This window comes from Flavobacterium anseongense, assembly GCF_021608185.1.
Lineage (GTDB): Bacteria > Bacteroidota > Bacteroidia > Flavobacteriales > Flavobacteriaceae > Flavobacterium > Flavobacterium anseongense.
Genome location: NZ_JAKIHN010000001.1, coordinates 403,701 through 634,386 on the forward strand (window position 1 = coordinate 403,701; position 230,686 = coordinate 634,386).

204 protein-coding genes and 3 tRNA genes (2 of these 207 only partly in view) are annotated in these 230,686 nt (G+C 35.6%); 84 read left to right on the forward strand and 123 right to left on the reverse strand.

Annotated elements, in window-relative coordinates; translation table 11 throughout:
- From clpX to L1S35_RS01840, 6 genes are all read right to left on the reverse strand, one after another.
- Positions 1-606, reverse strand: the beginning of a protein-coding gene (clpX, locus tag L1S35_RS01815; RefSeq protein WP_236396059.1) for an ATP-dependent Clp protease ATP-binding subunit ClpX. 630 nt of this gene lie to the left of the window's left edge; 606 of the gene's 1,236 nt are visible here — the first part of the coding sequence; the start codon lies at positions 604-606; its stop codon lies off the left edge, out of view.
- Positions 607-680: 74 nt separating this feature from the next.
- Positions 681-1,337 carry an ATP-dependent Clp endopeptidase proteolytic subunit ClpP gene (gene clpP / locus L1S35_RS01820; protein WP_136150781.1) on the reverse strand — a complete coding sequence of 219 codons (657 nt, stop codon included), beginning with the start codon at positions 1,335-1,337 and terminating at the stop codon, positions 681-683.
- A 246-nt stretch (positions 1,338-1,583) separates the two neighbouring features.
- The gene (gene tig, locus L1S35_RS01825) at positions 1,584-2,918 is read right to left on the reverse strand and encodes a trigger factor (RefSeq protein WP_236396060.1); all 1,335 of its coding nucleotides are present in this window, start codon (positions 2,916-2,918) and stop codon (positions 1,584-1,586) included.
- A 79-nt stretch (positions 2,919-2,997) separates the two neighbouring features.
- Positions 2,998-3,345, reverse strand: a complete 348-nt coding sequence (locus L1S35_RS01830) for a phage holin family protein (RefSeq protein ID WP_236396061.1) — start codon at positions 3,343-3,345, stop codon at positions 2,998-3,000.
- A gap of 99 nt (positions 3,346-3,444) precedes the next feature.
- Positions 3,445-4,206, reverse strand: a complete 762-nt coding sequence (locus L1S35_RS01835) for an alpha/beta fold hydrolase (RefSeq protein ID WP_236396479.1) — start codon at positions 4,204-4,206, stop codon at positions 3,445-3,447.
- The gene (locus tag L1S35_RS01840; RefSeq protein ID WP_236396062.1) at positions 4,206-4,919 is read right to left on the reverse strand and encodes a pyridoxine 5'-phosphate synthase; all 714 of its coding nucleotides are present in this window, start codon (positions 4,917-4,919) and stop codon (positions 4,206-4,208) included. The genes L1S35_RS01835 and L1S35_RS01840 overlap by 1 nt, the downstream gene beginning before the upstream one ends.
- Before the next feature lie 103 nt (positions 4,920-5,022).
- Here L1S35_RS01840 and L1S35_RS01845 point away from each other — a divergent pair, with 103 nt between their 5' ends.
- The 8 genes from L1S35_RS01845 to murI all read left to right on the forward strand — a co-directional run bounded on the left by L1S35_RS01845 (position 5,023) and on the right by murI (position 13,314).
- Positions 5,023-5,682 carry a CBS domain-containing protein gene (locus tag L1S35_RS01845; RefSeq protein ID WP_236396063.1) on the forward strand — a complete coding sequence of 220 codons (660 nt, stop codon included), beginning with the start codon at positions 5,023-5,025 and terminating at the stop codon, positions 5,680-5,682.
- A 50-nt stretch (positions 5,683-5,732) separates the two neighbouring features.
- A complete protein-coding gene (locus L1S35_RS01850; RefSeq protein ID WP_236396065.1) occupies positions 5,733-6,602 on the forward strand; it encodes an NAD kinase in 870 nt (289 codons plus the stop codon).
- A 165-nt stretch (positions 6,603-6,767) separates the two neighbouring features.
- Positions 6,768-7,454 (forward strand): type IX secretion system protein PorG, encoded by a 687-nt coding sequence (gene porG / locus L1S35_RS01855; RefSeq protein WP_236396067.1) that lies wholly within the window; start codon positions 6,768-6,770, stop codon positions 7,452-7,454.
- A gap of 3 nt (positions 7,455-7,457) precedes the next feature.
- The gene (gene uppS / locus L1S35_RS01860) at positions 7,458-8,198 is read left to right on the forward strand and encodes an undecaprenyl pyrophosphate synthase (protein WP_236396069.1); all 741 of its coding nucleotides are present in this window, start codon (positions 7,458-7,460) and stop codon (positions 8,196-8,198) included.
- Positions 8,122-10,899 carry a BamA/OMP85 family outer membrane protein gene (locus L1S35_RS01865; RefSeq protein ID WP_236396070.1) on the forward strand — a complete coding sequence of 926 codons (2,778 nt, stop codon included), beginning with the start codon at positions 8,122-8,124 and terminating at the stop codon, positions 10,897-10,899. The genes uppS and L1S35_RS01865 overlap by 77 nt, the downstream gene beginning before the upstream one ends.
- Before the next feature lie 37 nt (positions 10,900-10,936).
- On the forward strand, positions 10,937-11,938 hold the full coding sequence (locus L1S35_RS01870) for an OmpH/Skp family outer membrane protein (protein ID WP_236396071.1): 1,002 nt from the start codon (positions 10,937-10,939) through the stop codon (positions 11,936-11,938).
- A 29-nt stretch (positions 11,939-11,967) separates the two neighbouring features.
- Positions 11,968-12,468: an OmpH/Skp family outer membrane protein gene (locus tag L1S35_RS01875; protein WP_236396072.1), complete on the forward strand. Its 501-nt coding sequence runs from the start codon at positions 11,968-11,970 to the stop codon at positions 12,466-12,468.
- A 66-nt stretch (positions 12,469-12,534) separates the two neighbouring features.
- Positions 12,535-13,314 (forward strand): glutamate racemase, encoded by a 780-nt coding sequence (gene murI / locus L1S35_RS01880; protein ID WP_236396073.1) that lies wholly within the window; start codon positions 12,535-12,537, stop codon positions 13,312-13,314.
- Between the two features lie 148 nt (positions 13,315-13,462).
- Here the strand turns inward: murI and L1S35_RS01885 are convergent, their stop codons facing one another.
- Together L1S35_RS01885 and L1S35_RS01890 are read right to left on the reverse strand one after the other, a co-directional pair.
- The gene (locus L1S35_RS01885; protein WP_236396074.1) at positions 13,463-13,978 is read right to left on the reverse strand and encodes a gamma carbonic anhydrase family protein; all 516 of its coding nucleotides are present in this window, start codon (positions 13,976-13,978) and stop codon (positions 13,463-13,465) included.
- A 54-nt stretch (positions 13,979-14,032) separates the two neighbouring features.
- The gene (locus L1S35_RS01890; protein WP_236396075.1) at positions 14,033-15,031 is read right to left on the reverse strand and encodes a PorP/SprF family type IX secretion system membrane protein; all 999 of its coding nucleotides are present in this window, start codon (positions 15,029-15,031) and stop codon (positions 14,033-14,035) included.
- A 344-nt stretch (positions 15,032-15,375) separates the two neighbouring features.
- Here L1S35_RS01890 and L1S35_RS01895 point away from each other — a divergent pair, with 344 nt between their 5' ends.
- The 4 genes from L1S35_RS01895 (at position 15,376) to L1S35_RS01910 (ending at position 19,698) form a co-directional block, all read left to right on the forward strand.
- Positions 15,376-16,272, forward strand: coding sequence for a NifU family protein (locus L1S35_RS01895; RefSeq protein ID WP_236396076.1), 897 nt, complete (start codon positions 15,376-15,378; stop codon positions 16,270-16,272).
- Positions 16,273-16,337: 65 nt separating this feature from the next.
- Complete coding sequence (locus L1S35_RS01900) at positions 16,338-18,356, forward strand: thioredoxin domain-containing protein (protein ID WP_236396078.1); 2,019 nt, start codon at positions 16,338-16,340, stop codon at positions 18,354-18,356.
- Positions 18,357-18,407: 51 nt separating this feature from the next.
- Positions 18,408-18,788: an apolipoprotein A1/A4/E family protein gene (locus L1S35_RS01905; RefSeq protein WP_236396079.1), complete on the forward strand. Its 381-nt coding sequence runs from the start codon at positions 18,408-18,410 to the stop codon at positions 18,786-18,788.
- Between the two features lie 76 nt (positions 18,789-18,864).
- Entirely contained in the window at positions 18,865-19,698 is an 834-nt protein-coding gene (locus tag L1S35_RS01910) for a mechanosensitive ion channel family protein (protein ID WP_236396080.1), read from the forward strand.
- 1 nt (position 19,699) lies between these two features.
- On the opposite strand, the gene tsaB is transcribed toward L1S35_RS01910, so the two are convergent.
- The 3 genes from tsaB to L1S35_RS01925 are packed head-to-tail and all read right to left on the reverse strand — an operon-like array spanning position 19,700 to position 23,090.
- Positions 19,700-20,365, reverse strand: coding sequence for a tRNA (adenosine(37)-N6)-threonylcarbamoyltransferase complex dimerization subunit type 1 TsaB (tsaB, locus tag L1S35_RS01915; protein WP_236396081.1), 666 nt, complete (start codon positions 20,363-20,365; stop codon positions 19,700-19,702).
- Between the two features lie 19 nt (positions 20,366-20,384).
- Positions 20,385-21,710: an efflux RND transporter periplasmic adaptor subunit gene (locus L1S35_RS01920; RefSeq protein WP_236396082.1), complete on the reverse strand. Its 1,326-nt coding sequence runs from the start codon at positions 21,708-21,710 to the stop codon at positions 20,385-20,387.
- 3 nt (positions 21,711-21,713) lie between these two features.
- Positions 21,714-23,090 (reverse strand): TolC family protein, encoded by a 1,377-nt coding sequence (locus tag L1S35_RS01925; protein WP_236396083.1) that lies wholly within the window; start codon positions 23,088-23,090, stop codon positions 21,714-21,716.
- A gap of 153 nt (positions 23,091-23,243) precedes the next feature.
- Here L1S35_RS01925 and L1S35_RS01930 point away from each other — a divergent pair, with 153 nt between their 5' ends.
- Positions 23,244-24,635 carry a DUF4403 family protein gene (locus L1S35_RS01930; protein ID WP_236396084.1) on the forward strand — a complete coding sequence of 464 codons (1,392 nt, stop codon included), beginning with the start codon at positions 23,244-23,246 and terminating at the stop codon, positions 24,633-24,635.
- 30 nt (positions 24,636-24,665) lie between these two features.
- On the opposite strand, the gene L1S35_RS01935 is transcribed toward L1S35_RS01930, so the two are convergent.
- From L1S35_RS01935 to L1S35_RS02035, 21 genes are all read right to left on the reverse strand, one after another.
- Positions 24,666-24,923 carry a CAMCR motif-containing small membrane protein gene (locus tag L1S35_RS01935; RefSeq protein WP_236396085.1) on the reverse strand — a complete coding sequence of 86 codons (258 nt, stop codon included), beginning with the start codon at positions 24,921-24,923 and terminating at the stop codon, positions 24,666-24,668.
- Positions 24,913-25,506: a DUF420 domain-containing protein gene (locus tag L1S35_RS01940; RefSeq protein WP_236396086.1), complete on the reverse strand. Its 594-nt coding sequence runs from the start codon at positions 25,504-25,506 to the stop codon at positions 24,913-24,915. The genes L1S35_RS01935 and L1S35_RS01940 overlap by 11 nt, the downstream gene beginning before the upstream one ends.
- On the reverse strand, positions 25,499-26,182 hold the full coding sequence (locus tag L1S35_RS01945; protein ID WP_236396088.1) for an SCO family protein: 684 nt from the start codon (positions 26,180-26,182) through the stop codon (positions 25,499-25,501). The genes L1S35_RS01940 and L1S35_RS01945 overlap by 8 nt, the downstream gene beginning before the upstream one ends.
- A gap of 11 nt (positions 26,183-26,193) precedes the next feature.
- Positions 26,194-26,853: a hypothetical protein gene (locus L1S35_RS01950; RefSeq protein WP_236396090.1), complete on the reverse strand. Its 660-nt coding sequence runs from the start codon at positions 26,851-26,853 to the stop codon at positions 26,194-26,196.
- Positions 26,854-26,941: 88 nt separating this feature from the next.
- Complete coding sequence (locus L1S35_RS01955; protein WP_236396092.1) at positions 26,942-27,304, reverse strand: cytochrome C oxidase subunit IV family protein; 363 nt, start codon at positions 27,302-27,304, stop codon at positions 26,942-26,944.
- Between the two features lie 24 nt (positions 27,305-27,328).
- Positions 27,329-28,360 carry a cytochrome c oxidase subunit 3 gene (locus L1S35_RS01960; RefSeq protein WP_236396093.1) on the reverse strand — a complete coding sequence of 344 codons (1,032 nt, stop codon included), beginning with the start codon at positions 28,358-28,360 and terminating at the stop codon, positions 27,329-27,331.
- A gap of 43 nt (positions 28,361-28,403) precedes the next feature.
- The gene (locus L1S35_RS01965) at positions 28,404-28,985 is read right to left on the reverse strand and encodes a cytochrome c oxidase subunit 3 (protein ID WP_236396094.1); all 582 of its coding nucleotides are present in this window, start codon (positions 28,983-28,985) and stop codon (positions 28,404-28,406) included.
- A 7-nt stretch (positions 28,986-28,992) separates the two neighbouring features.
- Positions 28,993-29,895 (reverse strand): heme o synthase, encoded by a 903-nt coding sequence (cyoE, locus tag L1S35_RS01970; RefSeq protein WP_236396095.1) that lies wholly within the window; start codon positions 29,893-29,895, stop codon positions 28,993-28,995.
- Between the two features lie 282 nt (positions 29,896-30,177).
- Positions 30,178-30,927 (reverse strand): hypothetical protein, encoded by a 750-nt coding sequence (locus L1S35_RS01975; protein WP_236396096.1) that lies wholly within the window; start codon positions 30,925-30,927, stop codon positions 30,178-30,180.
- Between the two features lie 148 nt (positions 30,928-31,075).
- Positions 31,076-31,696, reverse strand: a complete 621-nt coding sequence (locus L1S35_RS01980) for a fasciclin domain-containing protein (RefSeq protein WP_236396097.1) — start codon at positions 31,694-31,696, stop codon at positions 31,076-31,078.
- 360 nt (positions 31,697-32,056) lie between these two features.
- Entirely contained in the window at positions 32,057-34,177 is a 2,121-nt protein-coding gene (remB, locus tag L1S35_RS01985) for a gliding motility outer membrane protein RemB (protein WP_236396098.1), read from the reverse strand.
- Between the two features lie 98 nt (positions 34,178-34,275).
- A complete protein-coding gene (locus L1S35_RS01990) occupies positions 34,276-34,680 on the reverse strand; it encodes a VanZ family protein (RefSeq protein WP_236396099.1) in 405 nt (134 codons plus the stop codon).
- Positions 34,649-35,029: a glycine cleavage system protein GcvH gene (gene gcvH / locus L1S35_RS01995; RefSeq protein ID WP_236396101.1), complete on the reverse strand. Its 381-nt coding sequence runs from the start codon at positions 35,027-35,029 to the stop codon at positions 34,649-34,651. Before gcvH ends, L1S35_RS01990 begins: the two co-directional genes overlap by 32 nt.
- Before the next feature lie 64 nt (positions 35,030-35,093).
- The gene (sov, locus tag L1S35_RS02000; protein ID WP_236396102.1) at positions 35,094-42,410 is read right to left on the reverse strand and encodes a T9SS outer membrane translocon Sov/SprA; all 7,317 of its coding nucleotides are present in this window, start codon (positions 42,408-42,410) and stop codon (positions 35,094-35,096) included.
- A gap of 3 nt (positions 42,411-42,413) precedes the next feature.
- Positions 42,414-42,995 (reverse strand): Holliday junction branch migration protein RuvA, encoded by a 582-nt coding sequence (ruvA, locus tag L1S35_RS02005; protein WP_236396103.1) that lies wholly within the window; start codon positions 42,993-42,995, stop codon positions 42,414-42,416.
- Between the two features lie 83 nt (positions 42,996-43,078).
- Complete coding sequence (locus tag L1S35_RS02010; RefSeq protein ID WP_236396104.1) at positions 43,079-45,370, reverse strand: NADP-dependent malic enzyme; 2,292 nt, start codon at positions 45,368-45,370, stop codon at positions 43,079-43,081.
- Positions 45,371-45,521: 151 nt separating this feature from the next.
- Entirely contained in the window at positions 45,522-46,451 is a 930-nt protein-coding gene (locus L1S35_RS02015) for a carbohydrate kinase family protein (RefSeq protein WP_236396105.1), read from the reverse strand.
- Positions 46,452-47,627, reverse strand: coding sequence for a glycoside hydrolase 100 family protein (locus L1S35_RS02020; RefSeq protein ID WP_236396106.1), 1,176 nt, complete (start codon positions 47,625-47,627; stop codon positions 46,452-46,454).
- A complete protein-coding gene (locus tag L1S35_RS02025) occupies positions 47,620-48,930 on the reverse strand; it encodes an MFS transporter (RefSeq protein ID WP_236396107.1) in 1,311 nt (436 codons plus the stop codon). The genes L1S35_RS02020 and L1S35_RS02025 overlap by 8 nt, the downstream gene beginning before the upstream one ends.
- Before the next feature lie 4 nt (positions 48,931-48,934).
- Positions 48,935-49,288: a glutaredoxin family protein gene (locus L1S35_RS02030; protein ID WP_236396108.1), complete on the reverse strand. Its 354-nt coding sequence runs from the start codon at positions 49,286-49,288 to the stop codon at positions 48,935-48,937.
- A 110-nt stretch (positions 49,289-49,398) separates the two neighbouring features.
- On the reverse strand, positions 49,399-52,029 hold the full coding sequence (locus tag L1S35_RS02035) for a TonB-dependent receptor (protein ID WP_236396110.1): 2,631 nt from the start codon (positions 52,027-52,029) through the stop codon (positions 49,399-49,401).
- 153 nt (positions 52,030-52,182) lie between these two features.
- Between L1S35_RS02035 and L1S35_RS02040 the strand changes: the two genes are divergently transcribed.
- Positions 52,183-53,208, forward strand: a complete 1,026-nt coding sequence (locus L1S35_RS02040) for a LacI family DNA-binding transcriptional regulator (protein WP_236396112.1) — start codon at positions 52,183-52,185, stop codon at positions 53,206-53,208.
- Here the strand turns inward: L1S35_RS02040 and queG are convergent.
- The 10 genes from queG to L1S35_RS02090 form a co-directional block, all read right to left on the reverse strand.
- The gene (gene queG, locus L1S35_RS02045; protein WP_236396113.1) at positions 53,192-54,115 is read right to left on the reverse strand and encodes a tRNA epoxyqueuosine(34) reductase QueG; all 924 of its coding nucleotides are present in this window, start codon (positions 54,113-54,115) and stop codon (positions 53,192-53,194) included. The genes L1S35_RS02040 and queG overlap by 17 nt on opposite strands.
- Positions 54,116-54,227: 112 nt before the next feature.
- Positions 54,228-55,250, reverse strand: a complete 1,023-nt coding sequence (gene ruvB / locus L1S35_RS02050; protein WP_236396114.1) for a Holliday junction branch migration DNA helicase RuvB — start codon at positions 55,248-55,250, stop codon at positions 54,228-54,230.
- 81 nt (positions 55,251-55,331) lie between these two features.
- A complete protein-coding gene (locus tag L1S35_RS02055; RefSeq protein WP_236396115.1) occupies positions 55,332-57,131 on the reverse strand; it encodes a cytochrome c oxidase subunit I in 1,800 nt (599 codons plus the stop codon).
- 26 nt (positions 57,132-57,157) lie between these two features.
- Positions 57,158-58,342, reverse strand: coding sequence for a cytochrome c oxidase subunit II (locus tag L1S35_RS02060; RefSeq protein WP_236396116.1), 1,185 nt, complete (start codon positions 58,340-58,342; stop codon positions 57,158-57,160).
- Positions 58,343-58,362: 20 nt separating this feature from the next.
- Positions 58,363-59,874 (reverse strand): quinol:cytochrome C oxidoreductase, encoded by a 1,512-nt coding sequence (locus tag L1S35_RS02065; protein WP_236396117.1) that lies wholly within the window; start codon positions 59,872-59,874, stop codon positions 58,363-58,365.
- A gap of 27 nt (positions 59,875-59,901) precedes the next feature.
- A complete protein-coding gene (locus L1S35_RS02070; protein ID WP_236396118.1) occupies positions 59,902-60,462 on the reverse strand; it encodes a c-type cytochrome in 561 nt (186 codons plus the stop codon).
- Between the two features lie 7 nt (positions 60,463-60,469).
- Positions 60,470-61,009, reverse strand: a complete 540-nt coding sequence (locus L1S35_RS02075) for a DUF3341 domain-containing protein (RefSeq protein ID WP_236396119.1) — start codon at positions 61,007-61,009, stop codon at positions 60,470-60,472.
- A gap of 8 nt (positions 61,010-61,017) precedes the next feature.
- Positions 61,018-62,427 (reverse strand): NrfD/PsrC family molybdoenzyme membrane anchor subunit, encoded by a 1,410-nt coding sequence (gene nrfD, locus L1S35_RS02080; protein ID WP_236396120.1) that lies wholly within the window; start codon positions 62,425-62,427, stop codon positions 61,018-61,020.
- Between the two features lie 27 nt (positions 62,428-62,454).
- Positions 62,455-65,514: a TAT-variant-translocated molybdopterin oxidoreductase gene (locus tag L1S35_RS02085; RefSeq protein WP_236396122.1), complete on the reverse strand. Its 3,060-nt coding sequence runs from the start codon at positions 65,512-65,514 to the stop codon at positions 62,455-62,457.
- 33 nt (positions 65,515-65,547) lie between these two features.
- Positions 65,548-66,888 carry a c-type cytochrome gene (locus L1S35_RS02090; protein WP_236396124.1) on the reverse strand — a complete coding sequence of 447 codons (1,341 nt, stop codon included), beginning with the start codon at positions 66,886-66,888 and terminating at the stop codon, positions 65,548-65,550.
- Between the two features lie 271 nt (positions 66,889-67,159).
- On the opposite strand from L1S35_RS02090, the gene L1S35_RS02095 reads away from it, so the two are divergent.
- A complete protein-coding gene (locus L1S35_RS02095) occupies positions 67,160-67,495 on the forward strand; it encodes an SPOR domain-containing protein (protein ID WP_236396481.1) in 336 nt (111 codons plus the stop codon).
- A gap of 137 nt (positions 67,496-67,632) precedes the next feature.
- Here L1S35_RS02095 and infB read toward each other — a convergent pair whose 3' ends face one another.
- The 3 genes from infB to rimP are packed head-to-tail and all read right to left on the reverse strand — an operon-like array spanning position 67,633 to position 72,143.
- Positions 67,633-70,389, reverse strand: a complete 2,757-nt coding sequence (infB, locus tag L1S35_RS02100; RefSeq protein WP_236396126.1) for a translation initiation factor IF-2 — start codon at positions 70,387-70,389, stop codon at positions 67,633-67,635.
- A gap of 37 nt (positions 70,390-70,426) precedes the next feature.
- On the reverse strand, positions 70,427-71,668 hold the full coding sequence (gene nusA, locus L1S35_RS02105; protein WP_236396128.1) for a transcription termination factor NusA: 1,242 nt from the start codon (positions 71,666-71,668) through the stop codon (positions 70,427-70,429).
- Between the two features lie 7 nt (positions 71,669-71,675).
- Entirely contained in the window at positions 71,676-72,143 is a 468-nt protein-coding gene (gene rimP / locus L1S35_RS02110) for a ribosome assembly cofactor RimP (protein ID WP_236396129.1), read from the reverse strand.
- Positions 72,144-72,311: 168 nt separating this feature from the next.
- On the opposite strand from rimP, the gene L1S35_RS02115 reads away from it, so the two are divergent.
- Positions 72,312-73,136, forward strand: coding sequence for a universal stress protein (locus L1S35_RS02115; protein ID WP_236396130.1), 825 nt, complete (start codon positions 72,312-72,314; stop codon positions 73,134-73,136).
- Positions 73,137-73,282: 146 nt separating this feature from the next.
- On the opposite strand, the gene L1S35_RS02120 is transcribed toward L1S35_RS02115, so the two are convergent.
- A tRNA-Gln gene (locus tag L1S35_RS02120) sits at positions 73,283-73,353 on the reverse strand.
- A gap of 222 nt (positions 73,354-73,575) precedes the next feature.
- Here L1S35_RS02120 and L1S35_RS02125 point away from each other — a divergent pair.
- Complete coding sequence (locus L1S35_RS02125) at positions 73,576-76,854, forward strand: glycosyltransferase family 117 protein (RefSeq protein ID WP_236396131.1); 3,279 nt, start codon at positions 73,576-73,578, stop codon at positions 76,852-76,854.
- A gap of 71 nt (positions 76,855-76,925) precedes the next feature.
- On the forward strand, positions 76,926-77,597 hold the full coding sequence (locus L1S35_RS02130) for a polysaccharide deacetylase family protein (protein WP_236396132.1): 672 nt from the start codon (positions 76,926-76,928) through the stop codon (positions 77,595-77,597).
- On the opposite strand, the gene L1S35_RS02135 is transcribed toward L1S35_RS02130, so the two are convergent.
- Together L1S35_RS02135 and L1S35_RS02140 are read right to left on the reverse strand one after the other, a co-directional pair.
- Positions 77,594-77,890 (reverse strand): thioredoxin family protein, encoded by a 297-nt coding sequence (locus tag L1S35_RS02135; protein WP_136150834.1) that lies wholly within the window; start codon positions 77,888-77,890, stop codon positions 77,594-77,596. The genes L1S35_RS02130 and L1S35_RS02135 overlap by 4 nt on opposite strands.
- 74 nt (positions 77,891-77,964) lie before the next feature.
- Positions 77,965-79,197: a metallophosphoesterase gene (locus tag L1S35_RS02140; RefSeq protein WP_236396133.1), complete on the reverse strand. Its 1,233-nt coding sequence runs from the start codon at positions 79,195-79,197 to the stop codon at positions 77,965-77,967.
- 164 nt (positions 79,198-79,361) lie between these two features.
- Here L1S35_RS02140 and polA point away from each other — a divergent pair, with 164 nt between their 5' ends.
- The 11 genes from polA (at position 79,362) to L1S35_RS02195 (ending at position 92,970) form a co-directional block, all read left to right on the forward strand.
- A complete protein-coding gene (gene polA / locus L1S35_RS02145; RefSeq protein WP_236396483.1) occupies positions 79,362-82,223 on the forward strand; it encodes a DNA polymerase I in 2,862 nt (953 codons plus the stop codon).
- A gap of 92 nt (positions 82,224-82,315) precedes the next feature.
- Entirely contained in the window at positions 82,316-83,218 is a 903-nt protein-coding gene (locus tag L1S35_RS02150; protein ID WP_236396134.1) for a nucleotidyltransferase domain-containing protein, read from the forward strand.
- On the forward strand, positions 83,211-84,674 hold the full coding sequence (locus tag L1S35_RS02155; protein ID WP_236396135.1) for a B12-binding domain-containing radical SAM protein: 1,464 nt from the start codon (positions 83,211-83,213) through the stop codon (positions 84,672-84,674). Before L1S35_RS02150 ends, L1S35_RS02155 begins: the two co-directional genes overlap by 8 nt.
- Complete coding sequence (locus L1S35_RS02160) at positions 84,664-85,431, forward strand: class I SAM-dependent methyltransferase (protein WP_236396136.1); 768 nt, start codon at positions 84,664-84,666, stop codon at positions 85,429-85,431. The genes L1S35_RS02155 and L1S35_RS02160 overlap by 11 nt, the downstream gene beginning before the upstream one ends.
- Complete coding sequence (locus L1S35_RS02165; RefSeq protein WP_236396137.1) at positions 85,428-86,798, forward strand: B12-binding domain-containing radical SAM protein; 1,371 nt, start codon at positions 85,428-85,430, stop codon at positions 86,796-86,798. The genes L1S35_RS02160 and L1S35_RS02165 overlap by 4 nt, the downstream gene beginning before the upstream one ends.
- Before the next feature lie 3 nt (positions 86,799-86,801).
- Positions 86,802-87,923, forward strand: coding sequence for a hypothetical protein (locus tag L1S35_RS02170; protein WP_236396138.1), 1,122 nt, complete (start codon positions 86,802-86,804; stop codon positions 87,921-87,923).
- Positions 87,916-88,662 carry a glycosyltransferase family 2 protein gene (locus L1S35_RS02175; RefSeq protein ID WP_236396139.1) on the forward strand — a complete coding sequence of 249 codons (747 nt, stop codon included), beginning with the start codon at positions 87,916-87,918 and terminating at the stop codon, positions 88,660-88,662. The genes L1S35_RS02170 and L1S35_RS02175 overlap by 8 nt, the downstream gene beginning before the upstream one ends.
- Positions 88,659-90,191: a glycosyltransferase family 87 protein gene (locus tag L1S35_RS02180; RefSeq protein ID WP_236396140.1), complete on the forward strand. Its 1,533-nt coding sequence runs from the start codon at positions 88,659-88,661 to the stop codon at positions 90,189-90,191. The genes L1S35_RS02175 and L1S35_RS02180 overlap by 4 nt, the downstream gene beginning before the upstream one ends.
- Positions 90,188-91,360 (forward strand): polysaccharide biosynthesis protein, encoded by a 1,173-nt coding sequence (locus L1S35_RS02185; RefSeq protein WP_236396141.1) that lies wholly within the window; start codon positions 90,188-90,190, stop codon positions 91,358-91,360. Before L1S35_RS02180 ends, L1S35_RS02185 begins: the two co-directional genes overlap by 4 nt.
- A gap of 6 nt (positions 91,361-91,366) precedes the next feature.
- On the forward strand, positions 91,367-92,065 hold the full coding sequence (locus tag L1S35_RS02190; protein WP_236396142.1) for a class I SAM-dependent methyltransferase: 699 nt from the start codon (positions 91,367-91,369) through the stop codon (positions 92,063-92,065).
- Positions 92,062-92,970 (forward strand): hypothetical protein, encoded by a 909-nt coding sequence (locus tag L1S35_RS02195; RefSeq protein ID WP_236396143.1) that lies wholly within the window; start codon positions 92,062-92,064, stop codon positions 92,968-92,970. The genes L1S35_RS02190 and L1S35_RS02195 overlap by 4 nt, the downstream gene beginning before the upstream one ends.
- Here L1S35_RS02195 and L1S35_RS02200 read toward each other — a convergent pair.
- Positions 92,967-93,896: an FkbM family methyltransferase gene (locus L1S35_RS02200; RefSeq protein ID WP_236396144.1), complete on the reverse strand. Its 930-nt coding sequence runs from the start codon at positions 93,894-93,896 to the stop codon at positions 92,967-92,969. The genes L1S35_RS02195 and L1S35_RS02200 overlap by 4 nt on opposite strands.
- 79 nt (positions 93,897-93,975) lie before the next feature.
- Here L1S35_RS02200 and L1S35_RS02205 point away from each other — a divergent pair, with 79 nt between their 5' ends.
- Entirely contained in the window at positions 93,976-95,499 is a 1,524-nt protein-coding gene (locus L1S35_RS02205) for a B12-binding domain-containing radical SAM protein (RefSeq protein ID WP_236396145.1), read from the forward strand.
- Positions 95,499-96,158 carry a methyltransferase gene (locus tag L1S35_RS02210; RefSeq protein WP_236396146.1) on the forward strand — a complete coding sequence of 220 codons (660 nt, stop codon included), beginning with the start codon at positions 95,499-95,501 and terminating at the stop codon, positions 96,156-96,158. Before L1S35_RS02205 ends, L1S35_RS02210 begins: the two co-directional genes overlap by 1 nt.
- On the opposite strand, the gene L1S35_RS02215 is transcribed toward L1S35_RS02210, so the two are convergent.
- Positions 96,139-97,164, reverse strand: coding sequence for a LacI family DNA-binding transcriptional regulator (locus tag L1S35_RS02215; protein ID WP_236396147.1), 1,026 nt, complete (start codon positions 97,162-97,164; stop codon positions 96,139-96,141). The genes L1S35_RS02210 and L1S35_RS02215 overlap by 20 nt on opposite strands.
- A 269-nt stretch (positions 97,165-97,433) precedes the next feature.
- Here L1S35_RS02215 and rplM point away from each other — a divergent pair, with 269 nt between their 5' ends.
- From rplM to L1S35_RS02240, 5 genes are all read left to right on the forward strand, one after another.
- The gene (rplM, locus tag L1S35_RS02220) at positions 97,434-97,889 is read left to right on the forward strand and encodes a 50S ribosomal protein L13 (protein WP_236396148.1); all 456 of its coding nucleotides are present in this window, start codon (positions 97,434-97,436) and stop codon (positions 97,887-97,889) included.
- Positions 97,889-98,275 carry a 30S ribosomal protein S9 gene (rpsI, locus tag L1S35_RS02225; protein WP_236396150.1) on the forward strand — a complete coding sequence of 129 codons (387 nt, stop codon included), beginning with the start codon at positions 97,889-97,891 and terminating at the stop codon, positions 98,273-98,275. The genes rplM and rpsI overlap by 1 nt, the downstream gene beginning before the upstream one ends.
- A gap of 219 nt (positions 98,276-98,494) precedes the next feature.
- Complete coding sequence (rpsB, locus tag L1S35_RS02230) at positions 98,495-99,328, forward strand: 30S ribosomal protein S2 (RefSeq protein WP_236396152.1); 834 nt, start codon at positions 98,495-98,497, stop codon at positions 99,326-99,328.
- Positions 99,329-99,468: 140 nt separating this feature from the next.
- Positions 99,469-100,296, forward strand: a complete 828-nt coding sequence (gene tsf / locus L1S35_RS02235; protein WP_236396154.1) for a translation elongation factor Ts — start codon at positions 99,469-99,471, stop codon at positions 100,294-100,296.
- Between the two features lie 181 nt (positions 100,297-100,477).
- On the forward strand, positions 100,478-101,863 hold the full coding sequence (locus L1S35_RS02240; protein ID WP_236396156.1) for an RCC1 domain-containing protein: 1,386 nt from the start codon (positions 100,478-100,480) through the stop codon (positions 101,861-101,863).
- A 69-nt stretch (positions 101,864-101,932) separates the two neighbouring features.
- Here L1S35_RS02240 and L1S35_RS02245 read toward each other — a convergent pair whose 3' ends face one another.
- Complete coding sequence (locus L1S35_RS02245) at positions 101,933-104,050, reverse strand: M3 family metallopeptidase (protein WP_236396158.1); 2,118 nt, start codon at positions 104,048-104,050, stop codon at positions 101,933-101,935.
- A 103-nt stretch (positions 104,051-104,153) separates the two neighbouring features.
- Between L1S35_RS02245 and L1S35_RS02250 the strand changes: the two genes are divergently transcribed.
- Positions 104,154-104,804: a queuosine precursor transporter gene (locus L1S35_RS02250; protein WP_236396159.1), complete on the forward strand. Its 651-nt coding sequence runs from the start codon at positions 104,154-104,156 to the stop codon at positions 104,802-104,804.
- Positions 104,794-105,354 carry a DNA-3-methyladenine glycosylase I gene (locus L1S35_RS02255; protein ID WP_236396161.1) on the forward strand — a complete coding sequence of 187 codons (561 nt, stop codon included), beginning with the start codon at positions 104,794-104,796 and terminating at the stop codon, positions 105,352-105,354. Before L1S35_RS02250 ends, L1S35_RS02255 begins: the two co-directional genes overlap by 11 nt.
- On the opposite strand, the gene aat is transcribed toward L1S35_RS02255, so the two are convergent.
- The 3 genes from aat to L1S35_RS02270 form a co-directional block, all read right to left on the reverse strand.
- Positions 105,317-105,994 carry a leucyl/phenylalanyl-tRNA--protein transferase gene (aat, locus tag L1S35_RS02260; RefSeq protein WP_236396163.1) on the reverse strand — a complete coding sequence of 226 codons (678 nt, stop codon included), beginning with the start codon at positions 105,992-105,994 and terminating at the stop codon, positions 105,317-105,319. The genes L1S35_RS02255 and aat overlap by 38 nt on opposite strands.
- 165 nt (positions 105,995-106,159) lie before the next feature.
- Positions 106,160-106,534, reverse strand: coding sequence for a DUF3127 domain-containing protein (locus tag L1S35_RS02265; RefSeq protein ID WP_236396165.1), 375 nt, complete (start codon positions 106,532-106,534; stop codon positions 106,160-106,162).
- 2 nt (positions 106,535-106,536) lie between these two features.
- Entirely contained in the window at positions 106,537-107,412 is an 876-nt protein-coding gene (locus tag L1S35_RS02270; RefSeq protein WP_236396167.1) for a flavin reductase family protein, read from the reverse strand.
- Between the two features lie 76 nt (positions 107,413-107,488).
- Between L1S35_RS02270 and L1S35_RS02275 the strand changes: the two genes are divergently transcribed.
- Positions 107,489-108,637 (forward strand): sensor histidine kinase, encoded by a 1,149-nt coding sequence (locus tag L1S35_RS02275; RefSeq protein ID WP_236396169.1) that lies wholly within the window; start codon positions 107,489-107,491, stop codon positions 108,635-108,637.
- Here the strand turns inward: L1S35_RS02275 and L1S35_RS02280 are convergent, their stop codons facing one another.
- From L1S35_RS02280 to greA, 3 genes are all read right to left on the reverse strand, one after another.
- Positions 108,638-109,789 (reverse strand): transglutaminase domain-containing protein, encoded by a 1,152-nt coding sequence (locus L1S35_RS02280; protein ID WP_236396171.1) that lies wholly within the window; start codon positions 109,787-109,789, stop codon positions 108,638-108,640. It abuts the gene before it with no gap.
- A 73-nt stretch (positions 109,790-109,862) separates the two neighbouring features.
- Complete coding sequence (locus tag L1S35_RS02285; protein ID WP_236396173.1) at positions 109,863-110,252, reverse strand: HIT family protein; 390 nt, start codon at positions 110,250-110,252, stop codon at positions 109,863-109,865.
- A 43-nt stretch (positions 110,253-110,295) separates the two neighbouring features.
- Positions 110,296-110,772 (reverse strand): transcription elongation factor GreA, encoded by a 477-nt coding sequence (greA, locus tag L1S35_RS02290; protein ID WP_236396175.1) that lies wholly within the window; start codon positions 110,770-110,772, stop codon positions 110,296-110,298.
- A gap of 163 nt (positions 110,773-110,935) precedes the next feature.
- On the opposite strand from greA, the gene L1S35_RS02295 reads away from it, so the two are divergent.
- The 4 genes from L1S35_RS02295 to L1S35_RS02310 all read left to right on the forward strand — a co-directional run bounded on the left by L1S35_RS02295 (position 110,936) and on the right by L1S35_RS02310 (position 116,375).
- On the forward strand, positions 110,936-111,361 hold the full coding sequence (locus L1S35_RS02295; protein ID WP_236396177.1) for a Rieske (2Fe-2S) protein: 426 nt from the start codon (positions 110,936-110,938) through the stop codon (positions 111,359-111,361).
- 299 nt (positions 111,362-111,660) lie between these two features.
- On the forward strand, positions 111,661-112,269 hold the full coding sequence (locus tag L1S35_RS02300) for a Riean_0653 family protein (RefSeq protein WP_236396179.1): 609 nt from the start codon (positions 111,661-111,663) through the stop codon (positions 112,267-112,269).
- 63 nt (positions 112,270-112,332) lie between these two features.
- On the forward strand, positions 112,333-112,944 hold the full coding sequence (locus L1S35_RS02305; RefSeq protein ID WP_236396181.1) for a Riean_0653 family protein: 612 nt from the start codon (positions 112,333-112,335) through the stop codon (positions 112,942-112,944).
- Between the two features lie 80 nt (positions 112,945-113,024).
- Positions 113,025-116,375, forward strand: coding sequence for a T9SS type A sorting domain-containing protein (locus L1S35_RS02310; RefSeq protein ID WP_236396183.1), 3,351 nt, complete (start codon positions 113,025-113,027; stop codon positions 116,373-116,375).
- Between the two features lie 59 nt (positions 116,376-116,434).
- Here the strand turns inward: L1S35_RS02310 and L1S35_RS02315 are convergent, their stop codons facing one another.
- From L1S35_RS02315 to L1S35_RS02335, 5 genes are all read right to left on the reverse strand, one after another.
- Positions 116,435-118,657, reverse strand: a complete 2,223-nt coding sequence (locus tag L1S35_RS02315) for a TonB-dependent receptor (protein WP_236396185.1) — start codon at positions 118,655-118,657, stop codon at positions 116,435-116,437.
- A gap of 228 nt (positions 118,658-118,885) precedes the next feature.
- Positions 118,886-119,287 carry an alternative ribosome rescue aminoacyl-tRNA hydrolase ArfB gene (arfB, locus tag L1S35_RS02320; RefSeq protein ID WP_236396187.1) on the reverse strand — a complete coding sequence of 134 codons (402 nt, stop codon included), beginning with the start codon at positions 119,285-119,287 and terminating at the stop codon, positions 118,886-118,888.
- A complete protein-coding gene (locus L1S35_RS02325; RefSeq protein ID WP_236396189.1) occupies positions 119,277-120,878 on the reverse strand; it encodes a DUF4301 family protein in 1,602 nt (533 codons plus the stop codon). The genes arfB and L1S35_RS02325 overlap by 11 nt, the downstream gene beginning before the upstream one ends.
- A complete protein-coding gene (pnuC, locus tag L1S35_RS02330; protein ID WP_236396191.1) occupies positions 120,845-121,459 on the reverse strand; it encodes a nicotinamide riboside transporter PnuC in 615 nt (204 codons plus the stop codon). Before pnuC ends, L1S35_RS02325 begins: the two co-directional genes overlap by 34 nt.
- Positions 121,460-121,503: 44 nt before the next feature.
- On the reverse strand, positions 121,504-122,217 hold the full coding sequence (locus L1S35_RS02335; protein WP_236396193.1) for a geranylgeranylglyceryl/heptaprenylglyceryl phosphate synthase: 714 nt from the start codon (positions 122,215-122,217) through the stop codon (positions 121,504-121,506).
- A 139-nt stretch (positions 122,218-122,356) separates the two neighbouring features.
- On the opposite strand from L1S35_RS02335, the gene L1S35_RS02340 reads away from it, so the two are divergent.
- Positions 122,357-122,644: a hypothetical protein gene (locus L1S35_RS02340; RefSeq protein ID WP_236396195.1), complete on the forward strand. Its 288-nt coding sequence runs from the start codon at positions 122,357-122,359 to the stop codon at positions 122,642-122,644.
- Here the strand turns inward: L1S35_RS02340 and L1S35_RS02345 are convergent.
- Positions 122,637-123,266 (reverse strand): 4'-phosphopantetheinyl transferase family protein, encoded by a 630-nt coding sequence (locus tag L1S35_RS02345; protein WP_236396197.1) that lies wholly within the window; start codon positions 123,264-123,266, stop codon positions 122,637-122,639. The two genes, L1S35_RS02340 and L1S35_RS02345, sit on opposite strands and share 8 nt — an antisense overlap.
- A gap of 127 nt (positions 123,267-123,393) precedes the next feature.
- Here L1S35_RS02345 and ahcY point away from each other — a divergent pair, with 127 nt between their 5' ends.
- On the forward strand, positions 123,394-124,710 hold the full coding sequence (gene ahcY, locus L1S35_RS02350) for an adenosylhomocysteinase (RefSeq protein ID WP_236396199.1): 1,317 nt from the start codon (positions 123,394-123,396) through the stop codon (positions 124,708-124,710).
- A 450-nt stretch (positions 124,711-125,160) separates the two neighbouring features.
- Here ahcY and rpmA read toward each other — a convergent pair whose 3' ends face one another.
- Positions 125,161-125,421 (reverse strand): 50S ribosomal protein L27, encoded by a 261-nt coding sequence (gene rpmA, locus L1S35_RS02355; protein WP_131474614.1) that lies wholly within the window; start codon positions 125,419-125,421, stop codon positions 125,161-125,163.
- Positions 125,422-125,446: 25 nt separating this feature from the next.
- Positions 125,447-125,917, reverse strand: coding sequence for a 50S ribosomal protein L21 (rplU, locus tag L1S35_RS02360; RefSeq protein ID WP_236396201.1), 471 nt, complete (start codon positions 125,915-125,917; stop codon positions 125,447-125,449).
- Between the two features lie 213 nt (positions 125,918-126,130).
- On the opposite strand from rplU, the gene L1S35_RS02365 reads away from it, so the two are divergent.
- Together L1S35_RS02365 and L1S35_RS02370 are read left to right on the forward strand one after the other, a co-directional pair.
- The gene (locus L1S35_RS02365) at positions 126,131-127,462 is read left to right on the forward strand and encodes a M16 family metallopeptidase (protein ID WP_236396204.1); all 1,332 of its coding nucleotides are present in this window, start codon (positions 126,131-126,133) and stop codon (positions 127,460-127,462) included.
- 11 nt (positions 127,463-127,473) lie between these two features.
- Positions 127,474-129,528 (forward strand): M16 family metallopeptidase, encoded by a 2,055-nt coding sequence (locus L1S35_RS02370; RefSeq protein WP_236396206.1) that lies wholly within the window; start codon positions 127,474-127,476, stop codon positions 129,526-129,528.
- A 124-nt stretch (positions 129,529-129,652) separates the two neighbouring features.
- On the opposite strand, the gene L1S35_RS02375 is transcribed toward L1S35_RS02370, so the two are convergent.
- On the reverse strand, positions 129,653-130,519 hold the full coding sequence (locus L1S35_RS02375) for a DMT family transporter (RefSeq protein ID WP_236396208.1): 867 nt from the start codon (positions 130,517-130,519) through the stop codon (positions 129,653-129,655).
- Positions 130,520-130,627: 108 nt separating this feature from the next.
- Between L1S35_RS02375 and L1S35_RS02380 the strand changes: the two genes are divergently transcribed.
- Positions 130,628-131,008, forward strand: coding sequence for a heavy-metal-associated domain-containing protein (locus tag L1S35_RS02380; protein ID WP_236396210.1), 381 nt, complete (start codon positions 130,628-130,630; stop codon positions 131,006-131,008).
- A gap of 45 nt (positions 131,009-131,053) precedes the next feature.
- Here the strand turns inward: L1S35_RS02380 and gldD are convergent, their stop codons facing one another.
- The 4 genes from gldD to mutY are packed head-to-tail and all read right to left on the reverse strand — an operon-like array spanning position 131,054 to position 134,469.
- Positions 131,054-131,617, reverse strand: coding sequence for a gliding motility lipoprotein GldD (gene gldD / locus L1S35_RS02385; protein WP_236396212.1), 564 nt, complete (start codon positions 131,615-131,617; stop codon positions 131,054-131,056).
- Positions 131,618-131,623: 6 nt separating this feature from the next.
- A complete protein-coding gene (locus L1S35_RS02390; RefSeq protein ID WP_236396214.1) occupies positions 131,624-132,919 on the reverse strand; it encodes a gliding motility-associated protein GldE in 1,296 nt (431 codons plus the stop codon).
- Positions 132,920-132,944: 25 nt separating this feature from the next.
- Positions 132,945-133,382 (reverse strand): single-stranded DNA-binding protein, encoded by a 438-nt coding sequence (locus L1S35_RS02395; protein WP_236396217.1) that lies wholly within the window; start codon positions 133,380-133,382, stop codon positions 132,945-132,947.
- A 46-nt stretch (positions 133,383-133,428) separates the two neighbouring features.
- A complete protein-coding gene (gene mutY, locus L1S35_RS02400; RefSeq protein ID WP_236396218.1) occupies positions 133,429-134,469 on the reverse strand; it encodes an A/G-specific adenine glycosylase in 1,041 nt (346 codons plus the stop codon).
- A gap of 135 nt (positions 134,470-134,604) precedes the next feature.
- Here mutY and L1S35_RS02405 point away from each other — a divergent pair, with 135 nt between their 5' ends.
- Positions 134,605-134,898, forward strand: coding sequence for an HU family DNA-binding protein (locus L1S35_RS02405; protein WP_236396220.1), 294 nt, complete (start codon positions 134,605-134,607; stop codon positions 134,896-134,898).
- Between the two features lie 404 nt (positions 134,899-135,302).
- Positions 135,303-136,847: an Rne/Rng family ribonuclease gene (locus tag L1S35_RS02410; protein ID WP_236396222.1), complete on the forward strand. Its 1,545-nt coding sequence runs from the start codon at positions 135,303-135,305 to the stop codon at positions 136,845-136,847.
- Positions 136,848-136,935: 88 nt separating this feature from the next.
- On the opposite strand, the gene L1S35_RS02415 is transcribed toward L1S35_RS02410, so the two are convergent.
- Positions 136,936-138,264 carry an O-antigen ligase family protein gene (locus L1S35_RS02415; RefSeq protein WP_236396224.1) on the reverse strand — a complete coding sequence of 443 codons (1,329 nt, stop codon included), beginning with the start codon at positions 138,262-138,264 and terminating at the stop codon, positions 136,936-136,938.
- Positions 138,265-138,642: 378 nt separating this feature from the next.
- A complete protein-coding gene (locus L1S35_RS02420) occupies positions 138,643-138,855 on the reverse strand; it encodes a hypothetical protein (protein ID WP_236396226.1) in 213 nt (70 codons plus the stop codon).
- 58 nt (positions 138,856-138,913) lie between these two features.
- Here L1S35_RS02420 and L1S35_RS02425 point away from each other — a divergent pair, with 58 nt between their 5' ends.
- The 3 genes from L1S35_RS02425 to L1S35_RS02435 all read left to right on the forward strand — a co-directional run bounded on the left by L1S35_RS02425 (position 138,914) and on the right by L1S35_RS02435 (position 144,254).
- Complete coding sequence (locus tag L1S35_RS02425) at positions 138,914-140,329, forward strand: O-antigen ligase family protein (protein WP_236396228.1); 1,416 nt, start codon at positions 138,914-138,916, stop codon at positions 140,327-140,329.
- A 2-nt stretch (positions 140,330-140,331) separates the two neighbouring features.
- Positions 140,332-142,035 carry a T9SS type A sorting domain-containing protein gene (locus L1S35_RS02430; RefSeq protein WP_236396230.1) on the forward strand — a complete coding sequence of 568 codons (1,704 nt, stop codon included), beginning with the start codon at positions 140,332-140,334 and terminating at the stop codon, positions 142,033-142,035.
- Between the two features lie 233 nt (positions 142,036-142,268).
- Positions 142,269-144,254, forward strand: coding sequence for a DUF7619 domain-containing protein (locus L1S35_RS02435; protein ID WP_236396232.1), 1,986 nt, complete (start codon positions 142,269-142,271; stop codon positions 144,252-144,254).
- A 75-nt stretch (positions 144,255-144,329) separates the two neighbouring features.
- Here the strand turns inward: L1S35_RS02435 and L1S35_RS02440 are convergent, their stop codons facing one another.
- Together L1S35_RS02440 and L1S35_RS02445 are read right to left on the reverse strand one after the other, a co-directional pair.
- On the reverse strand, positions 144,330-145,082 hold the full coding sequence (locus tag L1S35_RS02440) for an SIMPL domain-containing protein (RefSeq protein ID WP_236396234.1): 753 nt from the start codon (positions 145,080-145,082) through the stop codon (positions 144,330-144,332).
- 51 nt (positions 145,083-145,133) lie between these two features.
- A complete protein-coding gene (locus tag L1S35_RS02445) occupies positions 145,134-145,577 on the reverse strand; it encodes a nucleoside deaminase (RefSeq protein WP_236396236.1) in 444 nt (147 codons plus the stop codon).
- 37 nt (positions 145,578-145,614) lie between these two features.
- Between L1S35_RS02445 and L1S35_RS02450 the strand changes: the two genes are divergently transcribed.
- A complete protein-coding gene (locus L1S35_RS02450) occupies positions 145,615-147,438 on the forward strand; it encodes a 1-deoxy-D-xylulose-5-phosphate synthase (RefSeq protein WP_236396238.1) in 1,824 nt (607 codons plus the stop codon).
- Here L1S35_RS02450 and L1S35_RS02455 read toward each other — a convergent pair.
- The 10 genes from L1S35_RS02455 to L1S35_RS02500 form a co-directional block, all read right to left on the reverse strand.
- The gene (locus L1S35_RS02455; protein ID WP_236396240.1) at positions 147,435-148,769 is read right to left on the reverse strand and encodes a deoxyguanosinetriphosphate triphosphohydrolase; all 1,335 of its coding nucleotides are present in this window, start codon (positions 148,767-148,769) and stop codon (positions 147,435-147,437) included. The two genes, L1S35_RS02450 and L1S35_RS02455, sit on opposite strands and share 4 nt — an antisense overlap.
- Before the next feature lie 65 nt (positions 148,770-148,834).
- Positions 148,835-149,287: a GNAT family N-acetyltransferase gene (locus tag L1S35_RS02460; RefSeq protein WP_236396242.1), complete on the reverse strand. Its 453-nt coding sequence runs from the start codon at positions 149,285-149,287 to the stop codon at positions 148,835-148,837.
- The gene (locus tag L1S35_RS02465; protein ID WP_236396244.1) at positions 149,284-149,778 is read right to left on the reverse strand and encodes an RDD family protein; all 495 of its coding nucleotides are present in this window, start codon (positions 149,776-149,778) and stop codon (positions 149,284-149,286) included. Before L1S35_RS02465 ends, L1S35_RS02460 begins: the two co-directional genes overlap by 4 nt.
- A gap of 5 nt (positions 149,779-149,783) precedes the next feature.
- Positions 149,784-150,008, reverse strand: coding sequence for a hypothetical protein (locus L1S35_RS02470; protein WP_236396245.1), 225 nt, complete (start codon positions 150,006-150,008; stop codon positions 149,784-149,786).
- A gap of 152 nt (positions 150,009-150,160) precedes the next feature.
- The gene (locus L1S35_RS02475; RefSeq protein WP_236396247.1) at positions 150,161-152,581 is read right to left on the reverse strand and encodes a ribonucleoside-diphosphate reductase subunit alpha; all 2,421 of its coding nucleotides are present in this window, start codon (positions 152,579-152,581) and stop codon (positions 150,161-150,163) included.
- A 172-nt stretch (positions 152,582-152,753) separates the two neighbouring features.
- Positions 152,754-153,731 carry a ribonucleotide-diphosphate reductase subunit beta gene (locus L1S35_RS02480; RefSeq protein ID WP_236396249.1) on the reverse strand — a complete coding sequence of 326 codons (978 nt, stop codon included), beginning with the start codon at positions 153,729-153,731 and terminating at the stop codon, positions 152,754-152,756.
- 347 nt (positions 153,732-154,078) lie between these two features.
- Positions 154,079-154,612, reverse strand: coding sequence for a hypothetical protein (locus L1S35_RS02485; RefSeq protein WP_236396251.1), 534 nt, complete (start codon positions 154,610-154,612; stop codon positions 154,079-154,081).
- 68 nt (positions 154,613-154,680) lie between these two features.
- A complete protein-coding gene (locus L1S35_RS02490) occupies positions 154,681-158,076 on the reverse strand; it encodes a DUF8818 domain-containing protein (protein WP_236396253.1) in 3,396 nt (1,131 codons plus the stop codon).
- A gap of 40 nt (positions 158,077-158,116) precedes the next feature.
- Entirely contained in the window at positions 158,117-159,370 is a 1,254-nt protein-coding gene (locus L1S35_RS02495; RefSeq protein ID WP_236396255.1) for an aspartate kinase, read from the reverse strand.
- A gap of 92 nt (positions 159,371-159,462) precedes the next feature.
- Positions 159,463-159,945 carry a GNAT family N-acetyltransferase gene (locus tag L1S35_RS02500; RefSeq protein ID WP_236396257.1) on the reverse strand — a complete coding sequence of 161 codons (483 nt, stop codon included), beginning with the start codon at positions 159,943-159,945 and terminating at the stop codon, positions 159,463-159,465.
- 107 nt (positions 159,946-160,052) lie between these two features.
- Here L1S35_RS02500 and fbp point away from each other — a divergent pair, with 107 nt between their 5' ends.
- Positions 160,053-161,060 (forward strand): class 1 fructose-bisphosphatase, encoded by a 1,008-nt coding sequence (gene fbp, locus L1S35_RS02505; protein ID WP_236396260.1) that lies wholly within the window; start codon positions 160,053-160,055, stop codon positions 161,058-161,060.
- A gap of 148 nt (positions 161,061-161,208) precedes the next feature.
- On the opposite strand, the gene L1S35_RS02510 is transcribed toward fbp, so the two are convergent.
- Positions 161,209-161,640, reverse strand: a complete 432-nt coding sequence (locus tag L1S35_RS02510; RefSeq protein ID WP_236396261.1) for a tellurite resistance TerB family protein — start codon at positions 161,638-161,640, stop codon at positions 161,209-161,211.
- A gap of 127 nt (positions 161,641-161,767) precedes the next feature.
- Between L1S35_RS02510 and L1S35_RS02515 the strand changes: the two genes are divergently transcribed.
- From L1S35_RS02515 to L1S35_RS02525, 3 genes are all read left to right on the forward strand, one after another.
- Entirely contained in the window at positions 161,768-162,382 is a 615-nt protein-coding gene (locus tag L1S35_RS02515) for a HupE/UreJ family protein (RefSeq protein ID WP_370641038.1), read from the forward strand.
- A 142-nt stretch (positions 162,383-162,524) separates the two neighbouring features.
- Positions 162,525-162,953: a deoxycytidylate deaminase gene (locus tag L1S35_RS02520; RefSeq protein WP_236396263.1), complete on the forward strand. Its 429-nt coding sequence runs from the start codon at positions 162,525-162,527 to the stop codon at positions 162,951-162,953.
- A 55-nt stretch (positions 162,954-163,008) separates the two neighbouring features.
- Positions 163,009-164,577 (forward strand): S41 family peptidase, encoded by a 1,569-nt coding sequence (locus L1S35_RS02525; protein WP_236396265.1) that lies wholly within the window; start codon positions 163,009-163,011, stop codon positions 164,575-164,577.
- Position 164,578: 1 nt separating this feature from the next.
- Here L1S35_RS02525 and L1S35_RS02530 read toward each other — a convergent pair whose 3' ends face one another.
- The 3 genes from L1S35_RS02530 to L1S35_RS02540 form a co-directional block, all read right to left on the reverse strand.
- Positions 164,579-165,187: an FAD-dependent oxidoreductase gene (locus tag L1S35_RS02530; protein ID WP_236396267.1), complete on the reverse strand. Its 609-nt coding sequence runs from the start codon at positions 165,185-165,187 to the stop codon at positions 164,579-164,581.
- A gap of 132 nt (positions 165,188-165,319) precedes the next feature.
- On the reverse strand, positions 165,320-165,517 hold the full coding sequence (locus L1S35_RS02535; RefSeq protein ID WP_236396269.1) for a hypothetical protein: 198 nt from the start codon (positions 165,515-165,517) through the stop codon (positions 165,320-165,322).
- A 38-nt stretch (positions 165,518-165,555) separates the two neighbouring features.
- Complete coding sequence (locus tag L1S35_RS02540; protein ID WP_236396271.1) at positions 165,556-166,131, reverse strand: MarC family protein; 576 nt, start codon at positions 166,129-166,131, stop codon at positions 165,556-165,558.
- Positions 166,132-166,250: 119 nt separating this feature from the next.
- On the opposite strand from L1S35_RS02540, the gene L1S35_RS02545 reads away from it, so the two are divergent.
- The 5 genes from L1S35_RS02545 (at position 166,251) to L1S35_RS02565 (ending at position 169,085) form a co-directional block, all read left to right on the forward strand.
- Positions 166,251-166,823, forward strand: coding sequence for a DUF3109 family protein (locus tag L1S35_RS02545; protein WP_236396273.1), 573 nt, complete (start codon positions 166,251-166,253; stop codon positions 166,821-166,823).
- 80 nt (positions 166,824-166,903) lie between these two features.
- A tRNA-Ala gene (locus tag L1S35_RS02550) sits at positions 166,904-166,977 on the forward strand.
- A gap of 68 nt (positions 166,978-167,045) precedes the next feature.
- Complete coding sequence (locus L1S35_RS02555; protein WP_236396275.1) at positions 167,046-167,810, forward strand: enoyl-CoA hydratase/isomerase family protein; 765 nt, start codon at positions 167,046-167,048, stop codon at positions 167,808-167,810.
- Between the two features lie 25 nt (positions 167,811-167,835).
- On the forward strand, positions 167,836-168,285 hold the full coding sequence (locus L1S35_RS02560) for a 6-pyruvoyl trahydropterin synthase family protein (protein ID WP_236396277.1): 450 nt from the start codon (positions 167,836-167,838) through the stop codon (positions 168,283-168,285).
- Between the two features lie 47 nt (positions 168,286-168,332).
- On the forward strand, positions 168,333-169,085 hold the full coding sequence (locus L1S35_RS02565) for a UDP-2,3-diacylglucosamine diphosphatase (RefSeq protein WP_236396279.1): 753 nt from the start codon (positions 168,333-168,335) through the stop codon (positions 169,083-169,085).
- Between the two features lie 12 nt (positions 169,086-169,097).
- Here L1S35_RS02565 and L1S35_RS02570 read toward each other — a convergent pair whose 3' ends face one another.
- Together L1S35_RS02570 and recJ are read right to left on the reverse strand one after the other, a co-directional pair.
- Positions 169,098-170,366, reverse strand: a complete 1,269-nt coding sequence (locus tag L1S35_RS02570; protein WP_236396281.1) for an MFS transporter — start codon at positions 170,364-170,366, stop codon at positions 169,098-169,100.
- Positions 170,367-172,061, reverse strand: coding sequence for a single-stranded-DNA-specific exonuclease RecJ (gene recJ, locus L1S35_RS02575; RefSeq protein ID WP_236396283.1), 1,695 nt, complete (start codon positions 172,059-172,061; stop codon positions 170,367-170,369).
- A 128-nt stretch (positions 172,062-172,189) separates the two neighbouring features.
- Here recJ and ade point away from each other — a divergent pair, with 128 nt between their 5' ends.
- On the forward strand, positions 172,190-173,812 hold the full coding sequence (gene ade, locus L1S35_RS02580) for an adenine deaminase (RefSeq protein ID WP_236396285.1): 1,623 nt from the start codon (positions 172,190-172,192) through the stop codon (positions 173,810-173,812).
- A gap of 1 nt (position 173,813) precedes the next feature.
- Here ade and rsmI read toward each other — a convergent pair whose 3' ends face one another.
- Positions 173,814-174,515 carry a 16S rRNA (cytidine(1402)-2'-O)-methyltransferase gene (gene rsmI, locus L1S35_RS02585; protein ID WP_236396286.1) on the reverse strand — a complete coding sequence of 234 codons (702 nt, stop codon included), beginning with the start codon at positions 174,513-174,515 and terminating at the stop codon, positions 173,814-173,816.
- Positions 174,516-175,394 carry a DUF8457 domain-containing protein gene (locus L1S35_RS02590; RefSeq protein WP_236396288.1) on the reverse strand — a complete coding sequence of 293 codons (879 nt, stop codon included), beginning with the start codon at positions 175,392-175,394 and terminating at the stop codon, positions 174,516-174,518.
- 101 nt (positions 175,395-175,495) lie between these two features.
- Here L1S35_RS02590 and L1S35_RS02595 point away from each other — a divergent pair, with 101 nt between their 5' ends.
- The 7 genes from L1S35_RS02595 (at position 175,496) to L1S35_RS02625 (ending at position 183,625) form a co-directional block, all read left to right on the forward strand.
- A complete protein-coding gene (locus L1S35_RS02595) occupies positions 175,496-176,143 on the forward strand; it encodes a thymidine kinase (RefSeq protein WP_236396291.1) in 648 nt (215 codons plus the stop codon).
- A gap of 9 nt (positions 176,144-176,152) precedes the next feature.
- On the forward strand, positions 176,153-178,597 hold the full coding sequence (locus tag L1S35_RS02600; RefSeq protein ID WP_236396293.1) for a bifunctional UDP-N-acetylmuramoyl-tripeptide:D-alanyl-D-alanine ligase/alanine racemase: 2,445 nt from the start codon (positions 176,153-176,155) through the stop codon (positions 178,595-178,597).
- Positions 178,598-178,658: 61 nt separating this feature from the next.
- The gene (mscL, locus tag L1S35_RS02605) at positions 178,659-179,060 is read left to right on the forward strand and encodes a large conductance mechanosensitive channel protein MscL (protein WP_236396295.1); all 402 of its coding nucleotides are present in this window, start codon (positions 178,659-178,661) and stop codon (positions 179,058-179,060) included.
- Positions 179,061-179,357: 297 nt separating this feature from the next.
- A complete protein-coding gene (locus L1S35_RS02610) occupies positions 179,358-180,347 on the forward strand; it encodes an aspartate-semialdehyde dehydrogenase (RefSeq protein WP_236396297.1) in 990 nt (329 codons plus the stop codon).
- Between the two features lie 116 nt (positions 180,348-180,463).
- The gene (locus L1S35_RS02615; protein WP_236396299.1) at positions 180,464-180,817 is read left to right on the forward strand and encodes a hypothetical protein; all 354 of its coding nucleotides are present in this window, start codon (positions 180,464-180,466) and stop codon (positions 180,815-180,817) included.
- A gap of 79 nt (positions 180,818-180,896) precedes the next feature.
- Positions 180,897-183,134, forward strand: coding sequence for a TonB-dependent receptor (locus L1S35_RS02620; RefSeq protein WP_236396301.1), 2,238 nt, complete (start codon positions 180,897-180,899; stop codon positions 183,132-183,134).
- 110 nt (positions 183,135-183,244) lie between these two features.
- The gene (locus tag L1S35_RS02625; RefSeq protein ID WP_236396303.1) at positions 183,245-183,625 is read left to right on the forward strand and encodes a DoxX protein; all 381 of its coding nucleotides are present in this window, start codon (positions 183,245-183,247) and stop codon (positions 183,623-183,625) included.
- Between the two features lie 46 nt (positions 183,626-183,671).
- On the opposite strand, the gene mtgA is transcribed toward L1S35_RS02625, so the two are convergent.
- Together mtgA and L1S35_RS02635 are read right to left on the reverse strand one after the other, a co-directional pair.
- Entirely contained in the window at positions 183,672-184,352 is a 681-nt protein-coding gene (gene mtgA, locus L1S35_RS02630; protein ID WP_236396305.1) for a monofunctional biosynthetic peptidoglycan transglycosylase, read from the reverse strand.
- Between the two features lie 3 nt (positions 184,353-184,355).
- Complete coding sequence (locus L1S35_RS02635; protein WP_236396307.1) at positions 184,356-185,471, reverse strand: NAD(P)/FAD-dependent oxidoreductase; 1,116 nt, start codon at positions 185,469-185,471, stop codon at positions 184,356-184,358.
- Positions 185,472-185,690: 219 nt separating this feature from the next.
- Between L1S35_RS02635 and L1S35_RS02640 the strand changes: the two genes are divergently transcribed.
- Both L1S35_RS02640 and L1S35_RS02645 read left to right on the forward strand, forming a co-directional pair.
- Positions 185,691-189,161 carry a reprolysin-like metallopeptidase gene (locus tag L1S35_RS02640; protein WP_236396309.1) on the forward strand — a complete coding sequence of 1,157 codons (3,471 nt, stop codon included), beginning with the start codon at positions 185,691-185,693 and terminating at the stop codon, positions 189,159-189,161.
- A gap of 97 nt (positions 189,162-189,258) precedes the next feature.
- On the forward strand, positions 189,259-191,199 hold the full coding sequence (locus tag L1S35_RS02645; protein WP_236396311.1) for a S9 family peptidase: 1,941 nt from the start codon (positions 189,259-189,261) through the stop codon (positions 191,197-191,199).
- Between the two features lie 17 nt (positions 191,200-191,216).
- Here L1S35_RS02645 and accC read toward each other — a convergent pair whose 3' ends face one another.
- From accC to pdxA, 6 genes are all read right to left on the reverse strand, one after another.
- Positions 191,217-192,563, reverse strand: a complete 1,347-nt coding sequence (accC, locus tag L1S35_RS02650) for an acetyl-CoA carboxylase biotin carboxylase subunit (protein ID WP_236396313.1) — start codon at positions 192,561-192,563, stop codon at positions 191,217-191,219.
- A gap of 84 nt (positions 192,564-192,647) precedes the next feature.
- Positions 192,648-193,127, reverse strand: a complete 480-nt coding sequence (gene accB / locus L1S35_RS02655; RefSeq protein WP_236396314.1) for an acetyl-CoA carboxylase biotin carboxyl carrier protein — start codon at positions 193,125-193,127, stop codon at positions 192,648-192,650.
- A 77-nt stretch (positions 193,128-193,204) separates the two neighbouring features.
- Entirely contained in the window at positions 193,205-194,194 is a 990-nt protein-coding gene (locus tag L1S35_RS02660) for a beta-ketoacyl-ACP synthase III (RefSeq protein ID WP_236396316.1), read from the reverse strand.
- Between the two features lie 157 nt (positions 194,195-194,351).
- The gene (gene rpmF, locus L1S35_RS02665; protein WP_159689777.1) at positions 194,352-194,546 is read right to left on the reverse strand and encodes a 50S ribosomal protein L32; all 195 of its coding nucleotides are present in this window, start codon (positions 194,544-194,546) and stop codon (positions 194,352-194,354) included.
- Between the two features lie 9 nt (positions 194,547-194,555).
- Positions 194,556-195,095, reverse strand: coding sequence for a YceD family protein (locus L1S35_RS02670; protein WP_236396319.1), 540 nt, complete (start codon positions 195,093-195,095; stop codon positions 194,556-194,558).
- An 85-nt stretch (positions 195,096-195,180) separates the two neighbouring features.
- Positions 195,181-196,227 carry a 4-hydroxythreonine-4-phosphate dehydrogenase PdxA gene (pdxA, locus tag L1S35_RS02675; RefSeq protein WP_236396321.1) on the reverse strand — a complete coding sequence of 349 codons (1,047 nt, stop codon included), beginning with the start codon at positions 196,225-196,227 and terminating at the stop codon, positions 195,181-195,183.
- 60 nt (positions 196,228-196,287) lie between these two features.
- Here pdxA and L1S35_RS02680 point away from each other — a divergent pair, with 60 nt between their 5' ends.
- Positions 196,288-196,878 (forward strand): riboflavin synthase, encoded by a 591-nt coding sequence (locus L1S35_RS02680; protein WP_236396323.1) that lies wholly within the window; start codon positions 196,288-196,290, stop codon positions 196,876-196,878.
- Between the two features lie 34 nt (positions 196,879-196,912).
- On the opposite strand, the gene L1S35_RS02685 is transcribed toward L1S35_RS02680, so the two are convergent.
- The 3 genes from L1S35_RS02685 to mce form a co-directional block, all read right to left on the reverse strand.
- On the reverse strand, positions 196,913-197,131 hold the full coding sequence (locus tag L1S35_RS02685) for an Fjoh_0651 family PID-CTERM protein (RefSeq protein WP_236396325.1): 219 nt from the start codon (positions 197,129-197,131) through the stop codon (positions 196,913-196,915).
- A 215-nt stretch (positions 197,132-197,346) separates the two neighbouring features.
- Positions 197,347-197,420 (reverse strand) — tRNA-Ile (locus tag L1S35_RS02690).
- Between the two features lie 71 nt (positions 197,421-197,491).
- Entirely contained in the window at positions 197,492-197,893 is a 402-nt protein-coding gene (mce, locus tag L1S35_RS02695) for a methylmalonyl-CoA epimerase (RefSeq protein ID WP_236396326.1), read from the reverse strand.
- Positions 197,894-198,092: 199 nt separating this feature from the next.
- Between mce and rbfA the strand changes: the two genes are divergently transcribed.
- Together rbfA and L1S35_RS02705 are read left to right on the forward strand one after the other, a co-directional pair.
- The gene (gene rbfA / locus L1S35_RS02700; protein ID WP_236396329.1) at positions 198,093-198,485 is read left to right on the forward strand and encodes a 30S ribosome-binding factor RbfA; all 393 of its coding nucleotides are present in this window, start codon (positions 198,093-198,095) and stop codon (positions 198,483-198,485) included.
- A gap of 108 nt (positions 198,486-198,593) precedes the next feature.
- Positions 198,594-199,793 carry an ABC transporter permease gene (locus tag L1S35_RS02705; RefSeq protein WP_236396331.1) on the forward strand — a complete coding sequence of 400 codons (1,200 nt, stop codon included), beginning with the start codon at positions 198,594-198,596 and terminating at the stop codon, positions 199,791-199,793.
- Here the strand turns inward: L1S35_RS02705 and dusB are convergent.
- Positions 199,790-200,782: a tRNA dihydrouridine synthase DusB gene (dusB, locus tag L1S35_RS02710; RefSeq protein ID WP_236396333.1), complete on the reverse strand. Its 993-nt coding sequence runs from the start codon at positions 200,780-200,782 to the stop codon at positions 199,790-199,792. The genes L1S35_RS02705 and dusB overlap by 4 nt on opposite strands.
- 142 nt (positions 200,783-200,924) lie before the next feature.
- On the opposite strand from dusB, the gene L1S35_RS02715 reads away from it, so the two are divergent.
- The 3 genes from L1S35_RS02715 to thiL all read left to right on the forward strand — a co-directional run bounded on the left by L1S35_RS02715 (position 200,925) and on the right by thiL (position 205,076).
- Entirely contained in the window at positions 200,925-201,998 is a 1,074-nt protein-coding gene (locus tag L1S35_RS02715) for a YihY/virulence factor BrkB family protein (protein ID WP_236396335.1), read from the forward strand.
- A gap of 105 nt (positions 201,999-202,103) precedes the next feature.
- Positions 202,104-203,900 carry a translation elongation factor 4 gene (gene lepA, locus L1S35_RS02720; protein WP_236396337.1) on the forward strand — a complete coding sequence of 599 codons (1,797 nt, stop codon included), beginning with the start codon at positions 202,104-202,106 and terminating at the stop codon, positions 203,898-203,900.
- Between the two features lie 126 nt (positions 203,901-204,026).
- Entirely contained in the window at positions 204,027-205,076 is a 1,050-nt protein-coding gene (gene thiL, locus L1S35_RS02725) for a thiamine-phosphate kinase (protein ID WP_236396339.1), read from the forward strand.
- A gap of 171 nt (positions 205,077-205,247) precedes the next feature.
- Here the strand turns inward: thiL and L1S35_RS02730 are convergent, their stop codons facing one another.
- The 9 genes from L1S35_RS02730 to L1S35_RS02770 all read right to left on the reverse strand — a co-directional run bounded on the left by L1S35_RS02730 (position 205,248) and on the right by L1S35_RS02770 (position 215,609).
- The gene (locus L1S35_RS02730) at positions 205,248-205,901 is read right to left on the reverse strand and encodes a response regulator (RefSeq protein ID WP_236396342.1); all 654 of its coding nucleotides are present in this window, start codon (positions 205,899-205,901) and stop codon (positions 205,248-205,250) included.
- 8 nt (positions 205,902-205,909) lie between these two features.
- Positions 205,910-207,949 carry an ATP-binding protein gene (locus L1S35_RS02735; protein WP_236396344.1) on the reverse strand — a complete coding sequence of 680 codons (2,040 nt, stop codon included), beginning with the start codon at positions 207,947-207,949 and terminating at the stop codon, positions 205,910-205,912.
- 94 nt (positions 207,950-208,043) lie between these two features.
- Positions 208,044-208,316: a hypothetical protein gene (locus L1S35_RS02740; protein ID WP_236396345.1), complete on the reverse strand. Its 273-nt coding sequence runs from the start codon at positions 208,314-208,316 to the stop codon at positions 208,044-208,046.
- Between the two features lie 368 nt (positions 208,317-208,684).
- Positions 208,685-210,715: a tetratricopeptide repeat-containing sensor histidine kinase gene (locus tag L1S35_RS02745; protein WP_236396347.1), complete on the reverse strand. Its 2,031-nt coding sequence runs from the start codon at positions 210,713-210,715 to the stop codon at positions 208,685-208,687.
- 228 nt (positions 210,716-210,943) lie between these two features.
- Positions 210,944-211,201, reverse strand: a complete 258-nt coding sequence (locus L1S35_RS02750) for a hypothetical protein (protein WP_236396349.1) — start codon at positions 211,199-211,201, stop codon at positions 210,944-210,946.
- A gap of 157 nt (positions 211,202-211,358) precedes the next feature.
- Complete coding sequence (locus L1S35_RS02755) at positions 211,359-211,742, reverse strand: hypothetical protein (protein ID WP_236396351.1); 384 nt, start codon at positions 211,740-211,742, stop codon at positions 211,359-211,361.
- Between the two features lie 376 nt (positions 211,743-212,118).
- The gene (locus L1S35_RS02760) at positions 212,119-212,775 is read right to left on the reverse strand and encodes a response regulator (RefSeq protein WP_236396354.1); all 657 of its coding nucleotides are present in this window, start codon (positions 212,773-212,775) and stop codon (positions 212,119-212,121) included.
- 33 nt (positions 212,776-212,808) lie between these two features.
- The gene (locus tag L1S35_RS02765; RefSeq protein WP_236396356.1) at positions 212,809-213,711 is read right to left on the reverse strand and encodes a LytR/AlgR family response regulator transcription factor; all 903 of its coding nucleotides are present in this window, start codon (positions 213,709-213,711) and stop codon (positions 212,809-212,811) included.
- A gap of 356 nt (positions 213,712-214,067) precedes the next feature.
- A complete protein-coding gene (locus tag L1S35_RS02770) occupies positions 214,068-215,609 on the reverse strand; it encodes a glycine--tRNA ligase (protein ID WP_236396358.1) in 1,542 nt (513 codons plus the stop codon).
- 99 nt (positions 215,610-215,708) lie between these two features.
- On the opposite strand from L1S35_RS02770, the gene L1S35_RS02775 reads away from it, so the two are divergent.
- The 3 genes from L1S35_RS02775 to L1S35_RS02785 all read left to right on the forward strand — a co-directional run bounded on the left by L1S35_RS02775 (position 215,709) and on the right by L1S35_RS02785 (position 218,473).
- Positions 215,709-216,392 (forward strand): ComF family protein, encoded by a 684-nt coding sequence (locus L1S35_RS02775; protein ID WP_236396359.1) that lies wholly within the window; start codon positions 215,709-215,711, stop codon positions 216,390-216,392.
- Between the two features lie 40 nt (positions 216,393-216,432).
- Complete coding sequence (locus L1S35_RS02780; protein WP_236396361.1) at positions 216,433-216,768, forward strand: hypothetical protein; 336 nt, start codon at positions 216,433-216,435, stop codon at positions 216,766-216,768.
- Positions 216,769-216,874: 106 nt separating this feature from the next.
- Complete coding sequence (locus L1S35_RS02785; protein ID WP_236396363.1) at positions 216,875-218,473, forward strand: Ig-like domain-containing domain; 1,599 nt, start codon at positions 216,875-216,877, stop codon at positions 218,471-218,473.
- On the opposite strand, the gene L1S35_RS02790 is transcribed toward L1S35_RS02785, so the two are convergent.
- The 9 genes from L1S35_RS02790 to L1S35_RS02825 form a co-directional block, all read right to left on the reverse strand.
- Positions 218,470-219,240, reverse strand: a complete 771-nt coding sequence (locus tag L1S35_RS02790) for a nitrilase family protein (protein WP_236396365.1) — start codon at positions 219,238-219,240, stop codon at positions 218,470-218,472. The genes L1S35_RS02785 and L1S35_RS02790 overlap by 4 nt on opposite strands.
- Before the next feature lie 44 nt (positions 219,241-219,284).
- On the reverse strand, positions 219,285-222,098 hold the full coding sequence (locus tag L1S35_RS02795) for a GH92 family glycosyl hydrolase (protein ID WP_236396367.1): 2,814 nt from the start codon (positions 222,096-222,098) through the stop codon (positions 219,285-219,287).
- Between the two features lie 32 nt (positions 222,099-222,130).
- Positions 222,131-222,946, reverse strand: coding sequence for an endonuclease/exonuclease/phosphatase family protein (locus L1S35_RS02800; protein ID WP_236396369.1), 816 nt, complete (start codon positions 222,944-222,946; stop codon positions 222,131-222,133).
- Between the two features lie 56 nt (positions 222,947-223,002).
- Positions 223,003-223,128, reverse strand: coding sequence for a hypothetical protein (locus L1S35_RS13305; RefSeq protein WP_255700817.1), 126 nt, complete (start codon positions 223,126-223,128; stop codon positions 223,003-223,005).
- 136 nt (positions 223,129-223,264) lie between these two features.
- On the reverse strand, positions 223,265-224,026 hold the full coding sequence (locus tag L1S35_RS02805) for a succinate dehydrogenase/fumarate reductase iron-sulfur subunit (RefSeq protein WP_236396371.1): 762 nt from the start codon (positions 224,024-224,026) through the stop codon (positions 223,265-223,267).
- Positions 224,027-224,035: 9 nt separating this feature from the next.
- Positions 224,036-226,045, reverse strand: coding sequence for a fumarate reductase/succinate dehydrogenase flavoprotein subunit (locus tag L1S35_RS02810; protein WP_236396373.1), 2,010 nt, complete (start codon positions 226,043-226,045; stop codon positions 224,036-224,038).
- A gap of 6 nt (positions 226,046-226,051) precedes the next feature.
- A complete protein-coding gene (locus L1S35_RS02815) occupies positions 226,052-226,717 on the reverse strand; it encodes a succinate dehydrogenase cytochrome b subunit (protein ID WP_236396375.1) in 666 nt (221 codons plus the stop codon).
- 149 nt (positions 226,718-226,866) lie between these two features.
- Complete coding sequence (locus L1S35_RS02820) at positions 226,867-227,754, reverse strand: hypothetical protein (protein WP_236396378.1); 888 nt, start codon at positions 227,752-227,754, stop codon at positions 226,867-226,869.
- Positions 227,755-227,766: 12 nt separating this feature from the next.
- Positions 227,767-228,621 carry a ChaN family lipoprotein gene (locus L1S35_RS02825; RefSeq protein ID WP_236396379.1) on the reverse strand — a complete coding sequence of 285 codons (855 nt, stop codon included), beginning with the start codon at positions 228,619-228,621 and terminating at the stop codon, positions 227,767-227,769.
- A 62-nt stretch (positions 228,622-228,683) separates the two neighbouring features.
- On the opposite strand from L1S35_RS02825, the gene L1S35_RS02830 reads away from it, so the two are divergent.
- Positions 228,684-229,976 carry an aminopeptidase P family protein gene (locus L1S35_RS02830; RefSeq protein WP_236396381.1) on the forward strand — a complete coding sequence of 431 codons (1,293 nt, stop codon included), beginning with the start codon at positions 228,684-228,686 and terminating at the stop codon, positions 229,974-229,976.
- 110 nt (positions 229,977-230,086) lie between these two features.
- On the opposite strand, the gene L1S35_RS02835 is transcribed toward L1S35_RS02830, so the two are convergent.
- On the reverse strand, positions 230,087-230,476 hold the full coding sequence (locus L1S35_RS02835; protein WP_236396383.1) for a DUF1398 domain-containing protein: 390 nt from the start codon (positions 230,474-230,476) through the stop codon (positions 230,087-230,089).
- Between the two features lie 82 nt (positions 230,477-230,558).
- Between L1S35_RS02835 and L1S35_RS02840 the strand changes: the two genes are divergently transcribed.
- On the forward strand, positions 230,559-230,686 hold the beginning of the coding sequence (locus L1S35_RS02840; RefSeq protein ID WP_236396386.1) for an alpha/beta fold hydrolase. It continues 658 nt past the right edge of the window; the window shows 128 of its 786 coding nt (coding positions 1-128); its start codon is at positions 230,559-230,561; the stop codon falls past the right edge of the window.

The window sequence follows — 230,686 nt, forward strand, 5'->3', positions numbered from 1 at the left end:
ACCTTCACCTGAAACATCTCGGGTAATTGATGGATTGTCGCTTTTACGTGCAATTTTATCAATCTCGTCAATGAAGACTATTCCTCTTTCGGCTTTTGCCAAATCATAATCGGCTGCTTGCAATAATCGGGTTAAGATGCTTTCTACATCTTCTCCAACATAACCAGCTTCAGTTAAAACCGTTGCATCAACAATGGCTAATGGAACTTCGAGCATTCGTGCAATAGTTTTTGCTACCAATGTTTTTCCGGTTCCGGTTTGGCCAACCATGATGATGTTAGACTTTTCGATTTCAACATCTTCTTCGTGTTGCAATTGCATCAATCTTTTGTAGTGATTGTAAACCGCAACCGACATTACTTTTTTGGTTTGCTCCTGTCCAATAACGTATTGGTCTAAGAACGTACGGATTTCTTTTGGCTTTTTTAAAATCAAATCGGTAGCCGATTTTAAAGCCGCACCGCCTGATTTTAATTCTTCTAAAACTATTCCGTGAGCCTGTTCAATACACCTATCGCAAACGTGCGCATTTATTCCGGCTATCAATAAATTGGTTTCCGGTTTTTTCCTTCCGCAAAAAGAACATTCTAAAACTTGTTTTGCCATTTTTATTAGTTAGCAGTCGCAGTCGTAGTCGCAGTCACTTTACTGTGAACTGAGACTGTAAACTGTAAACTGAATTATCTTCTTAAAACTTCATCAATCATTCCGTATTCTTTGGCTTCGTCAGCAATCATCCAATAATCACGTTCTGAATCTTTGTGCACTTTATCAAATGTTTGTCCTGAATGATGTGAAATGATTTGGTATAACTCATCTTTAAGTTTCAACATTTCTTTTAAGTTGATTTCCATATCGGTTGCAACACCTTGTGCACCACCAGAAGGTTGGTGAATCATTACTCTTGAATGTGGTAAAGCTGAACGTTTTCCTGCTGCTCCGGCACATAATAAAACCGCTCCCATTGAAGCTGCCATTCCGGTACAAATTGTTGCTACGTCTGGTTTGATGTATTGCATGGTATCATAAATTCCAAGTCCTGCATAAACGCTTCCACCTGGAGAATTGATGTATATTTGGATGTCTTTTGAAGCATCAACGCTTTCCAAAAACAACAACTGTGCTTGGATGATGTTGGCCATATAATCGTCAACTCCGGTTCCCATAAAGATGATTCTGTCCATCATCAAGCGTGAGAAAACGTCTAGCTGTGAGACATTCAATTGGCGTTCTTCAATAATATAAGGTGTCATACTACCTACGATTTTATCGTAATATAAACTGTTTACGCCATGTTTTTTGGTAGCAAATTTTTTAAATTCTTTTCCGTAGTCCATTTAGTTATGAATTATGAGTTATAAGTTATGAATTGTATTTTAGTCAAAGTTCGTGCCTTGTTTATAAGATGACATTGTGTCTGAAACCTAATGCCCTAGCCCGGATAGTAGCGGCATCCTTTTTCTTTTTTTAAAGAAAAAGATATAGCGAATAGCCGGATTAGCTTCAAAAGATTCTGAAACAAGTTCAGAATAAAAAAGCGCCAAATTACTTTGACGCTCAAATATAATAATTATTAGATAATCTTAGTGTTTTAATTCACCATACATTGCTTTGATGAACTCGTCATAAGAAACCTCTTTTGACTTTGCTTTTACCTTGTCTTTGAACAAGTTTAGCATTTTTTCGTTCATTACCTGCTCTGACAGACGTTTTACTTCGTCCTGGTTTGACATTACACGTGCTACAATTCCCTGAACATCTTCATCGGTTGGATTCATTTGTCCGAACTGCGCCATTTGTTTTTTGATAACATTTGAAGTGTAGTCTTTTAACTCTTCGAAAGTAATTTGCAGATTGTTTTCGGCCATTACTTTTCCTTCGATTAGTTGGTAACGCAATCCGTTTTCAGATTTTGTGTATTCTTCTTCTGCTTGTTCAGCCGAAAGTGGATTTTCACCTGCTGATTGTATCCATTTTTTTAGGAATGAAGACGGCAAATCAAATTTGGTGTTAGCAATTAAAAACTCGGTCACATCGTTTAAGAATTTTTGATCTGCCTGTTGTTTGAATTGTTGTTCAGCATCTTCTTTGATTTTTGCTTTTAGTTCAGCTACCGAAGTGATTACTTTTGGCCCGAATAATTTATCGAATAATTCCTGATCTAAATTTGCTAATTCGTGACCAACTACTTCGTCGATTGTGAAAGTTACTTCGATATCTAAACCGTGAACGTCATCGTGACCAACGGCCAAAACGTCCATTAGTTTGTGATCATCATCGAATAAGCCTTTTGTTTTTAAAGTCACAACATCGCCAACTTTTTTACCGATGAAACTTTTTGCAGTTTTCTTGTCAGCGAAAGTATCTAAAGACAAAGTCGTTCTGTTGTTGATTCCTTTTTCTTCGTTACTGAAAATTCCTGAAACGTCGTTTCCTTCTTCTACAGTATCTTTTGCGATTAGTTTTCCGTATTGTTTTTGGATACGTGCCACTTGGTCATTTAGCATTTTATCGTCGGCAACGATTTTGTATTGTACCAAATCATTTTTAGCTGACAAATCAACACTGAATTCAGGTGCTAAACCCAATTCGAATTCGAATTTATAATCTTCAACATCCCAATTGAAATCTTCGGTTACTTTTGGAAGTGGATTTCCAAGGATGTCTAATTTTTCTTCTACTAAATATTTGTTTAAATTGTCTTGCAGTAATTTGTTTACTTCGTCTAACAACACCGCTTTTCCGTATTGTTTTTGGATTAAACTCATTGGCACTGCCCCTTTTCTGAAGCCAGGAATGGCTGCATTTTTACGGTAATCAGCCAATACTTTATTTACTTTTTCTGCATAATCCGATTTTGATACTTCTACAGTAACTACAGCGTTTAATGCGTCTACATTATTTCTTGTAATATTCATTTTTTATCTATACTAAAATTGGGTTGCAAAATTATAACATTTCTGCAACCCAACCAATTTTATTTTATTGATTTACATGCTATTTTTTAGCATCACCCGTGATTTGGTAAACCAATGATTGTGAAAGCGATAAAACAATGCTGAATAACATGGCTGTCCAAAACGAACTAATTGTGAAACCATCTATAAAATAGTCGCACAACAAAACCATAATCGCATTTATCACCAGCAGAAATAAGCCCAGAGTAAAAAGGGTTACCGGCAAAGTGAATAATACCAAAATTGGTTTTACAAAAAAGTTAAGTAAGCCCAAAACGATGGCAACTGTTAGGGCTGTTGTGAATTCGTCGACAATTACGCCTTTCATGATTTTAGCCAAACCCAATACTAAAAGTGCCGTGATAAGTATTCTCATTAAAAGTTTCATATTTCTATATTTATTTCTGATATGTTGTTTCGTCACGAATACACGAATGTATTCTAGAAAATTTAAATAAAAAAATATTCGTGCATTTGTGACTGCCGTTTATTTCAAAAATCTTGCCGTTTCCTCAAAAAACAATTTTGGGTTTTCGGCATGAAGCCAATGACCAACATTTGGAATTGTTGCTAATTCAATATTAGGAAAATGTTTTTTAATATCGGGCAAATCGGTATCTAAAATGTATTTTGAATTTCCGCCACGGATGAAGAGTGTTGGTTTGTCGAAATGATTTTCATCTGGCAAAGCTTCACCAATCGATTCGATTTTGGTATTAAAAACGGGTAAATTAAATCGGAAAGCGAGTTGTCCCGGTTCAACCCAATAGAGGTTTTTCATTAAAAACTGTCGTGTTCCAAAATCAGGAATGAATGGATATAGTGTTTCTTCAACTTGAGTTCTATCAGGTTTTGTGGAGAAATCGACAGCATTCAATCCTGCTAAAATATCCTGATGGTGTGGTGCGTAATATTTCGGACCAATATCGGCTACAATTAATTTTTCAACCATTTCGGGATAAGTCGTTGCAAAAAGCATGGCTACTTTTCCGCCCATTGAATGACCGATTATAGAAAGATTGGTCAGATTATAATGTTGGCAATACTCTAAAACATCATTCGACATTACAGTATAATTGAAATCATCGGAATGAAAACTTTTGCCGTGATTTCTTAAATCGAGCATATGAACCTGAAAACCTTCGGCAGCATAAAGCGATCCAAAAGATTTCCAGTTGTCGGACATTCCGATAAAACCGTGAATGATAATTAGTGGCTTGCCTTCGCCTTCTATTCTGGAGTGTAAAATCATTTTAATTTTTGCAAATACATATTAACGACATTATCCAAACCAAGGTATAATGCTTCCGAAATCAAGGCGTGACCAATAGAAACCTCTAATAATCCCGGAATATTCTCTTTGAAGAATTTGATGTTATCCAAACTCAAATCGTGTCCGGCATTTATTCCCAAACGTAATTCGTTGCATAAAATAGCCGATTTTGTATAAGGTTCAATCGCTTTTAGATTTCCCAAACCGTATTGATGTGCAAATGCTTCAGTGTATAATTCGATTCGATCAGTTCCTGTTTTTTTGGCACCTTCGATCATTTCCAAAACCGGGTCAACAAAAATAGAAGTCCGGATTCCGTTACGTTGAAATTCCTGAATTACTTCGGTCAGATAGGATTCGTTTTTAACAGTATTCCAACCGGCAGAAGAAGTTATGGCTCCAATTGCATCGGGAACCAATGTTACCTGCTCGGGTTTACATTCGAGAACCAAATCAATAAAATTATGCTGTGGATTTCCTTCGATATTGAACTCGGTATAGACGATTGGCTTTAAATCGCGTGCATCCTGATAGCGAATATGTCTTTCATCCGGTCGTGGATGAATGGTTATTCCTTGCGCGCCAAATTTCTGAATGTCTTTGGCGACCTGCAATAAATCGGGAACATTCCCGCCACGAGCGTTTCGTAAAGTCGCAATTTTATTGATATTTACGCTTAGTTTTGTCATGAGATTTTTATCTGATAAAAATATGATTGCAAAAATACAAAGTTAACCAAGCTATCATGTCCCAAAATTTGATTATTTTGCAGTCGTTAAAAGAAAACAATGCATGAGACAACTTTCCGAGTATATCAATAACGATTTTAAACCATTTTCAAGTACGGAATCTGTGGCAGAAATTCAGGATTTTTTTGCCGATGTTACGTATTCTCATTTTCCTGTTATGGATAACGGAGTTTATTTGGGTTGTATATCGGCGGTTGATGCGGAGACTTTTCAAACGGGAAAAAAGATTTTAGATTTTCTATATGCTTTTGAAGGTTTTTTTGTGCGTGAATCCATGATTTGGTTGGATGTATTAGAAGTTTTTGCAAGAAACAATTCGAATATTGTTCCGATTTTGGATGAAACCAACAAGTATATTGGTTATTACGAAATTACAGATGTCATTAAGTTTTTGAATGAAACGCCTTTCCTTAAAGAAACCGGTGGAATTATCGTAGTTGAAAAACCAACCGCAGATTACTCGATGAGTCAGATTACTCAAATTGTAGAAAGCAATAATGGTAAACTGCTTGGCGTTTTTGTTTCGGAAGCCGATTCAGAAAAAGTACAGGTAACCATAAAAACCACACTTGGCGGCATGAATGAAATCATTCAGTCATTTCGCAGGTATAATTATGAAATTGTATCTGAACATCACGAAGACAACTACTTGAATACTTTGAAAGAACGCTCTGAATATTTGGATAAATATTTAAATATGTAAATCAAAGTACGAAGTTAGAGATACAAGGTACAAAGTAAAACCTAAACCATATGAAAGTTGCCATCTTCGGACAATATTATCAAAACGACACCCGACCAATTATTAAAGACATCTTTGTTTTTTTTAATAGAAACAATGTCGAGTTGGTTATTGAGGAAAATTTTTTAAAGATATTATACGAAGAAAAAATTCTCGAAAGACAGTATAAAACATTCGCTTCACACGCTGATCTAGACAGCAGTATTGACATTCTTATCAGTATTGGTGGTGACGGAACCATTTTAAGAGCAACTACTTTTGTTCGCGATTCCGGAATTCCGATTCTTGGTGTCAATGCGGGAAGACTTGGTTTTTTGGCCAAAGTACAGAAAGAAAAAATTGAATTATTTCTTCAGATTGTTTTAGAAAAAAAGTATACTCTTTCCGAAAGAACATTGTTGAGTATTGAATCTCCTGATATTGACATTAATTTTGCTATGAATGAAGTAGCGGTCAGCAGAAAAGCAACGACTTCTATGATTACCATTGAAACCTCTTTGAATGGGGAATATTTAAATTCTTATTGGGCTGACGGATTAATCATTGCCACACCAACTGGCTCAACAGGTTATTCTCTGAGTTGTGGTGGACCAATTTTAACACCCGATGTAAAAGGATTGGTTATCACACCAATTGCTCCGCATAATCTAACCGCAAGACCACTTGTGATTCCGGATGACACCGAGATAAAACTTAAAGTTTCGGGAAGAGAAGAACAATATTTGGTTGCTTTAGATTCCCGTATAACCTCTATCAGTAATAATTCGGAATTAATAATCAAGAAAACGCCATTCAAAATTAAGATGGTTGAAATTCCTGAAGAAACATTTCTTAAAACACTTCGAAACAAATTACTTTGGGGAGAAGACAAGCGAAATTAGAAAAAATCCCCCTCTGTTTATACTACATTTCTAAAAATTGCGTTTTAGAATAGAAACCATTGCAAGACCAATAATAATCAGTACTTTATTTAATTTGACAGAAATATAAAATTCATGTTAAATAAGTACTGAGAATTGTTATATTTGCACGCTATTTTCAATTTAATGAAAAGGATTTTAGTATTATTTTTTTGTTTGATTTTCCAGAATGTTTTGACAGCACAAATTAATGAAATTGGTGTTTTCTTAGGCGGAAGTAATTTCATAGGAGATGTTGGTAAAACTACTTATGTTTCTCCTGAAAAATTAGCCATTGGTATTTTATACAAATGGAATAAAAGCCCAAGACATTCCTATAGATTTTCCTATACACAGTCGACTATCACAGGTAATGATTTAGACTCAGATGTGAAAGCAAGAGTGGAAAGAGGTTATAAATTTAAAAATGAAATAAAGGAGTTTTCAGCTGGATTAGAATTCAATTTTTTTGATTTTAACCTACATGAAGTGCTAATAAAAAAAGTGACGCCATATGTCTATACAGGTATTACTTATACTATTTACGATGAACTGTATGTTATTAATGGAGAAACGAAAAAAGACTATACAGCAGGTACATTCGTCATACCAATGACAGTTGGTGTTAAAAGTAATGTGCTTGAAAATTTTGTTTTAGGATTTGAAGTTGGGGCGAGATATACTTTCACTGATAATTTAGATGGAAGTCTGCCCAAAAATAAAAATTTAGAACCATTGAAATTTGGTAATATAAACAGCAAGGATTGGTATGTGTTCAGCGGATTTACGATTACATATACTTTTACTGAAAAGCCTTGTTATTGCAAAGAATAAAAAATGAGCTTATTAGAAACCATTAATAAAGACAACTTACCAAAACATCTGGCCATAATTATGGATGGAAATGGTCGTTGGGCAAAACAACAAGGTTTACTAAGGGCATTTGGTCACGAAAAAGGAACAAAATCGGTACGAATTACGGTTGAAACCTGTGCCAAACTTGGAATTGAAAATCTAACACTATACGCCTTTTCTACCGAAAATTGGAACCGACCAAAATTAGAGGTAGATACTCTGATGAATTTATTGGTCAATTCATTAAAAAAAGAATTGGCAACTTTAGAAAAAAACAATATTCGATTAAACTGTATCGGGAACATTGAACTGCTTCCGTCTAAAGCCAAAAAGGAGCTTTTATACGTTATAGAAAAAACAAAAAACAACACAAGAATGACGCTAACGTTGGCGTTAAGCTACGGTTCCAGAGAGGAATTGTTAAATGTTGTTAAAATTATAAGTGAGAAAGTTAAAAATAATATAATTTCTATAGACACTCTTGATGAATCAATTATAAATGAGCATCTTTACACGCACAATTTACCCGATGTAGATTTAGTGATTAGAACCAGTGGCGAACACCGAATCAGTAATTTTTTGTTATGGCAGATTGCCTATGCAGAGTTTTATTTTACCGATGTTTTATGGCCCGATTTTAAAGCAGATGATTTATATAAAGCCATTATTAGCTATCAAAAAAGAGAAAGAAGATTTGGAAAAACAAGTGAACAAATTAAATAAAATTTCAGTGCAGATTAACCCTTCAAAAATAGTTCTATTCATTTTATTATTTGGAACTGTTTTTAAATTACAAGCTCAAGACAGAATTCCATTCGACCAAGGCAGAAAATATATTTTAGCGAACGTAAAAGTTAACGGCAAAATTAGTTACAACGAACAAACGGTTGTGACTTTTGCCGGTTTAGAAAAAGGACAACAACTTACAGTTCCGGGAGAAGAATTGAGTAATGCCATAAAAAAACTGGGGAAACTTGGTCTTTTTAGCGATATTGATTTTTATGTAAACAAGGTAGAAGCAGACAGCATATGGTTAGACTTGGATATTGTCGAGCTTCCTAAACTTAGTGAAGCTAAAATTCAAGGGGTTAAAAAATCAAAAGTAGAAGGACTTATCAAGGACAATTCATTGACAAAAGGAAAAATTGTAAATGAAAACCTGATTACGACTACTAAAAATTACATCGAAAACAAATATAAAAAAGACGGTTACTTTAACACCAAAGTTTACATAAAAACTATTCCCGATACAACCGAAGGAAATAACGTTAAAATGCTTGTCAATATCGACAAAGGCGATAAGCTGAAAATTTCCAAAATAACCTTCGAAGGCAATGAAAAATTTTCCGATGCCAAATTGAGAGGAGCAATGAAAAACACGAAACAAATCAATCCGATTCGTATTTTCAAAGCATCAAAATATATAAAAGACAAATACAAAGAAGACTTAACTTCTATCATTGACAAGTATAAAGAAAAAGGATATAGAGATGCACGAGTTACAAGTGATTCTGTATTCTTAAACGCAAAAAAATCAAAGCTTGCCATCAATGTAAAAGTTGAAGAAGGCAGAAAATATCATTTTGGAAACATTAAATTCCTTGGAAATTCTGTTTATTCTGATCAAATGTTAGGAAGAGTTCTGGGAATCAAAAAAGGAGATACCTATAATGGTGTTTTGCTTGAAAAAAGAATTGCCGATAAATCAAAACCTGACGGAGATGATCTTACCAACTTATACCAAAACAATGGTTATTTATTTTCAAATATTAACGCAGTCGAAGTAAAAACTGCCAATGACACTATTGATTTTGAAATTAGAGTTACCGAAGGACCAATTGCATACTTTAACAATATCACAGTTGTTGGGAATGACAAAACAAATGACAGAGTAATCTACAGAGAACTAAGAACCCAACCGGGTCAAAAATACAGCAAAGAAGATTTGGTTAGAACAATTCGTGAGATTGGACAATTAGGATTTTTTGATCCTGAAGCAATTGACCCAAAATTCAAAAATGTTGATCCTGCTGCCGGAACGGTTGATATTGAGTACAATGTTGTTGAAAAAGGATCCAGCCAAATTGAACTCCAAGGTGGTTATGGCGGTGGCGGATTCATTGGAACTTTAGGATTGTCTTTTAATAATTTCTCGGCCAGAAATATGTTTAAAAAAGAAGCCTACAAACCGCTTCCAATGGGTGATGGACAAAAAGTTGCCTTGCGTTTACAGGCAAGTTCGTTTTTCCAAACCTATAGTTTATCGTTTTCTGAACCATGGCTTGGCGGGAAAAAACCAATTCAATTTTCAAGTTCATTGTCGCATAGCAAACAATTCCTTTACTCAGGAAGATCAACTAACGTAGATAGAGACAAGAGTTTTAACATCACTTCCTTATCTGTCGGTATTGCAAAAAGATTAACTGTTCCGGATGATTTCTTTGTGTTTTCAAGTTCTGTGAGTTTTCAATATTATAATTTGAACAACTACAACACCGGATTGTTTACCTTCGGTGACGGTTCATCAAGAAACTTAGCCTACACACTTGGTTTGAGCAGAAATAATAAAGGAGTCAACCCAATTTTCCCAACATCAGGTTCTGAATTTAGTCTTTCAGCAAAATTTACTTTACCATATTCATTATTTAATGGAATAAATTATTCCGATTTAGAAAATCAAAAAGATTATAAACTTACATACAGAGATGATGCCGGTATAAATACAGTTCCAACCAGCGACGGACGACAACCTGCTCAAGGCGATTATTTGCAGGAAACAACTCCTGGTTCGGGAATTTATCAAACGGTTGGTGATGATTACACACTTGCATCCGCAGACAGATCAAAAGTTGATCAACAAAAATTTAACTGGCTCGAATATTACAAAATAAAGTTTAAAGCCGATTGGTACACAAGATTAGCAGGATCACAATCAAAAGCTTTAGTATTGAGAGCTTTGGGAGAGTTTGGCTATTTAGGCGCTTACAATAGCGGTCGAGGATTAGTACCATTTGAAAGATTCTTTGTTGGTGGTGATGGACTGGCTAATTTTTCATTAGACGGAAGAGAAGTTGTTCAATTAAGAGGATATCCAAACCAATCATTATCTTCACAAGATGGCGCAACGGTTTATAATAAATTCTCGTTAGAATTACGATATCCATTGACATTAAAAGCTGCTGCATCAATTTATGCGTTGACTTTCCTGGAAGCCGGATCATCTTATGACACTTTCAAAGAATACAAACCATTTGTACTGCAACGTTCGGCCGGATTTGGTTTAAGAGTATTTATGCCAGCATTTGGATTGTTGGGAATTGACTTTGCACATGGCTTTGACGGTCTTCCTGGATTTAATGGTGCCTCTGGCACAACAAATCCGAATGGTTGGGAAACACATTTTATAATTGGTCAACAATTTTAATTATATTTGGTACAATATTTCTAAATCAAAATTAAGAATGAAAAAATATCTTTTACTGTTAATCCTGGCTTTATCTGCTGTATATCAGACTAATGCACAATCTAAAGGTGTTAAAATTGGCTATATAGACATGGAATATATTCTGCAAAATGTCCCTGATTATAGCGAAGCAAAAAGTCAGTTAGAGCAAAAAGCACAAAAATGGAAACAAGATATTGAAGCCAAAAAAATTGAAATTGCTAAATTAAAAGATGCTTTAAAAACAGAAAGAGCATTATTAACCAAAGAGTTAATAGACGAACGTGAAGAAGAAATAAAATTTCAGGAAACCGAACTTTTAGACTTTCAACAAAAAAAGTTTGGCCCAAATGGCGATTTAATTACACAAAAAGCTGTCTTAGTAAAACCAATTCAAGATCAGGTTTTTACTGCCGTTCAGGATATTGCCGAAGCTAAAAAATTTGACTTTGTTTTTGATAAAGCTTCCGATTTAACAATGCTTTTTGCTGCAAAAAGATATGACATAAGCGATCAGGTTATACGAGTTATTACCAGAGCCGAGAAAAGAGAACAAATGTCTGCAAAACAAGTTAAGCAACAAGAAGCCAAAGAAGCTCTTGAAGATGCAGCTCTTGATGCCAATCCAGCATTGGAAGCTCGTAAAAAAGCTTTAGAAGACAAAAAGAAAGCAAGAGAACAATTGGTAGCTGATAGAAAACTGGCTGCCGAAACTAAAAAAGCCGAGCAAGCAGCAAAGAGAGCTGAATTGTTAGAAGCCAAGAACGCTAAAAAAACTGGCACGGTTCCTGCTAAGGACAAAACCAATGATGACAAAGCAACATCAACGCCTACTGAAGAAGCAAACAAAACAACTGATTCAACAGCCTTAGATCCAAAAGCCGTCAAAGCTGCCGAAAGAGCAAAACTGATAGCCGAAAGAAAAAAAGCCTTAGAAGACAAAAAGAAAAAAATTCTCGAAGATAGAGAAGCTGCAAAAAAAGCAAAAGAAGACGCAAAGAATAAACCAAAAACAGAATAAATAATAAATATTAATTAATACTTTTTAAAATGAAACGATTGAAATCATTATTACTAGCTACAGTGTTGTGTTTAGGAGCAAGCTTTACAATGAATGCACAAGCTAAAGTTGCACACGTAGATGTAAATGAACTAATTTCTAAAATGCCGGCGATGCTTGATGCTCAAAAACAATTAGAAAAATTGAGTGGTACTTACGATGCTGAATACAAAACAATGGCAGAAGAATACCAAAACAAAATTAAAAAATACGACCAGGAAGCTGCAACTGTTGGAGATGCCGTTAATGCAACACGCCAAACAGAAGTACAAGACTTAGTAAAACGTATTACGGATTACAGAGATAATGCTCAAAAAGAATTGCAAAAGAAAGAAGCAGATATGGTAAAACCATTAATGGATAAAATCAAAGCTTCAATCATTAAAGTTGGTAAAGCAAAAGGATACCAATATGTTTTAAACCTTGCTGATTTACTTTTAGCTGATGGCCCGGATTTAACAGCTGACGTTAAAAAAGATTTAGGATTTTAATTTTAAATCATAATACTATCAAAAACTGCTCAATTAATTGAGCAGTTTTTTTTTACTTTTGTTTACATGGAAAACAATAATCCTATAGGCCTTTTCGATTCCGGAATTGGAGGAACATCCATTTGGACAGCAATTCACAATTTGCTTCCAAACGAAGACACCATATATCTTGCAGATAGTAAAAATGCCCCTTACGGACAAAAATCTAAAGAAGAAATCATCGCGCTTAGCATCAAGAACACCGAGTTTCTTCTGAATCAAAATGCCAAAATAATAGTTGTCGCTTGCAATACAGCAACAACCAATGCTATTAAAGAATTGCGCGCAAAATATGATGTCCCTTTCATTGGCATCGAACCCGCCATAAAACCGGCAGCTCTAAACTCCCAAAGTCATACCATCGGAATTTTAGCCACTCAGGGAACTTTAAACAGCGAGTTGTTTCACCAAACTGCCGAGAAATTCCATGACACCAAAATTATCGAACAAATAGGTCACGGTTTAGTTCCGCTAATTGAAAACGGAGAAATGAATTCGCCCGAAATGAATAAATTGCTTCATATCTATTTAGAACCTATGATTGCGGCCAACATTGATTATCTCGTGTTGGGCTGCAGCCATTATCCCTATCTGATTCCACAGATACAAAAAATACTTCCAAAAGAAATTAAAATCATCGATTCCGGAGAAGCTGTAGCACGTCAGACAAAAAATGTGCTATCGGAAAGAAACGGGTTAAACAATGAAAAGAATATTGCAAAAGCCGTTTTCTATTCTAATTCAAATCCAAAAGTGTTGAAGGATATCCTCAATAATAAATATGAGGTAATTGTTAAAGATTTTTAGGAGCACATCAATAGCTTTTTCAAGATATTTGGCTCCCGCTGTCCGCGCTACATGGTAGCTCGCTCCCATCGGGGCTAGATAGACGTTTAGTTTTGTTCAGGAAGTTAAAAAAAATACCTGACTGCCACTGGCAGTCCTCCTTTTAATTTCAAACGTCTTTAAACCAACTAGAGTACATCACGTAGTTATTCGAAATACGTTCTATTTCACCGGCAAAATCAGATTGGTCAATGTCTTTTACTTTCTTAGCTGGAACACCTGCCCAAATTGTCCCCGATTCAACCACAGTGTTTTGAGTAACCACTGCTCCGGCTGCAACAATAGAATTGCTTTCTATTACACAATTATCCATCACAATAGCTCCCATTCCTATTAATACATTATCATGAACTTTGCATCCGTGAACAATAGCATTATGACCAATAGAAACATTATTCCCAATTTCAGTTGGATGCTTTTGATAGGTACAATGAATAATGGCTCCATCCTGAATGTTGACCTTATCTCCTATTTTTATATAATGAACATCGCCACGAACAACCGCATTGAACCAAACACTGCAGGATTTTCCCAAAACAACATCGCCAACAATGGTTGCATTTTCAGCAACAAAACAATCGTCGGGAATTTGAGGACTTTTACCGTTTACAGCTTTAAGTATCATGGTTAAAAAAATTGTCCCGTCTGGTTTTCTAACGAGACGGGACAGTTATTTGTATTAATTAATTGCAGGACAATTACAGTGATATTTCTCCGGTTTGCAGAATAAATTAAGTCCTAAAGTTAATTGGTGAAATCCACCTGCATCAAATTTAACATCGCCCATTAAATGTGAGTAAGTATATGAAAACACATAATTCTTAAAATTAACTCCAATAATTGGTGTTACATATTGCAACTTTTGATCAGCTACACTATTTCCTTGAACATACTGTGCACCATCAAGACTTCTTCTGTATGATAATCCACCCCACAATCTCCCAAAATCTAAGTCTTTATAGGCTTTAATGTTAAAATCTACCGTTTTCTCTTGAGTTAATGTAACCAGTTGAAACATAAAAGAAGGTTCCCATAAAATCTGTTCCGCATCACCAAAAGTATAGCCAGCATTCAAAATAAATCTTCTCAAATTTACAGGCTCACTATCTGTGTATAACTTTCTGTCACTCGCCAATGCATTTTTAACTGTTGCATGAACATAGAAATCAAGAAAATTATAAGACGCTCCAATATCAACATTAAAATAAGTTGACTTCTGAATTGAACCAAAAATCAAAGGATCAAAAGAAGGATTGTTTTGATAAAATGTTGTTTCATCCAAATTACTCTGAATAAAACCGGCACTCATACCAAATGAAAGTTGGTTCAAATCAATATTGTCACGTGAAAACATAATATGGTGAGCATAAGTCAATTTCATCCCTGTTTGTGAGTGATAACCGTTTTTATCGTTAAAAACAATAATTCCACCTCCTGATCTTTCCCCTAAAGCACCATTGAAACTTAATGTTTGCAATGCCGGCGCATCTTTTTGTCCCAACCATTGTTGTCTTGCTGTTAGTCTTAATTTTGCGCAATTTGCAGCTCCGGCCATCGAAGGATGAAGCAAATAGTAATTGTCAGATAAATAATCCGAGTACACCGGCAATCCTTCCTGTGAATGTGCAAATTGTGCTACTACTAGTAGTGCTAATAAATAAATCTTTCTAAAATTCATTGTAACTATATTTATTAATAAGAAATGGGCTTTAAAATGTTGTGTTGCAATATTTTATATATGCTTAATGTTAAACCAATTCATCCCTTTTTACTGCTTTTTCAACTGATTTGGCTTCTTAATTTAACACGGCGCTCAAATATATAAATTTTTGTAATAAGTTTTCTATCTAATTTAACAATATTCAAATATCCTTGCTCCCTTTTTCTAATCGGAAAGAAATAATAGACAATGGCTCTCCATTCCTAATATCCCACAATATGTTAATTAATTGTTTAATTGTCCAAATATAGCCATTCACAGAAAATAACTTTGTTAAATTTGCATAAAAAAATACTTTCACCATGAAAATCAGCATAAAAGAAACTCAAAACCCAACCATACTAAAATTTGAATTCCCCGAATTTATAACTCAAAATGAGAACTTTGAGTTCAAAAATATCGACGAAGCCAAAAATTCTCCTTTAGCACAACAACTGTTTTACCTTCCTTTTGTGAAAACGGTTTACATCTCAGGAAATTTTATCGCCATCGAAAGATACAGCATTGTTGAATGGTCTGACGTTCAAGATGATGTTGCAGAACAAATTGAAAATTTTGTCAATAACGGTGGCGTGATTGTTTTGCCAAATGATAATCCAATCAAAAAACAACCTATAACTGTTTATGGCGAAACCACGCCAAATCCGGCTTCACTGAAATTTGTAGTCAATAAAGCGCTAACCAAAACAGCAGCCGAATTCAAAAATATAGACGAAGCCAAACCATCGCCATTAGCACAGGAATTGTTCAAATTCCATTTTGTGAAAGAAATTTTCATTGCCGAAAATTATATCTCTGTCACCAAATACGAAAGCATTTCGTGGGACGAAATCACAATGGAACTACGCACATTCATAAAACAATTTATCGAAAATGGCGGAACTGTAATCGATGAAAGTCAAATTATAAACACCGAAAAACAGGAAAAACAACAAATTAAAAATTTCGATAATCTCGATACTACCTCACAACAAATCATCAACATACTCGAAGAATACGTAAAACCTGCCGTTGCTGCCGACGGTGGAAATATCCTTTTTGATTCGTATGATGAAACCGAAAAACGTGTAAAAGTAGTACTTCAGGGCGCCTGCAACGGTTGTCCATCTTCTACATTTACGTTAAAAAGTGGAATAGAGAACATGCTGAAAGACATGCTCAACGATAAAGACATTGTGGTTGAAGCCTTAAACGGATAATCGTTATTCAAAATAAAAAAACTAACTTTAAGCGTCCAATTTTGGGCGCTTTTTTAATGTAAAAAATGAACGAACTACATCTCGAAACGAGTCCATACTTATTACAACACGCCAACAATCCGGTACATTGGAAAGCCTGGAATGCAGCTTCTTTAGCTTTAGCCAAAAAAGAAAACAAACTAATCATCATCAGCATCGGTTACTCGGCTTGCCATTGGTGCCATGTGATGGAACACGAAAGTTTTGAAGATGACGAAGTTGCTTCAACGATGAATGCTCACTTTATCAGCATAAAAATCGATCGCGAAGAACGCCCTGATATTGATGCCGTTTATATGAAAGCGGTGCAAATTATGACCGGACATGGCGGCTGGCCAATGAATGTCGTAACGTTACCCGACGGAAGACCAATTTGGGGTGGAACCTATTTCAGAAAAAACGACTGGATAAATTCGTTAGAACGACTTCAGGAAATTTATACCGAAAAACCGGAAGTGATTTTTGATTATGCCGAAAAACTTAATGACGGCTTACAATCGCTGAGCATCATTTCAAAAAATGTATCGGAGACGAATTTTAATTTTGAAATTCTGGAGTCCTTAGTTTCAAAATGGCAAAAAAGTTTCGACTGGGATTTTGGTGGAATGGCTCGTGCACCAAAATTTATGATGCCAACCAATTATGAATTCCTATTGCGATTTGGTTATCAAACTAATAACCAACCGCTATTGGATTTTGTAAATCTCACCTTGACAAAAATGGCCCATGGCGGATTGTTCGACACTATTGACGGTGGATTTTCACGCTATTCAGTCGATATGAAATGGCATGTGCCTCACTTTGAAAAAATGCTTTATGACAACGGACAATTAGTTTCGCTTTATGCCAATGCCTATAAATTGAGCGGAAATAATCTCTATAAAGAAGTCATTGAAAAAACATTACAATTCGTTGAAAAAGAATGGCTCACCAAAGAAGGAAGTTTTTATTCAGCACTTGACGCTGATAGTTTGAACAAAGAAAACCATCTCGAAGAAGGTGCATTTTATGTTTGGACAAAAGCAGCATTACAAGCTTTACTTCAAGACGATTTCGAATTGTTTTCAATAGTTTTCAATATCAATGAATTCGGATTTTGGGAACATGAAAATTATGTTTTAATCCAAAATCAATCCTTAGAAGAAATAGCTTTTCGACAAAATATTGATTTAGAAAGTTTAGTCCAGAAGAAAAAACATTGGGAACAAATTCTTTATACGGAAAGAGAAAAACGAAACAAACCAAGGTTAGATGACAAATGTTTGACCTCATGGAATGCCATTATGCTCAAAGGTTTTGTAGAAGCATACAAAGCAACCGGAACCAAACATTATTTAGATATCGCGATACAAAATGCTTCTTTTATCACAAAAAACATTTGGAATTCAGAAGGAAGTTTAAAACACAGTTACAAAGACGGAAAAGCGACCATCAATGGTTTTCTGGAAGATTATGCACATGTCATTCAGGCGTTCATTTCGTTATATGAAGTTACATTTAACTACAGTTGGCTACAAAATGCCAAGCAATTAACCGATTATACTTTTGATAATTTTTATGATGAAAAAGCACAGTTTTTCTCATTCACTTCACATCAGGATGAAGCATTAATTACCAATCATTTTGAAGTGGAAGACAATGTAATTCCGGCTTCGAATTCAGTAATGGCTGATGCTTTATTCAAATTGAGCATTTATTTCGAGAATACTTATTACGAAAAAATCTGCCGGCAAATGGTTCAAAATATCATTCCAACCGTTACTTATCCTTCGGCATTTTCGAATTGGCTGAACATACTTTTACATTTTTCGGAACAGAATAAAGAACTGGCAATTTGCGGAAATGATGCTTTAGATTATCTGGAAAAAATAAATAAAATCTATTTACCAAACCTCATTATTGCCGGAAGTTCAACAGTTTCTAAACTTCCATTTTTAGAAAATCGTTTTTCAGAAAACGAAACCTTATTTTATTTATGTCAGAACAAAACCTGTCAAAAACCAACTACCAGTTTTGAAGAAATCACTACAGAAATTGAGCTTTAATCGCATAAAAATCGTAATATTGTTATTATTAATCATTTAAAATTCAAAGTCATGGCATTAGGAGATTTTTTTAAAAAACTATTTGGTTCATCACCAAAAGAAGTGGCAGATAAAGCAGAAACATTTGCTGAAGAAACACTAGAAAAAGCGAAAGTTGCCGCTGCACCGGTAATAGATAAAGTAGAAGATTTTGTAGATACGGCCAGAGAAAAAGTAGCTGAACATATTCCGGCTGCTAAAGAAACTTTGGAAAATGCTGTTGAAACCGTAAAAGAGAAAGCAAGTGAGTATGTTGAAAAAGCAGAAGAAATGGCAGAAAATGCAGTAGCAAGTGTAAAAAATGCTTTTGCAAATGACGCTTCCGAAGATGCCGAAGAAGTAAGAACAAAAGCAGAAGATGTTGTAAAACCAGCTGATGAAAATGCCGATTAATTTTTAAAATCACTATTTTTGCCAAAATAATTTATCCCGTCCCGAAGTCTCGGGAGTCGGGATTTTTTATCAAATTATGGAAAAGAAAGAACTGCACTATATTCATTCCTTCGCGGAATATGTCGATCAATTTATAAAACTTTTAATTGATTACTCACCAAAGCTAATTTCGGCTTTGGTCATTCTTTTCATTGGATTATATGCCATTCGATTAGTCAATCGTTTGGTGAGAAGAATTATGATTAAGCGTGAATTCGACACCACTTTATCTGCATTTTTGGCTGATAGTTTGCTTTGGGCGATGCGCTTTTTACTTTTCATAACCTTTATTTCCAAACTCGGAATTGAAACTTCTTCGTTTGTCGCTATTCTTGGAGCAATTGGTTTGGCGGTTGGTTTGTCTTTACAAGGTTCATTATCCAATTTTGCCGGTGGTGTATTGATTATTTTATTCAAGCCTTTCAAAGTGGGCGATTCGATAGAAGCACAAGGCGTTACTGGAACTGTAAGTGAAATTCAGATTTTTGTAACCAAATTAGTGACCGGAAACAATCAGACTATTTTTATCCCGAACGGAATTTTATCTAACGGTGTAATAACCAATTTTTCATTAGGAAAAAACAGAAGAGCCAATCTGCTTTTTAATATTTCGTATGACACCAATATTAAAATGGCCAAAGAAATTGTGATGCAGGTTTTGGAAAACAATCCAAAAGTCTTAAAAACTCCGGCACCAGCTGTTGTGGTTAATCTTTTGACAGATACCGCTATTCAGTTAGCAATACAACCGTGGGCAAAGAATGCCGATTTTGGATCAATGTGTTCGGACGTTTTGGAAGAATGTAAAAATGCCTTTGACCAAGCTGGAATTGCAATACAATCAATTGTAAAAGAAGCTCCAAAAAAATAATTTACTTTGGTTTTGCTATCAAAAAATCCTTGAGATAAAAAGGTTCAAAATACGCCACGTCTTCAAATTCATTTTTCACGAATTTTTCAAAACTTAACGCACTCATTTCGTTTGCAGAAGGAAAAACTATTTCAGAAAGAAAATGGAAATTGTCTTTGGTTAAAACGGTTTTGCCTTTTTCCTGACAATCGCCGATAAAATAAACAGCTTCTGTCATTTCTACATAACTGTTTTCAGTAAGAACCTCAGCCTGCACTTCCATTATTTTGTTGTGATTTGCGTCAAAAACGGCACTATAAACTTCCATTCTTCGCGCATCCAGCATTGGAACGATTAAACCGTTTTCAACTGTAACTTTTTGAGCTAAAACCTGCAAAGTATCAACCGAAATCAACGGAATTCCAAGTGCATAGCACAAGCCTTTTGCGGTAGAAACTCCAATGCGCAAACCGGTATAAGAACCAGGCCCTTTACTAACCGCAATAGCTTTTAAATCCTGAACCGAAACATTTGTTTCTTTTAGAATTTCTTCGATAAAAACATGTAGTTTTTCGGCATGAGAATAGCCTTGTTCAGCTATTTCCCTGACCAAAACAGTTTTCCCATCTTTAGCCAAAGAAACTGAACAATTCTTGGTTGCCGTTTCTATATTAAGAATGTAAATCAAGATTTAGAAATAAATAGTTTTAATTAGTAGAAACTGTTATCGAAGTTTCCTTTTTATCTTTTGTATCAGAATCTTTTCCTGAAGAAACTTTATCCCCCGAATTCAGGTCTTTAGTAACCGTTGTATAAGGTCCAACGATGACTACATCACCTTTCTTTAAACCGGAAGTAATCTCAATATTTGTATCGTCCTGAATACCTGTTTTCACAATTCTGATTTTGGCTTTGTTACCTACTTTTACAAAAACACATTCAAATTTCTTGTCGCTTTTTGCAGTAACTTTTTTGTCTGCATCATCCTCTTTTATCTCATAACTTTTGGTTGCCGTCGTATCTGATTTTACAACCACGGAACTGATTGGCACACCAATAACATTTTCTTTTCGCTTCGTAATAATATCAACCGTTGCCGTCATTCCTGGTCTGAATGGCGAATAGGTTTCAGGCTTTCCTTCTAACAAATCTTGGTATGACTCTTTTAAAATTCTAACTTTTACTTTAAAGTTTGTCACCTGATCAGCCGTTGTTGCTGCACTTGCCGAATTAGAAATACTGGTCACAATCCCTTTAAATTCTTTTTTCAGATAAGCATCAACCTGAATTTTTGTGCTATCGCCGATGTTGATTTTTACAATATCATTTTCATTTACATCGACTTCAACTTCCATATTATTAAGATTGGCAACACGAAGAATTTCCGTTCCGGTCATTTGCTGTGTTCCCAAAACACGCTCTCCTAATTCAACCCCAAGTGAAGAAATAGTCCCGTCAGCAGGAGCATAAATAGTTGTTCTTCCCAAGTTATCTTTTGCTTCTCTTACCGTTGCATTCGCACTTTGCACATTGTAATAAGCCGATTCTTTGTTGGCCTTCGCTCCTTCGAATGCAGCGATTGCTTTGTCCCAGTCTGATTTGGATATAATTCCTTTATCATACAAGGTTTTGCTTCTATCATAACTTGCTTTTGCTTCTTTAAAAGTGGCGTCAGCCTGACTCAATCCTGCTTTAGTCCCGGATAAATTAGAAATAGTTCTGTTGTAACCCGAAGTATATAAATCCGGATTTATTTTAACCAATAAATCTCCTTTTTTTACCACTTGTCCTTCTTTCACAGGCAAAGCAATAATTTCTCCTGATACTTCCGAAGATATTTTTACTTCTATTTCCGGTTGGATTTTTCCGGTTGCCGAAACAGTTTCTATTATTGTTATTTCATCAACTTTAGCTGTTTCAACTTGCTTCGAATCGTCATTATTGCCAATAATTCCTTTTGACTTTAAGGTAACGAGCACTATAATTAATGCGATAACAACTCCAACTAGTATATAAATTTTCTTTTTTGACATGATTTACTGTTTTTGAATGATTGGGATTCCAAAATATAATTCTACTACTTTCATTTTAAAAATATAATCGTATTTAGCACGAATAACATCCGATTGCGAAGCAACAAACACGGTTTGTGATTGATTAAAATCGAAGGCATTCATTAAACCAACGGCATACTTTTCTTTAGCATAATTAAACGCTTCTTGCCTGGCTTCAGCTGTAGCAATTGCCGATTCATAAGTTTTCAAAGCACCTTTAGCATCGGTTATGGCTTTGTAAACATTGGTTTCTAAATCGAGATTGGCTTGTTTGAATGCATTTTTAGTTTTTTCATAATCTACTTTTGAACGCTCAACATTATTCTTGGCTGAAAAACCATTGAATATTGGAACGTTTAACTGAAGTCCAAAGTTGTGTCCTTTGTTATTACTGAATTGTTCAAAAACCGGTAACGGACTTGCAATAATAGGCACTCCGCTTCCATCAACACCAATAATTCTATCGGTATAACTAGCGTTTGTGCCAAAGTTATAGCCAAAAGTTAAACTTGGTTGCAATGCACCTCTTGCGATTTTGATATCTCTTTGTGCAAGATCTAAATTGGTTTGTGCTATTTTAATTTCGACTCTGACTTGCTTAGCTTTTTCGAGGATTGCTTCGGGAGTTTCTGCCATAACCGAACTTGGTTTAGCATCAATATCAACGTCGGCAATATCAAAATTTTGAAAATCTTCTAATTGAAGTAATTGCGCCAAACTCAATCTTGAAATCAACAAACTATTTTCGGCTGCGACTACTTTTTGATTATCGCCGGCAATTGTAGCTTTCATATCCAATAAATCGCCTCTTGGCAGCGAACCCGAATTTACCAATTCTTCTGTACGTTTCAACTGCTTTTCATCATTGGCTAGCTGCCCTTGCTGCACTTTTAGATTTTCTTTATTAAAAAGTATATCCAAATAGGCATTGGCAACATATAACGAAATATCATCCTGCATTTTGGTTAATTGGTATTGTCTGGCTAATTGTACCATTTTAGCATTGCGAAGACGATTTACATTTTGCAAACCATTATAAATAGTAACGCTCGAGCTCAAACCAACTTGGGTATATTGTGTCGTTTGATTTTCTCTAACATTCGTAACCGGATTCGTATTGGCACCAATACTCCAGGAATGTGAAAGACTTGTGTTTACATTTGGCAGAAAATTTCCAACTGCTGATAGCTTATCAATATTGGCTAATTTTATATCCAATTCTGAATTCTTGATGGAAATATTATTTTTTAAAGCGTACTCAACACATTCCTGAATAGTCCATTTTTTTTGTTGAGCGACAGAAGTAAATCCTAAAAGAAGACTAAAAATTAGTGCAAAAGCTTGTATACTGTTTTTCATTGTAAAACGGGTTTGTAGCCCTAAGATTTTCTAATAAACAAAGATATAATTTTTGTCTTTTAAAAGACATACCACTTTAGACTTACCTTTTTTAATAATGTTACAATGTTTTACATTTTTTACTTTTATTTTTGCCCAAAATTAATCACACTCATGTCTAGAATAAAAGCAACACTTTCTATCCTATTTCTTTCTCTTATTTATACCGGTTGTTCGACTACTCAAAAAATTGAAGCTCTAAAACCGCTTCCTTCGGATGATACTCCCATGGCTTTCAATACCAAAACATCGTTTGTCAATATGCCATTAGAAATTTCATTAAAAGAAATAGAAACCCAATTGAACAAAACACTGAATGGTGAGATTTATAACGACTCCAATTTAGAAGATGATAAAACCGAAATGAAAATCACCAAAACGGCTCCGATTCGTCTGATTGAGAAAAACGGTAAAATTCAAACGGTATTACCATTAAAAATTTGGTCCCGATTTAAATACGGAACCGATTTCATGGGTTTAAACGACACTCGGGAAATTAATCTGAATGGCACAATTACATTGCTTAGCGATGTGAGATTGTCTAATTGGAAAATGTCAACTTCCTCTAAAATTGAGGATTTTGAATGGTCAGAAAGTCCGTCAATAGTAGTTGCCGGAAGAAATGTTCCTATTACTTATATTATCAATCCAACGCTTTCAATTTTCAAATCAAAAATTGCTAAAAAGATTGATGAAGCTATTGAACAGTCGTGTGATTTTAAACCTTATGTGCTTGATGTTTTAGAAAAAATGAGTACGCCATTTATCACCAGTGAGCAATACCAATCCTGGTTTAAACTTATTCCGATTGAAGTTTATGTAACCGATGCCGTTTTGGGAAAGAAAGAAATCAAAATGGATTTAGGACTAAAATGTAATATGCAAACAATGGTTGGTTCGAAACCAAAAAGCAGTTTTGACAGAAATGCTGTTCAGTTTAAAGCGGTGACTAAAATTCCGGAAAAACTAACTGCTAACGTCGCTGCTATTTCAACTTATGAAAGTGCTTCCCGAATTATTTCAAGTAATTTTCAAGGAAAAGAATTTGCTGCAGGAAGCAGAAAAATTGTGGTTCAAAACGTAGCACTTTGGCAAAAAGACAGTAAAATAATTGTTGCTCTCGATATGACCGGAAGCATCAACGGAACAATTTATCTTTCGGGAATTCCGAATTATAATGCCGTAACCAAAGAGATTTATTTTGATCAAATGGATTATGTTTTAAACACCAAAGGACTTTTAACAAGAACCGCCAATTGGTTATTACAAGGCGTTATTTTGAAAAAGATTCAGGAGAATTGTCGTTATTCTATCAAGGAAAATCTGGAAGAAGGTAAAAAGAGTTTGTTGCCTTATTTAAATAATTATTCGCCAATGAAAGGAGTTTTCGTCAACGGAACTATGAATGATTTTGAATTCGAAAAAGTAGAAGTGACCGATAAAGCCATTATAGCATTCATTACAACAACCGGAAAAATGAATGTAAAAATTGACGGAATGGATTAGAGAAAGTGGTCAGTGTTCAGCTGTTAGTGTTCAGACACTTTTCTTCTTAAAGTACATCCTATAAATTGCAAAACCTATAACAGCCACAATTAGATAAGGAATCGCCATTAGGAATACAATCCCGTCGTTTACTGCTTCTACTTTGGTTTTATTGCCTTCGCTTTCTAAAGAAGCGCGACACATGGCACATTGACCGGAAGCGGAAATTCCAAAAAACAAAAAACAAATTCCAATAAAAAGTTTTGTTATTTGGGATTTCAGATTTGGAATTTTAAAATCAATTAGCATAATAAGGCGAAATCATTAAATACACTACAACTCCGGTCACCGCAACATATAACCACAATGGGAAAGTAATTTTAGCTATTTTTTTGTGCTTGTCAAATCTTGCTGCTAATGCTCTGACATAGGTAATCAACACCAAAGGAATAATGATGATTGACAGCAAAATATGGGAAAGTAGAATAAATAAATATACATAACGTGTTGAACCTGCATATTCCTTTTCTTTTGCGTCTAAAATTTTGTTGCCATCTACATCTCCAAAAACGGTCGAGTCAGCCGTCATGTGATACGCCACATACATTACCAAAAAAACTACAGAGCAAGCTATGGCAGTAGTCATAAATCTTTCGTGCACTTTTTGGTTTCCGTTTTTAATTGCCATTACACCCATTACCAAAAGTAAGGCTGTAAGCCCGTTTATTGAAGCATAAATTGGAGGTAAAAAAGAAAGTGGTTCCACTTCTATGCCGAAATCTTTTAGCTTTACTGTGAACAAAACCGCTACAACTATTGGTATTAGTATTGAAACCAATACTATCGGAAATCTAAATCTTTGTTCTAATGTTTTGTTGTCTGACTTATTCATTTAAAAGTTTTTTTATGTCTTGTGTAATGGCTTTTACTCCTTTTTTCTCTAACCCGTCATAATATAGAATTGGGTTTCCAAAATTATCTTTTCGGCAACGGATGTTTCCTTTTTTGTCTATCAAAGCAAAAAGACCTGAATGTTCAAATCCACCTTCTACATTTTTGTTTTCGCCGGCATATACATTAAACCCTTTGTTGGCGATAGTAAAAATATATTCTTTATCTCCGGTCAACAAATGCCAATTAGAAGATTTCACGCCAATAGTTTTGGCATGTTCTTTTAGCACTTTTGAAGTATCATGTTCCGGATCGATAGAAATTGAAGCGATTCCGAAATTGGGATTTCCAAAAAACTCATTTTGAATATCAACCATATTTCTATTCATAACAGGGCAAATCGAAGGACAGCTTGAAAAGAAAAACTCCACCACATATACTTTCCCTAAAAAGGTTTTGTCGTTAATATTTGCTCCATTTTGGTCGGTTAATTCAAATTCGGGCACTGGCCCAATGGTTACCAAACCTGTTTCTCCATCTTTATGATTGGAAACTGCGTCTATTCTGTCGCCTTGAACGATAGTACCGCTTTTTATTCTATTGATAATTTTTGGAATAAAGATGATTCCGAAAACTAAAATAACAAATGATACTCCGATGTATGCTTTATTCTTCATTTGATAAAAATCTAGAGTTCTTTGGTAGCGTTGTGGTTTTTTTTAAGTGCGGCACGATATTCATAAATGATGATTTTCATATCGTCCATCATCTTGTTATAAAGCTCTGAAACAAAAATGGTATTGTATCCTTCTTTATATTCAGGTGTTCCTTTTTGATCTTCGCCTTTTCTGCCTCTTAGGTTTCTTTTCTTATCGATGATAAAAACATTAGGTGTTGCCAATGTACTATCTAGTTTCCCAACCAATTGCATTTTGTCATAGAACGCATTTATTTCATTTGGCGAAGCAAAAACAAAATTCCATCCTTTATGTGTGCCTAATTTGTTTATGTCTAATTTTAGTAGCTCTTCGACCTGTTTCTGTGTTCCGTCAGGTAATACCATTACGACTTGAAAATCTTTGAAGTCTTTATATTTATCATAAATGATTTCATAAAGGTTGAAAAAGTTGCCTTTATGTTTCATAACATCACTTCCTATAAAGCCAAGAATTGTAATTTTATTGGTTAAGGCAACCGGTTTGTCGTCCAGCGTTTTCCAGGTGTTAACTTCGGGAATATTTTTGGTAATCGTTGGTAAAGAAATAAAACTGTTTACTCCAGATGCAAAGAAAAGATAGGCAACTATAGGCAGGATAAACAATACAAAAAGGACAATGTTTTTTTTCATTTGAATTGTGAAAAAGGAATGTGCAAAAATAAAAAAATCCCGTCTGTTTCAATAGAATAGACGGGACTTTTTTTGAATTAATATAGTGTTAAAAATTCCACTTAATAGTGCCATTTTTAAAAACCTCAAAAATGTAATCTGCTTCAACAAGAAGTATAAATAGTAAGTATAATACAAGGAAAATAACAGTGGCAACAACTGACCAACGTAAACTGGCTGTTTCACCTTCCATGTGCATGAAAACCCATGTGATTTTATAGGCTTTATAAAGTGTTAAAATGATGAAAACCCAGTTCAGCAAATTCATGCTGATGAAGTTGTTCATGTATAAAAAATCGGGTCTTAAGATTCCCAAGTAAACTTCAACTATTGTTACTACGGAAAGAATTCCGAAAACTGTCCAGATTCTTTTTATGTTTGATCCTTGTTCGTGCCCTTCTGCGTGTGCCATGATGTGTGATACTTTTTAAAAAAATTAAACTAAGTAGAAGAATGTAAATACGAATACCCAAACTAAATCGACAAAGTGCCAATAAAGTCCAACTTTTTCTACCATTTCATAGGTTCTTCTTTTCTCATATGTTCCTAAAACAACATTTAAGAAAATGATGAAGTTGATAATAACTCCGGAAAATACGTGGAAACCGTGGAAACCCGTTATGAAGAAGAAGAAATCAGCAAATAGTTTACTTCCGTATTCATTGTGTTTCAAGTTTGCACCTTCAACAACAATAGCGGCATTGGCTACCATTATTTCGGATTCAGCTCTTGTTAAGACTTCTCTTTTTTTATTGTGATTTAAACCCGGTTGAAGTTTTTTGTTTGCTTTATCTTCGGGAGTATCTCTATAAATTTTTTCTGTTCTGACTAATAATTCAGGATGTGCTGCAAAACCGGCTTGTACTTCGGCAACCGAATAAGTGGTTAGGGTTTCTTCATCTTTCATAAACCACTTCCCTTTATCTCTTGTTAAGGCTTCTCTTTGTCCAGGCAAGTCTATCGCAAAGTCTTCCAACTTAACTCTTTCTCCTTTATTGTTCACAAATTGAATGATGCTTCCACCTTTAGTTTCAACAGCACCGTATTCCCCTTTAATGAAGTTTTTCCATTCCCAGGCTTGTGAACCTACGAAGATTAAACCGCCAAGAATAGTCAACAGCATGTAGAACGCTACCTTTTTTTGTTTCATGTGATGACCGGCATCAACTGCCAATACCATGGTTACAGAAGAAAAAATCAGGATAAAAGTCATCAATGCCACATAATACATCGGTGCTTCTACACCATGCATAAATGGGAAGTGTGTAAACACTTCATCGGCAATAGGCCAATTATCAATAAATTTAAATCTAGAAAAACCATACGCAGCAAGAAAACCAGAGAAGGTTAAAGCATCGGATATGATGAAAAACCACATCATTAATTTGCCATAACTTGCTCCCATTGGCTCGTTTCCGCCGCCCCATGTATTTTCAGTATTATTTCCAGTAGTAACTGTAGCTCCCATAAAAGTTATAAGTTAAAAAGTTCCCAAATTTAGATTTTTTTTCTTATTTAAAGAAATATAAAAATAAAAACAAACAAATCCATAAGAAATCAAGAAAGTGCCAATACATTGCACCTAGCTCAATTCCAAGCGTTTGACTTGAATTGTATTTTTGTTTAAAATGATTATAAATTATGATTAAAAGACAAATTAATCCTCCTGCAAGATGCGCTAAGTGAACTGTCGCAATTACGTACAGAAAAGTTGTGGCAATATTACTCTCAGGTCCGGCAAAAAAATAGCCGTTATCCATCAATTGTCCGAAGCCTTTAAATTGAAAAAAAACAAACGAAATTCCTAAGGCTAAAGTCAGTAAAAGAAGGTTGGTCGTAGCCGTTCTATTGTCTTTTTGTATTGCCTTTTTAGCCAAATGAAAAGTAACGCTACACAAAATAATGGCAAGTGTACTAAAGTAAAAAGCGGTTGGCAACTGGAAATCTTTCATCCAGTCTTCTCTTGATTTGCTTACTACAAAAGCACTCACTATTCCGGCAAACATCATCGTCATGCTTCCCATAGCAAACAACAACAATAATTTTGCTGATCTTGCTTTTCTTTCTTTATGTTCCTGGGCAGTCATTGTCATAAGTAAACTATCTTAAAAATTTATCAATAATATAAACCAATTGCAGCAAAGATATATAAGAAACACTTACCAGCATTAAAGTTCGGGCTGCTTTTGAAGTTCTTTCCTGATATAATTTCACCGCATAAAAAAGCATCCAAAGACCAAGCAAAAATACGATTACCGCTGCAATCGGAGAAATGTATAATCTTCCGGTATAGCCCAAACAAGGCAACATCGAAGCGACCAACAACCAAACACAATACAATATCGTTTGCATCGCAGTAGATTTATCTTTTTTTCCTGTTGGCAACATAAAGAATCCTGCTTTTTCATAGTCTTCAAACAAGAACCAACCAATGGCCCAAAAATGTGGAAACTGCCAAAAGAACTGTATCAGGAAAAGTGTTCCGGCTTCTATTCCAAAATTATCGGTAGCCGCAACCCAACCCAACATAAACGGAATCGCGCCCGGAAAAGCTCCAACAAAAACCGAAAGCGGTGTGTGTTGTTTTAATGGTGTATAAACGCTTGTGTACAGAAAAATTGAAATCGCGCCAAACATAGCCGACTTGGGATTGATAAGATACAACAATATCAAACCAATAATTGTCAACAAACTAGCAACAAACAAAGCATGATTTGGCGACATTCTTCCCGAAGCAACAGGACGGTTTTTGGTTCTGTCCATTAAGGCGTCGAGGTCTTTTTCGATAACCTGATTAAAAGCATTCGAAGCACCAACCATGCAGTAACCACCAATGGCCAACATCAATAAAGTCGAAATTTTTAAATCATGAAAATCGAGTACACCAAGCAAATAACCCGCAATAGAAGAAAACACGACACTAATAGCTAAACCTGCTTTGGTGATTTCTTTAAAATCAATCGCAATTTGTCTGATAGAAAATGTAGAAGCAGTCGCGTTCATTGGTGTTTTTAAAACTGCCGCAAAGGTACTTTATAGAAAACGATTTGACAAAAAAATATAGAGGATATTTCCAACTTTGTCATTCCTGCTTAGACTTGGTTTTAGGAGCGTCGCCTTTATCTTTCATTTCACTTATCCTCCCGCTATCCGCACTACATGCCTGCCGGCAGGCAGGCAGGGTAGCCAGCTCCTATCGGGGCTATTCGGGACGTTTTGTTTCTTTTCAAAATAAAAAAGCACTCTTTTTCAAGAGTGCTTTCATCAACATTATATTTTTCGCAACTATAATTTAGCTTCTGTTTTCTTAACTATTTTCTGAATACGCTTATTCAAATCTCCCATAAGTTCTTCCATAGCACTTTCGCAGTTTGGAAGAATTTTATCTACATCAAGTACAGGAATACCACCAACCATTATCATCGTTTTCTTTGAACGCTCATTTTCGTTGATTACAAAAAGTTTTTCTCCTTTTTTATTATACACCGAAATTCTTGTAAACGCTCTAACTTTTAATGTTGTCGTTCCTCCGATTCCAAATCCTTTTTCAAAAGAAAAATCGATATGTAAAAACATTACTCCATCTGCCTTAACAGCATCTGCCATTGCTTGGGTCATACCTTCTTCGTTTGCAGCTGCCAACGGACCATCATAAATATATTTATATCCATCGTAAACCAGGTAATCTTTGGCTTCAAAATTTGACATTTGGTACTTAGGAACAAAATTTTTGTATGCATCAGAGCCTAATACATCTGCTTCAGGCACCAAATCAAAAGGAAATGATTTAGCATATTCGTTGTAAAAAGCATCGTGAAATTTGTTCAAAATAGGCTTCAAATTAAACTTTGGATTGTCCCGCAATTCAAATACTTTCTTAATAACACCTTCGGTAAGTTTGTCACCGGCAATCTCTGTAAAATCGATTACTTTATTGGCGTAAAAGGTTACTACAGCTACTTTTTTCTTTTGTGCCGAAACCGTAAATACAGACAGCATCAAAAAGAACAAAAGTATGTTCTTTGTTGTTTTCATAAATTATTTTGTTTTTATTGTTGGCGCAAATATACTTTTTAAAACCAAACGCAAAACTTTTAATTTGGTTAAATTCAGTAGTTTGTCCCAACAAAAAAGAGACCAATAAATATTGGTCTCTTTTCCACTTAAAATTCTAAACAATTAACTAATTTATTGGCAACAATACTGCATCTACTACATGTATAATTCCGTTTGAAGCTGAAATATTAGCTGCCGTAATAGTGGCTGTATTTCCAATGGCATTGATAGAACCACTTGGAGTTACCGAAAATTGACTTCCTAAGAGCGTAGTTATTTCTCGGGTTCCTCTTCTTGGCACTACACTATTGGCAGCACGTCTACCTTCTGTTACATGGTATAATAAAACATCACGAACTAATGGTGCCGGAAGTTCAGTAATACTGTTGACATTTAAGGCAGCGTACAAATTTTGAAAGGCTTCATCTGTTGGAGCAAAAACAGTGTATTGGTCTTTTCCGTTGGCAAACAGATTTACAAGTCCTGTATTAAGTTCGGAATCTACATAGACCAAAGCAGAAACCAACTCATTAAACCCGGCATCTACCGCTATGCCTGCAATGGAAGCATTACCTGGAGCCGGAGCTCGATTCAATACATCAAAAGTCTCTTTGATAGAAAGTTTTGAAGTTGTTGCATCATCAGTTGTATTATCATCCGGAGAACAAGATGAAAAGCTGAAAGAAATAAAAGCCAACAGCACAAATGCTTTTACGGCAGTAATTAGTTTGAAATTTTTGTTTTTCATAGTGAATAGTTTTAATGTTATTATTGAAATTATTGATTTTCAAAAATGATACAAACCAAAAAAATGGTTCTAATAAAACTAGTAGGTGAAAGAGTTGGGATTGAAAATAAATAAACTTTTGTTTAATTATTTCTATTCAAAGTTAAACAAAATATGTTTGCAAAAATTACTTTAGCATTAGTTTAACAATCGTTTAAATAAGTAAAAATGAATTTGCTGCTTGACAAATAAGCAATTAGCAAGGAAATAAGGAAACCTTGCCACTGGTGTGGGTATCTGAAAATCAATTTAGGACTGCTTCGCTTGTGTCCCGTCTTTTCAGGAATTATAAAAGAGTGGCTTGGTTATGCGAACAAAATCCTAGTAATCAAAATACCAGTTAAATATATCACATCGCAATCCAACTGAAAACCAAGTGGTGCTTTCTTTAAAAGCAGTTGCAGTTTCCGTTGCCGGGCTGAAGTTTCTGTAGATAAAACTACCGAACAGTTTCATGTTGGTTGAAGGATTTATCAAATAACCCGCTTGCACATCGGCTATGAAAATGCTGGTTTTGTTTCCTTGCCCAATGTTTACTCCTGTATCAAAAGGGCGGTTATCATTATAACTTAAATAGATATTGCTTCCGTAATTAAAGTTGTCGGTTGCGTTATTGAAATCCAATCCGCGTTCACCAAAAGTAACTTTAGCATCGGCAAAATATCTTCCTTTATGATAACGGGCAATAGCGATAAATTCCTTGAAATTCCCGCCCCAATTGTGTCCTAAACTTTGATTGTTGTGACCATAATTGGTAATGGCTTCGCTATGTGCATACACATAAGGACGCACATGATTGTATTCAACCTGCAACAATAAATTTTTAATGTTGAATGCATTATAATATTTGGCTCCTAATTGATACCCAAACTTATTCTTCCAGCTCTTGTTACCGGCTTTTACTGCATCCAATGAAAATTCATCTAACAAAAACTGTCCGTAAAAATTGATTTGATTGTTCCATTTTACTTTGGATGTCAAACCTAACAAGGCATTTCCGCTTCTGGCCGAAGACGTAAATTCGACTGTACGATAAAATATAATTGGGTTTACAAAACTCATGTCAAAACCACGGTTGTTTTTATTAGTCCAAATCACCGATTCAAATAAGCCAACATTCCATTTATTAGTAATATTCAAACTTAGATAATGACTGGCTGCAAACTTGGTTGCATAGGTTCTGTCTTCGGTAACTTCGGGACGAACATCTTTGAGCCATGTATAAATGTTGGTGTATTTTATTTTCCAGAAAGTAGTGTTCATTTTAAAATAAGGATACGGACTCGCACCATCACCCAACAATAAAGAACGATAACCATCGCCAATAAAATTCTTGCCATAACCCAAATTCAGATTAATGAATTTACTTGGTGTATACGACAAATTGGCCTCAGCCATAGGAAAATCATAAGCATCTTTTTTGAATCCTTTTGCAATTCCGATACCCGGAATAATAGCAGGATTACCACCATCGGGTTTTATTAATGCTGCATAGCTATTGAAATAATCAGCAAATCGTCCTTGACTTTCATAAATGGTTGTGGTAAAATTTAATTCTTTTCCCAAACCACCATTAAATTGAATCCCTCTTGTATTTATATAAGTATAAGAAGCGACACTTGGGTCACTTTTCCCCATTTGGATATCAAAAATTGGATTTAGTGTAAACCAATAATCCTCACCTTGTATTTCGACTAAATTTTCGTTCCAGAGTTTTCTGCCAAACCATGCTTTAGAGCTTTTCAGCAACTTCTGATTTTCTTCTTTCAGATTGTAATATTTAGAAACATCAGCATAAGAAAAAGGTTTCGAGCCTGTATGATTATTGGCGCCAATCTGATTCATTGCACCATCAAACTGCGAATAATAACTGTGTGAAAACGGAATATTAATATGACTTTGAAACTGTGGCTTTTCAAATTTTTTATACTTGATGCTATCTAATTCCGTAAGCTGTTTGTTATTTGGTTTGTATATGTATGAATTCTTTTCAGCCAAAGCATCTGCTTCTTTTTGTGCTTGTAAGTCGGCTGCGCTTTGTAACGGAATTGCAATTTTGATAGTGTATTTGGCATAGGTCGGCTTTCCGTTATACGTTGCCGGAGAAATCTTTGGCATTTTTTCAAAAACTCTTTTGCTTTCTGCGACTAATGCTTCATCGATTGCATCAACATATTGCACTTTGAAATTTCCTTCATCATTCACTTCAAAAAGTACAATGACATTTCCTTTGAAATTATTTTGTTTCAGATTTTCAGGCACTTTAAAATTAGTGTACACAAAATCCTGAACCTGATTGTAAAAACAAGTTTCTAATGCCTGATACTGTAAACTTTCGCAAGCCGGAAAAACCGGAAATCTTTCAGCTGCTTTTTGCGAAACCTGAGCGTTAATTGTGCTTGTTAAAAAAAGCAGTACTAAAAACGGAAGTGTTTTCTTCATTTCTTTAAATATATCGATTCAAGATTAGGATTTTGTATTCATGTGATAAAAGTAAAAAAAATCCCGTCGCGTAAGATAACGAAACGGGACAATCTTTATTATCTGGTTGTTTGTTGCTTTCTTCTTTTGATTAAAACAAATAAAACTAAAGCTAATAATGCTCCGCCAAAATTTGCCAAAACATCAAATGCATCTGCATGTCGCGTTGTGGTAAATTTTTCCTGTAAAATTTCAATTAGTATTCCGTAGCAAAGTGAGATTATGACAATTACTACTATTTTTGGTAGTGCTATTTCATTTAGCTTCAGCCAAAAATGATATCCCCAAAGCATCGTAAAAACAAAATGAAGCGTAAAGTGAACATATTTATCAGCTCCGGAAACTCCAATAGAAGGCAAATCGGTAAACTTTACTAAGCATAAAACAGCAATTAAAACAGTCCACCCAACGGCAAAACTGAATGTTACTTTTTTAAGCACCAATAAGTTCTTTGTAAGCGTCACTCGAAAGTAATTCTGCTACTTCGGCTACATTTGAAATTTTAACTTTCACCATCCATCCTTTTCCATAAGGGTCTGAATTAACATCTTCCGGATTTCTTTCTAATTCGTCATTGAATTCAATAATTTCTCCTGACAATGGCAGGAATAAATCGGAAACTGTTTTCACGGCTTCAACGGTTCCAAAAACTTCGTCTTTGTCTAATGTTTGGTCTAATGTTTCTACTTCAACATAAACAATGTCTCCCAATTCTTTTTGCGCAAAATCGGTAATGCCAACAGTGGCAATATCGCCATCAATTAAAACCCATTCGTGGTCTTTAGTATACTTTAAATTGCTTGGTATATTCATTTGATATTAAGTTTAGACCGCAAAGATACCATTTGATATTGTAATTTTTATTGAAAAATAGCTGTTAGTTTCCAAAATTATATCGCATGGTAAAACCAGCTCTAATGTTCGTTAATGGGAATGATGTAGAAATCACTGGTTTTGAGAATGAATGATCATAGAAGAAAATTGCCGTCAGGTTTTTACTAAACGAATAATCGGCTGTTAATTTTGCTGACCAAATATTTTGCCCACCACCCAATTGATTGTTATCATAATCTAAATAACGTACAATGGTTTTGTTATTTCTATACGAGAAATCAATTTTTAAATTGATATCACTCTTAATAATTCCGGTTGGATTATCTGCTAATTGCGAAGAGAAAATAACGTCTTTAAAGCGGTATCCAAAACCAACAATATATTCTTTACCTTGAACCTCTGTCAATAAATTATTGTCAAAACTCAATGACAAACTTCTGTCTTTTTTAATTTCAGCCAAAATTTTGAAAGCATTTTTCATTTCAAAATCGATGCGAACAAGTGGATTGAATTGCTCCACTAAGTTGATGTTGGCAATAATTGTTTTGTTGTAGAAGTTACCAATACCACTATTGTCCTGAATAGCTACATTAGGGTCATAATCAAGATTTGAGCGGAAAGAGTTTATTGTATATGAAGCCCTGTAAGCATGTTGAATGGAGAAACGCTTGAACCTTTCTTTGAAAAATTTATAACGCATCAATCCGCTGTACTTAATTGTCCAGTTAGGGATTGGAAAATCTCTGAAAGCGCCTAAAGAAACTCCTTTGGCTGCATCGCCTGCTTTGTGATCGGCAATGCCTAATCCTGTATAAGCTGCCAAAAACGACGGAATCAAAACGGCCTGATTGTTTTTACCAAATCCGATTGGGTATCCAAAATTATTCGTGTAAAAATTATAATTAGGGTCTGATGGTGCCGGAACCGGATTCGCTCCATCTCCATATCTTGGATAATTTGGTCCTCCATAATATTGCTGTGCTAATCTATCGGCAATAATAATTCTGTTATCTCTAAAATCCTGGAAAGTGGAAGAGTAATTTTCATCACTTGCCTTAAAGGAAGTTTTTAGCATTACTGCAGAAATAGAGAAGTTACCAAAATTGTATGGTGATTGAGGATGATAACCACTTGCATCTGTATTAAATTGTTCTGAATAGTTATTGGCATACGTTCTATCGGCACTTAAATCTATTTTAAAGTCGGGGAATAAATCGACATTAGCCGTAACATTTAAAGTCTTGGTTACAACTTGTGTAAAGCTTTGATTAAATTCAGGATAGCTTGTCAACCAACCTCTTTTTGCAGCTTCGTACCGCACATCATCCTGTCCTCCAAAAACGAACCCTAGTGATGGTTTTGCCGAGCCAAAGAAACCTAATCCGGGTAAGAATCCGGGAAGAACAGTTCCTTCGTTTTGAGTGTAGTTAATCTGAATGTTCTTCACACTGGTTAAAACACCTTTCAATCCATCAACAAACACATTAGTTGTTTTGGCAGGTTGTGGTTTAACACTGGTAATTTTTTCTCCCGGTTTTGGTAAGGCTGCCGGTTTTTGAGCTGGTGCTGCTGGTTTTTTACCTAATCCAATATATTTATAAAAAGTTTCCATGTTGAATGCCGTGTTCAAACGGTGTGAACCTGCATTTTGAATGGTGTTTCCTAAATCATATCCATCAACTGAATTCATGGCTAATGACGCTCTCTGCCAACTATAGTCTCCCGTATAAGAATAGGTCGATTTTACAAATGCCAATGTCGGAATTTTGTTAATTGGCAATTCATAGTTCACGACAATTTGTTGGTTATGCTGATTTGGTGTTCCGATGTTCCAAAAATCTGTCCAAATTGTATTGCTGTTATCCGGAACATTATTTTCATCCATGTAGGTGCGGACAATATTGTGTGACGCTGCTGTAAAGTTTATTTTTAATGCTTTTGTGAGGTTATAATTAAATCCGTATTGATAGTTGAACATATAATTTCTTCTGAACAATGGATCTAAAGCAATACCGGCTACATCAACCTGTCTAAACTGTTGCTTGTTGTATTGTCTGATGATGTTACTACTAAACGAAATACTTGCCGGCAGGTAGTTGAAATTAAAATCGCTAAGCATTTTCCAATACGAACTTTTCTTAAAAAACTTACTTTTCTTAAACGGTTCAACTGCTTTATTTTTAAATGTATAAGTATAATCAACACTTGTATTTACCTGTTGATCGATATAATTTTCGATTTCATAATTGTGCTTTTCAACCTGATTATAGGAATACGAAAGGGTTAAATTCTCCGGGTCGTAGATGTGTTGCTTTTGTTCCGGAGCCCTATCTTTTTTGACACCAATAAAGTTGATGCTTTTTCTTTTTGTAAAATCTATCGCTCTTCTTCTGATATTTTCTCTCTCTGCGGCACTAGATGTATTGTCAATAAGCTGCTGTAAACGAATATCCTGATTAAACGGATCGTATTCCGGTGTGATTAATTCTTCTCCAACAGCATAATTGAAGGGTAAATTAATTCCCCATTTTTTTGGTAGTAATTTCCCCAAGCTAAGATTAGTAACAATATTATACTGTTGCATATCTTCTCTGCTTCTTTCTTGTGGTGCTTGTTCTAAAGCTCCGAAACCAATGGTGCTCATTCTTCCTGTAGCAGAAACTGTAGCAAAATCGGCTAAGTTGGTATCCATATTTAAAACCGCTGCCATTCCGCCTTTGTTATTCAAATCGGCTAAGCGCAATTCGTTAAACCAAACCTCACCACGAACGCTATCGGAGTGATTATTTTTAATCCCAACCATCAACGTTCTTACCAAACCAAAATTTGGCGTTCCTTTTATTCCTAATCGCAAGTTTGGATCACCATCACCATCAGGAAGTGAGATGTCATCATCAGGATAATAAACGCCATCAGGGAAAGTCGTAAAATCAAGGCCTAAAGATTTCACTTTCATTTTGGTTAACAGCGACAAATTTAAATTAATTTCATTGGCGTCAGGCCAAATAATATTAGCATCAGTAGCTCCTGTCGGAGTCACTTTAAGTGGAATTTCAACCTGATAATAGTTATTAGTAAAGTCATTTCCGAAACGAATAAATGCTTTCATTTGATCATCCTGCAATGGTGTTGTATCTCCCGGTAATGCTTCAGCATGTAAAAACATTTTCAACTTATTGTATTGACGCATGTCAACTTCAATATTTTTAAACACCGCTCTTGAGTCGCCAACTTCTAATCCTCCTGTTCCTGCAGGTGTTCCGTTTGCTCTTAGCGAAAGTGATTGCTCATTCTGATTGATAACTTGTTGTCCGTTTTGAAGCTGTTCTCTAACAACTCCCGGAGGCGTTACATAAGGAATGGGAACTCGCTGTGAGTTTTCCTGAATATTAACTGCCAAGACATCAAAATTAGTGTTGTCATCCGTTGGGTCGGTATCTGTTGTTTGAAATGAGTTATCATAACGTCTCCATTCGCCACGAACTAAATCTAAAGCCCCAAAACGCAGTGTAATAGGTTTGTCAAATCCTGTCATAAACATTCTCATAAAACGAATAGAACGAAAATCGGAAATACTACCCACAACATTAGTTGGTTGTGATACAGGAATTTTAAACTGATACCATCTTGCTTGTGTTGGGATATCATTAGGCGTGTCTGTAACATTAGTAACTACTTTGTCTGTAATAAAGTTTTGTCCTACCGGCATTCCATCAGGGCCGGCATAATACATTTCAACTTTATACTCATAATATGCATTCGCTGTATTCATCGTATTATCACGATTGATATCTTCAACATCCGGAAGTGTTGACGAACCTCTGTTGTTATCTGAAACTCCAACCGGTGAGTTGCCTTCAACTCCATTATAATTTCTATAACGGTCTAATACGGTTGACCCGGTAGCGCTTAAAAAATATTGGTAATTATCTCCTGCAGGGTCAGCTAAAGCCGCATAACCGCCAATATCAGGAAGACTTTGTTCGGCAGCATCATTAATACCATCAAAGCCTACATCCTGCGCCGCTCTATTGCCTCCATCGACATCAAAAGCATAAATAAGTGACTGTGAAGATGGAACTTTACCCCAAACTGTAGTATTGGTTAACGATTGTGAAGCACTGTTAGATGGCAATCCATTTTCATATTGCTTACGCTCATCTTTTAAAACGTCTTCTGATATTTCTCCAAGGTTAAAATAGATTTGCCCTGAGTTTGTCGTATTTGCAACAGCTGAAGGATTTGCAGGGTCAAAATAGGGATCTAAAACCCAAAACTGAATATACTCTACATTGCTTTGCTCAAAGTTGGTAGAGTTTATAGCTCGCATAATCCCACCAAAATTTTTCTTTGCATCGATGCTATTAAATCCAGACGGAAGTGCTACTGGGTTAAAGTTATAAGGACCTCTTTCTTCAGGATAATAGGTTAAATCTAAAGTATTAATCACTGTAGATTGTCCTATTTGAATATCGGTATTAGGGAATAATTCCTTACTGAAAATCCTTCTCGTATTATTGGCAGAAATACCATCCTGACCAATATCTCCGGGTGTTTGAACATAAATGGTTGGATCGATACTGTACCAATTTAATTTAGCTCTTTTGAAACCATAACTCAAATCAACTGCATTCGAACCGAAATCTTCATAATCTGCTATCGTTGGTCTTTTTGGCGTAGAAGATAAACTCCACGAAAGTGCTGAACGCATATCAATAGTCGTTTGCGATCCTTCGAAATCATCTACATAAACTGTTGGTTCTCCTTCAAACTGGTCTGTTTTTGAAGCATCAGGTTTCAAAAAAGCAATCTCGCCTCGTAATGAGAAATTAGACGGAACATCAGTATCGATGTTTGGCAATTTATTGACCATTCGGGTTAAAAAGGGAACTTCGGTGGAATAATTAGCATTGAACCCAAAAATAGTATTGTTAACCGATTCCTGACCATAATTAGATTTACTGGTAAGTGGTCTTTCCGTCATTTTTATGTAGGTTGCACCAACTAATAATTTATCAGAGAATTTGTGTTCTACATTAATTCCCATAAATCTTCTGGTTTGTTGTCCAAAAGTGGAATTGTTTTCGACAGAAACCTGAATTGGTGTATTTGATGCCTGCAAGGAAGGATCCAAAATTTGAACTCTTCCTGCCTGGTAATTCACGCTGTAATCAATCCCTTCCTGCAATACTCTTCCTCCTGCCGTTACTACAACCGAACCTCTTGGAACATTATAAGCTCCAATCGGAATTCCGTCACCGCCTGAAGATTTAAATCTACCCTTTAATTGGAATTTATTCTTTTCAGCATCCTGCAAAGCTGCAGCTTGTGTTCCTGCATACATGCTTCTGAAAACGTATTTTGCCTGATTCCCATTATAGGTATTCTCATCATAGTAATTTTCTGCCCCCAATTTTAATTTATCGAAAATCAATTTACCAAATGGCTCGACGGTAGTAAATATGATGCGCCCATTTTGTTGGTCAACAGTTAATCCGGGTAAAAAATCAAAAAAACCATCTCCACCAACTTGTGGGTCATTATTGTAGTTCAATTTATCAACATTGAAAACTTTTAAAAGCGGTGTTTCCGAAACTTCATTCCCAGGTGTTGGACTTGTCGGGAAGGGTGTTCCTGTGACCGGACTAATATAATTGATTGGTGACGGATCACTATACAAAATGTTGAATCTGAAATCTTCTTGCTGTAATTGGTATCCACCTTGAATTTGATAAATATTTTTCATCATCAAGTTCCAGATTGGCTTCTGAACATTGGTTAAATTACTCTTTAACATTTTCAGAATCAAACTTTGGGTTGACACTGATGCGTCATCGGGTGTTGTACCTGTAAGTACTGTGGAATCAACTCCGTCTGTTCCAAACTCTCCAACCTGATAAACTTCATCACCAATAGTATATTGATAAGCAACCGCTAAGACTTCATCATTGGCTAAACGTTGTTGCAACGAAATATAACCTAACTGTGGATTAAGCGTATACTCATTAGGCGCTAACTTTCTGGCATTTTCTAATTTGGAATAATCTGTCCCTTCATCAACCTGATTGAAATTATTAAACCCTGCACTTGAAGTCACAATATCTCTAATATTTGTGTTTAATAATCCACCGCCTGTTGTAATTAATCCGGGATCATATCTATTGTTGCTATTGTCTGAAGGGGAATCTGTTGGCGCCAGAAAAAAAGTTGGATATTCAGCTGAATTTACAGCTACAACCTGATTCGGTGTCAATCCACTTAATTGTGTTTCTCCCAAATCCTGAAGTGCAAGAATATTTCTTAAATTATTATTGGTAGTACTCACACGATTTTGTCTATTGGTTACCCAAACCTCAATCCTTGTGATTTGAACTCTACTTCTAATTACAGGGTAACTTTGTAAAGCTTCGTCGTATTTGTTTCTAAAATATTGGGACAAGAAAAAGTGTCTGTCAGAATCGTAATCGAGTGCAAACAATTGAAAGTCCTGAATGGTTCCACCGCCTTGAGCTGTAACTGATTTGGTTTGAGATTTTTGTTCTGAGAAAACTCCGGTTACTGTAGTTTTTCCGAATTGCAATTGGGCTTTTACTCCAAACAAACTTTGCGCTCCACGAATCAATGAATTTGAAAGTGGCATACTTACGTTACCGACTTCTATTTTCTGAATGATATCGTCTTCAGTTGGTGCATATTCTAATTTGATAAGATTTTGAAAAGCAAAAGTTGACTCGGTATCATAATTGGCATTCACGCTTAATCGTGTTCCAACTTTTCCGTTCAAGCTCATGCTGATTCTTTGGTCAAAATCAAAAGTAGTCTGTGATCTGTTTCTTGGTGAAAAAGCCGGATTATCTTGTTTGGTATAACGAATCCCTAAATCCATTTCAACAGAACCGGTAGGTTTAACGTCAATTGTATTTGAACCAAAAATAGTTTCGAAGAAACTGGAATTTACATAATATCGTGGTAATAAATCTTTTTTCTTTGCTTCGCTGCCTTCTTTTTTACCATCAATGGCATCTGATTTTTCTTTGAAGTATTCGCGCATCGATTCACGAAGCACTAATTCTTCATATTCCTGCGGTGTTAAAATAATTGGATAATTAATGTTAAAACCATCCATCGTGCTGGTATATATATACCTGTTTGAGGCCGGATCGTATGTATAAGCGTTAACAATGCTGTTTGGATTTTTTATCTCAACTTTACCTGTTGAATAACCTGTTGGCTCTTGTTCCTCTGGTTTTGGTTCGGTTGGAGTAACTTGAGCAAAAACAGTAGCACTCAGCAACAAAAAGAATCCTAAGATTAATTTTTTATAGTTAAATATTGATTTTGTAAAGTATAGTGTTTCCAAGAATTATAAATTTTTTAATGCTTGTTTGATAATTGTTTCAACTCCGGCATCAGGATTTTCTTTGATGATTTTATCCACCACTTTTTCAGCATTTTTCCTAACATAACCCAAAACCTCTAAAGCAGATAACGATTCTTCTCTGCTAATATTGTGTTGCGAAGTAGAAATTTCATTTAAATCATAGATTTTTAACACTTTTTCTTTCAAATCTAAGATTACACGTTGTGCTGTTTTGCTCCCGATTCCTTTTATCGATTGAATAGTACCAACATCTGCACTTGCAATAGCATGTATTATTTGTTTTGGATCTAATGACGACAACATTGTTCTCGCTATACTTGCTCCAATTCCAGATACTGACAATAATAACTTGAACAACTCTCTTTCTGATTTTTCTACAAAACCAAACAAAGAATGCGCATCTTCTTTAATTTGAAGAAACGTAAACAATTTGATAAAATCGGCATTGGGAAGTAATGAGAAAGTATGCAGCGAAATATTAATATGATAACCAACTCCATTACAGTCAATTACTACTTCAGTTGGCGATTTTTCAATTAATTTTCCTTGAATGTGTGCAATCATTTTTTACTAAAATCTATTTCAAATATAGCAAAATTCTTTAATTGGAAGAATGTCACTGCAATATCTGTACAATAATACAAAAACTATTTAGCTGACATCTTTTTTCTTTTCTCTTTTTCCTGCGCATCAACTACGGCAACGGCAACCATATTTACCATTTCTTCAACGCTTGCGCCTAGTTGGAATATATGAACAGCTTTTTCCATTCCCAACATTATTGGTCCAACAGAATCCACTTTGTCTAATTCTTTTAAAAGTTTATAAGTGATATTTGCAGATTCTAAATTTGGAAAAATCAAGGTGTTAACTTTCTTTCCTGCCAGTTTTGAAAAAGGAAATTTAGCCTTCAACATATCGGGGTTTAAAGCAAAATCAGATTGGATTTCACCATCGACAACCAAATCAGGATAATATTTATGCAGATAAGCAACCGCTTCTCTCACTTTGTTAGCACTTTCGTGCGATGATGATCCGAAATTTGAAAAAGAAACCATGGCAATTACCGGTTCCATTCCAAACATTTTAACCGTTTTAGCAGTCATTAAAGCAATTTTTGCCAATTCATCCGCAGTCGGATTTGGATTAATTGCAGTATCCGATAAAAACATCGGCCCGCGATTGGTCATCATCATATTGGCAGTTGCAATTAAGGTAATTCCGGGAGCTTTTCCAATCAATTGCATCAATGGCTTCACGGTTGATGGATAACTTCTGGAATAGCCTGAAACCATCGCATCAGCATCCCCTTCATTGACCATCATTGCCGCAAAATAGTTACGCTCACGCATCCATTTTTGAGCATCGAGTAACGAAATTCCTCTTCGTTGTCTCGACTTCCAATAGATGTCGGCATACTTTAATCTTCGTTTGTCTTCTTCTTTGTCTTTTGGATCAAAAATAGGCACATCAGCATCAAAACCCAATTCTTCTTTGAGTTCCAAAATCACATCTTTATTTCCTAAAAGTATCGGATGAGCGATACCTTCTTCGTACGCAATTTGGGCTGCTTTCAATACATCTAAATGATCTGCTTCCGCAAAAACTACACGTTTTGGTTCGGTTCTAGCGCGATTGGTTAACAAACGAACCATTTTATTATCTGAACCTAAACGCTCTAATAATTCTTCTTCGTATTTCTCCCAATCGGTAATTGGATGTAATGAAACTCCGGATTCAATTGCTGCTTTTGCCACCGCTAACGGAACTCTGGCAATCAATCTTGGATCGAATGGTTTCGGAATAATATATTCTTTTCCAAAGTTTAATTTGGTTTCACCATAAGCAATATTCACTTGTTCCGGAACCGATTCTTTGGCCAATTCCGCTAAAGCAACCACCGCTGCTTTTTTCATTTCCTCGTTAATCTTGGTTGCTCTGACATCTAAAGCTCCTCTGAAAATATAAGGAAAACCAAGCACATTGTTCACCTGGTTAGGATGGTCAGAACGACCTGTTGCCATGATGATATCTCTTCTGGTTTTGATAGCCAAATCGTAGTTTATTTCCGGATTTGGATTTGCCATTGCAAAAACAATTGGATTTTTTGCCATTCCCAATAACATCTCAGGCGTAACGATATCTCCTGTTGACAATCCGACAAAAACATCAATTCCAACCATTGCTTCCAGCAGCGATGGATAATCTTTATCGGTAGCATATTTTCTTTGGTCTTCTGAGATTTTTGGATCATCTTTTTTAAGTGCTCCTTTGCTGTTAAACATCACAATGTTTTCCTGCTTCACACCAAAAGAAACGTACAGATTCGCACAAGCAATTGCTGCCGAACCTGCGCCTGAAATAACCATTTTTACTTCATCCATTTTCTTTCCGGCCAATTCAACAGCATTTAGTAAAGCTGCTGCCGAAATAATAGCAGTTCCGTGTTGGTCATCGTGCATCACGGGAATATTCAGTTCTTCTACTAAACGTCTTTCTATTTCAAAAGATTCTGGTGCTTTAATATCTTCAAGATTAATTCCGCCAAAAGTCGGCGCGATATTTTTTACCGTTTCTATAAATGCATCAACATCTTTTGTCCCGACTTCAATATCAAAAACATCAATGTCAGCAAAGATTTTGAAGAGCAATGCTTTTCCTTCCATCACGGGTTTTGAAGCTTCGGGACCAATATCTCCAAGTCCTAAAACGGCAGTTCCATTACTAATTACGGCAACCAAATTCCCTTTGGAAGTATATTTATAAACGTTGTTTACATCTTTGGCAATTTCCAAACACGGCTCGGCAACACCAGGAGAATAGGCCAATGACAAATCTCTTTGTGTAGCGTATTTCTTTGTCGGTACTACTTTGATTTTTCCGGGTGTAGGTTTTGCGTGGTATAAAAGTGCTTCTCTTCGTTTGCTGTCTTTATGCATTGTCTTTATTTTGATAACTACAAAGGTAGAAGACTGAATGTAAAAAGGAAATTTTTAGTGGTTTCTTTTTGCACAAACTGATAAACAAAAAAGCCATAACTTAACATTACAGCTTTTCCTCAATCTAACTAACTATATTACTGAATGGCGTTTATTCTTGTATTAACTCTTTGATGTTAATATTATCAGGCAATCGCCCAACATTCTGTAGTTTAATGGCTGCTAATTTTTGAGCAACCTTCATAGTGTCTTCTATGTTTTTTTGATGCAATTGGGCATATAAAAATCCGGTCCAGAAAGCGTCTCCAGCTCCTGTAGTATCTTTCACTTCGTCAATTGGAATTGCCTTTTGAAAAAACACTCCTTGATTGACATCTGAAACTATGACACCGTTTTTCCCTTTGGTAAGGCAAATGGTTGAAGCACCTAAACTGTGGAAATATTCGAAAATATATTCTTCTGATTTTACGGCTGCAAACAGTCTATAACAATCATCTTCGCTCAATTTTACCAATGGATCATTGGATAGATATTCTTTTAAAATCATTTTAGCTTCTTCTCTGTCTGGCCAGATTCTCTCCGAAAAATTTACATCTATGCTGAGTTTTAACCCTAATGCTGCGGCTTTTTTTGCGCGATTCAATATCGTTTGTCTCGCTGGATTTTTACTCAATGCAAAACAAGTTGTATGAAATATTTTGGCCTCGGCTATAATCTCATCAGGTAACTGGCTTTCATAAATCTCGCAATCGGCCTGACGATACGGAATAAAATCGGGTGTTTCGGTTGATTTAGAAACAAAGATTATGGAAGTAGGTGTTGTTTCTGATTTTCTGATTTGTTTGGTATTTACGTCATTGCTTTTTAATTTTCTAATAACATAATCTCCTAAACCGTCATCGCCGCAAGAGGCAACAAGCAAAGAATTCAGTCCAAGACGTGATGCATTTACAGCAACATTTGTTGGCGAACCACCCAAAAAACGGTGATAATCTTTAGTTCTATTAATGGATGTGTTGACCTCGTGACCAATAAAATCAATAAGCACTTCTCCTATACATATGATGTCTATAGATTTCAATTAAGTATACATTTTAAAATTAGTATATAACGATTGGTGTACTAAAACCGTTGCGGCTGCACTCCATGAACAGAAAGCGACTCCATTAGGGGCACTAGTTTTAGTATTGAAATTTTCATAAAATGAAAAGGCATTCATGCCATTTGCTGCATTTATTTTATCTAAAATGATTTCGGCTTTTTTGGTTTCCGATTTTGCGATTAATGCCAATCCGAAAAACCCGTTTACCATTGGCCAACTGCCCCCATTGTGGAATTCGAAAGGGTAATTTCGGAACTCGTATTTACAATTATTTTTGAGCAGATTCCAATGTTCGTCATTTTCAAATATGGGTTTCCAAAAAGCGGGAAGTAATCCCAATTGTGTTTCTGCTGCTAATGATATAGCGTAATTTACTATTTTATTCTGAAACTCTTTTGACCCAACATTAAGTAGTAAAGCCAAAGAATTGGCAAATGCATCAAACTGTGTTTTGTAACCTGCAGGCGAAAAAGAAGAGGGCATATAATCATTAAATTTTACTTCGTTATAAGCACGTTCATGATATTTTTCTCCGACAGAATTAGGTGTGAAATTGATTTCTATTTGAGTAAAAATACTTTCTATTTTTTCTGAAATAGCATCGCTTTTTACAAAGTAATTGTAGCTTTTCAATGCCCAAATACGTAATAACTGATCATATAAAACATATCCATCCGTAACGAATTCATCTGCCCAATTTCCGGAAAGTGGCACATATAACAGATGTTTGTTATTGAATTCCCATACGTCTAAAAGATCTAAACATTTTTCAATTTCGGAATTATATTTGGTAACAAACGAAAAATCATATGTATGAATTGCATATTGACAAACGCCAATTACAAACCAAGTTACAGCATCAACTCTTCCCGCCAAACCACCATAACTGACTTGATTTTTAGCTTCAGCAATCAACACATTAGAAGGAATAGTTCCGATTGGATGTTGGTTTTTAGCTAATGTTTCTAAAGTATTTTTAAACGTCTCTATTAGTTTTTCGTCACCCGAAGCCAAAGCTGCCAAACCACAAATCACACCATCTCGTGCCCAAACTCTTTTGTAATTGGTCGTATTCTCCGCACTGGCTAAAAAACCATTAGGCGAAGCAACATCTCGCAATAAATCGATAGCTTTATGATAGGCTGTATTATTCACTGATGATTTGCTTTTTTGTTGAAATAAATAAAGTTAAAACTGCGCTAATAACTAATAACACCCCTGCGAAAGTGATTGCTAATCGGGCATCATTATGTAAAAAATGTTTCATGATAAATCCAAAAGTTATGGTTTGAATAAACATTGGAATTACAATCATCATATTGATAATTCCCATATAAACGCCGTAGCGTTCCTTTGGTATGTTGGCTACGACCATTAAATAAGGAATACCCATAATGCTGGCCCAACCAATTCCAAATCCGGTAATCGCAGGAAATAGTAAATATTTATTATGAATGTGAGGAAATGCCATAAACCCAATGGCGGCCATTAATAAACATCCGAAATGCACATATTTTGGCGAATATTTTTTGGCAAAATAAACCAACGAAAAGGCACATAAAAAAGTAACTATGTTGTACCAACCATTGACTAAACCTGTCCAGCTGACTGCTTCTCCGTATAATTTAATATCTTTTTCAGGAGTTGTATTCCAAACCGAGAGCGCTATGCTTTTGGAGGAATTTTGCCAATAACAAAATAAGGCATACCATTGGAACAAATAAACTAACGCCAATTGCCACATTACTTTAGGCATGTCTTTTACGGCTTTGGCTATATCAATAAAAGGAGTAAAAAGACTAAGCCGTTCGGATTTTATTTTTTGCAGTTCTTCTTCAGTTGGAGGAATCTCTTTTGTGGTGTGAGAACTCCACCACACCGTAGCAATCGAGCAAACAGCACCCAAAAAGAACGAAGCAAAAACCCAAGTGGGCAATTTGCCGGTAGTACCAATAAAAACTAATGGAAAAATGAATAGAGAGACATTAGCTAATGTTTGTCCGAATCCTGTAAAAAAACTTTGTGCCTGAAAACCCATCGGTTGTTGCGATTCATCTAATTTATCGGCTATAAAAGCACGATACGGTTCCATGGCTGTATTGTTTCCTGCATCTAAAATCCAAAGTAAACCGGCCGCCATCCATAAAGAACTACTAAACGGAAAAGCAAAAAGTGCTAAGCTACAAATCAATGCTCCTATCAGGAAAAAGGGCTTTCTTCTGCCTCCCAATCTTGGCGACCATGTTTTGTCACTTAAGGCTCCAATAATTGGTTGAATTAACAAGCCTGTTAATGGTCCTGCTAAATTTAGTATTGGTATTTGATCGGGATGAGCTCCTAAAAAATCATAAATAGGATTAACAGCACTTTGTTGCAAACCAAAGCTATATTGAATGCCAAAAAAACCAACATTCATATTGATAATTTGCCAAAAGCTTAGGTGTCTTTTTTTGCTCATTTTTTTAATTTAATTTCTTTAGAAAATCTTCAAAAGGAATATTATTGGTAAATACCACACCTTGTTTATCGATTACCGGAATTGATAAATTGTTGGTACTGATTTTGGCTTTTTTGAGTTTAAACAACATTTCCTTCAGAGCTTCCTGATTTTTATCGATATCATAGAAAACAAATTCGATATTGTTTTCTTTGAGGTATTTTTTGGTGTCCGTACAATGATGACATTCGTCACTGCCATAAACAATCATTACTGGTTTTTCAGCTTTAGTTATGGTTTTGGTTTGATTTTCTTGTGCCGACAAATTATGGCTGACAAAAAGCATCAAAAAAAATAAAAGAGCAACTGATTTTTTCATTGGAACATCTTTTAAGAATTAACTAAAGATAAAAATTCTTTGGTTAAAAATAATTCCCATACCAATTATTCATTGGTATAGGAATTACTCAAATTAAACATGAAATCTTTTTAGAACTTGTATGACAATGCCATAGAAAGTGATCTTCCCGGTAATGGTCTTGCTCTAACAATATTAGTGGTATTGGCTGTGATGCTTCCTTCTTCAGCTTCTGTAATAGCTAAAGTGTTTAATAAATTGTTACCTGCAAGGTTTAATGACAAACCTTTGGTAATTCCGAATTCTACAAATCCGTTTACGATTACAAATCCGTTCATCACTAATTCATTGCTGTCTTGAGCATACGCTTTAGTTTGACCTATAAAACTCAATCCAAGTGTGTTTTTGGCTTTGCCAAACTTATATGATGGGATAAAGTTGTACATCATTTTAGGTTGTCTTCTTGGTTCGTTCCCATCATTGGCACCCGAAGTTACTTCGGCTTTGGTATATGTGAATCCACCACGTAAGTTCAAATCATTGTTTACGTTATAAGAGGTTTCTAACTCAAGACCCATTGAGCGGTAATCGTTCTCGATGATACTGTTTGAAGTCGCCTCGAATCCGCCTTCTTCTGTAGTTGTTGAGCTGAACAAAGTAGCGTAAATATATCCTTTATCGAATTTTCTTTTGTATCCTAATTCCGCTTGCGCTAAATAATCTAACGAGTTGATTTTGTCTCCGTCAAGGTAATTTAAACCTGAAAATAAAATTCTATCTGCTTTAGCAGAAGCACCTTTACTGTAACGAACAAAAACAGATTGTCCAGCATTGATTAAATAGTTAGCTCCTAAAGTATAAGACACATAATCATAGTCGTAATCAACTGCGGTTGTGTTAGCTGTATTGATAGCAGACACGCTGCTTTCCGATGCTGAGATTACATTGTCGTTATTGATGTCATATACTGTTTGAGAAGAACCTGCGAAGGAACCGTTTACTTGTCCCATATCAAAACGAATTCCACCTTCTAAAGATAACTTATCGGTAGCATCAAAAGAGACATTGGCATAGGGTGCAGAAACATTATACTGTGTATCATAATTTCTGGTACAACAGTTGCCCCAGGCCGGAACACCGTAGGCGTACAATCCGTTGGCAGAAAGCAAGTTTCCGCCTGCGTCAGTTACGTTGATTAGTCGTGGATTGTTATCTGATACTTCTTGTAAGTACGAATTCCACAACCATGACATAGAGATGTTTTGAATCGATTTGAAATAACCAGCAGTTATACCAACTTTATCAAACTTCTTAGTAATTCTTAAATCATTCATGAAATTGTTGAAGTTGTTTAATTCAACATCAAACATGTGAATTCTTGAAACCAAACCATTCGGGTTGTTGAATGCGGAACCGTCATTAGCAAATGTCAATGTTGAACCTGCACCGAAAGAGTTTGCAATGGTTGCTGCTGATGCTACTTCGGCTGGGAATGGTGTGATAAACTGACCACTGTTGGAAGAAAATCTTCCGTTATTGGTTACTTTCCAGCCATCGGCTAATTCAAAATTAACTGAAGCTCCAAGTGTTTTAGAAACTGGGTGCATACCGTCGGCTACATTTCCTCTTCTTACGTTTCCGTTACCGTCTAAACCTACATTATGCATTAGGTAAGGTGATTGTTGTGTTCCTGAAGTGGCATCATATCCGCTAATACTTTCCCAATTTGGACTCGAATTGCTTCCGGTAACTTTGATTGGCATTGGCATATAAGCTGCTGCTCTGTCATTTAAGAATTTAGCGTATACGGTTACTGAACCTTTTTCGAATTCTTTAGTAAGGTTCATTTTGAATTGCCCTCCGTTATTGGCTGTAAAACCAGGACTTCTCACTCCTTCTCCGGTTCTATAGAAACCGCCAGCGTGAAAATACAATCCATCTCCAACACGAGCACCATATTCTAAATCTGTTCTAAAATCATTATAATCTAAACCAAAACTGGTTACCATGCTTCCGCCTTCGGTTTTTCCTGTTTTGCTGATAAAGTTGATAATACCACCTGGTGAATTAGAAGAAAGTGTAGAGGCAGAACCACCACGAATAGCTTCAATTTTGGCGACATTTCTATCAAATCTTGTGAAGATGTCTGCTGTTGCAAAAGCGATATCACCATATAATAATACCGGTAATCCGTCTTCTTGTATTTGCAAATACTTAGAACCTCCTGAAGAAATTGGCACCCCACGAACAGAGATGTTGGCATTTCCTTCACCTCCTGAAGATTCTGAGCGAATACCGGGAATGGTTCTGAAGATTTCGGCTGTTGACCTCGGAGCTGACTGCTCAACCTGTTTCACATCTAAACTGGTAATAGAAACACTCGATTTGATTTTGGCTCTTGGATTAACAACCCCAGTTACCACAACTTCATCTAAAGTTTTAGAATCGTCCTGCATTTGTAAATCTAAATTGGTACTCCCGCTTACTGTTGTGGTTTTCGTTTGAGTAGCAAGACCTATGTAAGATACTGTCACTGTAACCTCACCATCCTTTAGACCTGAGAAAGTGTAAATACCATCGGCATTTGTAGCAGTAGATTTAGAACCACTACTTAATACTACATTGGCGCCTACTACTACTTCGCCTTTTGCATCGGTAACTTTTCCTGTTAGACTACTGCTTTGTGAAAATGAGAAGTTAAATAGCATTAGTGCTATAAAAAGCAACATCCTTTTCAAAAATAAAGTACTTTTTTTCATCATTTGTAATTTGTTTGATTAGTAATTATCGTTGGTTTATTTTTCGAAATTATATTTTTAATTAACAATTAATTAAGATATTGTCACCGAAAACGTTTTCGAAAAGACCGAAAACGTTTTCGATTTATATTAAGTTTTTTTTATGATATTTGTTAAATGAGAGACATAACTTTAAAACAAATTGCCGAAACCTTAGGAATCTCTATTACTACGGTCTCTAAAGCGTTGAAAAACTATCCAGATGTAAGTCCAAAAACGAGAAAAGCAGTTTTAGATTTAGCACAGTCTCTCAGTTATACTCCTAATAGTTTTGCGGTTAACCTCAGAACAAAAGAATCCAAAACAATTGGTTTGATAATTCCGGAAGTTGTCCATCATTTTTTCTCTAACGTTATTAACGGAATTATTGATGAAGCGGAGAAAAATGGTTATTTGGTTATCATACTACAATCGAATGAATCTTTAGAATTGGAGAAAAAGCAAGTAGAATTATTGATGAATAAAAGAGTAGACGGCATTATTATGTCACTTTCAAACGAATCAAATGATGATCAGCATATCAAGGAAATTCTCCGAAGAGAAGTTCCATTTGTGATGTTTGACAAAATATCTAAATTAATTCCTTGTTCAAAAGTAATTATCAATGACCAAAAAGCGGCTTTCAATGCGGTAGAGCATTTGATTGAAAAAGGCTGTCGAAAAATTGCTCACATTCGCGGACCGGTAAATCCTCAAAATGCGATTGACCGATTTTTAGGTTATAAAAAAGCTTTAGAGAAAAACCATATTCCTTTTGACCCAAAATTAGTTTACACCTGTAAAAATGTAACTTTTGATGAAGGTAAAGAATTTGCAGAGCAAATTGCTAAAGAACATCCCGATGTAGATGGTATTTTTGTAATTACTGATTTGGTGGCCGTTGGAGTTTTGGCTTATTTTAATGAAGTAAATATAAAAATCCCGGAACAAATAAAGGTCATTGGATTTAGTAATTGGTTTATGTCGCAAGTGATTACTCCTAAACTTAGTACCGTTGACCAACCTAGTTTTGAAATGGGTGTTCAATCGTTTGGCCTGTTACTGGAAGAAATAAATGCTAAAAAAGAATTACACGCTTTTAAACCAAGAACTATTGAGTTGGAAACCGGAATAATTGAGAGAGAATCTACTTTAAAAAAGTAATATTTCTTTGCAATCCTTCCAGCTTTGTTCGTTTTACTGCAGAATTTTTGAATACTTTTTTAAAAGTGTCTTCTGTGATTTCCTCCCAGTCTTTTTTTGTCATCGAGAGCACTTCAGGATTTGGATTGAAAAGTGGTTCGTTGTGAGATTTTGAAAACCGATTCCACGGACAAACGTCTTGGCAGACATCGCAGCCAAACATCCAATCATCCATTTTTCCTTTCATTTCTGCCGGAATATTTTCTTTAAGTTCTATGGTAAAATAGGAAATGCATTTGCTTCCATCGACTACATAAGGTGCAACTATAGCCTCGGTAGGACAGGCATCGATACATGCTGTACATGTCCCGCAATGGTCGGTTGTTGCGTGGTCATATTCCAAATCTAAATCGATTACCAATTCGGCTATAAAATAGAATGAGCCTACTTGCTGCGTTAGTAAATTGCTGTTTTTTCCAATCCAACCTAATCCGCTTTTGGCTGCCCAGGCTTTGTCTAAAAACGGTGCCGAATCGACAAAAGCTCTACCGGAAACTTCTCCGATTTGGGTTTGAATAGTGTTCAGTAATTCTTTTAATTTTTCCTTGATGACAAAATGATAATCCTGTCCGTAAGCATATTTGGAAATCTTATAGCTATCTGAATTTTGTGATTCGGATGGATAATAATTCAGTAACAAAGAAATCACACTTTTGGCATCATCAACAAGCAACGTTGGATTTAACCGTTTATCGAAATGATTTTCCATGTACTTCATTTCGCCGTGGTGATTCTTATTCAGCCAACTTTCCAATCGCGGTGCTTCTTCTTCTAAAAAACCAGCTTTTGAAATTCCGCATGACAAAAAACCGAGGCGTTTGGCTTCAGATTTTATCAATTTGGAATATTTTTCTTTGTTGGAATACATACTGCATTAGGGATTGTAGCGATTGTTTGAGCTCTTTTTTAGCTCTGCTAAAAAAAGCGAGTGCGGAAAGCCCGACCTCGTTCTCGTCTTTAAGACGAGACGAGGTAATGCCCTAAAAAAGTCCGCCTTGAATATTAGTGTTGATTTTACCCAAATGCTTATACGCTTTCTCGGTAACTTCTCTTCCTCGCGGTGTTCTGATGATGAAACCTTCCTGAATTAAAAATGGCTCGTAAACTTCCTCGATGGTTTCGCCGCTTTCGGAAACGGCTGTTGCCAGAGTTGATATTCCAACCGGGCCACCTTTGAATTTATCGATGATCGTGTTGAGGATTTTATTATCCATTTCGTCTAAACCGTGTGCATCTACGTGTAATGCTTTTAATGCGAAACGAGCTATCTCAACATCAATTTTTCCGTTGCCTTTTATTTGAGCAAAATCGCGCACACGACGCAAGAGTGCATTGGCAATACGAGGTGTACCGCGACTTCTTCCTGCTATTTCAATTGCCGCTTCCATCGTGATTGGCATCTTTAAGATGCTGGAACTGCGTTGGACTATTGTGGTTAAAAGTTCTGTATTGTAATATTGTAAGCGACTTTGGATTCCGAAACGGGCACGCATTGGAGCTGTTAATAATCCGGAACGAGTTGTTGCTCCGACAAGAGTAAACGGATTTAAATTGATTTGGACCGTTCTCGCATTTGGTCCGGATTCTATCATGATGTCGATTTTGAAATCCTCCATTGCGGAATATAAATATTCTTCCACAATCGGGCTCAAACGATGAATTTCGTCTATGAACAAAACATCTCTTTCTTCGAGATTGGTTAGCAATCCCGCTAAATCTCCGGGTTTGTCTAAAACCGGACCGGAAGTGATTTTGATTCCAACACCTAATTCATTAGCTAAAATATTGGCTAAGGTGGTTTTTCCTAATCCGGGTGGACCGTGAAATAAGGTATGATCGAGCGCTTCACTTCTTTGGTTGGCGGCTTCTACAAATACTTTTAGATTATCCAACACTTGATCCTGACCGGTGAAATCATCAAAAGCTAAAGGTCTTAACTTTTTTTCGACATCAAGTTCATCGGGATTGTAACCGGAGTTGTTTGGATTAAGATTTTCGTTCATATTACAAATATATAACAAAGTTACATGCAAATAAAAATGCCTTTCTGTGTAGAAAGGCATTTATTATATTTTATTCAATGATTAGTGGTGCAATTGTTCTTCACCCGGTTTCATCGGAATATGTTGTGGTACGAAATCATCATCATGACCAGGTTTGCTGTAATCATATGGCCATCTGTGTACGTGAGGAATTTCACCTTCCCAGTTTCCGTGAATATGTTTAATTGGCGCTGTCCATTCTAATGTATTTGATTTCCATGGGTTTTGAACTGTTTTCTTACCGTAGAAAATGCTGCTAAAGAAGTTGTATAAGAACACCAATTGGAAAGCTCCACCAACTAAAGCAAATGTTGTAATAATTACGTTTACATTTTGTAAATCATCAAACAATGGGAAGTTTGTATTGGTATAATATCTTCTTGGTAAACCAGCCATTCCGATAAAGTGCATTGGGAAGAAAACGCCATAAGCACAAGTTGCCGTTACCCAGAAGTGAACATAGCCTAAGTTTTTGTTCAACATTCTTCCGAACATTTTTGGGAACCAGTGGTAGATTCCGGCAAACATTCCGTAAAGAGCAGAAATACCCATTACTAAGTGGAAGTGAGCCACAACGAAATATGTATCGTGAACGTTAATATCTAATGTACTATCTCCAAGAATGATTCCAGTTAAACCTCCTGTAATGAAAGTAGAAACCAATCCGATAGAGAATAACATTGCAGGGTTTAACTGCAGGTTACCTTTCCATAGAGTTGTGATATAGTTGAATGCCTTTACAGCAGACGGAATTGCAATCAATAAGGTCGTGAATGTAAATACCGAACCTAAGAACGGGTTCATTCCCGAGATAAACATATGGTGACCCCAAACGATAGTTGATAAAAATGCAATTGCAATAATCGACATAATCATCGCTCTGTAACCAAAGATTGGTTTACGAGAGTGTGTGGCAATAACTTCGGATGTAATTCCTAATGCAGGTAATAATACGATATAAACTTCAGGGTGACCTAAGAACCAGAATAAGTGTTCGAACAATACCGGAGAACCACCTTGATAATGTAAAACTTCACCAGCGATATAGATATCAGATAAGAAGAATGACGTTCCGAAACTTCTATCCATAATCAACATCAAAGCTGCAGAAAGTAATACCGGGAAAGATATAACTCCGATAATAGCTGTGATAAAGAATGCCCAAACTGTTAGTGGCAATCTTGTCATTGACATTCCTTTTGTTCTTAAATTGATTACAGTTACGATATAATTTAATGAACCTAGTAAAGATGCTGCGATGAAGATAGCCATAGAAACTAACCATAAAGTCATTCCCGTTCCTGATCCCGGAATGGCTTGTGGCAATGCACTTAATGGTGGATAAATTGTCCATCCTGCACTTGCGGGTCCTGATTCAACAAATAATGAACATATCATTACAACACTTGAAAGGAAAAACAACCAATAGGAAATCATGTTTAAGATTCCAGAAGCCATATCTCTAGCTCCAATTTGTAACGGAATCAATAAGTTACTAAACGTACCGCTCAATGCAGCCGTAAGTACAAAGAATACCATTATGGTTCCGTGTATCGTAACTAAAGACAAGTAAACATCATTTGACATTACTCCGTTTGGAGCAAACTTATCTCCTAAAAGGAAATTAAATATCTTGAATGATTCTTCAGGCCAAGCTATTTGCATTCTGAAAAGCATTGACATTCCAACACCGATTATACCCATAACTATACCTGTAATCAAATATTGTTTGGCAATCATTTTATGGTCAATACTAAAAATGTATTTAGTAATGAACGTGTCTTTATGGTGGTGTTCGTGTTCGTCGTGACCGTGATCGTGATCGTGAGCTTCTGCTGACATATTAGGTAAACTTTAAATTTTTTATACTATTTCGTTTCTGCATTAGCAACTACAGTAGTGTCATTGCTTGTTACAGTAGTTGTATCTTTTGTTTCTGATGCCGGAGCTGCTGCTGCTTTAGCTTCAGCTGCTGCAGTTTTAACGGCCAATACAATAGTTTTTGGTGAATTTTCTTTTAACCAAGCCTTGTATTCTTCCGGTGTATCAACAACAATTTTCATTTGCATATTGTAATGAGAAGCACCGCAAATTTTGTTACACAACAATAAGTAATCAAAGGTGTAAGGGTCAAGAGCTGGCTCACCTTTAGCAACTAAATCAGCACTTTTCTTAGCTCTGATACTATTGATGTTGGCAACCTTTTCAATCATATCCGGATTTTCTCTCATTTCAGCAGTAGTAAGTGTTGGAATGAATGAGAAGTTAGTCACCATACCCGGAACACAGTTCATTTGTGCTCTAAAGTGTGGCATATAAGCCGAGTGTAATACATCTTGAGAACGCAATTTGAAAATAACTCTTGTTCCTTTCGGGATGTGTAATTCTGTTGAAGTAAAATCATCTTGTGCATTTGGATCTGATAAATCAACTCCTAAATTATTTACGCCTTCAATATATCTTACGTTAGCTTTTCCTAGTACATCATCTGCACCGGAATATCTTGCTTCCCATTTAAATTGTTGTGCATACAATTCGATAACAATCGCATCTTTATCGTCTTTTTCATCCACAAACATAATGTTCGTCCAAGCGTATAATCCGTAAAGAATTAATACTGCTAAAACAATTGCCGGAATGATACTCCAGATAAATTCTAGTTTATTACTATCTGCAAAATAAAGTGCTTGTTGGCCTTGTCTTCCTCTGTATTTGAAAGCAAAATAATGCAATAAGGCTTGTGTAATTGTTTGTACGATAAAGATAAGAACCATAGTGATGACCATCAGGTTGTCAATTTCCGGTCCGTGTGCTGAAGCAGAATCGCCAATCAAGGGGAATTTCCCATAATAAACCAAACACCAAATTGTTGTCAGGTAAATGAAAACAAGGAAACCAAACATCAAGTAACCGTTAACTTTATTATCATTATCATTTGCGACTTGTGTGTCATTAACACTTGCTCCAACTTGAGTTAAGTCGAATATCTTAGTTAACTGCCACAAGGCTACTGCCAATAAAACTACAACTATAAGTACCAAAAGAGTTGTCATTTGTAATTTACTTTAAAATATTAATAATGAAAATGTTTACTTTCTTCGATGAAAGGATTTCTTTTTGGAACCAATGGAGCTTTTGTTAAAGCATTGAATACCACATAAATAAATAATCCAAAGAAAAATAATAGTGCTGAAATTTCCGGAACACCGATAAACCATCTGTCACCAACCGTTCCCGGCATAATCATATTGAAGAAATCAACATAATGTCCGACTAAAATTACGATTCCTCCCATAACAACTATCCAATAAATACGTTTGAAGTCGCTATTGATTAAAAGTAAAATCGGGAATACAAAATTCATGAAAAACGCACCCCAAAATGGTACAGTAAACACTTCTATTCTTGTTTTGAAATAAGTAACTTCCTCAGGAATGTTAGCGTACCAAATCAACATAAATTGTGAGAACCATAAGTACGTCCAGAAAACGCTGATACCAAACATGAATTTTGATAAATCATGAATATGGCTTGAATTTACGTTTTCTAAATATCCTTTAGATTTTAGATAAATCGTTACCAGTTGGATTACTGTAATACCACTTACAAAGAAGCTGGCAAAAACATACCATCCAAAAAGAGTACTGAACCAGTGTGCATCGATAGACATAATCCAGTCCCAAGCCATAATAGATTCAGACACTATAAAGAATACTAAAAATGCCGCTGACATTTTGAAGTTCTTTTTGTAGAAAACATCATCGTTAGCTTCGTCCTGAGCCAAGCAATTTTTTCTTGATAAATAACGATATACGTTCCATCCTAATAAGAATATTGCTGCTCTTGAAATCCAAAAGGCAAAATTCAAATAGCCTGATTTTCCTGCAATAATTTCGTCATAATTTGGGCTTGTTGGATCGGTAACTCCTTCTTTCATCCACACAAATAAGTGGTGAATATGGAATCCAGATAACAATAAGATTGCAAAGAAGACAACTGATATTACAGGTAAGTAAGCCGTTATTCCCTGCATTACTCTGAACAATACCGGAGACCAACCTGCTTGTGCCACTTGTTGGATAGCATAGAATGCTAAAACACCCATTGTAATTAACAAGAAGAAGATACATGCAACATATAATGCTGCCCATGGTTTATTTTGTAATTGATGAAAAACGTGTTCAACATGCTCTGCGTGCTCATCAGCATGTGCTTCAGCTTTATTTTCAGCGTGTTCTGCATGAGCTGGTTCAGCTACTGTTACAGCCGCTACAGTATCTTTAGCAATTGTATCATGAGTGGTTTCAGCTACAGCTTCCTCGTGCTCAACAGCAGTAGAATGTTCGGCTGTCTTAGCAGTTTCTTCATGGGTTGCTGCTACTGTTTCGTGAGATTCTGCTCCTGCGGCTTCGTGAGTTGCTGCTGCTTCGTGACCGCCTTCGTGATGAGCCTCTTCAGCTTTCAAAATAGCCTCAACATCCTGAATAGTTTTTGGCGCAGTTAAAAAACCATAACCAATCCCAAGAATACCAACGATCATTAGGACAAAAGAAAAGGTTTTTAATTTACTTGAAAATGTATACATATCTATAACAATCTGTTTGTTCTACAATTATAATTTGCTTTTAAGTTCAAGAACATAGGCTGCAATCATCCAACGTTCTTGTTGACTCAATTGGTTTGAATAACCACCCATTGAATTTAAACCATATGTTTCAACATGGTAAATACTACCTACAGTAACCTGTCTGTCTTTGTAACTAGGTACTCCAAGGAATTTTTGTTGTTTAACCAACTTCCCTTGTCCATCTCCTGCTGCTCCGTGACAAATGGCACAATAAATACCATATAATTCTTCAGCTTTTTTCATATCAACCGCTGTAGAATCAAGCGGTGAAGTTGTAATTGTTTTAGAGAAATTATATCCTTCCGTAGTATTTGGAATTCCGTATGGAACAAATCCTCTTTTAATTGTACCTTCCGCTGGTAACTGTCCTTCTTTTCCTTTTAATCCCGTTGGCGAATTGAAAGCATCAGATTCTGAATAGGTTTCATAAGCTACCGATTCGTACATGTTTGGCATATATTGGTAGTTTGGTTTCTGGTCATCTTTACAAGACGAAAAGGAAACAACGATACCTAATACAAATGCTATTTTAAATAAACTTTTCATATCTATATTAATGCTTATCATTTTCAACTTCAACAACTTTAACTTCTACGGCACCTGTGCTTTTGAAGAACTTCACCAATTCGTCTTCGTTATCTTTAACAGAAACTTCCATTAGGAAATGGTCATCAGTTGTTCTAACATCCGGGTTTTCAGCTTTTTTGAATGGCCATAATCTACTTCTCATATAGAAAGTGATAACCATTAAGTGGGCAGCATGGAAAACTGTCATTTCAAACATAACCGGAACAAAGGCAGGCATATTTTGATAGAAAGCAAAACTTGGTTTACCTCCGATATCCTGTGGCCAGTCCTGAATCATGATATAATTCAACATGGTTGTTGCAACCGATAAACCAATACATCCATAAATGAATGCACAAATTGCTAATCGTGTTGGCGCTAAGCCCATTGCCTTGTCCAAACCGTGAACCGGGAACGGTGTAAAAACTTCTTCAATATGATGATGAGCAGCTCTCGTTTTGTGAACTGCATCCATCAATACATCATCATCATTGTATATTGCGTGTATAACTTTATTACTACTCATAGCAATTATTAATGTTTATCTGAATGATTGTGACCTTTTGCTTCTCTGTCTCTTTTGTAATTTTCTCCCGAAGATTTCAAGATTGTTTTAACCTCTGCCTGAGCAATCACAGGGAATGTTCTGGCATATAAAAGGAATAATACAAAGAAGAAACCTATTGTTCCTATAAAAATTCCAATATCTACAAATGTTGGTTGGAACATCGTCCATGACGATGGAAGATAATCTCTGTGTAATGAGGTAACGATGATTACGAAACGCTCAAACCACATACCGATGTTTACTACAATCGAGATAATGAAAGAGAACATAATACTTGTTCTTAATTTCTTGAACCACATAAATTGTGGAGAAAACACATTACATGTCATCATTGACCAATATGCCCACCAGTAAGGTCCGGTAGCTCTGTTTAAGAATGCATATTGCTCAAATTCAACTCCTGAATACCAAGCGATAAATAACTCGGTAATATAAGCAACACCAACGATAGAACCTGTAATCATGATTACAATGTTCATTAATTCGATATGTTGAATAGTGATATAAGCTTCAAGATTTGACACTTTTCTCATAATAATAAGAAGTGTATTTACCATCGCAAATCCTGAGAATACCGCTCCGGCAACGAAGTATGGTGGGAAGATGGTAGTATGCCAACCCGGTACAACCGAAGTAGCAAAGTCCATAGATACAATCGTGTGAACCGAAAGTACAAGTGGAGTTGCTAAACCTGCAAGTACCAAAGACACTTCTTCAAAACGTTGCCAGTCTTTTGCTCTTCCGCTCCATCCAAAACTTAAGATAGAATATATTTTTTTGCTGAAAGGTGTTACCGCTCTGTCTCTAAGCATTGCAAAGTCAGGTAATAATCCTGTCCACCAGAAAACCAATGATACAGAAAGATACGTAGAGATTGCAAATACGTCCCAAAGCAATGGTGAGTTAAAGTTTACCCAAAGTGATCCAAATTGATTTGGAATAGGTAATACCCAATAAGCCAACCATGGACGACCCATGTGAATAACCGGGAAAATTGCAGCCTGGATTACAGAGAAAATAGTCATCGCTTCTGCCGAACGGTTAATGGCCATTCTCCATCGTTGACGGAATAATAATAACACAGCTGATATAAGTGTTCCGGCATGACCGATACCTACCCACCAAACGAAGTTAGTGATATCCCAAGCCCAACCAACGGTTTTATTCAAACCCCAGGTTCCGATACCTGTTGAAATGGTATAAATGATACAGCCAATTCCCCAAAGGAAAGCTATTAATGAAATGCTAAATACAGTCCACCATTGTTTATTAGCTCTTCCTTCAATTGGAGCAGCAATATCTACAGTTATATCGTGATATGATTTTTCACCTATAACTAATGGTTTTCTAATGGGTGCTTCGTAATGAGACGACATATTCCTTTATTTCTTAATTAATATATACTACGTATTTCTAACTTTAACGTGATAGAACACATTTGGTTTTGTACCAACACTTTCTAATAAATGGTACATTCTCTTATCTTCGGCTAGTTTAGCTACTTGGTCCTGCTTGTTATTAACATCTCCAAATACCATAGCTCCTGTTGAACAAGCTGCCGAACAAGCAGTTTGGAATTCATTTGCTGCTACTTCTCTTCCTTCGCGTTTTGCCGTTAAGATAGTCAACTGTGTTTTTTGGATACACATAGAACATTTTTCCATAACTCCACGAGAACGAGCGTTTACATCCGGATTAAGAACCATACGTCCTAAATCATTATTCATATGGAAATCAAATTCGTCGTTACCATTGTATAAGAACCAGTTAAAACGACGTACTTTATATGGACAGTTATTAGCACAGTAACGAGTACCAACACATCTGTTATAAGCCATTTGGTTTTGACCCTGACGACCGTGTGAAGTTGCCGCTACCGGACAAACTGTTTCACAAGGTGCGTGATTACAGTGTTGACACATTACCGGTTGGAAAGATACTTGTGGATTATCCGCAGGGTTTTCCATTTCACCAAATCCGCCTAATGATCCTTTTTTACCAAATAAACCATCAAAGTTTTCTTTTTTCTCGTTGTCTTCAGCAAAAGTCTCTTCAGATGAATAGTATCTGTCAATACGGAGCCAGTGCATATCACGACTTCTTCTAATTTCTGATTTTCCAACAACAGGAACGTTGTTTTCGGCATGACAAGCTATTACACAAGCTCCACAACCTGTACAAGCATTCAAATCAATTGAAAGATTAAAATGGTGTCCAACTGAACGGTCAAATGAATCCCATAAATCTACTGATGTAGCCTCTACTTCTTTGTGATCCAAAGATACCATAGGAACAGTATTCCATTCTTTAGCATCTTTAGTATTGAATATAGTTAGGTTCGTTTCTTTTATAATATCGCCTCTACCCATCAACGTTTTTTGTGACTGAACACAAGCAAATTCATGTTCTCCACTTGCCGCAGCGATAGTAGCAGACTGTACATTATTGAATCCGGCGTAGAATGCATACGCATTAAGACCAACCTGCATTTCTTCTTTTAATCCAACTTTTTTACCATAGCCTAAAGCCATACCTAAAGTCCCTTTAGCTTGTCCTGGTTGAACTATAACCGGAACATTTTCCAGTTTTACTCCGTTTACTGTTAGTGTTGCATAACTTCCGTTAAGTCCACCATTAGCAACGATTTGATTTTCTAATTTTAATGTATCAGCATCCGCTTTTGAAACCGTTACATAGTTATCCCAAGCTACTCTTGTGATTGGATCAGGAAACTCTTGTAACCATGGATTGTTAGCTTGTTGACCATCACCTAAACCTGTTTTAGTATACAATACTAATTCAAATCCGTTTGCCGGTTTTGATTTTGCTAATGCGTTTGCAGCACCGGCATAATCTGCTGAACTTGCAGAAGCTCCGCCAGAAACTCCAACTGCAATACCATCGTGAACCGTTTGGTTCCATGAAGCGCCATTTGTATATGATGCAGCAGTTGTTTTTATGTAATCGTAATACTCAGCAGTATTTCCATTCCATGATAATAATCCTTCTTGGAATTGTTTAGAACTGAATAATGGTCGAATTGTTGGTTGTGTTATAGCATAAGTTCCTTTGGTCAACACCAAATCATTCCAAGACTCTAAATAGTGAGGTGCAGGAACTGCAATAGTTGTTATCGAAGCTGTTTCATCTTCTCTTAAAGAAAATGCAGCTGACAATTTTACTTTTTTCAATCCGCTAACGAATTTAGCAGAATCCGCTAAAGTGTATACCGGATTTACTCCGCTCATAATTAAAGTATGAACACTTCCTGCATTCATATCAGCAATTAACTGAGCAACTTTTTCGTTAGAACCTTTTCTGATTTGACGTGTTCCGATAGTAGAAAATGCTTCACTAGCCAAAGCCTGATTGATAGCCAAAACTAACAATTGCGCATTTTTATCTTGGATACCTGAAACTAAAAGTCCTTTGGTTCCTGCAGCTTTTAATTGTTGTGCTGCTTTTGTAACTACATCTTCGTTATCAACTTTTCCTGTTGCTACCGCAGAACCTGTAATTACATTATATATTTTAACTAAAGCTTGCTTTTGATTGGCAACGGTCATTGGAACACGTTTGTCAGCAGCAGCTCCGGACAAAGTCATATTAGCTTCGAACTGGTAGTGTTTTGACATTTTCCCGGCTTGTGGTATTCTTCCTTTTGCATAACCGGAATCAAAACCTCCACCTTGCCAATCACCTAAAAAGTCAGCGCCAATAGAAACGATTGTATTTGCTTTTGAGAAATCGTAATCTACTAAAGCTCTTTCTCCATAAACTGCTTCGAATGCATCTAAGGCAGCCGATTCAGAAACAGCATCGTAAATAACGTGTTTTGCTGTTGGGTTTTTAGCAATGAATTCAGCGATTAGCTTTTCTGTTGATGGACTTGCTAAAGTTCCCGTTAAAAGAACAACTTGTCCACCTTTAGCTTTCGCATCAGCTAAACTTGCTTTTATTTTTAAATCCGCTTCCTGCCAAGAAGCATCTTTCTGAGCAATCTTGGTTATTTTCAAACGCGTATTGTCATATAATGATAATACAGAAGCATGAACTCTTGCATTGGCGGCGAACTTAGCACCGGCAATAGTATTGTTTTCTATTTTAATTGGACGACCTTCACGTGTTTTTACCAATAGGTTAGCAAAATCAAAACCGTCAAACATAGAGGTTGCATAGAAATCAGCAACTCCGGGAATGATTTGTTCCGGCTGTAAAACATAAGGAATTGATTTGTGTACCGGACCTTCACAAGCTGCTAATGTTGCAGCTGCAGTTGTAAATCCAACGTATTTCAAGAAATCACGACGAGTAGTTGAAGAAGATGATAATGCTTCTTTGTCAGATAAAAATTCGTCGGTTGGAATTTCTTCTACAAATTCATTATTTCTAAGCGCCTCAACAATAGAACTATTTTCGTTTAGTTCCTCAACACTTTTCCAGTATTTTTTGTTCGATGACATCGTATATAAATATTAGCTTCTTAAATTATTTTATTAGTAGTGGCACTTACCACATTCCGTTCCTCCCATTTGTGCAGCAGTCAATTTGTCTACTCCGTATCGTTTAGAAAGTTCTTCGTGAATTTTTGTGTAATAAGCATTGCCTTCCATTTTCACATCGGTCTCGCGGTGACATTTAATACACCAACCCATAGTTAATGGAGCAAATTGTTTTTGGATTTCATACTCTTGAACAGGACCGTGACATTTTTGACATTCAATTCCGGCCACTGTTACGTGCTGCGAATGATTGAAATAAGCGAAATCCGGTAAGTTGTGAATTCTAACCCATTTCACCGGACTGGTTTTTCCTGTGTATTTTGAACCATCCCAACCTACAGCAGCGTATAATTTTTTGATTTCTCCGTCGTAGAATGCTTTTGAATGTTCCGGAGTTGCTGTAGTGTCAGATACTTCAGAAATATTTTTGTGACAGTTCATACAAACATTCAAAGAAGGAATCCCTGCATTTTTACTAACACGTGCAGCCGAGTGGCAATATTTACAATCGATACCGTTGCTTCCTGCGTGAATTCTGTGAGAGTAGTGAATTGGCTGAATTGGTGCGTAATCCTGATCAATACCTATTTGCATTAAGTAACCATACACGAAGAATCCACTCGCTAATAATAAGAATATAGAAGAAACTAAAACCAAAAATTGGTTTTTAGCAAATGCTTTCCAAATTGGTAATCTTGCTTCTTTTTCAGCAACTTCAATACCGTTTGCTTTGGCTACTTTAGTCAACACATTGTTTACAAAGAACAACATGATAACCAACATCAATAACACTAAGCATAAAGCCCCAAGAATAACGTTGTTTGAAATTCCGCCTTCGTTTGCTGCTTTTAAGCCTCCAGCATCAGTTGTAACAAGTCCTTTTGGCGCTTCCGGTTTTGGCTCATCTGTGTAAGCTAATATATTGTCTACATCTTGCTTAGACAACTGAGGAAAGGCAGTCATTACTGACTTGTTATATTCATTAAAAATTTTAACAGCATCTGCATCACCTGACTTTACCATAGCAGAGCTATTGGCTATCCAAGGATAAAACCATTCTCTTGCATGACGCGCTGTTACTCCTCTTAAGGCAGGCCCGGTCATTTTCTTGTCTAAAGCGTGACAAGCTGCACAATTTGCGTTAAACAATGCTTTTCCTGCTACTGCGTCACCTCCTGCGGCTGCCGCTGGTGCTGCCGTGGCTGTTGCAGTTGCCGGTGTTGCTTCTGCTGGTGGAGTTGCTTGTGAAAATGAAGTGAAGGAGAATGTTAGCATTAAAGCTAAACTGTAGATTATTTTCCTTGAAATCGAATTATGGTTACCCACTTTTTTCATATAATAAGTAATTATCGGCTAATGTTGGCATGATTTTTACTGAATGACATTCATTCAAAAATCGACGCTTTATTAAAAACTTGCACAAAAATACGACTTATGAACTATTCTCAAAACCTTAAATATATCTTAAATATCAATTTATATTAATTCTAAATAATGAATTCTCTTTTGTTTAATTCTATAAGTTTTACATTTGTATAAAAATCAAACAATTATGACCTTTTTAAAAGAAATAAAAATCACTTTCACTACACTTACTCTGTTGATTATGTCTCAAAAAAGCTTTAGTCAAGAGGCTAAAGTAAGTGTAAGTCAAGACCCAAAGTTTGAGCAGCTCTTGAATGAAAAAAGAAAAATAAACAGCTCTATTACGATAAATGACCGTTATAAAATTCAGATTTTTAATGGTGATACCGAAAATTCTAAAAAGACGTTGCTTGATTTTAAGAGAGAGAATAAAAATATTGATGCGACTATTGTTTTCAGTACGCCATTATATAAAGTTTGGGTAGGGAATTACAAAACCCGAATTGAAGCTGAAAAAAACCTCAATGATTTGAAGAAAAAATATCCGAATGCGTTTTTGATAAAGCCGAATAAATAATTTTTCTTTGTGCCTTTGTCTTTGTTTGTTGCTTTTGTGGTTGATTTTTATTTTAACCACAAATAATCAAAAGTTTTTCAAAAGTCACAAAAGTCTATAAATAAAAAAATCCCGATTGCTCGGGATTTTTTTATTTATTACTTGATCTTTTTCTTCACTTCAACTTCCTGGAAAGCTTCGATGATATCTAGTTGTTCAATATCATTGTAATTCTTGATTTGCATACCGCAATCGTACCCTTTAGAAACTTCTTTTACATCATCTTTAAAACGTTTCAACGTAGCCAATTCACCTGTAAAGATTACAACTCCGTCACGAATAATTCTAACATTAGAGTTTCTAAAGATTTTACCATCGGTAACCATACAACCTGCAATAGTTCCCACTTTAGATACTTTGAAAATCTCTCTGATTTCTGCTGTACCGGTAACTTCTTCCTTCATTTCCGGAGAAAGCATTCCTTCCATCGCGTCTTTCAAGTCGTTGATAGCATCGTAGATAATAGAATAACTTCTGATATCGATTTCTTCTTTTTGCGCTATCTGACGTGCATTTCCGGCAGGACGAACATTAAATCCAATGATAATAGCATCAGATGCAGAAGCCAACATTACATCAGTTTCTGTTATCGCACCAACACCTTTATGAATGATATTAATTTGAATTTCTTCGGTTGATAATTTAGAAAACTCACTCGATAACGCTTCCACAGAACCATCCACGTCACCTTTAAGGATAATGTTCAATTCTTTAAACTGTCCTAATGCTATACGACGACCAATTTCCGCCAAGGTAATATGACGTTGTGTTCTAACCGATTGTTCACGCAATAACTGTGTACGTTTTGCCGCAATTTGTTTTGCTTCTCTTTCGTCTTCAAACACGTTAAATTTATCTCCGGCAGTTGACGCACCATCCAAACCTAAAATAGATATTGGTGTTGATGGTCCAGCAGTCATAACTGTATGTCCTCTTTCATCATGCATGGCTTTCACTTTTCCGTGATTTTTTCCTGCCAATACATAATCCCCAACTTTCAAAGTTCCTGATTGTACCAAGATTGTTGATACATAACCTCTTCCTTTGTCTAACTGTGCTTCCACAACTGTTCCGACAGCAAGTTTATTTGGGTTTGCTTTTAAGTCTAAAATTTCAGCTTCAAGCAATACTTTTTCTAACAATTCTTTTACGCCTGTTCCCTTTTTAGCAGAGATATCGTGCGATTGGTATTTTCCACCCCAATCTTCTACTAATAAATTCATAGCGGCTAATTTCTCCTTAATTTTTTCAGGATTTGCGCCTTGCTTATCAATTTTATTAATTGCAAATATCATCGGAACATTAGCAGCTTGCGCGTGACTAATAGCTTCTTTGGTTTGCGGCATGATGTCGTCATCGGCAGCAACCACAATAATCGCAATATCGGTAACCTGAGCTCCACGGGCACGCATTGCAGTAAACGCTTCGTGACCCGGTGTATCAAGGAAAGTTATTTTTTGTCCGCCTTCAAGTGTAACGGCATAAGCACCTATGTGTTGTGTAATTCCTCCTGATTCTCCGGCGATTACATTTTCTTTACGAATATAATCCAGCAAGGAAGTTTTACCGTGATCTACGTGACCCATTACGGTTACGATTGGTGCACGTGTTACTAAATCTTCTTCTTTATCTTCAACAACTTCAATAGCATCTTCTAAATCTGTTGTAATGAATTCAACTTCAAAACCAAACTCATCAGCAACGATTGATAAGGTTTCAGCATCTAATCTTTGGTTCATAGTTACCATGATTCCAAGTGACATACAGGTACCGATTACTTTTGTAATAGGCACATCCATCATCGTTGCTACTTCACCAACCGTAACGAATTCGGTTACTTTGATTGTTTTGCTTCCTTCTTCAAGAGCCAGCATTTCATCTTCACTTCGTTGACGGTGAGAATCACGTTTGTCTCTTCTGTATTTTGCTGCTTTAGATTTGTTTCCTTTTCCTTGTAAACGCTCTAAAGTTTCTTTGATTTGATTTTTAACTTCTTCTTCCGTTGGCTCAACTTTTTGAACTATCGCAGGACGATTTCCTTTTTGAAATCCACCGCCTGGTTTTGCGCCGCCTTGTTTGTTAGGTCCAAAAGCATTGCTTCCGCCACCACCACCAACGACTGGTTTTCCTTGTTCAGGTTTGCCGGGAATTCTTTTTCTTTTATTCTTGTTGGCGTTGTTATTATTTGCCGCTGCATTTGTTCCGTCTGCTGGAGTTGCAGGTTTGTTGGCATCTTTTTTAAACTCCTCTTTTTTCTTTTTAGGCTTGTTGAATTGTGCTAAATCTATTTTTTGACCTGTTAGTATTGGTCCGGTAAGATTTTGATATTGTGTTGTATGCGTATCATCAATTGGTTCTTCAGCAACTGGCGCAACTACTTTTTCTTCTTTTGGAGCAGCAACCGTTGTCTCTTCTTTTTTAGCAGCAACTTCTTTTGTTTCAACAACAGGTTTCGTTTCCTGAACCGGTTTTGTAGGTTGAGCCGGAGCTTTAGGTTCTAAATCAATTTTACCAACTTGCTTTGGAGCAGTAATCGTTGCTTTCGCTTTAATCAACTCTTGTTGATGCTGACGTTCTTCGTCTTGCTTGCGTTTGTCTTCGATTTCTTTTTCTCTTTCTATTCGAAGTGCTTCTTTTTCTTTTCTGATTTCTTCACTTATCCCTTTCGAAGCTTCTTTATTCCCTTTGTCACCGGCAAACTGTCCGCAAAGAATAGCATATACATCATCGGAAACTTTTGTGTTTGGATTTGCCTCGATGACAATTCCTTTATCCTTAAGATAATCCACAGCTCTTTCCAAAGAAATATTTAATTCCCTTAAAACTTTATTAATTCTAATATTTCCTTCAGACATAAAATCTTATTAATGTTATCTATTTTGCGTTAAAAGATTAGTCCTGAAACTCTTCTTTCAATATTCTTATTACTTCTAAAATGGTTTCTTCTTCCAAATCGGTTCTTCTTACTAAATCGGCAACATCCTGATTCAAAACACTTCTTGCCGTATCCAATCCGATTTTTGCAAATTCGTCGATTACCCAACCATCGATTTCGTCTGAGAACTCTGTTAATTCAACATCATCTTCTTCGATAGCAGCACCTTCTCTGATTACGTCTAATTCGTAACCTGTTAAAAGTCCTGCCAATTTAATGTTGTGTCCACCACGACCAATCGCTTTTGAAACTTCTTCTAACTTTAAGAAAACCTCAGCTCTTTTTTTCTCTTCGTCAATTTTAACCGAAGATACTTTTGCCGGGCTTAATGCTCTTGTGATATACAATTGCAAATTAGTTGTGTAATTGATTACGTCGATATTTTCGTTCCCTAATTCGCGAACAATTCCGTGAATTCTAGAACCTTTCATACCAACACAAGCTCCAACAGGATCAATTCTGTCATCATAAGAATCAACAGCTACTTTTGCTTTTTCGCCTGGGATTCTCACTACGTTTTTAATCATAATCAAACCATCAAAAACTTCCGGAATTTCTTGTTCGAATAATTTTTCCAGGAATTTATCTGCCGTTCTCGACATTATGATTTGAGGTTTATTCCCTTTCAATTCAACGCTTTCAATGATTCCGCGAACGTTATCTCCTTTACGGAAAAAGTCAGATGGGATTTGTTTTTCTTTTGGCAAAACGATTTCATTCCCTTCGTCATCAATCAAAATCACAACTCTTGGACGAACGTGATGTACCTCGGCGGTATAAATTTCACCAATTAAATCTTTAAATTGTTTGTAAAGATTCGTGTTATCGTGCTCGTGTATTTTTGAAATCAGGTTTTGACGCAAAGCTAAAATAGCTCTTCTTCCTAAATCGATTAATTTTACTTCTTCAGAAACTTCTTCTCCAATTTCAAAATCGGCTTCAATTTTTCTTGCTTCTGTTAAGGTAATTTCCTCATTTTCCAAATCTAAATCATCATCAGCAACGATAACTCTTCTTCTCCAGATTTCCATATCTCCTTTATCAGGATTGATAATAATGTCAAAATTATCATCAGAACCGTATTTCTTTTTCAATGCGTTTCTAAATACATCTTCCAAAATTGCCATAAGCGTCACTCTGTCAATAAGCTTATCGTCTTTAAATTCTGAAAATGATTCGATTAATGCAATATTCTCCATGCCTAATTTAATTAAATATTATTGTAACAATTGCTTCTTTTATGTCTGAATAAGGAATCTCGCGTTTGTGTTCAACTGTTTCTTTTCCTTTTCCAATTTTCTTTGGTTCTCTTGCCGTCCAGGAAAGCGTAATGTTTTCGTCGGAAACCTGCTCTAATAACGCTTCTATAGTTTCGGTGGCTGTTTTTACTTTTAAAATTCTTCCAATATTTTTGCGATATTGTCTAACCATTTTTAGTGGTGTCGAAACTCCTGCCGAAGCTACTTCTAATGCGTAATCCTGTTCTTCGCGGTCTAAATTATTATCAATTGCCCGACTTACATCAATACAATCCTGCAAATTTACACCATTATCTCCATCTAAAGTTACTATTACTTTAAATGTTTCCGAAACCGTTAAATCTACCAAAAACAAAGAAGGTTTTTCCTTTAACGCTTCTTCCAATAATGCTAAAACTTTGTCTCTAAATGCCATAATTGTATAAAAAGAGGGAAGCAATGCTTCCCTCATTATTTAGTTTAAATGGTAAATAACGGGGCAAATATAGTTATTTTTTTATAAATCAAAAAATGTTGCCGTATCAAAAAAAAAATAATACCTTTATTGTGTTATTTAATACAATCCAAAATTTACTTTTTTATTATGAAAAAAATTTTAGTTCCTACAGACTTCTCAGATCATGCCTATTATGCTTTAAAAGTTGCTTCACAAATTGCTAAAAAAAATGGCGGTGAAATTATATTACTACATATGTTAGAATTACCACACCAAGCTGGTGATGCTATTGGAAGTGGTCATGATTTACCCGAAATAATGCTTTTCAAAAACGCTGCGATTAAAAGGCTGGAAGATTTGATGGATGATGAATGTTTAGAAGGATTAAAGGTTTCTGAAATTATTCAGTTTGAATTGGCATTTGATGGAATACTTAAGGTTAGTGAGAAAAATGATATCGACTTAATTGTGATGGGCTCACACGGAGCAAGCGGATTTAAGGAAATGTTTATTGGTTCTAATGCTGAGAAAGTAGTTCGTCATTCGGCAGCTCCTGTATTAATCATTAAAAAAGATGTTGGAGAATTTAATGTAGATAAATTTGTTTTTGCTTCTGATTTCTCAGACGAAATAAAAAAACCTTTTGCCAAGGTAGTTGAGTTTGCCAACAAATTTGACGCAGAATTAGAGTTAGCCATGATTAATACACCAAGTACTTTTAAACCGACTCATGTTGCCAATGAAATAATGAAAAATTTTGTTTCTAATTTTACTGTAAATAAATATTCTATTAATATTTATAATGATGTGAATGTCGAAAGCGGAATTTTACATTTTGCCGACCATATTGATGCTGACTTAATTGGAGTAAGTACTCACGGCAGAAAAGGAATTTCACACTTTTTTAATGGAAGCATCAGTGAAGATTTGGTAAACCACGCATTGCGCCCTGTGGTTACTTTCAAAATATAATTATATTTCCAAAACCATAAAATCAAAAAATCCTCTCAACTTGAGAGGATTTTTTGTTGATCTACTAGGCCTTCCCAAAATAAATTTGGGATAAACTTCTTGTCCAATGTTAAAAAACAAAAATCCCGCCGAAGCGGGATTTATCGTTGGTCTACTAGGACTCGAACCTAGAAAGACGGCACCAAAAACCGTAGTGTTACCATTACACCATAGACCAGTTTTGCTTTACGCGAGTGCAAATTTAGTACAAATTTTATTTTACACAAATAAATAACTATAAAAAATAAAAACTAACCCTAAAATCAATCCAATTTGTATCACAATAAACTTGGAATTAAACCGTTATCGGATTTGAGAAAATTTTGTTAAGGAGCGTTTCCTTGCGTTAAAAAAAATAGTTTCTTTGTACATTAAATAAAAACCTTCATTTCATAGCTTTATGATGAACTTTAACTTCAATAAGTGGAATACCATTTTAGGATGGACAACATTTACAATTGCCTTAATTACTTACTCGCTAACCGTTGAACCTACCATGAGCTTTTGGGATTGTGGAGAATATATTTCAACAGCCGCAAAATTAGAAGTTGGTCATCCACCAGGAGCGCCATTGTTCCAAATTCTGGGAGCTTTCTTTGCCATGTTTGCCACAAGTAAAGAAACCATTGCCCTAATGGTAAATATGCTGTCGGTGTTTTCAAGTGCCTTTACTATTTTGTTTATGTTTTGGTCATCAACTATTTTATTAAAAAAAATAGTTTCTCAATACACCGAAATTGACAGAAGCAAAGCAATTGTTATTTTAGGAAGTTCGCTGGTTGGTTCATTAGCCTTTACATTTTCTGACAGCTTTTGGTCAAGCGCAGTTGAAGCCGAAGTATATGCTATGGCTTCGTTATTCATTGCCTTACTATTTTGGCTCGGATTGCGTTGGGAACAAGACATGCAAACACCAAGAGGTAATCGCTGGCTGCTGTTGATTTCATTGTTGATTGGCCTTTCATTTGGAGTTCACTTTATGGCATTGTTGACAATTCCGGCCATTGGGTTTTTGTATTACTTTAAAAATTTCAAAACCATTACCATCAAGAATTTTATCATTGCAAATATTGTTATCGTTGCGATTTTGTTGTTCATTTTCAAATTATTATTGCCATATACCTTAGCCTTCTTTGGTAAAATGGAAATCTTTATGGTTAACAGCTTTGGATTGCCATTCAATTCCGGAACCATATTCGCGCTTTTATTGATTGTTGCGTTCTTTTATTTTGGATTAAAATACACTCGAGAAAAAGGACATCCTTTTTATAACACCGGCTTATTATGTATTCTTTTTGTGCTAATCGGTTTTTCGGTTTGGATGATGTTGCCGATTCGTGCCAATGCCAATGTAGTTATCAATGAAAATAAACCATCAGATGCTGCCGAAGTTTTAGCGTATTATAACCGGGAACAATATGGTGTAAACCCATTGTTTTACGGACCACAATACACTGATACTTTTGCCGGTTTAGATAAAGATGAACCCTATTTAGACAAAGCTCCCAACTATGAAAGAGATTATAGAACCGGGAAATATGTCATTGTAAACAACTACAAAAATGCAGAACAAAACAGTGACAATGCACAAAAAGCAATTCTTCCAAGGCTTTGGAGCACTGAACATATTGATAATTACATTCAGTTTACCGGAGTTCCAAAAGTAGAACTAAATCAAAATTATCCTTACGAAGAAGATTTAGCACAATACGGCGTTGACATTGATAGCTTAAGCGAAGAGCAGGTTGCCATGGCAGTTGGTCAGTTAAAAGACGAGATGAGTAAAACTATTGCTGAATTTAAATCGGCTTACGCTCAGAAAAAAATTGACAACGAGGATTATGTTTCATTCCTAAAAAAATACAGTGACTATATAGTTGTAGAAAAACCATCAACCTGGGACAATTTAAGTTTCATGATTGAATACCAATTTGGCTATATGTATGGCAGGTATTTACTGTGGAATTTTGTTGGAAGACAAAACGACATCCAAGGGAAATACGACAATCTTGACGGCAATTGGTTAAGCGGAATTAAGTTTATAGACGAAATTCATCTTGGTAAAGGATCACAGGAAAATCTGCCCGATGATGTTAAAAACAATAAAGGAAGAAATCTTTATTACTTCTTACCATTCTTAATTGGTTTAATCGGATTGATGTATCATGCCCAAAGAGATTTAAAAAGTTTTTATGTCTTACTGGCTTTATTCTTATTCACTAGTATTGCGCTAAAAATATTCTTAAACGAAAGACCATTTGAACCTCGTGAACGCGATTATGCCTTAGTAGGTTCATTCTATGTCTTTGCCATTTGGCTTGGCTTTGGAGTTTACGCCATTTATGAAATGATAGCCGAAAAATTAAAATCAAAATTAGTAGGTCCAATCGTAATTGGAGCATGTCTTTTAGCAGCACCAATTTTAATGGCTTCTCAAAACTGGGATGATCATAATCGCGCTAAAAAATATACGGCCATTGCTATGGCAAAAAATTATCTGGAATCCTGCGACCAGAATGCAATCCTTTACACCATTGGCGATAACGATACTTTCCCACTTTGGTATGCACAGGAAATTGAAGGCATAAGAACCGATATTAAAATCGTGAATACGCAGCTGTTTATGACCGATTGGTATATTGACCAAATGAAATTCAAAACGTATAATGCTGACGGTTTACCAATATCTTTCAAGCATAGCGAGTATGTTGGAGATAAATTAGATTATGTGGCTCATATTCCAAAAACGGATGCTCGTTGGAATTTAAAAGCTTGGATTGATTTTATCAGAAACCCACAATCTACGGTTGAAATGTCAAACGGACAAACGATACATTTTTATCCAACCAATAAAATCAGAATTCCTATTGATAAAAATAACATCATCAAAAACAAGGTGGTTAATCCTAAGTATTATGATTCTATTGTTCCATACATCGATGTAGATATCAAAGGAAGTGCAATGTACAAAAACCGTTTGATGGCTTTTGATGTATTAGCAAACAACGATTGGAAACGCCCAATATATTTTACCGGCGGAAGCTTTGGTGATGACGATTATCTTTGGATGAAAGACTATCTTCAGCTTGATGGATTGGTTTATAAATTAGTGCCGATTAAAACACCTATCGATAAAGAAAATCCATACGATATGGGTGGAATTGATAGCGACAAAATGTATGATTTAGTTATGAAATGGGACTGGGGCAACGGAGAATCTACATCAATCTATCACGATCCGGAAACTCGTAAAAACAGTATTTCGTACAGAACAAATATGGCAAGATTGACACAACAATTAATCAACGAAGGCAAAACCGCCAAAGCCAAAAAAGTTATCAATTTAGCCTTAACCAAAATGCCAATGGACTATTACGGTTACTACACTATGGTGGAACCATTTGCCAGTGGTTATTATGAACTTGGTGAAAAAGCAAAAGCCCGTGAGTTATTAGAACGTTTAATGACGAAATACAAACAAAATCTAACCTATTATTCCAATATTCAGCCATCAATTCAAAACGGAATTGCCTCTGATATCATCACGGATATTGAACGTTACAGAAGTTTGTTACTTGTGATGAAAGAACGTGGTGATTTAGAATTTTACAATAAAAACAAACCAATCTTTAATTCCTTTGTACAAAGATTTACCCGTTTCGGAAGAGATTTGGAGTAAATCGATTTAAAAATTTGAAGATGTGTCAATTTGAAAATTTCTTATTGGCACATTTTTTTTATATTTAACGTATGAGTTTCTGGGTGAAAACAAATTATTTTATCAAAAGGATTTTTCCAAATTATGTTTGGGAAATTCCTAATCATGAAAACAAAGTGTACCTGACTTTTGATGATGGACCAACGCCTGAAATTACCGAATGGACATTGGAACAGCTAAAAAAATGCGATGCAAAAGCCACTTTCTTCTGCATCGGAAATAACATTGAAAAGCATCCGGAAATTTTTCAAAAAATAATTTCACAAGAACACGCAATTGGCAACCACACTTTTAATCACTTAAAAGGTTGGGAAACTGATACTGAAGAATATGTTGAAAATACGAGAAAGTGTTCGTTAGTTATGAGGGAAAAGGGAAAAGCCCTTCGACAGGCTCAGGGTGACAGGGATAAGGATAATGTTTTTGAGTTATTTAGACCTCCATATGGAAAAATCAAACCTTCGCAATCAAGTATTTTACGGCGAATGGGTTACAAAATAATAATGTGGAATGTGTTGAGTTGCGATTTCGACCTAACTATTACTCCGGAAGAATGCCTGGATAATGTTTTAAAAAATGTAGAAAGCGGAAGTGTTATCGTTTTTCACGACAGTGTAAAAGCTGAACAAAACCTAAGATATGTTTTGCCTAAGACTTTAGAATTCCTAAAAGAGAAAGGATTTGTTTGTGCGAAAATTGATTAAAGCTGTTCCTGAACAAGTCCAATAATAGTGTTGGCATCCAATTCTCCTGATTGTCTCCAAACCATTTGTCCTTCTTTGTAAATCATAAGGGTTGGCAATCCTTTGATGCGAAGTGCATCGGCCAATTCCTGATTTTTATCTACATCAATTTTTATCACTTTTGCTCTATCACCAAGCGCAGCTGCTACATCTCTGATAACAGGATGCATAGAAACCGAAGATTCATTCCACTCTGTGTAAAAGTCGATTAACACAGGTACTTGAGCATTGATTAATTCTCCAAATTTTGACATAAAACCAAAATAATTTTAATTCTTTTTTTTGATTAAAAGAAATACTAAAGCACAAATGTAGCATTTTTAACTAATTATGCTACTTTTTCCCCTTTTTTTAGTTCAAAAACCGTTATTTCGGGCATAATACCAACTCGTCCGGGATAGGCATGAAATCCGAAACCGCGATTTACATACACATATCTTCCAAATTCTTCATACAATCCTGCCCATTGTTTGTACATGTATTGCGCCAAACTCCATTTAAAATAACCCGGAACTTCGATGCCAAATTGCATTCCGTGTGTGTGTCCCGAAAGTGTTAGCTGAATGTTTTTTGGATGTTCTTTCACAATATATTCCCAATGGCTTGGGTCGTGACTCATCAGGATTTTAAAATCTTCAGCGGTTAAGTTTTCCGAAGCTTTATTAATGTCGCCAAATTCGCCAAAGTGTTTTCCCCAGTTTTCTACGCCAATCAAGGCAATTTCATCATTCCCTTTTTTGATTTTTACATGCTCATTCATCATCAATTTAAAATCGATTTGACGGTGTAAATCTTTGATGGCTTCAAAATTATCGGCTTTTGCTTTTTCCGATTTCCAATCTAAATAAGCTCCATAATCATGGTTTCCCAAAATGGAATATTTCCCGTATTCGTGTTTTTTTATTCCATTAAAAATGGCAATCCACGGATGCATTTCATCAGCTTTGGCATTAACTATATCTCCAGTAAACAATAACAAATCAGATTCTTGCTCGTTGATTAAATCAATTGCATAGCGTATTTTTTCTTCGTTGTCAAAACTTCCGCTGTGAATGTCCGAGATTTGAGTGACTTTAAAGCCGTCAAAGGCATCGGGTAAATCCGGAAAAAATAAGGTTTGTCGAAATACTTTGTAATTGTATTTTCCAATCGCCATTCCGTAAACCAAAGAAAGAAACGGAACCGCCGCTAATCCGAGTGCTACCTGACTGACAAACTTTCTTCTTTCGGGTAGAAAACTGTCCGAATTGTGTCCCATAAAATGAGTAACTGTTCCCATTAAAAATCGGAAAACATCTTCCAAAAGCATTACAAATGTCAATACTATTTTAGGAAGCAAAACCAAAAGCAGTAATCCTAAAGTAATCAAAGTCATTTTGGTTTGCCCAACGCTTCTGTCAAACTTCATCATCTCATAGGTAATAAATACAATCGCCGCAACCGAAATAACAGCATAAGTAATCAAAATCCATTTAGACTTTGTAACTGTTTTTATAGCTTGAAAAGCGTAAAGTTCGACTATGAAAATGATTACGAAAAGAAATATCAAGCGAAGACCCATTTTAAAATTTTTAACAAATTAACAAAGAAAGTTAATGCAATTTGAAGTTATTAAATCATTTTTAACATTGATTTAATTTCTGTTGAAAAACAATCGGTCATTTTTGAAACTTTAGCTATTTTTACACCTCAATCTGAATTCTTTCAGATTCTAATCCTATTTAAATTATGTCACAAAAACGCCTTTTCCTTCTCGATGCTTACGCCTTAATTTTTCGCGGGTATTATGCCTTTATAAAAAATCCACGTATCAATTCAAAAGGAATGGATACATCCGCCATTATGGGATTTATGAATGCCTTAATGGATGTTATCAAGCGTGAAAAACCGGATCATTTGGCCGTTGCTTTTGATAAAGGCGGAAGCGACTATCGTTATGAAATGTATAAGGAATACAAAGCGCATCGCGATGAAACGCCCGAAGCCATAAAAATTGCTGTTCCCTATATTCAGGAATTATTGAAAGCGATGCATATTCCAATTATTGAAAAACCGGGTTACGAAGCGGATGATTTGATTGGAACTTTGGCAAAACAAGCTGAAAAAGAAAACTTTCAGGTTTTTATGGTTACGCCCGATAAGGATTTTGCGCAATTGGTTTCCGAAAATATTTTTATGTACAAACCAGCCCGAATGGGGAACGATATCGAAATTTGGGGAATTCCCGAAGTCTTAGCCAAATTCGAAATCGAACATCCGGATCAGGTGATTGATTTCCTCGGAATGATGGGCGATGCTGCCGATAATATTCCCGGATTGCCCGGCGTTGGTGAAGTTACAGCGAAGAAATTATTGAAAGAATTTGGTTCGATGGAAAATCTTTTGGCAAATACCGATAAGCTAAAAGGCGCGATGAAAGACAAAATCGAAGCCAATGCCGAACTCGGAATTTTATCCAAAAAATTAGCCCGAATTCTATTGGATTGCCCGGTAACTTTTGATGCTGCTGATTTTGAAGTATCCAAACCCGATGTGGAAAAAACAGACGCATTGTTCATGGAATTAGAATTCCGTCAAATGAAAGCACAATTTGATAAATGGTTTGGAACCGGAAAAGAATTTGATGAAATTGAAACTAATGGAAATGGTACAGAAACATCAAATGAAACTCCAAAAGCAGCCAAAAAAGCAGCTCCAAAAAATGAAAACCAATTCGATTTGTTTGGCTTTTCAGATGATGAAAGCGACGAACCAAAACCACATTCTTATTATGCAACACTGGAAACTACTGAACATTTATACCAAGTTGTTCAGGGAGAATTAGGAACAAAATTATTCCTGCAAAACCTGATGAATCAAACGTCGGTGTGTTTTGATACCGAAACTACGGGAATTGACGCATTAAATGCTGAGCTAGTTGGAATGTCATTTTCGTTTGAAAAAGGAAAAGCATTTTACGTTCCGTTTCCCGAAAACCAAGAGGAAGCTCAAGCTTTGGCAGAAAAATTCAAACCATTTTTTGAAAGCGAATCCATCGAAAAGATTGGACAAAACGTTAAATACGATTTGAAAGTCTTGTCCAAATACGGAATCCAGATCAAAGGAAAATTATTCGATACAATGATTGCGCATTATCTGATTAATCCGGATATGCGTCACAATATGGATGTTTTATCGGAAACGTATTTGAAATATTCGCCAAAATCAATTGAAACATTAATTGGCAAAAAAGGTAAAAACCAATTGTCAATGCGCGACGTGCCTTTGGAAGACATCAAAGAATACGCCGCCGAAGATGCTGATATTACGCTACAACTGAAAGAAGTTTTCAGCCCAATTTTAGACAAAGCTGAAACCAAAAAGTTGTTCGAAGAAATCGAAATTCCATTGATTCCGGTTCTTGCCGCTATGGAAATGGAAGGCATCAATCTTGATATCAATTATTTAAAATCAATGTCGGTTGACATGCAAAAAGAAATCAACGAATTCGAACAAAAAATATACGAAGCGGCAGGCGAAAAGTTCAATTTGGCTTCCCCAAAACAACTCGGCGATATTCTTTTCGATAAACTAAAAATTGGTGGAGCAAAACAAAAGAAAACCAAAACCGGGCAATATGCCACAGGCGAAGAAGTATTGTCATATTTGGCGAACGATAATCCAATTGTAAAAGACATACTCGACTGGCGTCAAATGGTGAAATTACAAAGCACTTATATCGAAGCGTTACCAACTCAGGTCGATGCCAAAACCAAACGCGTTCACACCGATTATATGCAAACCGTTGCAGCAACAGGTCGTTTGAGTTCTAATAATCCAAATCTGCAAAACATTCCGATTCGTACCGAACGCGGTAGACTAATCAGAAAAGCATTTATTGCGCGAGACGAAAATTACACCTTACTTTCTGCCGATTATTCGCAAATAGAACTTCGAATTATTGCTGCTTTATCGGGCGAAGAAAATATGATTAAGGCGTTTCAGAACAATGAAGATATTCATAAAAGTACGGCCGCAAAAGTATTTAATGTCCCGCTGGAAGAAGTTACCAAAGAACAACGAAGCAATGCCAAAACGGTAAACTTCGGAATCATTTATGGTGTTTCTGCTTTTGGATTGAGCAATCAGACTTCATTATCGCGTTCTGAAAGTGCCGCTTTGATCGATGCGTATTACAAAACCTATCCAAAATTAAAATCCTATATGTCTGAGCAAGTCGATTTTGCCCGTCAGAATGGTTATGTGCAAACGGTTCTAGGAAGACGTCGTTATTTAAAAGATATTAATTCAGCAAACGCTATTGTTCGTGGTGCTGCAGAACGAAATGCTGTAAATGCTCCAATTCAGGGAAGCGCTGCTGATATTATCAAAATTGCGATGATTAATATTTACAAAAAACTGTCTTCGGAAAACTGGAGATCAAAAATGCTTCTTCAAGTTCATGATGAACTTGTTTTTGATGTGCATCAATCTGAATTAGAAAAAATCCAGCCGATGATTAAACACGAAATGGAAAATGCCTTCAAAATGGCTGTTCCTCTCGATGTAGAACTTGGTTTAGGAAAAGATTGGCTTGAGGCACACTAACCCGTTTAGGTAAACAAAGGGTAAACATAGCTGTTATTTAAATTTTTGCATCTAAATTTTTACTACTTTTAAAATGTAAAAATGCTATGACTTTGGAAACACTAAAGACGATTTTGTATTTTTCTATTTTTAGATATCCTCTTAAAATTGAAGAAATACATAGTTACACTAACTATGTAAATATCTCAGAAACAGAAAAAGAATTACAACACTTGATGGATGAAAAAATTCTTATCAAAGTGGATGAGTTTTATGTTTATGGCAGCGATTTAGATTCGGTCATCAAAAGACTGAGAGGGAATTTACACGCCAAGAAAGCACTTACAAAAGCTAATCAAAGAGCAAAATTGATTGCCAAATTTCCATATGTTGAAGCCGTTGGAATATCGGGTTCGTTGTCAAAAGACTATTATGATAATGAAAGTGATATTGATTTTTTTGTCATTACTAAACCCAATAAATTATGGATATGTAGAACCTTATTAATGCTTTACAAAAAGATATTTCTGCTTAATTCCCGAAAATATTTTTGTGTAAATTACTTTGTCTCATCCAATCAAATGGAAATTCAGGAAAAGAATAGGTTTACGGCTACCGAATTAAAAACTTTGATTCCGATACATGGCAAAACTGTTTTCGAGCAATTTTATCAAAGCAACAAATGGGTAAATGATTATTTTTCGAAGTTTGAACCGCAAATTGAAACGATTCAAAACACAAAAAAAACTAGTCTTTCCCGTTTAATTGAATTCGCTTTTGACACTAAATTTGGAACTATAACTGATTCCGCATTCAAAGTAATAACCTTAAAAAAATGGAAGTCTAAATTTCATTACATGAATGAAGAAGATTTCAAAATTGCGCTCAAAACAACCAAATCTGTTTCAAAACACCATCCATCAAACTTTCAAAAAAAAGTTATCTTATCTTTGAATACAAAACTCGAAGAAGTTCAGTCAAAGTATAATGTAGTTTTACAAAGAGAGCATGTCTAAAATCCTTTTTTCGCATTCCTATTATTACAAACTTGACCCAAAACAATGGAAAAACAAAACTCCTTTTCCTCCTTTGGGAACTTTGTATGCGGCTTCTTTATTGCAAAAAAACGGTTTTGAAGTTTCCCTTTTTGACACTAATTTATTGGATTCTCCAAAATCAATCCAACCTATTTTACACCAAACAAAACCAAATTATCTTGTAATTTTTGACGATGGATTTAATTATCTCACCAAAATGTGTCTCACCAATATGCGTGAAGCTTGTTTTGAAATGATACGATATGGCAAAAACCACAATTGCACCGTCATTGTCTGCAGTTCAGATGCTACCGATCATTATCAAAAATATATTGAAAAAGGCGCTGATTTTATTTTGCAGGGCGAAGGCGAAGTCACACTTTTGGAGCTTCTAAAATCAATTGAAGAAAACAAGAGCTTTGATGATCTACAAGGAATAGTTTTCCAAAAAAATAATGCTATTCAGGTCAATAAAAAAAGAGAAGTGCAACAAGTTTTAGACGAATTCCCTTTGCCCGCTTGGGATTTAGTAGACATAGAAAGCTATCGAAAAGTCTGGAAACAAAGCGGACAGGAATTCACATTAAATATTGCCACCACTCGAGGTTGTCCGTATAAATGTAATTGGTGCGCCAAACCCATTTATGGCAATCGTTACAACGCTCATTCGCCCGAATATATTGTTAATGAAATTGCTTTTTTGAAAGCCAATTTTGGAGTGACTCGTTTTTGGATGTGTGATGATATTTTTGGCTTAAAGCCGAATTGGGTGCAGGAATTCAACGCCAAATTGAAAGAACAAAATCTAAAAATCAGCTATTATATCCAAAGTCGCGTTGATTTATTATTGAAAGAAGATACAATTGATTGCCTGGCTGAATCGGGTTTGGAAGAAGTTTGGGTAGGTGCCGAAAGTGCCTCGCAAAAAATTCTGGATGCGATGGATAAAGGCACAACTGTGGAACAGATTTATCAGGCAACAGCTATTCTAAAAGCTAAAAAAATCAAGGTTGCCTTCTTTTTGCAGTTTGGTTATTTAGACGAAAATCAGGAAGACATTGCCAAAACGATTGCAATGGTCAAAGAATTAAAGCCGGATAACATCGGAATTTCTGTTTCCTATCCGTTGCCCGGAACCAAATTTTATGAGAAAGTCAAAGATGATTTAAAACTGAAATCAAATTGGACCGATTCGGATGATTTTGAGATGATGTTTCATGGCACGTATAATTCCAATTACTACCGAAAACTGCAACGCTTTGTGCATAAAGAATTCAGAAAACTGCAAGGATTTGAAAATTTAAAACTGTTATTCTCTGAACCTTCTAGTGTTTCTGTTGCCAAAATAAAATCGATTGCAAAATTGGGTTATTATATTCCGAGTGCGTTTTTGGATACACTTTCGCTAAAAAAAATGCAACAACATGGAAGCTAGTTTTGACAAAGTCGCTGTAAATTATGACTCCACATTTACCAATTCAGAAATTGGAAAACTGCAGCGAAACTCAGTTTACAAACAGCTTTCAAAACAGTTAGATTCAATTCAAAATGTTTTAGAGATCAATTGCGGAACCGGCGAAGATGCGATTTGGTTTGCCAAACAAAATTACAATGTAACGGCTACGGATATTTCACCAAAAATGATTGAAGTCGCTAAAAGTAAAGCAAACCTCAACTTCAAAACAGCCGATATAAATTCAATTGCTTCAATTTTTGAAAGCGAAAAATTCGATTTGATTTTTTCCAATTTTGGTGGTTTGAATTGTTTGTCGAAATCGGAATTGGAAAAGTTCTTTGTGAATGGCGATTCGATACTTTCTGAAAAAGGGAAATTGGCTTTGGTAATTATGCCGAAGAATACACTTTGGGAGCAATTTTACTTTTTGGCGAAAGCCCGATTTTCATCAATATTCAGACGAAAAAAAGAATTCGTTTTAGCCGATGTTGACGGAGAAAAAGTAGCAACGTATTACTACAACCCAAAAGATATTGTAAATTTAGCGGAAGCTAATTTTGAAATTGTAGCAACAAAGCCGATTGGCTTTTTTGTGCCGCCATCGTATTTGGAGCCATTTTTCAAAAACAAAAAAGGATTGTTAGGGTTTTTAAATTCATTTGAAAACCGAATTAAAAACTGGCAATTCCTTTCAAAATATGCCGATCATTACATCATAATATTGCAAAAAAGATGAGTTTGCTTTTTACACATGCCTATTATTTATCGGATGATCCAAAGGAGCAAAAGATAATGAAACCCTATCCACCGTTAGGGTTGCTTTATGTTTCGGGCTATTTGAAAAGCAAGAATATTGCGAATGATGTTTTTGACACGACATTTTCTTCCCAAAAAGAACAACTCGAATTTATAGCTGAAAAAAGTCCAAAAGTCATTTGCATTTACACCAATCTGATGACTAAAATTGAAGTCATTAAACTGATTAAAATCCTGAAAAGTGAAGCTTTTGGTTTTCCGAAAATCATTCTTGGCGGACCGGATGTTACATACAATATTGCCAACTATTTAAAAGCCGGTGCTGATTTTTTAGTCATTGGCGAAGGAGAAGAAACTACGTTTGAATTGTATAATGCGATTATGACAAATGCCACTTTTCATCAAGTGAATGGCATTGCTTTTTTGGAAAACAATCAAATCATACAAACTACAGCACGAACCAAGTTCAAAGAACTGGACGAATTGCCCTTGCCAAATCGAGATGCCATTAACATGCACAACTATCTGGAAACCTGGAAAACCAATCACGGACAAAGTTCGATGACAATTTCTACACAGCGTGGTTGTCCTTATACCTGCAAATGGTGCAGCACGGCAGTTTACGGTCAAAGTTATCGTCGCCGTCCTGCAAATCAAGTGGCGGAAGAAATGAAAATACTGAAAGAACAATACCATCCCGATGCGCTTTGGTTTGTGGATGATGTTTTTACTGTAAGCCATAAATGGTTGATTTCTTTTAGAGAAGAAGTTTTGAAACAAGATGCTGTAATTCCGTTTGAATGTATTACAAGAGCCGAACGTTTGAATGACGAAATTCTGCAACTACTAAAAGATGTTGGTTGTTTCAGAATCTGGATTGGTGCCGAAAGCGGTTCACAAACCATCATTGATGCGATGGACAGACGTGTTGATGTGAATCAGGTGAAGAAAATAATTCAGGATACGAATGCAATGGGAATTGAAACCGGAACATTCATCATGCTTGGTTATCCCGGAGAAACCGAAAAAGACATTACAGAAACGATTCAGTATTTAAAGGATGCCAATCCGACTTTATATACCATAACAGTGGCGTATCCTATTAAAGGAACTTCGTTATATGATGAAATTGAATCTAAAATTACAAGTCAACCGGAATGGGAAACTTCCACTGACCGCGACATTGATTTTGAGCGAACGTATTCCCGAAAATATTACAAATATGCTGTAAGCAAAGTGGTGAATGAAGTCGAATTTCATAAAACCATTTCGAAAACCAGTTTAAAAGCTTTGAAATTAAAAACCAAATCCATTTTAGCAACAGGGTTAATGAAATTAAACAAATAAACCATGAAAAAAATACTTTTATTTTTCTGTTTCATAGTATCCGTTTCCTGTGAAAGAGATTCTTATTCCGATTTAATCGAAACCAAAACCACCATCAATCTCAAATGGAACAAAGCCTATTCAGATGATACTATCGACAAGTCCTTGATTGGTTTGAAATGGGCACTTTCTTATGTCGGCGCAACTTTACCAAGCTCTAACAGTGGATTTTCAAATACTGAAACTACGATTACAATTAATATTAAGAAATTAGGTTTTAACGAAATTGCACAACAAAATCTTTTAAGATTAGCTGAAAAAATAAAAGCCACTCCCGAATATCAAGCCAATAATGCGGTTGATTTAGGAAGATTTGTCACGCAGTTGATCGGCGCTTCCGAGCATTATTACAAAATCATTGGAACACCAAAAACACTTACGGAAGTTATAAATCAATACACGCTTTTACCTCAAAAAGGCTATGTTAACAATTCGGGCGTTTCATTGGAACACCGCATCATTCAGTTTTCGGAGCAAAATGGTTTCAATCAAGTGTTTCTTTCCGAAGAAGTTGATCCGGTTACGGGCGAGATTTATGAATATGAAACCGTCGAATTATTGCCAAATGGTCAGTTGCGGTTTGGCATTTTTGACATTGAAGGCAATAGAAAAAATAATGCCGACGCTAGTCATTCCAATGCCGGAAAACCAGCCAAATGCATGTGGTGTCATGAGTCAACCATTCAGCCGTTATTTTATCCAAACAATGATTATGCTGGATTTTTGAGTGCTGCCGATTTGGGAGCTACATTATTGGGTTACCGTGAAAACCATCGGAATCAAAAATTAGCCTTAACCAACGGTGTTGATTTCTCACAAACTCAGCAACACACCTTAACCGAGTTGCTCTATATTTCATTTATGGAACCATCGGCAGAGCGGTTGAGTTTAGAATGGAATTTATCCGTAGTACAAGTTCAAAATTTGCTTTCCGGATTGCCAACGCATGTGTATGCTGAGTTTCCGTTTTTGGGAACTTTATACAATAGGGAAGATGTTGAAGTTTTAGCACCATTTCAGGGATTATCTGTTTCGAGTCACGTTAGAGAAGAATCGGCAATCGAAGTCAACCATTTAAATGATTAACAAAAAAAAAATAATCGTTGTTCTACCGGCTTACAACGCTGGGAAAACACTTCAAAAAACCTTTGAAGAAATTCCGTTTGATGTTGTTGATGATGTGATTTTAACCGATGATTTTAGTAATGATGAAACGATAGAAGTTGCGAAAAAAATCGGCATCAAAAACATCATTGCCCATGATAAAAACAAAGGCTATGGCGCGAATCAGAAATCGTGTTACCAAAAAGCGTTTGAACTCAATGCCGATATTATCGTAATGCTTCATCCGGATTATCAATATACACCAAAGCTTATTCCGGCGATGTGTTCGTTGGTTGCAAACGATTTGTACGATGTCGTTTTGGGTTCCAGAATTTTAAGCAAAGGTGCGCTGAAAGGCGGAATGCCTTTGTATAAATATATTTCGAATAGGATTTTGACTTTCATTCAGAATGTTTTGATGAATCAAAAACTATCTGAATATCATACGGGTTATCGCTGTTTCGTCGCGCAATTGTTACAAAAAATTGACTTCGAAAACAACTCGGATGATTTTGTTTTTGACAATGAAATCATTGCACAATGTTGCTTTTTGAATGCGAAAATTGGTGAGATATCCTGCCCGGCTAATTATTTTGAGGAAGCCAGTTCTATTAATTTTAGGAGAAGCATAACTTATGGTTTTGGTGTTTTAAGGGTTTCCGCTTCTTATTTTTTACAGAAAATTAAATTGGGTTCGTTCTCCATTTTTAAGAATTTATGAAAAAAAGCATTCTGAAATATTATCCTTTGCTTCCTCTGCTTTTGCTTTGTGTTTTTTATGGATATAAATCTTTGGAATTTCCAATTCACGATTTTAGCAATTATTACTTTGGCGGAAAGTTTTTGGGTGAAGGACATTTTACTTCCGCTGTTTATTTTCCATACGAATTCAACAAAGCCATTTCCGATTTAGGACATCATAATATTTTTGCCAGTTATGCGCCGAATACGCCTTTTTTGGCATTCTTTTTTTCGCCCTTTTCTTTTATTTCAGTTCTGATTGCAAAGTTAGTTTTCAATTGTATTTCGATAAGTTTGTTTGTATTCAGCATTTACAGATTGTTTTCGCATTATAAAATCAATCTGAAATATGCCTTGCTGATTCCTATCTTATTTTTGGTTCCGATAAAAAACAATTTGCTGTTTGGACAAGTCTACTTTTTGCTGTTTTTCCTGTTGGCCGAAGGTTGGCTTTCGTATGAAAAAGAGCGTTGGAAATCGATGGCATTCTTTTGGAGTTTGGCAATTTTACTCAAGGTTTTTCCAGTATTACTTTTTGTTCTTTTTGTGTTTAAAAAACAATGGAAAGCCTTGCTCTATTTAGCGGTTTCCTGCATTTTACTTTTTGGAATTTCGTTACTCTTTACCGGAGCTGATATTTGGATTTTTTATCTCAAAGAAGTGTTGCCTAAAGCTTCCAACGGAGAGATTGCTACGGCTTTTGTGCCCAATTATCAGTCGGTTTTTATGTTCCTGAAAGAACTTTTGGTGTTTGATGCAACGGATAATTCGCAATCCATTTTTAATTATCCTGTTTTATTTTCTGCAGTGATGCTGGCTTTCAAAATAGGAATTTTAGGTATTGGTTATTTTATTTCCAAAAAAACTTCAAATGCGTTATTTGCTTTTTCCTATTGGATTTTGGCAATGATTTTACTTTCGCCATACGGAAGTACTTATACAATTATTTTGCTGATATTCCCATTTCTGGCATTGCTAAAAAGCGACATTTCAAACGTCAAAAAAATCACCCTGTTTATCGTCTTATTTTTAATCAGCAATCTTTCTTTATCACTTTTTATTGAGAAAGCGTTTCCTTTATCATATCTAAGATTGTTCTTGCTTTTGTTGCTGTTTGTCTTGTTTTTGTTTGAATTTCAGCAAAAAATCAATTGGAAAATAGTGACTGTTTTTTCTTTGATGTCAATGATTTTGGTGTTGATTTTCAAAAAGAATGAAACCGTTACATCGACTATTCTCCTTAAAAACGGACCAATATTGATTTACGATTACAAAATAAAAGACAACCAACTGACTTATTTTTATTGGAATGAGAAAGGTGAAAACCAAGCGGTGATTCCGTTTGAAAATAAATCCTGCAAAGCTATAGAACTAAATAGCAATCAACTTACGTTTGACAAAAACCATAAGTTGAAACCCATTTTAATTGACAATAAAACAGTGTTATATCTTTCAGATTATGGTAGAGGCATTGGGTTTTATACCTTAAGAAAAATGGAATTGAAATGAATCTAAAAAAGACATTCGACAGGATAAAACTTGTTTTGGTCAACATCCTCAAGCAAGTATTGGGTCAGGTGCTAACCCTGATCCTGTCAGTCATTATATTCAAATGGGATTCAAAAGAATTATGGGGAGAATTTGCGGCCTATTTTATTTATGTCAATATCATAATTACAGTCATCAGCTGGGGAAATAAGGAATTTTTAATTCGGGAATTCAGCAAAGCGCCAAACAAAATAATCGAGAATTTCTATCTGGTTTTCAATTCGCGCTTGCCATTGTTAGTCCTTGCCGTTGTAGCGGCTTTGTTTGTTTTTCCAATCAGCTGTTTCTGGTTTTTTGCCCTTTGGATAATCAGCGTTTACATTTCACAATCGCTTGAGGTTTTTTGGATTTATAAAAGAGATTATGCAAAATCAATTCTCCTGGAAATACTGTCGTTTTCGGGACTGGTTTTGTTGCTTTTTTATAATGAAGTCAATAGTGACAAGCTTATCGAATATTATGCTTATTACCAATTGGTGCGAGCTGTTTTCTACGTCATTATGTATACTCCGGAATTAAAAAAAATTCATTTTGGCATAGACAAAAAATATTTGGTCACCGCAGTTTCCTTCTTTTTACTGGGCTTGGTCGGATTTCTTCAATCGCGAATGGATTTTGTAATTATCACTTTTTTCGAATCTGATCAGAACGTTGCGATTTACCAAATCATCACCACTTTTTTCATTTTGATTCATGCTTTGGGAACCTTTTTAATTTTTCCTTATATGAAGAATATCTATCGATTGCAAAAGAGTTCAGTGAGTGTTTTTCAACGGTTTATTGCTATCATCTCGCCTTTGGTGGTGTGCTTTTGTTTGGCGGTTTTGTTTTTGATCATGCACTATGTTTATAACATCAGCCTTGATTACCACTACTATTTATTGGGATTTTTAATCACTTTTCCGCCCTATTTATACACGGTTAAAATATTGATTTTGTATAAAGAAAATAAACAGGGTTTTATTCTAAAAACCGGAATCATAGCCATCGTAATTAATAGTTTCGCTTCTATTCTTTTGCTTTATCTTGGTTATGGATTAAAAGGTGCTTTGATGGGTTCGGCTATAGCGCATCTCTTTACAGCCTATCAATATCTAACCCATTTTTCACATCAAACTCAAAAAGCGTAACGCCAAATGAAGCCGAATCAAAAACATATCAGCAAACAAAATAGCCGCTATTATGATAAAATAGCAGCGGATTATGATGCCATGCTGAGTTATAATACTCAAGAGGATTTTCTGCGTAAAAAAGTGGCAGAGAAATTAACTTCCTTTTTGAAAGAAGGCACTGTTTTAGATTTTGGTGGAGGAACGGGTGAAGATTTAAAATGGTTGTTGGAACATCATTACAAAGTGATTTTCTGCGAACCTTCAGCCGGTATGAGAAAGATGGCGATGGACAAATTCCCGGAAGCCGGAATTGTGTTTTTAGAAAACAGTCAAACCGATTTTACAAGTTGGGCTGATGCGCTTCCGTTTCAGGAGAAAGCCAATGGTGTAATAGCTAATTTCGCTGTGCTGAACTGTATTTTAGATCTTGATTTATTCTTTAAGAAATTGACTTTGGTAACGGCAGACAAGGCTGAAATTGTGTTGCTGGTTTTACATTATAATCTGAAAAAAAGAATGCAAATGAATTTTTTCGGAGCTCTAAAATCGCTAAACGGAACAAAACCTATGAGGATAAAAGTGGCCTTTCAGGGTGAAAAACAATTGGTTTATCTTCATTCGGTGAAATCAATTCGAAAAGGGGCTGTAGATTATTTTAAATTCCAAAGTTGTGAGTTATTAAAAGAAGAAGGTTTTTCATTAATCCATTTGACAAAAAAATGAAAAAACTGTTGAACATATTACTCTTTGGAAATGCTTTCTTTAAAGAATATCCAGCTGTCTCTATTACTGAAAATGAGATAAAAGAAAATGTATTCTTTGAAGTTGACGAAAAACAAACCGATGTTTCCCAAAAGCATTGGCTGCTGTCATTAGAACCAATGGTTTTTGGAATTTGGTTTGAAAGCGCGCCAAATTTTGATAAAAAAAACAAGGGAAAATTGTATTTCAAGTCGGGCCAAAATAAAACACTGGCGATTGTAGAATTAAATCTAACCGAAATCATTACTGAAAAAGAAGGCATTTTGCTTTTGTTTACCGTTGAAGAAAGTGAATTGTTTTATATAAGTCCGTTTAAAACAAAACTGATTTATGGACTCTATTATAAAAAGCCAAAGCTATCGTTCAACTTATTTAAAAACCTTACGGCAGCTTTTAGTTTTCCGCGAAAAGTGCGGTTGGTTTCCTTTAAAAAAGACGATTATTTCAATATTTTCCCAATGGATTTGGTTGGCAATATTCCGGGAACGAATCATTTTGTTTTTGGATTACGGCATACCAACAATACGCTCGACAAAATTATAGAAGAAAAGAAAATCGTTGCCGCTGAATTTCCTTCTTCTTTAAAGGAAGAAATTTATCAATTGGCCAAGCATCATTCCGGAAATCCGCAAGGTATTGACGCCTTGCCTTTTTCAATTTTGGAAACCAATTTATATCAATTCCCGATTCCCGAATCGGTCATACAATATGACGAAATCGAAATTTTAAAAACGCTGAATTTAGGAAGCCATATGTTGCTCTTTGGGAAAACCATCAACACGATTGTTGTAAATGAAAATACGGCCAATTTGTATCACATCCATTTTTTAACCCATCTGAATCAAAACCAATATGAACCAACTTAACGTTTTTTAAACCATTGCAACACCATTGGCGGACACAGATTGATGATGAGTTGTTTAATTTTTTTTCTAAAAGAAATAAAATTGTGATTCGTAAAAACCTTTTGTTCTTCTATTGATAGACCGGAAGTATTGAGTAAATAAGAACCCAAACTATAATAACCTAACCAAAGCAAGAGAAAGCCTGATTTTATTTTGTTTTCATTGCTTAAAAATTCAGAATCCAAAACATAAATAGCATCGCCGCAAGGTGCATAATGACAATTTTTATCATGACTATTAGCCAAAACCGGAGTATAATTTTCTCTGTAAGTAATAAAATCAACCAGTACATAACCTTTATCCCTTAAATAGATGTCGATATCCGAAAACAATACCTGATTTTGATAAACCGCAATGGTTGACACTTCAACTTTTAGAATATTTATTCGTTTTTCGTTGAGCAGCTTTGCTGCACCATGCAAAATTTTCAATTCTGAACCTTGAGTGTCAATTTTTAAGTAATCAATTGTCTCATTTTTGTCTTTTATGAAATTATCCAGTGTAACCGCCGAAGTCTTAATTACATTTTCAATGGCAATGTTTGATTTCCAATTGTCAAAGTTTTTATATAAACCAAAATGCTTTTGATAGTTGCCCAAATCTGTTTCAAGCAGACTGCTCATAGAGCTGTGCTTTGTGACATTAAAGGAAACTTCGCCTTCGTAATCCGACAAACAATTACCAATTAAAGCTAATGACTTAAAATTATGTTGAATGTATTTTTCTTTAAGTATTTCCAATTCGATTGGATTGGGTTCGAAGCCTACGATATTGGTTATTGTCGACAAGTCTTCCAAAAAATCAAGCTTGTCTTTGGCGCCAACATCAATAAAGAAAAGGGAATCTATATTGTGTTTTTTTAAAATGGTGATGATTCGATTATCCAAAATAAATTATAGGTATTTAACCTCAAAAATATGAATTTAAATCAGTATTACTTAGTAGATTTGTTATATATTCACTCCAATGTCAGTAAATAAAATCATCCTATTCAACCCAAAAAGTGCTAACGGCAAACATCGAATTCCCAATTCGATTTTGCAGGTTGGAGCGGCTGTTCATGGCAAATATGAGTATGTTTTTGTGGATGGTAATTTGGAGAAAAATCCCTGGGAAACCATTGAAAATTATTTAAAATCGGGTGACTATAAATACTTTGGTTCAACCGTTATGCCCGGTCCGCAATTGCGTCAGGCGATTCCGTTTACCAAAAAAATAAAAGAATTATTTCCTGAAACGGTTACGGTTTGGGGCGGCTATTTTGCGGCCAACCAATATAAAGTTTCTTTAGAATCTGGTGTTGTTGATTATGTTATTAACGGTCCTGGAGATGTTGCTTTTCCTTCTTTAATTGAAGCTTTGGAAAATAATGAAAAAGAAAAAATCTTCTTAATCAAGAACCTAATCTATAAAAACGATAAAGGCGAAATCATCAAAACCGCTGTCGAAGCTTTGCTCGACCAAGATACGCTGCCTAAGTTTCCTTATGAGTATTTGAATTCGTTTTATCCGGTCAAAAATTATTTGGCCAAAACCTTTATGGGCAACAAAACCTTGTCATATCATTCGAGTATGGGTTGTCCTTTTTCATGTTCGTTTTGCGCAGTGGTTCCAATTTATAATGCCAAATGGAAAGGCATGTCTGCAGCTCGAATTTATGAAGATGTCAAATATTTCAAGGACAAATACAATATCGACGCAGTCGAATTCCACGACAATAATTTCTTTACTTCCAAAAAAAGAGTTTTAGAATTTTCGGAATTAATAATGAATGATGGCATCAGTTATTGGGGCGAAGGCCGCATCGATACTATTAATATGTATAGTGATGATGAACTAAAACTAATGCGGAAAGCAGGTTGTAAAATGATTTTTCTGGGTGCTGAAACCGGAAATGATGCCGTATTAAAACAAATGAACAAAGGCGGAACGCAAACCGGACAAATGATTAAAGATTTTGTCTTACGGATGAAAAAAGCCGATATCATTCCGGAACTGTCTTTTGTCCTTGGGATGCCAGCCAAAACTGAGAAAGAAGTCTATGATCAAATTTTGTGGGACATCAATTTCATCAAAGAAATAAAAGTCATCAATCCGAATGCGGAAATCATCATTTATCTTTTTAGTCCGGTACCAACAGAAGGTTCCGACTTATACAAACAAATTCTCGATGCCGGTTTCTCATTTCCTAAACATTTGGAAGACTGGATTTCGCCGAGTTGGGAAAACTTCGATTTACGAAAAAACCCGCTGACCCCTTGGTTGAAACCTTATATGATTGACACAATTAAAAATTTTGAAACGGTATTGAATGGTTATTATCCAACGGTTTCTGATTTTAGGGTTCGAGGTTTTAAAAGAACCGTTTTGACAACAGTCGCAAGTTGGCGTTATAAAACCGGAGTTTATAATTATCCATATGAAATTAAAGCATTGCATAAGCTTTGGAAATACAGACAACCTGAAATTGAAGGCTTCTACTCCGAATAATGAGAGCATTTTTAAAGAAAATATCGCATCCTTTTTTGAAACTTGGTTTACGATTGTACTATTGGAAACCGAGAACTTTTTGCTACGACAACATTAGCATTAAAGTACATCCCGAAGTTTTTCCGCCACAAATGACATTCAGCACAAAAATTCTGCTGGATTTTATCAATGATTTAGATTTAAAACAAAAAACTTTTCTGGAACTAGGTTGCGGCAGTGGAATCATTTCGCTTTTGGCAGCAAAAAAAGGAGCTGATGTAACTTCATCTGATATTAATCAAATCGCTTTGGATTATTTAGCAACCAATGCTTCAAAGAATAAATTGCAACTGAAAATAGTTCATTCTGATTTGTTTGACAAGCTGAAAAATCAATCTTTTGATTATATCATTATCAATCCACCGTATTATCCGAAAAAACCAAAAAACATAAAAGAGCAGGCTTGGTTTTGTGGTGAAAACTTTGAATATTTTGAAAAACTATTTGTTCAACTACCTAGTTATTTGGCAACAGCTAATTGTTATATGATTTTGTCACAGGATTGTGATGTAGAAAAAATAAAAGCCATAGGATTAAAAAAAGCTCTGACTTTTGAAGTGGTATTAGAGAAGAAAGAATTGGTCGAAACCAATTATATATTTAAGGTAGTTTCTTTGTAGAATCTCTTTGACGCAATTCGGTTTTAACTGTTGTGGTTGAAAAAACCGGTGCTTCTTCATTTCTTTCTAATTTATCTATTAGTAGCTGCGTTGCTACTTCACCTATTTCCGGACCGTGCTGGCTAACCGTTGATAAACTTGGAGTCATTCGGCGTGACCAAACTCCATCAGCAAAACCAATTACAGAGAGTTCTTCAGGGATTTTCATCCCCTTTTTTAATCCCATTTTCATAGCAATTGTCGCTGCATGTTCATCTAAACCAAAAACAGCATCAACCTCATTTTTATCAAAAAAATCTTTAACCAAGATATCAAACTCATCAATATTATCTGTCTGAATTATTAGTTTCTCATTAACCTTTAATCCTTTTTGTTCAAATGCTTTATAAAAACCCTGGGCACGCAGATTAGCAACACTTAACTGTTTAATTGTGGTAAAAAGGGCAATATTTTTACATCCGGTATCTATTAAATGATTTGTAGCATTGATGGCGCTTTCATAATCGTCAACAATTACCTTATCACATTGTACTTCATCGGCAATACGATCAAACATTACCATTGGTGTTCCATCATTAATGATTGCCTTAAAATGATCAAATTGCTGTAATTTTTGGGCTTCTTTTGAAATTGAAAGAATAAAACCGTCTATAGTTCCGTTGCTTAACATTTCGAGTATGTTAATTTCTTTTTCAAGACTTTCATTGGATATGCAGGTAATAACCTTGTATCCTTTTTCGTCGGCCACTTTTTCAATTCCGGTAAAAACTTTGGCAAAAAAGGAATTCAATATATTAGGAATAACAACTCCTATGGTTTTTGTTCTTCTGTTTTTTAAGTTTAGCCCAATAACATTAGGCTTGTAGTTTTTCAACTTGGCATATTCCTGAACACGTTGCTTTGTTGGTTCACTTATTTCAGGGCTTCCATTTAATGCTTTAGAAACAGTGGAAACAGAAACTCCTAATTCTTTTGCAATTTGTTTTAATGTGGCTTTCGATCTCATTTTTGTTTTCTTAAGATGTAAAAATAGTGAAATTTATTCTGCTACATAATAATGATGAGCTAAAGTTGGCCAAAAAATATAAGAAATACAATGTTTTTTTTTCGATGATTCAATTCTTTTTTGCTTGTTAAGTCCATTCATTAAAAGGATTTTACATAAAAAATCGCATTTTATAAAAATATTTAAAAAATGCTATTTGCTTTATTAATAAATAATTGTACTTTTGCACTCCCTTTATTGGGAATGGAATGTTTAATTAAAATAAAATTATGGACGCATTAAGCTACAAGACACAATCTACAACCAAGACCACTGCTCAAAAAGAGTGGATCATTGTAGATGCTGATGGTCATAACTTAGGTCGTTTTGCTTCAAAAGTTGCGATGCTTTTAAGAGGTAAATACAAGCCAAGTTACACACCTCACGTCGACTGTGGAGATAACGTAATTGTTATCAACGCAGAGAAAATCAACCTTACAGGTAACAAACTTGACGACAAGACTTACATTCGTCACACAGGTTACCCTGGAGGACAAAGAAGTTTGACTGCTAAAGTTATGCAACAAAAGAATCCTGCATTACTAGTAGAAAAAGCTGTTAAAGGAATGTTACCTAAAAATAAATTAGGTGCTGAACTTTTCAGAAATTTAAATGTTGTTGTAGGTACAGAGCACAAATACGCTGCTCAAAAACCTAAAACAGTTAACCTTAACGATCTTAAATAATGGGAGTTATTCACAAAATCGGTAGAAGAAAATGTGCAGTAGCACGTGTTTATGTTTCAGAAGGAACTGGAAAGATTACCGTAAACAAAAGAGAATTTAACAACTACTTCCCAACAGCTACTTTACAGTACAAAGTATTGCAACCAATGTCTATGACAAACAATGCAGAGAACTTTGACGTAAAAGTAAATGTATATGGTGGTGGTTCTACAGGGCAGGCAGAAGCTGTGAGAATGGCAATTGCAAGAGCAATGTGTGAAGTGGAAGCTGAAAACAGAAGCATCCTTAAACCAGAAGGATTACTAACAAGAGATCCTAGAATGGTAGAACGTAAAAAATTCGGTCAGAAAAAAGCACGTAAGAGATTCCAATTCTCTAAACGTTAATACTGAACTTGTTTCAGTATCTTTTCAAGATTACTCGAATTATTACAAACAGATGCTGAAATTAATTCAGCATACCAAATTAGAATTTAAAACACAGTTGTCGATATTCCTTAATTAAAAAGGGAATTAGTTTAGCATCGAAATGCAGTCCAAAGTCTTAATTCATTAAGCGAAAAAGGTGACGCATTGCTAATCAAACGGAACGTAAACTATTACACAATGGCAAACAAAATTGAAGTTAAAGATTTATTAGAAGCAGGTGTTCACTTCGGACACATGACTCGTAAGTGGGATCCAAACATGGCTCCTTACATTTATATGGAGCGTAATGGAATTCACATTATCAACCTATATAAAACTGCTGCAAAAATTGAAGAAGCTAACGAAGCTTTGAAAAAAATCGCAGCATCAGGTAGAAAAATACTTTTCGTAGCTACCAAAAAACAAGCAAAAGACATCGTTGCTGACAAAGCAGTTGCTTGTAACATGCCGTACATCACTGAAAGATGGCCAGGTGGTATGTTAACCAACTTCGTTACTATCCGTAAAGCCGTTAAAAAAATGGCTACTATTGATAAAATGAAGAAAGACGGAACTTTTATGACTTTGTCTAAAAAAGAGCGTCTTCAAGTAGATCGTCTTCGTGCAAAATTAGAGAAGAACTTAGGTTCTATCGCTGATATGTCAAGACTTCCAGCTGCATTATTTGTAGTGGATATCAAGGCGGAACACATCGCAATCAAAGAAGCACAAAAATTAAACATTCCAGTTTTTGCAATGGTTGATACTAACTCTGATCCACGTGAAGTAGATTACGTTATCCCAGCCAATGATGATGCTTCAAAATCAATTGATAAAATTTTATCTTTAGTAACTGCTGCAGTTATCGACGGATTGAACAACAGAACTTCTGACAAAGAAGAAGTTGACACTCCCGAAGCTGAAGAAGAAGTAGTAGCTGTTGAAGCTGCTCCTGAAGTAGAAGCAGTTGTAGAAGTAGAAGCTGCTCCTGAAGTAGAAGCTGAAGCTACTGAAACAGAAACTGAAGAGTAAATAAAACAAAATTCCAAAAAAAGAAATTCCAAATTCCAATAATTGTCATTAATTGATGATTTTTAAAATTGGAATTTGGGATTTTAACTTTGGAATTTGTCTTTTTACAAATTATTTGAACTTTAAAAAAATATAATATTATGTCAACAATCACAATTACTGCTGCAGACGTAAACAAACTAAGAACGATTACCGGTGCAGGAATGATGGACTGTAAAAAAGCTTTAGTAGAAGCTGAAGGAGATTTTGATTTAGCAATCGAAAACCTTAGAAAAAAAGGTCAAAAAGTGGCTGCAAACCGTTCAGACAGAGAATCTACTGAAGGAGCTGCAATCGCTGCTGTTAATGCTGACAAAACTTCTGGTGTTGTTTTAACATTAAACTGCGAAACTGACTTCGTTGGGAAAAATGAAGGTTTCGTAAAATTGGCTACCGATTTCGCTAACCAAGCATTAAACTATGATACTAAAGAAGCATTTTTAGCTTCTGACTTTAACGGAATCACTGTTGCCGAAAAATTAATCGAGCAAACTGGTGTAATCGGAGAAAAAATTGAAATCGCCTCTTTCGAAAAATTGAATGGTGCTTTCGTTGGTTCTTATGTTCACTCTGGAAAAATTGCTGTTCTTGTAGCACTTTCTGCTAACGTTGCCGGAGCTGACGAAGCTGCTAAAAACGTAGCTATGCAGGCTGCTGCTATGTCACCAATTGCTTTAGATGAAGCCGGAGTTGATGCAGACGTTATCGCCAAAGAAATCGAAATCGCTAAAGATTTATTACGTCAGGAAGGAAAACCGGAAGCAATGATCGAAAACATCGCTAAAGGTAAATTAGGGCGTTTCTTTAAAGACAATACTTTGGTAAACCAAGATTATATCAAAGATAGCTCAATGAGCGTAGCTGCTTACATTAAAACTGTTGATGCAGGTTTGACTGTAACTGGTTTCAAAAGAGTTGCTTTAGGATAATTCATTCTGAACTTGTTTCAGAATCTCTTATAAAGAAACCCGAGCGAAATGGCTCGGGTTTTTTGTTTTTAACAATGAATGTAAGAATGCTTTTATTATATTTGTTATTATAAAATATTGACAAACAGCCGGGTATAAACAAAAATAGATCCGCCTATTTTTAATTAATCTTTAAAGCAATATGAAAAAACATCTATTCAATTCAATAACAGTTGCAATTCTCTTTTGTTTTAATGGATTAATTAATGTTACAAACGCACAATCCTTAGCTAGTGGAGGGTATCACTCCCTTTTTCTTTGCTCGAGTGGAACAGTGCAATCTGTTGGAAAAAATGAATTCGGACAGCTTGGCAATGGAACTGGTTTTGGTATTTATACCCCAGGACCGGTAAGCACTCTTTCAGGAATTACCAAGGTTGCCGCTGTTGGAGAGCATTCATTATTCTTAAAGAACGATGGGACAGTTTGGTCAGTTGGATATAATGTCAGTGGTCAACTTGGAGATGGAACCACTGTTAACAAAAACATTCCTATACAAGTAATTGGACTCACAGGGATTGAAAAAATTGCTTCTGGATATTACTCTTCTCTTTTCCTTAAAAGTGATGGTACTGTTTGGGGAGTTGGCAATAATGCAGCCGGAAATCTCGGTGATGGAACAACTGTAAACAGGAGCAGTCCAGTTCAAGCACTGGGATTAACAGGAATTACCGAAGTGTCAGCTTATTATCATACTCTCTTTCTTAAAAATGACGGAACCGTTTGGGGAGTTGGCAATAATCAATTTGGTCAACTGGGAAATGGAACCTACGAAACTACAAGCACTATCGGGCAGGTTCCTGGAGTTAGCGGAATTAGTTCGGTATCGGCAGGTTACTTTTATTCTCTTTTCCTAAAGTCTGATGGAACAGTCTGGTCTGCAGGAAGAAATGATAGTGGGCAACTCGGAGATGGAACTACTCTTGGCAGACCGAATGCGGTACAGGTAGTTGGATTATCGGGAATTACATCAATCTCAGCTGGTCGAAGCCATGCCGTTTTCTTAAAGAATGACAATACCGTTTGGGCTGTAGGGGCAAATTGGTCAGGACAACTTGGAGATGGAACTACCGTCAACAAAAGAACGCCGATTCAGGTAACTGGTCTGTCCGATATTATCGAAGTAGTTGCAGGATGGGATAATTCTTTTTTCCTGAAAAGTGACGGCACAGTTTGGGCGACAGGATTGAACAACAATGGTCAATTAGGTGACGGAACCAATGTAAACAGGAATACTGCGATACAAGTGACAAGTTTATGCAGCGTGTCATTAGGGATAAATAACACGACTTTGGAAAATTCAATTTCTGTTTATCCAAATCCCTTTAGTGAACAGCTGATTATAGAAACAAATGAATACCAGAATACGACAGTAGAAATATACAATTTGCAAGGTCAATTATTGCAAAGTATTCCGTTGGAACTATCTGAAAATATAATAAATACAAGTAATCTGATAAGCGGATTTTATTTAGTTAAGGTAAAAAGTCCTAAGCGAATAATTACCAAAAAAATTGTAAAAAATTAGTTTCCCGCTTACCGATGTAAACATTGATAAAAAAACCCGATTCAAATGAATCGGGTTTTTTTTTAATTATTATTTCTTCTGAACTTCAAATCCTCTTGCTCTCATTAAAGCATCGGTATTCACATCTCTGCCTCTGAATTTTTTATACGCAATTGCCGGATCAATCGTATTTCCTATGCTGAAAACATAATCATATAATCGTTTCGCTACTGCTTTGTCATACAAACCGTCTTTGGTTTCTGTAAAGGCTTCCGTCGCATCAGCACTAATAGCATCTGCCCACAAATAACCATAATAACCTGCGGCATAAGCATCGTCAGAAAAGATATGTCCAAACTGTGGAATACGATGACGCATCACGATTTCTTTTGGCATTTTTAAAGCATCTAAAGTTTCTTTTTCAAATTGTTTTGGATTAATATCCGGATTTTCTAACAAGTGTAATTTCATATCAACCAAAGCACTAGCAATCGTTTCTACCGTTGAAAACGCTTCGTTAAAAGTTGCTGCTTTTTCATTTCTTTCTACCAAAGACATTGGCATTGGTTCGCCTGTTTTATAATGCAATGCAAACTGATTCAACACCTGTGGTGTCGCTAACCAACGTTCCATAACTTGTGACGGAAATTCTACATAATCTCTCGGGGTATTAGTTCCTGATAAACTTGGATAAGTTACATTCGAATTCAAACCGTGTAAAGCATGTCCAAATTCATGAAATAGTGTACTGGCATCATCCCATGAAATTAATACTGGTTCACTATCGTTCCCTTTAATATAATTACAGTTGTTTGACACTATGGTAATCACGTCGCCATTCACCCTGCTTTGTTCTCTCGTAGCATTCATCCATGCGCCTGAACGTTTTCCTTTACGCGCATAAGGGTCAAAGTACCAAAGACCAACTGTTTTCCCTGTGTTTTTATTAAAGACTTCCCAAACTCTAACATCAGGATGAAAAACGGGAACATTAGTTACTTGTCTGAATCCTAAATGAAAAATTTCTCCTGCAACCCAAAACATTCCTTCACGTAATTTCTCCAATTGCAAATACGGTTTTAAATCATTTTGGTCTAAATCGTATTTTGCTTTTCTGACTTTTTCTGAATAGTAACGATAATCCCAAGCAGCAATTTTAAAATTTCCTCCTTCGGCATCGACCATTTTCTGCATATCAGCAACATCAGCATGTACTTTTTCAACTGCCGGTGTCCAAACTGACATCATTAAATCTAAAGTTTTTTGAGGTTTCTGCGCCATGGTGTTTGACAAACTCCAATCAGCAAAGGTTTTAAACCCTAACAGTTTGGCTTTTTCTGCACGCAGTTTTAAAATTTGAACTAAGGTAGCATTGTTATTATTGGCGTTGTCATTATCTCCACGACTGGTAAATATCTGAAACGCTTTTTGTCTTAAATCCCTACGATTCGAAAACGTCAAAAATGGCTCAATAGAAGAACGTGTGTTGGCAATGCAACCCATCACGTTTAGTTTTCTGTCTTTGGCATCAGCTATTGCCGCATTTTTTAATTCATCCGGCAAACCTTCAAAATCAGCTTCAGTTTTTAGCTCTAAATAATAATTGCTTTCGTCTGCCAATTGATTTTGACTAAACTTGGTAAACAAACTAGCCAATTCCTGATTGATTGCTGCAATTCTTGCTTTTGCTTTTGCGTCTGCTTTAGCACCTTCGCGAACAAAATTAGAATAATACAACCAAACCAATCGTTGTTGTTCTTTGGTTAATTTTTTGGTTGATGGTGCATTATACACTTTAGAAATTCGAGCAAACAACTTCGCATTTTGATAAATTTTATTACCAAGATTATAAATCTTAGGTGTCATTTCGGTTTCGATAGGCTCAAATTCCGGACTGTTCATGTTGGAACTGTAAATCCCAAAAACAGCATAAATCTGACTATATCTTTTTCCAGCTTTTTCTAAGGCGACAATGGTATTAGTAAAAGTTGCCGGCTTAGGATTATTGGCAATTTTAGCAATCTCATTCAGTTTCTCCTGAATGGCAAATTCAAGCGCTGGTTTTAAATCCTGTAGTTTGTAATCTGTAAATGCAGGAACACCTCCGTAAGGTCCTTTCCATTCATTTAGAAAAGAATTTTGGTTTGTTTGTGCATTTACCATAACTGTTGGGGCAATCATAATCAATGTTAAAATTATTTTTTTCATTATTTGTTTGTTTGTTTTCACCAAAAGTAATGAAAAATCAATTCATCTCACTACTTCATAATCATTAACCAAAATTGTATAAATTTGAGAAAAATACATCCCTATGTTTCAATCCAGAAAAGACATTGTCTATGTTATTCTTGCCGGAATATTTATTACTAATGCTGTCGTGGCGGAACTAATTGGCGGTAAACTGATTGATGTTGGTCCGGCAGTAATGAGTATTGGTATTTTGCCTTGGCCTGTTGTATTTGTTACTACCGATTTAATCAACGAATATTTTGGCGAAAAAGGAGTTCGAAAACTTTCGATAATCACAGCTTGCTTGATTGCCTATACTTTTATCGTTTTATTTTTTGCGATGAAAATTCCATCATCAGGAATTAGCACAGTTTCAACCTCGCAGTTTAATGCTGTTTTTGGGCAAAGTCAATTAATTATTGTGGGAAGCATTACTGCCTTTTTGATTTCGCAATTAATAGATGTTACCATTTTTCATTTTTTCAAAAGAAAGACCGGGCAAAAAATGATTTGGCTTCGAAGTACAGGCTCAACAGTGATTTCACAATTATTTGACAGCTTTATTGTTCTTGGAATTGCTTTTTGGCTACCCGGAATTATGGATACTAAAACCTTTTTCCTTTCAGCGATGACAGGTTACTCCGTTAAACTTGCCATAGCAGTTTTGATGACACCAATGATTTATTTGGGACATAATTTAATTGATAAATATATTGCTAAAGATGGAAAATAAAATACGCTGTGCCTGGTGCGAAAAAGATGATTTATACCGCGATTACCACGATAACGAATGGGGAAATCCGGTTTATGACGATGATAAACTGTTTGAATTTTTGGTTTTGGAAACTTTTCAGGCCGGATTGAGTTGGTATACGATCTTGAAAAAAAGAGAAAATTTCCGTAAAGCATTTGACCAATTTGACTACAAAAAAATAGCTCAATACGGAGAAAAAGAAATCGAACAATTGATGCTGGATTCCGGAATTATTCGCAACGGATTAAAGATAAAAGGGACGATTTCTAATGCTGTTGCATTTATGGAAGTGCAAAAGGAATTTGGAAGTTTCTCAAAATATATTTGGGGTTTTACCGGCGGAAAACCTATTAATAATAACATCAAAAAAATGAGCGATATAAAAGCTACGACACCTCTTTCGGATGAAATTAGCAAAGATTTAAAAAAAAGGGGATTTAAATTTGTTGGGTCAACAGTTGTATATGCTCACATGCAGGCAACGGGGATGGTTAATGACCATGTTTCAGATTGTTGGAAGCGAAAGTGATTTCTTCAGATTTCAATACCTTCATAAACGTATCTCTCGAAACTTCAAAAGCGCCAAGTTTTTCCAAATGATCATTATGAACCTGGCAATCCAAAAGTTTATAATTGTTTTCTTTTAGATATTGAATCAAAGTTACAAACGCAATCTTACTAGCATTCGGTACTTTGGAGAACATACTTTCGCCGCAGAAAATATGTCCCAAATCAACACCGTATAAACCGCCAACCAATTCCTCATTTTGCCAAACCTCAACCGATTTTGCGATTCCCATTTCATGGAGTTTGGAATAAGATTCTACAAAATCATCTGAAAGCCACGTCCCTTCCTGACCTGGGCGTTCAATTTGCTGACAGCCGAGAATTACTCCCCTGAAGTTTTGATTAAAAGTAACCTGAAATTTATTTTGATTGAGGAGATTCCGAATGCTTTTCGAAACTTTATAAATAGACGGAGCAACCACCATTCTTTCCGGCGGAGACCACCACAATATGGGTTCATCTTCATTAAACCAAGGAAAAATTCCATTGCGATAAGCAAGCAATAATCTATCGACGGATAAATCGCCACCAATAGCAAGAACACCTTCTATCGAAGCTTCATCAACTGGCGGAAAATATAATTCTTTGGACAGAAAATACATATGTTAAAATTCCAAATTTAAAATTACAAGAACCAAATAAAAAACAAATTCCAAAAAAACCCAAAATTCAAATTCAAAACACTGAGTTTAGAAAATTGAATTTTGAAACTTATTTGGAATTTGAAATTTCGTATTTGAAATTTTGATTTACCTTTTAATCAAAGATTAAAATGGTAAATCATCGTGCTCTTCTTCATTGAAGTTAGTTGCCGGTGCAAATGCTTCAGCCGGTGGCATTGGAGCCATCTGGGCAGTTGGCGCTTCCGTTTGCAGTTTTTCAATTCTCCAGCCTTGAATATCATTGAAGTATTTGGTTTCGCCTTGAGGGTTTGTCCATTCTCTTCCTCTTAAATTGATTGACACTTTTACGGCATCACCCACATTATAATTATTCAACAAATCGCATTTGTCCTGCACAAAGTTGATGCTGATAAATTGTGGATATTGCTCTTCTGTCGCCACAACCAATTCTCTTTTTTTGAATGAAGCAGAAACTTGTTGCTCTGCATTGATTACCTTAATTTTTCCTGTAACTTCCATAATTATTGTTTTGCTAAAAGCACTTTCCAAGCCGAAAGCGCGTCATTATTATTCAGATATTCTTTTGCTTTTTGGTGGATTTTCATTTCATCATCCGAACTCAAAACACCTTTAACTGCAAAATTTTGCTTTACAAATATAGTAATTTCTTCTTGTGTTGGCAATGCTTCTACGTTACCTAATTTGCCCAAATCATTCCCGTCAAAAACAGGACTTTTTTTGATGAAATCCGGAATCGCGTCTACTCCGATTCCCAGTGTTGTCAAGGGTTTTTCGACTTCAAACAAACCTTGATTGGAACGCGAATACCAATTTCCGCCCAGACGGGAAACCAAATCAATTTTACTTTGGTCAATCATATTTTTATCATCAAGAATGTTTTCATTGATGTGAATTTTAACGACTTCGCAAATAATCAAATTTCCTGCTCCGCCTTGATTTCCGAGAGCAATAATTTCATTGACTTTGCATTCTAACTGCACCGGACTTTCAGCCACACGATAAGGCTTTACCATATCCGAAGGCAACATTGTTAAACCCGATTTCAGAAATTCATTTACACCATCAGGATATTCGGTACTCGATAATGATGCTTGTTGTACTATATCATAATTCACCACATTTATGACTACTTCTCTGGTTGCCTGACAATTTTCGAGTGTATGTTTGGTTGTATTGTTTCTAACGCGTCGTGCCGGCGAAAAAACCAAAATTGGTGGATTAGAACTAAACACATTAAAGAAACTGAAAGGTGACAGATTGGGCTTTCCATTCTTGTCTATAGTACTCGCAAAAGCAATTGGTCTTGGTGCTACCGCACTTTGCAAATAGCCTTGCAATTGCGCCGGAGAAAGTGTGTGTGGTTCGAAACTGAGCATCGTGTTTTGCTGTTTTTTACAAATGTAATAAGTTTACTCTTTAATACTTTTAATTATATTTATAAAAAATTTGTCAATGCAGTTTTCTGAAAAACGAAACCTTACCCGTTGGATTATCATAATGGCTTCATTTGTCATTGTGGTTTTAATATTGTGGAATACCTACTCTTTTTTTCAAATCTTTAAAAATGACGAACGTGTCAAAATGGAAGTTTGGGCAGAAAGTTTAAAGACTTTGCTTAACGCCGATCCTTTGCAGGATGATGTAGAACTTCCCAGACAAGTGATTAGTAACAACAAAACGATTCCTATCATCTTAACCGAAAACAATAACATTATCAATACTGCCAATATTGATGAGAGTATTATAAAGGACAAGACTAAACTGGCTGATTTTTGGGAAAAACTAAAAAAACAAAATGACCCGATTATAATTCGAATTGGTCCCAATCAGGTGCAGCATTTATACTATGGTAATTCATCATTACTCAATAAATTAAAATATTATCCAATTGCTTTATTATTGATTATTTTCCTTTTTGGCGCTTTGGTTTACAACTTTTACCGAAGTACGAAAATGGCAACCCAGAACAAACTCTGGGCCGGAATGGCAAAAGAAACAGCTCACCAAATTGGGACGCCATTATCCTCCTTAATTGGTTGGTTGGAAATAATGAAAGCCGATAATGTAGATGAAACAACTATTGCCGAAATTGAAAAAGACATCAACCGATTGCAGACCATCACGGATAGATTTTCAAAAATTGGCTCTGAGCCTGTCTTAAAACGCCTGAATATTATCGAAGAAACAGAACAGTCTTTTGATTATCTGAAATCGCGGTTTTCAAAACAAGTGGAATTTTCCTTTAAAGCACCAAAAAAATCTATTATGGTTTCTTTAAATCCGGCACTTCATAGTTGGACCGTTGAAAATTTAGTCAAGAATTCTATTGATGCTATGAAAGGCAAAGGCAAAATATCGGTAGTGATTGAAAGCGAAAATAACTTAGTTAAAATATTGGTTACGGATACTGGAAATGGTATTCCGAAAAACCAATTCAAACGTATTTTTGAACCGGGGTTTACTACAAAAAAACGAGGTTGGGGATTAGGTTTGTCTCTGACCAAACGCATCGTTGAAGAATACCACAAAGGAAAAATAAAAGTACTGCATTCTGAAATCGGAAAAGGAACTACAATACAAATTTCCTTTAAAAAAGGATAACTATTTCAAGTTCGTGAACATCAATTTTCTTCCTAATGATCCTTTACTTAAATACTCTTTAAGGAAATCTTCACTTTCTTTGGTTTTTTCTAATCCATCTAAAATTGCCCTTTTCAAGCTGTTCAAATTCTTAGCGTTTTCCGGACTTACTGAACCAACCTTATAAACATCTTCTTGGCATTTGTTCATTTTATCCCTTACATCCTGCATCATTTTTTTTAATGTCTCGTCGGATTGAGTTGGTTTAAATCTTTTGTTTCTGAACATTATAAAATCGTTAAGATCACTTATTGCCGCATTAAAATTAGCTGTAATTTCAATCAGTTTTTCGACACTTTTATTTTGGTTTATAACGGTGAACTCTTTCTTTTTCATATTGTAATACTCCTGAATCACGTTATTTAAAAGTCCGTTTTTCTCTATTCTTTTCGAAGCTTCAAAAGCCTTCTCAGCATCAGATATTTTTTCATATCTTTCAATTTCTGCATTATAATCAAAATTCATTTTAGGCTTTGTAGAGTCAGGCTTTCCACTTATAAATTCAGCATTGGCCAAAGGTTCATTCAAAAGTTGCCATAAGTAATCAAAAGGCATATGATTGACAATCATTTTGTCCGGACTTGTTTTGAAATAAATATTGTTTTGTTTCTTAACAAAATTTTTCCCCACGATAGATCCCGCGCCCCAGGTTGCATCAAACAAAAACCATTTACCTTCAATTTGTGAAATATTCCACGCATGAGATATACTTGCGACCTCGTTAAGTTGCTTTGTATATCCCCCAATAATATAGGTTTTGACACCAACTTTATTGGCAATCTCATTGAAGACTTCAGCATAATGAATACAAACTCCTTTTCGGTTTTTTAAAGTGTAGGCTATTTTTACTTCTGGTGAATCCAGATTATTTGGCGCATACATATTCGGAACATCATAACTTATATTTAATGTTATCCAATAATAAACAGCTCTTATTTTTTCATCCTGACTGGTGAAATTTGAATTAATATACGTTGCAATGTCGGATGTGGTAGTAGTTAAATTTTCAGGAACTATTGCCATTCTGCTGTCAACGTAAGCATAGTTTGGAGTAGTTTGTCCAATCAAAATATGGGTCAGGAAGAACAGTATAAAGATTAAAATATTTTTCATGATTTGTACCTATAAAAAACCCTGCCAAAATTTAAAAAGTCGCAGGGTTCTCTTATTTTTATGTGAATGTTGATTACAAATTAGCCCGAATATCGAAAGCCAATTGTTCAAACTCTTCTTTGGTTAATGACACTTTTCTTTGAAAACGCATATCATCCATATCGTGTAACGGAATCAAATGCACGTGAGTGTGTGGCACTTCTAATCCAACAACTGCAAGACCTATTCGCTTGCATTTTACTGTTTTCTCAACAGCTTTGGCTACTTTTCTGGAAAAATTCATTAAGCCCAGATACAACTCTTCATCCATATCAAAAATCTTGTCAATTTCTTGTTTCGGGATACAAAGCGTGTGACCTTTCGCATTTGGATTTACATCTAAAAAAGCCAAATAGTTTTCGTCCTCTGCTATTTTATAACAAGGTATTTCTCCGTTTACTATTTTGGTGAATATTGAACTCATTCTTTTTTACCGAACACTAAAAACTGATTACTGAATACTGAATTTAGTCTCTCGAAATCTCAAGAACTTCAAAGTTTAATTTCCCGTTTGGAACCGTAATTTCAGCAATTTGGCCAACCGATTTTCCTAATAATCCTTTACCAATTGGTGAGGTAACCGAAATTTTTCCTGATTTTAAATCGGCTTCGCTTTCGGCAACTAAAGTATATTTCAACTCCATTCCGTTCGCTTGGTTTTTGATTTTTACTTTAGATAAAACCAAAACTTTTGAAACATCAAGATGCGATTCGTCTATCAATCGAGCGTTGGAATGTACTTCTTCTAACTTGGCAATTCTCATTTCTAACATTCCCTGCGCTTCTTTTGCAGCGTCATATTCTGCGTTTTCAGACAAGTCTCCTTTATCTCTTGCTTCTGCTATTGCTTGTGAAGCTTTAGGTCTTTCTATATTTTTTAATTGATCTAATTCTTCTCTTAATTTTTTTAATCCTTCTGCTGTGTAATATGATACTGTACTCATGATTTCCCTCTTTTATATAAATAGAAAAAATCCCATCGCAACGGGATTTCATCTTGCAAAGATATTATTTTAAATTTATTTCAAAATTGTTGGCGTTTTTTTAACGCTTGTCAAAGTTAATTAATTTAAATTTGTTACGCTATGTATTTCAAATAATTTTAATATGAAGAAGATTTTAGTTCTATTGATATTCTCCCTACTTATTATCGGTTGTGATGGTGGAACTGTCAATAATAACAATCCAAATATCCCAAATTATCAGGTGAATTTAATCCTCAATTTGAGTCTGCCTGCTTATAGCAATTTACAATTCGCGAGCAATCATATTGTAGATTATTCTCCGGGTTCGGGCGCAAGAGGAGTTGTAGTTTTTAATGCCGGCGGTTATTTTGTTGCTTATGATTTAGCCTGTCCGAATCAGCCTTACAATACATGCTCATCACCTATGACTATTACAGGTATTGAAGCCAGATGTAGTTGCGACAATACGACTTATAATCTGTTTTCGGGACAATCTCCGGGACAACAATATCCAATGAAACAATACCGCACAGAAGTCAACGGTGGTTATTTATATGTAACTAATTAAAACAAAAAGCCCCAATAATCGGGGCTTTTTTGTTTTAAAACTTTAGTGTAGAATTTAAAAATGCTTTTTTAGAAAAGTAAGGAAAGTAAATTTTAGTGGGTTAACTTATCAGTTTTATCTCAAAAATGTACATTAAAAGTGTATCTAAAGTATTTTTTTGTTCTTTAATTTTACAATATGATTTTTGATAGTTAGTACTAAAAAAATTAAAAATAGATAGTTATTAAAAAACAATAAAATAAAAAGTTTACATCGGCAAAGGCAACCTCTAATTAATAATTAACAAAAAATATAATGACATGAAAAAAACAGTATTAATATTCATTGCAACGATGCTACTCACAGCCTGTAGCAGCGACAGTAATCCCGAAGATGGTTTACCAAAAGAAACACAAACAGGAGCTAACACTTTTGGATGTTTGATAGATGGTAAATTATTACTGCCAAGATCGGGAAATAATAACATAGTCGATCCATTGTCTGGAGCCACGTTATGGGGAGGTTACCCAAATGTGTTTGATTACTTTGAACTTGAAATAATTGATTATAAAAGTGCTAAAAGAGGAAGTCTATTACTCCACATGCATGATGTCGTTAATATCGGAATAGGAGAATACACAATCAACGAATCAAACGGTATGGATAATGTTGATGGTTTAAATCATACGTATCTTCATTGTGTAATATTTGATAAAAATACTAATTCTTATCAGCAATATGTTTCCTTCGAAAACTCAGGAACATTATCCATAAAAAGACTATCAATAAATGCGAGCAGTGGTAATATTGTTTCCGGAACTTTTAATTGTAGAGTACGAAACATTCAAAACCCTAGTGATGAAATAGAAATAACCAATGGAAGATTTGATGTTAATAGCCATAACCTTTCACAAAAATATTTTCCATAAATAAAAAAGGGTTGCCTCGGCAAAGACAACCCCTAATTAATTATTAACAAAAAATAAAATGACATGAAAAAAACAGCATTAATATTCATTGCAACGATGCTACTCACAGCCTGCAGTAGCGACAGTAATCCTGAAGACGGTTTGCCAAAAGAAACACAAACCGGCGCAAACACTTTTGGGTGTTTGATAGATGGTAAACTATTTTTGCCAAGATCGGGGAATAATAGTATAGTTGATCCATTATCCGGAGCCATTTTGTCCAGAGGATTTCCAGAAGCTTCTTTTGATTATTATGAATTAGAAATAACAGATTATAAAAGTTCTCATCGTGCAAAATTTTTATTTCATATGCACAATGTACCAAATAATGGGACGGGTACTTTTGAAATAAACGAATCCAATGGTATGAGAGATGTTGATGGCTATGCGCACAATTATATATACTGTGTTGTTTTTGATAAAAGTTCTGATACTTATCAAAAATATGTTTCTTATGAAAATTCAGGTTCTTTTACAATTACCACTTTAATCATTGGCCCAGCAACCGGAAGTATAATATCTGGAACATTCAATTGTAAATTGAGAAATATTAACAACCCCAATGATGAAATAGAAATAACCAAAGGAAGATTTGATGTAAATAGTCGCACAATAATGCAAACTTACTTTCCGTAAATAAAAAAGGTTGCCTCGGCAAAGGCAACCCTGATGTAATGATCAATAATTAATTTATTAACCAAAAAGCAATCAAAATTATGAAAAAATTATTTTTTCTGGCTATGTTTATGCTTATTTCTTTAAGCATAAATGCCCAAAACGAAGAGGCGGCTCAACCAAAAGCTTTAGACTCTCTACTTACTAACATAGATAAGTCACTTGTAACCAGCGAAATTATCTATGAACGAACCCTTCAGTTAGCCGACCTTTACAATTATAATTCCGAAGGTTATGCCAATACTGCCAATTTCGATTATTTCAGACAAAGCTTACTTGAAATGTACAGAGCCAGCAATGCAAAAAAGTTTATTTCGCTTGATGAACTGGACAGTAAGATAAGTAACTCAACTGACGATAACATTGTTTCAATTGGTATACTGAACACCCAATTCAATGTGTTAAATTACAATGAAGAAGAACCACTAAAAGGAGGTTTGTTACTTGATACTATTACCAAAAAGTTTGTTCAAATTCCGAATACAACGCCTTTTTACATGATGCACAACACGGTAATTGCGCCGCTTAAGGATGCAATAGACGGAAAAGATATTACATACAAGTTCACAAATGAATTCTTTTTTAATAATGGTGACAAGACCATTAAAGGACTTACAGTAGATTTTGGTAATGGCACCAAAAAAGATATTATAGTGGGAGGTAATTTTAATGAACAAAACATTACCATACCATATGATAAAAGCGGGAGTCAGAAATTAATCTTTACTATAGCTTATAGTGATGGTTCTAATATAGTTACAAATGCAGAAATTTATTTTAGAAATATCAATTTGAATTCGGCGGATTATGTAAGTTGCGCCAATAGCAGTAGTGATCAATTGCGACAAGATTATACAAATTTCCAGGCCGACATAGACTTTACAGGCTACCGGGAAGGCGACCCAAAAATAAAATCGAAAATTGATTATAGAATATATTACAGCAATGGCAATACTCAAAAACTGCTAAAGAAACCTATCATTATCATAGACGGTTTTGACCCAGGAGACACACGCAAAATAGAAGATTGCGATTGCGAACAAGATGCTGTGTGTGCCTCAAAACACAAAGATCAATTTGGCAATTTTGACCCCGAAAGTCACCGCTCCATAACTGATATGATGGTTTATTATGATAATGATCATAATGCGACTTATTTACTTCCAAAATTAAGAACACTCGGTTATGACGTTATCATCGTGAACTTTCCAAACTATTCCACAACTAATCTGAACAATGGTCAAGGCGTAGCTATAAATGGCGGAGCCTATTATATAGAGAGCAATGCTATGTCTGTAATAAAACTAATCAAAAATGTGAGAGACCAACTGGTTACTAATGGTAGCGATAAACAAATTGCTATTATAGCACCCAGTATGGCGGGGCAAATTTCCAGGTATGCATTATCTTATATGGAAAAGAAGTTTCAAGACACAAATGATAATGACTGGAAACACAATGTGTATTTATGGGTAAGCGTAGATAGTCCGCATTTAGGGGCTAATATTCCTTTAGGCGACCAGGCCTTACTAAGTTTGGCAAAAAGCAGTAGTGCTGCTGCAAATGACTTCTATAGAAAACAATTATCATCCCCGGCGGCACAGCAACAGTTAATAGAGTTTCATAGAGATAAAACTATCCCAAATTTTTTATATCCTCAATTTTCAAGCAACCCTTTTACTACAACCCATAATATAGCAGAACCCGAAATGTTAAATGGTCAAACCACATCATTTGGAATGAGTGCGAACAACGGCAATATCATGTTTCAGGAACACTACAACAGACAAAACAGTAATGGTATTACAGGATCAAGTGGTTGGCCACAGAACTTGCGTAAAATAGCCGTTGTAAATGGCTCGCTAACAGGATCGAAAGAAACTCAAGCTATTAATGGCGACCCATTACCAACCTTTGCCAATGCCGGCGAAAAAGTATTAAACATTAGAGGATTTCAAAGAATTCATATTAATTTACCCATTGGCTCAGTAACTTGGTATATCCATATTGCTTCACTTGAAAGTCAGTTTATGCCAAAAACAGGAGAGACAAAAAGAATCTGCAGATTTAAAAAGGCCTTTAATGATAAAACTACAATTGCTACTAACTTAAATGAAAGAGGTGTTATGGACAATGTCCCCGGCGGTTTTTTTGATGCACAACAACAAATTGCGGGACCAACCTTAACACAAAATGTAGTGCCTGGAACTTATCCTTTGAATAGTTTTAACGATTTTGGTATAGCGAATTTTATATTTAGTTTGAGCCAATCATTGGGTGGCAGCAGATGGTTTTTACATGAGTTCAACCCAATCCATTCCTTCATCCCCACATTTTCAGCTATTGCTCATCTGGAACCAGACCAAAACTGGAACAATCCGTTAGATGATAATTTAGCATGTCCAACAAATAGAAAAACCCCTTTTGACAGTTATTTTGGTGGTTCAAAAAATACACAACACACATCTTTTACAAAAGAATGCGTTGATTGGTTATTAGAAGAATTAGCAGGTCATCCGCAATTACCAAATTATCCGTTAGATAGAGTCGTGTTAGATGGTCCGGATATTATTTGCTCATATGATACAGACACTGTTTATAATTTTGATGACATATGCAAGTTACCGGGACAGGTAGAGAATTGGCAAATTAGTGACAATCTGCAAATCACAAATCAAAGCGGAACTTCTGTAACTATTAGAGCAATTAATGGAGTTCAAGGAACAGTAACTGCTGTATTTAATAATGGTAAAACAATAAGCAAACATATTTGGATTAACAAGCCATATATCCACAACAACAATAATAATCCAAATCCGGCAGAATTTGAATATAACGTTGACCCATATTTAACAGACAATGAACCTATGACATTATGTCTAGGAGGTGATACATATGAAAACAAAAAAACAATTTTAGTAAGCGGTCTCGATTCAAGTTCACAATGGGAAATTGTAAAATTAACCCAAAATTTCAGTTATATTAGAAATGAAAATGTAATTTATCTAAACCCATATAATTTAGGTCAAATTTCATTTAAAGTTAGGGTTACTAACAGCTGCGGGGTTTCAAATTGGGGATATTATACTATGACAGTTTTAGATTGTAATGATAATAGTTACATGAGAACATCTCAAACAAATATCTATACTGTATATCCAAATCCATCAAATAATCTAGTTTATGTTGATTTAATAAACCAAAACAATAAACCAGAAACAGGAACAATTATTTCCGGTCAATTATATGATTTAATGGGATATTTTAAATCAAATGTTGAAATTATAGATAATAAAGCAACTTTTTCAGTTCAAAATTTAAGCAAAGGCATATATGCTTTAAAAATATTTATAAATGGCCAAATGGAAAGTCATTTGATAGCTGTTGAATAACTTTATATAAATCTAAAAACTAAAATCACAACTACCTAATATTTCGGTAGTTGTGATTTTTAAAACTTCACCGTTAATCCAGCCAAGAAGTTAATCCCCGCCTGCGGATAATATCCTGCACCTTCTATAGTTGTTGTAACTCCGGGCGTTGAAAAATCATCGTCATACGTATAGAAATAACCATTCGATTCATATTTGTAATCAAAGATATTGTTTATTAATCCTGAAAAGAGAATCGATTTTATTCCTTTATTGATATTCCACAAATAAGTTATATTCAAATCGTGAACATTGTAAGCTTTCAAAATTGATGCTTGTGAATCGATATTTCCCATGAACTGTTTTCCGACAAACTTATTCAGCAAAGTAAGATTCAGATTTTTGATTGGCGAATAGGTTGTGGCATTTCCAAAAACAATATCCGGTGAAAATGCAATGTTTGTGTTTCCTAAATTCTGCAGAACGCCATCACGCTGAAAATAGAAATCTTTATTCTTATTCTGGCTCAAGGTAATATTAGGCTGAAAAGTTAGTTTGCTTATTGCTTTGATTACCGATTCTATTTCGATTCCATAACGATAACTGTGACCGCTATTTGTGAAAATTGGCGCGCCAACATCATTTAACGCTCCGGTTAAAACCAACTGATTTTTGTACTGCATATAAAACGCATTAGTGTTTACAGTTACTTTTTCCGAATTGTATTTCCATCCCAATTCATAATCGTACAAACGTTCAGGTTTGATGCTGCCGTTTTCGTAATCATCACGACGTGGCTCTTTATTTGCAATTCCGGCGTAAACATAAATCGCATTATTGGTATTCAATTGGTAATTCGCACCCACTTTTGGATTAAAAAATCGGAAGGTATCATCTACATATCCAAAGACTTCACTAGTAGCTTTGTAGAATACCATTCGGTATTGCAAATCGGCAAAGAAATTTATCTTTCCGAATGTTTGCGAGAATTTGGTATAAAAATTTATATCATCTTTATTTCCATAATTATCATAATAAAGATTCGATTCCGGAACATAAAACTGTGTCCATTTTACTTTCCCGTAATGCAATCCTAAATAACGATTGACTGCGCCACCAAATAAAATATCGGTTTTATTATTCTTATAATTCAATGAAAATGTAGTTCCGAAAAAGTCATTATCCAACCATTTTTGTCTTACTAAATCAGCAGCCGAGTTACCTTCGAAATTCGGCAAATTATAATCCGTTAAATCTGCATCTTCTCTGTATTGCTCGTAATATCCTTTTCCTAAAGTGTAATGAAGCGCTACATTTGACGTCCATTTTTGAGACCATTTTTCAGACCAGTGCAACTGAAAATGATGTTGCCAATAGTTATCGGTTTCGTTGTCATAGAATTTTGTATTTCCATTTTCATCGGTATACATTCCAGCCGTATTGAAAGTTCTGTCATGCTCTAATAAATAAGGATCTTCAAGTCCATTCCATGCCTGATAAGTTTTTTCTTTTCCGCCAAAAGCGATAAACTTAAGTGAGGTAGATTTTGCTACATAATTCACATCAAAAAAATAACCAAACATATTTGTTGAAGCTCTGTCGATATAACCATCGGAAGCAATTTGCGAAATCCTTCCGTTAATTTCGAAGTTATCGTGCAAACCGGTACCGAAAACTAAGGTGTGTTTTCTAGTTCCGAAACTTCCTCCGGAATTAGAGATTTCGGCATATGCCTTATCCTGAAATGACTTCGTCTGCATGTTTAAACTAGCTCCAAAAGCTCCGGCACCATTAGTCGATGTTCCAACACCACGCTGCAATTGAACACTTTCTAATGAACTGGCAAAATCTGGCAGGTCAACAAAAAAAGTTCCCTGACTTTCACTGTCGTTAAATGGAATTCCGTTCAGCGTTACATTAATTCTTGAACCATCGGCACCACGAACACGCATATAAGTGTAGCCAACACCATTTCCTGCATCAGTTGTTGTGAGAACCGATGGTAAATAGTTTAATAAAATTGGGATGTCCTGCCCTAGATTTCGCGGCGTGATTTCTTCTTTGGTAACATTTGTAAATGTAACCGGATTTTTTTTGTTGGCCCGAACTCCGGAAACCAAAACTTCATCAAGTTGGTTGACTTTGGTGGTGTCTTGTACTTTTTGCTGCGCAAAAGAGAAAAAAGAAAATAGAGAGAAAAAAATAGAAACTGCTACTTTCTTCTTCGTACTTCGTACTTCGTACCTCGCACCTTGTTTGACCCGAGCCGTAGGCGAACTGATCGTAGATAATAAATTTTCCATTCGTAAAATGTTACGAATAAAAAGAGGTAATTATTCTTTGTTAAAAATTAAATTGATACTCCTGACAACAACTAACGTGCACTTTAGTTTTCGTCAAATCCTTAAACAGCATTACCTGTTCTAAGTTCATTGGGTATAATCTCAGCTCGTTATTTAGAGCACCCCTTTTGAGACAAGGCAAAAGTAAAAAAAGATTTTTAGATTATTAGATTTTTGGACTGTTAGATTTTACAATTTTGGTTTCTTTCTGTTTTCTTTGATTTCAGAAAGCGTTGATTTGTCTTTTAATCTTTTTTCTACAACCGCTTTTGGAACTTTGGTTGCCTTTCTTTTCTTGGGAACTTTGAGTGCTTTTTCTATCATTTCCAAAAAGCGTTTGGTGACGATTGTTTTGTTTTTGAGTTGACTTCTGTCTTCGTCACAGTTTAAAATCAGGAGATTTTCTGAAGTTAATTTAGATGCCAATTTGATTTTGATTCTTGATTTTTCCTCTTCGTTTAGAGCTTGTGAAGCATTCAAATCAAAAGTCAGGACTACTTTGGATGAAACTTTATTTACATTTTGTCCACCGGCACCGGAACTTCTAACAGCTTTAAAACTTAATTCAACAATGATTTTTTCAGTTTCCATTTTGGGGTTGATGTGCAGGTTTTAGCAAATCGTTTACGGTTTTAACCGGATTGAAAGTTACCAGCGGGACTTCGACAAAAACGGTAATCCATTTTGCCATGGCGCCATTCCAAAGTCCGGGTAATTCGTAACCTTTTAAGTCTTTGCCTTTATTATTTTTATGAACAATAAAGCCGGTGCTTGAGTCTATAAATTGGGTCAAATCAAATTTTTCACCATGATAGTTTTTGGTAGCACATACTAAATCTACCGGATTAAAATGAGTGGCTTTTGTCAAAATTTCCAGTTGCTCCTTATTATGGGTATCAACCTGAGAGCTTTCAACAATTTGCAACGACACATTTCCTTTATAACTTCTTACCCAAAATGGTCCTCCTCCAGGTTCTCCTTCATTTTTTACCATTCCGCAAACTCTGATTGGACGGTTTAATTTGTTTTTTATGAACTCTAATTTATTCTCAATGGTATATTTGTGGAAATCTTCCAAAACATCAATGTTTAGTTTTTGCTCCATAAAATCAATTATTTCAGGGATGTGCCTTTCTGCTATTTCGTCATTTTCAACTGCTTTCAGAATTTTGAAAATCTGTTGTTGCAAATCGAGTAAAATACCTGCCAATCCTTTTTTATACAGTGTAATTTCCTGAATGTGATTCTGAATTACATTGTCGATGTTTTTGATAAAAAGCACATCAGCGTCTAGATTGTTGAGATTATTAATCAATGCTCCATGACCTCCAGGTCGAAAGACCAATTCATTTTTTTCATTCCGGAATGGTTCGTTATTTGGAGAAACTGCAATAGTATCCGTGCTTTTATCCTGATACGAGTAACTTACGTTGAGTTTTGTGTTCGATTTTTTTTCGACTTTGTCTTTTACGTTATCTATTATTTTTTGGAATAATTTTTCATGGTTTTCAGAAACCGTAAAATGCAAATGCGAAACCGAATTAGCGCTGGCATAAAAAGCGCATTCATTGAGATGTTCTTCTACTGGTGTTGCAATTTCTGTTTCATATTTATGAAAATCTAAAACGCCTTTAGGTTTGTTGGCAAAATCAAAATAGTTTGATGATAACATTGTTTTGATAAAGAGATAACTTTTCTCATGACTTTCCAAAGAATAGTAATCTTGGTATAGTTCTTTTAATTTGGTTTTTATTGTTTCATAGAATGGAAACTTCTCAATTCCGGCAAGAAATATTGGTAGGTTTTTATCCTTTTTTCTATTGATGTAAGCATTTATAGTTTCATTTTCATGATCAAAATCATTTAGAAACTCACTTAAAAATTTAAACATTCTGCTTGCTGCGCCTGAAGCCGGAACAAATTTTTTGAGTTTTAATTTATCTTTTTTTGTGTCAAAAAAATTGGCGAATTTTTGAAAATCTTCATTTGATAATTTTACAATCCCATCGTTTATAGTCGCTGGTTTTTCGAGTGTAATCTTTGGAATTCCAAGTTGAAACAACAAAAGTTCGCCTTCGATTTTATCCAAAGAAATCCCCAACCTTTTGACTTGGGCAAAATCTGCTTCGGTAAAACCGTGTTGCTTTGTTAAACTATCTTTTGTTGTAAAGTTCTCTTCCATTCTAAATAAGCCATGATTGCTAAAATTGTGAAAATTAAATATTGTAGTGAGAGCATTCCTAATCCTCTATAGGCAAATAGCGGAACAACTATACAATCTCCAATTATCCACAAGGTCCAGTTTTCAATTTTTTTCAAAGCCATATACCACATTGCCGTGAAAAAAAGACCGGATGTAAAAATATCAATATAATTAGGAATTTCAAGTTTGTAATCGAAAAACTTGTAAACCAAATAGGTTATAAATACAGTTATGATAAAGAATAAAATGCCAATTACTTTCTCTTTCAGATTTGTTCTGGTTATTTCCAAATCGGGTTCGTTTGATTTTGACATCCATTTATACCAACCGTAAATACTCATTATTGAATAATAAACATTCATGGTCATATCACCAAAATATTTAGCTTGATATAACAAATAAACCGTTATAACCGTAGCAATAAGTCCGGTTGGATAAACCAGTATATTCTCTTTTTTGGCGTAAAAAACACTTGCTATGCCGAACACAAAAGCTAAAAACTCCAAAACAATTTGTGTTGTGGAAGCATCTTTATATTGGTTAAACAGAAATTCGAACATTTTATATTTAGGATTTGACACTTCGACAAGCTCAGTGTGACAAGTTATTTATTATCAAAAAAGTTAATATCATTTTCAAATGCTGTTCCTATTACTACTAAATCGGCACCAGCTGCATAAGCTTCATCGATTTGCTTTTTGGAACGTATTCCGCCACCAACAAGTAACGGAACATTAATTCTACTCGAAACTTCTTTTATGATTTGCTGTGAAACCGCATTTAACGCACCACTTCCCGCTTCGAGATAGATTAACTTGTTACCGATTAATTCACCTGCTTTTGCGGTTTGAGCAATATAGTTGCTGTTGTCTTTAGCTAAAGGTTTAGTTTTGCTTACGCGTTCAACGGCTGTTTCGCTTCCGCTTTCTATTAAAACATAGCCTGTTGAAATAATTTCAAGATTGGTTTTCTCTAAAATCGGAACAGCATTAATTTGGTGTTCGACTAAATAATCTGGGTTTCTACCTGAAAGTAACATCAGAAATAAAATCCCATCAGCTGCAGCCGAAATCTGCGATGGATTTCCGGGGAAAAGCAAAATCGGCAAAGCTACTTTTTCTTTTAATCCGAATATAATTTCATTCAAATGATGCCCATCAAACGAACTTCCGCCCACAAAAATGTGCGTTGCTGGTGATTGCTTTATCTTTTCTGCTAAAACAGGAATACTTTCTGTTGCTACTTTATCGGGATCGATTAAAATGGCGAGTAGTTTTTTGTATTCTTTTTTGGCCGATAAGATTTGGTCATACAACATGAGCGTTGTGTTTGGATTAAGGTTTGTAAATGTAAGTCTTTTTTAAAATCTGTAAACTTTCCAAAACATGATTTATATCATTTTTTAGGGATAATAAGCGGTGTAATTTTGTCTTATAAAATCATAAATATCATATATCATGACACTATATCAAAAAACACTCGGAGATTTTCAACAAAGTTATGTAGGCTTTGCAGCCTTGGTTATTATTGGGCAAAGTTGCTTAGGTGGAGTTGCCGCAATGTATATTCTTGAGAACGGAACCAATATCTTTCAAATGATTCAACTTGGATTGGTCGTAATTACCTGCACCTTGGTGAATGTTAGTATTTTGGCACAATTGTCACCTAAAACAGTATTTAATATGACTATATTCAGTGCAGTGCTAAGTATTTTGGCAATTGCAATGAATGTGCTAATTATTTAGCTTCAAAGGCACACACAAAAACATAATTTTCAATAAAGTCGAATACAATATCAAAGTGTTCGACTTTGTTATTTATACGCAATTCAACTGTACATTTCTTATCAGACAAATTAAAGTCATCTTCAAAAATATGATCTTTAAAACTAATTCCAATTTCGTTTTTGATTTTAAAAACCGATTCCTTTACGCCCCAAACTACAGTTGCTTTTCTCAGTTCCTCTTCTTTACTAAGGTTATTCAAATGCGAAACATCCATAAAACGCGGAGCTAATTTTAGGGTTTTGTCTTTTAGAATTTCCAAATCGGCACCAATATTAACATCGCTCAAAACAATCACCGAAAAATCATGCGAATGCGAAATGGAGATGTGCTTTCCATCATTTAAATGTGGTTTCCCAAATTCATCATAATACAAATCAAAATCGGAATAACCCGCTTCTATTAACAATCGTCTGACACTCAAAAACCCTTTTTGGTGGCTTTCTGCTTTCATATTGTCGACTCTTGCCAAAGAAACATCTTTCAGTGCAACGCTCTGAAAGAGTTCGTCAAAGGTTTCGGTTATTTTCCAAACCAACAATTTGGTGTAATCGTTTAACGTTATGATTTTTAGTAGAGGCATTTAGTATTTTACTGTTTTTCAAAAGATTATAAGGCTAAACATTTTATAATTTTAAAAATAAATTATAAAAATCAAAACCTATGTTGTAATTTTGCACCGAAATTAAAAAAACAAATATACATAATAGATGAGTACACAAACATTACCTTATGTAGCTTATAAAGTGAAAGACATTTCGCTTGCAGCTTGGGGAAGAAAAGAAATTGAATTGGCAGAAGCTGAAATGCCGGGATTAATGGCACTTCGTGCAGAGTATGGTGCAAGCCAACCTTTAAAAGGAGCTCGTATTGCTGGATGTCTTCACATGACTATTCAAACTGCGGTTCTTATTGAAACATTAATTGCTCTTGGAGCTGAAGTTACCTGGTCTTCTTGTAACATTTTCTCAACTCAGGATCAGGCTGCTGCTGCTATTGCTGCTGCGGGAATTCAAGTTTACGCATGGAAAGGTCTTGACGAAGAGTCTTTTGACTGGTGTATTGAGCAAACATTATTCTTTGGTGAAGACAGAAAACCATTGAACATGATATTAGATGACGGTGGTGATTTAACAAATATGGTATTCGACCGTTACCCAGAATTAATTCCTGGTATCAAAGGATTGTCTGAAGAAACTACAACAGGAGTTCACAGATTATACGAAAGAATGAAAAACGGTACGTTATTCATGCCGGCTATTAACGTAAATGACTCGGTTACTAAATCTAAATTCGATAACAAATACGGATGTAAAGAATCGGCTGTTGATGCAATCAGAAGAGCAACTGACGTTATGTTGGCTGGAAAAAGAGTAGTTGTTTGTGGATATGGTGACGTTGGTAAAGGAACTGCAGCTTCTTTCAGAGGTGCCGGTTCTATCGTAACTGTTACAGAAATCGATCCAATCTGTGCTTTACAAGCAGCAATGGACGGATTCGAAGTTAAAAGATTAAACACTGTTGTTGGTAATGCTGATATTATCATCACCACTACAGGAAACAAAGATATCGTTATGGGAAGCCACTTCGAACAAATGAAAGACAAAACTATCGTTTGTAACATTGGTCATTTTGATAACGAAATTGATATGGCTTGGTTAAACAAAAACCATGGCGCATCAAAAATCGAAATCAAACCACAAGTTGATAAATATACTATCGCAGGAAAAGATATCATCATCCTTGCTGAAGGTCGTTTGGTAAACTTAGGTTGTGCAACAGGTCACCCAAGTTTTGTAATGAGTAACTCATTCACCAACCAAACCTTGGCTCAAATTGAGTTATGGACCAACAGTTCAGCTTACAAAAACGAAGTTTATATGTTGCCTAAACATTTAGATGAAAAAGTAGCTGCTTTGCATTTAGCTAAACTTGGTGTTGAATTAGAAACATTAAATGACGAGCAGGCAGCTTACATTGGTGTTGAAGTTCAAGGACCATTTAAGCCTGAGTACTACAGATACTAAGAAAGGACGAAGTACGAGATACGAAGTACGAAGTTAGAATAAAAGAACCCTTACAGTGATGTGAGGGTTTTTTGTTTTCAATCCCATAGGGATTTAATATAGGTAGCTATTTAATGTCAATAAAGAAGAAAGTCCCGTTAGGGACGATATAACTGACACAAAAGACAAATCCAAACTAGCCCCGATTGTAACGACACCTTGTATAGTGGAAAGCGGGAAAATGGAATCCAAGAATGCCCAAACTATTCGCTGCAAAAAAACAATCCGAATCTGAATCGGGTTTTGTTTATACTATCCCTGAAGGGATTTACCTTTTGAATTTAATTTTTCTACCTGTATTGAATCCCTAACGGGATTGCATCAGTGTAGAATACCGTAGGGATTGAATATTGGTAACAAAAAACCCGACTCATTACTGAATCGGGTTTTGTATATAAATAAGAGTTGTTCTTATGCTTCAAACGGAAGGATAGATACAAATGATTTGTTATCTCCTTTTTTCTGGAATTTTACGATTCCGTCAACTTTTGCATGTAAAGTATGATCTTTACCCATGTAAACGTTTTCTCCCGGATTGTGTTTAGAACCTCTTTGTCTAACAATGATGTTACCAGCAATTGCAGCTTGACCACCATAAATCTTAACGCCTAAACGTTTCGATTCTGATTCTCTACCATTCTTAGAACTACCGACACCTTTCTTGTGAGCCATGACGTATAAGTTTTAAATATTGTTATTATTCTTGAGTATCTTCTTTTTTAGCTTTTGGAGCTGCTTTTTTTGGAGCTGCTTCAGTTGCCTTTTCTGCTTTTGGAGCTTTAGCTTTTTTTGGAGCTTCTGCTTCTTCAGTTGCTGCTACAGCCTTTTCTGCTTTAGGAGCTGCTTTCTTTCCACCTGTCGCTGAAATTCCTTCTACAAGAATTTGAGTTAAGTACTGACGGTGACCGTTTCTCTTTTTGAATCCTTTTCTTCTTTTCTTTTTGAAAACGATTACTTTATCTCCTTTTAAGTGTGATAACACTTTGGCTTCTACTGAAGCACCTTCTATAGCTGGGGCGCCTAAAGTGATGTTTCCATTATCGTCTAATAAAAGAACTTTGTCAAAAGTAACTTTTGAACCTTCTTCATTAGCTAAACGGTGAACATAAACCTTTAAGTCTTTGCTTACTTTGAATTGTTGCCCTGCTATCTCTACGATTGCATACATAACATTACTATTTAGTTAATTTTTTTAAGTCCGCAAATATACGACTATTTTCCACACACGCAACCTCTATGTAAAAAAAGTTTAGTATTTAAAATCAAGCTTTTATGAAGTGGAAATATTTTTAAGGAAATAAATAAAAAAAGATACATTTGGTGTAACAAATTAAATGGTTAGTCAACTAACTGAACAATCAACTGAAAAATTAAATTTTTTATGAAAAATTCATTAATCGCTTTAAGTTCAATGCTTATGCTTGGAGGAACAGCTCAGGCCCAAAAGGTCGCTTTCGAGGAGTACGATTTGCCAAACGGTCTTCATGTAATTTTACACAATGACCCATCTGCGCCTGTTGTAATTACCTCTGTTATGTATCACGTAGGTGCAAAAGATGAAAATCCGGAAAGAACGGGATTTGCTCACTTTTTTGAACATTTACTGTTCGAAGGAACCGAAAACATCAAACGTGGTGAATGGTTTAAAATAGTAACTTCAAACGGAGGAACTAACAACGCCAACACTACAGAAGACAGAACCTATTATTTCGAAGTTTTCCCTTCGAACAATACAGAGTTAGGTTTGTGGATGGAATCAGAAAGATTGATGCATCCGGTTATCAACCAAATTGGTGTTGATACACAAAACGAAGTGGTAAAAGAAGAAAAAAGACTTCGTGTTGACAATCAGCCTTACGGACAATTGATTGCTGAAGTAAAGAAAAACATGTTTAAAGTGCATCCTTACCGTTGGGCAACTATCGGTTCTATGGAACATTTGGATGCCGCAACTTTAAAAGAGTTTCAAGATTTTAACAAAAAATTCTATTCTCCAAACAATGCTGTTTTGGTAGTAGCAGGTCAAATTGACATCGCTCAAACAAAAGCGTGGATTGAGAAATATTTCGGACCAATACCAAGAGGCGTTGAATTGAAAAAGCAAACTTTTACAGAAGCGCCTATCACAGAAACAATTCGTGCAACTTACGAAGATCCAAATATTCAAAAACCAATGGTTGTTGCTGCTTATAGAATTCCATCTATGAAAACCCGTGATGCAAGAGTTTTGGATATGATTTCTACTTATTTAAGCAATGGGAAAAGTTCTAAATTGTACAAAAAAATCGTTGACGATAAAAAAATGGCTTTGCAAATCGGAGCTTTCAATTATGCGCAGGAAGATTACGGACAATACATTCTTTATGGAATGCCACAAGGAGATTTCACTTCAGCTGACTTAATGAAAGAAGTTGATGAAGAAATCGTGAAGTTACAAACTGATTTGATTTCAGAAAAAGATTTTCAAAAACTGCAAAACATCAACGAAAGCAATTATGTTAACGAAAATTCAGGTATTGAAGGTGTTGCAGAAAACTTAGCAACATACTATTTATTGTATGGTGATGTTAATTTGGTTAATACAAATATCGATATCTATCGTTCTATCACTCGTGAAGAAATGAGAGATGCTGCTAAAAAATACTTAAATCCAAACCAACGTTTGATTTTGGATTATATACCTGCAAAAGACAAAGCTGAAAACAAACAATAAACCGTAAGAAAATGAAAAAATCAATTATAGTATTATCAAGCTTGTTTTTAACTTTAATTATGCAAGCACAAGACAGAACACAGCCAAAACCTGGACCATCGCCAACAATCAATATTAAAAAACCTGAAACTTTTTCGTTACCAAACGGATTAAAAGTTTTAGTTGTCGAAAACCATAAACTTCCCAGAGTTTCATTCAATTTAACTATTGACAATGCTCCTTATGCTGAAGGAAACAAAAAAGGAGTTGATGATTTAACCAGCAGCTTAATTGGAAATGGTTCTATAAAAACAACAAAGGATGCTTTTAACGAAGAAGTAGATTTTCTTGGAGCTGATATCAATTTCTTTTCATCAGGAGCTTCTGCAAACGGATTGTCTAAATATTCCAAAAGAATTTTAGAGCTTATGGCTGAAGGTGCTTTATCACCAAACTTCACACAGGAAGAATTTGATAAAGAAAAAGAAAAACTTATCGACGGATTAAAAGCACAGGAAAAAAGTGTTTCGGTAGTTGCCGGAAGAGTTGAAAATGTTTTGGCTTATGGCAAAAATCATCCGGCTGGAGAATATTTATCAGAAGAAACCATTAACAACGTTTCTTTGGCTGATGTAAAAGCAAACTATGCTTCTTATTTCGTTCCGGAACGTGCTTATTTAGTAATCGTTGGTGATGTAAAAACAAAAGAAGTGAAAAAAATGGTTGAAAAACTATTTGGTTCATGGGTAAAAGCTACAGCACCAAGATTAACGTATTCTAATCCAAGCAACGTTCAGTATACACAAATCAATTTTGTGGATATGCCAAATGCGGTTCAATCTGAAATCTCTTTGATTAACACCGTAAATCTAAAAATGTCTGATGCTGATTACTTTCCTGTGATTTTAGCTAACCAAGTTTTTGGTGGCGATTTCAACAGTTATTTGAACATGAATCTTCGTGAAGCTCATGGTTGGACTTATGGTGCACGCTCTAGTGTTGGTTTTGACAAAAACATCTACAGCAAATTCAAAGCAAATGCCCAAGTTAGAAATGCAGTTACCGATAGTTCTGTCGTAGAATCTTTAAAAGAACTAAAGAAAATCAGAACTGAAAAAGTTTCAGAAGAAATGTTGAACAGTGTAAAAGCAGGTTATATTGGTCGTTTTGTAATGCAGGTTGAAAAACCGGCAACCGTTGCCCGTTACGCTTTAAATATAGAAACTGAAAGTTTGCCAGCTGATTTTTATGAAAACTATATCAAAAATATCAATGCCGTTACACCGGAAGATATTATGAGAGTTGCCAATAAATATTTCTTAGCGGATAATTTACGTATAGTAATTACCGGAAAAGGTTCGGAAGTGATTTCGGGATTGGAAAAACTAAAAATTCCAATATTTTATTTCGATAAATTCGGTAATCCTACTGAAAAACCAGCTATGAAAAAACCAGTTCCTGCAGGAGTTACTGTTAAATCAGTAATCGATGCTTATGTAGCTGCGATTGGTGGAGACAAAGCTGTGAAAGCAGTTAAATCTATAGCTTATACCGGTTCTACAACTATCCCTCAGGCTCCAATGCCTTTGTCTTATTCATCAAAAACGGATAACAAAGGAAGAATGGCTGTTGAACTTTCTATGGCTGGAATGGGGTCTATTATGAAGCAGGTTGTAAACGGAAATACCGGATACATGATGCAACAAGGACAGAAAAAAGTTATGGAAGGTGAAGAACTTGCAAAAATGAAAGAGAGCGCAGTATTATTCAACGAAACTTTATTGGCTACTAAAAAAGGGGTAACCGTTTCAGGAATTGAGCCAATGAATGGTGGTGATGCTTATGCTGTTGTTGATGGAGATACTACTTATTATTTTGATGTGAAATCAGGTTTAAAAACTGCTGAAGCTTCAACAGATGAGCAAGGTGGACAAAAGATGACAAGAGTAACAAACTTCAACGATTATAGAGATGTAAAAGGCGTTAAAGTACCTTTCAACACTATTATGAATGTTGGTTTTGAATTAGACATCAAAATGAGTGATGTGAAAATTAACGAAGGTGTTTCTGATGCTGATTTTCAATAATCGAAATTAAATAGATACTAAAAAGACCGCTATTACTGGCGGTCTTTTTTTTTGTTATAAATTCAAAATAAAATCAAATTCTAAAAATCCAAATATCAAACCAAAAGCTTTGCGGTTAAGCTTTCTATTTTTTACTTGATAAGTAAACACCAATCAAAATAATAAAAGCACCTATAAACTGCAACGGTGTTAGCATTTCGTTATCGAGAAGTCCCCAAAAGAAAGCCACTACCGGAATCAAATAAGTGACCGAAGTAGCAAAAACCGGAGACGAGATTTGTATTAGTTTGTAAAAAAGCACATTGGCAATTCCTGTCCCAATTATTCCCAAAACCGCCACAAAAATCATGGCATGTTGGATTTTTTCTGATTCAATCACCATAAAGAAATCGGTGAAAGACAAAACAACTAAAGCCGGAAACAACATCACTAAAAAGTTGCCGACTGTAATGGTTAATGGCTTTAAATCGGATAAATATTTTTTTATCAAATTCACATTCATCGCATAACAAATCGATGCAATCAGTACCAAAATAGTGTACCAATAATTCTGATTCGGATGGTGAATTGCTCCGTTAAAAATCAATAATACTGTCCCGATTAAGCCAACGATTACGCCAAAAATCTGCGTTCTTTTAAAATCCAAACCAAAAAGAATCGCGCCTAAAATTAACGTATTCAAAGGCGTTAAAGAATTAAGTATCGAACTCACCGAACTGTTAATCTCTGTTTGGGCAATGGCAAAAAGATAGGCCGGAATAAATGTTCCGAATAAAGAAGTCAGTGCAATATACTTCCACTTATGCAGCGGGATGGTAGCTATATTTTTAAAACCAATAATCAAAAGAAAAAGAGCGCAAAAAATGATTCGCAACGAACCCAACTGAAACGGATTTAAACCATCTAATCCTCTTTTAATTAGTATGAATGAACTTCCCCAAATTAAAGCAAGTACAATCAGAATAACCCATTTTAACTGTTGTAATTTCATAGTAGTTTTTGAAAGCATCAAATTTTGTAATTATTTTAAGAATAATCACTTTTATTTTTGATTATTTTTGTCAAATAAATTGATGCCTATATCTGAAAATTACTCTTTATGAAAACCACTAGTTATATAGTAGCGCTTGCTACAACTTTTTCTTTATTAACCGGATGCAAAGACACCGCGGGTAAACCTACAGCTGAAAATGCCGAAGCAAATGTTGAGAAAAAAGATGTTGTAGCCCAAAAACCGGAAACGGCAAGTTTCAAAATTGAAGGAATGACCTGCGCTATGGGTTGTGCTAAAACCATTGAATCCAAATTATCACAATTAGATGGCGTTAAAAAAGCAACAGTTGATTTTGATAAAAAAGAAGCAACCGTCGATTTTGACGCTGCAGTTTTAAGTCCGGAAAAATTAACAAAAACGGTAGAAGCTACGGGTGATGGTGAAACTTATAAGGTTTCGGGAATGCAGACAAAAGGGAAAGTATAATTCCAACGTTACATAACTAAAAAGGAACTCAATTGAGTTCCTTTTTTATTTCCATTTAATCGTTTCCAGTAAACGCTGCATATCATTTTTGATATAATCCGCGGCAGGCATAATCGAATCAAATTTTGGCTTAGCATAAAAATATACCGAACCAGTTACAAAATGTTTGATGCTGTCTGTAGCATAAAATTGAGCGTTTGTAGCAGCATTTCCATCAACCTGATAAAACATTCCGTATACTTTTTTGTCATTGTTAATGTATGGCTGTTCCAAAATATCATCCGCTTTTATGACGTGTTTGTAGGTCAATGTTTGCGCATCTCTCAAAAGCGAATCTATATTCTTATTTACTGTTTTGTAGGTAAGATAAATGGTTGCTTTCATTTTTGGATAATGAATAGTGAAGCCACACTTCTTTTCTTCTTTAATAATAGCATCTTCATTCATCTCAAACTCAATCGGACAATGATTGCTAAACAAAGCATATTTGGCAACTGGATAATCCAATCGCAACTGACTTGCCGGTTTTGGCAACGCATCATCTTTGCAGCTTGATGCTGAAATCAACAACATTATTATAGCAAGAAAACCGACTGTTTTTTTTATCATTGTGACTTATTCGAGAGTTACTTTTAATTGTTTTATTCTTTTTTTATCGACAGATTCGATGGTGAAACGCACATTTGAAAAATGGATTTTCTGTCCTTTTTTGGGGAAATTACCTAAAATTTCTAATATAAATCCTGCCAAGGTTTCCGCTTCGCCTTTACTGCTTTCAAATATTTCTTCATTTACATCGACTATTCTGTAAAAATCTTTGAGGTTTATTTTGCCTTCGAAAAGGAAATTCTTGTCATCAATCTGCGAAAAATTCAAATTCTCATCATCAAACTCATCCGAAATATCGCCAACAATTTCTTCGATTACATCTTCTAATGAAACCAAACCCGAAGTTCCGCCGTATTCATCAACCACAATAGCTAAATGGCTTTTTTTGCTTTGGAATTCTTTCAGCAAATCATCAAGCTTCTTGTTTTCGGGAACGAAAAATGGTTCTCGTATCAGCTTATTCCAATCGAATTCTTTTTTATTGATATGCGGAATCAAATCTTTAACAAACAAAACGCCTTCAATATGATCGATGCTTTCCCGATAAACCGGAATTCTGGAATAGCCTTTATCGACTATTTTGGTGTAAATCTCGGCAAAAGTTTCATCTATTTCAAGTGCAAAAATATCAATTCTTGGACTCATAACCTGTTTGGTATCTGTATTCCCAAACGAAACAATACCTTCTAATATTTTTTGTTCCTCGGTAGTTGTGTCTTCTGTAGAAGTTAATCCCAATGCCTGCGACAATTGATCTACCGAAATATTTGATTTTTGCTTGCCTAATTTCTCATGCAAATAAATACTTACGGCGCGCATTGGCAAACTGATTGGCGAAAGCAATGTATCCAAAACGCTCATTGGTGTTGCCACCGCTTTTGAAAACTTTATATTGTTGCGGCTCGCATAGATTTTGGGCAAAACCTCACCAAACAAAAGAATCAAAAATGTAATAAGAATTACTTCGACAATGAATTTCAATACGGGCGAAGCTATTCCTTCGAAAATAGAATTCCCCGAAAATGAAAAGATGATTACAACTCCAATATGGCTGAAGTTATTCGCCACCAATATAGTTGCCAGTAATTTTTTTGGACGCTGTAATAATTTAGAAATGAGGCTGGCTTTGGAAGCATCCTTTTCAGATAAAGTATTTAAATCTTGTTGTGTAAGCGAAAAAAGCGCTACTTCTGCAGCAGAAACCATAGCAGAACAAAACAAAAGAAACGCAATGCCTATAATTCCAAAAAGTAAATTGGTATCTATAGTTGCTAAAAAATTAGTACTGGGCTCTGGGTCCAATGAAGTAGAGATTAGTTAAACAATATCAGAACGGCAAATCATTTTCGGGAGCTGCCGGACTTGGCGCTTCAAAATTAGTACTTTTTGGTTCTGCATTTTGTGTTGTTTTTAGTCCGTCAACTTCTTTTTTGGTAGTCAAAAATGTAAACTCGGTAACTTGTATTTCGGTTGTGTATTTTGTTGTTCCGTCTTCGGCTTGCCATTGGCGCGATTTTATTCTGCCTTCGATATATATTTTATCACCTTTTGATAAATATTTTTCACAAATTTCGGCAGCCTTATTTCTTACCACAAGATTATGCCACTCGGTAGAAGTAATTTTTTCGTTAGTTTGTTTGTTGATATAGACTTCGTTGGTTGCCAAAGGAAAACGACCAATACAATTACCCCCATCAAAATAATGCATCTTGACTTCGTCACCAAGATGACCAATTAACATTACTTTATTTAAGGTACCATTCATTTTCAACTAATTTAGCTTCCTTCAAATTTACTACTTTTTTTGAAAATTAAAACCATTCTTTTTCAATAAAATTATAAATGACGATTGGGAAAGGAAATTTAGAAGCTGATTCCCAATCCATTCCGTTAAAAAGAATACCTTCAACTTTGATGTTCCAGAATTTTATTGAGAGATGCTGATGTGAAAGTTTGTGAACTATAGCATCGGGATTATAGAGCTGTATTTCCTGAATCCTGTTTTTTACAAAATTTTGATTTTGGATTAATTCTAAAACAGTTAAATCATTTTCAACTGACTGAGTTTCTATCAACGGAAACTCATATAGATTATGCCAGATTCCTTTTTGAGTTCTTTTACTGATTATAGTATTGCTATTTTGATCTGAAAAAATCAAATAATTAAAATAACGCTTGGTTACTTTCAACTTTTTAGACTTTACCGGAAGCTGTGCTACTTTTTTCTTCTGCAAAGCCAGACAACTTTCATTAAAAACACAATTACTGCAATCCGGATTTTTGGGTACACATTGCAAAGCACCAAACTCCATTATTGCCTGATTGAATAAATTAGCTTCTCCTTTTGGTAATAATGCTGCTGCTAATTGGGTGAACTCCTTTTTGGCTCCCGCCGAAGCAATATCGGTTTCGACATCAAAATAGCGTGACAAGACTCTAAAAACATTTCCGTCAACTACAGGAACACTTTCGTTATATGCAAATGAGGCGATTGCGGCGGCGGTGTATTCGCCAATTCCTTTTAAATGTAATAATTCTGCATAGGTTTTTGGAAATTCTCCGTTAAGTTCAAAAGCAATTTGTTTTGCGGTTTTATGCAGATTTCTGGCTCTGGAATAATAGCCTAAACCCTGCCACAATTTTAAAACTTCTTCTTCATCGGCATTTGCCAAATCAAAAACCGTCGGAAATGCTTCTGTAAAACGCAAAAAATAAGGCAATCCTTGTGCAACACGAGTTTGTTGAAGCATGATTTCTGAAAGCCAAATCGTGTACGGATTCGTGTCATTGCGCCATGGCAAATCACGTTTGTTTTGTAAATACCATTGAATAAGTACTTTAGGAAAATTCATAGCTAAATTGTGGATTACAAAAATAAATCTTTATGTGATTAAATTTTAATAGATTATGCTTGAAATATTGTTTTTATTATTCATATATTTGCAACCTCAAAAAAATTACATAATTAATAATAAATACGAAAGAAAATGACGAAAGCAGATATCGTAGCAAAGATTTCAGAAAGAAAAGGACTTGAAAAAGGAGATGTTCAAGCAGTAGTTGAAGCGTTTATGGAAGAAGTTAAATCTTCTTTAGAAACTGGAGACAATGTTTATTTAAGAGGTTTTGGTAGCTTCATTATCAAAACTAGAGCTGAAAAAACTGGTAGAAACATTTCAAAAAATACGACAATCAAAATTCCAGCACACAATATTCCTGCATTCAAACCTGCAAAAGTATTTGTAGAAGCAATAAAAACCAATACTGAAGTAGCAGTATAAAAAATATTTATTAATCAAAAAATAACCAGCTTATGCCAAGTGGTAAAAAAAGAAAGAGACATAAGGTAGCAACGCACAAACGTAAAAAACGTGCGAGAGCTAACCGACACAAAAAGAAAAAGTAGTTTTAAACTACTTTTCTTTTTTTAGAAAACGTTCATTGAAATTGGAATTGAAAAATTCCGCCGGGTAAAAAACAATTACCTGTTTAAAATGTTTAATCCATCCTTGAGGAGTTGATGGTTTATAGTTGATAGTTGATAGTTTACAGTTGATAGTTTACAGTTTATAGTTGATGGTGGTAACTCTACCAATAGCCAACAACCGACAACCAATAACCAACAACCAATAATTGACAACTGACAACCAACAACCGACAACCAGCTTGGATAAAAATTTACAAAGTGAATAAAGAACTAATCATTAGATCTAGTGATGACGCTGTAGATTTTGCCTTATTAAAAGATGGAAAACTAATTGAATTACACAAAGAAAAAGAAACAAGCAACTTCCAGGTTGGCGATATTTTTATTGCCAAAATAAGGAAACCCGTTGCCGGATTGAATGCTGCTTTTGTAAATGTAGGCTACGAAAAAGATGCCTTTTTACATTATCACGATTTGGGTCCAAGTTTTGCTTCATATGTGAAATTCATAAAACTTGTAAGCGCAGGTAAACTAAAAGATTTCTCCCTAAAAAACTTCCAGTTTGAGAAAGAAATTGACAAAGATGGTGCAGTAGCAGACATACTAAACGCCAATCAGTCAATATTAGTACAAGTAGTAAAAGAACCTATTTCTACAAAAGGTCCAAGAATAAGCTGTGAGCTTTCATTCGCCGGACGCTTTTTAGTCTTAGTGCCTTTTTCGGATCGCGTTTCTGTTTCACAAAAAATAGAATCCAAAGAAGAAAAAGACCGTCTTAAAAAACTGGTACAATCTATCAAACAAAGAGGTTTTGGTGTTATTGTGAGAACAGTAGCCGAAGGCAAAAACATAGCCGAATTAGAAAAAGACTTGCAGAACTTAATGAATAGATGGACTGCAATGAGTAAAAAATTACCAACCGCACATCATCCATCAAAGGTGTTAGGAGAACTTAATAAAGCTTCTTCAATACTTAGAGATGTATTCAACGATACTTTTACCAGTATTCAAATTGATGATGAAGAGTTGTACCAAGAAACAAAGGACTATTTAGCCGAAATAGCTCCGGAGAAACAAAAAATTGTAAAGTTTTATCAGTCGAAAGACACGCCATTGTTTGAAAAATATCATATCGAAAGACAAATAAAAACCTCTTTCGGGCGAACAGTATCTATGAGTAAAGGCGCCTATTTGATTATAGAACACACCGAAGCTTTACACGTTATTGACGTGAACAGCGGAAACCGTTCTAACAAAGCCAACAATCAGGAAGATACTGCTCTCGAAGTAAATATGATAGCCGCAGCAGAAATCGCAAGACAATTACGTCTTCGGGATATGGGCGGAATTATCGTAGTCGATTTTATCGATATGAAAGATCCAGACAATCGCCAAGTGTTGTTCAACTTCCTTAGAGAAGAAATGAGCGACGATAAAGCCAAACACAAAATCTTACCGCCAAGTAAATTTGGATTAGTTCAAATTACAAGACAGCGGGTAAGACCAGAAGTAAATATTGAAACAAGGGAAGAAAATCCGAATAATTTGAGTGGCGATGTAGATGCGCCGATTCAGATTATTGACAAGATTAATTTTTCACTTGAAAAAATTATTAAAGACCACAGCGGCGTGAAACTAAACGTTCATCCTTTTGTGGCAGCATACCTTAAAAAAGGTTTTCCATCATTACGTTCAAAATGGTTTTTTGAACATAAAAAATGGGTGAAAATCATACCTCGTGACGCTTACACGTATTTAGAGTACCGATTCTTCGATAAAGAAGGAAAGGAAATCAAAGAATAAAAGTTCTGAAATAAATTCAGAATAAAAAACCGCTTTTCGAAAGATTGGCGGTTTTTTTATTGAGAGTAATCAAAAATTTACATAAGAACTATTCGATAACCACAGCATTTTCTCCCTCTTCAGAATTAATTTGCAATAATGTCAGCGAATAGATAAATAATGGTGCAATGATGCGTGTGGCTGAATGATTTATGGTAAACAACCAAAAAATAAAGAATGGCAACAAATAAAAGTTTCGAAAATCCTTAAAATAAAGTTGAAGAGGATAAAAAATTAAAATTAATAAACAAAAAAGCCCAAGAACTCCGTGCTCTGATAACAATCTTGTTATTTCGGTGTGTGTTCTAAGCTCTTGCTTATAAGTACTATTTCTAATTTCCATCCCTTTTCCAACACCAACTCCCAATAACGGATTTTTAGTGAAATTTTGGATGTCCGATCTAACCTGCATGTATCGACCTCTTTTTTTTATTTTATCATTAGAATTTAATATTTCGCATTTTATATATCTTTTTAACAAAGAGTTTTCTGTTTGATAAGCAGTTAGTATGAAAATTGAGATCAGCATTAGTGCCAGCAATCCAAATTTCCGTTTCAATTGATAAATTCCTTTTCTGCTAATATAAATTGAAACAAACAGCGCTAAGGCTACGATTGCTGCAGTTGCAGTTCCTCCTCGGGAAAAAGTCAGCAATCCCCGATAAGAGATGAGGCAAAAAATAATGACATTCAGATAAAAGATTCTCTGGCTATCAGATTCCGTTATTACCTTCAGCAAATAAATAAATGCGCCCAGTCCCAAAGCTGTAGCCATTTGATTCGGACCAAAACCACCTGAATAATAAAAATTGGAACTAAAAGAGTTTACGACATAAGTGTTATGAGAATATCCTACAATCAAATACACGCACGAGGCAAATACAGGAAGTGCCAGCAATGTTAAAAGAAATTTTATCTGTACAACTGAGATTTCCTTCTTATAAGTGTATAAGGCAACAACTCCCAGGCAGACAGGGCCTAAAAGCTCGAATGATATTTTTCTCCTGATATCTCCATCTAAATAAGGCAATGAAACAAAAACTGCGGGTAACAACAACAATAAATAGATCCAATAAGGATTTTTACTTTTTGGGAAACCATCATAAAAAAAACCAGTCAGGACAAAAAACAGCATAGAATATTTCCCAAATTCATATAGCATATTTTCAGTAGTTGCCCTTAGAAAAACTTCACTTCCGGCAATGTACGCTATAACATAAAGTACTTCGTTGTTTTTGTTTTTGTTTTTAACAACAAAGTAAAAGCCAGTTAAAACAATAAGAAACAGGTAAATTTTAGCCAAAGAAGGATAAAATGCTATCAAAGAGCCTATGCCAATATGAAGTAAGGTTAAGTTTATCTGGTGTTTCTCGTTCATCAAAGTTGCTTATAAAAGCAAATATATTTAAAAGACATTCTTATTAAATGTATTTTTGAAAAACAATAAAAGAATATTTATGGATTTACTGAATAAAAGCAAAACTTTTAATTTACTTTCATTTCTCTATTTTCTTTTACTTCAATTTGTTTTTTTTAGCTCAATATCGGATCCTTTCTTATTGGCAAGGCAGTTGTTGACCACGGTTTTTTTATTCTCCGTCTTGTTTTTTTTATTTACCAGAAATAAGGCTATTGGCTTTTATACAGCAGACACAACTGTTATACTGTTTTTTGGATTTATTTTTTTTTGTGTCTGTTCATTTGCAAAGTCCCAAATTCCTGACTTGAGTCATGCTACATTATCTAAATATCTGATTTATTTTCTGTTTTTTTTACTAGTCAGGCATTTGGCAATTAACAATTTGCTTGACATTGAGAAGATAAAATCACACGTAATATTATTTGGTTCGTTGGCTACAGCAATTGCATTAATTGCAGTGCTTAACAAAACCATAGACGGATATAATTTTTTTAGAAAGATTACTATTGTAACCGGCACTTTTGGAAACAAGAACTTTCTATCCTCCATTTTGTTTTTTTGTTTCCCTTTTTATTTCATGGGAATTGCTATGTCAAAAAAAATTAAAATGATTTCTGTCACAGCAATTGTTTTTAGTATTTTACTGCTTTTGATGTTGAGAACCAGAACCGTACTGATAGCACTTAGTTTATATTTATTTTTGGCTTTTGTGCTTCAAATAAAAACTAGGTTTTCAAAAAAAATCTACTATTGGTTAATCATTGCAGTAATCGGAACAGCGGCAATTGGCATCTGGACACTTCTTTCAATTAAAAGCAACATTCCTTCATCTTCAGGTATAAGGGAACACTATTTTTCCAGATTGCTTTCTTCGGGGACTTTTTATGAAAGGTTGGAGTTTTGGAAACAATCAATCTACATGACGACAGATAATTTTTTTAATGGAGTTGGTCTCGGGAACTGGATTAACACTTACCCAAAATATGGCTTACACCAATTTTCTGATGCAAATATTATTAACGGCAGAATGATGGTTGGTACTCCGCACAATGATTTTTTGCTGGTTCTTTCCGAAATCGGAATCTTTGGATTCTTATGTTATATAGGGATTTTTGTATCTATGCTGTATCAAGCATATTGGCTGGCAAAAAACGAAGAAAACAGCACTGACCGAAAAAACGCCAGCTATTTATTTTTCTTTATTGTTTGCTATCTGATTGTTGCCTTTTTTGATTTCCCTATAACCCGAATCGAACATCAAATCTTGTTGTTTGTCACTTTTTCGATAATCAATGCCAAATATATAAAAGCTAAGAGTATCAGAAAAATAGCCATTCCTTCACGCATTTTTTATCTCAGCAGCCTCATTCTGTTAATGTATTCAGCGTCCGTATTAGTGTACAGGATAAAAGGTGAAATACATTTATATAAAGCTTTAGAAGCCGAAAAAAAATCAGATATTACAACAGCGCTTTTCGAGTTTAACAAAGCGAAAACCTATTGTTTATCTACAGATAATTTCGCAATTCCGCTGGATTGGCATATTGGCAGGATACAATATAATCAGGGTTATTTTGATGAAAGCTTGAATTATTTCCTCGATGCTTATAATGTTAATCCATACAATTTGGTTGTCAACAATGATTTAGGTTCTGCCTATATAAAAAACGGTGAAACCGCATATGGCATTAAACACTACAAAGAAGCCCTGACCATTTCTCCAAATTATGAAGATGCCAGAATCAATTTAGCCGCAACTTATTTCAATCATAATGAGTATGAAAAAGCTTTTGAAACAATTGTAAAATGCGAAAACAATTCTGAAAATAAATCCTATAAACAGATACTTATTCCTATCGTCGAGAAAAAATTAAATATAACTCTCATTCGCATAAACAATCAAAATCTGAATAATTATCTAAAATCAAAAATTAAAACGGAAGCTGATCTCCTAAACTTATATTTTGGTTATAATAAAAATATTCTTACCTTCGATGAATACATTCAATCACTAATCCACTGAAAATGAAAAAACTATTACTTCTCTTCACATTCTTATATTCAAACTTTATCATTGGCCAGTCCATAATATCTGTAAGCCCGAATAATGGCAATAGAGGCCAACAGTATCTGACCGTTTCCATTACCACGCAGGATGTGACCTTTTCGGTAGCCAGCCCTCAGGTAGACGTTTCATTTATTGATCAGTTTTCCAATGTTCTTCCGGCTAATTGGGCTTATTCTGAGTTCAATAATACAATATGGGCTAATTTATCAATTCCTGCATATGCTGCTCCCGGCTTGTATGATGTACGCTTAGTCGAAGTTGGTGGTGTACTAGACATAACATTACCTGATGGTTTTACCGTAAACAATCAATATACCTACACTATCCAAGGCAACGTTCGTTATGACAGTAATAACAACGGTTGTGATGCTTCCGACATAAACATCCCAAACCAAAGAATAACTTTTACTAATGGATCTACCACTGGAAATCTAATTGCCGATCAAACCGGATTTTATAATTATTATGATGTACAAGCCGGGAATAACAGTTTTAGTCCCGTACTGGCAAATCCAACCTATTTTACAGTCTCGCCACCAAGCGCCAGTGTTACCTTATCGACATTAAATAATCTCTTTGTGCAGGATTTTTGTATTTCGGCAAATGGTACGCATAACGATTTAGAAATAGGATTGGTTCCTGTCACTAGTGCTCGCCCGGGATTTGATGCCACATACAGGCTTACCTATAAGAATAAGGGAACCCATGTTCAGAACGGTACGGTTAGTTTTAATTTTGATGATAATGTAATGGACTTAATTACTGCCACACCAGCCATAGACAGTCAGGGAACAAATACATTAAACTGGAATTTCAGTAATTTAATGCCGTTTGAAATTAGACAGATTCTTGTAACTATGAATATTAATTCGCCTGCTGAAACTCCACCCGTAAATGCCGGTAATGGTTTACTTTTTAGCGCAACGGTCAGTGGAGCTACAGATGAAACACCATCAGACAATACAGCAAATCTAAACCAAACAGTAGTGGGTTCATATGATCCAAACGACAAAACCTGTTTACAAGGTAATTTTCTGCCAATAGGCAACGTTGGAACCTATTTGAATTACGTAATCCGTTTTGAAAACACAGGAACAGCAAATGCAGAAACCGTTGTAGTCCGTGACTTGATTGATACAAGTAAGTTTGACATTAACACCTTGACACCTGTATCGGGCAGCCATTCATTCACTACAAAAATCACAAACACCAATTTAGTTGAATTTATATTTGAAAACATTAACCTGCCGTTTGATGATGCCAACAATGATGGTTATGTCGCGTTTAAAATAAAAACTAAGCCTACATTGACTGTTGGCGCCAACATCAGCAATACAGCTAATATTTATTTTGATTATAATTTACCGGTGATTACCAATACTGCCACTACAGCAGTATATAACCCATTGATTACAAATGATTTTGAGTTTGGAAGTATGTTTACATTGTCACCAGTTCCTGCAAAAAACAACTTAACTATAACAATAAAACAGGATGTAACAATAAGCTCCGTAAACATTTACAATACGCTTGGACAATTAATACAAGTAAGTTCCAACCCTTCTGAAACTATTGATGTTTCGAGTTTAAAAACAGGAACCTATTTTATTAAAATTCTAAGTGATAGAGGAACCGCCAGCAGTAAGTTCATAAAAGAGTAATATGCTGATTTAATTCAGGATAAAAGCCGCCTTTCGTAAGATTGGCGGTTTTTTTTGTGTCTTTTTTTGAAGCTATTCCGGCTTTCCACTTCAATCTTTTTGTAAAAACAAAAAGGATTTCCGTTGCAATCCGGGCTAGGGGTTTTGACTAAACTCTGAATCTTTATAAAAATTCGAAGTAAATTTTATCTTACCTCTTTTTTATATATATATTTGACTCTCAAACTATTTATATGAAGAGACTTTACACACTATTAGTTATTGCGCTTATTGGATTTGTTGGTCGTGCACAAATTGTAAACATCCCCAATCCTATTTTAAAGGCGAAGCTATTACAAGCTAATTCCAGTAACGGGACTGCGTCCTCGCAAACTCCTGTTTATAATTCAACGAGTGGTTCTTGGTATGTAACACCTTATAACAGCATTGATGCTAACGGTGACGGCGAAATTCAGGTAAGTGAAGCACAAACCATTAAATGGCTTGCTCTTACTAATTTAGACATTTCTGACATCACCGGTATCGAAGCTTTTATAAACTTGGAATATTTGGGATTGAGCGGTAATCTTTTGCAGAATTTTAATGTTGGGGATTTAACCCGTTTGAGGTATCTGAATGTTGGGCATAATAATTTGCAGAGCCTTGATGTTACAGGTTTTTCAAGCTTATGTCATTTGTGGTGTTATAATAATCAATTACAAAATTTGTTTATTAAAAACAACGCCAGCTGGGTTAGTTTAGGTTTCGATTCCAATTTTGACATCAAATATGTGTGTGCAGATGAAAATGATCTGACTTTTGTTCAAAATAAAATAGCTCAATATGGTTACACTTCATGTAACGTGAATAGTTATTGTTCATTTACTCCTGGCGGAACTTTTTATACCATAAACGGAACCAACCGAAGGGATTTAAACAATAATGGTTGTGATGCGAGTGACAACCCCTACCCTAATCTACGACTCAACCTTTCTATCGGAACACAACAAGCAGGGAGTATAATTTGTAACGATCAAGGGAATTATTATATTGGTGTATCAGCAGGTACATATACCCTAACCCCGGTCCTGGAAAATTCCATTTACTATACCGCTGCCAATGCAACCGTTGCTTTTCCTACAAGCACCAGTCCCTTTAATCAGAATTTTTGCATAACACCAAACGGCACCCATCACGATGTAGAAGTTATTATAGTTCCAATTGGTCCGGCACGCCCGGGATTTAATGCTTCTTACGATATCGTGTATAAAAACAAAGGAACGGTAATAGAAAATGGTTCTATCCAGTTTATATTTGATGATGCCGTTTTGGATTTCGTTTCAGCCGATCCTTTATTATCCAATCAAGCAACAAATACATTGACTTGGAATTATTCAGATTTACAACCTTTAGAGACAAGAACAATTAGGTTGGTATTGAATGTAAACAGCCCAACAGAAATCCCACCAGTCAATATTGATGATCAATTAGGTTACCAAGCAATCATAACGGCATCAGGTAGTGATGAAATGCAAATCGACAATACTTTCGGTTTAAAACAAAATGTTGTGGCTTCCTACGACCCCAACGATAAAACCTGCTTGGAGGGCGAAATTGTTGCACCGGGTTATATTGGAAACTATGTACATTACATGATTCGCTTCGAAAATACAGGAACGTACCCGGCAGAAAATGTTGTGGTAAAAGACATTATTGATACCGCAAAGTTTGACGTGGCGACTTTAATTCCACTCAAGGGCAGCCACCCTTTTGTTACCAGGATTAACAATTCCAATAAGGTAGAATTCATTTTCGAAAACATTCAACTCCCTTTTGACGATGCCAACAATGACGGTTATGTGGTTTTTAAAATCAAAATCAAACCAACCTTAACCGTTGGAAGTACATTCAGCAACAGCGCTAACATCTATTTTGATTATAATTTCCCAATTACCACTAATACTTATACTACAACCATTACTGCTTTGGGAACACAGGACTTTGAATTCAGTAATCTGTTTACTTTATCACCGGTACCTACTAAAGATGTTTTGACTATTACAACAAAAGAAACTGTCTTAATAAGTTCGGTAAATATTTATAATATGCTTGGTCAGTTGTTGCAAATAAGTACTAATCCGACTGAAACTGTTGATGTTTCGGGATTAAAAACCGGAAGTTACTTTATTAAGATTATAAGCGATAAAGGAACAACAAGTTCGAAATTTGTTAAGGAATAATTTTCTAAAATAAATCCAAAAAAACCGCCAGTCTTGCGAAAGGCGGTTTTTTTTGCGCATATTATTTCCTATAAGTTAGTCTAATTCATATTCGAGTCGAACCGTAATCCGAGCTGTCTTATTTTTACTGTAGGTATCGTTAATTCCACCATAACTGTCATCTTCAGTAGAACCTTGTCCCGTAATTTGAAAAACGCCCATACTGGCTCTTTTTAATTTCCCTAAATCTCCGTCGGCTGTTTTTACAATTTTGACAGCGCGCTCATTTGCATCTTTCGTTGCTTTTTCAATCAAACTCTGCTTTAAACTTGGTAAATCTGAAAAGGTATACTGAATACTGTTTGATGACAATTCAATTCCCGAATTCACTAATTCCGAAGTCTTGCTCGACACTTCTTCTATTCGCTTCATTAAATCGGGATTCTTTTTAGCCGAAAATGAAATCGTCTGTGTCGCAACATAACCGTCAAAAACCTGTTCGTAACGCGTTTGACTATCGGCTCCTTCACTTCGTACCTCCCTAAATTTCTTCTGAAAATTTACCGCTCCAAAACTAAATTCTCCTGCCTTAAAACCTTTACTCAAAAAGAATTCTGAAACTATTTTCTGGTCAGAAACAATTTTGTTATACGCTGCTTTAATATCAAAACTAGTTGTCGTAAAACTTCCCGACCAAAGAATTTCATCAGAAACAAAATCTTTTGTTCCCAATCCGATTACAGTAATTGAATCTAAATTCTTGTTTCTGTTCTGAAAGGACTTTCCTAAAATCCATGCGGTAATAATTATGGCAACACCTATAATTATTGAAGATTTAATTTTTTCCATATTGTTTTTCGTTTAGTATATAACGCAAAAAAGCTACTATTAGTATAAAAGCTATTTCCTTTTGGATGCAAAAAAACGGGTCATTAAATCCGAACATTCTTTTGCTAAAACTCCTTGAATTACCTGAGTTTTCGGATGAATTGTGGTGCCTAATTTTTGATATCCGCGATGCTCATCGGAAGCGCCAAAAACTATTTTTGAAATCTGACTCCAATACAAAGCGCCGGCACACATTTGACAAGGTTCGAGAGTGACATATAAAGTACATCCTTTTAGATATTTCCCCCCGATGAAATTTGCTGCCGAAGTAATGGCCTGCATTTCCGCATGAGCCGTAACATCATTGAGCATTTCGGTTAGATTATGCGTTCGGCCAATGATTTTATTATCAATGACAATTACGGCACCAACCGGAATTTCACCTTTTTCAAAAGCGAGTTCAGCTTCCTGCAATGCTTTCTTCATAAAATAGTCGTCGGTGAAAGGATTTTCCATAAAACAAAAATACAATTTCAATTCGTACATTTGTCTCATGTCAAAAAAATTGCTCGAACATATTGTCAATCCAACCGATTTACGAAAATTAGACGTTTCGCAATTGCCACAACTGGCCAAAGAATTGCGCGAGTTTATCATTGATATCGTTTCGGTAAAAGAAGGTCATCTTGGCGCATCACTTGGTGTGATTGAGCTGACGATTGCCTTGCATTATGTTTTTGACACGCCAAATGATTTATTGGTTTGGGATGTTGGACATCAAGCATACGGACATAAAATATTAACCGGACGAAGAAAAAAGTTTAACACTAATCGACAACTTGGCGGAATTTCAGGTTTCCCTAAACGCAGTGAAAGTGTTTATGATACTTTTGGCGTTGGTCATTCTTCTACTGCTATTTCAGCAGCCTTAGGAATGGCGATTGCATCGCAACTAAAAGCTGAAAACAAGCATCATATTGCGGTAGTTGGCGATGCTTCGATTGCGAGCGGAATGGCATTTGAAGGTTTGAATCATGCCGGTGTTACCGATGCGAATCTGTTAATCATTCTAAATGATAATGCTATCGGAATTGACCCAAGTGTTGGTGCCTTAAAGAACTACCTGACTGCGGTTAAAGAAGGGAAAAATCCAAAACAAAATAATGTTATTAAGTCGTTGAGCATTGATTATTCCGGCCCAATTGACGGTCACGATATTGATGGTTTAATCAAAGAATTAGAACGTCTGAAAAGAGTAAAAGGACCAAAGTTTTTACACATCGTTACCACCAAAGGTAAAGGTTTACAACAAGCCGAAGACGATCAGGTGAAATATCATGCTCCGGGAAAATTTGATGCTGCGACTGGTGAAATTCATAAAAAATCCGAAGAAAATCTTCCTATGAAATTTCAGGATGTTTTTGGTTTGACTTTGGTTGAATTGGCTAAAAATAATCCGAAGATTATCGGAATTACGCCGGCAATGCCAAGCGGAAGTTCGATGAAATTTATGATGGATGCTTTTCCAAAACGCGCTTTTGATGTTGGGATTGCCGAGCAACACGCTGTGACTCTTTCGGCCGGAATGGCAACACAGGGAATGGTTGTTTTCTGCAATATTTACTCCACCTTTTTACAACGTGCTTATGATCAAGTAATACACGATGTAGCGTTACAAAATCTGCCTGTGATTTTTTGTTTAGACCGAGCCGGTTTGGTTGGTGAAGACGGAGCAACACACCACGGTGTTTTTGATTTGGCCTATTTGAGATGCATTCCAAATATGCTTATTTATGCGCCAAAAGATGAAATCGAGTTACAGAATATTTTATACACCGCTTCCTTAGGATTGAAAAATCCAATTGCGATTCGTTATCCTCGTGGAAGAGGGAAAACGATAGGTTATGAAATTCCAAATTTTGAAATTCCAAATTCCAATAGCTTTGAGAGAATCGAAATCGGGAAATCTAAAAAACTCCGAAAGGGGAAAAAAGTCGCCATTCTTTCCACCGGAACGATTGCCGATAATGTGATTCAGGCACTAAATGACATTGAAGATACCGAAAACCACTTTGCACATTATCATTTTGGTTTTGTAAAACCTTTGGATGAAAAGAAACTGCACAAAATCTGCGATAAATTTTCCACCATTATTACGGTCGAAGATGGCGTAACTACCGGTGGTTTTGGAAGTGCGGTTTTAGAATTTTCAGCTAAAAATGATTACGTAAACGAAATCTTCCTTTGTGGTGTTCCTGATTATTTTATAGAGCACGGAACGATTGATGAGCTACAGCAATTCTGCAATATAGATGTGGATGGATTGCGTTCGCTTTTTTCGGGTTTGCTTGAGGAAGAGGAGGAAGATGAAGATTAAGCGGTTACTATCTTATTATAAAGCACTGCTTTTCCATCAGTCAACATTGAGATAAAGTGACAGATATGAAGCAATCTTTCATACAAACTTTCTTTTTCCAGATGATGCTTTTCGGGAAGAATTTTCAATAATAATTTATCGTAATTCGTGGCTTTCCCTTCGTGATTATTGTTGTAAGCCGTAATGAATTTATCCAATAAATTGTTGATTATTTGGTAACCCGAAAGTTCTTTTTCGATGACTTCCCGACTTTGATAAATGTTCTTTACGCTCAGCTTGATGATGTCATCCATCTGAGCTTTATATTTGCTTTTATCGGTTAGCGCAAAATGGAATTTACCTTGTAAAATGGCTTCTTCGTTTTCGATAAAAACCCTTACGGCGTCATTGATTAAGTTCCCGATTGCCAACGCACGCAAATAACTAATTCTGTCTTCTTTAGTTGTTAACGTTTGATATTTAGCTGTATCGATGGTGTCTTTTACCAATTTGATTAAATATTCCAACGCAAAATCTTCGGAAACCAAACCGAGGTTTATTCCGTCTTCAAAATCGATAATCGTGTAGCAGATATCATCCGCTGCTTCGACTAAAAAAGCCAAAGGATGACGCTCAAAACCAATGTCATTTCCGGTTTTATTCGGAATCATTCCCAATTCTTCTGCAACTTCTTTAAAGAAATCCTTGTCGGATTGGAAGAAACCGTATTTTTTATCTGAGATGTTTTTAGTTGGTTTTTTAGGCAGACTTTCTTTTGGATATTTCATAAACGCTCCTAAAACTGCATAGGTCAAACGCAGACTTCCTTCAATTCCGGGACGTGAACTTGACAGTACTGAAAACCCATTGGCATTGCCTTCAAAATCGATTAAATCCTGCCATTGTTTGGGGGTTAATTGGTCTTTGTATTGTTGTCCTTTTCCGATAGAGAAATATTCGCCAATTGCCTTTTCGCCTGAATGGCCGAATGGTGGATTTCCGATATCGTGTGCTAAGGAAGCTGCTGCAACGATAGCTCCAAAATCGTTCATGTGATAGCCATGTATTTCCTGCAGATGTGGATACTTTTCGAGGATTTTTTTACCAACCAATCTTCCTATGGAACGCCCAACTACAGAAACTTCCAAACTGTGTGTCAAACGCGTGTGCACAAAATCGGTTTTCGATAATGGAATTACCTGGGTTTTATCCTGTAAACTTCGGAAAGCCGACGAAAAAATAATACGGTCATAATCGACTTCAAAGCCGAGACGCGTGTCGTCCTGTTCAGCGCGTAACCTTTTGCTGGTATCGCCTTGGCGTTTTAGTGATAAAAGTTGTTCCCAGTTCATAGTAATTTAGAATTAAGCCCTTCGACTGCGCTCAGGGTGACAATATTTATAATTTCAAATATAATCTATTTTAGGCTTTTCTTCATGCAAACGCTATTGGCAACTCCAACATACTGCCCAAAGTTATCAGTAATTTGATACCCTAATTTTTGATACAACCCAATAGCGTCAACCTGCATAAATCCGGTTTCAAGAATTGAAGTTGTGTATCCTTCTTCTTTTGCCCAAGCTTCGAGTTCGGTTAAAATCGCTTTGGCGATTCCTTTTCCGCGGCATTCGGGCAAAGTGTACATGCGTTTTATTTCGGCAACTTTAGGTTCAAACTCTTTGTACGCTCCAATGCCAACCGCTTTGTTATTTTCATAACAAATGACTGCATTTTTGAGCAAACTGGTTTTATTGAACTGTGCATAAAAAGCATGATCTTCGCCATCAAGAACTGCTAAATAAGCATCCAATTGGATAACTAAACTGCCAAAATCGGCATTATCTGAAGTGGTTCTTTTAATCGTAATCATACTTTATTGAAAGCGTAAAATTGTTTCTTTCGTTCGTCTAATAAATCCTTATTGACCACATAGGTTTTTGAAACAATATCATGAAGTCCTCTCGTTGGAAAAACTATAAAAGATATCCAGTAAAAAGGAATAATGCGAATCAAAGATCGAATCATGACGGCTTCATAGCCTGCTTTGTTTCCATTTTCATCAACAACTATTGTATTTGTACAAAACTTTCCGATAGTTCTTGAGGTAAATATTTCCATCAAATTGTAATATACCAATGTTATTGAGGCCGTAATGGTAAACTGTAAGGTACTGTTAAGCATAAAACGATTCATGAAATCTTTAATTTCTTCAGTATTAGCACCTGCAATATAAAAAATCAGTCCGATAAACAGTATAACCGACAAAACAATGACATCGATAAGGTAATTGAGAAATCTTCTCTCAAATTTAACCAATAAATCTTGAGTAACTTTGAATTGTTTTTTGTTGGTTTCTTCCATAATGACTATTCCTTTTGGTTTGCCAAAAAGAAATTTCTTGATTTTTTTGGGTATTGATTATAGCTTTTATCGCTCGGATTGGCAATTACCGTTTTGATATTGATTTCGTCACCAATTTTAAAACCGGCTTCGGTATATTTATAATCTAAAAGGTATTCGCCGCAAAAATAATTGCCGTCTTTGTCTTTTTCGATGATTCCTGTGTAAACTCCTTTTTTTTCTTTTGACATGGATTTGTTATTAGCCCCGATTGCAACGGCATCCTTTTATGCTTTGCATAAAAGATATAGTGGAAAGCGGGAAATTGCTCCTAAAAATACTAAAAAAACAGCCATCTTTCGACAGCTGCTTTCCAATTATTAATCGAATCTATAGTCTTATTTTACGACCCACACATTTCGCAGTCATCCGGTCCCGCGTTTCTGGCTTTCTCTATCATTGCTTTGAAATCTTCGGCGGTCATTTCACCTGTTTCATTTGGAGCAACAACCTCAACTGCTACCGGTTCCGGAATTTGTGCTGTTGGTTCTGCTTTTTTATCGTTGTTTAATGTGAATTTGATAGCGTCAACGGCTGCTTTCGTTCTCAAATAGTACATTCCGGTTTTCAAACCACTTTGCCATGCGTAGAAATGCATCGAGGTTAGTTTTGCGTAATTCGCATCCTGCATGAACAGGTTAAGCGATTGTGATTGGTCGATGAAATAACCTCTGTGACGCGACATATCGATGATGTCTTTCATCGACATTTCCCAAACGGTTTTGTATAGTTCTTTTAAGTCTTGTGGAATATCCAAATCCTGAACCGAACCGTTGTTACGCATGATTTGCTGTTTCAATTCTTCGTTCCAAAGGCCACGTTTTACCAAGTCTTCGAGTAAATGTTTGTTTACCACGATGAATTCTCCCGACAATACACGACGTGTATAAATGTTAGAAGTGTATGGTTCGAATGCTTCGTTGTTTCCTAAAATTTGTGAAGTTGAAGCTGTTGGCATTGGCGCCATTAATAACGAGTTTCTTACTCCGTGTTTCATCACATCTTTTCTCAACGCTTTCCAATCCCAACGCCCTGAAAGTTCCTCGTCTTTGATGTTCCAAAGATTGTGTTGGAATTCTCCGTTTGAAATTGGTGAGCCTTTGAAAGACGAATAGGGTCCTTCTACTTTAGCTTCTTCCATCGAAGCGGTTACTGCTGCGAAGTACATGGTTTCGAAAATTTCCTGATTCAGTTTTTTAGCTTCATCGCTGGTGAAAGGCATTCTTAACAAGATGAAAGCATCGGCCAAACCTTGCACTCCCAATCCAACCGGACGGTGACGTAAGTTAGAATTTTCTGCTTCCGGAACCGGATAGTAATTTCTGTCGATTACTTTGTTTAAGTTTCGGGTTACACGTTTTGTTACGTTGTATAACAATTGGTGGTTGAATTCTCCGTTTTCGACAAACATTGGTAACGAAATCGAGGCTAAATTACATACAGCAATTTCATCCGGAGCAGTATATTCCATAATTTCGGTACAAAGGTTTGACGAACGGATGGTTCCCAAATTCTTTTGATTCGATTTACGGTTTGCTGCATCTTTGTACAACATATAAGGTGTTCCGGTTTCGATTTGTGATTCGAGGATTTTCTCCCAAAGTTCACGTGCTTTAATCGTTTTTCTTCCTTTTCCCTGCTCTTCGTATGAAGTATATAATGCTTCGAATTCTTCTCCGTAAACATCGCATAATCCAGGACATTCGTTTGGACACATTAATGTCCAATGTGTATCTTCCTGAACACGTTTCATGAATAGATCGGATGTCCACATCGCGAAGAATAAATCACGTGCACGCATTTCTTCTTTTCCGGTGTTCTTTTTCAAGTCTAAGAATTCGAAAATATCAGCATGCCAGGTTTCCAAATAAATCGCGAAACTTCCTTTACGTTTTCCGCCACCTTGATCTACATAACGAGCCGTGTCATTAAACACTCTTAACATCGGAACAATTCCGTTTGAAGTTCCATTAGTTCCGCGAATGTATGAACCTGTCGCGCGCACGTTGTGGATTGACAATCCAATTCCACCGGCAGATTGCGAGATCTTTGCGGTTTGTTTTAGTGTATCGTAAATCCCGTCTATGCTGTCGTCTTTCATGGTTAACAAGAAACAAGATGACATTTGTGGTTTTGGAGTTCCGGCGTTGAATAAGGTTGGTGTTGCATGCGTAAAGAATTTTTTCGACATTAAATCGTAAGTTTCGATTACAGATTCCATGTCGTTTAAGTGTATTCCAACGGCAACACGCATCAACATATGTTGTGGACGTTCTACAATTTTTCCGTTGATCTTTAGCAAATACGAACGCTCTAAGGTTTTGAAACCAAAGTAATCGTAGTTGAAATCACGGTTGTAAATAATGTGTGAATTTAAAAATTCGGCATTAGCCTGAATCGCTTCATACACCTCATCGGATAGTAATGGTGCTTTTTGGTTCGTTCTTGGATTTACATAAAAGTACATTTCTTTCATGGTTTCCGAGAAGGATTTATTGGTGTTTTTATGCAAATTAGAAATCGCGATACGCGCTGCTAACTGAGCATAATCAGGGTGAGTTACTGTCATAGAAGCCGCAGTTTCTGCCGCTAAGTTGTCAAGTTCTGAAGTAGTTACTCCGTCATACAATCCTTCGATTACTCTCATGGTTACTTTTACAGCATCCACTAAATCGTTTAATCCGTAACATAATTTTTTAATTCTGTCCGTGATTTTGTCGAACATTACCGGCTCTTTATGGCCGTCTCTTTTTACTACATACATAAGCTTGTCAGTTTTTGAAAATAGAAAATCCCTTTACCTATTTTCTGGTTATTTGTAAATTGTTTTGCTTTATTTTTTGAAGCTGTTTCCAGCTTTCCATTCTATCTTTTATCTTGTCTTGCAAACAAGATAAAAGGATGCCATTGCAATCTGGGCTAGGCGTTTGTCTTTCTTAGAAATCAGCGTCGAAACTAATTTTTCCTGATTCTGAATCGGTGTTCATTACACCGGCTTTTTGGTATTCGGCAACACGTTTTTCGAAGAAATTGGTTTTGCCCTGCAACGAAATCATATCCATAAAATCGAATGGATTAGTTGAATTGTACACTTTTTTACAACCCAATTCCACCAGTAATCTATCGGCTACGAACTCTAAATATTGTGTCATCAGCTTGGCATTCATTCCGATTAAGCTTACCGGAAGTGATTCGGTGATAAACTCGCGCTCGATGTCTAATGCATCGGTGATTATTTCGGCAATTCTTGATTTTGATACTTTGTTCACCAAGTGATGGTTGTGCAAATGCACCGCGAAATCGCAGTGAACACCTTCATCACGTGAAATTAATTCGTTTGAAAAAGTCAATCCCGGCATTAATCCACGTTTTTTCAACCAATAAATTGAGCAGAATGCTCCTGAGAAAAAGATCCCTTCAACGGCTGCGAAAGCGATTAATCTCTCGGCGAAAGAATCGGAACCAATCCATCTTAACGCCCAGTCTGCTTTCTTTCTGATTGCCGGAAACACATCTAAAGCATTGAAAAGTTGTGCTTTTTCGGCTTCGTCTTTTACGTAAGTATCAATCAAAAGCGAGTAGGTTTCGCTGTGAATGTTTTCCATCATGATTTGAAAACCGTAGAAAAACTTAGCTTCAGGATATTGCACTTCATTTACGAAGTTCTCGGCTAAATTTTCGTTTACGATTCCATCAGAAGCAGCGAAAAACGCCAAGATGTGTTTGATGAAATATTTTTCATCGCTATTCAATTTGTTGTTCCAATCTGACAAATCCTGGTGCAAATCAATTTCTTCTGCAGTCCAAAAACTGGCTTCCATTTTTTTGTACCAATCCCATATATCGTGATGTTTAATTGGAAAAATCACGAAGCGGTTTTTGTTTTCCTGTAAAATTGGTTCTATACTAGCCATTTTGAATTTGTCTTTTTGTTATTTTGAGGTAATTTTTATTACAATCTGTCTGTTACAAAGATTATCAAATGAAACGTAAAAAGAAAGCCAAACTTATTCACAATACGGTCTAGTTTTTAACAAATCCCCTATTTTTGTGTTGATTTTTAATTTTTTATAAATTACTGATTTTCAATAGTTTAAAAAAATAAAAATCTTTAAAAAGCCCTAAAACAAAGGTGATTACGAATTTTCTGATAGTAAAATTTTAACATTTTTAATCTTCTGAAAACGCAAATTTATGACACAAAAAAAGAGCGGTTTTCCAGTAGAAAAACCGCTCTTCGAAAAAGTGTTTACATTATTTCTTATTTATCATCCGAAATATAGGTTTTATTACCATTAGAGTTGATGTAATATCTTCCTCCTCTTGGCCCAGTGTACACTTTTTTACCGTTATAAGTTCCCGTCACCTTGTCACGAACTTTTGGTGCTTTTTCGTTTGAAACTCTTTCCTTAATTTCTTTTTTTGCTTTGGCTTCTGCTTTATTAGCGGCGGCTTTTGCTTTTCCTGCAGTTGATTTTGCTTCACCCGTAGCTGAAGCGTTATTGTCTTTAGCTCCTTTATAGCGTTTGTCTACTGTTCCATCTTTTTTTAGTTTTGGAGCATTCTTATCTGCATCTTTAAAACGCTTATCCGGTGTGCCGTCTTTTTTAAGTTTAGGTGCTTTTTCTTTTACTTCTTTGGCAGCCTTTTCTGTTTTAGCTTTAGCTTCTTTCTTTGCTTTTGATTCCTGAGCATTAGTATTGGCTATAAAAACCAAAAGGAAGCACAATAAAAATAATTTTTTACTCACGCGAAGTAGATTGTTTGGCAAGAGTTCGTGAATCGTTGATTTCATGATAATGTGTTTAATGGATTATACTGATAAAGTTAAGTAAAAAATAAATGCAATAGCATTACAAACTGTTAAAAATATGCCCTCAATTGTATATTCCCGGTGTGAATGGTTTGGCTGGTTTCTGTTTTCCTGCCTTGATAGTTAATGTTGACATCTAAAAACTGTGTCAGGTTTTTTTGAAGCAGGAAACGCCAAGTCATATTTTTCCCCGGTTGTAGTCCTTCCAACATTTGAAATGCTACAGCAGATTGTGCATCGCCTTCAAATTTATTTTGGTACAACGAAAATTCTCCGTTCATCGTAACCTTCTTTTCGCTGGCATAAGAAAACGAAGTTCCGAAACGGTTTTGCAATAATTTTTCAGAATTGCCAATCTGATTTTCTTTGTTTTGGTATTCATAAAAAATATCCCAACTCGCATTTTTATTAAAGAGATAGGAAATTTTTGGATTGATTTGAAACCCATCAACTTTATAATTCTTACTACTGTAATTTTCAGAAGTCAAAGCTGATTGAGATGTTTCAGTTCCTAAAGTAAAAAGCCATGTCTTTTGAACCAAATGGGCATATTGGAACTGATGTGTGTTGTTTTTATTTTCCTGTGAACCTACAGAAAGTAAATTTTTTATTCGGTTACTGATAAAAGTCCATGTCATCGAATGATTCTGTTTTCCTCTGTTATAAAACAAGCTATTCCTGAAACTGGTGTTCAATCCTAACAGATTTTCATCAGAATGTGAAAACGGATTCAAATCGAAATTGTCTCCGTTGCGCTTTATTTTTCTTTCTATTAAAAATGAAGTCTGATTGTAAAAATAGGATGCTGCTTTTTTCCAACCGGTTTCGTTTTGCCATTGACTCATATTTAATGTGATCGCCTGTGAGAATTTATTCTGATGTGTTTTGACAAAAATCTGATTGGGTAAAAATACCCTAACATATTTCGCCTGATCCGGAAAAGCTGCCACTTCAAACTCTTCCAATTCCTGAATGCCGTTGCCGTTGTAATCAATCCAAGTATAAACTCCTTGTCCGGGTTCGACTTCTAAATAAGTGAATTCCTGTTGCGCTATGGTTCCCGATGTAGTTTCATAAGCCGTTGTAGCCAAAATCAATTGATTGAAATATTTGTCGTTGTACAACAATCTGGAATTTAATGAAGGCTCATTTTTTCCTGTGGCATCAACATATTTCAGATTTCTGTAGTTAACAAACAAGGACAAATCACTTTTCTTAGTTTGGAGTAATTTCGATTTTAAATAATAGGATTGCGACGTATTTACTTTTTGCAGTAAACCATTTTGCAAACTGTCATTCACACGTTGCAGATAACCTAATTCTACAAAAACTTTAGTGCTGTCACCACGACCAACAAATGCGCCATATTCAGTAAATCTTTGGCTTAATGTCGAAAACTGTTGCGTTGCCACAATTTTTTCTTTGTTGTTTTCCAAGCGCAAACTGCTGCCAATCCAGTTCTTTTTAAAGTTGTAGCGAACTTGTGATTGGTTTCGGATAAAGGTTGAATTCGCATACGTTCCGTTACTTTTTAAGTAACTGCTGTTTTGAAGAATGTTCCAGTTGTTGAGTTTAAATAATCCATTAACGATATGACGGTTTCCCGAAAAACTTTTGGAGAAATCGAGCTTTTCAAATTGATAGGTCAGCTTTCCTTTTTCGGGCAGAATGAAATCCACACCATTAATCAACAAACTCTGATTGCCTTCCAAGGTAGTCAAGTTCCAATCGCGATTGAACTCAATATTGAACAAACGCTCGATAGTTTTGAAGTTTTCCTGCACGTATTGATAATTTCCAAAAGCATCAATCTGCCATTTATTGGTAAACAATCGCTGCTTGAAATTGAGCTTTCCGGCAACACCTTTATTATTGCTGTCATCAAGAGAAGAATACAAATTCAAATCGTTATTACTCAAGCCAACTTCAAAATCAACCGCTGTTTTTTCACTCGGATTGTATTTCCCTAAAACGGTCGCAATTTGAATTTTCGTTGGTGCTACCAATCGTGTTATTGGTTCATAATTTCCCTGCGGAACGCCTGCAATTGGTTCAACATATTGGTAAATTTTTCCAATAGCTGATGAATTTGTCAAGATATAATTGCCAAGATTATTGCCAACTAATGTAAACTTTACATTGTACAATTCATCTGCAGCATTATTTGAATACTCGAAAGCTTCACCACCGGTAACCGTTATTTTTTTGTATAGAATTTTATTTTCTGAATACGAATCCAAATAAGCAGACGGCGCATTCATCAAATTAATATTGTCTCCGGCGTTACTCAAAATTGCCACTTGTTCAGTGCTTAAGTTTTGTTGTAACGGTTGATTTTTTACATCACTTTCAGAATACAGGTAACCGCCCAAACTCCAGTTTTTTGCTTCGTGATTAACACCGCCATACGTCACAAAACGAGTATAATTTCTATCCGAATATTGGTATTCTATGACAATCCGCATTTCGGAAGTTATCGGAAACAATGAGGTAAACGTAATTTCACCGGCATTATAATCAATTATATAATCATTGTTTTCTCCACGCTTTTTCAGGATTCCGTTGACATAAACCCGCTCTGAACCCGAAATCACTAACACATACAATTCGCCATTATTACCACGAAGTTTATATGGCCCTTGATTTCCTTCCTGCCCGACAAACGAGCTTTTAGCATATTGTCCTCGAACCAAAGCTGCCGAAGCGAAAATATCGGTCTTGTTTTCTTCTCCGCCAAAAGTAAAACGGGTTGAAAGTCCTTGCACTTTTTTGTTGAAATTCAGAAATCGGGATTGTCGGTTTTCGAGAAATAAATCGCCTGCGCGAATGTTCCATTTATCAGTAAATAATTCAATAAAAATTTGGTCAAATTCATCCAGTTTTTGTGAATAACCGTTGTCCTGCAAAGGAATATTAGAATCCTGAATTGACGCGCGAAGCGAAACTTTATCCGAAATTTTTCCTGTGATTTGCAAATCGAGATTAGAGCTTACCGAAGCATTTTGATTGTTGCCAATCGTAACGCCACGTGTGATGCTTCCCGAAGTATTTAATCCATCAAACGGAACAAACTTTTTTATGGTACGATTGACTTTGTACAAATCACCATCATTGGCGACCACTCGGTCCTGGTCGTAAATGCTGTAAGTTTTGGTTAACTGCTCGGGGAATTTGAAATAGCGAACTGTCAAACTATCCTGTGAAGTGAAGCCGTTTTTAAAAACCAATTTCCCTTTTTTGAAATCGATTTTGTAGAAACTGGTATCTATTTCTTTTCCTTCTGCAGTTTGTAGTTTGAAGAAACTTGGGCTGATGCTTACTTTTTCAATTTCGATGGTATCGTTTGAAACCGCAACTTTTTTACTGTTGTATAAGGTCTTGATTTCCTGAGCTGAAAGCTTGGAAAAGCCAATGATTATCAACAATAAAAAGAGTTTTTTTAGCATACATAGTATAAACGTAAAAAAGCCGGTTTGAGTATAAAATTTACTCTTTCGTCACAATCTGCATTGTTTCTCTTGAGATTTGTTTTAGCAAAACTGTTTTACCTTTCTCGACCATTTCTGCTGCTTCTTTGGTAAAATGTCTGATAGTGAAAAGCGAAACATTTTCGTCATAAGACACTTTGAATTTTTTAGCTAAGATAGCTTTCAATTCGTTAAAATTGCCAAATTTATCTTCCACGCTTACCGAAAAACTAATCGCCGAATTCTGAATCAAGCTCACTTTCATTTTGTATTGGTGAAATAAGGCGAAAATTTCGCTGATGTTTTCTTCCATGATAAAAGAGAAATCGATAGACGATAACGAAATCAACAATTGGTTTCTTTTAACGATATAACATGGTGCCTGTGGCTCTAAATCTTTCCCTTTGGAAACGCTCGTTCCCGGTAATAATGGATTGATAAATGATTTTACATGCAACGGAATTTCTTTTTTCTGTAGCGGTTGTAATGTTTTCGGGTGAATAACGGTTGCGCCATAAAACGCCAGCTCAATCGCTTCACGATACGAAATTTGGTTTAACAAAATCGCATTTTCAAAAACTCTTGGGTCGGCATTCATTACACCCGGAACGTCTTTCCAAATTGTTACGCTTTCAGCATTTAGGCAATAGGCAAAAATTGCAGCGGTATAATCGGAACCTTCACGACCCAAAGTTGTAGTGAAATTATTTTCATCCGAGCCTAAAAATCCCTGCGTAATATTGAGTGCTTTTTTCTTTACACCTTTAGCTATAAGTTGTTGTGTTTTTTCCCAATTCACTTCGGCATCACGATAGGTAGCATCGGTTTTGACGAAATTTCTAACGTCAATCCAGTTGTTTTTTAAACCGGCATAATTGAAATAATGACTTACAATAGTAGTCGAAATAATTTCTCCAAAACTCACCACTTGGTCATACACAAAATTATAATTTGGCGATTTATTGCTTCGGATAAAATATTCCAAATCGGCAAAATGACTGTTCACTGCGTAAAAAACATCGTGGTTTTCGTCATCAAATAAATCCAATAAAATTTGGTTGTGGTATTTCTTAACATCCTGCAAAGACGAATGCAATTCGTTAGATTTTTCAAAATAATTTTTGATTACCAATTCTAATGCGTTAGTGGTTTTTCCCATAGCGGAAATTACCAAAAGTGTGTCTTCATGACCTACTTTTTCCAATACACTAAATACATTTTTTATCCCATCGGCATCTTTTACTGATGCTCCTCCAAATTTGAAAATTCTCATCCTTCTTATTTTAAAATTCCAGTATTAAAAATTGCTGCGCCAGTTCGCTGACGCTCGTGTCCAAATTCCAACTATTGGGATTTGATTTTTTGTTAATTGGCTTTCAAATTTTCCAAAAAATTTGAAATGCCTGTTTCATCCATTTGTGCTACACGCCAATCTTCCAGCACTTTTGCCCCCGATTTGATATAGAAATCTATCGCCGGCGTATTCCAATCGAGAACTGCCCATTCGATTCGGCGTACTTTGTCAATTTTCCCCTGTTCTATAATTTTAGAATACAATGCAAATCCCAAACCTGAGCCGCGCATTTTCTCTTTGACAATTAAATCTTCCAGATGAATGGTTTTGCCTTTCCATGTTGAATAGCGGTAATAATACAACGCAATTCCAACAATCTCCCCATCTTGTTCCGCCACGAAAGTATGAAACAAAGGATTAGCTCCAAAACCATCGCGCTCCAAATCGGCAACCGTTACTACGACAGCATCGGGTTCTTTTTCGAAAGTGGCTAGTTCCTGAATCAAATCGAGAACCCCTTTCATATCTTTTATTTCTCCTTTTCGAATGTTCATTTGGGTCAAATTTCAGGCAAAAATACAATTATTAATTTCTTCACGAAATAGATTTTTTCTTTGCCAAATTTATCGATATTTGCACAAACAACCACAACGGTTCCATCATGGAAGAACGCAACAAAACCTTAGGTGAATTTATCATCGAAAAACAAGAAGAATTCAAATATTCTTCGGGAGAATTATCACGAATTATCAATTCCATTCGATTAGCTGCCAAAGTAGTAAGCTACAAAGTAAACAAAGCCGGTTTGGTTGATATTGTTGGTGCAGCAGGAGAGCAGAACATTCAGGGAGAAGACCAACAAAAACTGGATGTTTATGCCAATGAGGTTTTTATTCAAACCTTAATCAACCGTGAAATTGTTTGCGGAATTGCTTCCGAAGAGAACGATGATTTTATAACTGTTGAAGGTTCAGACAACAGTCACAGTAACAAATATGTTGTTTTAATGGATCCGCTTGACGGTTCATCCAATATTGATGTAAACGTTTCGGTTGGAACTATTTTTTCTGTGTTTAGACGTGTTACTCCAATTGGCACACCGGTAAAGTCAGCAGATTTTTTACAGCCAGGGACACAACAAGTTGCAGCTGGATATGTAATTTATGGGACATCAACCATGCTAGTTTACACAACCGGACATGGCGTTAATGGTTTTACATTAAATCCTGCCATCGGAACTTTTTATTTGTCTCATCCGAATATGCAGTTTTCAAAAGACGGAAGCATTTATTCTATCAACGAAGGGAATTATGTTCATTTCCCGCAAGGCGTAAAAGATTATATCAAATATTGTCAGTTGGAAGAAGAGGATCGTCCTTACACTTCGCGTTACATTGGAAGCTTGGTTTCTGACATTCACAGAAATATGATTAAAGGTGGAATTTATATTTATCCAACGAGCTCTAAAGCACCAAAAGGGAAATTGCGTTTATTATACGAATGCAACCCAATGGCATTTATTGTAGAACAAGCCGGCGGAAAAGCTTCGGACGGTTTTGGAAGAATCATGGAAATCCAACCAACGGAGTTACACCAACGTGTTCCATTCTTCTGCGGAAGTTTTAATATGGTGAAAAAAGCCGAAGAATTTATGGCGAAACACAAATAAAAGTAAATCAGTTACTTAGCTACTCAGCAACTATTTATTCATATGCGTCATTTCGTAAACATTTGATATTAAGAGGAGGACTGCCAGTGGCAGTCAGGTAAACGAACTTTAGTTCGTCATAAAAGCATCAAGAAATCAAGGCTATTTATTACTTATTCATATGTGTCATTTCGTAAACAAAACTATCTAAATCTACGTGAAGCACCAACAATGACATCGCTTTGTCCACAATAAAAGAAACGTTTCCCGGAGTAAATCCAAGTGCCAATGCAAACTTCGTTAAAATCTCTTTTTGCTTTGGACCAAGGACATGATCTACATAAACCATTCTTGACAAATCATACAAACGCTCTAAACGCTGTGAATGTAAATAAGGCGGATTGATTGGATATTTCAAAGGGTTTTCTAAAATCTCTTCGTATTCTGCCGCCGAAATTTCTAAACGAACCGCCAACTTATCTAAAAATTCTCTTTCTTCTCTACTCAAATCACCATCGGCAATGGCAACACGTACAATGGCTGAAAAATGAGCTTTGTTTCTACTTTTAAATTCGCTGTCAAATAAATCTGAAAATGACATAACTTATTGGTTTTAATATACAAATATAATTCAATTTCCCTTTTTCAGGAAGTCCAAATCAAAAATGTTTTTCATCGATTTTAGGGCTAATTTTTTATGGTAAAACAAAATAAATTGTAAGTTTACCATGCCAAACAACCTAAATGCTATGTCTGATTTCTGGATTTACTTCTCTATGGGATTAAAACATATGTGGAATATGAATGCCTACATTGATGTTTTATTTCTTTTAGTCCTCACAGTTCCTTACGAATTCAAATCATGGAAAAGAATTCTGATTCTTGTTTCATTATTTACCTCCGGACACACTTTAGCACTCATGCTTTCCGTGTTTAATGTGATAACTATTAAAGTAAATATTGTTGCTTTTATTATTCCGATAATTGTTCTCATAGCTGCTTTATACAACATTCTTTCTTCGGGAAAATCAAGCAAAAAAGACAGTATTACCTTTATTGCCATAGTCACAGCATTATTCGGCCTCATTCACGGATTAGGGTATGCCAATTATTTCAACAACCATATTTCCGGAAAACCAACCGATAAATTATTACCGCTTTTTGAATCGTCACTTGGCTTTGGCGTGTCACAAATTATCGTGATTCTTGTGGCTTTGCTCCTTGCTTATGTTGTTCAAACCTTACTCAAACTCTCAAAACGCGACTGGATTTTAATCGTTTCTGCCTTTGTTGCCGGCGTAGTTATCCCAATGATTATCAGAAGTGAAATTTGGGTTAAATAATTGTTCAGAAGCGAAAGGTTTGGGTATATTTGCTATCCATACCAGCCTGCCGGCAGGCAGGGTGCCGCTACGATCGGGGCTAAAAGAAAAACCGTAAACTTTTTGGAATCGCATGACAGATTCTGAAATAAGTTCAGAATAAATGAAAGAAAAAAAACAACTCAAATACGATATTGCTTACTTAAGAATTGCTTCCGAATGGAGCAAACTTTCCTATTGCAAACGCAAACAAGTTGGCGCCATCATCGTACGCGACCGAATGATTATTTCAGATGGTTATAACGGAACACCAACGGGTTTTGAAAACTGCTGCGAAGATGAAGAAGGTTTAACAAAGTGGTTTGTGCTTCATGCCGAAGCCAATGCAATTTCTAAAGTAGCCCGTTCAACACAAACCTGTGAAAACGCTACTTTATATATAACGCTCTCTCCTTGCAAAGAATGTAGTAAACTCATCCATCAATCTGGAATAAAACGTGTGGTTTTTCAACATGGCTATCGCGATACAACCGGTTTAGAGTTTTTAGAAAAAGCCGGAGTTGTAGTCAACCAAATTGAAGATTTAGGGTAACAAGAGATACTGACCCGAGCAAAGCGAATTGACGAAGTAAACAAGTTCAGCATAAATGAAATCAAAGGAAAAATATTTGCCAATACTATTATTTGCCTGCGTTGCCTTAGGCATTGTCATTGGTGGTATGCTAAATTTTCCGCAACGAACACTATCAAAACAAAATGCGCGAAAAGTCAAACTTGAACGCCTAATGGATTTTATCAATGAAGAATATGTTGATGATGTCAATTCTGATTCGATTGTCGAAATGACCGTAAACAGTATTCTGGCAAATCTTGACCCGCATTCTGTTTATCTTCCGCCAAACGAGCAATCATCTGAAGCCGAAATTATGAAAGGTGATTTTGTCGGCATTGGTGTGAATTTTTATATGTTTAATGACACGGTTACAGTGGTAAGACCTATAGAAAACGGCCCGGCTGCAAAAGCGGGGATCCTTTCCGGGGACCGAATTCTATACGCCGGTAAAAGCAAACTTTTTGGACGAAAATTACCAACAGATAGCTTATACAGCAAACTAAAAGGCGAAGAAGGTTCAAAAGTGGTGCTGACAATTTTCAGAAAAAGTACTAACAAAAAACTAAAGCTTACCGTTGAGCGCGAAGTTGTTCCGATAAAAAGTGTCGATACGTATTTGATGCTCAATAAAACTTTAGGCTACATCAAAATCAATCGGTTTGCCGAGAATACTTATGACGAATTCAGAACCGGTTTAGAGCAATTAAAAAAACAGGGAATGACCACTTTAGTAATTGACTTACGCGACAATGGAGGTGGTTATTTAGAAAAAGCGGTTGAAATTGCTGACGAACTATTAAAAGATAAAGAACTTGTCGTTTTTACCAAAAACAGAAAAGGAACAGTCAACAAGACATATGCAACTGAAGAAGGTATTTTTGAAACCGGAAAAGTGTTCGTATTAATTGATGAAAACTCGGCATCAGCAAGCGAAATTCTGGCTGGTGCGATTCAGGATAATGACCGAGGAACAATTGTTGGTCGACGCTCATTTGGCAAAGGATTAGTGCAACGCGAAATGGGTTTTGAAGATGGTTCAGCAGTTCGTTTGACGACTTCAAGATATTATACTCCAAGCGGAAGATCTATTCAAAAACCCTATACAAAAGGTGAAGGCGACAAATACAGTCACGATGCTGAAACCCGTTTCGCAAGTGGCGAACTTTATGAAAAAGACAAAATGAAAATTGCCGATTCTCTGAAATTTAAAACCAAAAAAGGAAGAACAGTTTATGGCGGCGGCGGAATTGTACCTGACATTTTTGTCCCGCTTGAAGTAAAAAAAGGCGAAGAAAATTTGGCTTATATTTTAAACTCCGGAGTTGTGGGACATTTTGTTTTTGAGCAATTAGATAAAAATCGAAACGCATTCAAAGGATTGAAATTCGAACAGTTTTTAAGCAAAATGCAAAATGATTACAGCTATGTTCCAAAATTGGAAAACTATCTTAAAGACGCTGGTTTGGATATGAAATTGGACAGCAATAAAACCTTGGTTAAAAAATATATCTCTGCTGAATTTGCGCGTCAGTTATTTGGTGAAAGCCAATATTACAACATCATTCTCAAAGATGATACGATGTTAAAAGCAATATTAAAATAAGCTATTTTTTTATTGAGTCGTGACTTTGCGAGGAAATTCCATTATTCCATAAAGTCAGAATATCGGTCGCTACCGCGGCACCGCTTCCGGCTGCAATTGCTAACTGACTGCGCCAACCGGCTAGCGTTCCCACTACATAAATTCCCTCAGCTACTTTGTGATCTTCATTTTTAAGTTGAATTCGCTGCTTCTCGGCTAAGGCTTTTTTGTGTGTTTCAACATACTGCATCAAACCTTCGATGTCAAAAGTGTTAGAATAACCAATGGCAACAACAATGTTTCTTGTCTGATACGAATTCTTATTGGTTGTAACCGTAAAATTTGGGAATTCACCTGCAACTTTCAATACTTTTTCCCCTTCAATTTGAGTTACATGCGGATATAATTGTTGTAAATGTTCGGTGCTTTCGGTCAATAATTCTGAACCTAATTTCCCCGAAGGAACGCCATAAGCATTGTAAAATATAGCTTCTTGAAGTGATGATGTTTTTTGGTGCGTAATAATTCCGATTTTTTTATCCTGTACAAATGCTTTCTTATGAGCCGAACCCAAAACCAAAGCACATGACATTCCGGAAACGCCACCACCAATTATTAGAACATCATACATAGTTTTACAAATTACAAATTATTAAAAAACAAATCACAAATAAAAGTCAAATCATAAAACCCAGGCCTTTTGTATTTTGAAATTTGACTTTTATTTGGGATTTGGAATTTGCTATTTGAGATTTAAAAAAATTTAGTTTTTAAGTTTTTCTTCGATTTTTTTAGACATTCTAAAAATCAAAAGAATAAGAACGGCGCAAAAAGAAGCCGCAATGCCAATCAAAGCAATCATGCTGTTCCCTTCAAACGGTTTGTCGAAATCGAGCAGAAAAACATTTACTATTATCAGCGCAATAGCAATAAAAAGAAGTATGTTGGTGAAAATTTTCATGAATTACATTTAGAGGACAAAAATACTAAAATTTGGCTTTATGCAAATAGTCCTTTAACATTCGCGGCGAATAATTTAACAGCTATGGCCAAAAGTACAATGCCAAAAACTTTTCGAATGATACTTAATCCATTTTCGCCAAGCATTTTTTCAATTTTGGCAGATGATTTCAAAACCAAATACACCAAAATAATATTCAAAACTATGGCAACGATTATGTTTACAGATTGAAATTCTGCACGCAACGAAAGTAAGGTTGTCATCGTTCCGGCACCAGCAACCAAGGGAAATGCAATCGGAACTATAGAAGCCGAAGTTGCTTTATCATCTTTGTACAACCGAATTCCAAGTATCATTTCTAAAGCTAAAAAGAACAGCACAAACGAACCGGCTACAGCAAAAGAATTCGCATCAATACCAATTAATTTCAGGATTTCTTCACCCACAAAAAGAAACGCAATCATAATTCCGGCCGAAACCAATGAAGCTTTTCCCGATTGAATATGTCCAAATTTTGCCCGCAAACCTATAATTACAGGAATACTTCCTACGATATCAATCACGGCAAAAAGCACCATTGTGGCTGTCGCTATTTCTCTAAAATCGATGTTCATATATTTCTTTTTTCAAAAGTACTAAATTCCAAAATGGAAATTCCAAATCCCAAATCTAAATTGGCTATTTTTGCACAGAATTTAATTCCTAAATCATAAATCCTTATTCCTAAATTCTAATGTTTCAATTAGGTAAAACCATAGTTTCTGAAGACATCCTCGAAAAAGATTTTGTTTGTAATCTTTCAGCCTGCCATGGTGCTTGCTGTGTCGATGGCGATGCCGGAGCACCTTTGACAAAAGAAGAAACCGAAATTTTGGAAAAAATCTATCCAAAAGTAAAACCCTTTTTACGCAAAGAAGGTATAGTAGCTATAGAAAAATTAGGCACTTGGGTTGTGGGAACCGACCAGGATTTGGAGACTCCATTAATCGATAATAAAGATTGTGCCTATGTAATTTTTGATGGAAAAACAGCACTTTGCGGTATCGAGCAAGCCTATAATCAAGGAATCATTGATTGGAAAAAACCGGTTTCCTGTCATTTGTATCCGATTCGTGTAAAAGATTTTACCGAATTTGCCGCCGTCAATTATGACCGTTGGGACATTTGCAATCCAGCTTGTTCATTAGGAAAAGAGCTTGAAGTTCCGGTATATAAGTTTGTAAAAGAAGCTTTGATTAGAAGATTTGGCGAAGATTGGTACGCTGAATTAGAGAAAGTTGCTGAAGATTTAAAGAATGGAAAGTAATTAAATTCCAAACAAAAAATAAAGATTCACTTGACTTGTCTTTTGTTTGTATAAAATTATATATTTGTCGGACAAATTTTGGGGATGTAGCTCAGCTGGTTAGAGTGCTTGCCTGGCAGGCAAGAAGTCGTGGGTTCGAGTCCCATCTTCTCCACAAAAGCCGTTTGGTTAAAAACCAGATGGCTTTTTTTTATTTCTTATCTTTACATCAAATCATAATTTATGTCTGACGAAAATTCAAACGGATTTATCGAAATTCAAATCGAAGATACCATTGCTACGATTACTTTTAGTCATCCGGCAAGCAATTCATTTCCAAGTGAATTATTACAAAAGTTGACAGATGAATTAAATAAAATTTCTGCTAATGCTGAAGTGAATGTAGTTATTTTGCAAAGCGAAGGCAATGCGTTTTGTGCAGGCGCTTCTTTTGACGAACTCCTCTCCATAACCGATTTTGAAACCGGAAAAAAATTCTTTTCGGGTTTTGCCAATGTGATTAATGCGATGCGAAAGTGTTCCAAAATCATCGTCGGTAAAATACAAGGCAAAGCTGTTGGTGGTGGCGTTGGTCTTATTGCAGCCTGTGATTTTGCTTTTGCGTATCAGGATGCAGGTATTAAATTATCTGAAATCGCAATCGGTATTGGACCGTTCGTAATTGAACCGGCAGTTTCCAGAAAAATTGGTAAAATCGCCATGTCTGAATTGACATTACAACCCAACATTTGGCAAACGGCTGATTGGGCAAAGGAAAAAGGATTGTATGCCGATATTTTTGACAGCCAAAACGAAGTAACTGAAGCCACGATAAAACTTGCTAAAAAATTAGCATCTTACAATCCTGAGGCTTTATCCGAATTGAAAAAAATATTTTGGCAAGGCACAGAAAATTGGGATGAACTGTTATATGAAAGAGCTGCTATTTCGGGAAAACTAGTACTTTCTGATTTTACCAAAGAAGCCTTGAGCCAATTTAAAAAGTAATTACCTTTGCAATAAATTTTCAAGCATGAGTAACATCAGAATCACAAAACAATTTTCTTTCGAAACCGGACACGCGCTATATGGCTATGATGGCAAATGCAAAAATGTGCACGGACACAGCTATAAACTTTCGGTGACGGTTATTGGTAAGCCTATTTCGGATACTTCAAATGTAAAATTCGGGATGGTAATTGACTTTTCTGATTTGAAAAAAATTGTCAAAGAAGAAGTCGTTGATGCTTTTGACCATGCAACTGTTTTTAATAAAAACACACCACATGTTGAATTGGCTGCCGAATTAAAAAGCCGCGGACATCATGTAATTTTGGTGGATTACCAACCTACGAGCGAAAATATGGTAACTGATTTTGCCAAAAAAATAAAAAGTCGTTTGCCAAATGATATCAAATTGCATTCGCTGAAATTACAGGAAACCGAGACGTCTTTTGCCGAATGGTTTGCCTCAGATAACTAAATTGTCACACTGAGCCTGTCGAAGTGCCTTTATAAAACTAACTTTAAATGACTATTTCTCCCAACAAAAAAATATATTTTGCTTCTGACCAACACTTTGGTGCACCGACACCTGAAGCTAGTTTTCCGCGTGAACAAAAATTTGTCGCCTGGCTTGACGAAGTAAAAAAAGATGCAGAATGTATTTTCCTGTTAGGTGATTTATTTGATTTTTGGTTTGAATATAAAACGGTTGTTCCTAAAGGTTTCGTAAGAGTTCTGGGCAAATTAGCCGAAATTCGCGACAGTGGAATTCCGATTTATTTCTTTGTGGGCAACCACGATTTGTGGATGAACGATTATTTTCAAAAAGAGTTGAACATTCCGGTTTATCACGATAATCAGGAATATGAATTCAACGGAAAATCCTTTTTAATTGGACATGGCGACGGAAAAGGTCCGGGAGACAAAGGATACAAACGCATGAAAAAAGTGTTTACCAGTCCGTTTTCAAAATGGCTGTATCGTTGGCTGCATCCTGATATTGGAGTGAAGTTAGCGCAATACCTTTCTGTAAAAAATAAACTAATTTCGGGCGATGCCGATGTGAAATTCCTTGGCGAAGAAAAAGAATGGTTAGTACAATATTCCAAACGAAAACTCGAAACCAAACAGTATAACTACCTTATTTTTGGTCATCGCCATTTACCAATGGTTTTAAAAGTTGGTGAAAACTCAGAATATATCAACCTTGGCGATTGGATTGGTTACTTTACATATGGTGTTTTTGATGGCGAAAAATTTGAGTTGAAAGAGTATTAGAATTTTAAAAACCTATTCTTCACTCTTCAAGGCTTCCACATCTTTTGCCAAATCCAAATTTCTAAACGACGGCGAAATAAATCCGGTAAAAGCAACCGTAATCAATGTCATTGTTCCTCCAAAAACTACAGCCGGAACTGTTCCCATTATTTTAGCGGTAAGTCCACTTTCGAATGCGCCCAATTCATTTGAAGAACCCACAAAAATTGAATTAACTGATGACACTCGACCACGCATATTGTCTGGCGTATGCAACTGTAAAATGGTATTTCGAATCACTACAGAAACACCATCAAAAACACCACTAAAAAACATGGCTAAAACAGAAACCCAAAAATAAGTTGACAATCCAAAAATAATGATGCAAACGCCAAACAGAAAAATGGCAGCCAATAATTTAATTCCAGCTTTTTTATTCAACGAAATATAAGCCGAAAGTATCATTGTGATTACTGAGCCTACTGCTGGCGCTGCCCGAAGAATTCCAAATCCTTCAGAACCGACTTTAAGTATATCTTGAGCAAAAATTGGAAGCAATGCCATAGCACCACCAAAAAGAACTGCAATCATATCTAAAGAAATAGAGCCTAATATTGTTTTGTTTTTAAAGACAAATTTGACTCCTTCTGATAAACTTTGAAAAATGGGTTCGCCAATTTTGGGGTTTAAAATAGGTTTCTTTTCAATTTTTGTTAAAAACAATAAAGCGAAAAGTGAAAAAGCGAAAACCAAACACATTGACCAATGAACGCCAAACAAACTGATGGAAAAACCTGCAACTGCCGGTCCAAACATCGCTGCCATTTGCCAAATAGAACTGCTCCAGGTCGATGCGTTAGCGTACGCTTTTTTTGGAACAATTAAAGATACTAAGGAAAATACAGTTGGTCCAATAAACGCGCGAACTAAACCTCCAAAAAACACCAAAGCATAAACAACATACAATATAGTTTGAAGCGATAAATCCTTAGTAATACTTGGAACCGTTATTAAAAAAAGGCCAAAACTAACTACTGAAAACCCTAAAATACATTTTACTAATAGACTTTTCTTTTCTTTTTGGTCAACTATATGTCCGGCAAACAAAGCCATTCCAACTGCCGGAATAATTTCCATTAAACCAATAATTCCAAGTGACAATGGATCTTTTGTAAGTTTATAAACTTCCCATTCAATTATAACAAATTGCATCGACCATGCAAAAACCATGGCAAATCGCATCAGTAAAAAAAACTTAAATTCAGTATACCGAAGTGCTTCGTAAGGATCGTTTTTCGTCATTTAAACAGGCTTAACATCTTTTAATCTCAATTGCAAAGATACAGTTCCATTAAATTCATTCTCATCAATACAATAACAAATTGCAATTGGCTGATGGTTTTTTGTTATTTCTAACTTATCGCCTAAACCAAAACCTATTGCTCCAATACCTTTCGAATTAGCTTGTTTTACGAATAGCTTTAAATGTTCTCCTTTTTCCCCTAATGTTTTGGCATAACCCGTGTCTTTTAGGTTTTTGGTCATAAAAGTCGGCGTCATATTTTGCGGACCAAAAGGTTCAAACTGGTTTAATAATCGCACCAATCTATCATCAATATCGGTTAGATTAATTTCTGCATCAATCGAAATTTCCGGCGTTAACAAATCGGGATGAATGGTTTCTGAGACTACTTTTTCAAACGCATTTTTAAAATTCTGATAATTTTCTTCTTTTAATGTCATTCCGGCTGCATACATGTGACCACCAAATTGTTCGAGATGTTCAGAAGCCGCTTCCAACGCATTATAAATGTCAAAATCTTTTACAGAACGCGCCGAAGCTGCTAGTTTGTCGCCACTTTTGGTAAACACTATCGTTGGGCGATAATAGGTTTCTATCAAGCGTGACGCTACAATTCCAATGACGCCTTTGTGCCAGTTTTCATCATAAACTACAGTCGTAAATCTATCGGTTTCCTCATTTATTTCTATCTGGTCTAAGGCTTCAATCGTGATTTGTTTGTCTAAATCTTTTCGGTCAGTATTGTGCTGTTCGATTTCCGAAGCAAATTGTTCGGCTTGGTCTAAATCATATTCCGTCAATAAAGAAACGGCAGCGTTCCCATGTTTTATTCTTCCGGCTGCATTAATTCTTGGTGCGATGATGAAAACGACATCGGTAATCGTTAACACTTTTTTCTTTACATTTTGGATAAGGGCTTTAATTCCCGGACGCGGATTTGCATTAATAACTTCCAATCCAAACTTGGCCAAAACCCTGTTCTCACCCGTCATCGGAACAATATCGGCAGCAATTGCGGTGGCAACCAAATCGAGATAAATCAGTAAATCGTCAATGGTTTGATTTCTGTTTTCGCCCAAAGCCTGAATCAATTTGAAACCAACACCACAACCGCACAATTCATCATACGGATACGAACAATCGTCACGTTTTGGGTCGAGAACTGCGACAGCATTTGGCAAAGTATCGCCCGGACGATGGTGATCACAAATGATAAAATCGATGTTTCTTTCATTTGCGTAAGCGATATGGTCAATGGATTTTATACCGCAATCCAACGCAATAATCAAAGAAATCCCATTGTCATCTGCAAAATCAATTCCTTTATACGAAATTCCGTAGCCTTCGTCATAACGGTCGGGAATGTAAGTCGCGACATTTGGATAATAACTTTTCAGATAAGACGAAACCAACGAAACTGCCGTTGTTCCATCGACATCATAGTCTCCAAAAACCAGAATATTTTCACCCTTGGCAATCGCAGTTTCAATTCGGGAAACCGCTTTGTCCATATCTTTCATTAGATACGGATTGTGCAAATCGGCTAAACTCGGACGAAAAAACTGTCTTGCCTGCTCAAAAGTTTCAATACCGCGCTGCACCAAAAGCATCGCAATCAGCTCATCCACTTTTAATTGTGAAGCCAAGTCTTTTACTTTTTCGGAAGATGGTTTTGGTTTGAGTGTCCAGCGCATAATTAATTACGAATGATTGCAAACAAAAATACGTGAAAGGCTATAACAAATGATATAGTTTTAGTGTATAATTTATAAATAAAAACCAAAATAATATTTGCTACTTTTGAACTATAAAAGAAATTCAAATGCAAATTCAAGGTCAGATTGTAGATATTCCAAATCGCAAAATATATTCGGGTGAAATTACTGTTGAAAATGGTAAAATCACTTCCATAACTGAGGCAACACACAACGTCAAAACTTATATTCTTCCCGGTTTTGTTGATGCACACATTCATATTGAAAGCTCGATGTTGGTGCCTTCTGAATTTGCGAAACTTGCTGTGTTGCACGGAACAGTCGGAACCATTTCTGACCCGCACGAAATTGCGAATGTGTTGGGAAAAGATGGTGTTCATTATATGATTGAAAACGGTAAAAAAGTGCCTTTAAAGTTTCATTTTGGCGCGCCTTCCTGCGTTCCGGCTACGTTTTATGAAACGGCTGGCGCTGTAATTGATTCGGAACAAATCAAAGAATTAATGGCGTCGCCCGATATTTATTATCTATCGGAAATGATGAATTATCCAGGTGTTTTGTTTGATGATGAAGAAGTTTTAAAAAAAATTGCCTGGGCGAAATATTTCAACAAACCTGTAGATGGTCATGCGCCGGGTTTGCGTGGTGCGCCTATCAAAAAATATATTGCTGCCGGAATTTCTACTGACCATGAGTGTTTTACTTACGACGAAGCCGCTGAAAAACTTTCACTTGGAATGAAAGTTATTATTCGGGAAGGAAGCGCCGCTAAAAATTTCGAAGCTTTGATTGATTTATTGCCGGATAATTTCGAGAACATGATGTTTTGTTCCGATGATAAACATCCTGACGATTTGATTGTCGGACACATTAATCTGCTTTGCGCAAGAGCTGTTGCCAAAGGTTTTGACGTTTTCAAAATATTGCAAATGGCGTGTATCAATCCGGTGAAACATTATAAAATGAATATTGGTTTATTGCAAAAAAACGATGCTGCTGATTTTATTGTGGTAGAAGATTTAACCAATTTCAACGTGTTGCAAACCTATATCGATGGCGAACTCGTTGCCGAAAACGGGAAATCATTTGTAAAACACGTCGACTTTGAAAAACCTAATAATTTCAATACTTCTAAAAAACAGGTTATTGAATTTGATATTAGTAGTTCAGCTTCAAAAATCAGAGTTGTTGAAGCTTTGGAAGGGCAATTAATTACCAATGAAATTCACCACAAACCCAAAATAGAAAACAGAAAAATCGTTTCTGATATAGAAAATGACATTCTAAAAATGGCGGTTGTCAACCGCTACGAAAATGCTCCACCAGCAATTGCTTTTATCAAAAACTTTGGGCTTAAAAAAGGTGCGATTGCAAGTTCAGTGGCGCACGATTGTCATAATATTGTTGCCGTTGGAACTTCGGATGAAGAAATCTGCAAAGCTGTCAATATACTAATTGAAAATAATGGTGGCGTTTGTGCTGTGAATGGTGCTGAAACCAAATCGTTAGCACTTCCAGTAGCCGGAATCATGAGCGACAAAGACGGCTGGGAAACCGGAAAATTGTATCAGGAAATTGATGCGATGTCAAAACAATTGGGAAGCAATTTGAAAGCACCGTTTATGACTTTATCATTTATGGCGTTATTGGTAATTCCGGATTTGAAATTGTCCGATAAAGGTTTGTTTAGTGGGAATTCGTTCTCTTTTGTTGATTTGGAAGTGGAGTAATTTATTCCTCGTTTTTTTTCTTTTCTTTTTCAGAAATCTTCCCACCAACCACAGCTACAATTTCTCCTTTCGGTGGTTTTATTTCAAAATGTTTTAGGACTTCTGCGGCAGTTCCGCGGATGGTTTCTTCGTGTAGTTTTGATAATTCTCTTGAAACAGAAACTGGTCTGTCGGGGCCAAAATACTGCACAAATTCGGCTAAGGTTTTTACGAGTTTATGTGGCGAAACATAGAAAATCATCGTTCTGTTTTCTTCGGATAATGCCAAATATCGGGTTTGTCTTCCTTTCTTTTCGGGCAAAAATCCTTCGAAAACAAATCGGTCATTGGGCAAACCGCTATTCACCAAAGCCGGAACAAAAGCTGTTGCACCAGGCAGACAATCGACTTCAATATTATTTTCAACACAAGCTCGCGTTAACAAAAAACCGGGATCAGAAATGGCCGGAGTACCGGCATCAGAAATCAGCGCAATGTTTTCGCCAGCCTGCAATCGCTTAATCAAATTGGCAACGGTTTTGTGTTCGTTGTGCATATGATGGCTGTGCATGTGCGTCGAAATCTCAAAATGTTTCAGGAGTTTACCGCTGGTTCGTGTGTCTTCGGCCAAAATCAAATCGACTTCCTTCAAAACGCGAATCGCCCTGAAAGTCATGTCTTCAAGATTGCCAATTGGCGTTGGCACTATGTAAAGTTTGGCCATTTACTGGAATTTTTTCTCAACGATTTCCATGAATCGTTCGATATAATCTTCTTCGCCAACCCAATAGTTATAATCCGGAATCACCATTTCGTTGATGAAATTCTTGGCTTCTTCAAAAGTATCAAAAGTGTTTAACTGAGAAATCACACGATTAAAATCTTCGTTGCTATCGTTAAAAAGATGTTGCACAAAACCAATTCGGTCGTTCAATCCAATAGCGATTGATTTTGAAGTCATTTCATTGAAAGCTGCCGTTTTTGGTTCTTCCTTTACTTCTTGTTTTACCTCTTCTAGTGGCGTTTCTGATGGAAATAATGACACTTCATTTGGTTTCACAAAAACCGGATCAGCATAATTCCCGATAAGATCTTCAAGTTTTTCTTCCGGTTGCACTTCAGAAGCTACTTCTGCCGCAACTGGTTCCTCATCCTCTTCAGCTTCTAATTCAAAAATAGGTTTGAAAGCCGGTTCCACCGAAATTGCTTCAGGTTCATCTACTGCAACTTCTTCCAATACTTCCTCTTCTTCCAAAACTGCTTCAGGTTCTTCCGAAATAATTTGCTCCGCCAGTTCGCTTTCGCTCGTGTCTTCTTCTTCAGCTTCGGCTTCTGTGGCAACTTCTGCAATTGGTTCAATTACTTCATCTTTTGCTTCAGCAACTTGTTCAATTGGAGCTTGATTAGATAATTTTTCTTCTAAAACCTCTTCTGACACTTCAGATTTTACCGATTCGAAATTGTCCTGATAGAATTTTAAAACAGACAATGTTTCGTAAAGTTTTTGCGTTTCTTTATACAATTGATCAACTTCCGATTTGTTTTTTAGCTTTAAAATTCGGTGTGCAATGCTGATTAATTCGGCTTCTAATCTTTTTTTCATAAGTTTGAAAATATTATGGAATAAGGTCGTCTTTTTTAATATTTTTGTTTCTGTTACAAAGTAATAAAAACTATTCATTTTTAGCGCAAGAAAAATACAAAATGTTTCTCGAAAATACAGTAAATCATAAAGAACAATTTGGTTGGATTGAAGTCATCTGCGGTTCGATGTTTTCGGGTAAAACGGAAGAACTCATCCGAAGGTTGAAAAGAGCGCAATTCGCCAAACAAAAAGTGGAAATTTTCAAGCCGGCAATCGATACAAGATATGACGAAGAAATGGTAGTTTCTCATAACAAAAACGAAATCCGTTCTACACCGGTTCCTGCTGCAGCCAACATTAGAATACTGGCACAAGGTTGCGACGTAGTTGGTATTGATGAAGCGCAGTTTTTTGATGATGAAATTGTAGCCGTTTGTAATGACTTGGCCAATTCCGGAATCCGGGTAATTATAGCTGGATTGGATATGGATTTTAAAGGAAATCCTTTCGGACCAATGCCGGCATTAATGGCAACCGCAGAATATGTTACCAAAGTGCACGCGGTTTGTACCCGAACCGGAAATTTAGCGCACTACAGTTTTAGAAAGACCGACAGCGACAAATTGGTTTTATTGGGTGAAACCGAAGAATATGAGCCATTGAGTCGCGCCGCTTATTACAAGGCAATGCGCGAAAATATGGAAGTTAAAGATCCTGAACATTTATCAGACGACCCGAACGCCAGCGAATTGGCGAAGCAAAAATAAATCCAACTCTTGATACTAACCATCCGAAATATTGTTCCCATCATCAAAGCCAATTGGGTTGGTAATAATGATGTAGCAATTATTGACTATATTTCCATTGACAGTCGTTCGTTGCAAAACGACGAAAACACCTTATTCTTTGCCATTTCCGGACCAAATCACGATGGGCATTTATATATTGAAGAGCTGATTAAAAAAGGCGTTCAGCATTTTGTGGTTTCTCAGATTCCGGAAAATGTTGCCGGAAAAGCGAATTTTTTAGTCGTCGAAAATACCCTTGATGCCCTACAGAAATTTGCGGCCTTTTATCGCAGTCAGTTTGATTTTCCTGTTATAGGAATTACCGGAAGCAACGGAAAAACCATCATTAAAGAATGGCTGAACTTTCTTTTAAGCCCGGATTATAATATTATTCGAAGTCCAAAAAGTTATAACTCACAAGTTGGTGTGCCGCTTTCAATTTTAGGTATCAACGAAAAACACAATTTAGGAATATTTGAAGCCGGAATTTCCATGAGCCACGAAATGGAAAAACTCCAAAAAATAATTCAGCCAACAATTGGAATTTTATCCAACATTGGTTCGGCGCACGACGAAGGATTTTCGAGCGTTGCCGAAAAAATCAAAGAAAAATTAAAACTTTTTGTTTCGGTAAACGTTTTGATTCTGAATAAAAACAAAACCATCTGTGCTTTTGTTAATCCAAAAATAAAAATCTTCACTTGGTGTTCTGATGATAAAAGTGCTGATGTTTTTATCACGAAAAAAAACATAGGCGAACTAACCGAATTACAAGTTACTTACAGAGAAGATACGTTCCCAATTACGATTCCGTTTCAGGATCAGGCTTCGGTGGAAAATGCGATACATTGCATGATGGTGATGTTGTATTTTGGATACAATCACAACGTCATTCAAACTAGAATGGCACATCTATATCCTGTAGAAATGCGTTTAAAAGTGAAAAACGGAATTTATAATTGTACACTTATCGATGACAGTTACAGCTCCGATTTTCAATCGCTAAAAATTGCTTTGGACTTTTTAGAAAATCAGAAACAACACAAGAAGAAAACGATTATTCTTTCGGATATTTTTCAGAGCGGTTTGAGTAACGAAGAATTATACTCTCAGGTTTCGCAGTTGATTATTTCGAATAAAATTACCCGTGTGATTGGCATTGGAGAAACCATTTCGCAGTATAAAAACAAATTCATCAATTGTGTTACCTTTAAAAATGTAGCCGAATTCACGAATGCTTTTGACAACCTGAATTTTGAAAACGAAACCATATTAATCAAAGGCGCACGCGATTTTAATTTTGAAAAAATTGTGTCGATGCTCGAAGAAAAGACACATGAAACCGTTTTAGAAATTAACCTCAATGCGATTGGCCATAATCTGAGTTTTTTCAAATCGAAGTTAAAACCAAAAACCAAGATGATGGTAATGGTCAAAGCGTTTGGCTACGGAAATGGTGGCTTTGAAATTGCACAATTACTCGAACATCACAAAGTAGATTATCTCGGTGTGGCTTTCGCCGATGAAGGAATTTCGCTGAAAAATTCAGGAATCACAGTTCCGATTATGGTTTTAAATCCCGAAACGACAAGCTTTGCTGCCATTATTCAGCATCATTTAGAACCTGAAATTTATTCGATAAAAGGATTAAAAGCATTCTTAAAAATTGCGGAACAAAAGAAATTAAAGCATTTCCCAATTCATATTAAATTAGATACCGGAATGCATCGCCTTGGATTTGAAGAAGAAAATCTACAAGATTTAATCGAGATTCTAAAAGGAAACGAAACCGTACAAATTAAAAGTGTCTTATCGCACATGGCAACAAGTGACGATTTGAAACACGATGCGTTTTCTAAATCGCAGATTGTCTTATTTGAAAAATTGTCAACCCAACTGCAAACAGAGTTGAATATAAAACCTATTCGACATATTTTAAACACTTCAGGCATTACCAATTATCCCGAAGCGCAATACGATATGGTTCGCTTAGGCATTGGTTTGTACGGAATTTCAAATGATACCGAAGAACAAAAAGAACTCGAAAACGTCGGCACTTTAAAATCGGTTATTTCTCAAATCAGAACTATCGATGCGAATGAAAGTGTAGGCTACGGCCGAAGATTTATCGCCGAAAAAGAAACCAAAATCGCCACCATTCCAATTGGCTACGCTGATGGCATTCGCAGAAGTTGGGGTAATGGCGTTGGTTATGTTGTCATCAATAACAAACAAGCCAAAATTGTCGGCAGCGTTTGTATGGACATGCTGATGGTTGATGTAACCGACATTGATTGCAAGGAAGGCAACACCGTAATTATTTTTGGCGAAAATCCAACAGTCCATTTTATGGCTCAGCAACTCAATACCATTCCATACGAAATTCTAACCAGCATTTCTCAGCGAGTTAAACGCGTTTTTTTCAGAGAATAATTTCAAAGTTTTATTTTTTTGACTAACTTAGTTTTCTATTAACCAATAAACCAAAATAATTATGTTAAAGGAATTTAAGAGTTTTATTATGACAGGTAATGTGATTGAATTCGCAGTTGCCGTAATCATGGCTGGCGCCGTTGGTGCCGTAGTAAACGGATTCGTTGCCGATATAGCAATGCCTCTAGTTGGAATGCTAACCGGAGGAATGGATTTTTCAGCACTAAAATATGTCTTATCACCAGAAGTTAAAGACGCAGCCGGTGCTATAACTTCTCCTGAAAACGCAGTTAGATATGGCGCTTGGATTAATTCAATAATCAGTTTAGTTGTAATTGGTTTTGTAATGTTTATGATTATAAAAGCATACAACAAAACCAAAAAACCAGCAGAAGCTCCAGCTCCGGCCGGACCAACTCAAGAAGAATTACTTACTCAAATCAGAGATTTATTAAAAAAATAATACCGCTACATTATATATTCTAATTTAACCCTGAACTTGTTTCAGGGTCTTTTTTTTTATTTCAGGAGCACAGCATTCCGCTTATCAGGACGCTCACTCCCGCTATCCGATACAATCTTTTTTTAAACTGCCACGGGTTTAAACCCGTGCAGTTTAAAAAAAGGATTTCCACTACTATCGGGGCTAATTACAACGTTAGCTGTATTTTACTGTCTTTTTTCTTTCTTCTATATTCTATTTTCTTTTTTTTCTACATACTTTTGCACTTTCAAAACTTAACCCTTTAAAATTAAAAATATGAAAGTTGCTGTTGTAGGCGCAACCGGAATGGTTGGCGAAGTTATGCTTCAAGTATTAGCGGAAAGAAATTTTCCTGTAACCGAATTAATTCCTGTAGCTTCCGAGAAATCGGTTGGTAAGGAAATCGAATTTAAGGGTAAGAAGTATAAAGTAGTTGGCTTACAAACGGCAGTAGATATGAAAGCAGATATCGCTTTGTTTTCGGCTGGTGGCGAAACATCTTTAGCCTGGGCACCAAAATTTGCCGAAGCAGGAACAACAGTTATCGATAATTCTTCTGCATGGAGAATGGATCCAACCAAAAAATTAGTAGTTCCGGAAATTAACGCATCTGAATTGACAAAAGAAGATAAAATCATCGCTAACCCAAACTGTTCGACTATTCAAATGGTTATGGTTTTAGCGCCATTGCACAAAAAATACAACATCAAACGTGTGATTGTTTCTACATACCAATCTATCACAGGAACCGGAGTGAAAGCAGTAAGACAATTAGAAAATGAATACGCAGGTGTTCAAGGTGAAATGGCATATAAATACCAAATTCACAGAAACGCAATTCCACAATGTGATAGTTTTGAAGATAACGGTTACACCAAAGAAGAAATGAAATTGGTTCGTGAAACTCAAAAAATCATTGGAGACAAATCGATTGCTGTTACCGCAACTGCGATTAGAATTCCGGTTGTTGGCGGTCATAGCGAAGCCGTGAATGTAGAGTTTTCAAATGATTTTGATGTGAATGAGGTACGCAACATTTTACATCATACGGATGGCGTTGTTGTTCAAGATAACAATGATACTTACACTTATCCAATGCCTTTGTACGCTCAAGGAAAAGATGAAGTTTTCGTTGGTAGAATTCGTCGTGATGAGAGTCAGCCAAACTCTTTGAACATGTGGATTGTTTCCGATAATTTGAGAAAAGGTGCTGCTACAAATACAATTCAGATTGCTGAATATTTAGTAGCGAATAAATTAGTATAATAGACTTCCACCTGATCGGGGAAGTGACAGAAATAGGCAACCGTCCGGTTTTACAAATCATAAAATTTGTTAAAATCAGACGGTTTTTCTTTGAGCATGACTTACATTTGCACTTGATGAAAAAAAGATTTCTCATAGTAAATTCAATCATGGGATTGTTAGTGTTGCTGGCAATACTTTTTCAGTCTTTTGATGCTATTGGTCACTTAGAAAAACAATTTTCAGAAAAACACTGCTACCACAATTACCATCATCACAAAACCGAAATCACTCACGCACACGAAGGATTTGATCATTGTTTTACTTGTGAATTTACGTTTAGCAACTTTATTTCGCCATCTAAACTAACTTTTACTTCTCAAAAAGTTGAAGTTATTACCAAATATTCCTCTTATTATTCCAAAGAAATAACTCAGTTTTTCCGAGGAAGTCTTTTTGCGCTTCGGGCACCACCAAGTTTTATTGTTTAATCTGAATTCATTTCAGATTCCTTGAATTATCAGACCGAAATAGTATCGGTCAATCATTTATTTATCAATAAAATTAATCATGAAATCAATCTATATTGCCCTATTGATGGGCTTTTCGTTAGTTGCTACCGCGCAAAATAAAATCGTTGGAACTGTTTCCGACAAAGACAACAAACCATTACCGAATGTTATCATTTCCATTCCTGAAATCCATAAAGAAACCATTTCAGATGCTGATGGAAAGTATACTTTAAATAATTTACCAAACGGAACATTCAAACTTTCTTTTTCATTTATTGGATATGCTACAAAACTAATTGCTGTAACTATTTCCGAAAAAGAAACTATTCAAAACACAACACTCGAAGACAATGCAATTCACATGGATGAAGTCATTGTTTCAACTGCTTTCAACAAACTGCAATCGCAAAACGTGATGAAAGTCGAGCACGAAAGCCTAAAATCTTTACAACAAAAAGGAGCCACAACGCTTGTTGAAGGATTAGCAAAAATTCCCGGAGTTTCACAGGTTTCAACCGGAACTTCGATTGGAAAACCTGTTATTCGTGGGTTGAGTGGTAATCGGGTTTTGGTCTATTCACAAGGCGTTCGGTTGGAAAATCAACAGTTTGGAGAAGAACACGGTTTGGGTTTAAACGATGCCGGGGTCGAAAGTGTTGAAGTTATCAAAGGTCCGGCTTCGCTGCTTTATGGTTCTGATGCATTGGGTGGCGTTTTATATTTCAATCCTGAAAAATTTGCCAATCCAAAAGAATTCAAAGCCGATTTTAGTCAACGTGTTTTTTCAAATACTTTAGGAAGCAACACTTCTTTAGGATTAAAAACTTCAACCGAAAACTGGAAATTTTTAGCGCGTGGAAGTTTCAACACACATGCTGATTATCAGATTGCTTCGCCAATTCGGACTTCGCCCTCGGGTCCAAATAGTGACAGAGTTACAAATACACGTTACAATGAAACCGATTTAAAAACCGGAATTGGTTACAGTAATTCGAGCTTTTCCAGTGTGCTTCGATACAATTTTAATCGATTAGATTTAGGAATTCCGGAAGAAGGAATAAGTGAACAATCTACCAGTCATTCTACTATTTATCCTAAGCAAGCGGTTGACAATCATATTTTGAGTCTGCATAATAATTTCTATTTCAAGAACTCGAAACTTGATGCTGATTTTGGATATATTTTCAATGACCGAAGCGAATTTGAAGACAGTAATGTAGCTTCATTACACATGAAACTGCGAACATTCAATTACGATTTGAAATATTATTTGCCAAAATTAGGCAAAGTGGAAACTATTGTTGGAGTTCAGGGAATGCATCAAACCAACACCAATTCGGGAGAAGAATTATTGATTCCGGATGCTTCAACCAATGATTTTGGAATCTTTGGAACAGCTAATTACGAATTTGGCAAAAATGTGCTACAAGCCGGATTGCGTTTTGACAACCGAAAAGTAAGCAGCGAAACCAACGGAATTGTTGGACAGGAAGGTTATTTTGAAGCTGTAGACAAAAGTTTTGACAGTTTCAATGCTTCACTTGGTTACAAAACCCATTTGGCTAATAATTTTACTTTGCGCCTGAATGTTGCTTCTGGATTTCGAGCACCTAACTTGGCTGAATTGACTTCGAATGGTGTACATGAAGGCAGCAATCGCTATGAAATTGGGAATTCATCACTTGACAATGAGCAAAATCTGCAAACCGATTTGAATTTGGAATATAAAAGTTCACACTTTGAACTCTTTGCTAATGGTTTTTATAATCATATTAATAATTACATTTTTATTTCGCCAAACGGAAATGTCATTGACGGCAACAATGTTTATGATTATGTTCAGGCGAATGCCAAATTATATGGTGGAGAAACTGGAATTCACTTCCATCCACATCCTTTAGATTGGCTGCATTTTACGAGTAGTTTTGAAACGGTTATTGGCAAAAAAGATGATGGAAGTAATTTACCGTTAATTCCGGCCAACAAATGGAACAATACTTTTAAAGGAGAATTTGAATTAAAAAACTGGTGGAAAGAAGGCTTTGCAACGCTTAATATTGAAAGCACTTTTGCACAAAATAACAACAGCGAATTTGAAACAAAAACTAAAGATTACACTTTGATAAATTTAGGTTTAGGCGGAAAAATTACTATCTATAAAACTACTTTCAACTTCAATTTAAATGCTAATAATTTATTTGACAGAACCTATATTTCGCATTTGTCAAGATTAAAGACTGATGGAATTCCAAATATTGGTCGAAACATAATCCTTGGAATTAATTTTATGATTTAAAGAGTATAATGAATAATAACAATGTGTTAATAATTAGATTTTTAGTGCGCTAAATGTTTAAATTTTTAATGTTAAATTTACATTATTACTAATCTAAATACCATCATTTTATGAATTCAATGTTTACTAAAATTGTTAGAATTACTTTAGGTTTGGCACTTGTAGTTTTTGGTGCAAATATGATACATCCTTTTCTTCCTATGGATCAACCGGACACTAACACAGCCGCTGGGCAATTCATAAATTCACTTGGCGCAACAGGTTATATTTTTCCTGTGGTAGGTTTTTTAGAAGTGATTATTGGAGCTATGTTATTACTGAAAAAATGGGTGGCTTTTGCACTAATATTGTTAGCCCCGATATCGATTAATATTTTGTTATTTCATTTGTTTTTGGATATACCGGGAATATCGGTTGCTGTTTTGGTTGTTGTTTTCAATGCCGTTTTAATATTCAAACATTGGCAACAATACAGACCTCTATTTTACTAAAAATGTTTTGACATAAAAACGTCCCGAAGAATCGGGACGTTTTTATTTAATAATCAATCTTTCCAATGTGTCGCATCACTCTCATGATTTTATCTTTTCGTCTCTCTATGTAGGAAGAAGAGTTTGTTGCTTTGTACTTTCTGGGATTGGGTAAAATTGCCGCAATTCCCGCCGCTTCTCTCCGCGTTAAATCTGCTGCCGGTTTTCTATACCAATGTTTTGCCGCTTCTTGCGCGCCATAAACACCATTACCCATTTCAATACTATTAAGGTAAACTTCCATAATGCGTTCTTTTCCCCAGATTAATTCAATCAGAACGGTGAAATAAGCTTCGAGTCCTTTTCGCACATAACTTCGGCCTTGCCACAGAAAAACATTTTTGGCGGTTTGTTGCGATATGGTACTTCCGCCTTTTAGCTTTCTTCCTTTACTATTATTTTTAAAAGCCTTCTGCATCGCTTTAAAATCGAAACCGCTGTGCTTTAAAAAATTCCCGTCCTCGCTGGCAATTACGGCTTTTTGAAGATTGGGGGAAATCTGTTCCAGCGGAACCCATTTATGACTGTAAATAGCATCATTCCCATCTAACTTAAATTCAATAATTCTGGTAACCATCAAAGGTGTAAACGGAATTGGAACCCATTTAAATAGTATGACCGATAAAATGGAAAGTCCAAAAAACCAAAGCATCGCTTTCCAAATCCAACGAAAAATTTTTCTTATCATGTTTTATTTTACTAAATCCGCTAACTCCTGTCCTATTAAACTTCCAATAGCAACTCCCATTCCGCCTAATCTTACGCCGCAATAAACATGTTCCGATACTTGTTCGACAATTGGTTTTTTGGTCGAACCTAATCCCATGATGCCGCTCCAGCGATGCGCAATTTTATAATCGGTGTTTGGTAAAATTACTTCTTTTAATAATTCCTCCAAACGATTTTGAATTAATTCTGTCTGACCAAGTTCTGTAGTAGTTTCTGTTTCAAATGCTAAATTTCTTCCTCCGCCAAGCAAAATTCTATTGTCAATATTTCGGAAATAATAATAGCCTTTGTCTAAATGAAACGTTCCTTTAATATCCAGATTTGGAATTGGCTCTGTAATCAAAACCTGTGCTCTTGCAGGTTTCACCTGATTGTTGGTTAATTTTGCTGCAAAACCATTGGTGGCAAATAATAGCTTTTTTGTAGAAAAACTGAAATCTCCCAAGACAACTTCAACTTCATTATTGTTTTCCTGATAAGAAGTAACTTCAACCTGGTTGAGGATTAAAATATTATTCGCAATTGCCTTTTGTAATAAGGCATTCATCATTTTTCCGGTATCGATTTGGGCTTCGAACGGATTAAAAACTACGTATTCCTTTATGGATTTAAAAGCAAAACGATCCACTTCTTTGGCAAAAACATCATTTTTGAAAAGTGGTTTTAATAAGTCGTTGATGAATGGTAATTTTTGTAGACATTCTGAATATGTACTTTCATCATCTTTCAGAAATAATTCATAGCCACCATAAGGTTTGAAATCTATAGTTTCGTCACCTAAATTTTTACGCAACAATTGCAATCCGTTCCATCGCTTTGAAATAAGTTGAATAACTTCTTCTTCGCTATGCGATTTCAAATCATCAATAATTTCCGATAGACTACCAAAACAGGCAAAACCTGCGTTTTTTGTACTTGCTCCTTGAGGTAAGATTCCTTTTTCTAAAATCAATATTTTACTTTCAGGAAAACTTTCACGCAATGCCAAAGCGCAATGTAAACCTACGATTCCGCTACCAACAATGGTAAAATCTATATTTGTAAACCAGTTTTTGAGTTCCCAATAACTAAGATTCATTCTTTATTTTTTTCTAAAATTAATTTTTTTGAATAAACCTCTGAGCAAAACATTAAGAAAATTATCATTTATATACGAATTGTTTTTATTTTTTGGTTATCTGACAATAATAAAGGGTGTAGTTTGTCGATTTGTTAATAGATTTATTAATTATAACATCGATTTCTTAAAAATAATTTTATTTTTGCGACACTATATTTAATCAAACCAAATTGAATTATGAAATTTAAATTACTCATTGCTACATTATTGGCAATTACCACTGTGTCTTTTTCTCAAAATATAAGTACAGTTTGGAATTCAACTACTAAGAAAACCGACATGGTTGCGCTCGATTCGAGAATGCGCCTTCCGGAAAACAAACTTTTCAACTTGAATCTATTAAGTCTGAAAACGGGTTTGAACAATGCGCCTGCAAGAATGGCGAATGTCAAACAATCGAATACTGTATTATCTATTCCTAATGCTGATGGTATTTTAGAAAGATATCGTGTTTACGAAAATCCTAATATGGATCCGGCATTAGCTGCGAGATATCCTGAAATTAAATCCTATATTGGAATTGGAATTGATAATCCTGCAGCAACCGCACATTTTAGCGTTTCGCCATTAGGATTCAAATCAATGGTGCTCTCTCCTGATAAATCTGCTGTATTTATTGAGCCTATATCAGCTGATTTAGGAACCTATACCGTTTATAGAAAATCAGATAGAGCACAATCACTTACTCCTTTCGAGTGTAGTGTAATTGACGAGGTTGCTCCACGAATGGATGCAACCGCACAAAGACCAAACGCAGATGACTCTGTATTAAGAACATTCCGTCTGGCAATGTCTTGTACAGGAGAATACACTGCCTATTTTGGTGGTACAAAAGCTTTAGCTTTAGCAGCAATAAACAACTCAATCACCAGATGTAATGGTGTTTTTGAAAAAGATTTTGGTGCTCGTTTGATTATAATTGCCAATACTGACTTGGTTATTTACACTAGTGCATCAACAGATCCATATTCTGCTGCTTCAAGTATGTCACAATGGAATTCTCAATTGCAGTCAACATTAACATCTGTAATTGGCGATGCTAATTATGATATCGGTCACTTATTTGGTGCTACCGGAGGTGGTGGAAATGCAGGTTGCATAGGGTGTATTTGTTCTAGTGGAAAAGGTAGTGGTATCACTTCTCCAGCTGATGGAATTCCGTCCGGAGATAATTTTGATATTGATTATGTTGCTCACGAAATCGGACACCAAATGGGTGCAAATCACACTTGGACACATGGTGGAAACGAAGGAACCGGAGTTCAAATGGAACCGGGTTCAGGTTCAACAATTATGGGTTATGCCGGTATAACTTCTCTTGATGTTCAACCGCATTCTGATGCTTACTTTCATGCCATAAGTATCCAACAGGTAACTAATAATATTAAAGCAAAAACCTGTTCAGTTAATATCGCTACCGGAAATTCAGTCCCAACTGCAAGTGCAGGATTAGATTATACAATTCCAAAAAGCACTCCGTTTATGTTAACCGCTACTGCTACAGACGCTAATGGAGATGCACTTACCTATAACTGGGAAGAAATGGATGCTCAGACTACAACAGCAGTTCCAAGTGCTACTAAAACTACCGGAGTAAATTTCAGATCTTATAATTCATCTACTTCTCCAACAAGATATTTCCCAAGAATGGCTTCTGTTTTAACCGGAGCAACAACGACTGCGGGAAGTGAACTTACTGTGGAAGCATTATCTTCTGTGGCAAGAACATTAAACTTCAGAGTAACTGTTCGTGATAATAGAGCTGGTGGACCAGCAAATAATAGTGATGACATGATTGTTACGGTAAACGCTACTGCTGGACCATTTACTGTGAGTTCTCCAAACACTGCTGTTTCTTACGTTGGAGGAAGCACTCAAACCGTAACTTGGAATGTTGCCGGAACAACAGCAAATAATGTAAACTGTGCCAATGTTGATATTTTAATCTCAACTAATGCCGGAACTTCTTGGACAACTTTATTAGCGGCTACGCCAAATGATGGTTCAGAAGCAGTTGTAATTCCTAACACAGCAGGAACAACCAACAGAATCATGGTAAAAGGAACAAATCATATTTTCTTTGATGTATCCAATACTAATTTTACTATTACTGCAGGTTCTACAGATACTGTTGCGCCAACAGCACCAACATTATCAGCTTCAGGAACAACTCAAACTACAACAAATTTATCGTGGTCAGGTGCTACAGATAATGTTGCTGTAACGGGATATGATGTGTATAAAGATGGCGTTCTATTAGGTTCAACCGCTGCTACATCTTATGCAGTTTCCGGCTTATCAGCTTCTACAACTTATGCTTTCACTGTAAAAGCTAAAGATGCTGCAGGAAATGTTTCTGCTGCCAGCAATACTGCAAGTGTAACAACTTTGGATCCGGTTCCGGACACTACAGCTCCAACGGCTCCAACATTATCAGCTTCAGGAACAACTTTGACATCAACCAATTTATCTTGGTCAGGTGCTACTGACAATGTTGCCGTGACTGGATATGATGTATATAAAGACGGTGTGTTTTTAGCTTCGACTGCGTCTACAACTTATGCCGCAACTGGTTTGTCATCATCGACTTCTTATGCATTTTATGTTCAGGCTAAAGATGCTGCAGGAAATGTTTCTGTCGCTAGTAACACTGTTAACGTAACTACATTAACACCGGATACTACTGCTCCAGCTGCTCCAGCATTAACAGCTTCCGGAACTACAACTACAACAACAAATTTATCTTGGTCGGGTGCCACTGATAACGTTGCCGTTACAGGTTATAATGTTTATAAAGGCGGTGTGTTTTTAGCATCAACAACTTCGGCTACAACTTATACTGTGACTGGCTTGACTGCTTCAACGTCATACACATTTACTGTTAGAGCTAAAGACGCTGCCGGAAATATTTCTACTGACAGTAATGTTGCAAGCGTTACAACTCTGGCTAATTCAGTAACTTATTGTGCTTCACAAGGAAACAGTACTGCTGATGAATACATCAACAGAGTTCAACTTGGCACTATAAATAATTTATCAGGGAATAATAGCGGTTATGGTAATTTCACTTCGCTTTCAACTAACTTAACACGTGGAACAAGTAATTCTATAACTATAACTCCGGCCTGGACATCAACTGTTTACAGCGAAGCCTACAGAGTTTGGATAGATTTTAACCAAGATGGTGATTTTGCCGATTCCGGCGAACAAGTAGTTAACAGAACAAAAACCAAAACAACTCCTATCACTAACAGCTTTACTGTTCCTGCAACTGCATTACTTGGTTCAACTAGAATGCGTGTTTCTATGAAATACAATGCGTCTCCGTCATATTGTGAAACATTCTCTTATGGAGAAGTGGAAGATTATACCGTAAACATTACTTCATCTGCAAGAATTGATGAAGTGGTTAGTGCTCCTAGAATCTCTTTCAACTTGTATCCAAATCCTGTAAAAGGTGATATTTTAAATATTACTAATCTTGAATCTCCATCAACTTATAGAATTTTCAATATGATGGGACAAGAATTAGGAAGTGGTAAAATTGAAAACGAAAGTATTTATGTTGGTTCATTAAAAACAGGAACTTTCTTAATTGAAGTTTCTAATGGAACTTCAACAGCAACAAAACGTTTTATTAAAGAATAATTTTTCTAAAAAAAATAGAAAGCCATACTGAAAAGTGTGGCTTTTTTTATGGATTAATTTTGCTACTTTTGGCGCTTTAAAATATCATAATAAAACAATGAAGAGAATACTTTTTTTAACCATTATCACAATGAGTTTAACAACATCAGCGCAACAAGTTTTATCTCCTGAAACTTTATGGAAACTTGGCAGAGTTTCCGCTCTTGGAATTTCTAAAGACGGAAAGTCAATTGTTTATAAAGTCTCAACTCCTGCTGTAGATGAAAACAAATTTAATTCTAAGTTCTATACTATACCTGTTATTGGTGGTAAAGCTGTAGAAGTTCAAGAAGCTGAAACTAAAAATTTAATTGCAGACAAAAATATTTCTCCTGACGGAAAGTACATTTTATCATCTCAAGAAGTTAAAACCGAAAATGTTTTAGGCAAAGATTTCTATCCTGAATTAGACAAATCTGAAGCACAAATTTATGATGGATTAGATTATCGTCATTGGGATACTTGGAATAACGGGACGCACAATCATGTTTTTTATGGTTTAAACAATGGAAGTGATTCAACTCCGTTTGACATCATGAAAGATGAACCATACGATTCGCCACAAAAACCTTCAGGTGGAGATGAAGATTATATTTGGTCACCAAATGGCAAGAGCATTATTTATGTTTCCAAAAAGAAATTTGGAACAGCTTACGCAATATCAACCAATACTGATTTGTATGAATATGACATCGAAACAAAAACCACAAAAAACTTAACTGAAAACAACCTCGGTTATGATACTTACCCGGCTTTTTCTCCAAATGGTGATTTGACTTGGTTGCAAATGAAACGTGATGGTTACGAAGCGGATAAAAACGATATTATAGTTAGTTTCAAAGGAATGAATATGAATCTGACTGCTAATTGGGACGGATCTGTGGAGAGTTTTAAGTGGAGTGTTGATGGAAAAAAAGTCTATTTCACGGCAGCTGTTGATGGCACATTGCAATTATTTGAAGTTAATTTTCCTGGTTTAACCAAAATTGCTGTGATGGTAAAACAAGTTACTTCGGGCGATTTTGATGTTCATGATATCGTAGGTTTTTCAGGCGATAATGTAATCGTTTCCAGAACGGATATGAATCACGCTGTGGAAATCTATTCCTATAACCTTAAGAAAAAAACATTTACACAACTAACAAAAGTCAATGACGAAACCTATTCTAGATTGGCTTTGCCAAAATTCGAGCGAAGATATGTAACTACAACCGATGGCAAAAAAATGTTGGTTTGGGTAATTCTTCCTCCAAATTTTGATAAAACTAAAAAATATCCAACACTACTTTATTGTCAAGGTGGACCACAATCTCCATTAACACAATTCTATTCTTTCCGTTGGAATTTTTCTTTGATGGCTTCACAAGGTTATGTTGTAGTAGCACCAAACAGAAGAGGAATGTATGGTCACGGACAAGCCTGGAACGAACAAATCTCTAAAGATTGGGGCGGACAGGTAATGGACGATTATCTTTCAGCAATTGACGATGTGTCTAAAGAAAGTTATGTTGACAAAGCGCGTTTGGGTTGTGTTGGTGCTAGTTATGGTGGTTATTCTGCTTACTATTTAGCCGGAATTCACAACAATCGTTTTAAAACTTTTATCGCTCATGATGGCGTTTTTAATACGCAAAGTATGTTTGGCACAACCGAAGAAGTATTCTTCAACAACTGGGATTTTGGCGGACCCTATTGGGACAAGAACAATAAAGTTGCTCAAAAGGCGTACAACGAATTCAATCCGATAAACTTTGTAGATAAATGGAACACGCCAATTCTTATTATTCAAGGCGGAAAAGATTATCGTGTGCCAATTGGACAAGCACAAGAGGCATTTCAGGCTGCACAACTTCGTGGTATAAAAAGTCGTTTGCTTTATTTGCCGGAAGAAAACCATTGGGTTTTAAAACCGCAAAACGGAATGGTTTGGCAACGTGAATTCTTCAAATGGTTAAAGGAAACATTACCCGTTGATTCAAAAACAAAAAACCCAACTTAAAAGTTGGGTTTTTTTATTTATTCAGGATCGTTCATTTTAAAACTTTCCATAAACTTGGTCGTATAATTTCCGGCAACATAATCCGGTTCGTCCATCAATTGTCTGTGGAATGGAATGGTTGTTTTGATTCCTTCGATGTAAAACTCATCCAAAGCTCGTTTCATTTTGTTAATAGCTTCTTCTCTGGTTTGAGCTGTTGTAATCAACTTGGCAATCATCGAATCATAGTTTGGCGGAATGGTATAACCTGCGTAAACGTGCGTATCTAAACGTACTCCGTGACCACCTGGCGCATGCAAAACCGTGATTTTCCCCGGTGAAGGTCTGAAGTCATTATAAGGATCTTCAGCATTGATACGACATTCGATTGAATGCAATTGAGGTAAATAATTTTTACCTGAAATTGGCACACCGGCAGCTACTAATATCTGCTCACGAATCAAATCGTAATCAATAACCTGTTCCGTAATTGGATGCTCTACCTGGATACGTGTGTTCATTTCCATAAAATAGAAATTTCTGTGCTTGTCTACAAGGAATTCAACCGTTCCTGCTCCTTCATATTTGATAAATTCTGCAGCTTTCACAGCAGCTTCACCCATTTTGTCACGCAATTCATCGGTCATAAATGGTGACGGAGTTTCCTCTGTCAATTTTTGGTGACGACGTTGTACCGAACAATCTCTTTCGGATAAGTGACATGCCTTTCCGTATGAATCTCCAACAACCTGAATTTCTATATGGCGTGGTTCTTCTATCAGTTTCTCCATGTACATTCCGTCATTTCCAAAAGCTGCGGCTGATTCCTGTCGGGCACCTTCCCAAGCTTTTAAAAGTTCTTCTTCTTTCCAAACGGCACGCATTCCTTTTCCACCACCACCGGCTGTTGCTTTAAGCATTACAGGATAGCCCATTTCTTTGGCTAATTTTTGAGTCTGCTCAAAAGATTCTAATAAACCGTCAGAACCGGGAACACAAGGAACTCCGGCTGCTTTCATAGTAGCTTTTGCTGAAGCTTTGTCTCCCATTTTGTCAATCATTTCGGGCGAAGCACCGATGAATTTGATTCCGTGTTCCTGACAAATTTTAGAAAACTTAGCATTTTCTGAAAGGAAACCATATCCTGGGTGAATTGCATCTGCGTTTGTAATTTCGGCAGCGGCAATAATATTAGACATTTTTAAATAGGACAAATTACTTGGCGGAGGACCAATACAAACGGCTTCATCTGCAAATTTTACGTGCAGACTTTCCGCATCGGCAGTAGAATATACTGCTACCGTTTTAATGCCCATTTCACGACAGGTTCTAATTACACGAAGTGCAATTTCTCCTCTATTGGCAATTAATATTTTTTTAAACATCTTTTTAAATTTTAAAATTACAAATTCCAAATCCCAAAATCCAATATTGGAATTTGTATTTTGATTGTTTGGAATTTCAAAATATTATGATGGATCAACTAAGAATAATGGTTGGTCAAACTCAACCGGTGACATATCATCAACCAAAATTTTAACGATTTTTCCTGAAACCTCAGCTTCGATTTCGTTAAATAATTTCATTGCTTCTACTACACATAGCACATCTCCTTTCCCAACTGAACTTCCAACTTCAACAAAGACTGGTTTGTCTGGTGATGGTTTGCGGTAGAACGTTCCAATCATTGGTGATTTTATAGTAATATATTTTGAGTTGTCTTCAGCGGCAGCGGCTGGTGCAGCTGGTGCAGCAGCAACCGGTGCAGGAGCAGCTGGAGCGGCTACAGCTTGTTGTATCGGTGCTTGTTGCACATAAGTGATATCTGGTGAGTTTCCTTCTAATGTAGTTCTAATAGTAATTTTTACTTCTCCTGTTTCCAGCTTTACTTCTGCAACTCCAGAATTGGATACAAATTTGATTAGGTTTTGAATTTCTTTTAAATCCATAATTAGTTGTTTTTAGAATTAGTTTAGTTTATTGTTTTTTTCGCTGCGCTCCAAACAGTTCGGCTGCGCCTCGAGTGTTAGTATGCCCATTTCAAGTAGATAGAACCCCAAGTGAATCCACCACCAAATGCTGCAAAAATTAAATTATCTCCTTTTTTAAATTTATCTTCGAAATCACTCAATAGCAATGGTAAAGTTGCTGAAGTTGTATTTCCGTAACGGTGAATATTTACCAATACTTTTTCTTCATCAACACCCATTCTGTTAGCAGTGGCATCAATGATTCTTTTGTTTGCCTGGTGCGCAATTAACCAATTCACATCGTCTTTGGTTAAATTATTACGTTCCATTATTTTCTCACTTACATCTGCCATTCCTGATACAGCATATTTGAAAACTGTTTTACCATCCTGAAAAACAAAATGCTGGCCATTTTCAACCGTTTCTTTTGATGTAGGAAGAATAGAACCACCAGCATCAATTTTTAGATATTCTCTACCAATACCGTCGCTTTTCAAAAACTCATCCTGCAGACCAAGACCTTCATAATTTGGTTCAAATAAAACCGCTCCTGCACCATCTCCAAAGATAATACAAGTAGCTCTATCAGTATAGTCAATAATCGAAGACATTTTATCGGCACCAATCAAAAGTACTTTTTTGTATCTGCCTGACTCAATATAAGCTGCGGCATTTGACATTCCGTATAAAAAACTTGAACAGGCAGCTTGTAGGTCGTAAGCAAAAGCATTTACAGCTCCGATTTGTGTTGCAACATAAACTCCGGTAGCAGCTACCGGCATATCTGGTGTAGCTGTTGCCATTATAACCAAATCTATTTCTTCGGGGTTAATTTTAGATTTAGCAATTAAATCTTGTGCTGCTTTTATAGCCATGAAAGAAGTTCCTTTTCCTTTTTCTTTTAAAAGTCTTCTTTCTTTAATTCCTGTTCGGGTAGTAATCCATTCATCATTGGTTTCTACCATTGATTCCAGTACTTGATTTGAGAGTACAAATTCTGGGACATATGCTCCAACTGCGGTTATTGCGGCTGTAATTTTATTCATAAATTGGATATTTTTCTTTCCGCTTTTTAAAAATGAAAAGTTGTTGAAATTACAAAAAAAAATTATACCTAAGGTATTTTAGGATGGGATATTTATTAATTTTCTTTAAAACAAAAAACTCCCACAAAGTGAGAGTTAGTTTTGTAAAAAACTTTACTTAGGCAACAGCTACTGATTTATCAATAACTACTTGTCCTCTGTAATACATTTTACCTTCATGCCAATAAGCTCTGTGGTATAAATGTGCTTCTCCAGTTATTGGGCAAGTCGCGATTTGAGCAACAGTTGCTTTATAATGTGTTCTTCTTTTGTCTCTTCTCGTTTTCGAAACTTTTCTTTTAGGATGTGCCATTTTACTATATTATTTATCCGTTAATAGTTGTTTTAATTTGTCCCAACGCGGGTCAATTTCTTCTTCTTTTTTTATTACTTCTTCGTCTTTAACCTGCAACTCATTTAATTTTTTCAATGCCTCAGTTTGCAGAGTTCCATCTTTAACTCCGGGATGAACTCTTTTTGGCGGAATAGAAAGTACAATCATTTCATAAATGTATTGTGCCAAATCTATTTGATGTTCACCATGTGGCAGAATTAACAATTCTTCATTATCATTGTTGAATTCATCACCAAACTGAACTACCAGATTAATTTTCCCTTTTATAGGTAAATCAAATTGTTCACCTGTCAAATCACAAGGAACATTAACGGTTCCTTTGTGAGCAAAACTGACTTCGAGCATTGTTGCTTTTTTTTCTAAAACAACATTTACCTTTACAGTGCAGCTTTCAAATTCATCAAAACTAAATTGATCAAAGAACTTTTTCTCTACAATATACTCAAAGTGATGCTTACCTATTTTTAACCCTATGAAAGGGATTAAATATTCATTCGTACTTTTCATCTAAACAACAATTTGAGCCCAAAGTTTCGGAGCGCAAAGATATAAAATTATTGCAAATCCAATACGCTTATAAACATTTTTTTGTTTATAACTGCTTTTCCTTTGTTTTCATAGGATTTTTACTCATTTCCAAGTATTGATTTCTCGAATTATAGATATCAATAGCTGTATAAACTGCCTCTTTGAATGAATTATAATCGGCAATTCCTTTTCCGGCAATTTCATAAGCGGTTCCATGATCAGGAGAAGTTCTGATTTTATTCAAGCCTGCTGTATAATTTACTCCGCCTCCAAATGACAATGTCTTGAATGGAATTAATCCTTGGTCGTGATAGGTTGCAATAACAGCATCATATTTTTTATATTGGCTACTGCCAAAAAAACCATCTGCTGCAAAAGGACCAAAAACCAAGGTTCCTTTTTCAAATAATTTTTTTATGACCGGTTTTACTATTTCATCATCTTCTTTTCCGATTACACCATTGTCGCCGGCGTGAGGATTCAATGCCAAAACAGCTATTTTTGGTTTGTTGATTCCGAAATCCTGTACCAAAGTCTGTTTTATAGTTTCAATTTTTTGAACTATTAGCTTTTCTGTTAAATGTTTTGCCACCTCATTTACAGGAATGTGGTCGGTTAATAAACCAACTCTTAAATTATCCTGAACCATCAGCATTAATGCATTTCCTTCTAACTCTTTATCTAAATAATCGGTATGTCCCGGAAATTTAAATTCTTCCGATTGGATGTTGTATTTATTAATTGGCGCCGTAACCAGGACGTCTATTTGATTTTCTTTCAAAGCTTTTGTTGCGGCAACAAATGATTTAATAGCATATTTGCCGACAGCCGGATCGTTTGTTCCAAAATTTAAATCGACACTTTCACGCCAGACATTAAGAACATTAACTTTTCCCAAAACAATCTGATCTATTTGATCAATCCCGTGAAGTGGTGTTTCTAATTCTAATACTTTTTTAATAAAAGACATCACTTTTACGTTCGCAAAAATTACAGGTGTACAAAGTTCTAACATTCTTGAGTCGTCAAAAGTCTTAAGAACTACTTCGCTTCCAATACCGTTTAAATCTCCTATTGAAATTCCAACGATTATATTTTCTGCTTTTTTCATAAAAAGTACTGATTATTTATTGCTAATTTTGAAGTGCAAATTTAGTAAAATAAAACCATAATGTTTACAGGAATAATTGAAACCCTTGGAATAATAAAAGATTTAAAAAAAGATAATGATAATTTAAACATCACTGTTTCTTCTACTATAACAAATGAATTAAAAATAGACCAAAGTGTTTCTCATAATGGTGTTTGCCTGACTGTAGTAGCAATCAACAATGACGAGTATACTGTAACTGCTATTAGAGAAACTATTGAAAAGACAAATTTAGCAGCTTGGGAAATTGGCGATTTAATAAATTTAGAGCGCGGAATGAAGTTAGGCGACAGGCTAGACGGTCATATTGTTCAAGGGCATGTTGACCAAACAGGAGTTTGCAAATCTATTGAAGAAGCCGGAGGCAGTTGGTATTTTACTTTTGAATACGATAGTACTTTAAACAACATTACCATCGAAAAAGGATCGATAACGGTAAATGGCGTGAGTTTGACTGTTGTAAATTCTAAAGCAAATGAATTTAGTGTGGCAATTATCCCTTATACTTTTGAGCATACAAATTTTAAAAATTTTAAAATCGGCTCCAAGATTAATCTTGAGTTTGATGTTGTGGGAAAATACGTTGCTCGATTACATACTTTAAATCGATAAACCATAAAACTTGCGGAAAATAAAAAGCTTCAAATTAATTTGAAGCTTTTTTAATATTTCTTATTTTATTCAATTTATAAATTCCAAAACACATTGAAAGTAGTGCCAAAATAAATATTCCACCATCCAAAGGCAGTCCTGGTGGCGGTGGCGGTGTTGATGGCGGCGGTGGTCCTGGGTCAGCTAACACGCTTGTTACTGACAAGAAAAACACAGCCAGAATGATAAAAAATCTATTCGGGACAATTTTCATAGTGCGTAAAAGTATAAAAAAAATCTATTTACCAAAATAAATTAAATATTTAATCGACAAAGTTAATTAAAATTTAAACTGCAAAAACCTTGATTCTATGGATAAGGCAGTATTCACATTCATAAAACCCAACTAATTTATATACATAAACGTTTTTTTTAACTCGTTGGTTTCACAACAAACAAAAAAGACCTCGTAACGAAGTCTTTTTATTGTGGTCCCACTTGGGCTCGAACCAAGGACCACCTGATTATGAGTCAGGTGCTCTAACCAACTGAGCTATAGGACCGGATTTCAATAAAGCCAAAACTGTATTGAGGTTGCAATATTAGCACTATTTTTTATTCAAAACAAGTGTTTTTATTTGATTTCTTGACAAAGTTCAATAAGGACACCATTTGTCCCTTTTGGATGTAAAAAAGCAACTAGTTTATTATCGGCTCCTTTTTTGGGTGTTTCGTTCAAAACAATAAATCCTTCTTTTTTTAGTCGTTCAATTTCTGCCACAATATTTTCGACATCAAAGGCAATGTGATGAATACCTTCTCCTTTTTTTTCGAGGAATTTAGCAATTGGACTTTCGGAATTTGTAGCTTCGAGAAGTTCTATTTTATTTGGACCATTCATGAAAAAAGAGGTTTTTACACCCTCGCTTTCGACTTCTTCCTGTTTGTATGGAGGATTGCCAAATAGTTTTTCGAAAAGTAAATTGGAAATTTCTAAACTGTTGACGGCTATTCCGATGTGCTCAATTTTTTTCATTTTTTTTTATAGTTACAAAGTAGCAAAGTTACAAAGTTCAAGGTAAAGATTTCGAAAATTAGCCCGGATAGAAGCGGCATCCTTTTTTTGGCTGTAAAGCCAGAAAAAGATATAGCGGATAGCCGGAAACAGCTCCTAAAAAACTTTGACACTTTGCTACTTTGTAACTTTGCAACTCAAAAAGTTGTATTTTTGCCTCATGGAAACGAACAGACAGAAGAAAATTGGCAGTGTGCTGCAAAAGGATTTAGTAGATATTTTGCAGGGCGAAGTACGTAAAAACGGAATTTCTAACTTGGTGATTTCGGTTTCTAAAGTAAGCGTGACTACTGATTTGTCTATTGCCAAAGTGTATTTGAGTGTTTTCCCGCAGGATAAAGCGCCCGAATTAATGGCTGCGATAAAAACCAATTCGCCTTTGATTAAGCACGATTTAGCACAACGTGTAAAATTGCAATTACGAAAAGTTCCAAACCTTTCTTTTTATATTGATGACTCTTTGGATTATATCGAGAAGATTGACAATGCGTTGTCAGGAAAAGAAAATCCTATCGAGAATCGTGACCTTTTAGAAAAACGCAAGAAATTTTAATTTTGAGGCATTTAAAAAATAAAAGTCCATTTTGAACTTTTATTTTTTTAATTCCAAATTATACCATAAACAATACATTTTTTCCAAAAACCAATAATAAAGTATAATTTGAATTTCCCGCTATACATAGCCAAAAGGTATCTTTTTAGCAAAAGTAAAAACAATGCTATCAATATTATTACAGGCATTGCATCGCTGGGAATTATTGTTGGAACGCTCGCTTTGTTTGTCGTTCTTTCGGTTTTCAGCGGCTTGCGTGATTTTAGTTTATCTTTTTCCAATACTATTGATCCCGATTTAAAAGTTAATCCGGTTGAGGGAAAGACTTTTTCTATTTCTCCAAAACAGGAAAATGAAATTGCAGCAATTGATGGAGTTGTTTCTTACAGTAAAGTAGTTGAAGAACGCGTGCTTTTCTTTTTTGACGGAAAAGAACAAGTGACTTACTTAAAAGGTGTTGATGCTAACTATTCTAAAATCAATGCTGTTTCTAAAAATCTTTTTAACGGAAAATGGCTTCGCTACAAAACCGCTGAAGTGGTAGTTGGTTACGGAATCACCCAAAAATTATCGCTTGGCCTTTTTGATTTCAATAATGATTTTGAAGTGTATGTGCCTCGAAAAGGAAAAGCCGTTATCGAAAGTGAGGCTGAGGCTTTTAATAAATCGGTTTTGATTCCGGTTGGAATTTATGCTATTAGCGAAGATTTGGACAGTAAATATGTTTTTGCCGATTTAACTTTGGCTCAGGATTTATTGGAATACAACCACAATCAGGTTTCTGCAATTGAAATTAAGATGAAATCCAACGCCAATGAGGCTGATATTATAGAAAAACTTAATGCTGTTTTCGATAACAAAGTAGTAATAAAAAACAGAGCGCAACTTAACGCTACCTTATATAAGATGCTGAATACAGAGAATATTGCTGTTTACTTAATATTTACATTGGTGATTATTATTGCATTATTCAATTTGATTGGTGCCTTAATCATGATGATTTTAGACAAGAAAAGCAACCTGAAAACACTTTTCAATTTAGGTTCCGAAGTCAAAGATTTAAAGAAAATATTCCTGCTTCAAGGTAGTTTACTGACGATTATTGGTGGAATTATCGGATTGGTTTTGGGGATAATAATAGTATTGATTCAGCAGCATTTCGAATTAGTCATGATTACCGACTCCTTGGCGTATCCTGTGGTTTTCAGCGTTCAAAATGTATTGATTGTTTTTGGAACTATTGTCGCGCTTGGTTTTATTTCAAGTTTAATTGCGAGCAGTCGTGTGACTAAAAAATTGTTGGATTAAACAAACTGATAATCAGAATAAATTTCCTGAATTTCATCTAAAGCTTTGAACAAACTTTCAGCCGATTCAAGCGTTACTAATTTTAATCGGTGTTCTTTAAAATTAGAAACTCCTTTGAAGTAATTGGTATAATGACGACGCATTTCTACAATTCCGACGCGTTCTCCTTTCCAATCCATTGACCAGGTTAAGTGATTTCGGGCTGCTTCTATTCGGTCTGCCATAGTTGGTTGTGCCAAATGTTCTCCGGTTTTGAAGTAGTGTTTGATTTCGTTAAAAATCCACGGATAACCTATTGCAGCACGGCCAATCATCATTCCGTCTAAACCAAATTTATTCTTATACTCCAATGCTTTTTCTGGAGAATCTATATCTCCATTACCGAAAATTGGCATTGTGATTCTTGGATTATTTTTCACTCGTGCAATATGTGACCAATCAGAATGGCCTTTATACATTTGAGCACGAGTTCTTGCGTGAACCGTTAAAGCCTGCACGCCAATATCCTGTAGTCGTTCGGCAACCTCATCAATATTGATGGAACTTTCATCCCAACCTAATCTTGTTTTTACCGTTACGGGAAGATTAGTTCCTTTGATTACAGCTTTTGTCAAACGCACCATCAAATCGACATCTTTTAAAACTCCCGCGCCAGCACCTTTGCAGACTACTTTTTTTACCGGGCAACCAAAATTAATATCAACCAAATCAGGGCGAACGGCATCAACAATCTTAGCTGACATTTCCATCGCCTCTTCATCACCACCAAAAATCTGAATTCCGACTGGTCTTTCGTAATCGAAAATATCCAATTTCATTTTGCTTTTTATGGCATCACGAATCAACCCTTCTGAAGAGATAAATTCGGAGTACATCAAATCGGCACCATGCAATTTGCACAATCTGCGAAATGGTGGATCGCTCACGTCTTCCATAGGCGCAAGTAATAGCGGGAAATCAGGTAGTTCTATGTTGCCGATTTTTGGCATGCTTTAATTTTTGGGCAAAATTACAATTTTTATATTAAAACAGAAATCAAGGTCCATGTCCCACTGAATTATACAAGTAAAAGGCATAATCGTATAATTTCTTTTGTTATAAATGAAATAACTTTGTTCATTACATATCTTAATGAAAACAGAAATCACTTGGCATGCCGCTTTCAGAATTTTAAGAGATACTTTTGACAGTTTTCTGGATAATCGTGGACTGAAATTAAGTGCTTCTCTATCGTATTATACTGTTTTTTCGTTAGCGCCTCTTTTATTATTAATGATTTCATTAGCAGGCATTTTTTTTGGACGTGACGCTATTCAGGGACAAGTTTTTGGTGAAATAAATGGCCTTATCGGAAACGAGGCAGCCACTCAAATTCAGGATATTATCAAGAATATGGAGCTTTCCGGAAAAACAACAATGGCTGTTATCATTGGTGGTATCACCTTGATTATTGGTGCAACAAGTGTTTTTGTAGACATTCAGGAATCCATTAATATCATCTGGAAAGTAAAAGCAAAACCAAAACGCGGTTGGTTAAAAATTCTTTCCGACAGACTGCTTTCTTCCTCCTTAATTGTTGGCCTCGGATTTTTACTAATCGTTTCACTAGTAGTTAACGGCGCTTTGTTAGCATTAAGCGAATGGCTCAAAGGGTATTTCCCTGATGTTACACTTATAGTCTTTCAGATTGTAAACATAGTAGTAAGTTTTACAGTTATTATGACACTTTTTGGAGTAATTTTTAAGTTTTTGCCCGATGCGAAAATTGCCTGGAAAGATGTTAGAGCCGGAGCCTTTTTTACGGCCTGTCTTTTTATGCTTGGGCGGTTTTTGATTGGAATTTATATTGATTATACCAGCACTGGTTCAGCTTATGGAGCTGCGGGCTCATTAATTGTGATTTTAGTTTGGGTATATTATACTGCTGCAATATTGTATTTTGGTGCAGAATTTACAAGGGTTTATGCTGAATATATGGGAGCTCGAATTGAACCAGCGGATTATGCTGTGTATGTTGAGCAGTTCGAAAAAGAAAGAGATGTTGTTATTCTTCCTGACACTGCAAAACCGGATGCAGAAGTTATTGTAAAACCTGAGGAGAAACCAAAACCAAAACCAAAACCAAAGGCGAAAACAGTGGCTAAATCCGCAGATAAATCAACAATTAAGACTAAACCAAAAGCCAAAAAAGGAGAAGAAAAATAGCTTTTTACTGAATTTCGCCACACTACCTTTTTAATCAAAACTTTGCCTTATATTTGCCGATTAAATGCGGGCGTATTTTGCCCAAAAATTGACAGATTTACGAAGATGAAGAACATTAGAAATTTTTGCATTATTGCACACATTGACCACGGCAAAAGTACGTTGGCTGACCGTCTGTTAGGAGCGACGCAAACCGTTACTGCCCGAGAAGAAAAGGCGCAATTGCTTGACAACATGGACTTGGAGCGCGAACGTGGGATTACGATAAAAAGTCACGCGATTCAAATGGAATATAACTATAAAGGTGAAGATTATATTCTGAATTTGATTGATACTCCGGGACACGTGGATTTTTCGTATGAAGTTTCTCGTTCGATTGCGGCTTGCGAAGGAGCACTTTTAATTGTTGATGCTGCTCAGAGCATACAAGCGCAAACCATTTCGAATTTATACCTTGCTTTGGAGAATGATTTAGAGATTATCCCTGTACTTAATAAGGTTGACTTGCCAAGCGCGAACCCTGAAGAAGTCAGCGATGACATAGTTGACTTGCTTGGTTGCAAGCTTGATGAAATTATTCATGCTTCGGGTAAAACCGGTTTCGGCGTTGATAAGATTTTGGAGGCCATTATCGAAAGAATTCCGGCTCCAAAAGGAACCAAAGAAGAGCCTTTACAGGCATTGATTTTTGATTCGGTTTACAATCCGTTTCGTGGTATTGAAGTTATTTTTCGTGTGAAAAATGGCGAAATCCGAAAAGGCCAGAAAATTAAATTTATGGCAACGGATAATGAATATTTTGCTGATGAAGTAGGTACACTTAAGCTCAACCAAGTCCCGAAAGACGTGATTTCTACGGGTGACGTTGGCTATTTGATATCCGGAATTAAAGAAGCAAAAGAAGTTAAAGTTGGTGACACCATTACGGATGCAAAAATACCGACAACCAATATGATTGTTGGTTTTGAAGATGTAAAACCAATGGTTTTCGCCGGAATTTATCCTGTTGATACTGAAGATTATGAAGATTTGCGTTCTTCGATGGAGAAATTGCAATTGAATGATGCTTCGTTGGTATTTACGCCGGAAAGTTCAGCCGCTTTAGGTTTTGGTTTCCGTTGCGGATTCTTGGGAATGCTGCATATGGAAATTATCCAGGAGCGATTGGAGCGTGAGTTTGATATGACCGTAATTACTACGGTTCCGAACGTTTCCTATTTGGCTTACACCAAAAAAGAGCCGGAAAAAGCTTTGGTTGTAAACAATCCTTCTGATTTGCCGGAGCCTTCAAAATTGGACAGAGTTGAAGAACCATTTATCAAGGCAACTATTATTACCAAATCTGATTTTGTGGGTAACGTAATGAGTTTGTGTATTGAAAAGCGTGGATTGATTACCAATCAAACTTATTTAACGACAGAAAGAGTTGAATTAAACTTTGATATGCCTTTGGCAGAAATTGTATTTGATTTTTATGATAGATTGAAAACGGTTTCAAAAGGATATGCGTCGTTTGATTATTCTCCGATTGGAATGCGTACTTCCAAATTAGTCAAACTTGACGTTTTATTAAACGGGCAAACTGTTGATGCGCTTTCTGCCTTGATTCACGAAGATAACGCATATAATATCGGTAAAAAAATGACTGAAAAATTGCGTGAATTAATTCCAAGACAACAGTTTGATATTCCGATTCAGGCGGCGATTGGAGCAAAAATTATTGCTCGTGAAACTATCAAAGCATTGAGAAAAGATGTTACTGCCAAATGTTATGGTGGAGATATTTCGCGTAAACGTAAACTTTTGGAGAAACAGAAAAAAGGTAAAAAACGTATGCGTCAGGTTGGAAACGTAGAGATTCCTCAGGAAGCGTTTATGGCGGTTTTGAAATTGAATGATTAAAAAGACGCTAAGACACTAAAGTACTGAGAGAGGATTAAATAAAAACCTGATTGTAAAGCAGTCAGGTTTTTTGTTGGAATAAACCTTAGAACCTTAGTATCTTTGCACCTTAGAATCTTAGAAAAAATGCTAGAAGACAAAACTCCACAACGAACGTCGCTTTCCCAATTGGGAGAGTTTGGTTTGATTGACCATTTGACGAAAAATTTTGATGTAAAACAAGCATCTACTTTAAAAAGCATTGGTGATGATGCTGCTGTTTTGGATTTTAAGGATAAAAAAGTTGTTGTTTCTACCGATTTATTGATAGAAGGTGTGCATTTTGATTTATCATATATGCCTTTACGACATTTGGGTTATAAAGCTGTGGTAGTAAATGTATCTGATATATGTGCAATGAATGCTATGCCGACACAAATAACGGTTTCGGTTGCAGTTTCCAATCGTTTCCCGTTGGAAGCTTTAGAGGAATTATTTGATGGAATTGCTTTGGCGGCTAAATTTTATAATGTAGATGTTATTGGTGGCGATACAACTTCGTCTCAAAAAGGATTAATTATTTCAATTACGGCAATTGGCGAAGCCACTATAGGTGAACTTGTTTATCGTGATGGCGCGAAAAATGGCGATTTGTTGGTTGTCACAGGTGATTTAGGTTCGGCTTATATGGGATTGCAAGTTTTGGAACGTGAGAAGCAAGTTTTTCAGGTAAATCCGAACAATCAACCGGATTTGGATAATTATTCTTATTTGATAGAACGTCAGCTAAAGCCTGAAGCGAGACATGATATTCGAGAATTATTAAACAAACTGGAAGTAAAGCCAACTTCGATGATTGATATTTCGGATGGTTTGTCTTCGGAGATTATTCATATCTGCAAGCAAAGTAAAGTTGGGTGTAATTTATACGAAGAAAAAATTCCGGTAGATCCACAATTTATAAATGTTTGCGAAGAATTCAATATTGATTCAACAACCGTTGCCATTAATGGTGGCGAAGATTACGAATTGTTGTTCACGATAGCTTTAGAAGATTTTGACAAGATAAAAGCCAATCCAAATTTTACCGTAATCGGGCATTTGACACAAGAAAGTGAAGGCATTCATTTGATTACAAGAGCTAACACTAAAATTCCATTAAAAGCTCGTGGTTGGGATGCGTTGAGTGAAGAATAATTCCATGAAAATAAAAAAAGCGATACTTTTTACAGTATCGCTTTCCCCCTAAATCATGTAAATAGAGTAGTTTTTTGAGTTCTACTACTCTAGTCTACAGGTAACCCTAAAATCATGCAGCTAAGTTACGCGATGTAGACAAAAACGTTGTTACGGTTTCCCGCATAATCGTTAAATGACACCTTTTGTTTTGGCTTCATTAATTAAATCGATATCACTTCCGCCTTTTACTTCAAGAATTTCTCTGATGTTGAGTTTACGTTTCTCAATGGCACTAAGGGATAACGGAATGTATTGTGGCAAATCTTTAGTTTTTACACCTTTTGATAAATGAAACAAAATTTGTTTATCGAAGGCATCCAATTCGATGTTGTTATATTGAGCTTGACCTACTAATTTGATAACCGTTTGACTGTAGTAGCTTTCGTTATTGATGATTTTATCAAAGGCAAAAATCAATTCATCAAAAGTAAGGTCGTTTTTGATAATCAATCCGTTTGGGTTAATATTTTTGATAATGTTATTGATTTTAAGCAATTCCGTATGCATCGTTAATAGTATAACCTTACAATCCGGCATTTCTTTTTTCATTAGAGTTGCTAAGTCTTCGCCTGAGTAAATTCCTTTTTCAGCATATTCGGGCATACTGATATCAAAAAAAGCTACATCAAAAGATTTTTTCCCATCAACAATATTTTCATAACCTGATTTACAGTTGTTTGCCTGTGTAACATCAAACTCATATCCTTGTTGGCTATACTTATCTAATGCATTTTTATAGGCCTGAATTATAAAGGGATGATCATCTACTATTAATATGTTCATTGATTTTGTCATACTGTTTGTTCAATTGGTTGTTTGATTTCTATAGGTATAGTAATTACAATAGATGTTCCGTGATCTTTTTTAGAAGTGATGTCTATAATTCCGTTACAGTCATTGGTTCTGGAAATCATGTTTTGCATCCCGATTCCTTTGCTTTTTTTGTTGACATCAAAACCGATTCCGTCGTCCTGTATTTTTAGAAAAACATTTTCTGAATCTCCACTAATATCTACTTTAATATTCTTAGCGCCGGCATATTTATTAATGTTTTGCAATCCTTCCTGCAAAATACGGTACATATTAATTTTGATAGCATTCCCGATTTTATCCCAATTAATCGATGTGTCAATATGATAAGTTACCTCGGCTTCGTGCGAAGATTTTTGTTCTTCTAATAAATTATGAACGATTGAAACAAAGTTATTAATTAAAACCAATTTTTCTCTATTCAGGTCGTGTGAAATTTCACGAATATCCTGTTCAATAGTTTTTAACTCATTTAACAGCTCGTTTCTTTTTTGAGGTGCATCAGGATCGGTGCTTGAATTCAAACTATCGAGGTTTAAACGCAATCCAAACATTCTTCCTAAAACACCATCGTGAAGGTCTTGTGCCAAGCGTTTCTTTTCTTTATTTCTGCTTTCATCAATGATTGATTGTTGCGACATCATGAGATTGAAAATTTCCTCATTTGCTTTTTGTTGGGCTTGCTTAAATAACAACTCTCTTGTTCTGGCTCTTTGTGCTCTTACGATAAATAGTAATGCCACTAAAATAAAGGTTATTACGAAAATATAAAGTAGTCTTCTGTTTCTATCTTCGAGGACATCGTTTTGCTGAATGATTTCCTTTGTTTCGAATTGAATTCTACTAAAACGATCTTTAGAATTTCGTTCTGCAATTTGTAGGCTATCACTAATTCTAATGTATTCATCAGAATATTGAACAGATCTATTTTTGTCAACGTTTGCTGCTTGTTTTAAAGATGCTATTTTAAAAATAGGAATATTCCATTTTTTTGAACCATCTAATGCCAGCCTTGCGTATTGTATTGCTTTCGCAGTATCTTTAATTTGTGAGAAATATTCAGACAGATGGATATAAACTACCACTTTTGAGCTTTGGTTTTTGCTTTCGTTTTTAAAATCAAGTGATTTGAAAAAGAGACCAGGAAGATTGACAAAGTTATTTGACTTTAGTTCTGAATATGCAAGATTATCAATAATTATGGAGTATAATCCAGGATTTTGGTTTTTGAGTTTAATATTAGATAGAGCTTTTGTATAAGCATTAATTGCTTTTTTATAATCTTTTAAATCACTGTAGACCAATCCCAAATTGTTTAAAGTATTTGCCTCTTGATGTTCATTTGTTTGCAAATTACCTTTTTTAATTGCCTCTAACGCCTTATTATAATAGGAGATTGCTCTACTATATTCTTTTAATTCGGAAGCAACAGCTCCCAACCCATTTAAAGCTGCATAAATTCTTTGATAGTCGTCTGTTTTATTTAAAATACTATATGCTTTTCTTAGCGATAAATCTGCTCCCAAAAAATCATTAGCGTTTAGCTGAACAATTCCCTTTTTTAATAGAACAATCCCATAACTACCTTTGTCAGCACCTTTGTATATTTTTTCAGATTTAACATAATGATAGAAAGAGCTGTCAAGAACATTTTCATTAAAGTAATAGTTCCCGAGGCATCGATGAGATTTTGCAATATAAATACTATCACTTGAAATCAATGAAAGCTTAAGTAGGTTCTGTGAAGATGTTTTGTATTCCTCCCACCTCCCTAATTGAAAATAATTGTCTATTATTCGATTTAAGCTATTTCTTTTATCGGGAGAATTTTTTGCCTTAATAATCGTGTTGTATGCAGTATCATTTAATTTTAATGCTTCTTCGTCTGATTTAGAATTTATAATTTTCGTTAAATAAGTATTTGTCTTTTGAATATAATTGTCTTCAAAAGTTTTATCCCCATGATTATTACAATTATATAAAAAGACTGTGAAGAATATTAAAAAATATATTTTTCTCAACGCCAAAAATGTTTTGAACAAATATATATAAAAAAAAACTAGTGAAAATTATCACTAGTTTTTTAAACTTTATAAAAAATATTCTTTAATTGAATTAATCTCCTGTTCCTAATCCACCTCTTCCACCGATGTAAGTATAGTCACCGGTTCCTAATCCACCTCTTCCTCCGATATCAAAACCTCCAGTTCCTAATTCACCTCTTCCTCCGATGAAAGTGTAGTCACCTGTTCCTAATCCACCTCTTCCTCCGATGTCAGTATAGTCACCTGTTCCTAATCCACCTCTTCCACCAATAGTTGGAGTTGTAAATGACGTGACTACAAGCATTAAAGCTAATAATCCGAATGTTGTTGCTAATTTTTTCATAATTTGAGACTTTTATGTGTTAATGTTTTATTTCGTTTTTGTTGTGTGTGTCTTTTAATTGATTTGAGGCAATGGGACACTTTCACGATGTAAAACTAAAAAGGATGTCTCTGCAAACACTTATGAATAGTGGTGTTTATGGTAGAATGATGCCGTTTGATAGTGAATGATGGCGAAATCCGGGTGGATGGTTTTTGAGAATTTTGCTTTTTTGGTCAAAAAGCTTGTCATTATTGGCTTTAGCCAAATTCGTTTTGAAGTAGAGAACTGGAAATTGTGGTTGATAACTCCTAAACTAAGAAGTAGAGATAAAATAAAAACAAATACTTACCGATTTGCTTCTATGAAGAAAATAATAGGAAACAAAACTAAATTGTATGAGGAATGGTAATATTAATGGAAGTGTTCTTAGTATTTGATTGGAAAACAACTTTCCCTTTAAGAGATTCTACACGATCCTTTATATTCTTCAAACCCATGCCTTCTACATTCGCATCTACATCGAATCCTTTTCCGTTATCAGTAATTGAAAGGCATATATTGTTTTCAACCATAATTAAATTAATGACCACATTAGAAGCTCGAGCATATTTATTAATATTATTACTTGCTTCTTGGATGATTCGGTATAAATTCATTTTTATTCCACTTGCAATGCTATTCCAATCTATAGCTTTGTCTGCCTCTAAAATGTATTGTGAGTTAGTTATGGTATTTTGTGTAGTTATGAAATCATTTAATAAAACAGCAAAACTATTAGCTTGGTTAAAAATCTCAGTATTCAAATCGTGAGCAATATTCCTTATTTCTTGTTCTATATTATAAATGTCATCGATATAGTTTAAACATTTTTTTATTGTTTCTTCGTCTTTTTGGTGTAATAACACATTAAGGTTAAGTCGTGTGCTGGCCAATCTGTTCATCACACCATCATGCAAGTCAATAGCTATTCTTTTTTTCTCACTTTGTCTTGCTTGTTCTTCTTTTCTTTTTTGGGTTAACATCAAATCATAGATTTCCTCATTAGCTTTTTGTTGTGATTGTTGGAATTGCAAATCTTTTTGTTTTGAGCTTTGTCTGGTAATAATTAGCAGTAATACAATAATTAATATAACTGCTCCTGCAATAATTCCTATTATCCATTTTTGCTTAATCGCTGTTTCTTTTTCTTGTGTAATTTCGTCTGTTTCATGTTGAATTTTATAGTACTGATTTCTAGCATTACGTTCAATAAAGAGTAAACTATCATTCTTTTCATGATATTCTTTAATGTATTGAGGTGCCTTTTTGTTATTAACACATCCTGCATTGCTCAAAGCTGTAAGATAATAATAAGGTGAATTGACCTTTTTCGCATTTTTCAATGCTTTTTCAGCATATAATTGTGCTTTCAAACTATCTTTAATAACATTGTAATAATTAGAGAGATAAACATAGCTAATTGTAGACTCTTTAATTCCTTCTTCACTATTGTTGAGTAAATCAATAGATTTGAATAGCAAAAAAGGAAATTCAGAATAATCTTTTAACTGTAATTTACAATAAGATAGATTATTTAGCAAAAAACCATATGCGACTGGATCCTCTTTTATTAAATTCCTTTGTTTAAGTGCTAAATTAAAATATTGCATTGCTTGACTATATTTTTTTTGCTCTCTGTAAGCATTCCCAATATTATTTAAACAAGCTGCTATCCGGTTATCACTACTTTTTTTTAGGTTATACTTTTTGGCTATTGACAAAGCTAAATTAAAAGAGTTTATTGCTTTTTTGTAGTTCTTTAGATTGTGTGCTGAATTCCCTATATATAATAAGAGTAGAAATTGATCTTCTCTATGATTTGTTGTTTTAAAATAATCAAGAGCTTTTTCTGCTGACAGATCAGTTCCTAAATAATCATCTTTACTAAACTGAATTAAACTTTTGTATTGATAAATTTTTGCTAAGCTATAGTAATCATTAGTTCTTTTGTAAAACTTCTCTGCTTTAATATAATAGTAATATGCACTATCATAGATTTTATTTTTCATAAAATAGCCAGCTTTATATCTGTAATATCTCGCCAAATTAAGTGTGTCTTTTGCAGTTTTACTCTTTTCGAAAAGAATTTTCCCAGTTGTATTTAAATCATCCCAATTTTTTACACCTAAATAATTAAAAGAAATTGAACTCAAATAAAACCTAGTTAGTGTGTCATTCTTACTTAAATCTACTAGTGAAAATGCCTTCGCGTTATACTTGTTTCTAAGCTTTGTATCTAAAGAATCATTCCCCGCCAAATCAAGATACTTCTGAATCGAATCATTCCTAGCCTGAGCATCTTTATCTACAGTTTTAGAAGTACAACCATATAAAGACACCAACAAAATAATAAACCAATAAGAGTGTAGTCTATCCATAAAGCCAATATAGTAAAAAAGAATTGAGCCCCGATTTGAAAACCAGGACCCAATTCTACCACAATTTAATTTATCTTCATCAAACTTGTATTGTTAGGTATTGCAAATCACTTTCAATAAGAAAAATACGTTCTTGATTTCGACATTGTAAAGGTAAATCGCGATTTTCACATTTTGGTACACTAAAAGTGTACATTTTTAAAAAATTCAAATTAATTGTAAAGTAGCTTACTCTTCCTTGACAGTAATTACCACATCATTTTCAAACTTATACTCACCTTTCTTATATATTTCTTTGTTCGTCAATATAATTTCATATGTATAAATGCCTTTAGGCAGTACAAACAAGCATTCTTTCCCGTCTTTTGGGATAACGAGTTCTTTTTTTATATCGTCTCCGCTTTCATTTTTGCTCACAATTCTAAAAGCAATCCTTTCGGTAAGTTTGTTTTTTACACACACGCTTTCGATAGTTTCACTGTCCATTTTAGTGTCTGATTTTTTTATCTTCAAAACTGACAAACCACTTAATAAAAGTTTACCTCCTTTTATGAGATTGTTAAGATCGGTTTGGGAAAATAAAAATTGGCTGACAAATAGAATCGAAAATAGTATTTTATGTTTTATGACTTTTTATTTATAATTAACCCATTGCAGCGGCAAGAAGCATTTCTTTCAATTTTTTTGTTGCAGTAGTTGCGTCGGAACAGTTAGTAATTATTAATCCTGACACTATTCCTTTTGTAGTTCCTATAGTCACTTCTACCTTAATTTCAATTGTTATAGCACAAGTCCTTTTCTTTGAGTTGTCGAAATTATCGAAATTAAATTCCTGAATGATTTGTTCAGCCTCTTCATTTAGTTCTGTTAGAGATAGAAACTTATACTCTGTAACCTCTTTTTCGTAAGAAGTTATTAATGAAGCGCTTATAAAATCAGCTTTTTGTGTTACTTCACTTTTCTGTTGTGCATTTGCATTAAATACAAATAGCGCAATGGCAATTGAGCCAAATAATAAATTTTTCATAAATTTGGATATAATTTTAATTATTGCAGTCCAGCTTTGTGTCGTCAAAACATTATAAAGGTTGGGCTGCTTTTTTTGGTTGGTTTAGTTGTACTCCTGTTTAATAACAAACCTCTAAAATAAACTTTGAGTTTCTATGTTTGTTTTCTCTAAAAAACTAGAAAAATATTCTTTGCATTGTGTCACTAATATGGTGAAAACCACTTTTAACAACCTAAAAATCAGGTTATATTAATGCTTTTTGATTTTGATATAGTAAAATTAGCTTGATAATTTCACTCTCAAATACACTAAAAGTGTACATTTCATGAAATTTCAAATTAGTGCTAAATAGTACGAAATGTGGAGTTTTTTTCTGAAGGTTGAATACTGAATTCTATATCAATCCTTGCTTTCTTGCCTCTTTGAGAATATCTTCATCGTTCCCTTTATCAATTCCTAAAAGCTGCTTGAGAATAGCTTTTCTTTTATCGATGGCACTTTTAGAAAGATGTAGCAAATCGGGGAAGTTTTTGGTTTTGACACCTTGCGACAACAAAGAAAGAATTTGACGGTTATAACTATCCATAACCTTGCTTTTATCGTTCCAGGATTTTTGATGATTGATAACCGTTTGGCTAAAGTAAGTTCCTCCTTTAACAACAATATCGAAGGCGTCAATTAATTCCTGCGCCTTAAAATCACTTTTTACTAAAAGCCCTTCCGGATTATGTTCTTTTATAATTTCATAAAGAACTATCGACTCGTAATGTGAAGTAAGAATTACAATTTTCGCATTGGGATGCTGTTTTTTCACAACCGGTATTAAATCATCACCGGTATTGATATTTTTTTCTAAAAAAGGAGGAATAGTTAAATCTAAAAATACGATATCAAAAGGATGCTTTACCTGAAAAATTGCATTATATGCATCTTCACAACTATGAGCTGCAGTAGTGTTTAATGTATAACCAAAGGAGTTGTAGGCCAGAATAGATCTATACCCTTCAATAATCGGTGGATGGTCATCAACCATTAAAACCTGTAGTTCCATGACAAGATTTTTATCGAAACTACGAATTTTCTTCTAAATTTCCAAATAATTTCCAGAAGCTATTCTACTGATAATCAAATCAACGTTCTCTTTATAGGATTTTGAGAAAGGAAGTTTTGTAGTCGAATTTTTAATATAGCAAACGGTATTTCCGGTATGAATACGCGATACCTGGTTTACATTTATGATGTAACTATTGTGAATTCGCAGGAATTGCGTTGGTGGTAAAACAGTTTCAAAATGCTTAAGGGTTTTAAATGCCGTAATCATTTCGCCATTGTTCAAATGGATATCGGTAGAGTTGTTGTCGGCTTCAAAATAAAGCACATCTTCAGAATCGATATAACGATAATCGCCATACGATTTCACACAAATTACAAGCGATTGTTGTGGCTGAACAACTACAGGATTTGTTGTTGTGGCTGACTGACTTTCAGCAGACTGAATAACTTTTACCTCAACATCATTTTCGGCTGTTTCTATAGCTTCAGTAAGCGTTTCATCTAAAACTTCGAAGGTTGCTACGGGATTTTTTTCTTCTGAATAAGGCAAGTCCGATTGTATAGCGCGGTCAAATTTTAGAATGGCCTTTCTGAAATCATTTATATTCAAAGGCTTTAACAAATAATCTATGACTTCATACTGCAAGGCATCATAAGCCAAGTCCTTTTTGGAGGTTGTTATGATGATTTTAGGAACCACTCTCAAATAACGATACAATTCGTTAATCAGTGCTAAAGAAAGATTGCTCTTTTTATCAGTTGGATCAATTTCGAGAAAGACTAATCGTGGTTGATGCTCCAAAATCAAATTCACACCATCATCATAGTTATTGGCAGATGCAACAAAGCTAAGGTTCCTAAAACGCTCGGCAATTGCCTGAGTTTTTAAGACACTTTCTTTATCATCGTCTATAATGATGTACGTTTGACTCATTAATGCTTTTCCGTTTTTTATTTAGGGAAAGCATTAGATTCGGTAAAAATAACAGGTAGTTTTGGGGAAACTATTTGTTTGCGTTAAAGAAGATGTTACTATTTAACTATAAAATATAGTCGTTTAAACATATCCTTTTTCGTTGTAACGAAAATATGATTTCGTGGTTTTAGTTATGTAAAATGTTGACAGTTATCCCAAAACTGTTGATATGTGAATTTTTAACGGGATAAATACTTACAAAATTTAAAAAAAATTACGGGAAACCGTAATTCGTTTTATAACCAAAAAGTCGTTCAATAAAAAAATCCAAACCCTTTTCGGAGTTTGGATTCATCTATAATTGAAAAATAAAATTACATTTTCATCAACCAATTTCTAACCAAAACCTCAGCGTTTATTAGTCCGCGTAAGTCAGAAATTTTAACTCTGTCTTGCTGCATTGAATCTCTATGACGGATGGTTACCGTTTCATCTTCCAAAGTTTGGTGGTCAACTGTAATACAGAATGGTGTTCCAAGTGCATCTTGTCTTCTGTAACGTCTTCCGACAGCATCTTTTTCATCATACGCCACATTGAAATCCCATTTTAAATCTTCGATGATTTTTTGAGCAACTTCCGGCAAACCGTCTTTTTTTACTAATGGTAAAACAGCTGCTTTTGTTGGGGCTAATACTGATGGTAAACGCAAAACAGTACGTGTTGAACCATCTTCTAATGTTTCTTCTTGTAAAGCCGTTGAAAAAACCGCCAGGAACATTCTGTCCAAACCAACTGAAGTTTCTACTACATAAGGAACGTAGTTCGAATTGGTTTCGTTGTCAAAGTATTGTAATTTTTTACCCGAATATTGTTCGTGAGCTTTTAAATCGAAGTCGGTTCTTGAGTGAATTCCTTCCAATTCTTTGAAACCGAATGGGAAGTTAAATTCAATATCTGCAGCTGCATTAGCATAATGTGCTAATTTTTCGTGGTCGTGGAAACGATAATTTTGTCTTCCTAAACCAAGTGACAAATGCCAGTTCAAACGGGTCTCTTTCCAGTATTCGTACCATTTCATTTCTTCGCCCGGCTTTACAAAAAACTGCATTTCCATTTGTTCAAATTCACGCATACGGAAAATAAATTGTCTTGCTACAATCTCATTTCTGAAGGCTTTCCCGGTTTGAGCAATTCCAAACGGAACTTTCATTCTTCCGGTTTTTTGCACGTTTAAGAAGTTCACAAAAATTCCCTGTGCTGTTTCCGGACGTAAGTATAAATCCATCGCGTTTTCGGCAGATGCACCAAGTTTTGTTCCAAACATTAAGTTGAATTGCTTTACATCAGTCCAGTTTCTTGAACCTGTTTCAGGATCAGCAATTTCCAATTCTTCTATAAGGTTTTTTACATCTTCTAAATCTCCGGAACCTAATGAACGTCCCATTCTTTCAAGGATTTCTCTTTCTTTCGAAAGATATTCCATCACTCTTGGGTTCGTAGTTTTGTATTGTTCTTCATCAAAAGAATCACCAAAACGCTCACGTGCTTTTTCGATTTCCTTTTTTGCTTTCAGGTTTAATTTTTCGGCATAATCCTCAATTAAAACATCGGCACGATATCTTTTTTTAGAATCTTTGTTGTCAATTAACGGATCGTTGAACGCATCAACATGACCCGAAGCTTTCCATGTGGTTGGATGCATCAAAATTGCGGCATCAAGACCCACAATGTTTTCATGCATTTGCACCATGGCTTTCCACCAATACTCTCTAATATTCTTTTTTAATTCTACTCCGTTTTGCGCATAATCATATACTGCGCTCAAACCATCATATATTTCGCTTGACGGAAAAATAAATCCGTACTCTTTTGCATGCGAAACTACGTTCTTAAATAAATCTTCTTGTTTTGCCATAATGCTGCAAAAATATAAAAACCGATTATAAAAAAAGCGGTAAAAATCAATTAGAATACAATTTTTTTATACTTTTATGTAAGAAAATTATCTTTTTTTATGTTGGGTCATCTTATAAATCTGTTTTTTCCAAAGTCGTGTGCCGGGTGTCATTCTTTTTTATTGAGCTATGAAAAAGTGATTTGTACCCAATGCCGTCATGAAATTCCACTCACAAATCATCATAAAATAGCCGAAAATGAAGTAATTCAAAAGTTTTACGGAAGGATTCCATTGGAGTATGGTTCGGCTTTATTTTATTTCCACAAAAAAGGAATTGTTCAGGAAATGATACACAAATTAAAATATAAAGGGCACGAAGAAATTAGTGAAACTATTGGCAATTGGTATAGTGAAGAATTACAACATCTGGAACAAATAAAGAAAATTGATTATATAATTCCGGTTCCGTTGCACAAAAAAAGACTGCGGGAACGAGGTTATAATCAAATAGAAGGTTTTGGAAAAGCATTGTCGGCAAACCTGAATATTCCATACAACAGTCAACTTTTATATCGAAAACTATACACTAAAACCCAAACCAAAAAAGATTTGCTTGGCAGAGCTGATGTTATTTCAACCGTTTTTGATGTAAATTTTTCAAATGAGCATGAAGGAAAACATTTCCTGCTGATTGATGATGTGCTTACAACCGGTTCAACCTTGGAATCCTGTAGTCGAGCGATACTGAAAATTCCAAATGCCAAAATCAGCATTGTTTGTATGGCGATGTCTCATAATTAATCCTAATTGTTATATTTGATTACTAAACCAATTCCTCCAGATGAAAAAAATATGTTTACTATTGGGAATTACTCTATTACTGCAGAGTTGTTATAGTTATAAAAAGGTCGAGGTAAATCCGAAAACTATGGTTCTTGGCCAGACATACAAAATAGAACGCAATCATAAAACTTCCAAAGTTGTCTATACCAGCAATGCCGATAGCGCGATTATTGTTTTGAAACATGGTGTTGAGGAGCGGATTCCGTTAAAAGATATTACCTCGGCCAGAGAAGGAAAATTTTCGCTGGCAAAAACACTTGTTTGGGTTCCGGTAACTATAATTGGTCTAACTGTACTATTTATTTATGGCACTGGCGACTACGATAGCGAGTAGTAATAAATACTGCTTCCCCAGAATAACCCAAATTGTTAAGTTTCCCTAAAAACATTTCATTCACACTAAATATAATTGTTATTTTGTGCTTTGATAAAACAGCGGTATGCCAAAATCTATATTCAAGTTAATTTGCTTTCTTTTTGTACTGTCAATGGCCAGTTGTGCCAAGCGCGGTTCGATTACCGGTGGTGATAAAGACACGATTGCTCCTGTTTTAAAAGCAAGTTTTCCTAAAAATTTATCGACCAATTTTAATGGCAAGGAAATTAAATTGGTTTTTGATGAATATGTCAAGTTGAAAAACGTAAACAAACAGTTGATTATTTCGCCTCCTATGAAAAATCAGCCTGAGATTTTGCCGCAAACGGCCAGTAAAATACTGACTATAAAATTAAAAGATACACTGCAACCAAACACAACCTATAGTTTCAATTTTGGACAAAGTATTGAAGACAATAACGAAGGAAATCCGTATCAACAATTTAAATATGTATTCTCAACCGGAACTTACATTGATTCGTTGAAGATAAATGTCAAAGTGAAAGATGCTCTGGAAAAGAAAGTAGACAATTTCGTTTCGGTGATGTTGTATGAAATCAATGAAAAGTATACTGATTCGACGATTTACAAAGAAACTCCGAGATATATCACGAATACTTTAGACAGTTTGGAAGTCGTAACCCTTGAAAACATCAAAGCCGGAAAATATCTTTTGGTGGCATTAAAAGACAATGGAAATAATAAATTCAATCCAAAATCAGATAAAATTGGTTTTCAAAAGCAATATATTACCATTCCAAACGATACTATTTTTGAAGTAGAATTGTTTAAAGAAAAACTTCCTTTCAAGGCTATAAAACCAACTCTAGATTCTGGAAGTAAATTAATAATGGGATATGAAGGTGACCCGAAAAATGTAAAAGTTACCGTTAAAAATGGTTCGGAAATTATACCGAGTTTGGTTACTCAAATTCAGAAAAAGGATTCCGTTCAGGTTTGGTTTAAACCCGTAAAAGCTGATTCTCTGAGCGTTGCTGTTGAAAAAGACAACTTCAAAAAAGATTTCATTGTAAAATTGAAAAAGCAAAAAGCAGACACATTGAGGATTAGCCCTGATTTTGTCGGAGCACTTTTAAGAGAGCGTTTTGCTTTAAACAGTTCTATTCCTTTGGTGAAGTTTGATAAATCGAAAATTTCGGTTATCAATAAAGATTCTATAGCAGTTCCTTTTGATACCGAATATGATGATTTAAACCAAAAACTTTATTTCAATTTCAAAAGAGAGCCTTTAGAGCAGTATAAAATTAAATTACTGCCAAATGCGTTGACCGATTTTTATGAGAAAACAAACGATACGCTAAACTATAAAGTTGGCACTAAAAATTCATCCGATTATGGTAATTTAAAAGTGGTTTTAGAAAATGCAAAACGTTTTCCAATCCTAATTGAACTCACCGACAAAGCCGGAAAAGTAAAAGCTTCAGCCTACACGGAGAGTAATCCAATAGTTGAATTTATGACACTCGATCCCGATAAATATACGCTGCGTATTATTTATGACGACAACAAAAATAAGGTTTGGGATACCGGAAGTTTTTTAGAAAAACGGCAATCGGAAGAAGTCATTTATTTCCCAAAAGAAATTGATGTCCGGACAAATTGGGATGTTGAACAGCCATTTAATTTGAAAATTACGAATTAGAAATTACGAATTTCAAAATTATCCCTGTCGTTTAAAAAAGCCAATTTGCTTCGGGTTTCCAAGAGTTTTTCTTTGTCTAAGCTTACGATAAAAATTCCATCCGTTTCCTGCGGTTCAAGCAAATAATTTCCAAGAAAATCAACTACTTGTGAATGTCCAATGTATTCTAAATTATTGTTGTCGGTACCAATTCGGTTGACTCCAATCGTATAACACATATTTTCAACGGCTCGTGCTTTTAGTAAAATATCCCAGGCATTAATTCGGAGTTTTGGCCAGTTGGCAACATAAAGCACTACATCATAATTTTCTACATTTCTGGAAAAAACCGGAAAACGCAAATCATAGCAAACCAGCGGACAAATTCTGAAACCTTTATATTCGACAATTAATTTTTCTGTTCCGGCTGTATAGCATTTATCTTCTCCTGCCAACGAAAATAAATGTCTTTTGTCGTAGGTTTTGATATCGCCATTGGGAAAAACAAAAACCAAACGATTGTAATAATTCCCATTTTCTTCAATAACCAAACTTCCTGTTATAGCGCAGTTTTTGGCTTTCGCCAGATGTTGAAGCCATAAAACGGTTTCGCCCTGCATGGTTTCGGCAACTACTTTCGGATTCATTGTAAATCCGGTAGAAAACATTTCGGGAAGGACAATCAAATCGACTTCTTCCATAAAGCCAGTAATCTTTTGTGCCAGATGACTTCGATTTTCCATCGGGTTTTCCCAAGAAAGGGATGTTTGTATAAGTGCTATTTTCATTTTTAGAGGGATTAGGGAAAAGAGATAAGGGATAAGTATTTTCGTTATTTAATAATTATTTCATCAATAAATATAAAAGCTTCTCCACCTGCGCCTTGATGCCATTCGGGTAATTTTCCATAATTATAGGCTTTGACTTTTACATATCTTGCGGTCATTCCTTTTACGAAACTGAAGTTTTTGATTATGTTTTCGCTTTCATTTGCATCAATATCATTGGTAATTGTTCCGACTAATGTAAAGTTACGATTATCTGACGAAATATAGTATTCGACTTTGGTTGGCATTAAAATCCAGGAGCGTGAATCCTGCAGAAAAATGGTGCCTATATAATTAATCGGGATTTCTTTTTGCAAATCAACTACGGCTTCAAAATCCTGACCTTGATACCCTTGCCAGTCGCCTTTTCGCCAGTTTGTTGTTCCGTAAATTCCATCCAATAAACCATCAGGTCCGCCGGCATGATATTGCGTATTATAAGTCGATTTAATATTGATAGTGTACTTGTTTGGTTTTTTGAAGAAAGTCGCGGAAACTTTATTACTTATTACTCCATTTGGGTTTTTTGAAAAAGCTACAACTCTTGAGGATTCTGAAATATTTAATGCACTTAAGTATGGAAAGAAATTGTTATTATCATCAGTTTGATTAGCATTTAAAATCGTGCAATATATCTTATCTTGAGGATTTTGGGTAATAATTTCAACTTTCAGCTTATCCTTAAACGATTTACTTTTAGCTTGAATGACAGGAACTCCATATGATATTTCAGGCAGAGCATAAGTTTCATTATCTTTAACTTTTCTTGAGAATTCACTTAAGAAATTATACATATCATTATCGTTGATAATTATACTTTTCCCGTTTTCTAAATTAATTTTTACTTGTTTGAAAATAGATTTCGTAAACTGCCACTCATTTAATCCTGGTGTAACTTGATAAATCCCCATTGAACTCAAAACATACCACGCACTCATTTGCCCGCAGTCTTCATTGCCAATCAAACCATCAGGAGCATTTTTGTAGAAATCATTCAGAATGAAATGCACTTTTTCAGTTGTTTTTTCAGGCTTGCCAATATAATTATATAGATAAGCCATATGATGACTTGGCTCATTTCCGTGAGCATACTGCCCTATTAAACCTGTAACATCGGCTTGTTCCCGACCTGTTGTTTTGCTTTCGCTATTGAACATTTCGTCAAGTTTGGCTTCAAATTTTTCGGCTCCACCATAAGCTTCAATCATTCCGGGAATATCCTGCGGTACAAAAAACGAATACTGCCAACTGTTGCCTTCAGTAAAGTTGTTGTTGATCTCCTTTGCATCAAAAGGTTTGTCCCAACCGCCATTCTTTTTCGGACGCATAAAGCCGGTATTCCAATCAAAAATATTCCTCCAACTTTGGGAGCGTTTCATAAAATAATCATAATCACTTTCGTTTCTTACTTTTAATGCCATTCGAGCAATACACCAGTCATCATAAGCATATTCCAAAGTTTTGGAAACGCTTTCGTGCTCATCATCCATCGAAATGAAACCTTGTTTTTTATAAGCATCCAAACCCAAATGATCTAGCATTGCCGAATGCTTTGCCGCTTCAAATGCTTTTTCATAATCAAAACCGGTAATACCTTTTGCCATTGCATCTGCCATCACAGAAACCGAATGATAGCCAATCATACAATCGGTTTCATTGGACGCCAATTCCCAAACGGGTAATCTTCCGCCTTGTTCGTATTGTTTTAAAAACGTATTGATAAAATCGGCGGTGCGTTTCTTTTCTATCAAAGTATAAAGCGGATGCGCTGCTCTAAACGTATCCCAAAGCGAGAAAACTGAATAGTAATCAAACCCTTCTGCTTTGTGGATTTGGTTGTCTCTGCCACGGTATTTTCCGTCGATATCCTGAGCAATATTTGGCTGAACCATCGTATGATATAAAGCCGTGTAAAAGACTGCTAATTTATCTTTATCTGTTTCTGTGATTTCGATTTTAGATAATTGTTTGTCCCAAAGTTGCTCTGCTTCCTTTTTAACTTTTTCAAAATCCCAATCAACTATTTCACTCATGTTAAGCCTTGTACCTTGATAAGCCGTTGGCGAAAGTGACACTTTCAACAGAATTTTTTCTCCATTCTTGACTTTTTTTGAAAAGCTTAACCCCAATTGGGTTCCGGCAAAGAATTTATCAGTGTTTCTTGCTGGTGCATATCCATTATTTCTAACATTATTGATTTGCATAGGAACACTGAATTCAATTCGGGCAAAAACATATTGATCTTTTGCCCAGGCTTCACTTCGGCGCAGGATTTCGATTGTTTTATTGTCAATGATTTTTACTTCTCCCTGCAACAATTTATCCCTGTGATTTAAATCGAGAATGATATTGGCCTGCCCGTCTTTGTTGAAAGTATATTCATGAAATCCAACTCTGGTTGATGCTGTCAATTTCACATCAATATTGTGTTTGTCTAATTTCACAGCATAAAATCCGGCTGTTGCTTTTTCATTCGAATGAGAAAATGTTGAACTATATTCTTTTGGATTTAATGTAGGTTCGCCCATCGTTGGCATCAGCATAATATCGCCAAAATCGGAACAACCTGTACCGTTTAAATGCGTATGTGAAAATCCGTAAATAGTATTGTCGTCATAGTGATAACCCGAACAGCCATCCCAACTTCCGTCAATTCTGGTGTCAGGTGAAAGTTGCACCATTCCAAACGGAACAGTTGCTCCCGGATAGGTGTGTCCGTGACCACCGGTTCCAATCATTGGATTGACATATTGATGATAATTTTGGCCGAAAATGGAAAAACAAAGTAATAAAAGTAAACTTGAAAATTGTAATCTCATTGTATTGTTGTTGTCTTTTAAAGTTTAAAAGCCTAATTGAATTTTACTTCTATATAAACTGGTAAATGATCTGATGGATACTTCAAGTCTTTGGAATCGCTCAACACACCATATTTTTTAACCTTAAACGGATTGTCTTTTGATAAAAAGATATAATCGATACGTTTAGTTACGGCTTCATTGTGTTTGAAAGCATTGAAAGTGCCGCTTGGTCCAAAAGGTTTCTCTTCAGAGATATCGCGACTGTCAAGCATTTCTTTTTTCAGATTGACGATTCTTTCTTCTGTGGGTTCCGAATTGAAATCGCCCATAAAAAAGACAGGATAATTTTTGGTGTTCAACTCTTTGATTTTGGACAAAATCAAAAGAATAGAATTCGTTCGTGCCAATTCACCCATATGATCTAAATGTGTATTGAAAATCCAGAATGTCTGTTTGCTTTTTTCGTCTTTGAACAAGGCATAAGTACAAACCCTGTTGAGCATTGCATCCCAACCTTTTGATATTTTTTCAGGAGTTTCCGAAAGCCAGAATGTTTTTTCGTGAATTACTTTGAATCTGTCTTTTTTATAAAATATATTGGATGATTCTCCTTTGCCTTCGCCATCTCTTCCGATGCCAACGTAACTGTAATTTGGTAACATGGTTGTAATATCCGTAACCTGATGTGGTAAAGCTTCCTGAATTCCGAAAATATCCGGTTCGTGAAATATAACTTGAGAAGCCCAATAGTCTTTTCGGTTTGGCCAGGCGTTTTCGCCATCGGAAGCCAAATCTAAACGAATATTATAAGTCATTAATCTTAGTTTTTGTGCTGAAACAGCATCAGAAAATAAAATGGAAATCATTAAAAATAAACTTATAAAATATGGTTTCATCATGTTAGTTCTTGTGTTTTATTCCGCTATGCTTCATACAGTTCGCCTAGTCGGCTTGTGTCAAATATACCATTTTTATCGAAAAGTCGTACTGAATAGGAATGTGCGTTAGGGATTCCTTCGGCAGTCGCTTCGCTCGTGTGTAGTGGCATCCTTTTTTTGGTTTGTACTTCGACAGGCTCAGTATGACAAACCAAAAAAAGGTAGACGGAAAGCCCGACCCGAAGGGAAACGCCATAAAAAAACGCATCCAAAAAATGAATGCGTTTATTTCTTATGTATAATGGCTTATTTCAAACTTGCTGCTAAGTACTCTCTGTTCATACGTGCGATGTTTTCCAATGAAATTCCTTTTGGACATTCCACTTCGCAGGCACCGGTATTAGTACAGTTTCCGAATCCTTCTTCGTCCATTTGACGTACCATGTTTAATACACGCTGAGTAGCTTCTACTTTTCCTTGTGGTAACAAAGCATATTGCGAAACTTTGGCGCCAACAAACAACATAGCCGAACCGTTTTTGCAAGTTGCCACACAAGCACCGCAACCGATACAGGCCGCAGCTTCGAAAGCTCTGTCGGCATCGTGTTTTGGAATTGGCGTCGCATTAGCATCAATTGTTCTTCCTGAAGTGTTTACTGAAACGAAACCTCCGGCTTGTTGAATTCTGTCGAAAGAACTTCTGTCAACAACTAAATCTTTAACCACCGGAAATGCTTTACTTCTGAATGGTTCGATGTAAATGGTATCGCCATCTTTGAATTTACGCATGTGCAATTGACAGGTTGTTGTTCCCGTTTCCGGTCCATGTGCTCTTCCGTTGATGTATAATGAACACATTCCGCAGATTCCTTCGCGACAATCATGGTCGAAAGCAACAGGCGATTTTTTATCATTGATTAATTGCTCGTTCAATTGGTCTAACATTTCCAAAAATGAACTTGCCGTAGAAACATTATCTAATTTATAAGTTTCCATGCTACCTTTAGCTTGAGCGTTTTTTTGACGCCAAATTTTAAGGTTTATATTGATGTTTTTTGCTGAAGACATAACTGTATATTATTTGTAATTTCTAGCTGCAATTTTGATAAACTCGTATTTCAATTCTTCCTTGTTCAGGATTTCTTTGCTGATATCGTAACCCATATATTCCCATGCGCTAACGAACGAGAAGTTCTCGTCATCACGAAGCGTTTCTCCTTCTGAATCCTGATATTCTTCACGGAAGTGACCTCCACAAGATTCATTACGCTGCAATGCGTCCATCGCCATTAGCTGGCCTAAATCAATAAAATCAGCAACTCGCATTGCTTTTTCTAACTCAGGATTCAATTCATCTGAACTTCCCGGAACGTAAACGTCTTTATAGAATTCTTCTTTTAAAGCTGCGATTTCGGAAATAGCTTCTGTTAAGCCTTTTTCGTTTCTTGCCATTCCAACTTTATTCCACATAATCAAACCAAGTCTTTTATGAAAATGGTCAACCGATTTGGTTCCGTTGTTGTTTAGGAATTTATCGATAGTATCTTTTACGCTTTTTTCTGCTTCTGCAAATTCAGGCAAATCCGTAGAAATTTTTCCTGTTCTGATTTCGTCTGCTAAGTAATTAGAAACCGTGTAAGGCAATACAAAATAACCATCTGCCAAACCCTGCATCAAAGCTGAAGCTCCAAGTCTGTTGGCTCCGTGATCAGAGAAGTTAGCTTCACCCGCAACGAAACATCCCGGAATGGTAGATTGTAAATTATAATCGACCCAAACGCCACCCATAGTGTAGTGAACCGCCGGATATATCTTCATCGGCGTTTCGTATGGATTCTCATCGGTGATTTTTTCATACATCGCGAAAAGATTTCCATATTTTTCTTCCAACCATTGCTTTCCTAATTTAGTAATTTCATCAGGAGTTGGATTGTGATTCCCTTTGGCATAAGCCGCTTGTTTTCCTTTGCTTTGAATTTCGGTGGAAAAATCTAAATAAACACCTTCATTGGTATCATTAGCTTCAATTCCGAAACCTTCGTCGCAACGCTCTTTGGCGGCTCTTGAAGCTACGTCACGCGGCACTAAGTTTCCAAAAGCAGGATATCTTCTTTCTAAGAAATAATCTCTATCGTCTTCGCTCAATTGAGTTGGTTTTAATTTCCCGGCACGAATGGCTTCTGCATCTTCTTTTCTTTTTGGCACCCAAATTCTACCTGAGTTACGCAATGATTCCGACATCAATGTCAGTTTCGATTGGTTAACTCCATGAACCGGAATACAAGTTGGGTGAATTTGAACAAAGCATGGATTTGCGAACAACGCTCCTTTTTTATGAATTTTCCAGCCAGCAGTTACATTACTTCCCATTGCGTTTGTAGAAAGGAAATAAACATTTCCATATCCACCAGTAGCAATAACTACTGCGTGTGCAGAATGTCTTTCTAATTCACCTGTAACCAAGTTACGGGCTATGATTCCACGTGCTTTCCCGTCAACTTTTACTAAATCTAACATTTCGTGACGGTTGAACATTTTGACACGACCTAACCCAATTTGTCTTGATAGAGCAGAATACGCTCCAAGTAACAATTGCTGACCTGTTTGTCCCGCAGCGTAAAAAGTACGTTGCAATTGCGTTCCGCCAAACGAACGGTTATCTAACATTCCACCATAATCACGGGCAAAAGGAACACCTTGTGCCACACATTGGTCGATGATATTAGCCGATACTTCAGCCAAACGGTGAACGTTAGCTTCACGTGCTCTATAATCGCCACCTTTTATCGTGTCGTAAAATAATCTGTAAGTACTGTCACCATCATTTTGGTAGTTTTTTGCCGCGTTGATTCCGCCTTGAGCAGCAATTGAATGAGCTCTTCTTGGTGAATCCTGGAAACAAAATGCTTTCACATTGTAACCCATTTCTCCCAAGGAAGCTGCTGCAGAAGCTCCGGCCAAACCGGTTCCAACCACGATAATATCAATTTTTGGTCGGTTATTTGGCGCCACTAATTTTAAATGATCTTTATAATCTGTCCATTTGTCCGAAATTGGACCAGCTGGTATTTTTGAATCTAGTTTCATCTGAAATTATTGATTAAAATGATGGAATAATGCAATGAAAATGAATCCGAATGGAACAATTACTGCATATGCGTATCCTAGTTTGTGAAGTGCTCTCGAGAATTTGTTATTGAATCCAACAGATTGCATTGAAGAGTTGAAACCGTGCCATAAGTGCAAAAACAATAATACAAAAGCTAAGCAATATAAGCCTGTTCTTACCGGGCTTTCGAATTTATGAACCAATTCACCGTAATATCTTGTTGGATCTTGTGGAAGTGCTTCAACATATTTGTAATTCATTTCAGGAAACCAAAAATCGTAGAAGTGTAATCCCAAAAAAGCTAATACAACTAATCCTGAAATAATCATATTTCTTGATGCCCAGGAAGAGTTTGCTGACCCATTATTTTTAGCATAAGCTATAGGCCTTGCTGCTCTATTCTGTAGTTCCAAAACAAATCCCATTACAAAATGAAATACAACACCAAATGCTAAAACAGGTTGCATTACATACTGAATTAACGGATTGTAACCCATAAAATCAGAACAAGAATTAAATACTTCTTCGCTGAATACTGATGTTAAATTTATTGAAAAGTGAAGCGCTAAAAATGAAATTAAGAAAAGTCCTGAAAGCGCCATAGCGACTTTTTTAGCAATGGACGAACTTAAAACGGAAGATTTTGCCATAAGATTGTGTAATTTATTTAAAAAACCACACAAAAATACACCTATTTGCTAATAACTACAACCTTTTCGTTGTAATTTATAATCAATTTAAAGTGAGTTTAACAGTTGTTTATTTTTTGTAGGCAATCGATTGCATTAAGTAAGCCCATTTACTTAACATAAGTAGGAATTAAACCACGCAATCCCATATCGACAACTTCCTCTCCGGCAGCTGGTTCATATTTCCCGTCAGCATTTACTTCTTGCCATTCAAAACTATTATTGATGGACAATGATAAGGTAATCACCACATCATTAGTTTCGGTTCCGTCAATTATTAAATTACTGGCAAATCTTCCTGTAACAACACATGTATTTAAGTTTCGCGGAATTGGAGAAGTTGCTTCGATAGGGTTCGGAACAGTTGTCGTTCCCGGAAGTGCCTGTCCAGAAGTGGAGTAAGGATGGTCATTCAAGGCAAAAGCCCAATATCCTTGTGCTCTGTTTGCATTTACAGGAAAAGTAGTGTTTTCGATATCAAAAGAAGTTATATAAGTATTAAAACCGACAAAACTGGCTAAAGTCCCGTTGTAATCATTTCCGTTGGCAGCACGAACACTGATTTGGTAATTTTGATACGATAAAGATACTCGCATCCATTCATAACTTCCTGCAGCAACCTGACTTAAAGGGATTCTCAGAAAAGTTTCTCCTTCCGAAACTATTTTTGATTTACTAAAATCTATAGCATTACTTCCGCCAAGTGTCGTTTCCGGAGCGTGATATAAAATAGTGCCATCTCCTAGTTGCGTGTTAGCGTTTGGCGCTAATTCTACATAATGTGAAGATATCAAATTAAAAATAGGTGATTGTGCAGCATTTCCGGCTGCAACTGTTGAAGGTTGTCCTAAATTATTCAACCTCGCCTGAGTTGGGTCAAATTTGAATTTGATAATCAACATCGGCTCTTCTACTTCGTCATCTGAATCTTTCGAGCAGGAAACAAAAGGAAGTGCTGCAGCTACTACTATTAAAAGGATTACATATCTCTTTTTCATTCTTTTGGGATGTTAGTGCGTTTTTGTAACGTCTTCATCTATAACGAGAATATAGTCTCCTTTATTATAATCTTCGGGCATTATTTTTTCTAAATCGTTTTGTTCTACCGTTGCAATGGTTATTACCTCTATGTCTGAAACATATTTTTTAAGATACCAACCAATGCCTTCAAAGTTGTCTGAATGATAAGTTCCGTTGTAGTGAATGAATACAGTGTCAGCTTTTAAATTCTTTTGAATAAAATAAGCCATCGTTGCATCTTTTATTGCCTGAGCTTTTGGCATGTTAGGACTGGCGTGATCTCCCATCATTTTCATCATATTGACATAGCCTGGTAAATTGGCATCAAATTCAATAGGTAACGGAGCAATCCATAATTTTTCTTCCGGTGTCAGAGCATCTAATCCTTCAAATCCTTTTTTAGACACGATTGAAGCAAATCTTCTTGGAATATTTGTAGCAATAAAAGTCAATTTATTTTCCTTGGCAAAATCTACTAAAGGCTTGTAATCCGTTTTGTAATTAGACCAAAGTCGGGCAGTTGAATCTAATTGTTTTTGATTAATCTCTCCGTTTAGATATTGGTCAAGTTGTTTTTGATTGTCGGCTTCCAGCATTTCGGCACCTAAAATAACTTTCTTTTTTTGTGCCAAATCTTTGGTTAGTTCCAATTCCAACCAATGAGCAATTGCGTTGTTGTGGTATTCCCCAAATAAAACTACTTGTGTTTTCTCTGCTGCTTTCAATAATTTGACATAAGAAACCTTCTTGCCATTTTTGTCGAAAAGCTGGTACGCTTTTTTTTCTTGCGCGATTCCAATATTGGAAATCCATAAAAAAAGTATTGCGGAAATTAATCGTTTCATGGCCGTCTGTTTTTAATTCCAAATGTTTTAACTTTGGGACATACAATAATAATCATTTCATCATGAAATACCATCAAATAGACCGCAATTTGTTCATTAAAAACCGAGCAAAATTTACGGCACAAATGAAACCTAACAGCGTTGCTGTATTTAATTCCAACGATATTTATCCGGTTTCTGCCGATAGTTCACTGCCATTTGAACAACATCGCGATATTTTTTATTTATCCGGAGTTGATCAGGAAGAAAGTATACTGTTGCTTTTTCCGGACGCACCTTATGAGCATTTAAAACAAATCTTATTTCTAAAGGAAACCAACGAGCACATTGCGATTTGGGAAGGCGAAAAGCTGACGAAAGACAGAGCTTTTGAAGTTTCCGGAATTAAATCGGTGATTTGGCTACAGGATTTTCACAAAACGTTGAAGGAAGTTATGGCTTACGCCGAAACGATGTATATCAACACCAACGAGCATTATCGAGCATCGATTGAAACCGAAACCCGTGAAGCGCGTTTTGTAAAATGGTGGAAAGAAAATTATCCGGCACACAAAGTGGAAAAATCGAATCCTATTTTGCAACGCATTCGTTCTATCAAAGAAAGTGAAGAATTGGATTTGATTCAAACCGCCTGTGATATTACCGAAAAAGGATATCGCCGTGTATTGCAGTTTGTAAAACCAAATGTAATGGAATATGAAATCGAAGCCGAGTTTGCTCACGAGTTCCTAAGAAACCGCTCCAAAGGTTTTGCCTATACGCCAATCATTGCCTCGGGAAACAACGCGAACGTTTTGCACTATATTGAAAACAACCAACAATGTAAAGCAGGTGATTTGATATTGCTTGATGTTGGTGCCGAATATGCAAATTATTCCAGCGACATGACCAGAATGGTTCCGGTTTCAGGAAAATTTACCGATAGACAAAAGCAGGTTTACAATGCGGTTTTACGTGTAAAAAACGAAGCAACCAAAATGCTGACCGTTGGTAATTTATGGAAACAATATCATGTAGAAGTTGGTAAAGTAATGACTTCCGAATTGCTTGGTTTGGGATTAATTGACAAAGCTGATGTTCAAAACGAAAACCCGGATTGGCCGGCTTATAAAAAATATTTCATGCACGGAACGTCCCATCATATGGGATTAGATACGCATGATTACGGACTTTTACACGAGCCGATGAAAGCCAATATGGTTTTCACTGTCGAGCCTGGAATCTACATTCCTGCGGAAGGTTTTGGAATCCGTATTGAGGATGATGTAGTGATTCAGGAAAAAGGAGAGCCGTTTAACTTAATGAGAAACATTCCGATTGAGGCTGATGAAATTGAATCGATAATGAATTCCTAATTTAGAGATAAGGGATAAGTAAAAAGGGATAAGACGGCTCACATTTGATATTAAGAGGAGAATGTCCAGTGGACATTCGGTAAAACGGCTCACTAAAGTGAGCTGTTTCTTTATATAGGAATCTGTTCCACCAAAACCTCATTTTCTGCTTTGTCATAGTAAGTGCAGGTCATTTTATCCATAACAACAATCCATTTTTCTACGCCTGATTTGGCACAATCTAACAGAAAGGTTTTATAATCTGTTTTGCCTTGTTGATGTGCTTTTAAATCGGTTTTGAATTGTTCAATCATGGTTTCATCTGCTATGGAAAGTGTTTCTGAAAAACCTTCAGATGAAACTTTGAAATTATCTTTCCCACAATAATTGGTGTGGTTGTCAAAAACAAAAGTTTCAAAAGACGTTACGCCAAGCGCAATAATATCCTGCATGTATTTTGGAAAATCGGCTCCGCTTTTTACTTTCGAATGTGCTTCTTTGATTTGTTGGATGGTGAACATAATATTATAATTTGAAGTCCAAATGTACTTTTTTAATTTCAAAAATTTACTTTTGTATACAACACAATTAATCCGACAATTCTTGAAGCAGCTCGCCTATAAAAACACCAAAATCTCTTTTACTGACGAAGGCAAAGGAACTGCTGTGGTTTTATTGCACGGTTTTCTCGAGAATAAAACGATGTGGAGTGCATTCATTCCTGAACTCAG

Coding starts and splice junctions, on each gene's coding strand:
- tsf (WP_236396154.1), top strand. CDS start 99,469: ATGTCAACAATCACAATTACTGCTGCAGACGTAAACAAACTAAGAACG.
- tig (WP_236396060.1), bottom strand. CDS start 2,918: ATGAATATTACAAGAAATAATGTAGACGCATTAAACGCTGTAGTTACT.
- L1S35_RS02815 (WP_236396375.1), bottom strand. CDS start 226,717: ATGGCAAAATCTTCCGTTTTAAGTTCGTCCATTGCTAAAAAAGTCGCT.
- L1S35_RS01955 (WP_236396092.1), bottom strand. CDS start 27,304: ATGGCACACGCAGAAGGGCACGAACAAGGATCAAACATAAAAAGAATC.
- L1S35_RS13305 (WP_255700817.1), bottom strand. CDS start 223,128: ATGCCACTACACACGAGCGAAGCGACTGCCGAAGGAATCCCTAACGCA.
- L1S35_RS02135 (WP_136150834.1), bottom strand. CDS start 77,890: ATGTCAAAATTTGGAGAATTAATCAATGCTCAAGTACCTGTGTTAATC.
- L1S35_RS01845 (WP_236396063.1), top strand. CDS start 5,023: ATGAGACAACTTTCCGAGTATATCAATAACGATTTTAAACCATTTTCA.
- L1S35_RS02525 (WP_236396265.1), top strand. CDS start 163,009: ATGAAATCAAAGGAAAAATATTTGCCAATACTATTATTTGCCTGCGTT.
- murI (WP_236396073.1), top strand. CDS start 12,535: ATGGAAAACAATAATCCTATAGGCCTTTTCGATTCCGGAATTGGAGGA.
- L1S35_RS01890 (WP_236396075.1), bottom strand. CDS start 15,031: ATGAATTTTAGAAAGATTTATTTATTAGCACTACTAGTAGTAGCACAA.
- L1S35_RS01935 (WP_236396085.1), bottom strand. CDS start 24,923: ATGCTAATTGATTTTAAAATTCCAAATCTGAAATCCCAAATAACAAAA.
- L1S35_RS02645 (WP_236396311.1), top strand. CDS start 189,259: ATGAAGAGAATACTTTTTTTAACCATTATCACAATGAGTTTAACAACA.
- L1S35_RS02480 (WP_236396249.1), bottom strand. CDS start 153,731: ATGGCTAGTATAGAACCAATTTTACAGGAAAACAAAAACCGCTTCGTG.
- L1S35_RS02210 (WP_236396146.1), top strand. CDS start 95,499: ATGAGAGCATTTTTAAAGAAAATATCGCATCCTTTTTTGAAACTTGGT.
- L1S35_RS02405 (WP_236396220.1), top strand. CDS start 134,605: ATGACGAAAGCAGATATCGTAGCAAAGATTTCAGAAAGAAAAGGACTT.
- L1S35_RS02745 (WP_236396347.1), bottom strand. CDS start 210,715: ATGGATAGACTACACTCTTATTGGTTTATTATTTTGTTGGTGTCTTTA.
- L1S35_RS02615 (WP_236396299.1), top strand. CDS start 180,464: ATGAAAAAAAGATTTCTCATAGTAAATTCAATCATGGGATTGTTAGTG.
- arfB (WP_236396187.1), bottom strand. CDS start 119,287: ATGGAAACTGAAAAAATCATTGTTGAATTAAGTTTTAAAGCTGTTAGA.
- L1S35_RS02295 (WP_236396177.1), top strand. CDS start 110,936: ATGAAGAAGATTTTAGTTCTATTGATATTCTCCCTACTTATTATCGGT.
- L1S35_RS01840 (WP_236396062.1), bottom strand. CDS start 4,919: ATGACAAAACTAAGCGTAAATATCAATAAAATTGCGACTTTACGAAAC.
- L1S35_RS02820 (WP_236396378.1), bottom strand. CDS start 227,754: ATGAAAAAGAGATATGTAATCCTTTTAATAGTAGTAGCTGCAGCACTT.
- L1S35_RS02180 (WP_236396140.1), top strand. CDS start 88,659: ATGAAAAAAAGCATTCTGAAATATTATCCTTTGCTTCCTCTGCTTTTG.
- L1S35_RS02740 (WP_236396345.1), bottom strand. CDS start 208,316: ATGAAAAAATTAGCAACAACATTCGGATTATTAGCTTTAATGCTTGTA.
- L1S35_RS02810 (WP_236396373.1), bottom strand. CDS start 226,045: ATGAAACTAGATTCAAAAATACCAGCTGGTCCAATTTCGGACAAATGG.
- L1S35_RS02300 (WP_236396179.1), top strand. CDS start 111,661: ATGAAAAAAACAGTATTAATATTCATTGCAACGATGCTACTCACAGCC.
- L1S35_RS01930 (WP_236396084.1), top strand. CDS start 23,244: ATGTCTAGAATAAAAGCAACACTTTCTATCCTATTTCTTTCTCTTATT.
- L1S35_RS01960 (WP_236396093.1), bottom strand. CDS start 28,360: ATGGGAGCTACAGTTACTACTGGAAATAATACTGAAAATACATGGGGC.
- L1S35_RS02025 (WP_236396107.1), bottom strand. CDS start 48,930: ATGAGCAAAAAAAGACACCTAAGCTTTTGGCAAATTATCAATATGAAT.
- L1S35_RS02530 (WP_236396267.1), bottom strand. CDS start 165,187: ATGTATGATGTTCTAATAATTGGTGGTGGCGTTTCCGGAATGTCATGT.
- L1S35_RS02590 (WP_236396288.1), bottom strand. CDS start 175,394: ATGAAAAAAAGATTAGAAGCCGAATTAATCAGCATTGCACACCGAATT.
- L1S35_RS02115 (WP_236396130.1), top strand. CDS start 72,312: ATGAAAAAAATTTTAGTTCCTACAGACTTCTCAGATCATGCCTATTAT.
- L1S35_RS02075 (WP_236396119.1), bottom strand. CDS start 61,009: ATGAGTAGTAATAAAGTTATACACGCAATATACAATGATGATGATGTA.
- L1S35_RS02255 (WP_236396161.1), top strand. CDS start 104,794: ATGGAAAATAAAATACGCTGTGCCTGGTGCGAAAAAGATGATTTATAC.
- L1S35_RS02455 (WP_236396240.1), bottom strand. CDS start 148,769: ATGAACTGGGAACAACTTTTATCACTAAAACGCCAAGGCGATACCAGC.
- L1S35_RS02060 (WP_236396116.1), bottom strand. CDS start 58,342: ATGACAACTCTTTTGGTACTTATAGTTGTAGTTTTATTGGCAGTAGCC.
- L1S35_RS01910 (WP_236396080.1), top strand. CDS start 18,865: ATGGAAAAGAAAGAACTGCACTATATTCATTCCTTCGCGGAATATGTC.
- L1S35_RS01875 (WP_236396072.1), top strand. CDS start 11,968: ATGAAACGATTGAAATCATTATTACTAGCTACAGTGTTGTGTTTAGGA.
- mutY (WP_236396218.1), bottom strand. CDS start 134,469: ATGAATTTTCCTAAAGTACTTATTCAATGGTATTTACAAAACAAACGT.
- L1S35_RS02315 (WP_236396185.1), bottom strand. CDS start 118,657: ATGGAAAATTTATTATCTACGATCAGTTCGCCTACGGCTCGGGTCAAA.
- L1S35_RS02085 (WP_236396122.1), bottom strand. CDS start 65,514: ATGTCATCGAACAAAAAATACTGGAAAAGTGTTGAGGAACTAAACGAA.
- L1S35_RS02795 (WP_236396367.1), bottom strand. CDS start 222,098: ATGAGATTACAATTTTCAAGTTTACTTTTATTACTTTGTTTTTCCATT.
- rpmA (WP_131474614.1), bottom strand. CDS start 125,421: ATGGCTCACAAGAAAGGTGTCGGTAGTTCTAAGAATGGTAGAGAATCA.
- L1S35_RS02365 (WP_236396204.1), top strand. CDS start 126,131: ATGAAAAATTCATTAATCGCTTTAAGTTCAATGCTTATGCTTGGAGGA.
- L1S35_RS02555 (WP_236396275.1), top strand. CDS start 167,046: ATGTCTGACGAAAATTCAAACGGATTTATCGAAATTCAAATCGAAGAT.
- L1S35_RS02565 (WP_236396279.1), top strand. CDS start 168,333: ATGACTATTTCTCCCAACAAAAAAATATATTTTGCTTCTGACCAACAC.
- L1S35_RS02445 (WP_236396236.1), bottom strand. CDS start 145,577: ATGGAAAATCCTTTCACCGACGACTATTTTATGAAGAAAGCATTGCAG.
- L1S35_RS02760 (WP_236396354.1), bottom strand. CDS start 212,775: ATGGAACTACAGGTTTTAATGGTTGATGACCATCCACCGATTATTGAA.
- L1S35_RS02160 (WP_236396136.1), top strand. CDS start 84,664: ATGGAAGCTAGTTTTGACAAAGTCGCTGTAAATTATGACTCCACATTT.
- L1S35_RS02790 (WP_236396365.1), bottom strand. CDS start 219,240: ATGAAAATAGCACTTATACAAACATCCCTTTCTTGGGAAAACCCGATG.
- L1S35_RS02035 (WP_236396110.1), bottom strand. CDS start 52,029: ATGATGAAAAAAAGTACTTTATTTTTGAAAAGGATGTTGCTTTTTATA.
- L1S35_RS01925 (WP_236396083.1), bottom strand. CDS start 23,090: ATGAAAAACAGTATACAAGCTTTTGCACTAATTTTTAGTCTTCTTTTA.
- L1S35_RS02755 (WP_236396351.1), bottom strand. CDS start 211,742: ATGAAAAATTTATTATTTGGCTCAATTGCCATTGCGCTATTTGTATTT.
- L1S35_RS02070 (WP_236396118.1), bottom strand. CDS start 60,462: ATGAAAAGTTTATTTAAAATAGCATTTGTATTAGGTATCGTTGTTTCC.
- L1S35_RS01950 (WP_236396090.1), bottom strand. CDS start 26,853: ATGAAAAAAAACATTGTCCTTTTTGTATTGTTTATCCTGCCTATAGTT.
- L1S35_RS02425 (WP_236396228.1), top strand. CDS start 138,914: ATGATTTCTGTCACAGCAATTGTTTTTAGTATTTTACTGCTTTTGATG.
- rplU (WP_236396201.1), bottom strand. CDS start 125,917: ATGTATGCAATCGTAGAGATAGCAGGGCAACAATTCAAAGTAAGCAAA.
- L1S35_RS02560 (WP_236396277.1), top strand. CDS start 167,836: ATGAGTAACATCAGAATCACAAAACAATTTTCTTTCGAAACCGGACAC.
- L1S35_RS01905 (WP_236396079.1), top strand. CDS start 18,408: ATGGCATTAGGAGATTTTTTTAAAAAACTATTTGGTTCATCACCAAAA.
- L1S35_RS02250 (WP_236396159.1), top strand. CDS start 104,154: ATGTTTCAATCCAGAAAAGACATTGTCTATGTTATTCTTGCCGGAATA.
- L1S35_RS02215 (WP_236396147.1), bottom strand. CDS start 97,164: ATGAGATCGAAAGCCACATTAAAACAAATTGCAAAAGAATTAGGAGTT.
- L1S35_RS02460 (WP_236396242.1), bottom strand. CDS start 149,287: ATGATTACGATTAAAAGAACCACTTCAGATAATGCCGATTTTGGCAGT.
- L1S35_RS02825 (WP_236396379.1), bottom strand. CDS start 228,621: ATGAAACGATTAATTTCCGCAATACTTTTTTTATGGATTTCCAATATT.
- nrfD (WP_236396120.1), bottom strand. CDS start 62,427: ATGTCGTCTCATTACGAAGCACCCATTAGAAAACCATTAGTTATAGGT.
- L1S35_RS02785 (WP_236396363.1), top strand. CDS start 216,875: ATGCCAAAATCTATATTCAAGTTAATTTGCTTTCTTTTTGTACTGTCA.
- L1S35_RS01870 (WP_236396071.1), top strand. CDS start 10,937: ATGAAAAAATATCTTTTACTGTTAATCCTGGCTTTATCTGCTGTATAT.
- pnuC (WP_236396191.1), bottom strand. CDS start 121,459: ATGTTCGAATTTCTGTTTAACCAATATAAAGATGCTTCCACAACACAA.
- L1S35_RS02265 (WP_236396165.1), bottom strand. CDS start 106,534: ATGGAAGTTACAGGAAAAATTAAGGTAATCAATGCAGAGCAACAAGTT.
- L1S35_RS02535 (WP_236396269.1), bottom strand. CDS start 165,517: ATGAAAATTTTCACCAACATACTTCTTTTTATTGCTATTGCGCTGATA.
- rimP (WP_236396129.1), bottom strand. CDS start 72,143: ATGGCATTTAGAGACAAAGTTTTAGCATTATTGGAAGAAGCGTTAAAG.
- L1S35_RS01965 (WP_236396094.1), bottom strand. CDS start 28,985: ATGACAATGACTGCCCAGGAACATAAAGAAAGAAAAGCAAGATCAGCA.
- nusA (WP_236396128.1), bottom strand. CDS start 71,668: ATGGAGAATATTGCATTAATCGAATCATTTTCAGAATTTAAAGACGAT.
- queG (WP_236396113.1), bottom strand. CDS start 54,115: ATGTATTCCAACAAAGAAAAATATTCCAAATTGATAAAATCTGAAGCC.
- recJ (WP_236396283.1), bottom strand. CDS start 172,061: ATGCGCTGGACACTCAAACCAAAACCATCTTCCGAAAAAGTAAAAGAC.
- L1S35_RS02685 (WP_236396325.1), bottom strand. CDS start 197,131: ATGAAAATTGTCCCGAATAGATTTTTTATCATTCTGGCTGTGTTTTTC.
- L1S35_RS01895 (WP_236396076.1), top strand. CDS start 15,376: ATGAAAATCAGCATAAAAGAAACTCAAAACCCAACCATACTAAAATTT.
- porG (WP_236396067.1), top strand. CDS start 6,768: ATGAAAAGGATTTTAGTATTATTTTTTTGTTTGATTTTCCAGAATGTT.
- L1S35_RS02475 (WP_236396247.1), bottom strand. CDS start 152,581: ATGTATGTAGTAAAAAGAGACGGCCATAAAGAGCCGGTAATGTTCGAC.
- L1S35_RS02470 (WP_236396245.1), bottom strand. CDS start 150,008: ATGTCAAAAGAAAAAAAAGGAGTTTACACAGGAATCATCGAAAAAGAC.
- ahcY (WP_236396199.1), top strand. CDS start 123,394: ATGAGTACACAAACATTACCTTATGTAGCTTATAAAGTGAAAGACATT.
- ruvB (WP_236396114.1), bottom strand. CDS start 55,250: ATGAACGAAAATCTTAATCCAAACAACTCCGGTTACAATCCCGATGAA.
- L1S35_RS02610 (WP_236396297.1), top strand. CDS start 179,358: ATGAAAGTTGCTGTTGTAGGCGCAACCGGAATGGTTGGCGAAGTTATG.
- rpsI (WP_236396150.1), top strand. CDS start 97,889: ATGGGAGTTATTCACAAAATCGGTAGAAGAAAATGTGCAGTAGCACGT.
- L1S35_RS02750 (WP_236396349.1), bottom strand. CDS start 211,201: ATGGACAGTGAAACTATCGAAAGCGTGTGTGTAAAAAACAAACTTACC.
- L1S35_RS02140 (WP_236396133.1), bottom strand. CDS start 79,197: ATGGGTCTTCGCTTGATATTTCTTTTCGTAATCATTTTCATAGTCGAA.
- L1S35_RS02620 (WP_236396301.1), top strand. CDS start 180,897: ATGAAATCAATCTATATTGCCCTATTGATGGGCTTTTCGTTAGTTGCT.
- L1S35_RS02520 (WP_236396263.1), top strand. CDS start 162,525: ATGAAAGAAAAAAAACAACTCAAATACGATATTGCTTACTTAAGAATT.
- lepA (WP_236396337.1), top strand. CDS start 202,104: ATGAAGAACATTAGAAATTTTTGCATTATTGCACACATTGACCACGGC.
- gcvH (WP_236396101.1), bottom strand. CDS start 35,029: ATGAATATACCAAGCAATTTAAAGTATACTAAAGACCACGAATGGGTT.
- L1S35_RS02380 (WP_236396210.1), top strand. CDS start 130,628: ATGAAAACCACTAGTTATATAGTAGCGCTTGCTACAACTTTTTCTTTA.
- L1S35_RS02440 (WP_236396234.1), bottom strand. CDS start 145,082: ATGGAAAAAATTAAATCTTCAATAATTATAGGTGTTGCCATAATTATT.
- L1S35_RS02310 (WP_236396183.1), top strand. CDS start 113,025: ATGAAAAAATTATTTTTTCTGGCTATGTTTATGCTTATTTCTTTAAGC.
- L1S35_RS02515 (WP_370641038.1), top strand. CDS start 161,768: ATGCCAAACAACCTAAATGCTATGTCTGATTTCTGGATTTACTTCTCT.
- L1S35_RS02275 (WP_236396169.1), top strand. CDS start 107,489: ATGCAGTTTTCTGAAAAACGAAACCTTACCCGTTGGATTATCATAATG.
- L1S35_RS02770 (WP_236396358.1), bottom strand. CDS start 215,609: ATGGCAAAACAAGAAGATTTATTTAAGAACGTAGTTTCGCATGCAAAA.
- L1S35_RS02490 (WP_236396253.1), bottom strand. CDS start 158,076: ATGCTAAAAAAACTCTTTTTATTGTTGATAATCATTGGCTTTTCCAAG.
- rpsB (WP_236396152.1), top strand. CDS start 98,495: ATGGCAAACAAAATTGAAGTTAAAGATTTATTAGAAGCAGGTGTTCAC.
- L1S35_RS01900 (WP_236396078.1), top strand. CDS start 16,338: ATGAACGAACTACATCTCGAAACGAGTCCATACTTATTACAACACGCC.
- L1S35_RS02205 (WP_236396145.1), top strand. CDS start 93,976: ATGTCAGTAAATAAAATCATCCTATTCAACCCAAAAAGTGCTAACGGC.
- L1S35_RS02325 (WP_236396189.1), bottom strand. CDS start 120,878: ATGGAAGAGAACTTTACAACAAAAGATAGTTTAACAAAGCAACACGGT.
- L1S35_RS02835 (WP_236396383.1), bottom strand. CDS start 230,476: ATGTTCACCATCCAACAAATCAAAGAAGCACATTCGAAAGTAAAAAGC.
- L1S35_RS02800 (WP_236396369.1), bottom strand. CDS start 222,946: ATGATTTCCATTTTATTTTCTGATGCTGTTTCAGCACAAAAACTAAGA.
- L1S35_RS02175 (WP_236396139.1), top strand. CDS start 87,916: ATGATTAACAAAAAAAAAATAATCGTTGTTCTACCGGCTTACAACGCT.
- L1S35_RS02495 (WP_236396255.1), bottom strand. CDS start 159,370: ATGAGAATTTTCAAATTTGGAGGAGCATCAGTAAAAGATGCCGATGGG.
- L1S35_RS02270 (WP_236396167.1), bottom strand. CDS start 107,412: ATGCTCAGTTTCGAACCACACACACTTTCTCCGGCGCAATTGCAAGGC.
- L1S35_RS02545 (WP_236396273.1), top strand. CDS start 166,251: ATGTTTCAATTAGGTAAAACCATAGTTTCTGAAGACATCCTCGAAAAA.
- L1S35_RS02635 (WP_236396307.1), bottom strand. CDS start 185,471: ATGAATCTTAGTTATTGGGAACTCAAAAACTGGTTTACAAATATAGAT.
- L1S35_RS01945 (WP_236396088.1), bottom strand. CDS start 26,182: ATGAAGAATAAAGCATACATCGGAGTATCATTTGTTATTTTAGTTTTC.
- accC (WP_236396313.1), bottom strand. CDS start 192,563: ATGTTTAAAAAAATATTAATTGCCAATAGAGGAGAAATTGCACTTCGT.
- L1S35_RS02375 (WP_236396208.1), bottom strand. CDS start 130,519: ATGAAATTACAACAGTTAAAATGGGTTATTCTGATTGTACTTGCTTTA.
- L1S35_RS02715 (WP_236396335.1), top strand. CDS start 200,925: ATGAAAACAGAAATCACTTGGCATGCCGCTTTCAGAATTTTAAGAGAT.
- mce (WP_236396326.1), bottom strand. CDS start 197,893: ATGAAAAAAATTGAGCACATCGGAATAGCCGTCAACAGTTTAGAAATT.
- rsmI (WP_236396286.1), bottom strand. CDS start 174,515: ATGGCCAAACTTTACATAGTGCCAACGCCAATTGGCAATCTTGAAGAC.
- clpP (WP_136150781.1), bottom strand. CDS start 1,337: ATGGACTACGGAAAAGAATTTAAAAAATTTGCTACCAAAAAACATGGC.
- L1S35_RS02030 (WP_236396108.1), bottom strand. CDS start 49,288: ATGAAAAAATCAGTTGCTCTTTTATTTTTTTTGATGCTTTTTGTCAGC.
- rbfA (WP_236396329.1), top strand. CDS start 198,093: ATGGAAACGAACAGACAGAAGAAAATTGGCAGTGTGCTGCAAAAGGAT.
- L1S35_RS02130 (WP_236396132.1), top strand. CDS start 76,926: ATGAGTTTCTGGGTGAAAACAAATTATTTTATCAAAAGGATTTTTCCA.
- uppS (WP_236396069.1), top strand. CDS start 7,458: ATGAGCTTATTAGAAACCATTAATAAAGACAACTTACCAAAACATCTG.
- L1S35_RS02595 (WP_236396291.1), top strand. CDS start 175,496: ATGTTTCTCGAAAATACAGTAAATCATAAAGAACAATTTGGTTGGATT.
- L1S35_RS02430 (WP_236396230.1), top strand. CDS start 140,332: ATGAAAAAACTATTACTTCTCTTCACATTCTTATATTCAAACTTTATC.
- L1S35_RS02730 (WP_236396342.1), bottom strand. CDS start 205,901: ATGAACATATTAATAGTAGATGATCATCCCTTTATAATTCAGGCCTAT.
- cyoE (WP_236396095.1), bottom strand. CDS start 29,895: ATGAACGCGACTGCTTCTACATTTTCTATCAGACAAATTGCGATTGAT.
- L1S35_RS02345 (WP_236396197.1), bottom strand. CDS start 123,266: ATGCCTCTACTAAAAATCATAACGTTAAACGATTACACCAAATTGTTG.
- fbp (WP_236396260.1), top strand. CDS start 160,053: ATGGAAGAACGCAACAAAACCTTAGGTGAATTTATCATCGAAAAACAA.
- L1S35_RS02095 (WP_236396481.1), top strand. CDS start 67,160: ATGTCTCAAAAAAGCTTTAGTCAAGAGGCTAAAGTAAGTGTAAGTCAA.
- L1S35_RS01850 (WP_236396065.1), top strand. CDS start 5,733: ATGAAAGTTGCCATCTTCGGACAATATTATCAAAACGACACCCGACCA.
- L1S35_RS02305 (WP_236396181.1), top strand. CDS start 112,333: ATGAAAAAAACAGCATTAATATTCATTGCAACGATGCTACTCACAGCC.
- L1S35_RS01980 (WP_236396097.1), bottom strand. CDS start 31,696: ATGAAAAACAAAAATTTCAAACTAATTACTGCCGTAAAAGCATTTGTG.
- L1S35_RS02190 (WP_236396142.1), top strand. CDS start 91,367: ATGAAGCCGAATCAAAAACATATCAGCAAACAAAATAGCCGCTATTAT.
- L1S35_RS02285 (WP_236396173.1), bottom strand. CDS start 110,252: ATGAGTTCAATATTCACCAAAATAGTAAACGGAGAAATACCTTGTTAT.
- L1S35_RS02195 (WP_236396143.1), top strand. CDS start 92,062: ATGAAAAAACTGTTGAACATATTACTCTTTGGAAATGCTTTCTTTAAA.
- L1S35_RS02185 (WP_236396141.1), top strand. CDS start 90,188: ATGAATCTAAAAAAGACATTCGACAGGATAAAACTTGTTTTGGTCAAC.
- L1S35_RS02765 (WP_236396356.1), bottom strand. CDS start 213,711: ATGAGTCAAACGTACATCATTATAGACGATGATAAAGAAAGTGTCTTA.
- L1S35_RS01830 (WP_236396061.1), bottom strand. CDS start 3,345: ATGAAACTTTTAATGAGAATACTTATCACGGCACTTTTAGTATTGGGT.
- ruvA (WP_236396103.1), bottom strand. CDS start 42,995: ATGATTGCACACATTCAAGGAAAATTAATTGAAAAATCGCCAACTGAA.
- dusB (WP_236396333.1), bottom strand. CDS start 200,782: ATGCCAAAAATCGGCAACATAGAACTACCTGATTTCCCGCTATTACTT.
- rpmF (WP_159689777.1), bottom strand. CDS start 194,546: ATGGCACATCCTAAAAGAAAAGTTTCGAAAACGAGAAGAGACAAAAGA.
- L1S35_RS01885 (WP_236396074.1), bottom strand. CDS start 13,978: ATGATACTTAAAGCTGTAAACGGTAAAAGTCCTCAAATTCCCGACGAT.
- L1S35_RS02775 (WP_236396359.1), top strand. CDS start 215,709: ATGTTGGGTCATCTTATAAATCTGTTTTTTCCAAAGTCGTGTGCCGGG.
- gldD (WP_236396212.1), bottom strand. CDS start 131,617: ATGATAAAAAAAACAGTCGGTTTTCTTGCTATAATAATGTTGTTGATT.
- L1S35_RS02340 (WP_236396195.1), top strand. CDS start 122,357: ATGACACTATATCAAAAAACACTCGGAGATTTTCAACAAAGTTATGTA.
- L1S35_RS02450 (WP_236396238.1), top strand. CDS start 145,615: ATGTCAAAAAAATTGCTCGAACATATTGTCAATCCAACCGATTTACGA.
- L1S35_RS02420 (WP_236396226.1), bottom strand. CDS start 138,855: ATGGAGGATAGAAAGTTCTTGTTTCCAAAAGTGCCGGTTACAATAGTA.
- infB (WP_236396126.1), bottom strand. CDS start 70,389: ATGTCTGAAGGAAATATTAGAATTAATAAAGTTTTAAGGGAATTAAAT.
- L1S35_RS02680 (WP_236396323.1), top strand. CDS start 196,288: ATGTTTACAGGAATAATTGAAACCCTTGGAATAATAAAAGATTTAAAA.
- L1S35_RS02485 (WP_236396251.1), bottom strand. CDS start 154,612: ATGAAATCAACGATTCACGAACTCTTGCCAAACAATCTACTTCGCGTG.
- L1S35_RS02670 (WP_236396319.1), bottom strand. CDS start 195,095: ATGAAAAGTACGAATGAATATTTAATCCCTTTCATAGGGTTAAAAATA.
- remB (WP_236396098.1), bottom strand. CDS start 34,177: ATGAAGAAAACACTTCCGTTTTTAGTACTGCTTTTTTTAACAAGCACA.
- L1S35_RS02500 (WP_236396257.1), bottom strand. CDS start 159,945: ATGAACATTCGAAAAGGAGAAATAAAAGATATGAAAGGGGTTCTCGAT.
- L1S35_RS01975 (WP_236396096.1), bottom strand. CDS start 30,927: ATGAAAACAACAAAGAACATACTTTTGTTCTTTTTGATGCTGTCTGTA.
- L1S35_RS02640 (WP_236396309.1), top strand. CDS start 185,691: ATGAAATTTAAATTACTCATTGCTACATTATTGGCAATTACCACTGTG.
- L1S35_RS02335 (WP_236396193.1), bottom strand. CDS start 122,217: ATGTTGTATGACCAAATCTTATCGGCCAAAAAAGAATACAAAAAACTA.
- L1S35_RS02415 (WP_236396224.1), bottom strand. CDS start 138,264: ATGAACGAGAAACACCAGATAAACTTAACCTTACTTCATATTGGCATA.
- L1S35_RS02540 (WP_236396271.1), bottom strand. CDS start 166,131: ATGAACATCGATTTTAGAGAAATAGCGACAGCCACAATGGTGCTTTTT.
- L1S35_RS01865 (WP_236396070.1), top strand. CDS start 8,122: ATGATTTATATAAAGCCATTATTAGCTATCAAAAAAGAGAAAGAAGAT.
- L1S35_RS02280 (WP_236396171.1), bottom strand. CDS start 109,789: ATGAAAAATATTTTAATCTTTATACTGTTCTTCCTGACCCATATTTTG.
- L1S35_RS02805 (WP_236396371.1), bottom strand. CDS start 224,026: ATGTCTTCAGCAAAAAACATCAATATAAACCTTAAAATTTGGCGTCAA.
- L1S35_RS02435 (WP_236396232.1), top strand. CDS start 142,269: ATGAAGAGACTTTACACACTATTAGTTATTGCGCTTATTGGATTTGTT.
- L1S35_RS02170 (WP_236396138.1), top strand. CDS start 86,802: ATGAAAAAAATACTTTTATTTTTCTGTTTCATAGTATCCGTTTCCTGT.
- pdxA (WP_236396321.1), bottom strand. CDS start 196,227: ATGAAAAAAGCAGAAAATATAATCGTTGGAATTTCAATAGGAGATTTA.
- L1S35_RS02240 (WP_236396156.1), top strand. CDS start 100,478: ATGAAAAAACATCTATTCAATTCAATAACAGTTGCAATTCTCTTTTGT.
- L1S35_RS02625 (WP_236396303.1), top strand. CDS start 183,245: ATGAATTCAATGTTTACTAAAATTGTTAGAATTACTTTAGGTTTGGCA.
- L1S35_RS02570 (WP_236396281.1), bottom strand. CDS start 170,366: ATGACGAAAAACGATCCTTACGAAGCACTTCGGTATACTGAATTTAAG.
- L1S35_RS01920 (WP_236396082.1), bottom strand. CDS start 21,710: ATGTCAAAAAAGAAAATTTATATACTAGTTGGAGTTGTTATCGCATTA.
- L1S35_RS02395 (WP_236396217.1), bottom strand. CDS start 133,382: ATGAATGGTACCTTAAATAAAGTAATGTTAATTGGTCATCTTGGTGAC.
- L1S35_RS02165 (WP_236396137.1), top strand. CDS start 85,428: ATGAGTTTGCTTTTTACACATGCCTATTATTTATCGGATGATCCAAAG.
- aat (WP_236396163.1), bottom strand. CDS start 105,994: ATGTATTTTCTGTCCAAAGAATTATATTTTCCGCCAGTTGATGAAGCT.
- L1S35_RS01940 (WP_236396086.1), bottom strand. CDS start 25,506: ATGAATAAGTCAGACAACAAAACATTAGAACAAAGATTTAGATTTCCG.
- L1S35_RS02090 (WP_236396124.1), bottom strand. CDS start 66,888: ATGAAAAAAGTGGGTAACCATAATTCGATTTCAAGGAAAATAATCTAC.
- L1S35_RS02010 (WP_236396104.1), bottom strand. CDS start 45,370: ATGCATAAAGACAGCAAACGAAGAGAAGCACTTTTATACCACGCAAAA.
- L1S35_RS02065 (WP_236396117.1), bottom strand. CDS start 59,874: ATGTATACATTTTCAAGTAAATTAAAAACCTTTTCTTTTGTCCTAATG.
- L1S35_RS02155 (WP_236396135.1), top strand. CDS start 83,211: ATGTCTAAAATCCTTTTTTCGCATTCCTATTATTACAAACTTGACCCA.
- L1S35_RS02370 (WP_236396206.1), top strand. CDS start 127,474: ATGAAAAAATCAATTATAGTATTATCAAGCTTGTTTTTAACTTTAATT.
- accB (WP_236396314.1), bottom strand. CDS start 193,127: ATGGATTTAAAAGAAATTCAAAACCTAATCAAATTTGTATCCAATTCT.
- L1S35_RS02660 (WP_236396316.1), bottom strand. CDS start 194,194: ATGAATAAAATTACAGCCGCAATAACCGCAGTTGGAGCATATGTCCCA.
- L1S35_RS02780 (WP_236396361.1), top strand. CDS start 216,433: ATGAAAAAAATATGTTTACTATTGGGAATTACTCTATTACTGCAGAGT.
- L1S35_RS02510 (WP_236396261.1), bottom strand. CDS start 161,640: ATGTCATTTTCAGATTTATTTGACAGCGAATTTAAAAGTAGAAACAAA.
- mscL (WP_236396295.1), top strand. CDS start 178,659: ATGTTAAAGGAATTTAAGAGTTTTATTATGACAGGTAATGTGATTGAA.
- mtgA (WP_236396305.1), bottom strand. CDS start 184,352: ATGATAAGAAAAATTTTTCGTTGGATTTGGAAAGCGATGCTTTGGTTT.
- L1S35_RS02125 (WP_236396131.1), top strand. CDS start 73,576: ATGATGAACTTTAACTTCAATAAGTGGAATACCATTTTAGGATGGACA.
- L1S35_RS02830 (WP_236396381.1), top strand. CDS start 228,684: ATGAAATACCATCAAATAGACCGCAATTTGTTCATTAAAAACCGAGCA.
- L1S35_RS02465 (WP_236396244.1), bottom strand. CDS start 149,778: ATGGAAGAAACCAACAAAAAACAATTCAAAGTTACTCAAGATTTATTG.
- rplM (WP_236396148.1), top strand. CDS start 97,434: ATGGACGCATTAAGCTACAAGACACAATCTACAACCAAGACCACTGCT.
- ade (WP_236396285.1), top strand. CDS start 172,190: ATGCAAATTCAAGGTCAGATTGTAGATATTCCAAATCGCAAAATATAT.
- thiL (WP_236396339.1), top strand. CDS start 204,027: ATGCTAGAAGACAAAACTCCACAACGAACGTCGCTTTCCCAATTGGGA.
- L1S35_RS02040 (WP_236396112.1), top strand. CDS start 52,183: ATGAGAGACATAACTTTAAAACAAATTGCCGAAACCTTAGGAATCTCT.
- greA (WP_236396175.1), bottom strand. CDS start 110,772: ATGAGTACAGTATCATATTACACAGCAGAAGGATTAAAAAAATTAAGA.
- L1S35_RS02245 (WP_236396158.1), bottom strand. CDS start 104,050: ATGAAAAAAATAATTTTAACATTGATTATGATTGCCCCAACAGTTATG.
- L1S35_RS02055 (WP_236396115.1), bottom strand. CDS start 57,131: ATGTCAGCAGAAGCTCACGATCACGATCACGGTCACGACGAACACGAA.